General features: G+C 64.2%; 230 protein-coding genes, 3 tRNA genes and 1 riboswitch (2 of these 234 running past the window's edge). Of the genes, 98 read left to right on the top strand and 135 right to left on the bottom strand.

The window, feature by feature from the left end:
• Positions 1-710, top strand: partial view of a tyrosine-protein phosphatase gene (locus BMY84_RS04775; RefSeq protein ID WP_093081110.1) — the 3' portion only. It extends 340 nt beyond the left edge of the window; only the last 710 of its 1,050 coding nucleotides appear in the window; its start codon lies off the left edge, out of view; it ends in the stop codon at positions 708-710.
• Between the two features lie 39 nt (positions 711-749).
• Here BMY84_RS04775 and glmS read toward each other — a convergent pair whose 3' ends face one another.
• Positions 750-2,573, bottom strand: a complete 1,824-nt coding sequence (glmS, locus tag BMY84_RS04770) for a glutamine--fructose-6-phosphate transaminase (isomerizing) (protein ID WP_093081107.1) — start codon at positions 2,571-2,573, stop codon at positions 750-752.
• Between the two features lie 353 nt (positions 2,574-2,926).
• On the opposite strand from glmS, the gene BMY84_RS04765 reads away from it, so the two are divergent.
• Positions 2,927-3,739: a DUF4274 domain-containing protein gene (locus BMY84_RS04765; protein WP_177203895.1), complete on the top strand. Its 813-nt coding sequence runs from the start codon at positions 2,927-2,929 to the stop codon at positions 3,737-3,739.
• Between the two features lie 8 nt (positions 3,740-3,747).
• Here BMY84_RS04765 and BMY84_RS04760 read toward each other — a convergent pair whose 3' ends face one another.
• Both BMY84_RS04760 and glmU read right to left on the bottom strand, forming a co-directional pair.
• Positions 3,748-4,584, bottom strand: a complete 837-nt coding sequence (locus BMY84_RS04760; protein ID WP_371262402.1) for a metallophosphoesterase — start codon at positions 4,582-4,584, stop codon at positions 3,748-3,750.
• A gap of 141 nt (positions 4,585-4,725) precedes the next feature.
• Entirely contained in the window at positions 4,726-6,021 is a 1,296-nt protein-coding gene (gene glmU / locus BMY84_RS04755; RefSeq protein WP_256215098.1) for a bifunctional UDP-N-acetylglucosamine diphosphorylase/glucosamine-1-phosphate N-acetyltransferase GlmU, read from the bottom strand.
• A gap of 149 nt (positions 6,022-6,170) precedes the next feature.
• On the opposite strand from glmU, the gene BMY84_RS04750 reads away from it, so the two are divergent.
• The 3 genes from BMY84_RS04750 (at position 6,171) to BMY84_RS04740 (ending at position 9,065) form a co-directional block, all read left to right on the top strand.
• Positions 6,171-6,869, top strand: coding sequence for an HAD family hydrolase (locus BMY84_RS04750; RefSeq protein ID WP_177203894.1), 699 nt, complete (start codon positions 6,171-6,173; stop codon positions 6,867-6,869).
• A complete protein-coding gene (locus tag BMY84_RS04745; RefSeq protein ID WP_093081100.1) occupies positions 6,866-7,627 on the top strand; it encodes an enoyl-CoA hydratase/isomerase family protein in 762 nt (253 codons plus the stop codon). The genes BMY84_RS04750 and BMY84_RS04745 overlap by 4 nt, the downstream gene beginning before the upstream one ends.
• Before the next feature lie 274 nt (positions 7,628-7,901).
• On the top strand, positions 7,902-9,065 hold the full coding sequence (locus tag BMY84_RS04740; protein ID WP_093081097.1) for a GGDEF domain-containing protein: 1,164 nt from the start codon (positions 7,902-7,904) through the stop codon (positions 9,063-9,065).
• A gap of 24 nt (positions 9,066-9,089) precedes the next feature.
• On the opposite strand, the gene BMY84_RS04735 is transcribed toward BMY84_RS04740, so the two are convergent.
• From BMY84_RS04735 to BMY84_RS04695, 9 genes are all read right to left on the bottom strand, one after another.
• Complete coding sequence (locus tag BMY84_RS04735; protein ID WP_093081095.1) at positions 9,090-9,701, bottom strand: SMI1/KNR4 family protein; 612 nt, start codon at positions 9,699-9,701, stop codon at positions 9,090-9,092.
• Positions 9,702-9,837: 136 nt separating this feature from the next.
• Positions 9,838-11,238, bottom strand: coding sequence for a dihydrolipoyl dehydrogenase (gene lpdA, locus BMY84_RS04730; RefSeq protein ID WP_093081092.1), 1,401 nt, complete (start codon positions 11,236-11,238; stop codon positions 9,838-9,840).
• Positions 11,239-11,346: 108 nt separating this feature from the next.
• Positions 11,347-12,594, bottom strand: a complete 1,248-nt coding sequence (gene odhB / locus BMY84_RS04725) for a 2-oxoglutarate dehydrogenase complex dihydrolipoyllysine-residue succinyltransferase (RefSeq protein WP_093081090.1) — start codon at positions 12,592-12,594, stop codon at positions 11,347-11,349.
• A gap of 8 nt (positions 12,595-12,602) precedes the next feature.
• Positions 12,603-15,398 (bottom strand): 2-oxoglutarate dehydrogenase E1 component, encoded by a 2,796-nt coding sequence (locus BMY84_RS04720; protein ID WP_093081087.1) that lies wholly within the window; start codon positions 15,396-15,398, stop codon positions 12,603-12,605.
• An 87-nt stretch (positions 15,399-15,485) separates the two neighbouring features.
• Complete coding sequence (gene sucD / locus BMY84_RS04715) at positions 15,486-16,370, bottom strand: succinate--CoA ligase subunit alpha (RefSeq protein ID WP_093081085.1); 885 nt, start codon at positions 16,368-16,370, stop codon at positions 15,486-15,488.
• A 102-nt stretch (positions 16,371-16,472) separates the two neighbouring features.
• Positions 16,473-17,435, bottom strand: a complete 963-nt coding sequence (gene mdh, locus BMY84_RS04710) for a malate dehydrogenase (protein ID WP_093081082.1) — start codon at positions 17,433-17,435, stop codon at positions 16,473-16,475.
• A 321-nt stretch (positions 17,436-17,756) separates the two neighbouring features.
• Positions 17,757-18,869 carry a cell division protein ZapE gene (gene zapE / locus BMY84_RS04705; protein WP_093081079.1) on the bottom strand — a complete coding sequence of 371 codons (1,113 nt, stop codon included), beginning with the start codon at positions 18,867-18,869 and terminating at the stop codon, positions 17,757-17,759.
• Positions 18,866-19,327: a PaaI family thioesterase gene (locus BMY84_RS04700; protein ID WP_093081077.1), complete on the bottom strand. Its 462-nt coding sequence runs from the start codon at positions 19,325-19,327 to the stop codon at positions 18,866-18,868. Before BMY84_RS04700 ends, zapE begins: the two co-directional genes overlap by 4 nt.
• A gap of 1 nt (position 19,328) precedes the next feature.
• Positions 19,329-20,117, bottom strand: coding sequence for a succinate dehydrogenase iron-sulfur subunit (locus BMY84_RS04695; RefSeq protein ID WP_093081762.1), 789 nt, complete (start codon positions 20,115-20,117; stop codon positions 19,329-19,331).
• A gap of 203 nt (positions 20,118-20,320) precedes the next feature.
• On the opposite strand from BMY84_RS04695, the gene BMY84_RS04690 reads away from it, so the two are divergent.
• From BMY84_RS04690 to BMY84_RS04680, 3 genes are read left to right on the top strand one after another with little or no spacing between them, the layout of a single operon-like run.
• The gene (locus tag BMY84_RS04690) at positions 20,321-21,412 is read left to right on the top strand and encodes a glycosyl transferase (RefSeq protein WP_093081759.1); all 1,092 of its coding nucleotides are present in this window, start codon (positions 20,321-20,323) and stop codon (positions 21,410-21,412) included.
• Entirely contained in the window at positions 21,409-22,512 is a 1,104-nt protein-coding gene (locus BMY84_RS04685) for a CDP-alcohol phosphatidyltransferase family protein (protein ID WP_093081074.1), read from the top strand. Before BMY84_RS04690 ends, BMY84_RS04685 begins: the two co-directional genes overlap by 4 nt.
• On the top strand, positions 22,509-22,946 hold the full coding sequence (locus BMY84_RS04680; RefSeq protein ID WP_093081072.1) for an HIT family protein: 438 nt from the start codon (positions 22,509-22,511) through the stop codon (positions 22,944-22,946). Before BMY84_RS04685 ends, BMY84_RS04680 begins: the two co-directional genes overlap by 4 nt.
• A gap of 230 nt (positions 22,947-23,176) precedes the next feature.
• Here BMY84_RS04680 and BMY84_RS04675 read toward each other — a convergent pair whose 3' ends face one another.
• Positions 23,177-23,947, bottom strand: a complete 771-nt coding sequence (locus BMY84_RS04675) for a phosphocholine cytidylyltransferase family protein (protein ID WP_093081070.1) — start codon at positions 23,945-23,947, stop codon at positions 23,177-23,179.
• Between the two features lie 111 nt (positions 23,948-24,058).
• Here BMY84_RS04675 and BMY84_RS04670 point away from each other — a divergent pair, with 111 nt between their 5' ends.
• Positions 24,059-25,363 (top strand): lipopolysaccharide biosynthesis protein, encoded by a 1,305-nt coding sequence (locus tag BMY84_RS04670; protein WP_093081068.1) that lies wholly within the window; start codon positions 24,059-24,061, stop codon positions 25,361-25,363.
• A gap of 104 nt (positions 25,364-25,467) precedes the next feature.
• On the opposite strand, the gene BMY84_RS04665 is transcribed toward BMY84_RS04670, so the two are convergent.
• The 8 genes from BMY84_RS04665 to BMY84_RS04630 form a co-directional block, all read right to left on the bottom strand.
• On the bottom strand, positions 25,468-25,887 hold the full coding sequence (locus BMY84_RS04665; protein ID WP_093081065.1) for a DUF2147 domain-containing protein: 420 nt from the start codon (positions 25,885-25,887) through the stop codon (positions 25,468-25,470).
• Between the two features lie 128 nt (positions 25,888-26,015).
• Positions 26,016-27,005 (bottom strand): type II secretion system F family protein, encoded by a 990-nt coding sequence (locus tag BMY84_RS04660; protein WP_093081063.1) that lies wholly within the window; start codon positions 27,003-27,005, stop codon positions 26,016-26,018.
• 19 nt (positions 27,006-27,024) lie between these two features.
• Positions 27,025-28,023: a type II secretion system F family protein gene (locus BMY84_RS04655; protein ID WP_093081060.1), complete on the bottom strand. Its 999-nt coding sequence runs from the start codon at positions 28,021-28,023 to the stop codon at positions 27,025-27,027.
• A 53-nt stretch (positions 28,024-28,076) separates the two neighbouring features.
• Positions 28,077-29,366: a nucleotide-binding protein gene (locus BMY84_RS04650; protein WP_093081059.1), complete on the bottom strand. Its 1,290-nt coding sequence runs from the start codon at positions 29,364-29,366 to the stop codon at positions 28,077-28,079.
• A gap of 1 nt (position 29,367) precedes the next feature.
• On the bottom strand, positions 29,368-30,036 hold the full coding sequence (locus BMY84_RS04645; protein WP_093081056.1) for a CpaD family pilus assembly protein: 669 nt from the start codon (positions 30,034-30,036) through the stop codon (positions 29,368-29,370).
• A 15-nt stretch (positions 30,037-30,051) separates the two neighbouring features.
• Positions 30,052-31,530 carry a type II and III secretion system protein family protein gene (locus BMY84_RS04640; protein WP_093081054.1) on the bottom strand — a complete coding sequence of 493 codons (1,479 nt, stop codon included), beginning with the start codon at positions 31,528-31,530 and terminating at the stop codon, positions 30,052-30,054.
• A 1-nt stretch (position 31,531) separates the two neighbouring features.
• Complete coding sequence (gene cpaB, locus BMY84_RS04635; RefSeq protein ID WP_093081051.1) at positions 31,532-32,545, bottom strand: Flp pilus assembly protein CpaB; 1,014 nt, start codon at positions 32,543-32,545, stop codon at positions 31,532-31,534.
• Positions 32,546-32,596: 51 nt separating this feature from the next.
• Entirely contained in the window at positions 32,597-33,070 is a 474-nt protein-coding gene (locus BMY84_RS04630; protein ID WP_093081049.1) for an A24 family peptidase, read from the bottom strand.
• Between the two features lie 50 nt (positions 33,071-33,120).
• On the opposite strand from BMY84_RS04630, the gene BMY84_RS04625 reads away from it, so the two are divergent.
• The 3 genes from BMY84_RS04625 to BMY84_RS04615 are packed head-to-tail and all read left to right on the top strand — an operon-like array spanning position 33,121 to position 35,402.
• Positions 33,121-34,101 (top strand): alpha/beta fold hydrolase, encoded by a 981-nt coding sequence (locus BMY84_RS04625; RefSeq protein WP_093081046.1) that lies wholly within the window; start codon positions 33,121-33,123, stop codon positions 34,099-34,101.
• A complete protein-coding gene (locus tag BMY84_RS04620) occupies positions 34,098-35,201 on the top strand; it encodes an NAD(P)/FAD-dependent oxidoreductase (protein WP_093081044.1) in 1,104 nt (367 codons plus the stop codon). The genes BMY84_RS04625 and BMY84_RS04620 overlap by 4 nt, the downstream gene beginning before the upstream one ends.
• 24 nt (positions 35,202-35,225) lie before the next feature.
• A complete protein-coding gene (locus BMY84_RS04615; protein WP_093013272.1) occupies positions 35,226-35,402 on the top strand; it encodes a YegP family protein in 177 nt (58 codons plus the stop codon).
• Positions 35,403-35,418: 16 nt separating this feature from the next.
• Here BMY84_RS04615 and BMY84_RS04610 read toward each other — a convergent pair whose 3' ends face one another.
• The 7 genes from BMY84_RS04610 to peaA all read right to left on the bottom strand — a co-directional run bounded on the left by BMY84_RS04610 (position 35,419) and on the right by peaA (position 43,637).
• Entirely contained in the window at positions 35,419-36,114 is a 696-nt protein-coding gene (locus tag BMY84_RS04610; RefSeq protein ID WP_256215051.1) for a subtilisin-like serine protease QhpE, read from the bottom strand.
• Complete coding sequence (locus tag BMY84_RS04605) at positions 36,092-37,807, bottom strand: ABC transporter ATP-binding protein (protein WP_093081037.1); 1,716 nt, start codon at positions 37,805-37,807, stop codon at positions 36,092-36,094. The genes BMY84_RS04610 and BMY84_RS04605 overlap by 23 nt, the downstream gene beginning before the upstream one ends.
• A 105-nt stretch (positions 37,808-37,912) precedes the next feature.
• Positions 37,913-38,902 (bottom strand): hypothetical protein, encoded by a 990-nt coding sequence (locus tag BMY84_RS04600; protein ID WP_093081034.1) that lies wholly within the window; start codon positions 38,900-38,902, stop codon positions 37,913-37,915.
• Between the two features lie 100 nt (positions 38,903-39,002).
• Positions 39,003-40,094: a YncE family protein gene (locus BMY84_RS04595; RefSeq protein ID WP_093081031.1), complete on the bottom strand. Its 1,092-nt coding sequence runs from the start codon at positions 40,092-40,094 to the stop codon at positions 39,003-39,005.
• A gap of 8 nt (positions 40,095-40,102) precedes the next feature.
• Entirely contained in the window at positions 40,103-40,465 is a 363-nt protein-coding gene (gene qhpC / locus BMY84_RS04590) for a quinohemoprotein amine dehydrogenase subunit gamma (protein WP_093081029.1), read from the bottom strand.
• Entirely contained in the window at positions 40,462-41,913 is a 1,452-nt protein-coding gene (gene peaB, locus BMY84_RS04585) for a quinohemoprotein amine dehydrogenase maturation protein (RefSeq protein WP_093081026.1), read from the bottom strand. The genes qhpC and peaB overlap by 4 nt, the downstream gene beginning before the upstream one ends.
• Positions 41,910-43,637, bottom strand: a complete 1,728-nt coding sequence (gene peaA / locus BMY84_RS04580; RefSeq protein WP_093081024.1) for a quinohemoprotein amine dehydrogenase subunit alpha — start codon at positions 43,635-43,637, stop codon at positions 41,910-41,912. Before peaA ends, peaB begins: the two co-directional genes overlap by 4 nt.
• A 258-nt stretch (positions 43,638-43,895) precedes the next feature.
• Between peaA and BMY84_RS04575 the strand changes: the two genes are divergently transcribed.
• Positions 43,896-44,366 (top strand): (2Fe-2S)-binding protein, encoded by a 471-nt coding sequence (locus BMY84_RS04575; protein WP_093081021.1) that lies wholly within the window; start codon positions 43,896-43,898, stop codon positions 44,364-44,366.
• The gene (locus BMY84_RS04570; protein ID WP_093081017.1) at positions 44,363-46,546 is read left to right on the top strand and encodes a xanthine dehydrogenase family protein molybdopterin-binding subunit; all 2,184 of its coding nucleotides are present in this window, start codon (positions 44,363-44,365) and stop codon (positions 46,544-46,546) included. The genes BMY84_RS04575 and BMY84_RS04570 overlap by 4 nt, the downstream gene beginning before the upstream one ends.
• 36 nt (positions 46,547-46,582) lie before the next feature.
• Here BMY84_RS04570 and BMY84_RS04565 read toward each other — a convergent pair whose 3' ends face one another.
• From BMY84_RS04565 to glmM, 4 genes are all read right to left on the bottom strand, one after another.
• On the bottom strand, positions 46,583-47,182 hold the full coding sequence (locus tag BMY84_RS04565) for a ribonuclease HII (protein WP_093081757.1): 600 nt from the start codon (positions 47,180-47,182) through the stop codon (positions 46,583-46,585).
• Positions 47,175-48,059, bottom strand: coding sequence for a bifunctional hydroxymethylpyrimidine kinase/phosphomethylpyrimidine kinase (gene thiD, locus BMY84_RS04560; protein ID WP_093081014.1), 885 nt, complete (start codon positions 48,057-48,059; stop codon positions 47,175-47,177). Before thiD ends, BMY84_RS04565 begins: the two co-directional genes overlap by 8 nt.
• The gene (locus BMY84_RS04555; RefSeq protein ID WP_093081012.1) at positions 48,056-48,280 is read right to left on the bottom strand and encodes a DUF1272 domain-containing protein; all 225 of its coding nucleotides are present in this window, start codon (positions 48,278-48,280) and stop codon (positions 48,056-48,058) included. Before BMY84_RS04555 ends, thiD begins: the two co-directional genes overlap by 4 nt.
• Positions 48,281-48,346: 66 nt before the next feature.
• Positions 48,347-49,687, bottom strand: a complete 1,341-nt coding sequence (glmM, locus tag BMY84_RS04550; RefSeq protein ID WP_093081754.1) for a phosphoglucosamine mutase — start codon at positions 49,685-49,687, stop codon at positions 48,347-48,349.
• A gap of 214 nt (positions 49,688-49,901) precedes the next feature.
• On the opposite strand from glmM, the gene BMY84_RS04545 reads away from it, so the two are divergent.
• Entirely contained in the window at positions 49,902-51,272 is a 1,371-nt protein-coding gene (locus BMY84_RS04545) for an alanine/glycine:cation symporter family protein (RefSeq protein WP_093081009.1), read from the top strand.
• Positions 51,273-51,528: 256 nt separating this feature from the next.
• Here BMY84_RS04545 and BMY84_RS04540 read toward each other — a convergent pair whose 3' ends face one another.
• Both BMY84_RS04540 and BMY84_RS04535 read right to left on the bottom strand, forming a co-directional pair.
• Positions 51,529-51,711, bottom strand: coding sequence for a CsbD family protein (locus tag BMY84_RS04540; protein ID WP_093081006.1), 183 nt, complete (start codon positions 51,709-51,711; stop codon positions 51,529-51,531).
• An 85-nt stretch (positions 51,712-51,796) separates the two neighbouring features.
• The gene (locus BMY84_RS04535) at positions 51,797-52,954 is read right to left on the bottom strand and encodes an N-acetyltransferase (RefSeq protein ID WP_093081004.1); all 1,158 of its coding nucleotides are present in this window, start codon (positions 52,952-52,954) and stop codon (positions 51,797-51,799) included.
• A 150-nt stretch (positions 52,955-53,104) separates the two neighbouring features.
• Between BMY84_RS04535 and BMY84_RS04530 the strand changes: the two genes are divergently transcribed.
• Positions 53,105-54,172, top strand: coding sequence for a fatty acid desaturase family protein (locus BMY84_RS04530; RefSeq protein WP_093081001.1), 1,068 nt, complete (start codon positions 53,105-53,107; stop codon positions 54,170-54,172).
• Between the two features lie 385 nt (positions 54,173-54,557).
• Here the strand turns inward: BMY84_RS04530 and lptG are convergent, their stop codons facing one another.
• Both lptG and lptF read right to left on the bottom strand, forming a co-directional pair.
• Complete coding sequence (lptG, locus tag BMY84_RS04525; protein WP_093080999.1) at positions 54,558-55,658, bottom strand: LPS export ABC transporter permease LptG; 1,101 nt, start codon at positions 55,656-55,658, stop codon at positions 54,558-54,560.
• Between the two features lie 4 nt (positions 55,659-55,662).
• Positions 55,663-56,871, bottom strand: coding sequence for an LPS export ABC transporter permease LptF (lptF, locus tag BMY84_RS04520; protein WP_093080996.1), 1,209 nt, complete (start codon positions 56,869-56,871; stop codon positions 55,663-55,665).
• Between the two features lie 126 nt (positions 56,872-56,997).
• Here lptF and BMY84_RS04515 point away from each other — a divergent pair, with 126 nt between their 5' ends.
• The 3 genes from BMY84_RS04515 to BMY84_RS04505 all read left to right on the top strand — a co-directional run bounded on the left by BMY84_RS04515 (position 56,998) and on the right by BMY84_RS04505 (position 58,953).
• Positions 56,998-57,492, top strand: a complete 495-nt coding sequence (locus BMY84_RS04515) for a DUF2141 domain-containing protein (protein WP_093080994.1) — start codon at positions 56,998-57,000, stop codon at positions 57,490-57,492.
• A gap of 9 nt (positions 57,493-57,501) precedes the next feature.
• The gene (locus BMY84_RS04510) at positions 57,502-58,470 is read left to right on the top strand and encodes a diacylglycerol/lipid kinase family protein (protein ID WP_093080991.1); all 969 of its coding nucleotides are present in this window, start codon (positions 57,502-57,504) and stop codon (positions 58,468-58,470) included.
• 66 nt (positions 58,471-58,536) lie between these two features.
• Positions 58,537-58,953 carry a hypothetical protein gene (locus BMY84_RS04505; protein ID WP_143074979.1) on the top strand — a complete coding sequence of 139 codons (417 nt, stop codon included), beginning with the start codon at positions 58,537-58,539 and terminating at the stop codon, positions 58,951-58,953.
• Here BMY84_RS04505 and BMY84_RS04500 read toward each other — a convergent pair.
• The 7 genes from BMY84_RS04500 to BMY84_RS04470 form a co-directional block, all read right to left on the bottom strand.
• Positions 58,950-59,513 (bottom strand): DUF2239 family protein, encoded by a 564-nt coding sequence (locus BMY84_RS04500; protein WP_093080986.1) that lies wholly within the window; start codon positions 59,511-59,513, stop codon positions 58,950-58,952. The two genes, BMY84_RS04505 and BMY84_RS04500, sit on opposite strands and share 4 nt — an antisense overlap.
• Positions 59,514-59,672: 159 nt before the next feature.
• Complete coding sequence (gene xth / locus BMY84_RS04495; protein WP_093013330.1) at positions 59,673-60,449, bottom strand: exodeoxyribonuclease III; 777 nt, start codon at positions 60,447-60,449, stop codon at positions 59,673-59,675.
• A 175-nt stretch (positions 60,450-60,624) separates the two neighbouring features.
• Positions 60,625-60,951 carry an iron-sulfur cluster insertion protein ErpA gene (erpA, locus tag BMY84_RS04490; RefSeq protein ID WP_093013334.1) on the bottom strand — a complete coding sequence of 109 codons (327 nt, stop codon included), beginning with the start codon at positions 60,949-60,951 and terminating at the stop codon, positions 60,625-60,627.
• A 78-nt stretch (positions 60,952-61,029) separates the two neighbouring features.
• On the bottom strand, positions 61,030-61,758 hold the full coding sequence (locus BMY84_RS04485) for a M23 family metallopeptidase (RefSeq protein WP_177203892.1): 729 nt from the start codon (positions 61,756-61,758) through the stop codon (positions 61,030-61,032).
• A 106-nt stretch (positions 61,759-61,864) separates the two neighbouring features.
• On the bottom strand, positions 61,865-62,674 hold the full coding sequence (locus BMY84_RS04480; RefSeq protein ID WP_093080981.1) for a ferritin-like domain-containing protein: 810 nt from the start codon (positions 62,672-62,674) through the stop codon (positions 61,865-61,867).
• Entirely contained in the window at positions 62,671-63,132 is a 462-nt protein-coding gene (gene bcp, locus BMY84_RS04475) for a thioredoxin-dependent thiol peroxidase (RefSeq protein ID WP_093081752.1), read from the bottom strand. The genes BMY84_RS04480 and bcp overlap by 4 nt, the downstream gene beginning before the upstream one ends.
• Positions 63,133-63,134: 2 nt before the next feature.
• Complete coding sequence (locus BMY84_RS04470; RefSeq protein WP_093080979.1) at positions 63,135-65,819, bottom strand: bifunctional [glutamine synthetase] adenylyltransferase/[glutamine synthetase]-adenylyl-L-tyrosine phosphorylase; 2,685 nt, start codon at positions 65,817-65,819, stop codon at positions 63,135-63,137.
• 103 nt (positions 65,820-65,922) lie between these two features.
• Here BMY84_RS04470 and BMY84_RS04465 point away from each other — a divergent pair, with 103 nt between their 5' ends.
• Both BMY84_RS04465 and BMY84_RS04460 read left to right on the top strand, forming a co-directional pair.
• Positions 65,923-66,108: a hypothetical protein gene (locus tag BMY84_RS04465; RefSeq protein ID WP_371262394.1), complete on the top strand. Its 186-nt coding sequence runs from the start codon at positions 65,923-65,925 to the stop codon at positions 66,106-66,108.
• A 74-nt stretch (positions 66,109-66,182) separates the two neighbouring features.
• The gene (locus BMY84_RS04460; protein ID WP_143074978.1) at positions 66,183-66,482 is read left to right on the top strand and encodes a hypothetical protein; all 300 of its coding nucleotides are present in this window, start codon (positions 66,183-66,185) and stop codon (positions 66,480-66,482) included.
• A 24-nt stretch (positions 66,483-66,506) separates the two neighbouring features.
• Here BMY84_RS04460 and BMY84_RS04455 read toward each other — a convergent pair whose 3' ends face one another.
• Positions 66,507-67,388, bottom strand: a complete 882-nt coding sequence (locus tag BMY84_RS04455; protein ID WP_093080971.1) for a KPN_02809 family neutral zinc metallopeptidase — start codon at positions 67,386-67,388, stop codon at positions 66,507-66,509.
• 143 nt (positions 67,389-67,531) lie between these two features.
• Here BMY84_RS04455 and BMY84_RS04450 point away from each other — a divergent pair, with 143 nt between their 5' ends.
• From BMY84_RS04450 to BMY84_RS04415, 8 genes are all read left to right on the top strand, one after another.
• Entirely contained in the window at positions 67,532-68,725 is a 1,194-nt protein-coding gene (locus tag BMY84_RS04450; protein ID WP_093080969.1) for a DUF3734 domain-containing protein, read from the top strand.
• On the top strand, positions 68,722-69,513 hold the full coding sequence (locus tag BMY84_RS04445) for a 3-hydroxybutyrate dehydrogenase (protein ID WP_093080966.1): 792 nt from the start codon (positions 68,722-68,724) through the stop codon (positions 69,511-69,513). The genes BMY84_RS04450 and BMY84_RS04445 overlap by 4 nt, the downstream gene beginning before the upstream one ends.
• A 116-nt stretch (positions 69,514-69,629) precedes the next feature.
• Entirely contained in the window at positions 69,630-69,887 is a 258-nt protein-coding gene (locus tag BMY84_RS04440; RefSeq protein ID WP_177203890.1) for a ribbon-helix-helix domain-containing protein, read from the top strand.
• A gap of 4 nt (positions 69,888-69,891) precedes the next feature.
• The gene (locus tag BMY84_RS04435) at positions 69,892-70,206 is read left to right on the top strand and encodes a type II toxin-antitoxin system RelE/ParE family toxin (protein ID WP_093080963.1); all 315 of its coding nucleotides are present in this window, start codon (positions 69,892-69,894) and stop codon (positions 70,204-70,206) included.
• Between the two features lie 97 nt (positions 70,207-70,303).
• The gene (locus BMY84_RS04430; protein WP_093080961.1) at positions 70,304-71,812 is read left to right on the top strand and encodes a S10 family peptidase; all 1,509 of its coding nucleotides are present in this window, start codon (positions 70,304-70,306) and stop codon (positions 71,810-71,812) included.
• A 45-nt stretch (positions 71,813-71,857) separates the two neighbouring features.
• A complete protein-coding gene (locus tag BMY84_RS04425; protein WP_093080958.1) occupies positions 71,858-72,115 on the top strand; it encodes a type II toxin-antitoxin system ParD family antitoxin in 258 nt (85 codons plus the stop codon).
• Entirely contained in the window at positions 72,112-72,408 is a 297-nt protein-coding gene (locus tag BMY84_RS04420; protein ID WP_093080956.1) for a type II toxin-antitoxin system RelE/ParE family toxin, read from the top strand. The genes BMY84_RS04425 and BMY84_RS04420 overlap by 4 nt, the downstream gene beginning before the upstream one ends.
• Before the next feature lie 82 nt (positions 72,409-72,490).
• Positions 72,491-73,858, top strand: coding sequence for an amidohydrolase (locus BMY84_RS04415; RefSeq protein ID WP_093081747.1), 1,368 nt, complete (start codon positions 72,491-72,493; stop codon positions 73,856-73,858).
• Positions 73,859-73,897: 39 nt separating this feature from the next.
• Here the strand turns inward: BMY84_RS04415 and BMY84_RS04410 are convergent, their stop codons facing one another.
• The gene (locus BMY84_RS04410; protein ID WP_093080953.1) at positions 73,898-74,896 is read right to left on the bottom strand and encodes a phosphatase PAP2 family protein; all 999 of its coding nucleotides are present in this window, start codon (positions 74,894-74,896) and stop codon (positions 73,898-73,900) included.
• A gap of 380 nt (positions 74,897-75,276) precedes the next feature.
• Positions 75,277-75,990: an SDR family oxidoreductase gene (bdcA, locus tag BMY84_RS04405; protein WP_093080951.1), complete on the bottom strand. Its 714-nt coding sequence runs from the start codon at positions 75,988-75,990 to the stop codon at positions 75,277-75,279.
• A gap of 72 nt (positions 75,991-76,062) precedes the next feature.
• Here bdcA and BMY84_RS04400 point away from each other — a divergent pair, with 72 nt between their 5' ends.
• On the top strand, positions 76,063-76,659 hold the full coding sequence (locus BMY84_RS04400) for a TetR/AcrR family transcriptional regulator (protein WP_093080949.1): 597 nt from the start codon (positions 76,063-76,065) through the stop codon (positions 76,657-76,659).
• Here the strand turns inward: BMY84_RS04400 and BMY84_RS04395 are convergent.
• From BMY84_RS04395 to BMY84_RS04360, 8 genes are all read right to left on the bottom strand, one after another.
• Entirely contained in the window at positions 76,656-77,432 is a 777-nt protein-coding gene (locus tag BMY84_RS04395) for a hypothetical protein (RefSeq protein ID WP_371262401.1), read from the bottom strand. The two genes, BMY84_RS04400 and BMY84_RS04395, sit on opposite strands and share 4 nt — an antisense overlap.
• A 117-nt stretch (positions 77,433-77,549) precedes the next feature.
• Positions 77,550-78,683 (bottom strand): TonB-dependent receptor, encoded by a 1,134-nt coding sequence (locus BMY84_RS04390; protein ID WP_093080945.1) that lies wholly within the window; start codon positions 78,681-78,683, stop codon positions 77,550-77,552.
• Positions 78,683-79,759 carry an endonuclease/exonuclease/phosphatase family protein gene (locus tag BMY84_RS04385; protein ID WP_093080942.1) on the bottom strand — a complete coding sequence of 359 codons (1,077 nt, stop codon included), beginning with the start codon at positions 79,757-79,759 and terminating at the stop codon, positions 78,683-78,685. The genes BMY84_RS04390 and BMY84_RS04385 overlap by 1 nt, the downstream gene beginning before the upstream one ends.
• Positions 79,760-79,891: 132 nt before the next feature.
• Positions 79,892-80,881: a nucleotidyltransferase domain-containing protein gene (locus BMY84_RS04380; protein WP_093080939.1), complete on the bottom strand. Its 990-nt coding sequence runs from the start codon at positions 80,879-80,881 to the stop codon at positions 79,892-79,894.
• Positions 80,878-81,741: an HprK-related kinase A gene (locus BMY84_RS04375; RefSeq protein ID WP_093080937.1), complete on the bottom strand. Its 864-nt coding sequence runs from the start codon at positions 81,739-81,741 to the stop codon at positions 80,878-80,880. The genes BMY84_RS04380 and BMY84_RS04375 overlap by 4 nt, the downstream gene beginning before the upstream one ends.
• A complete protein-coding gene (locus tag BMY84_RS04370) occupies positions 81,738-82,034 on the bottom strand; it encodes an HPr-rel-A system PqqD family peptide chaperone (protein ID WP_256215049.1) in 297 nt (98 codons plus the stop codon). Before BMY84_RS04370 ends, BMY84_RS04375 begins: the two co-directional genes overlap by 4 nt.
• A 57-nt stretch (positions 82,035-82,091) precedes the next feature.
• Positions 82,092-83,252, bottom strand: a complete 1,161-nt coding sequence (locus BMY84_RS04365) for a glycosyltransferase (RefSeq protein WP_093080934.1) — start codon at positions 83,250-83,252, stop codon at positions 82,092-82,094.
• 101 nt (positions 83,253-83,353) lie between these two features.
• On the bottom strand, positions 83,354-83,779 hold the full coding sequence (locus BMY84_RS04360; RefSeq protein ID WP_093080931.1) for a hypothetical protein: 426 nt from the start codon (positions 83,777-83,779) through the stop codon (positions 83,354-83,356).
• A gap of 101 nt (positions 83,780-83,880) precedes the next feature.
• Here BMY84_RS04360 and BMY84_RS04355 point away from each other — a divergent pair, with 101 nt between their 5' ends.
• The 7 genes from BMY84_RS04355 (at position 83,881) to phoB (ending at position 91,246) form a co-directional block, all read left to right on the top strand.
• The gene (locus tag BMY84_RS04355) at positions 83,881-85,170 is read left to right on the top strand and encodes a sensor histidine kinase (protein ID WP_093081742.1); all 1,290 of its coding nucleotides are present in this window, start codon (positions 83,881-83,883) and stop codon (positions 85,168-85,170) included.
• Positions 85,171-85,261: 91 nt separating this feature from the next.
• Positions 85,262-86,326, top strand: coding sequence for a substrate-binding domain-containing protein (locus BMY84_RS04350; protein WP_177203889.1), 1,065 nt, complete (start codon positions 85,262-85,264; stop codon positions 86,324-86,326).
• An 11-nt stretch (positions 86,327-86,337) separates the two neighbouring features.
• A complete protein-coding gene (gene pstC / locus BMY84_RS04345) occupies positions 86,338-87,732 on the top strand; it encodes a phosphate ABC transporter permease subunit PstC (RefSeq protein WP_093080929.1) in 1,395 nt (464 codons plus the stop codon).
• A gap of 38 nt (positions 87,733-87,770) precedes the next feature.
• Positions 87,771-89,018 (top strand): phosphate ABC transporter permease PstA, encoded by a 1,248-nt coding sequence (gene pstA, locus BMY84_RS04340; RefSeq protein ID WP_093081736.1) that lies wholly within the window; start codon positions 87,771-87,773, stop codon positions 89,016-89,018.
• Positions 89,019-89,026: 8 nt separating this feature from the next.
• On the top strand, positions 89,027-89,815 hold the full coding sequence (gene pstB / locus BMY84_RS04335; protein WP_093080926.1) for a phosphate ABC transporter ATP-binding protein PstB: 789 nt from the start codon (positions 89,027-89,029) through the stop codon (positions 89,813-89,815).
• A gap of 30 nt (positions 89,816-89,845) precedes the next feature.
• The gene (gene phoU, locus BMY84_RS04330; RefSeq protein ID WP_093080924.1) at positions 89,846-90,541 is read left to right on the top strand and encodes a phosphate signaling complex protein PhoU; all 696 of its coding nucleotides are present in this window, start codon (positions 89,846-89,848) and stop codon (positions 90,539-90,541) included.
• Between the two features lie 3 nt (positions 90,542-90,544).
• Positions 90,545-91,246 carry a phosphate regulon transcriptional regulator PhoB gene (phoB, locus tag BMY84_RS04325; protein ID WP_093013412.1) on the top strand — a complete coding sequence of 234 codons (702 nt, stop codon included), beginning with the start codon at positions 90,545-90,547 and terminating at the stop codon, positions 91,244-91,246.
• A gap of 152 nt (positions 91,247-91,398) precedes the next feature.
• Here the strand turns inward: phoB and BMY84_RS04320 are convergent.
• Positions 91,399-91,473, bottom strand: a tRNA-Gln gene (locus tag BMY84_RS04320).
• A 126-nt stretch (positions 91,474-91,599) separates the two neighbouring features.
• On the opposite strand from BMY84_RS04320, the gene BMY84_RS04315 reads away from it, so the two are divergent.
• Positions 91,600-92,109, top strand: a complete 510-nt coding sequence (locus BMY84_RS04315) for a MarR family winged helix-turn-helix transcriptional regulator (protein WP_093080921.1) — start codon at positions 91,600-91,602, stop codon at positions 92,107-92,109.
• Between the two features lie 72 nt (positions 92,110-92,181).
• Complete coding sequence (locus BMY84_RS04310; RefSeq protein WP_093080919.1) at positions 92,182-92,496, top strand: hypothetical protein; 315 nt, start codon at positions 92,182-92,184, stop codon at positions 92,494-92,496.
• 158 nt (positions 92,497-92,654) lie between these two features.
• Here the strand turns inward: BMY84_RS04310 and BMY84_RS04305 are convergent, their stop codons facing one another.
• On the bottom strand, positions 92,655-93,242 hold the full coding sequence (locus BMY84_RS04305; protein ID WP_256215046.1) for a helix-turn-helix domain-containing protein: 588 nt from the start codon (positions 93,240-93,242) through the stop codon (positions 92,655-92,657).
• Positions 93,243-93,269: 27 nt separating this feature from the next.
• Between BMY84_RS04305 and BMY84_RS04300 the strand changes: the two genes are divergently transcribed.
• On the top strand, positions 93,270-94,169 hold the full coding sequence (locus BMY84_RS04300) for a DMT family transporter (RefSeq protein WP_093080914.1): 900 nt from the start codon (positions 93,270-93,272) through the stop codon (positions 94,167-94,169).
• 125 nt (positions 94,170-94,294) lie between these two features.
• Here BMY84_RS04300 and BMY84_RS04295 read toward each other — a convergent pair whose 3' ends face one another.
• Positions 94,295-95,053, bottom strand: a complete 759-nt coding sequence (locus BMY84_RS04295) for an enoyl-CoA hydratase-related protein (protein ID WP_093080911.1) — start codon at positions 95,051-95,053, stop codon at positions 94,295-94,297.
• 100 nt (positions 95,054-95,153) lie between these two features.
• Here BMY84_RS04295 and BMY84_RS04290 point away from each other — a divergent pair, with 100 nt between their 5' ends.
• The 5 genes from BMY84_RS04290 to BMY84_RS04270 all read left to right on the top strand — a co-directional run bounded on the left by BMY84_RS04290 (position 95,154) and on the right by BMY84_RS04270 (position 101,238).
• On the top strand, positions 95,154-96,134 hold the full coding sequence (locus BMY84_RS04290) for a bile acid:sodium symporter family protein (protein WP_093080909.1): 981 nt from the start codon (positions 95,154-95,156) through the stop codon (positions 96,132-96,134).
• Between the two features lie 71 nt (positions 96,135-96,205).
• Positions 96,206-97,372, top strand: coding sequence for an aromatic ring-hydroxylating oxygenase subunit alpha (locus BMY84_RS04285; RefSeq protein ID WP_177203888.1), 1,167 nt, complete (start codon positions 96,206-96,208; stop codon positions 97,370-97,372).
• Positions 97,369-98,979 carry a phytoene desaturase family protein gene (locus tag BMY84_RS04280; protein ID WP_093080903.1) on the top strand — a complete coding sequence of 537 codons (1,611 nt, stop codon included), beginning with the start codon at positions 97,369-97,371 and terminating at the stop codon, positions 98,977-98,979. Before BMY84_RS04285 ends, BMY84_RS04280 begins: the two co-directional genes overlap by 4 nt.
• 43 nt (positions 98,980-99,022) lie before the next feature.
• The gene (locus BMY84_RS04275; protein WP_093080900.1) at positions 99,023-100,018 is read left to right on the top strand and encodes an aspartate carbamoyltransferase catalytic subunit; all 996 of its coding nucleotides are present in this window, start codon (positions 99,023-99,025) and stop codon (positions 100,016-100,018) included.
• The gene (locus BMY84_RS04270) at positions 100,015-101,238 is read left to right on the top strand and encodes a dihydroorotase (protein WP_093080897.1); all 1,224 of its coding nucleotides are present in this window, start codon (positions 100,015-100,017) and stop codon (positions 101,236-101,238) included. Before BMY84_RS04275 ends, BMY84_RS04270 begins: the two co-directional genes overlap by 4 nt.
• 245 nt (positions 101,239-101,483) lie before the next feature.
• Here BMY84_RS04270 and BMY84_RS04265 read toward each other — a convergent pair whose 3' ends face one another.
• Entirely contained in the window at positions 101,484-101,972 is a 489-nt protein-coding gene (locus BMY84_RS04265) for a hypothetical protein (protein ID WP_143074977.1), read from the bottom strand.
• Positions 101,973-102,217: 245 nt separating this feature from the next.
• Between BMY84_RS04265 and BMY84_RS04260 the strand changes: the two genes are divergently transcribed.
• The 7 genes from BMY84_RS04260 to BMY84_RS04230 all read left to right on the top strand — a co-directional run bounded on the left by BMY84_RS04260 (position 102,218) and on the right by BMY84_RS04230 (position 107,616).
• Positions 102,218-103,135 carry a YihY/virulence factor BrkB family protein gene (locus tag BMY84_RS04260; RefSeq protein ID WP_093081734.1) on the top strand — a complete coding sequence of 306 codons (918 nt, stop codon included), beginning with the start codon at positions 102,218-102,220 and terminating at the stop codon, positions 103,133-103,135.
• 63 nt (positions 103,136-103,198) lie between these two features.
• A tRNA-Trp gene (locus BMY84_RS04255) sits at positions 103,199-103,274 on the top strand.
• Between the two features lie 174 nt (positions 103,275-103,448).
• Positions 103,449-103,655, top strand: a complete 207-nt coding sequence (gene secE, locus BMY84_RS04250; RefSeq protein ID WP_093080891.1) for a preprotein translocase subunit SecE — start codon at positions 103,449-103,451, stop codon at positions 103,653-103,655.
• 32 nt (positions 103,656-103,687) lie between these two features.
• Entirely contained in the window at positions 103,688-104,224 is a 537-nt protein-coding gene (gene nusG / locus BMY84_RS04245; RefSeq protein WP_093013452.1) for a transcription termination/antitermination protein NusG, read from the top strand.
• 269 nt (positions 104,225-104,493) lie between these two features.
• Positions 104,494-104,925 carry a 50S ribosomal protein L11 gene (rplK, locus tag BMY84_RS04240; protein ID WP_093080888.1) on the top strand — a complete coding sequence of 144 codons (432 nt, stop codon included), beginning with the start codon at positions 104,494-104,496 and terminating at the stop codon, positions 104,923-104,925.
• Between the two features lie 4 nt (positions 104,926-104,929).
• On the top strand, positions 104,930-105,628 hold the full coding sequence (gene rplA / locus BMY84_RS04235; protein WP_093080885.1) for a 50S ribosomal protein L1: 699 nt from the start codon (positions 104,930-104,932) through the stop codon (positions 105,626-105,628).
• Positions 105,629-105,861: 233 nt separating this feature from the next.
• Entirely contained in the window at positions 105,862-107,616 is a 1,755-nt protein-coding gene (locus BMY84_RS04230; RefSeq protein WP_093081730.1) for a DEAD/DEAH box helicase, read from the top strand.
• A gap of 50 nt (positions 107,617-107,666) precedes the next feature.
• Here BMY84_RS04230 and ybaL read toward each other — a convergent pair whose 3' ends face one another.
• The 3 genes from ybaL to BMY84_RS04220 all read right to left on the bottom strand — a co-directional run bounded on the left by ybaL (position 107,667) and on the right by BMY84_RS04220 (position 110,015).
• Positions 107,667-109,298: a YbaL family putative K(+) efflux transporter gene (gene ybaL / locus BMY84_RS04225; protein WP_093080883.1), complete on the bottom strand. Its 1,632-nt coding sequence runs from the start codon at positions 109,296-109,298 to the stop codon at positions 107,667-107,669.
• A 175-nt stretch (positions 109,299-109,473) separates the two neighbouring features.
• Positions 109,474-109,602 (bottom strand): hypothetical protein, encoded by a 129-nt coding sequence (locus BMY84_RS30350; RefSeq protein WP_256215045.1) that lies wholly within the window; start codon positions 109,600-109,602, stop codon positions 109,474-109,476.
• A gap of 56 nt (positions 109,603-109,658) precedes the next feature.
• Complete coding sequence (locus BMY84_RS04220; protein ID WP_256215044.1) at positions 109,659-110,015, bottom strand: hypothetical protein; 357 nt, start codon at positions 110,013-110,015, stop codon at positions 109,659-109,661.
• Positions 110,016-110,244: 229 nt separating this feature from the next.
• On the opposite strand from BMY84_RS04220, the gene rplU reads away from it, so the two are divergent.
• The 3 genes from rplU to BMY84_RS04205 all read left to right on the top strand — a co-directional run bounded on the left by rplU (position 110,245) and on the right by BMY84_RS04205 (position 111,683).
• Positions 110,245-110,541 carry a 50S ribosomal protein L21 gene (gene rplU, locus BMY84_RS04215; RefSeq protein ID WP_093013463.1) on the top strand — a complete coding sequence of 99 codons (297 nt, stop codon included), beginning with the start codon at positions 110,245-110,247 and terminating at the stop codon, positions 110,539-110,541.
• Between the two features lie 27 nt (positions 110,542-110,568).
• A complete protein-coding gene (gene rpmA, locus BMY84_RS04210; RefSeq protein WP_093013466.1) occupies positions 110,569-110,838 on the top strand; it encodes a 50S ribosomal protein L27 in 270 nt (89 codons plus the stop codon).
• A gap of 272 nt (positions 110,839-111,110) precedes the next feature.
• Complete coding sequence (locus tag BMY84_RS04205; RefSeq protein WP_093080878.1) at positions 111,111-111,683, top strand: GNAT family N-acetyltransferase; 573 nt, start codon at positions 111,111-111,113, stop codon at positions 111,681-111,683.
• An 81-nt stretch (positions 111,684-111,764) separates the two neighbouring features.
• Here the strand turns inward: BMY84_RS04205 and BMY84_RS04200 are convergent, their stop codons facing one another.
• Positions 111,765-112,298 (bottom strand): GNAT family N-acetyltransferase, encoded by a 534-nt coding sequence (locus BMY84_RS04200; protein ID WP_093081728.1) that lies wholly within the window; start codon positions 112,296-112,298, stop codon positions 111,765-111,767.
• A 31-nt stretch (positions 112,299-112,329) separates the two neighbouring features.
• Positions 112,330-113,181, bottom strand: a complete 852-nt coding sequence (locus BMY84_RS04195; RefSeq protein WP_093080875.1) for a metal-dependent hydrolase — start codon at positions 113,179-113,181, stop codon at positions 112,330-112,332.
• 54 nt (positions 113,182-113,235) lie between these two features.
• On the opposite strand from BMY84_RS04195, the gene BMY84_RS04190 reads away from it, so the two are divergent.
• The 4 genes from BMY84_RS04190 (at position 113,236) to BMY84_RS04175 (ending at position 117,263) form a co-directional block, all read left to right on the top strand.
• Positions 113,236-113,853: a TetR/AcrR family transcriptional regulator gene (locus BMY84_RS04190; protein ID WP_093080872.1), complete on the top strand. Its 618-nt coding sequence runs from the start codon at positions 113,236-113,238 to the stop codon at positions 113,851-113,853.
• A gap of 131 nt (positions 113,854-113,984) precedes the next feature.
• Positions 113,985-115,082: a GTPase ObgE gene (gene obgE / locus BMY84_RS04185; protein WP_093081725.1), complete on the top strand. Its 1,098-nt coding sequence runs from the start codon at positions 113,985-113,987 to the stop codon at positions 115,080-115,082.
• Between the two features lie 130 nt (positions 115,083-115,212).
• A complete protein-coding gene (gene proB, locus BMY84_RS04180; protein WP_093080870.1) occupies positions 115,213-116,343 on the top strand; it encodes a glutamate 5-kinase in 1,131 nt (376 codons plus the stop codon).
• A gap of 23 nt (positions 116,344-116,366) precedes the next feature.
• The gene (locus tag BMY84_RS04175; RefSeq protein WP_093081723.1) at positions 116,367-117,263 is read left to right on the top strand and encodes an NAD-dependent epimerase/dehydratase family protein; all 897 of its coding nucleotides are present in this window, start codon (positions 116,367-116,369) and stop codon (positions 117,261-117,263) included.
• Positions 117,264-117,448: 185 nt separating this feature from the next.
• Here BMY84_RS04175 and BMY84_RS04170 read toward each other — a convergent pair whose 3' ends face one another.
• Together BMY84_RS04170 and radA are read right to left on the bottom strand one after the other, a co-directional pair.
• The gene (locus BMY84_RS04170; protein WP_093080867.1) at positions 117,449-117,967 is read right to left on the bottom strand and encodes a CvpA family protein; all 519 of its coding nucleotides are present in this window, start codon (positions 117,965-117,967) and stop codon (positions 117,449-117,451) included.
• 131 nt (positions 117,968-118,098) lie between these two features.
• A complete protein-coding gene (radA, locus tag BMY84_RS04165) occupies positions 118,099-119,466 on the bottom strand; it encodes a DNA repair protein RadA (RefSeq protein WP_093081721.1) in 1,368 nt (455 codons plus the stop codon).
• Positions 119,467-119,554: 88 nt separating this feature from the next.
• Between radA and BMY84_RS04160 the strand changes: the two genes are divergently transcribed.
• From BMY84_RS04160 to BMY84_RS04150, 3 genes are all read left to right on the top strand, one after another.
• Positions 119,555-120,253 (top strand): endonuclease/exonuclease/phosphatase family protein, encoded by a 699-nt coding sequence (locus tag BMY84_RS04160; protein WP_093080865.1) that lies wholly within the window; start codon positions 119,555-119,557, stop codon positions 120,251-120,253.
• A 189-nt stretch (positions 120,254-120,442) separates the two neighbouring features.
• Positions 120,443-122,776, top strand: coding sequence for a patatin-like protein (locus BMY84_RS04155; RefSeq protein WP_093080862.1), 2,334 nt, complete (start codon positions 120,443-120,445; stop codon positions 122,774-122,776).
• Positions 122,773-123,279, top strand: coding sequence for a hypothetical protein (locus tag BMY84_RS04150; protein WP_371262393.1), 507 nt, complete (start codon positions 122,773-122,775; stop codon positions 123,277-123,279). Before BMY84_RS04155 ends, BMY84_RS04150 begins: the two co-directional genes overlap by 4 nt.
• 3 nt (positions 123,280-123,282) lie before the next feature.
• Here the strand turns inward: BMY84_RS04150 and BMY84_RS04145 are convergent, their stop codons facing one another.
• Complete coding sequence (locus tag BMY84_RS04145) at positions 123,283-123,573, bottom strand: 4a-hydroxytetrahydrobiopterin dehydratase (RefSeq protein ID WP_093080860.1); 291 nt, start codon at positions 123,571-123,573, stop codon at positions 123,283-123,285.
• Between the two features lie 39 nt (positions 123,574-123,612).
• On the opposite strand from BMY84_RS04145, the gene BMY84_RS04140 reads away from it, so the two are divergent.
• The 6 genes from BMY84_RS04140 (at position 123,613) to BMY84_RS04115 (ending at position 127,618) form a co-directional block, all read left to right on the top strand.
• The gene (locus BMY84_RS04140; protein WP_093081717.1) at positions 123,613-124,020 is read left to right on the top strand and encodes a metallopeptidase family protein; all 408 of its coding nucleotides are present in this window, start codon (positions 123,613-123,615) and stop codon (positions 124,018-124,020) included.
• Positions 124,017-124,628: a heme ABC exporter ATP-binding protein CcmA gene (gene ccmA, locus BMY84_RS04135; protein ID WP_093080857.1), complete on the top strand. Its 612-nt coding sequence runs from the start codon at positions 124,017-124,019 to the stop codon at positions 124,626-124,628. The genes BMY84_RS04140 and ccmA overlap by 4 nt, the downstream gene beginning before the upstream one ends.
• Positions 124,625-125,272, top strand: coding sequence for a heme exporter protein CcmB (locus BMY84_RS04130; RefSeq protein WP_093080855.1), 648 nt, complete (start codon positions 124,625-124,627; stop codon positions 125,270-125,272). Before ccmA ends, BMY84_RS04130 begins: the two co-directional genes overlap by 4 nt.
• A 421-nt stretch (positions 125,273-125,693) precedes the next feature.
• The gene (locus BMY84_RS04125; protein ID WP_093080852.1) at positions 125,694-125,897 is read left to right on the top strand and encodes a hypothetical protein; all 204 of its coding nucleotides are present in this window, start codon (positions 125,694-125,696) and stop codon (positions 125,895-125,897) included.
• Between the two features lie 309 nt (positions 125,898-126,206).
• Complete coding sequence (locus BMY84_RS04120; RefSeq protein ID WP_143074976.1) at positions 126,207-126,563, top strand: hypothetical protein; 357 nt, start codon at positions 126,207-126,209, stop codon at positions 126,561-126,563.
• Between the two features lie 164 nt (positions 126,564-126,727).
• Positions 126,728-127,618, top strand: a complete 891-nt coding sequence (locus tag BMY84_RS04115; protein ID WP_093080847.1) for a DMT family transporter — start codon at positions 126,728-126,730, stop codon at positions 127,616-127,618.
• A gap of 131 nt (positions 127,619-127,749) precedes the next feature.
• Here the strand turns inward: BMY84_RS04115 and BMY84_RS04110 are convergent, their stop codons facing one another.
• A complete protein-coding gene (locus tag BMY84_RS04110) occupies positions 127,750-128,286 on the bottom strand; it encodes a hypothetical protein (RefSeq protein WP_143074975.1) in 537 nt (178 codons plus the stop codon).
• A 248-nt stretch (positions 128,287-128,534) separates the two neighbouring features.
• Here BMY84_RS04110 and BMY84_RS04105 point away from each other — a divergent pair, with 248 nt between their 5' ends.
• A complete protein-coding gene (locus tag BMY84_RS04105; RefSeq protein WP_093080842.1) occupies positions 128,535-129,479 on the top strand; it encodes a cupin-like domain-containing protein in 945 nt (314 codons plus the stop codon).
• Between the two features lie 84 nt (positions 129,480-129,563).
• Here the strand turns inward: BMY84_RS04105 and BMY84_RS04100 are convergent, their stop codons facing one another.
• Positions 129,564-129,842 carry a chorismate mutase gene (locus BMY84_RS04100; RefSeq protein ID WP_093081716.1) on the bottom strand — a complete coding sequence of 93 codons (279 nt, stop codon included), beginning with the start codon at positions 129,840-129,842 and terminating at the stop codon, positions 129,564-129,566.
• A gap of 105 nt (positions 129,843-129,947) precedes the next feature.
• On the opposite strand from BMY84_RS04100, the gene BMY84_RS04095 reads away from it, so the two are divergent.
• The 8 genes from BMY84_RS04095 (at position 129,948) to BMY84_RS04060 (ending at position 139,410) form a co-directional block, all read left to right on the top strand.
• A complete protein-coding gene (locus BMY84_RS04095) occupies positions 129,948-130,976 on the top strand; it encodes a polyprenyl synthetase family protein (protein ID WP_093080840.1) in 1,029 nt (342 codons plus the stop codon).
• 208 nt (positions 130,977-131,184) lie between these two features.
• A complete protein-coding gene (locus BMY84_RS04090) occupies positions 131,185-131,964 on the top strand; it encodes a TSUP family transporter (protein WP_093081713.1) in 780 nt (259 codons plus the stop codon).
• 392 nt (positions 131,965-132,356) lie between these two features.
• Positions 132,357-132,578 carry a hypothetical protein gene (locus tag BMY84_RS04085; protein WP_093080837.1) on the top strand — a complete coding sequence of 74 codons (222 nt, stop codon included), beginning with the start codon at positions 132,357-132,359 and terminating at the stop codon, positions 132,576-132,578.
• Between the two features lie 115 nt (positions 132,579-132,693).
• Complete coding sequence (gene hrpB / locus BMY84_RS04080) at positions 132,694-135,222, top strand: ATP-dependent helicase HrpB (protein ID WP_093080835.1); 2,529 nt, start codon at positions 132,694-132,696, stop codon at positions 135,220-135,222.
• 55 nt (positions 135,223-135,277) lie between these two features.
• Positions 135,278-135,556 carry an ETC complex I subunit gene (locus BMY84_RS04075; RefSeq protein ID WP_093081711.1) on the top strand — a complete coding sequence of 93 codons (279 nt, stop codon included), beginning with the start codon at positions 135,278-135,280 and terminating at the stop codon, positions 135,554-135,556.
• A 120-nt stretch (positions 135,557-135,676) separates the two neighbouring features.
• A complete protein-coding gene (locus BMY84_RS04070) occupies positions 135,677-135,922 on the top strand; it encodes an acyl carrier protein (protein ID WP_093011238.1) in 246 nt (81 codons plus the stop codon).
• Between the two features lie 146 nt (positions 135,923-136,068).
• Positions 136,069-137,298 carry a serine palmitoyltransferase gene (locus BMY84_RS04065; RefSeq protein ID WP_093080832.1) on the top strand — a complete coding sequence of 410 codons (1,230 nt, stop codon included), beginning with the start codon at positions 136,069-136,071 and terminating at the stop codon, positions 137,296-137,298.
• A 120-nt stretch (positions 137,299-137,418) separates the two neighbouring features.
• Positions 137,419-139,410, top strand: a complete 1,992-nt coding sequence (locus BMY84_RS04060; protein ID WP_093080830.1) for an ATP-binding protein — start codon at positions 137,419-137,421, stop codon at positions 139,408-139,410.
• Here BMY84_RS04060 and BMY84_RS04055 read toward each other — a convergent pair.
• The 8 genes from BMY84_RS04055 to BMY84_RS04020 form a co-directional block, all read right to left on the bottom strand.
• On the bottom strand, positions 139,367-140,245 hold the full coding sequence (locus BMY84_RS04055; RefSeq protein WP_093080827.1) for a hypothetical protein: 879 nt from the start codon (positions 140,243-140,245) through the stop codon (positions 139,367-139,369). The genes BMY84_RS04060 and BMY84_RS04055 overlap by 44 nt on opposite strands.
• Before the next feature lie 53 nt (positions 140,246-140,298).
• Positions 140,299-140,943, bottom strand: a complete 645-nt coding sequence (locus BMY84_RS04050; protein WP_093080825.1) for a DUF938 domain-containing protein — start codon at positions 140,941-140,943, stop codon at positions 140,299-140,301.
• Entirely contained in the window at positions 140,940-142,511 is a 1,572-nt protein-coding gene (gcvPB, locus tag BMY84_RS04045; protein ID WP_093080822.1) for an aminomethyl-transferring glycine dehydrogenase subunit GcvPB, read from the bottom strand. The genes BMY84_RS04050 and gcvPB overlap by 4 nt, the downstream gene beginning before the upstream one ends.
• A complete protein-coding gene (gene gcvPA, locus BMY84_RS04040) occupies positions 142,508-143,866 on the bottom strand; it encodes an aminomethyl-transferring glycine dehydrogenase subunit GcvPA (protein WP_093080820.1) in 1,359 nt (452 codons plus the stop codon). The genes gcvPB and gcvPA overlap by 4 nt, the downstream gene beginning before the upstream one ends.
• Before the next feature lie 149 nt (positions 143,867-144,015).
• On the bottom strand, positions 144,016-144,387 hold the full coding sequence (gene gcvH / locus BMY84_RS04035; RefSeq protein ID WP_093080817.1) for a glycine cleavage system protein GcvH: 372 nt from the start codon (positions 144,385-144,387) through the stop codon (positions 144,016-144,018).
• A 30-nt stretch (positions 144,388-144,417) separates the two neighbouring features.
• The gene (gene gcvT / locus BMY84_RS04030; protein WP_093080815.1) at positions 144,418-145,566 is read right to left on the bottom strand and encodes a glycine cleavage system aminomethyltransferase GcvT; all 1,149 of its coding nucleotides are present in this window, start codon (positions 145,564-145,566) and stop codon (positions 144,418-144,420) included.
• A gap of 181 nt (positions 145,567-145,747) precedes the next feature.
• Positions 145,748-145,847, bottom strand: a riboswitch (glycine riboswitch).
• 54 nt (positions 145,848-145,901) lie between these two features.
• Positions 145,902-146,195 (bottom strand): hypothetical protein, encoded by a 294-nt coding sequence (locus BMY84_RS04025; protein ID WP_093080812.1) that lies wholly within the window; start codon positions 146,193-146,195, stop codon positions 145,902-145,904.
• A gap of 149 nt (positions 146,196-146,344) precedes the next feature.
• On the bottom strand, positions 146,345-147,505 hold the full coding sequence (locus BMY84_RS04020) for a deoxyguanosinetriphosphate triphosphohydrolase (RefSeq protein ID WP_093080810.1): 1,161 nt from the start codon (positions 147,503-147,505) through the stop codon (positions 146,345-146,347).
• A 138-nt stretch (positions 147,506-147,643) separates the two neighbouring features.
• Between BMY84_RS04020 and BMY84_RS04015 the strand changes: the two genes are divergently transcribed.
• The gene (locus BMY84_RS04015; protein ID WP_093080807.1) at positions 147,644-147,823 is read left to right on the top strand and encodes a hypothetical protein; all 180 of its coding nucleotides are present in this window, start codon (positions 147,644-147,646) and stop codon (positions 147,821-147,823) included.
• 164 nt (positions 147,824-147,987) lie between these two features.
• Here BMY84_RS04015 and BMY84_RS04010 read toward each other — a convergent pair whose 3' ends face one another.
• From BMY84_RS04010 to BMY84_RS03905, 22 genes are all read right to left on the bottom strand, one after another.
• Positions 147,988-149,895: a tetratricopeptide repeat protein gene (locus BMY84_RS04010; protein ID WP_093080805.1), complete on the bottom strand. Its 1,908-nt coding sequence runs from the start codon at positions 149,893-149,895 to the stop codon at positions 147,988-147,990.
• A gap of 124 nt (positions 149,896-150,019) precedes the next feature.
• The gene (ftsZ, locus tag BMY84_RS04005) at positions 150,020-151,465 is read right to left on the bottom strand and encodes a cell division protein FtsZ (protein ID WP_093080802.1); all 1,446 of its coding nucleotides are present in this window, start codon (positions 151,463-151,465) and stop codon (positions 150,020-150,022) included.
• 106 nt (positions 151,466-151,571) lie between these two features.
• Positions 151,572-152,855, bottom strand: coding sequence for a cell division protein FtsA (ftsA, locus tag BMY84_RS04000; RefSeq protein ID WP_093080800.1), 1,284 nt, complete (start codon positions 152,853-152,855; stop codon positions 151,572-151,574).
• Positions 152,856-152,861: 6 nt separating this feature from the next.
• A complete protein-coding gene (locus tag BMY84_RS03995) occupies positions 152,862-153,830 on the bottom strand; it encodes a cell division protein FtsQ/DivIB (protein WP_093080798.1) in 969 nt (322 codons plus the stop codon).
• On the bottom strand, positions 153,823-154,773 hold the full coding sequence (locus BMY84_RS03990) for a D-alanine--D-alanine ligase (RefSeq protein WP_093080796.1): 951 nt from the start codon (positions 154,771-154,773) through the stop codon (positions 153,823-153,825). Before BMY84_RS03990 ends, BMY84_RS03995 begins: the two co-directional genes overlap by 8 nt.
• Positions 154,773-155,267 carry a DUF4262 domain-containing protein gene (locus BMY84_RS03985; RefSeq protein ID WP_093080792.1) on the bottom strand — a complete coding sequence of 165 codons (495 nt, stop codon included), beginning with the start codon at positions 155,265-155,267 and terminating at the stop codon, positions 154,773-154,775. The genes BMY84_RS03990 and BMY84_RS03985 overlap by 1 nt, the downstream gene beginning before the upstream one ends.
• Positions 155,264-156,193, bottom strand: coding sequence for a UDP-N-acetylmuramate dehydrogenase (murB, locus tag BMY84_RS03980; RefSeq protein WP_177203886.1), 930 nt, complete (start codon positions 156,191-156,193; stop codon positions 155,264-155,266). Before murB ends, BMY84_RS03985 begins: the two co-directional genes overlap by 4 nt.
• On the bottom strand, positions 156,193-156,390 hold the full coding sequence (locus BMY84_RS03975) for a hypothetical protein (RefSeq protein WP_093080787.1): 198 nt from the start codon (positions 156,388-156,390) through the stop codon (positions 156,193-156,195). Before BMY84_RS03975 ends, murB begins: the two co-directional genes overlap by 1 nt.
• Positions 156,390-157,814 carry a UDP-N-acetylmuramate--L-alanine ligase gene (gene murC / locus BMY84_RS03970; protein WP_093080784.1) on the bottom strand — a complete coding sequence of 475 codons (1,425 nt, stop codon included), beginning with the start codon at positions 157,812-157,814 and terminating at the stop codon, positions 156,390-156,392. The genes BMY84_RS03975 and murC overlap by 1 nt, the downstream gene beginning before the upstream one ends.
• Positions 157,811-158,992: an undecaprenyldiphospho-muramoylpentapeptide beta-N-acetylglucosaminyltransferase gene (murG, locus tag BMY84_RS03965; RefSeq protein WP_093080782.1), complete on the bottom strand. Its 1,182-nt coding sequence runs from the start codon at positions 158,990-158,992 to the stop codon at positions 157,811-157,813. The genes murC and murG overlap by 4 nt, the downstream gene beginning before the upstream one ends.
• Positions 158,989-160,191 carry a putative lipid II flippase FtsW gene (gene ftsW / locus BMY84_RS03960; protein ID WP_093080779.1) on the bottom strand — a complete coding sequence of 401 codons (1,203 nt, stop codon included), beginning with the start codon at positions 160,189-160,191 and terminating at the stop codon, positions 158,989-158,991. The genes murG and ftsW overlap by 4 nt, the downstream gene beginning before the upstream one ends.
• A gap of 45 nt (positions 160,192-160,236) precedes the next feature.
• Entirely contained in the window at positions 160,237-161,571 is a 1,335-nt protein-coding gene (gene murD / locus BMY84_RS03955; protein ID WP_093080777.1) for a UDP-N-acetylmuramoyl-L-alanine--D-glutamate ligase, read from the bottom strand.
• Positions 161,572-161,575: 4 nt separating this feature from the next.
• A complete protein-coding gene (gene mraY, locus BMY84_RS03950) occupies positions 161,576-162,649 on the bottom strand; it encodes a phospho-N-acetylmuramoyl-pentapeptide-transferase (protein ID WP_093010465.1) in 1,074 nt (357 codons plus the stop codon).
• A complete protein-coding gene (gene murF, locus BMY84_RS03945) occupies positions 162,649-164,040 on the bottom strand; it encodes a UDP-N-acetylmuramoyl-tripeptide--D-alanyl-D-alanine ligase (protein ID WP_093080774.1) in 1,392 nt (463 codons plus the stop codon). The genes mraY and murF overlap by 1 nt, the downstream gene beginning before the upstream one ends.
• A gap of 157 nt (positions 164,041-164,197) precedes the next feature.
• Positions 164,198-165,640: a UDP-N-acetylmuramoyl-L-alanyl-D-glutamate--2,6-diaminopimelate ligase gene (locus BMY84_RS03940; RefSeq protein ID WP_093080772.1), complete on the bottom strand. Its 1,443-nt coding sequence runs from the start codon at positions 165,638-165,640 to the stop codon at positions 164,198-164,200.
• A complete protein-coding gene (locus BMY84_RS03935; protein WP_093080770.1) occupies positions 165,640-167,343 on the bottom strand; it encodes a peptidoglycan D,D-transpeptidase FtsI family protein in 1,704 nt (567 codons plus the stop codon). The genes BMY84_RS03940 and BMY84_RS03935 overlap by 1 nt, the downstream gene beginning before the upstream one ends.
• Positions 167,343-167,993, bottom strand: coding sequence for a colicin transporter (locus BMY84_RS03930; protein ID WP_093080768.1), 651 nt, complete (start codon positions 167,991-167,993; stop codon positions 167,343-167,345). Before BMY84_RS03930 ends, BMY84_RS03935 begins: the two co-directional genes overlap by 1 nt.
• Positions 167,990-168,937 (bottom strand): 16S rRNA (cytosine(1402)-N(4))-methyltransferase RsmH, encoded by a 948-nt coding sequence (gene rsmH, locus BMY84_RS03925; RefSeq protein ID WP_093080765.1) that lies wholly within the window; start codon positions 168,935-168,937, stop codon positions 167,990-167,992. The genes BMY84_RS03930 and rsmH overlap by 4 nt, the downstream gene beginning before the upstream one ends.
• Positions 168,934-169,431, bottom strand: a complete 498-nt coding sequence (locus BMY84_RS03920; protein WP_093080763.1) for a division/cell wall cluster transcriptional repressor MraZ — start codon at positions 169,429-169,431, stop codon at positions 168,934-168,936. The genes rsmH and BMY84_RS03920 overlap by 4 nt, the downstream gene beginning before the upstream one ends.
• Positions 169,432-169,618: 187 nt before the next feature.
• Positions 169,619-170,896 carry an ABC transporter gene (locus tag BMY84_RS03915; protein ID WP_177203885.1) on the bottom strand — a complete coding sequence of 426 codons (1,278 nt, stop codon included), beginning with the start codon at positions 170,894-170,896 and terminating at the stop codon, positions 169,619-169,621.
• 113 nt (positions 170,897-171,009) lie between these two features.
• The gene (locus BMY84_RS03910; protein WP_093081708.1) at positions 171,010-171,306 is read right to left on the bottom strand and encodes a hypothetical protein; all 297 of its coding nucleotides are present in this window, start codon (positions 171,304-171,306) and stop codon (positions 171,010-171,012) included.
• A gap of 41 nt (positions 171,307-171,347) precedes the next feature.
• Positions 171,348-172,343, bottom strand: coding sequence for a cysteine synthase A (locus BMY84_RS03905; protein WP_093081706.1), 996 nt, complete (start codon positions 172,341-172,343; stop codon positions 171,348-171,350).
• 194 nt (positions 172,344-172,537) lie between these two features.
• On the opposite strand from BMY84_RS03905, the gene BMY84_RS03900 reads away from it, so the two are divergent.
• From BMY84_RS03900 to BMY84_RS30345, 3 genes are all read left to right on the top strand, one after another.
• A complete protein-coding gene (locus BMY84_RS03900) occupies positions 172,538-173,518 on the top strand; it encodes a cell wall hydrolase (RefSeq protein WP_093080760.1) in 981 nt (326 codons plus the stop codon).
• A 381-nt stretch (positions 173,519-173,899) separates the two neighbouring features.
• Positions 173,900-174,028: an entericidin A/B family lipoprotein gene (locus BMY84_RS03895; RefSeq protein ID WP_056683165.1), complete on the top strand. Its 129-nt coding sequence runs from the start codon at positions 173,900-173,902 to the stop codon at positions 174,026-174,028.
• A 168-nt stretch (positions 174,029-174,196) separates the two neighbouring features.
• Positions 174,197-174,568 (top strand): excalibur calcium-binding domain-containing protein, encoded by a 372-nt coding sequence (locus BMY84_RS30345; RefSeq protein WP_256215035.1) that lies wholly within the window; start codon positions 174,197-174,199, stop codon positions 174,566-174,568.
• A 15-nt stretch (positions 174,569-174,583) separates the two neighbouring features.
• Here BMY84_RS30345 and tatC read toward each other — a convergent pair whose 3' ends face one another.
• From tatC to BMY84_RS03835, 11 genes are all read right to left on the bottom strand, one after another.
• Positions 174,584-175,363: a twin-arginine translocase subunit TatC gene (gene tatC, locus BMY84_RS03885; protein ID WP_093080758.1), complete on the bottom strand. Its 780-nt coding sequence runs from the start codon at positions 175,361-175,363 to the stop codon at positions 174,584-174,586.
• Complete coding sequence (gene tatB / locus BMY84_RS03880) at positions 175,360-175,818, bottom strand: Sec-independent protein translocase protein TatB (protein ID WP_093080755.1); 459 nt, start codon at positions 175,816-175,818, stop codon at positions 175,360-175,362. The genes tatC and tatB overlap by 4 nt, the downstream gene beginning before the upstream one ends.
• A gap of 29 nt (positions 175,819-175,847) precedes the next feature.
• Positions 175,848-176,093, bottom strand: coding sequence for a twin-arginine translocase TatA/TatE family subunit (locus BMY84_RS03875; RefSeq protein ID WP_093080753.1), 246 nt, complete (start codon positions 176,091-176,093; stop codon positions 175,848-175,850).
• 28 nt (positions 176,094-176,121) lie between these two features.
• The gene (gene scpB, locus BMY84_RS03870) at positions 176,122-176,715 is read right to left on the bottom strand and encodes an SMC-Scp complex subunit ScpB (RefSeq protein WP_093080750.1); all 594 of its coding nucleotides are present in this window, start codon (positions 176,713-176,715) and stop codon (positions 176,122-176,124) included.
• Complete coding sequence (locus BMY84_RS03865; protein ID WP_093080747.1) at positions 176,712-177,497, bottom strand: segregation and condensation protein A; 786 nt, start codon at positions 177,495-177,497, stop codon at positions 176,712-176,714. Before BMY84_RS03865 ends, scpB begins: the two co-directional genes overlap by 4 nt.
• The gene (gene nagZ / locus BMY84_RS03860; protein ID WP_093080745.1) at positions 177,494-178,507 is read right to left on the bottom strand and encodes a beta-N-acetylhexosaminidase; all 1,014 of its coding nucleotides are present in this window, start codon (positions 178,505-178,507) and stop codon (positions 177,494-177,496) included. Before nagZ ends, BMY84_RS03865 begins: the two co-directional genes overlap by 4 nt.
• A 74-nt stretch (positions 178,508-178,581) precedes the next feature.
• Positions 178,582-179,649 carry a Rieske 2Fe-2S domain-containing protein gene (locus BMY84_RS03855; RefSeq protein WP_093080742.1) on the bottom strand — a complete coding sequence of 356 codons (1,068 nt, stop codon included), beginning with the start codon at positions 179,647-179,649 and terminating at the stop codon, positions 178,582-178,584.
• Between the two features lie 99 nt (positions 179,650-179,748).
• Positions 179,749-180,297: a TetR family transcriptional regulator gene (locus tag BMY84_RS03850; protein WP_093080740.1), complete on the bottom strand. Its 549-nt coding sequence runs from the start codon at positions 180,295-180,297 to the stop codon at positions 179,749-179,751.
• Between the two features lie 69 nt (positions 180,298-180,366).
• Positions 180,367-181,089, bottom strand: a complete 723-nt coding sequence (locus BMY84_RS03845; protein ID WP_093080737.1) for an SPOR domain-containing protein — start codon at positions 181,087-181,089, stop codon at positions 180,367-180,369.
• A 12-nt stretch (positions 181,090-181,101) separates the two neighbouring features.
• Positions 181,102-182,829 carry an arginine--tRNA ligase gene (gene argS / locus BMY84_RS03840; RefSeq protein WP_093080735.1) on the bottom strand — a complete coding sequence of 576 codons (1,728 nt, stop codon included), beginning with the start codon at positions 182,827-182,829 and terminating at the stop codon, positions 181,102-181,104.
• A gap of 117 nt (positions 182,830-182,946) precedes the next feature.
• The gene (locus BMY84_RS03835; RefSeq protein WP_093081701.1) at positions 182,947-183,555 is read right to left on the bottom strand and encodes a hypothetical protein; all 609 of its coding nucleotides are present in this window, start codon (positions 183,553-183,555) and stop codon (positions 182,947-182,949) included.
• Positions 183,556-183,725: 170 nt separating this feature from the next.
• Between BMY84_RS03835 and ispH the strand changes: the two genes are divergently transcribed.
• The 3 genes from ispH (at position 183,726) to rnhA (ending at position 186,334) form a co-directional block, all read left to right on the top strand.
• Positions 183,726-184,685, top strand: coding sequence for a 4-hydroxy-3-methylbut-2-enyl diphosphate reductase (gene ispH / locus BMY84_RS03830; RefSeq protein ID WP_093080731.1), 960 nt, complete (start codon positions 183,726-183,728; stop codon positions 184,683-184,685).
• Positions 184,686-184,804: 119 nt separating this feature from the next.
• Complete coding sequence (gene thrB, locus BMY84_RS03825) at positions 184,805-185,782, top strand: homoserine kinase (protein WP_093080729.1); 978 nt, start codon at positions 184,805-184,807, stop codon at positions 185,780-185,782.
• Between the two features lie 105 nt (positions 185,783-185,887).
• On the top strand, positions 185,888-186,334 hold the full coding sequence (rnhA, locus tag BMY84_RS03820; protein WP_093080726.1) for a ribonuclease HI: 447 nt from the start codon (positions 185,888-185,890) through the stop codon (positions 186,332-186,334).
• Positions 186,335-186,377: 43 nt separating this feature from the next.
• On the opposite strand, the gene BMY84_RS03815 is transcribed toward rnhA, so the two are convergent.
• Together BMY84_RS03815 and BMY84_RS03810 are read right to left on the bottom strand one after the other, a co-directional pair.
• On the bottom strand, positions 186,378-187,160 hold the full coding sequence (locus BMY84_RS03815) for a nucleotidyltransferase family protein (protein ID WP_093080724.1): 783 nt from the start codon (positions 187,158-187,160) through the stop codon (positions 186,378-186,380).
• Between the two features lie 40 nt (positions 187,161-187,200).
• A complete protein-coding gene (locus BMY84_RS03810) occupies positions 187,201-188,727 on the bottom strand; it encodes a M23 family metallopeptidase (protein WP_093080721.1) in 1,527 nt (508 codons plus the stop codon).
• Between the two features lie 223 nt (positions 188,728-188,950).
• Here BMY84_RS03810 and BMY84_RS03805 point away from each other — a divergent pair, with 223 nt between their 5' ends.
• The 5 genes from BMY84_RS03805 to BMY84_RS03785 all read left to right on the top strand — a co-directional run bounded on the left by BMY84_RS03805 (position 188,951) and on the right by BMY84_RS03785 (position 194,602).
• Complete coding sequence (locus BMY84_RS03805) at positions 188,951-191,761, top strand: helicase-related protein (protein ID WP_177203917.1); 2,811 nt, start codon at positions 188,951-188,953, stop codon at positions 191,759-191,761.
• Positions 191,754-192,050 carry an RNA-binding S4 domain-containing protein gene (locus BMY84_RS03800; RefSeq protein ID WP_093080719.1) on the top strand — a complete coding sequence of 99 codons (297 nt, stop codon included), beginning with the start codon at positions 191,754-191,756 and terminating at the stop codon, positions 192,048-192,050. The genes BMY84_RS03805 and BMY84_RS03800 overlap by 8 nt, the downstream gene beginning before the upstream one ends.
• 145 nt (positions 192,051-192,195) lie before the next feature.
• On the top strand, positions 192,196-192,534 hold the full coding sequence (gene fdxA / locus BMY84_RS03795) for a ferredoxin FdxA (protein ID WP_004211101.1): 339 nt from the start codon (positions 192,196-192,198) through the stop codon (positions 192,532-192,534).
• A 254-nt stretch (positions 192,535-192,788) separates the two neighbouring features.
• Positions 192,789-193,316 (top strand): CarD family transcriptional regulator, encoded by a 528-nt coding sequence (locus BMY84_RS03790; protein ID WP_093010535.1) that lies wholly within the window; start codon positions 192,789-192,791, stop codon positions 193,314-193,316.
• A 128-nt stretch (positions 193,317-193,444) separates the two neighbouring features.
• Positions 193,445-194,602: a pyridoxal phosphate-dependent aminotransferase gene (locus BMY84_RS03785; RefSeq protein ID WP_093080716.1), complete on the top strand. Its 1,158-nt coding sequence runs from the start codon at positions 193,445-193,447 to the stop codon at positions 194,600-194,602.
• A gap of 105 nt (positions 194,603-194,707) precedes the next feature.
• Here BMY84_RS03785 and BMY84_RS03780 read toward each other — a convergent pair whose 3' ends face one another.
• The 10 genes from BMY84_RS03780 to BMY84_RS03735 form a co-directional block, all read right to left on the bottom strand.
• The gene (locus BMY84_RS03780) at positions 194,708-194,962 is read right to left on the bottom strand and encodes a hypothetical protein (RefSeq protein WP_093010539.1); all 255 of its coding nucleotides are present in this window, start codon (positions 194,960-194,962) and stop codon (positions 194,708-194,710) included.
• Positions 194,963-195,042: 80 nt separating this feature from the next.
• Positions 195,043-195,546: an asparaginase domain-containing protein gene (locus BMY84_RS03775; RefSeq protein ID WP_093080714.1), complete on the bottom strand. Its 504-nt coding sequence runs from the start codon at positions 195,544-195,546 to the stop codon at positions 195,043-195,045.
• Between the two features lie 151 nt (positions 195,547-195,697).
• The gene (locus BMY84_RS03770) at positions 195,698-196,510 is read right to left on the bottom strand and encodes a pyrroline-5-carboxylate reductase family protein (protein ID WP_177203884.1); all 813 of its coding nucleotides are present in this window, start codon (positions 196,508-196,510) and stop codon (positions 195,698-195,700) included.
• Positions 196,511-196,514: 4 nt separating this feature from the next.
• A complete protein-coding gene (locus tag BMY84_RS03765) occupies positions 196,515-197,021 on the bottom strand; it encodes a type III secretion system chaperone family protein (protein ID WP_093080711.1) in 507 nt (168 codons plus the stop codon).
• A 42-nt stretch (positions 197,022-197,063) separates the two neighbouring features.
• Positions 197,064-197,363, bottom strand: a complete 300-nt coding sequence (locus tag BMY84_RS03760; protein WP_093010548.1) for an accessory factor UbiK family protein — start codon at positions 197,361-197,363, stop codon at positions 197,064-197,066.
• 42 nt (positions 197,364-197,405) lie between these two features.
• Positions 197,406-197,954 carry a TspO/MBR family protein gene (locus tag BMY84_RS03755; RefSeq protein ID WP_093080709.1) on the bottom strand — a complete coding sequence of 183 codons (549 nt, stop codon included), beginning with the start codon at positions 197,952-197,954 and terminating at the stop codon, positions 197,406-197,408.
• 24 nt (positions 197,955-197,978) lie between these two features.
• Positions 197,979-201,083: an efflux RND transporter permease subunit gene (locus BMY84_RS03750; RefSeq protein ID WP_093080706.1), complete on the bottom strand. Its 3,105-nt coding sequence runs from the start codon at positions 201,081-201,083 to the stop codon at positions 197,979-197,981.
• A 4-nt stretch (positions 201,084-201,087) separates the two neighbouring features.
• Entirely contained in the window at positions 201,088-202,146 is a 1,059-nt protein-coding gene (locus tag BMY84_RS03745) for an efflux RND transporter periplasmic adaptor subunit (protein WP_093080704.1), read from the bottom strand.
• A gap of 97 nt (positions 202,147-202,243) precedes the next feature.
• A complete protein-coding gene (locus BMY84_RS03740) occupies positions 202,244-202,981 on the bottom strand; it encodes a TlyA family RNA methyltransferase (protein WP_093080702.1) in 738 nt (245 codons plus the stop codon).
• Positions 202,981-205,011, bottom strand: coding sequence for a protein-disulfide reductase DsbD family protein (locus BMY84_RS03735; protein WP_093080700.1), 2,031 nt, complete (start codon positions 205,009-205,011; stop codon positions 202,981-202,983). The genes BMY84_RS03740 and BMY84_RS03735 overlap by 1 nt, the downstream gene beginning before the upstream one ends.
• A gap of 77 nt (positions 205,012-205,088) precedes the next feature.
• On the opposite strand from BMY84_RS03735, the gene BMY84_RS03730 reads away from it, so the two are divergent.
• Positions 205,089-206,756: an alkaline phosphatase family protein gene (locus BMY84_RS03730; protein ID WP_093080697.1), complete on the top strand. Its 1,668-nt coding sequence runs from the start codon at positions 205,089-205,091 to the stop codon at positions 206,754-206,756.
• Positions 206,757-206,949: 193 nt separating this feature from the next.
• Here BMY84_RS03730 and epsC read toward each other — a convergent pair whose 3' ends face one another.
• From epsC to BMY84_RS03685, 9 genes are all read right to left on the bottom strand, one after another.
• Positions 206,950-207,957: a serine O-acetyltransferase EpsC gene (gene epsC / locus BMY84_RS03725; RefSeq protein WP_093080695.1), complete on the bottom strand. Its 1,008-nt coding sequence runs from the start codon at positions 207,955-207,957 to the stop codon at positions 206,950-206,952.
• 90 nt (positions 207,958-208,047) lie between these two features.
• A complete protein-coding gene (locus BMY84_RS03720) occupies positions 208,048-209,376 on the bottom strand; it encodes an ATP-binding protein (protein WP_093080692.1) in 1,329 nt (442 codons plus the stop codon).
• Positions 209,373-210,083, bottom strand: a complete 711-nt coding sequence (locus tag BMY84_RS03715; RefSeq protein WP_093010565.1) for a response regulator — start codon at positions 210,081-210,083, stop codon at positions 209,373-209,375. The genes BMY84_RS03720 and BMY84_RS03715 overlap by 4 nt, the downstream gene beginning before the upstream one ends.
• Positions 210,084-210,259: 176 nt before the next feature.
• On the bottom strand, positions 210,260-211,117 hold the full coding sequence (locus BMY84_RS03710) for a TorF family putative porin (RefSeq protein ID WP_093080689.1): 858 nt from the start codon (positions 211,115-211,117) through the stop codon (positions 210,260-210,262).
• Positions 211,118-211,414: 297 nt separating this feature from the next.
• Complete coding sequence (locus tag BMY84_RS03705) at positions 211,415-212,911, bottom strand: SulP family inorganic anion transporter (RefSeq protein ID WP_093080687.1); 1,497 nt, start codon at positions 212,909-212,911, stop codon at positions 211,415-211,417.
• Positions 212,912-212,914: 3 nt separating this feature from the next.
• Positions 212,915-213,613, bottom strand: a complete 699-nt coding sequence (locus BMY84_RS03700; protein ID WP_093080685.1) for a carbonic anhydrase — start codon at positions 213,611-213,613, stop codon at positions 212,915-212,917.
• A gap of 180 nt (positions 213,614-213,793) precedes the next feature.
• Complete coding sequence (locus BMY84_RS03695; protein ID WP_093080682.1) at positions 213,794-214,504, bottom strand: response regulator; 711 nt, start codon at positions 214,502-214,504, stop codon at positions 213,794-213,796.
• The gene (locus BMY84_RS03690) at positions 214,504-214,947 is read right to left on the bottom strand and encodes a hypothetical protein (RefSeq protein WP_093080680.1); all 444 of its coding nucleotides are present in this window, start codon (positions 214,945-214,947) and stop codon (positions 214,504-214,506) included. The genes BMY84_RS03695 and BMY84_RS03690 overlap by 1 nt, the downstream gene beginning before the upstream one ends.
• A gap of 121 nt (positions 214,948-215,068) precedes the next feature.
• The gene (locus BMY84_RS03685) at positions 215,069-215,593 is read right to left on the bottom strand and encodes a 3'-5' exonuclease (protein ID WP_177203883.1); all 525 of its coding nucleotides are present in this window, start codon (positions 215,591-215,593) and stop codon (positions 215,069-215,071) included.
• 235 nt (positions 215,594-215,828) lie between these two features.
• Between BMY84_RS03685 and BMY84_RS03680 the strand changes: the two genes are divergently transcribed.
• The 4 genes from BMY84_RS03680 (at position 215,829) to map (ending at position 221,187) form a co-directional block, all read left to right on the top strand.
• Positions 215,829-216,797 carry a magnesium and cobalt transport protein CorA gene (locus BMY84_RS03680; RefSeq protein WP_093080675.1) on the top strand — a complete coding sequence of 323 codons (969 nt, stop codon included), beginning with the start codon at positions 215,829-215,831 and terminating at the stop codon, positions 216,795-216,797.
• A gap of 455 nt (positions 216,798-217,252) precedes the next feature.
• A complete protein-coding gene (locus BMY84_RS03675; RefSeq protein ID WP_093080672.1) occupies positions 217,253-220,054 on the top strand; it encodes a TonB-dependent receptor in 2,802 nt (933 codons plus the stop codon).
• A gap of 150 nt (positions 220,055-220,204) precedes the next feature.
• A complete protein-coding gene (locus BMY84_RS03670; protein ID WP_093080669.1) occupies positions 220,205-220,417 on the top strand; it encodes a ParD-like family protein in 213 nt (70 codons plus the stop codon).
• Positions 220,414-221,187: a type I methionyl aminopeptidase gene (gene map, locus BMY84_RS03665; protein ID WP_093080666.1), complete on the top strand. Its 774-nt coding sequence runs from the start codon at positions 220,414-220,416 to the stop codon at positions 221,185-221,187. The genes BMY84_RS03670 and map overlap by 4 nt, the downstream gene beginning before the upstream one ends.
• Positions 221,188-221,385: 198 nt before the next feature.
• On the opposite strand, the gene BMY84_RS03660 is transcribed toward map, so the two are convergent.
• Positions 221,386-221,462: transfer RNA gene (locus BMY84_RS03660), tRNA-Arg, on the bottom strand.
• Positions 221,463-221,800: 338 nt separating this feature from the next.
• Here BMY84_RS03660 and BMY84_RS29615 point away from each other — a divergent pair.
• The 4 genes from BMY84_RS29615 to BMY84_RS03650 all read left to right on the top strand — a co-directional run bounded on the left by BMY84_RS29615 (position 221,801) and on the right by BMY84_RS03650 (position 222,780).
• Positions 221,801-221,977, top strand: a complete 177-nt coding sequence (locus BMY84_RS29615; RefSeq protein ID WP_177203882.1) for a hypothetical protein — start codon at positions 221,801-221,803, stop codon at positions 221,975-221,977.
• A 7-nt stretch (positions 221,978-221,984) separates the two neighbouring features.
• Entirely contained in the window at positions 221,985-222,290 is a 306-nt protein-coding gene (locus tag BMY84_RS03655) for an antitoxin Xre/MbcA/ParS toxin-binding domain-containing protein (protein ID WP_093080663.1), read from the top strand.
• Positions 222,291-222,301: 11 nt separating this feature from the next.
• A complete protein-coding gene (locus BMY84_RS30340) occupies positions 222,302-222,430 on the top strand; it encodes a hypothetical protein (RefSeq protein ID WP_256215033.1) in 129 nt (42 codons plus the stop codon).
• 83 nt (positions 222,431-222,513) lie between these two features.
• Positions 222,514-222,780 carry a hypothetical protein gene (locus BMY84_RS03650; RefSeq protein WP_093080661.1) on the top strand — a complete coding sequence of 89 codons (267 nt, stop codon included), beginning with the start codon at positions 222,514-222,516 and terminating at the stop codon, positions 222,778-222,780.
• Positions 222,781-222,796: 16 nt separating this feature from the next.
• On the opposite strand, the gene BMY84_RS03645 is transcribed toward BMY84_RS03650, so the two are convergent.
• The 4 genes in view from BMY84_RS03645 to BMY84_RS03630 are tightly spaced (at most 42 nt apart) and all read right to left on the bottom strand, a layout consistent with a single transcriptional unit that may run on beyond the window.
• Positions 222,797-223,282 (bottom strand): DUF1178 family protein, encoded by a 486-nt coding sequence (locus BMY84_RS03645; protein ID WP_093080658.1) that lies wholly within the window; start codon positions 223,280-223,282, stop codon positions 222,797-222,799.
• On the bottom strand, positions 223,279-224,109 hold the full coding sequence (locus BMY84_RS03640) for a carbon-nitrogen hydrolase family protein (protein ID WP_093081693.1): 831 nt from the start codon (positions 224,107-224,109) through the stop codon (positions 223,279-223,281). Before BMY84_RS03640 ends, BMY84_RS03645 begins: the two co-directional genes overlap by 4 nt.
• 8 nt (positions 224,110-224,117) lie before the next feature.
• Entirely contained in the window at positions 224,118-224,375 is a 258-nt protein-coding gene (gene grxC / locus BMY84_RS03635) for a glutaredoxin 3 (RefSeq protein ID WP_093080656.1), read from the bottom strand.
• A 42-nt stretch (positions 224,376-224,417) separates the two neighbouring features.
• Positions 224,418-224,502: the final stretch of a ComF family protein gene (locus tag BMY84_RS03630; protein ID WP_093080653.1), read on the bottom strand. It continues 653 nt past the right edge of the window; 85 of the gene's 738 nt are visible here — the last part of the coding sequence; the start codon falls outside the window, past its right edge; the stop codon is at positions 224,418-224,420.

The following is a 224,502-nucleotide window of genomic DNA, read 5'->3' as shown; positions in this document are numbered from 1 at the left end:
TTGGCGGCTATCCGGCGGCCGGTGGCAAGCATGTCCGCTGGGGCCTGATCTACCGGTCTGGCGGCCAGCCGATGCTGACGCCGAACGATCTGACCCAGATTCAGGGCCTGCGCCTTGCCCATCTGGTCGACTTGCGATCCAGTGAGGAGCGCGTTCTGGCTCCCAGCCGGATCGAGGGCGTTCCCTATCAGGCGATCGGCTATTCGATGAGCAGCCTGCTCAAGGGCAACAACCCCGGCAATGGCGAAGGCGTCTATCGGACCATGCCGACCATGCTGGCGCCCCATCTGAAGCTGGTGTTCGCCGACCTGCTGAACCGGGATGGCGCGATCGCCTATAATTGTTCGGCCGGGCAGGATCGTACCGGCTTCGTCACCGCGATGATCCTGTCGGCGCTGGGCGTGCCGCGCGACGTGATCCTGACCGACTATCACCTCTCCACCGACTATCGCCGCCCCGAATGGGAAATGCCGAAGATCGATCCGGCCGCCCATGCCGGCGATCCGGTGGCGCAGATGTTCGCCCGCTATCAGCAGAACCCGGCCGCTGCGAAACCGCAGCCGCTCAAGACCGCGGAAGGCACCGCCTTCCTCGCTTTCGCCTTTGACGAAATCGAGAAGAAATGGGGATCGGTCGACGCCTATCTGGCGCAGGAAGCCGGCGTATCCAAAGTCGAACTCGCTGCGCTACGCGCCCATTATACGGAATAGGGAAATGGCGGGAGGGGCCATCCCCTCCCGCCTATTCCTTCACTCGACCGTAACGCTTTTCGCCAGATTGCGCGGCTGGTCGACATCGGTGCCCTTCAGCACCGCGACATGATAGGCCAGCAGTTGCACCGGCACGGCATAGACCATCGGCGCGATCAGCGGATGGACCTTGGGCATGGTGATCGTCGCCAGACATCCTTCGCCCGCCGCCTGGACCCCGTCATAGTCGGAAATCAGCACCACCTTGCCGCCGCGCGCCTGCACTTCCTGCATATTGCTGACGGTCTTCTCGAACAAAGGCCCGCTCGGCGCGATGCAGATCACCGGCACCAGTTCGTCGATCAGCGCGATCGGCCCATGCTTCATCTCGCCCGCGGCATAGCCCTCGGCATGGATATAGCTGATTTCCTTGAGCTTGAGCGCCCCTTCCAGCGCCAGCGGATAATCGGTGCCCCGGCCCAGATAGAGCACGTCGCGCGCCGGCACGATATGATGCGCCATCGCCTCGATCGCCTCGTCATAGGCCAACGCGCCGTTGATCGCGGCAGGCGCCTCGGCCAGATGGCGGACGATCTCCTTCTCGTCCTTGTCGCTCAACCTGCCCTTCGCCCGCGCCAGATTGGCGGCAAGGGCAGCCAGCACCGCCAACTGACAGGTAAACGCCTTCGTCGACGCCACGCCGATTTCCGGCCCGGCATGGGTGGGCAGCAGCAGGTCCGCCTCGCGCGCCATCGAACTGGTGGGGACGTTGACGACGACCGCGATCTTCTGCCCCTGCGCCCGCGCATAGCGTAGCGCGGCGAGCGTATCGGCCGTTTCGCCCGACTGGCTGATGAACAGGGCCAAACCGCCCTCCTCCATCACCGGTTCGCGATAGCGAAACTCCGACGCGAAATCCAAATCCACCGGCACCCGCGCAAACTGCTCGAACCAGTAGCGCGCGACCATGCCGGCATAAAAGCTGGTGCCGCAGGCGACGATGGTGACGCGGCGGATAGCCGACAGGTCGAAATCGGGGATCGGCAACGACACCCGATCGTCCATCCGTTGCAGATAGGCCTTGAGCGTCTGGGCCACGACGACCGGCTGCTCGTAAATTTCCTTCTGCATGAAATGGCGGTGATTGCCCTTGTCGATCATCGCGCCGGACACGCCGCTGATCGTCACCGGGCGTTCAACGGGGTTGTTATCCTTGTCGAAAATCTCCGCCCCATCGGCCGTGATGACGACCCAGTCGCCTTCGTCCAGATAGGCGATACGCTGCGTCAGCGGCGCAAGCGCCAGCGCATCGGAGCCCAGATAGGTTTCGCCATCGCCATAGCCCACCACCAGCGGCGACCCCAGCCGCGCACCGATCAGCATGTCGGGATGGCTACGGAAGGCGATCGCCAGCGCAAAGGCGCCATGCAGGCGCGGCAGCACCTGGCGCACCGCATCCCTGGGGCTGGCGCCCTGCTCCACCAGTTCGCTCACCAGATGAGCGACGACTTCGGTATCGGTCTGGCTATCGAACACCCGGCCCCGCCCGATCAGTTCCTCGCGCAGCGCCTTGAAATTCTCGATAATGCCATTGTGCACCAGCGCCACTTCGCCGGTTGCATGCGGGTGGGCATTGCTGGTCGTCGGCGCGCCATGGGTGGCCCAGCGGGTATGGGCGATCCCGGTCGTGCCGGGCAGCGGCTCCGCCACCAGTTCCTTCACCAGATTGTTGAGCTTCCCCTCGGCCCGGCGCCGCTCGATCGCGCCATCATGGATGGTGGCGACCCCGGCGCTGTCATAGCCGCGATATTCCAGTCGCTTGAGGCCATCGACCAGCCGCTCCGCAACCTCGTCCTTGCCAATGATACCAATGATGCCGCACATGAAGGAAAGCCCCGCCGAACAGATGAGATCGCGCCCCTATAGGGCGAAGTCGTGGCCATGCCATTAATGAAGGCGGTGCAACAGGGGCATGGCCGCAGGATGAAGAAGATTTCATCCATTTTTCACCTCCTGTTGCGACACCCCTCTGCATGACAGATCGCATCGCCTTCCAAGCCATCGCCTCTCTGCGTCCTGGCATGCGTGTGGCAGACGCCCGGGTTCGACTACAGGCCGCCGGCACCAACGGAGGTTCCAAAGATTTGCCTTGGCATGTCGGCGCACAAGATGAGCGTGTTTTCGCTATCGAATACCGCTCCGATTTTCCGGACGATATTCCCATTCTTGGCCTGAAGATGGGCGAAAATTTCCGCGCCATATCCCGGCTGTTCAAGAATGCTCGCACGATTCCGGGATGGCGTTCGACCAGTGGCCGCAGCCGCTATCACATTCCCTGCCTGAATGACGGGCTGGAACTTCTGATCGACCTTGGCGATCGTAACCAGATCGTGCAGATCACGATGCTGCGCTATGGCTGGCTTCGCGATACCTATCCAGACATCTGGCAGGCGACGAACGCCCTTGCGGAACAAATTGCGGCCCGACGGACGAAAGAGCGTCTTCAGGCAGCCGAAAATCAGGCACGCCATGATCACCAACGCGCGGTAGCGACGCAGCTTTCAATGCTGACGGACCCGGAGGAACGGCTGGATTATTGGGCTGCCAACACGCTATTATGGGGTAAAGCGGCGCCGCAACTGGTGCGCTATGCCGACTGGCTGAAGCAGGGCGATCCCGATCGCTGGCATGATGCCGCTTTGCAATGGAACTGGGATCAAGGCACCATTCCGTTGCACTGGATTGTCAGCCGCCCGGATTGCGATGCCGCCACGGCACTTGCGATTTTCTATCTGGGCGAGCCATTCGATCAGCCGGACGACAGCGACGACGGCGCATTGCTCGATTTCATCCGCAAACGGTGGGAAGGCATTGGCTATCCTTCCCACGGAATCCGCTTCGATCCGCCAGCCTATGTCGCGACAAGCGTATCCGACGATGATCTGCGGCGCGTGCCGCCATCCATGCGACTGGCTCTGCCCGGCCGTATGGTCGCCACCCTGCCCTATCATGACGGCATCCCGATCACGCTGATCCAGACGCCATCATAGCGCGGCGCTCACCGAGGCCGAATGGTGATCAGCCAGATTGTCGGCGGCGCGAACATGCGGAACGGCAGGCCGCTGGTGCCCACCCCGCCTGCGACGATCATCGCCTTGTCGCCATCGCGATACAGGCCACAGGCATAGCGGGTGCCATATTTTGACGGCACATAGATGGCGCCGATGAAAGGCATGGCGACCTGCCCGCAATGGGTATGGCCGACCAGCGTCAGCGAAGCCTTGTCCGGCAGCAGCGGAAAAACGTCCGGCCCATGTGACAGGATGACCGGCGCGCCGCCGATCTTCGCCATTGCCGCCAGCGTGCCTGCCATGTCGATCTTGCGCGTATAGATGTCCTTCAGCCCGCCGATCGCCAGCGGCCCGCGCCGCACCGCGCCATCCTGCAACAGGGTGATGCCCATGCGCGCAAAGGCCGCCTGCCAGTCCGGCCCGTTCAGCGCCCGTCGATTGAGCTTGCTGCGGCTGTCATGATTGCCCAGCACCGCGACCACGCCCATCGGCGCGCGCAGCCCGGCAAAGGGTGCGATGCTCGCCCGCGCATCATAGGTCGCCCCGCCCTTGTCATCGCCGATATAATCGCCGCCCAGCAAGATGAGGTCAGGCTTCAGCCCGTTGATCTGCGCCACGATCCGGCGCATCCGCTCCGGGCTGTTATCCGGCCCCGATAAATGCGTGTCGGTCAGCAGCGCGACGGTCAGCGGCCTGGCGGGGGCATCGGCGGGAAAAGGCAGCACGATCTCTGCCCGCTGCACGATCGGCATGGCCCCCGCATTGTGGAGCAGCCAGCCCAGAAAACCGACGATGCAAAGACACAGTGCGAGAAGGGAAAGCAGAATGTTGCGGATGCGCCGACCGCCTGCGCCGCTCCTCGCCCTCACCCTTCCCACCGCCTGCGGCGGCAGGCCCCTTCCCTCTCCCGCCGGGAGAGGGAAAGAGGCGCGAAGGCGCCGATCAGGGTGAGGGCGAAGGCGGCCCTATCCCTTCGCATTCTTCTTCGCCTGCATCCGCGCGCGGAAAGCGGCCGCCCAGCCGACCTTGCCGACCTGCTCCGGCCGAACGAGACAGAGCGAATCCGCTTCCACCGGCCGCGTCACCACGCTGCCCGCCGCCACGATCGCCCCGTCGCCGATCTTCGCGGGAGCGACCAGCGCACTGTTGGAACCGATGAAGGCCCCCGCGCCAATCTCCGTCTTATATTTGAAATAGCCGTCATAATTGCAGGTGATGGTGCCGGCGCCGATATTGGTCCCCGCCCCCACGCTCGCGTCGCCGATATAGGACAGGTGATTGACCTTCGCGCCCTCACCCAGCGTCGCCTTCTTGATCTCGACAAAATTGCCGACCTTGGCCTTGGGTCCGATATCCGCGCCCGGCCGCAGCCGCGCATAGGGACCGATATCCGCGCCGCTCGCAATCGTCGCGCCCTCCAGATGGGAAAAGGCGTGGATGACGACATTGTCTGCCACACTCACGCCCGGCCCGAACACGACATTCGGCTCCACCACCACATCGCGGCCCAGCACTGTATCATGCGCGAAGAACACCGTTTCCGGCGCCACCAGAGTCACGCCCTCGCGCATCGCATCAATCCGACGGCGCGCCTGCCACATGGATTCCACGCCCGCCAGTTCGATCCGGCTGTTCACGCCCGCCACTTCCCACGCTTCCGTCTCGATCACAGCGCTCGTGCCGCCAGGCAGCATGACGATATCGGGCAGATAATATTCACCCGCCGCATTATTGTTGCCAATCTGGTCCAGCAACACGAACAGGTCGGTCGACCGCACGGCCATCAGCCCGCTATTGCACAGGGTGACGGCCCGCTCATCCTCGCTCGCGTCCTTATACTCGACCATCTTCCCGATGATGCTCTGCCCGTCGGCGATGATCCGGCCATAGGCGGCGGCATCGTCAGGGCGGAAACCCAGCACCACCGCGCGCGGCTCGTCGCCCCGGCTGAGGCGATCCAGCATCGCCCGCATCGTGGCCGCGCTCACCAGCGGCACGTCGCCATAGAGGATCAGCACATCGCCCGCAAAACCCGCCAGCGCATCATGCGCCTGCGCCACTGCATGGCCGGTGCCCAGTTGCTGTTCCTGCACCGCGACGATCGCGCCAGTGCCGGCCACCGCCTTCTCCACCTGCTCGCGCCCCGCGCCGACCACGACCACCTGCCGCTCGGGCGCCAGTTCGGCCACGCTCGCCAGCAGGTGCAGCAGCATCGGCCGCCCGGCAATCGGGTGCAGCACCTTGTGCAGGGCAGATTTCATGCGCGTGCCCTGCCCGGCGGCAAGGATGACGACAGCGAGAGGGCGGTTAGCGGTCACTTGCGGCAAATCCCGGATTAGAAGCGGTGAACAGACATGCCCTCTGCCATGTTTGACTTGCCATTGCCACCGTCGGCGCGGCATGGCGCAGCATGGCATCGCGAAATCCGAACAGCATCCCGTCCTCCTCGATTCCCTTCGACATTGTGGGGTTCGACCTGGACGGGACATTGATCGACACCAGCGGCGATCTGGCCGCGGCGGTCAATTATGCGATCGGCACGATCGGCCGCCCTGCCTTCCCGGTCGCGGCGATCCATCCCTTCGTCGGCAAGGGCGCGAAGATCATGCTCCAGCGCGCGCTCGATGCGTCGGGCGGCTATGATGATGCGACGCTGACGGCGCTGCTGCCGATCCTGCTGGACTATTATGAGCAGAATCTCGCCCTCCATTCCCTGCCCTATCCCGGCCTGATGGCGGCGATGGATACGCTGGCGGCGCGCGGCGTGAAGCTCGCCATCTGCACCAACAAGGCGGAACGCTTCACCATCCCGCTGATGCACCAGTTGGGCCTGTCGGAACGCTTCGCCAGCATCATCGCGGGCGACACGGTGGGCGTGTCCAAGCCCGATCCTGCCCCGATCCATGAAATGATCGCGCGCGCGGGCGGCGGCCGCACCATCTTCATCGGCGACACGATCAACGACATTGCCGGCGCGAAAAATGCCGGCATCGCCAATGTCGCTGTCAGCTTCGGCTTTCTCGACGGCCCGGTGGAAAATCTGGCGGCCGACGCGGTGATCCACCATTTCGACGAACTGCTGCCGCTGCTGGAACGCTGGCCCGCATGACTCTCCGTCTGGAACGGGACGGACCGATCGCACGCTTGCTGGTCGACCGGCCCGACCGGCGCAATGCCATGACACAGGCGATGTGGACGCAACTGCCTGTCCTCGTCGGCGAAGCCATGGCCGATGATACAGTCCGCGTCCTCATCCTCGCCTCCGCCACGCCCGGCCTGTTCTGCGCGGGCGCGGACATCAACGAATTTGCCGCCTGCTCGGCCGACGCAGACTGGCGCGTCGCCAATCAGGCCGCGATCCGCTCCAGCCAATATGCCCTCACCCACGCCGAAAAGCCGGTGATCGCCGCGATCGACGGCGATTGCGTGGGCGGCGGATGCGGCCTGGCCATCGCCAGCGACCTGCGCATCGCTTCGCCCGCATCGCGCCTCGGCATCACCCCGGCGAAGCTGGGCATTGTCTATTCGCTGTTCGACACCAAATTGCTGGTCGATCTGGTCGGCCCTGCCCACGCAAAACGAATCCTCTTCACCGGCGCGCTGCATGACGCCGACGAGGCGCTGGCCATCGGCCTGATCGATCAGATCGCTACCGATCCGCTGGCGGCGGCCGACAGCCTCGCCCACACCATCGCCGCCAATGCCCAGCATAGCGTGCGATCGTCCAAGGCGATCATCCGCCGCATCCTGGACGGGCAGGCGGATGACGATGCCGCCACGCTGGCGCTGTTCCGCGACGCCTTCACCCTCCCGGACTTTGCGGAGGGCGTCGCGGCCTTCCGGGAAAAACGGCGCCCCGATTTCTGATCCCAACAGGCCCGTTGCGCTTAAAGCGTATGGCACTAAATCTGGACCACCCGCCGTTCGTCCTGAGTAGCCGCTGAGCGAAGTCGAAGCGGCGTATCGAAGGATTGGTCACGCAAGACCCTTCGATACGGGCCTTCGACAAGCTCAGTCCCCACTCAGGGCGAACGGGTCAGTTTAACGTACGATGCTCCACCAAAACCTTTTGTTAAGCATCCCGCGATAGCCTGCCCGCCACATTGCGGTTCACCGCCTCTTCCAAGGACATAACCCCCAAGTGGGTGAGAATTTCGCCTTCTTCCTGCCCATCATGATGGCCAGCTTCGGAGTCGCCTTCCTCATCGTCTGGGGATGGGGGGCGCGGGGCGCCGGCTGGTGGAGCGGCGCCTTCTTTTGCGTGGCGGGCGGCTTTGCCGTGCCCGTCGCCTTTCAGGCGCTGCCGACCCATTTATGGGGCGTGGTTGCCGACCTGCTGTTCGCCACCGGCTTCCTGCTGTTCAGCCAGGCCCTGCTCGATCGCTGGCGACCGGGCTGGATGCTGCGGCTTCGCATCGGCATCTGGGGCGGATCGGTCCTGCTCTGCGCCCTCGCTTTATGGACCGATAATCTGCCACTGGAACTGGTATCGTCCGATTTCGGCTGCTTCCTGCTCATTTCCCTGCCGCTGGTCGCCATCCACGGCCAGTTGCGTCGCGCGCCCGATCGCGCCCTTTATGCCGCCGCCGTCCTCGTCGCGCTCGACAATCTGGTGCGCGGCAGCACCGTCTCGCTGACGCTGACCGGCGGCGTCCCCTTCCGCGACAGCGAATATGCCTTCCTGATGCAGGCGCTGGCCTGCATGTTCGGCCTGTTCCTGGCCCTGTCGGCCCTCGCCGCCTGCGTGCTGGACCTGCTCGCCCGCTATCGCCACGACGCCCATGTCGATCCGCTGTCGGGCCTGCTCAACCGGCGCGGCTTCGATGACCGGATCGTGCGGCAAAGGCGCAAGGGCGGCAGCCTGATCGCCTGCGACATCGATCATTTCAAATCGGTCAATGACACGCATGGCCATGCCCTGGGCGACCGGGTGATCGTGACGCTGGCGGACATGCTGCGCACCCTGGCGCCTGCGGACAGCATCATTGCCCGTTTCGGCGGAGAGGAATTCATCCTCTTCCTCCCCGCAACCGACGCCGCCACCGCCGCCCGTATCGCCGATGCGGTCCGCCTGCATTTCGCCGAACAGGGCGCCGCCCGCCTCGGCCTCCCCCGCCCGCTCACCGCCAGCTTCGGCCTCACCACCCTGCACCGCGCCGACCCGTCCATCCACGACGCCATCGCCCGCGCCGACAGCGCCCTCTACGAAGCGAAGGAGACCGGCCGCAACCGCCTCTGCGTCCGCCGCGCACTGGCCGTGCCCGATGCGGTGCCCGCAACGGACGGGCAATTGCGGCGGGCTTGAGCGGACACTTGGCTTACAGTGCGATCAGTTGGCTGGACGCACCAAACTGGCCAAGCCGGCCTCCAAGTTGGCATAATCGCGGTCGATTAGACCATCACCAGAAAAGCATGGGCCTATCCGATCAAGCAAAAGGTGGATGGCTTCATCAAATGATCCTGCGACATGGGAACCTGTCACCCCTATAATCGCGCAGGCACCATCTTCATGGAGCAACAGATCAACTTTGCTGCTCCATGCGACTGTATTGCCGACCTTCATCCATCCTGCCGACCAGCGCTCGGACTCCGCCACGGAAAAAAGTTGGTTTTCCTGCCTTATGGAAATTGCAGTCTGATCCACCGGCTCCAGGCTTCTCGCCTGGTTCTCTGCAAAACCATATAGATAGATGCTGTTATCGAAGAAGCAGGCACCATCGGACCATAGCAGAAACGCGCGATAGGCCACAGGGATTGGCCGGACCAAAGCCTCCTCAAGTTCGTCAAGTTGACGATCCGTGACTGCCGGGAAAAGTTTATGCAGATATCCAAGCGAGCGATCGTCGGGGAGCTTTCGGATAAACCGCGCCCCGTTCGTCAGAGCCAGAGACGTCGCATCATCATATTGAAGCAGTCGATGCGCGAAAGTCGGTTCGTTCATGCCGTCACGGTGGCGCGGCCTCGCAGATCAGTCAATCAACCTGTCCTTGCTCGGTTCGGCAAATCCCATCATCCCAAAAGAAAAAGGCCCCCGCAATGCGGAGGCCCCTTCCTTAGCTTCGCAGATAGCGAACCGATCACATATGGATCGGCTTGCCGCGCACGGCCATGGCCGCTTCCTTGATCGCTTCGCTGTGCGTCGGATGCGCATGGCAGGTATAGGCGATGTCTTCGCTCGACGCGCCGAACTCCATGGCCTGCGCCGCCTGTGCGATCATCGTACCGGCGACGGTGGCGATGATCCACACGCCCAGCACCTTGTCGGTTTCGGCGTCGGCGATGATCTTCACGAAGCCGTCCGGCTCATGATTGGTCTTCGCGCGGCTGTTCGCCAGCATCGGGAACTTGCCCACCTTGATCGCGCCCTTTTCCTTGGCCGCTTCCTCGGTCAGGCCAACGCCCGCGATTTCCGGCTTGGTATAGACGACCGAGGGGATCACGTCGTGGTTCACGATGCCGGTCAGGCCGGCAATGTTTTCCGCGACGGCAATGCCTTCGTCTTCGGCCTTGTGCGCCAGCATTGGGCCGGGGATCACGTCGCCGATCGCCCAGACGCCCGGAACCTTCGTACCGAACTCATGATCGGTTTCGATCTGACCACGGGCGTTCAGTTCCAGACCGATCTTGTCGAGGCCCAGACCTTCGGTGTTGGGACGGCGGCCGATCGACACGAGGACGACATCGGCCTCGATCTTTTCAGCGTCGCCACCGGCGGCCGGTTCGACGGTCAGGGTCACGCCCTTCTTGCCGACTTCCGCGCCCGTGACCTTCGTGCCGAGCTTATATTCGAAGCCCTGCTTCTTGAAGATCTTGTTGGCTTCCTTGCGGACTTCGCCGTCCATGCCGGGCAGGATCTGGTCGAGATATTCGACCACAGTCACCTTGGCGCCCAGGCGTTTCCACACGCTGCCCAGTTCCAGACCGATCACGCCGCCACCGACGACGACCAGATGATCGGGAACCTTGTCCAGTTCCAGCGCGCCGGTCGAATCGACGATCTTGCCGCCCGCATTGTCGACCGCCACGCCCGGCAGCGGCGCAACCGACGAACCGGTGGCAATGACGATATTCTTTGCCGTCACCTTTTCACCGTTCACTTCGACGGTGTTGGCACCGGTGAAGCTGGCCAGACCCTTGAGCCAGGTCACCTTGTTCTTCTTGAACAGATATTCGATGCCGCCGGTCAGGCCCTTGACCGCGTCAACGCGCTGGCCCTGCAGGGTGGGCAGGTCGAGCGACATCTTGTCGATCTTGACGCCCAGCTTGGCGAGCGCGCCATTGGCGGCTTCGTCATAGAGTTCCGACGCATGCAGCAGCGCCTTGGACGGAATGCAGCCTACATTGAGGCAGGTGCCGCCCAGCGTTTCGCGGCTTTCGGCGCAGGCGGTCTTGAGGCCAAGCTGCGCCGCGCGGATCGCGGCGACATAGCCACCGGGGCCAGCGCCGATTACCAGGACGTCATAATCGAAATCGGACATGGGATTTTCCTCTTTCCGTCATGCCAGCGAAGGCTGGCATCTCCCTTTTCTTCTGCAAGAACAAGGGGGCACCCCGGCTCGCGCCGGGGTGACGTTAGAATGTAAGTGTTACAGGTCGATCAGCAAGCGGGTCGGATCTTCGATCGCGTTCTTGACCGCGACGAGGAAGGTCACCGCTTCGCGACCATCGACCATGCGATGATCGTAGCTGAGCGCCAGATACATCATCGGACGGATCACGATCTCACCATTGCGGACGACCGGACGGTCCTCGATACGGTGCAGGCCCAGCACGCCCGACTGGGGCGGGTTGATGATCGGGCTGGACAGCAGCGAGCCGAACACGCCGCCATTGGAGATGGTGAAGGTGCCACCCTTCATATCTTCCATGGTCAGCTTACCTTCCTTGGCCTTCTTGCCAAAGCCGCCGATGGTCTTTTCGATGTCAGCGACGCTCAGGCTTTCCGCATTGCGGATGACCGGCACGACGAGGCCCGTGGGCGCCGACACGGCGACCGAGATGTCGCAGAAGTCGTTATAGACGATCTCGTCGCCTTCGATCTGCGCATTCACGCCCGGAATGTCGCGAAGCGCCATGCAGACGGCCTTCGTGAAGAAGCCCATGAAGCCCAGACGGACGCCATGCTTCTTTTCGAACAGGTCCTTATATTTGGCGCGCGCCTCGATGATGTTGGTCATGTCGACGTCGTTATAGGTCGTCAGCAGCGCAGCGGTGTTCTGCGCTTCCTTCAGACGCTTGGCGACGGTCTGACGCAGGCGGGTCATCTTGACCCGTTCCTGCTTGCGGCTGGGGCCAGCGGCCGGGGCGTCGGCGGCAGGCGCAGCAACAACCGCACCGGCAGCAGCCTTGGCGGTGCCGGCAGCGACGGCAGCGGTGACGTCGTCCTTGGTCAGGCGGCCGTCCTTGCCGGTGCCCTTGATCTTGCTGGGGTCAAGGCCATGTTCCAGCACCAGACGGCGAACCGCCGGTGACAAGGTCAGGTTGCCGCCGTCTTCGTCGTCGGCAGCGGCCGGGGCCGATGCAGCCGGCGCCGGGGCAGCGGCTTCCGCCTTGGCGGCGGGGGCAGCGGCCGGGGCCGACGGTGCAGCGGCAGCGCCGCCCGCATTCACATAAGCCAGCAGCGCGCCGACTTCGACCGTGTCGCCTTCCTTGGCGATGATGTCGCCCAGGACGCCGGCGACCGGCGAGGGCACGTCGACCGCGACCTTGTCGGTTTCCAGGCTGACGATGGGCTCGTCGGCCTTGACGGCTTCACCGGGCTTCTTGAGCCACTGGCCCACGGTTGCTTCGGTAACGGATTCGCCCAGAGTCGGGACTTTAACTTCGGTAGCCATGAGCTTGATCAGCCTTTCTTCTGGCGACGGATTTCTTCACGAACGCTGTGACCCAGCGCATCGGCGACGAGGGCACCCTGTTCGGACACATGGCGCGACGCCAGACCCGTAGCGGGCGAGGCGGACGCCTTGCGACCAGCATAGCGGGCGCGCATCGGCGCCTTGCCAGCCTTGGCCAGAGCTTCCTCGATATAGGGTTCCACGAAGAACCATGCGCCGTTGTTACGCGGTTCTTCCTGACACCAGACGATCTCTTCCAGATTGGTCATGCGCTCGATCCGCTTGGCCAATGCGTCGGTCGCGAACGGATAAATCTGTTCGATACGAACGATCTGGACGTCCTTGTCGCCGGCGGCGTCGCGGGCATCCATCAGGTCGTAGAAGACCTTGCCCGAACACAGAACCAGACGCCTGGTATCCTTGTCGGCCGACCCGTTGGGATCGGACAGGATGCGCTTGAACTGGGTTTCGCCCTGGAAGTCCTCGGCCTTGCTGACCGCACCCTTGTGCCGCAGCAGCGACTTGGGGGCCATGATGATCAGCGGCTTGCGGAACGGACGCAGCATCTGGCGACGCAGCGCGTGGAAGTAATTGGCCGGGGTCGTGATGTTCGCGACCTGGATATTGCCTTCCGCGCACAGCTGAAGGAAGCGTTCCAGACGGGCCGAGCTATGTTCCGGACCCTGCCCTTCATAGCCGTGCGGCAACAGGCAGACGAGCCCGTTGGAGCGCAGCCACTTGGTTTCCGACGACGCAATATACTGGTCGAAGATGATCTGCGCACCGTTGGCGAAATCGCCGAACTGCGCTTCCCAGATCACCAGGCTCTTCGGATCGGCCAGTGCATAGCCATATTCATAGCCCAGCACGCCATATTCGGACAGCGGGCTATCCAGCACCTCGAACCGGCCATGCGGCACGGTCGACAGCGGGATATATTTGTTTTCGCTGTCCTGATCGGTCCAGACGGCGTGACGCTGGCTGAAGGTGCCGCGACCCGAGTCCTGACCCGACAGGCGGACGCCATAGCCTTCCGACAGCAGCGAGCCGAAGGCCAGAGCCTCACCGGTCGCCCAGTCGAAATTCTCGCCGGACTTGAACATCTCTGCCTTGGCAGCGAGCACGCGCGTCAGCGTCTTGTGAACGTTCAGCCCTTCGGGGACGGTGGTTAGCGTCTTGCCGAGGCCATCGAACAGCTTGGTGCTGATCGCCGAATCCACGCTCTGGCGCGCGGTTTCCGCGTCGGCGGGCTTGTGCAGGCCCGACCAGCGACCGGCGAACCAGTCCGCCTTGTTCGACTTATAGCTCTTGGACGCTTCGAACTCGTCTTCCAGATGCGCGACGAATTCGTCGGTCGCGCCAGCAACAAACGCATCGTCCACCACACCCTGCGTCTTCAGGCGCGAAGCATAGACTTCGCTGACCGGCGGATGCTGGCGGATTTCCTTGTACATCAGCGGCTGGGTGAAGCCCGGCTCGTCGCCTTCATTATGGCCGAAGCGGCGATAGCACCACATGTCGACCACGACGTCGCGATGGAAGGTCTGGCGATATTCCATCGCCAGTTTCGTCGCGAAGGTCACGGCTTCGGGATCATCGCCATTGACGTGCAGGATCGGCGCCTGAACACCCTTCGCCACGTCCGACGGATAGGGCGAGCCGCGCGAGAATTGCGGGCTGGTGGTGAAACCGATCTGGTTGTTGATGATGAAGTGGACGCAGCCGCCGGTATTGTAACCGGGCACGCCCGAGAAGCCGAGGCATTCCCAAACGATGCCCTGACCCGCAAAGGCGGCGTCACCGTGGATCAGCACCGGCAGGACCTGGTCATGCTTGCCCAGATCGTCGCGGAAGGTCTGCTGCGCGCGAACCTTGCCCAGAACGACCGGATCGACCGTTTCCAGATGCGACGGGTTGGGGACCAGCGACATGTGGACCTTGATGCCGTCGAACTCACGGTCGGTCGACGTACCCAGATGGTACTTCACGTCGCCCGATCCACCCACGTCTTCGGGGTTGGCGGTGCCGCCCGAAAATTCATGGAAAATGACGCGGAAGCCCTTGGCCATCACATTGGCCAGCACGTTCAGACGGCCACGATGGGCCATGCCGAACACGATCTCGCGCACGCCGGACTGGCCACCATATTTGATGACCGCTTCCAGCGCGGGGATCATGGACTCGCCACCGTCCAGGCCGAAACGCTTGGTGCCGACATATTTGCGGCCCAGGAACTTTTCATATTGCTCGCCCTGAATGACCTTGGCCAGGATCGCCTTCTTGCCCTCGGGCGTGAAGATGATTTCCTTGTCCTTGCCTTCCAGACGATCCTGAAGGAAGCGGCGCTCCTCCACGTCGGCGATGTGCATATATTCAAGGCCGACATTGCCGCAGTAATTGGCGCGCAGGATCGCGACGATTTCCGCCACGGTCGCATATTGCACGCCCAGCGAGCCGCCCAGATAGACCTTTTTGTTAAGGTCGGTCAGGCCGTGATATTCGGGGGTAAGGTCCGCCGGCAGGTCACGCTTGGTCAGGCCCAGCGGATCGAGATTGGCAGCCAGATGGCCACGCACGCGATAGGTGCGGATCAGCATCTGTGCACGGATGGCATCGTCTGCTGCGGCAACGGCGTCGGCATCCGACACGGCCTTGCCAACAGCCTTGGCGGCGGCCTTCACGGCAACCTGCATCTGGGTGGGGTCCATCGCCCCGGTCAGATCGTCGGTGTCGCTCAGCGGCCAGTTGTCACGCGCCCAGCTTGGGCCACGCTCTATCTCGAATTCCTGGTTCTCGTAACCCATTACCCTTGTCCCATCCCAGCCGCGTGCAGTCGCGGAGCGGGAAAATAGCGGCCGGGGTGCAGCCCGGCCGCTCTATATAGGGGCTGTTTAGCCCTTCAGCACTTCGACCAGCGTCGAACCCAGTTCGGACGGGCTGGCAGCAACCTTGATGCCGGCCGCTTCCATCGCTGCGATCTTGCTTTCCGCGTCGCCCTTGCCGCCCGACACGATCGCGCCGGCATGGCCCATGCGACGACCCGGAGGCGCCGTGCGGCCCGCGATGAAGCCGGCCATCGGCTTCTTGCGGCCCTTCTTGGCTTCGTCGATCAGGAACTGGGCAGCCTGCTCTTCCGCGTCGCCGCCGATTTCACCGATCATGATGATCGATTCGGTTGCGTCGTCGGCCAGGAACAGTTCCAGCACGTCGATGAAGTTGGTGCCGTTGACCGGGTCACCGCCGATGCCTACGGCCGTGGTCTGGCCCAGGCCCGCATTGGTGGTCTGGAACACGGCTTCATAGGTCAGGGTGCCGGAACGCGACACGACGCCGACCGAACCCTTGGAGAAGATCGAACCGGGCATGATGCCGATCTTGCATTCGCCGGGGGTCAGGACGCCGGGGCAGTTCGGGCCGATCAGGCGCGACTTGCTGCCCGACAGAGCGCGCTTCACGCGAACCATGTCCAGAACCGGGATGCCTTCGGTGATCGCGACGATCAGCGGGATTTCCGCGTCGATCGCTTCCAGGATCGAGTCAGCCGCGAATGGCGGCGGAACATAGATGACCGAAGCGTCGGCGCCGGTCTTGCTCTTGGCTTCGGCGACGGTGTCGAAAATCGGCAGGCCGATATGGGTCGAACCACCCTTGCCCGGCGTCACGCCACCGACCATCTGGGTGCCGTAAGCGAGAGCCTGTTCGGTATGGAAGGTGCCGGTGGCGCCCGTCATACCCTGAGTGATGACCTTGGTGTTCTTGTTCACCAGAATGGACATGCGTGTCCCTTTATCTGCTGTGGAAGTGGCACTTGGGGTCTAGAAGTCGACCCGTTCCAGGCTGCGCACTTACCTGGAACGGACCGGTGCAGGATATTTGGCTCAGGCGAGCGAGGGATCGATACCCTTGCAGGCTTCCAGCAATTCCTTGACGGCGTCGACCGACACCTGAAGATTCGCCTTGGCTTCGTCGTTCAGGTCGATTTCGATGACCTGCTCGACGCCGTCCTTGCCGATGATGACCGGGACGCCGACATAGAGATTGTCGATGCCATATTGGCCGGTCAGGTTCGCGGCGCAGGGCAGCAGGCGCTTCTTGTCGCCCAGATAGGCTTCAGCCATGGCGATCGCGCTGGTGGCGGGCGCATAGAAGGCCGAACCGGTCTTGAGCAGCGCGACGATCTCGCCGCCGCCCGAACGAGTGCGCTTGACGATGGCGTCGATGCGCTCCTGCGTCGAACGGCCCTGCTTGATGAGGTCGGGAACGGGGATGCCGGCAACGGTCGAATATTCGATGACCGGAACCATCGTGTCGCCATGGCCGCCCAGAACGAAGCTGGTGACGTCCTTGGCCGACACGTCGAATTCTTCGGCGAGGAAGTGGTTGAAACGCGAGCTGTCCAATACGCCGGCCATGCCGACGACCTTGTTGGCGGGCAGGCCCGAAAATTCGCGCAGCGCCCACACCATCGCGTCGAGCGGGTTGGTGATGCAGATGACGAAGGCGTCGGGCGCGTTGGCGGCGATGCCCTCGCCCACGGCCTTCATGACCTTCAGGTTGATGCCCAGCAGGTCGTCGCGGCTCATGCCCGGCTTGCGAGCGACACCGGCGGTGACGATGATCACGTCCGCGCCCGCAATGTCGGCATAATCGTTGGAGCCGGTGATCTTCGCGTCGAACCCTTCGACCGACGCGCACTGCGACAGGTCGAGCGCTTTGCCCTGGGGCACGCCTTCGACGACGTCGAACAATACGATGTCACCCAGGCCCTTGAGAGCCGCCAGATGCGCGAGAGTGCCGCCGATATTGCCAGCGCCAATGAGCGCGATCTTGTTACGGGCCATATGCAATCATCCTCCAAGTCTTGAACTACTGGAATTGCTGGTTCGCCTACGCCCTTCGGACCGGGGTTTCAACGGCGAAATCCCTGATATGCAAATTATCTTTGCAATTCGTTCGCAATTGCATTAAGGCCGATTCACACCCTGTCGCTACGAACTCCTACCCTGGTTCGTGGCCTTCCCTGCAGAGGTATCCTGTCGGGTGCTTTCGTGATCGAAAGCACCCGACCTGTTTCCATCAAGAAAATTGCGTTCAGATGAACGGCACGCGCAACATCGGACGGACGGATTCCGCCCGGCGATGAACTGTTTGCGATAAAGACTTTATTTGGGGCCGTGGCCCAGCGCCAGATAGTCGTCCGACTGCATTTCCATCAGGCGCGACACCGTGCGTTCGAACTCGAACGCCCCGTCGCCTTCGGGATAGAGGCGCATCGGCTCCGCATCGGCGGATGCCAGCAGCTTGACCTTATATTCATACAGCGAGTCGATCAGCGTCACGAAGCGCGCCGCCTCATTGCGATTTTCCGGCCCCAACACCGGGATGCCGACGATGATCACCGTATGATATTTGCGCGCGATCGCCAGATAGTCGGGCGCGCCCCGCGCCTCCGCGCACAACCGCTTGAAGGAAAAGACCGCGACGCCCTTCAGGCTCTTGGGCACATGCATGGTGCGCCCGCCTTGCACGACAATCTCTTCCGACGGCACCTTGGCCCGATCCTCGACCGAAAAGTCGGTCAGGCGGAAGAACGCCTCGGACAGCGCCCTGGTCGCCTCCGGACCATTGGGCACATGCCATAATTTCGAGTCGCCCAGCCGGTCGCGCCGATAATCCACCGGACCGTTCAGCGTCATCACGTCCAGCTTCACCTTTATGAGGTCGATGAAGGGCAGGAAGAGCTGGCGGTTGAGGCCGTTCTTGTAGAGTTCGTCCGGTTCGCGGTTGGACGTGGTGACGATCGTCACCCGCTTTTCCAGCAGGCCGGTGAACAGCCGCGACATGATCGCCGCATCCGCCATATTATTGACGACCATCTCGTCAAAGCACAGCAGCCGCGCTTCCTCCGCCAGCGACTCGACCACCGGCGGGATCGGATCGCCCGTCTCCGACTTGCGCGCCTCGGCAAGGCGCGCATGCACGTCGAGCATGAATTCATGGAAATGTGCGCGCTTCTTGCGCTGGACATGCACCGTGTCGAAAAACAGGTCCATCAGCATCGATTTGCCGCGCCCGACGCCACCCCACATATAGAGGCCTCGGGGCGGCTCCGGCGCCTTGCGCAGCAGCTTCCACAGCGTCGATCCGCGCGCCGGCGCCGCTTCCAGTTCCTGCTGCAACCGGTCGAGTCGTTCGGCTGCGGCCCGCTGGTCTGGGTCTGCCCGCAATTCGCCAGCCTGCACCAACGCATCATAGCGGGCAATCACATGGGTCATTTCGGGGTGGGGGCCTTGCGCAACGTGGCGGTCGACGCCGCAACCGGCTGACCATCCTGCGTGATCAGCATCCGAAGAAACATCAGCCGCCCGGTTTCCCGCAGCAACTCGACTTCGGCGAACAGGTCCGGCCCGACTTTGCCCGATCCCAGATATTGCATGGACAGGTCGATGGTGACGCCATTGATCTGCTCGACATGGCCCATCGCCCACAGGCCGCCAAAATAGGCATGGTCGGCAAAGGCGGCCAGAAAGCCGCCATGCAGCGAATCGAGTCGATTGCGATGGCTGGAGCGCGTTTCCAGACCCACCAGCGCCTTCGTCGCGCTCTCGCCGCGCATATAGCCACGGCCGATCGCCTGCAGGAAGGTATCGGGACGCGGGTCGGACCATGCGGCCCAGCCCGCCCATTTCCCTTCGGTCAGCGGTTTCCCGCCCGCAACGCCGTCGCTCGTCAACTTACAGCTGCCGTTCGACCATCATCTTCTTGGTTTCGGCGATCGCCTTGGCCGGGCTCAGGCCCTTGGGGCAGACATTCGCGCAGTTCATGATGGTGTGGCAGCGGTACAGGCGGAACGGATCTTCCAGATCGTCCAGACGCTCGCCGGTATATTCGTCGCGGCTGTCCGCCAGCCAGCGATAGGCCTGCAACAGGATCGCCGGGCCCAGGAACTTGTCGCTGTTCCACCAATAGCTGGGGCAGCTCGTCGAGCAGCAGGCGCACAGGATGCACTCGTACAGGCCATCCAGCTTCTCGCGGTCGGCGGGCGACTGGAGCCGCTCCTTGCCGCTCGGCGCGGGGCTGACGGTTTGCAGCCAGGGCTTGATGCTGTTGTACTGGGCGTAGAAATGCGTGAAGTCCGGCACCAGATCCTTGATCACGTCCATGTGCGGCAGCGGCGTGATGCGCACTTCCTTGCCGGCGCATTCATCGATCGCGGTGGTGCAGGCCAGACCGTTGCGGCCGTTCATGTTCATCGAACAGCTGCCGCAAATGCCTTCGCGGCACGACCGGCGGAAGGTCAGCGACGGATCATATTCATTCTTGATCTTCAGCAGCGCGTCCAGAACCATCGGACCGCAATTGTCCAGATCGATCTCGAACGTGTCGTAGCGCGGATTCTGACCGGAGTCGGGATCGTAGCGATAGACTTTGAAGCTGCGCACATTGGTCGCGCCGGCAGGCGCGGGATGGGTCACGCCCTTGCCGTTAATCTTGCTGTTCTTGGGCAAAGCAAATTCGGCCATCGCTCGTCGCGCCTCTTCGTCGATGTCTGTCAGTTGGGGGTCCGCATAACGAAAAATCTGCAAAGGTCCAGCGTTGAGGACCATGTTTCTGCCGCTAAACCCTTGTTGCAAATCGCTTGCAATTCCTGAGCCTTCCTTCGCCCGCCGCTTGCTTCCTCCACCAGCCACGCTACGGCAGCGAAATCTGTGGGAATCTATTCAGCGTGACGACCGACATCGCCTTTCTTGCCATTGCCGAGGCGCAGCAGCTGTATCACTGGCTGCCGGCCGCGCTGGAACTGGCGCGCCGCCCGGACATGCGCGTCAGCATCCTGTCCCCTTCGGACCAGATTCTCGATCTGGTCGCCAGCTATGATCCGGCGGGCTATCTCGCGCGGGTCCGCCTGCGCCGCCCCCCTTCCCGCCCCGACTCGCTCTTCCGCCAGCCTTCACGGCTCGCGACCCTGCTGCTCAACTATTGCACCATCGCTCGCTTCCCGACTCTGGTGACGACCGAGATCAGCAGCGCCTGGCTGCGCCGCGTCCCCGGCTTCCGCTCCCGCCTGATCCTGATCAAACATGGCGCGGGAGATCGGGAGGGCGGCTACAAAAAACGGCACCGCGATTTCGACCTCACCCTGGTCGCGGGCGAAAAAGATCGCCGCCGCATGATCGATCGCGGCCTGTGCGCGCCCGATAATGTCGCGGTCGGCGGCTATCCCAAATTCGAGTTGAAGGCGCCGCGCCAGCGCTATTTCTACAATGACGACCCGGTTCTGCTCTATAATCCGCATTTCGACCCGGCTTTGTCCTCCTGGATCAACCATGGCCCGGCGATGCTGGCCGCGCTGGAGGCGCTGGAGGGCTGGAACGTCATCATCGCCCCGCATACGAAACTGGCGCGAAAAGTGCCCCCGATCATCAGCAGCGCGCCGCATATCCGCGTCGACATGGGCAGCCGCCATTCGATCGACATGAGCTATACGATGAGTGCCGACGTCTATCTGGGCGACGTGTCGAGTCAGGTCTATGAATATCTGCTCCACCCGCGCCCCTGCATCTTCCTCAACCTCGACCATCGTGACGGGTCGACGGATGCCTTCGCCCATTGGCGTCTGGGTCAGGTGATCGACAGCGTCGACGCCCTGCCCGCCGCGCTGGCGCAGGCCAATATTCTGCAACCCGGCTTCGTCGCCCTTCAGGAAGCCGCGATGCAGCAGTCGATCGATCTGTCGCCGATCCCCGCCTCCGTACGGCAGGCCGACCTGATCCAGAATTTCGCCCTTACCCAAAATTCCCCTAAGAGTGCCGCATGAGCCAGACCATCACCACCACCCTTGGCCCCGTTCGCCTGCTCGGCGAAAATGCGACGCCGATCTGGGGCATGTCCAATGCCGAACGCAATCGCCGCATGGCCGAGAGCGCGGCCAAGAATGGCAGCGCGCTCGCGCCGGGCCATGAACTGCTCTTCAACCTGACCTATGCCTTCGATCCGCTGCTGCTGCGCCTCGTGCTGGAAACGCCGGGCACCCTGTTCGTCTGGGCGGGCACGCCGATCGTGGGGCAAGTCGCGCAGGGCGCCGATCCGCTGACCGCCCCCCATGTCATAGACCTGTCGGACGGCCGCAAACTCTACAACCGCCAGCTTCGCAAGCTGGAGCAGCCGATGGTGCGGGAATTGACCCCCGCGTCCCGGCGGGAGATTGAGCGGCGCAGCTATTTCGGCGCCTATAAGGGCGTGACCGACGTCCTGACCAAATATCTCTGGCCCGAACTGGCGCTGATCCTGACGCGCATCGCCGCGCAATTGAAGATGACGCCCAATATGGTGTCGGTCATCGGCGTCACCCTCTGCCTGCTCGCCACCTTCCTCTTCGCCAAGGGGCTGTTCTGGAGCGGCTTCCTATCCGGCTTCATCTTCATGGTGCTGGACACGGTGGACGGGAAGCTGGCCCGCTGCACCATCACCTCGTCCAAATGGGGCAATGTGATCGACCATGGCGTCGACCTCGTTCACCCGCCCTTCTGGTGGTATTTCTGGGGCACCGGCCTTGCCTATTGGGGCCTGGGCCTGTCGGGCGGCACCTTCACCTTCATCATGACCGCGGTGATCGCCGGCTATGTGCTCCAGCGCCTGATCGAGGGGATGTTCCTGAAGGACTTCAAGATGGACATCCATGTCTGGCGCCCCTTTGACAGCCAGTTCCGCCTGATCACCGCGCGCCGCAACCCGAACATGGTGATCCTGTTCGTCGCGCTGCTCGCTGGCCGCCCGGACATCGGCCTGATCGCGCTGGCCTGGTGGACCATCATCTCGCTGGTCGTCCACGCCGTGCGGCTGGCGCAGGCCTATGCAGTAAAGCGCTCGGGCAAACCCATCGTCAGCTGGATGGACGAAGCGGAAGCCGCGCTGTGAACGCCACGATCGAAAAGTTCGGCTACCCCGCCACCCTGATCGCGGAGTTCGAGCGCTGGGTCGTCCTGCTGCGCCCGGCCCAGCCGACTTTGGGATCGCTGGTACTGGCGGCAAAGAGCGACGCGACCGCCTTCGGCGATCTGCCGGCCGAAGCCCATGCCGAACTCAAGACCGTCACCGCCACGATCGAGGCGGCGCTGATCAGCGCGGTAGACTATAGCAAGATCAACTATCTGATGCTGATGATGGTCGACCCCCACGTCCATTTCCATGTCATCCCCCGCTATGAGGGCAAACGCAGCGCGGCGGGCGTGACGGTGACGGACGCTGGCTGGCCGGGGCAACCGGACCTCAGCCAGGCGGTGAAACTGGACAGCGAAGTGGACAGTTTGCGCGACTGGCTGAAGGGCTGGTTTGACAAAGTCGTAGCCTAACTCCCGTCATGCCAGCGAAAGCTGGCATCTCCCTTGTCTTTCAGGTGCATGATCAAAAGAAGTGAGATCCCAGCCTTCGCTGGGATGACGAATGGGGGGCGCCTGTCCTACCTCACACCCTCCCCCTATCATGCCCTCAATGAGCCAAGCCACGACGCAACAATCATTCCCGAATAGGAAATGATATGTCGAAACTTGCGGGAAACATGCGAAGTTAAGCGCCGGAAATCCTATTTCGCGTAGCGGCCTTCGGCGGTCCATTTCGCAGTCAGGGCGTTGGCCGCCTCGACATCCTGCGGGAAATCGACCTCCTGCCAGTCCAGCCCGTCGATCGAGACGGTGCCGACACGATTGCCCTTGGCGATGATGTCGATGGCGCGCAGATACCATCGCTCCACCCCTTCGGGCGTGCGCATCATCTGCTCGATCTGGTTGCGGAAGATCGCCGGACCTTCACCGGTGAAGGCCAGCATGCCGATCGATTCGGCATTGGTGTCCGGCGGCAACAGCCGCTTGCCGATATGGTGCAGGCGGCCGCTGGCATCCCGGTTCACCTTCATATCGTCATCATCATATTCGCCGTCCGCCTTGATATCGACGGTGACGGTGATGGCATCCTGCGCGCCGTTCACCAGTTTCGCGACGATCTCGTCGGAAATGATGGTGTCGCCGTTCAGGATGATGAAGTCCCGGTCCATCTCCTCCCGCACGATCCAGCAGGTGCCAAGATTATCGGCGACCTGGAAGAAGGGGTTGAACACGGTGCGGATGCGCGCGCCGGTGTCGCGATAGAGTTGCAGCGCATGATCCTCGACCCGTTCCGTGCGGAAGCCGGTGACGACGACGATGTCGGTCACGCCATTGGCCACCAGCGCCGCGATCTGCCAACTGATCAGGGTGCGGCCGTTGAAGTCGATCATGCATTTGGGCACGTCGCGGGTCAGCGGAAGGAGGCGCGAGCCCTGTCCGGCGGACAGGATGATGGCTTTGGTGATCGTCATGTGCCGGGCTTTAGTGCGCAATTGGGCCGAAAAAAAGGCGGCGTTTGCACTCCATCCCGCGCTGCCCTAAAGCGCGGCGTGCTTCCCCTATGAAGGACCAGTTTTCGGGTGATGTTCAAGCGCGGATCGGGCGCGGCAGGCGACGGTTTCGCCCGCATCCTGGCCAATACCGGCTGGCTGCTGGGCGGCAAGGGCGTGGGCGCTGTGCTCAGCCTCGCCTATCTCGCCATCGTCACCCGCACGCTGGGCGTCGCCGATTTCGGCCGCTTCGCGCTGGTGCTCAGCGCCGCCAATGTGGTCAAGGCGCTGGTCAGTTTCGATAGCTGGCAGATCGTCGTCCGCTACGGCCAGCCGCATCTGACGGAGGGGAATGGCGACGCGCTGAACCGCGTGCTGCGCTTCTGCATCCTGATCGATCTGGGATCGGCGGTGGCGGGCGGACTGATCGCGGCGGCCATCATCCTGTTCTTCGGCAATCTGCTGGAACTGGGGCCGGGCATGGGCGTACAGGTCTGGCTGTTCACCATGGTCATGATGATCACCATCCGCTCCAGCCCGACCGGCGTGCTGCGCCTGTTCGACCGGTTCGATTCGGCCGCCTTTGCCGAAACCATGATCCCGGTCGGCCGGATGATCGGTGCGGTCGCCGCCTGGATTCTGATGCCGGGCATCACCGGCTTCCTGATCTCCTGGGCCTTTGCCGAACTGCTCTGCGCGATCAGCTACTGGTATCTCGCCATGAAAGTCGGTGGCAACCGGATCGGCAACTGGCGGGCGGGCCGCGCGCTGGATGCACGGCGTGAAAATCCCGGCATCATCGGCTTCCTGACCGCCACCAACCTGCAAACCAGCCTGTCCTCCATCGGTCAGCAGGTCGCGGTGCTGATCGTCGGCGCCTTTGTCGGCCCGGCAGGCGCGGGCCTCTATCGCCTCGCCAATCAGCTCGCCAATTCGCTGACCAAGATTTCCAGCCTCCTCTCGCGCAGCATCTTCGTCGAACTGGCCCGCACCAGCACCCATGGCAAGGAAGCGCTGGGCGCCCTGTTCCGCCGCACCAACAAGCTGGCGCTGGTTGCCGGCGCGGTGATCATCGGCCTGATCGTGACGATCGGCCACCCGCTGCTGGGTCTGATCGCGGGCAAGGAATTCCTGCCGGCCTATCCGCTTCTGCTGATGCTGGGCGTCTCCGCCTGTATCGACCTGATCGGCGTCAGCTATCGCCCGCTGCTGATGGCGACCGACCGGGCCGGCCTGTCGCTGCGTATCTCGGTCGTGGCAACTTTGCTGCTGCTGGGTCTGCAATCGGCGCTGCTGCCGCTCTACGGCACGAAGGGCGCGGCGATGGCGAACATCCTGTCCTCGCTGGCCAGCTTCACCATGATGGGCCTGGCCAGCCGCCGCGCGATAAGGGGCTGATCGCAAGACCAGCCCCTTATCGTCATTGTGAGCGCAGCGAAGCAATCCATGGGTGCGCCAGTGGATTGCTTCGCTGCGCTCACAATGACGTATCGGATAAAATCTTACCGCACCGGCGTCCAGATCTGCGTCTTGCAGAAGAAGGCGATGCACCCCTGCACCTTCAGCGTACCATTCGCGTTGCGGCTGAGCTTGGACGCATAGCTCTTTCCGCTTTCGGGGTCATAGATTGTCCCCTTCCAGATGCTACCATCCTCCTTGAACCCGGTCAGCAGAGCCAGCCCCACCAGCGGCTTGGATTGCAGCGCGGGGTCGGGATTTTTGATATCGGTTTGCGGGCGGCCGGGCGTGGGCTTCACGATCTTTTCGATCCGGCCGCATATTTCCCGGCCGCACGGCGCGATCTGGACGATGGCCTTGCCCTCCACCGTGGCCCAGCGGCCGGTGACGGGCTGAGCGGCCTGCGCCGGCATCGCGGCGATGGCTGCGCCCATGGCGAAAAAGGCGATTGCGGCTTTGTTCATGCGATCCACTCCATATCTTTGGACCAGAGATAAGCAGGAAAAAGCCCGCCCGCCACCGCCTTTTTACGGGCGTGACGGGCGGGTTTCGGGGCGACGCTACGGCATCGCGTCCCTCTCCTGTACAATTTTCAGAAGGCCGTGCTGATCGAGCAGGCCGCCGGGCCCAGAATGACGACAAACAGGGTCGGCAGGATGAACAGAATCAGCGGCACCGTCATGATCGCGGGCAGACGCGCGGCCTTTTCCTCCGCGCGCATCATGCGTTCATGCCGGAACTCGGCCGACAGCACGCGCAGCGCAGAGGCCAGCGGCGTGCCATATTTCTCGGTCTGGATCATGGTCGTGACCACGCCCTTGACCGCGTCCAGCTTCACGCGGGTCGCGAGATTCTCGAACGCCATGCGCCGTTCGGTCAGGAAGCTGAGTTCGATCGCGGTCAGCTGAAACTCGTCGCCCAGTTCAGGATAAGCCTTGCCCAGTTCCCGCGCCACGCGGCTGAAGGCGGCGTCGACGGTCAGGCCCGCCTCGGCGCAGATCACCAGCAGGTCGAGCGCGTCAGGCAGACCCTTGCGGATCGCGGCCGATCGCTTCTGCACCTTGTTGTTGATGTAGATGTCCGGCGCCTTGTACGACAGCAGCAGGACCGCGGCGAAGGCGAAGAAGCGCTTCATCGGACCCCATTCGGGTTCGATGCCGACGATATAGAGCAGGATCGCGGCCATGCCGCCCAGCACGATCGGCAGGATCATGCGGCCGAAGATCACGGCGACCGCCCAGTCCTTGGACCGGATACCGGCCTGCGCGAGACGGATCTGCGCATCCTTGAGCTGGTCGTCCTGCAAGACCTTCAGGCTCGACAGGAAGGACCGCATATGATCGGTCGTCTGGTTCTTCTTGACCAGGCTGACGCGGCGCTTGCCGGTCGATGCGGTGATGCCGGCCTTGAGCTGCTCGCGCCGTTCGTTGAGCGCTTTCACGCGCTTGGCCATCGGATCGCGCACGGTCATCACCGCATAGAGCGCGAACAAGACGGCCAGCGTCGCCAGCGCTGCCAGCAGCGTGCCGAAATCGGTCGCGGTCAGGCCGAACAATGTTCCGGCTGGGGTCGGGGCGTCCATAGTCTCTTGTCCTTCCCCGTCAGATTTCGAAATTGACCATCTGGGCCATGATGAAAGCGCCGATGCCCATCCAGCACATGCCGCCGATGCCGATCACCTGCATGGTGCTGAGCCCGAATACGCCCGCCGGATCGGGGGTGAAGAAGGGACTCATATAATCGTAGTTGATGTAGGTGATCATGCCGAACACCAGGAAAGGCAGCACGCCGATGATGTAAGCGGAGGCCTTCGATTCCGACGACATCGCCCGGATCTTCAGCTTCATCTGCGCACGCTGGCGCAGCACCGTGGCCAGGTTCGACAGGGTTTCCGCCAGATTGCCGCCCGTTTCCCGCTGGATAGCCAGGGTGATGACGAAGAACTGGAATTCGGGCGTTCCCAGACGATCGGCTGTTTCCTGAAGCGCCTGCTCCATGGAACGGCCGATCTTGATACGCTCGGTGATCAGCTTGAATTCCTCGCCCACCGGCCCCGGAATTTCGCTCGACACCACACCCAGCGTCTCCGCGATCGGCAGACCCGACCGCAGGCCGCGCGTCAGCAGTTCCAGCGCATTGGGGAATTTGGCGTTGAACTTGTTGATGCGGCCCTTGATCAGGCGGCCGACCCACCAGTGCGGCAGGCCCAGACCCGCCGCCAGCCCGACCATGAGGGCGAACAGGAAGGGAAAGCCCCGCAACATCAGGAACATGGTGATCAACAGGAAGGTGATGGCGCTGCCCGTCATATACTGGCTGAGCGTCCACTTCTTGCCGGTCATCCGCAGCCGCTTGGTCAGATTCTCCGGATTGGGAATCAGCGACACCAGCATCTTGGCTTCATTGCCGGGCATGCGGTTGGAGATCGCCTTGCGCATCCGCGCTTCCAGCAGAGCCTCGGCGGAATCGCTATGCCGTCCACGGATCAGCGCGACGCGGCGCTTGCGCGCCTTGTCCGGCGAAGGACCGGCAAAGGCAACCGCGACGACCCCGATCAGGGTCATCACCAGCACCATTATCAGGATGAAATTGCCGTCCATCGTCTCGCCCGTTCGTCATGCTGGGGCGCCGCCACGTCGGGCAGCGCCGATGATCAGTCTTCCAGCGCAGCCTTGTCCTTGCGGCGCGTAGGCAGCATCGCCCTGAAGTCGATCTTGCCGAGCAGGGAGTCGCCCTTGCGCGCAGCCCCCTTGCCCAGATCGACGCCCTCGGCCGCATCGGTTGCGCCCAGCGCCTGTTCCATCAGGCTGGCACAGGCCGCGCCGATCTTGCTGCCCTTGGCGGTTTCGGCCAGCGTCTTGCCCAATTTGGCGGCCTGCGATGCGATGCGCAGGTCGAACGGCACGACGACATCCAGCTTGCGCTCGATCGACTGTTCGAAATCCTTGCGGCTGATTTCCGGCGATCCGGGATGGACGCGGTTCGCCACCACCAAAATGCGGGTCTGCGGCGCATTGCCCTTCAGCCAGGAGAGAAGGCGGATCGTGTCGCGCGCCGACGCCAGCGTCAGTTCCGCCACCACCAGCGCGACATTCACGTCGGTCATCAGGTGCGGATGCTGGATCAGCATATTGCGCGGCAGGTCGATCACGCTGCATTCGAACGCAGCGCGGAACTCCTCCAGCAACTGGTAGAAGGCACCGCCATCGGTCATCATCGGCTGGCTGATCGGCGCTTCGGCCGACAGGATCGCCAGCGTGTCGCTGGCGCGCACCATGGCCCGTTCGATGAACAGACCGTCGATGCGGCTGGGATTTTCGATCGCATCGGTCAGGCCACGGCCCGGCTCCAGATCCATCGCCAGCGCATTGGTGCCGAAATGCACGTCAAGGTCGAGCAGCGCGGTCGGCCGCTTCTTCTTTTCCGACAGCATCCAGGCGAGCGAAGTCGCAATGCTGGAAGCGCCCACGCCACCGCGCGTGCCGATGACGGCCATGGTGCAATGCGGGCGTTCGGGACCGGCATCGCGCGGCGCCATGAATACGGCCTGCGCCTGTGCCAGTGCATCGCGCAGCTGATCCGCGCCGAAGGGCTTGAGCAGATAATCCTGGATGCCGCTGGCGACCAGATCGCGATAGAGGCGCACGTCGTTGACCTGCCCGGCAGCGATCACCACCGTACCGGGTTCACACACTTCGGCCAGAGAGTTGATGTCGTTCAGCGGATCGCCGCTTTCGGACATGTCGACGAACAGGATTTGCGGGGAAGCCGTGATCGACAGGCTCTGCACCGCATTGCGCATGCCGCCCTTGTTCACCTTTTCCGGCGCCCAGCCCAGTTCGGCCGCAACCGCACGCAGCAGGTCGAAACTATGGTCGTCGCACACGAAGGCGTGGAAGGGGTCGCGCTGACCGGGACCGCCCGGCTTCCATGGAGCGTTCATATTACTGGCCTCCGCCTCCTGCGCTGAGTTGCTTGAGATCGCCGGCGCCCGACGGCGCCTTGTCACGATAGGTCGAAATGGCGCGGTTGGATGTCGCGGTGCGCAGGTCGCTGTCCGTGCTCTGGCCACGGACCAGATCTTCGGGATTGGCGACCATCGACGCCCAGTTGCTGTTGACGCCGCAACCGAAATTGGAGGTCGTCGCCAGGCTCATATTGGTTTCCTGCGTGGCGTGCCAGTCCGGGCAGCCCGGAACGCTGGCGGTGGCGCGACGCACGATCAGGCGGACGCTGCCTGCCGGCGCGGCACCGGCGGCGGCCGAGTCATCCTCCGCCACCAGCAGGCCGTGGCGGGCCACCAGATTGGCGACATCTTCGCGCACTGCCGGGCTGTAATAGCCGCCCGCAGTCACGATCGCGATCTGATCGCCATAGCCAAGGCCGATCGACGCGAACCAGTCATTGAGGCGACCGGCTTCCGGGGCCGACAGGCCGCCATTCGATCCGGTCTGCACGTCGAACGTGTAGGCGGCATAGTTGACGACCGGCTGATGCACCGATTCCACGCTGCGATTGGCCGTGTCGGTGACGCAGCCTGCCAGCGGCAGGGCCATCAGGGCCAGCGCGCTCAGGGTGCGCAAGGACCGACGATTACGGATGGGGGAGGTCATGTCTTGATCCTTCCGTCAGAAGCTGAAGCCGGGGGCGACCGTGCCGGGCTTGGCCGGCTTGTCGCTACGGGGGGCAATCGCCGCCTGCGGTCCGGGTACCGGGACCGGCGCGCCGGGCGCACGGGTCGGCTGATAGCTGCGCGCACCGCTTACGCCGTCCGACTCCTGCTGCATCAACAGGCCCTGCGGTTCGGTCGCGGTGCGATAGCCATCGGTCGGCAGGCGCACGTCGGACGCATTCATCGGCTTCACCAGATAAGGCGTCACGGCGATGACCAGTTCGGTTTCGTTGCGCTGGAAGCTGCGCGACTTGAACAGGCTGCCCAGGATCGGGATATCACCCAGCCCCGGCACCTTGTTGATCGTATTGCCGGTTTCGTTATTCAGCAGGCCCGCGATCATGAAGGCCTGTCCCGAACCCAGTTCCACCGTCGTTTCGGCAGTGCGGCTCTTGAGCGCGGGCACATCCGAATTGACCGAGAAGTCGAGGCTGGACACGGTCGGCCGGACACGCAGCGAGATGCGGCCATCGGCCAGCACCGTCGGGGTGAACGCCAGTTGCACGCCATATTGCTTGAACTGGATGCTGTTGCCCGACGAGGGACCATTATTGACCGTATAGGGATATTCGCCACCGGCCAGGAAGCTGGCGGTTTCGCCCGACAGCGCCGTCAGGTTCGGCTGGGCCAGCGTGGTCGCCAGGCCGCTCGATTCCGCCAGGTCCAGCGCACCGGCAATGTCCATCCCCAGAAGGCGGGCGACGCCGCCGATGCTGTAGGAGCCATCCGTTGGCGTCGTGAAACTCCAGGAGCTATTTTCGCTGTCATAGGTCGCAAAATCGCGCGATCCGCCTCCAATGACGCCGCCAGTCGATCCGCGATCATGGCTGGTGAAATTGGTGCCGATCTTGTGGCCCAGATCCTTGCTGACTTCGGCAATCTTGACCTGCAACATGACCTGCAACGGCGTCGCCATACGCAGGCGGCTGACCACGGTCACGTCCTTGCCGACGAAGGCCTGGGTCAAACGTTCGGCCTCGGCCGCGTCTTCGGGCGCCTGGATCGTGCCGGTCAGCAACACCATGCCATTCATCTTGTTAACCGCGATGCTCGCGCCGGGCATCGCCAGACGCAGCATGTCGTCGATGCTGGTCAGGTTGTTGCCGACCCGGACAGTGCCGGAAAACAGCACCTTGCCATTGGTCGCCGTGGCGAAGACGGTAGTTTCGCCGGGCTTCTTGGCGATCAGGTAAAGCTGGTTCTGCGACCGGACATGCACGTCGACCACTTCAGGATCGGCGATCACCACGTCCGACATCTTGGCCGGCAGGTTGACGACCCGGCTGCCGCCCACCGACAGCAGGATCGCATTGTCCTGCATGGCGGAAGGTGCGGCATTGAGCGCGGTGACGGGCGCGGCGGCGGCCGCGACGGCCAGTCCAAGAGCGATCGCCGGAGCGGCGAAGCGCGGCGCGCGATAGTGCAAGCTCTTCATCTCACTTACCCCCGACCGGAACTTCGGTCACATTGGTGCCGCGCGCCACGCGGATCACAGGCCCCTTGAAGGCGACCGTGCCAACCGGCGCACCATTGGCAGCCACGCCCACCGGCATCGGCGCATCCGCCTTGGACGGAACCGAGCTGCGCTGGTAACGCGACACGTCGGCACCGGTCGAATAGGTGGAACCGCGATCGACCGGGCGAGCGGCCAGCTTGGCGATGATCGCCTTTTCCGCATTCGCATTGGCATTGCCGGGCAGGTCGACATCGGTGCCAGCGATCGCCGCATCCAGATCCGACGCATTGTCGGCCATCGACCGCAGCGACATGGACAGCGACCCGATGGTCTGCGACACCGCGATCTTCTCGGCAATCTTGGGCGTCACTTCGATCGTGACGTTGGAATAGGTGCGGACCTCCGGCTTGCCGTCGGCGCCCATCGCATCCATGCGCTGGTCGGTAGCAAGCACGCGCAGGTTGCGCAGGATGGTTTCGGATACCTTGAGCGGATCGCCATCGCCGCCGCCATTGACGCTCTGCGTCAGGACGAGGTCGATGCGGTCACCGGGGAAGACAAAGCCCGCAACCGAGCTTTGCGCCGACACCGGCACCGTCACGGCACGCATGCCGGGGCCAAGGGCGGCGGCCAGGAAGCCACGGTCGCCTGGCTTCACCAGCGCGCCCTGCGTCAGCGGCTGACCGGCGGTGATGGCGGTGCGCACGACGCTGCCGGCCAGTTTCACCGGATCGGCCTGCCCCTTGAGATAATAGGCCTGTTCGATCAGATCCTTGGGCCAGGGCTGGAAGCGGAAGCTCTCTGCATCCAGGATCGTGCCCACGGGCAATGCCTTGGTCGCGACCAGCACATGGGGCTGATCAGCTTCGACCGGCATGTTCGCGGCATTCACCTGCGGTGCACTGGATGAGCTTAACATGCTGCGCGCAAGCAAGGCTGTAGTGACCGCTATGATTAGCGCTCCCACCAGCAGCACGATCTTCTTAGCATCCATGACGAAATTCGCCTCCCTTAAATGGGTGCACAGCCCCCAGCACCCTAGTCATCACGCAAATTGGTTAAGATATCGTTCGCCAAGCATCCACAGCGCGGCAATGGAGATGGCGACGCCGTAGGGAATTTCCGGCTGGCCCGGCTTCTTCTTCATCCTGTGGTGCACGACCGTCGCGATCGTCACCACGCCGCCCAGCAGCGCCATCAGCATGATCAGCGTCATCGTCGCCTGCCATGGAAACCACAGCGCGAGCGCGCCCAGCAGCTTCACGTCACCACCGCCCATCATGCCGACGGCGAACAGCGCGGCGAACAGCGCGAACACGATCACGCCCACCAGCAACTGCACCGCCATGTCTGGCCAGAAGGACAGGTCACAGGCGATCCACCAGACCGGCGCGAGCAAGGCAACGGCCAGGTTCAGGCGGTTGGAGATGATGCGGGCGCGCAGGTCCGTGATCGCTGCCAGGATCAGCAACGCCCCCAGAACGCCTATCAGCACCAGCCTGAAAAATTCCCCCGTCATGGTGCTTGTGCCTAGACCATATGGCTTACCAAAGCGTAACCATGGGACCCATGGATTCGCCGGACTTCCCCGCAGCCCTTTCCCTGCTCCCGATCGACCGCCGCGCCTGGCCGATGGGCGGGCGGCTGGACTATTGGCATGCGCCCGATGGCTGGGCGATCCGCCGCTATCGGCTGGGCAGCGGCACACGCGGCCGGATGCTGGTGCTGGGCGGCCGGGGCGACATGATCGAGAAATATCTGGAGGTCATCCATCACTGGGCGACGCGCGGCTGGGCCGTGACCAGTTTCGACTGGCGTGGACAGGGCGGATCGGGGCGACTGACCGACGATCCGCTATGCGGCCATATCGGGGATTTCGCCGACTATATCGCCGATCTCAATGGTCTGGCGGCCGACTGGCGGGCGGAGGGTCATGGCCCGACCGCCATTATCGGCCATAGTATGGGCGGCCATATGCTGGTCCGGGCGCTGGCCGAAGGCATGACGCCGCCCGACGCCGCCGTGGCCGTGGCGCCGATGCTGGGCCTGCACACGGCGCCGATGCCGCGCTGGCTGGCAGTGGCGATGGCGAAGACCATGATCGCGCTGGGCCATGGCGAAAAGCGCGCCTGGACGCAGAAGGAAAATTCGGAGCGGTTGCGCCGCATCCGTCAGAAAAGGCTGACCCATGACCCGGATCGCTATGCTGACGAAATCTGGTGGCGCGATCATAGCCGGGAGATCGCGCTGGGTCCGCCAAGCTGGACCTGGGTGCTACAGGCGCTCGAGTCGACATGGGGACTGGCGCATGGCGATGCGGTCGCCCGCATTACGACACCGCTGCTGATTCTGGCGACGCGGATCGACCAACTGGTGTCCACACCGGTCATCCGGCAAGTCGCGGCGCGCATTGCCGGCGCGCGCCTGCATCTCTATGGGCCTGAAGCCGCGCATGAAATCCTGCGCGAACTCGATCCGGTCCGGCTCGATGCGCTAGCCCGGATCGATGCCTTTCTGGACGAGACTGCATTGGACGAAAGCGGCCGTTGACCCATCCCGACATCGTGATCATCGGCGGCGGCATGGCCGGCGCCAGCCTTGGCGCGGAACTGGCCGCCCATGCGAAGGTCGTGATTCTGGAGATGGAGGATCGGGCGGGCTATCATGCGACCGGCCGGTCCGTCGCCTTCTGGGAAGAAAGCTATGGCGGGCCGATCGTTCAGCCGCTGACCACCCTGTCAGGGCCAATGCTGGGCAGCCCAGACCCGGATTTTCACGACGGCAGCTTTTTGTCGCCACGCGGCACGCTGCATATCGGGCGGGCAGGCGACGAACCGCTGCGTGACACGCTGCTGGACAGTTTCGCCGGGCGTGTGGAGCTTCAGACCGTCGATCCGGCGGACGTCGTGCCGGGCTTGCGGCCGGACTGGACGCTCGGCGTGATGGAGGCGAGCTGTCAGGATATCGACGTCGCCGCATTACATCAGGCCTATCTGCGCCAGTTCCGACGGCACGGCGGCGAAATCCGGCTGGCGAGCAGGCTGGAGGCAGCGCGCAGCGAAGGCACGGGATGGCGGATCGAAACACGCGACGGGCCTGTCCAGTGCGGCCTGCTGATCAATGCGGCCGGCGCCTGGGCCGATGCCGTCGCCATCACCTGCGGCGTGGCGCCGATCGGGATCACCCCGCTACGACGGACGGTGGTGCAGATCAGCGTGCCGGACCTCCCCTCCCCCGCTATGCCGCTGATCATGGATCTGGCCTCGCGCTTCTATTTCAAGCCGGAGGGGCGCGACCGCATCTGGCTGACCCCGCATGACGAGGAACCCTCCCCGCCCTGCGATGCCGCGCCCGAAGAACTGGCGGTGGCGCAGGCTATCGCCCGGTTCGAGGAAGCTGTCGACTGGCGGGTCGGCAAGGTCGAGCATAAATGGGCCGGACTGCGCAGCTTCGCCCCGGACCGGGCGCCGCTCTATGGCTTCGATCCCTCGGCACCGGGCTTTTTCTGGTTCGCTGGACAAGGCGGTTTCGGCATCCAGACCGCGCCTGCCGCTGCGGTTCTGGCCCGATCACTGATCACCGGCACGCCCCTTCCGCCCGCCATTGCCAGCCTGGATTCGCAGGCCTATTCTCCGACCCGGTTTCGCTGACGAAACGAGTCCGGAGAGAAAGCCATGGCGCACAAATTCGTGATCGAAAAGAACAAGGCCGGCGAGTTCGTCGCCAAGTTCAAATATAATAGCGAAGTCATCTTCTGGACCGAAGGCTATGCCAGCAAGGCAGGCGCCCGCAACGCCATCGAGTCCGTCCTGAAGAACGGTCCCGGCGCGCCGGTGGAAGAGGCGGAATAGTCGCTTCCATCCCAGACTATTTTTGAAGGATCGATCGGGTGGTAGCGTTTGCCATCACCCGATCACGGAAATGCGCAACTTCTTCCCTGTCGCTCCGCGCCAATATCCCGCTCATGTTGGCGACAGCGAAGGAGACACCATAAAGATTGCGCCGCTGCTCCACGCCGGGGATCGGGCGGGGATGACCGGAGGCGTCCACTTCGCCGTCACGAAGCCTGTACTGATCGCGCGGACAATCCCAGTCGAGCGAGACGCCCAGCACCTGATTAAGGCTTCCCGGATAACAGGGCGCTCCCTCCGCTTCCCGCGCGGCGACGATCAATATGCCAGCCTCCCGCGCGCGATCGGCCGCCGCGGCAAACAGATTATGATGTGCCGGATTGGTCGTGCCGAGGCTGAGGTTGATCAGGTCGACCCGCGCCGCCACCGCCCGGTCGATCGCCATGACCAGCGCCCGCGCCGTCGTGCGCAGCGTGTCGTGAAAAACCCGGATCGGCAGGCACAGCGCATCGGTCGCCTGATCCTGGATCGCGGCGGTGACGGCGGTGCCATGACCGAGCCGGTCGATAGTGTCGCCTTCGCTGATCGCGCCGTCCCCGGCAATCGCGATGCCGGGCAGCAGACGCGCGGGATCGATATGCGGATGATCGGGATGAACGCCGCTGTCGATGATGGCGATGCGGACCGGATCAGGCATGAACCGGCTCGACACGCGCGGTCATGGTCGCCCCCCCGTCCTCCAGTCGGATGACATGATCGGCCATGTCGGCCAGCGCGGGCTTATGGGTGATGACGATGATCGTGGCGTCGGGCAACGCGCCGCGCAGGCGGCCGGCGATCAACGCTTCGGTGTCGCCGTCCAGCGCGGAAGTCGGCTCGTCCAGGATCAGAATGCCGGGCTTCCGCAGCAAGGCGCGCGCCAGCACGATCCGTTGCCGTTCCCCGGCAGACAGCGCGGCGCCCCGCTCGCCCGCTCGCGTGTCATAGCCATCGGGCAGTCTGGCGATGAATCCATCCAGTCCGGCGGCATGGGCGGCGGTCTCGATCGCCTCGCGCGACACATCGGGCAGGGCAAAGCCGATATTGGCGGCGATCGTATCGTTGAACAGATAGGGCGCCTGATCGACCAGAATGACTTCACGCCGCAGATCGTCCAACCGGCAATCACGCAAATCGCGGCCGTCCACCAATATGCGTCCGCTGTCGGGATCGAGATAGCGGACCATCAGGTCGGCCATGGTCGATTTGCCCGCACCGCTAGGGCCAAGAATGGCGCAGAGGCTGCCTGCCGGGATCTTCAGGTCGATGTCGCGCAGCACGGCGTCCCGATCATAGCGCATCGCTACCCGATCGAACCGTAGTTCGCCCGCCTGTGCCAGTGGCAAGGCATTCGGCCGTTCGATCACGTCCGGCTTTGTGTCGAACAGTTCGAAGATGCGGCCCAGTGACACGCGCGCCGATGCGAGGCCGGAGGTCAGGCCCATCAGCGCCTGGATCGGCGAGAGCAGCCGCATATGATAGGTCATGAAGGCAACCAGCGTACCGATGCTCATGCCGCCTTCGATGATGCGCCAGCCGCCATAGAGGATCACCGCCGATGTCGCCGCCGTCATCAGCGTGCCGGGCAGCGCGCCGGTCATGAAGGAGGCGACCTGCATTTTCAGCATCGCGCCGATGAAGGCATCATTCTTCGCCTTGAAGCGCGCGACTTCATGCTCGCCCGCGCGCAGCGAGGCGATGACGCGCATGCCCATCACCGTGTCGACCAGCAGACTGCCAAGGTCCGCCCCCCGCTCCCGCATGTCGCGGGTGAGCGCGGTCAGGCGGCGCTGATAATAAGAGAAGGTGGCGAGGCTGGCGGGAACGAGGATGACGCTGACGAGGAACAACCGCCAGTCGAGCCAGAGCATCATCGCCACGCAACCGACGAAGAAGAGCAGGTTGCTGACCACGGAGAGCAGTGTGTCGGAAGCGATGCGCTGCACATCGCTGACGTCGCTGTTCATGCGCGAGACGAGGTCGCCAAGGCGGAAGCTGCCATAGAAACGCGGCGAGAGGGTCTGGAGATGGCGCAGCAGCGCCGTGCGAATATCGTAAAGCATCGCGGCGGACAGCGCGACATAGCGATAGCTGGCGAGGATGTTGACGACAAAGCCGGCGATGGTGACGGCGATCATGATCGCCGCAATCTGCACCAGCGCGCTCATGTCCCGCTTGAGCAGCGCCTGGTCGATCATCAGCTTGGAAAGATAGGGTTGCGCCAGACCCAGCAAGGTCGAGAGCAGGCTGATCGCCAGTACGACCAGCAACGCGCCGCGATAGGGTTTCAGGAAGGGCGCAAGTCGGCGATAGGTCCGCCATTCGGCGACAGGCGGCGGCGTCCGCTCGCTGGCGCCGGACGACATTTCAGCAATCCTTTTTCGTCATTGCGAGCGCAGCGAAGCAATCCAATGTCGCTCGGTGGATTGCTTCGCTGCGCTCGCAATGACGATGACCGAAATGCATATTCATCATGCCGCTGCCTGCCTTGGCACCAAACGAAAACCGTCGAGCAAAAATTGCGGTTCGGGCATCTTGGCGAGCAGCGCTGTGCACCAGTGATGCCCCTTCACCAGCGCGTCATGCTGCGCACGCCACCAGTCCCCCTGCCCGCCATTGGCGTAGAATTGCGCGCAGAGCAGCAGATGGCGGCGCATCGCGGCAATCAGCATCGACTGATAATGGCTTAGCAACGCCGCGCGATCGCCTCCCTCGGCAATGGCCGTCACGACGGCCGCCGCCAATATCGCTTCCCGCACAGATTGCGCGGTGCCGTCGCCGCAGATCGGATCGAAACCGAGCGCTGCCGTCCCGCAGGTCAGCCAGTCCGCGCCATGCAGCGGCATGTGCAGCCGCGGCGCAGCCAGAAAGGGCGCGGCCGCCGCCGCCGCGTCGACCACCGGCGCAATGAGGGCGCTCTGCCCCAGCAGCCTGTCGATCGAACCGCCGACGCCCAGCAGCCAGCCCATCTCCGGTTCGGCCGGCACCAGATAGAGCCAGCCATCCGCCACGGCCTCGATCCGGGCCTCCTCCTCGCAGGCGTCGGCACGCAGCTTCACTTTCGCCGCAACCGCGTGGCGCTCGCCAAAGATGCGCATATCGCCCAGCGGCAGGGGCGATGCGGTGTGGATGGTGAAATCGGCGGGCATGACAGGCGCATCGGCAACAGCGGACAAGGCCGCCTGCACCTGATCTTCCGAGGTCAGCACCGCGCCATGCCGCACCATGACCGGCGCACCACCCCAGGCGACCATGCGCCGCCTGACGCGCGGATGGTCGATAAACAGGTCCGGCCGATCGAACACGCCACGGACCAGGCTCAGGGCCGGATCGCTCAGCATGATCGTCGGCACGGACGGGCGGCGGACATCCTCGATTGCGACCCGAAGGCCCGCGCCTGTCAATATATGGGCGCATCCTCTGGCGGCGATGCCGCTGCCCCGGATGGCGACGGTCTTCATTGCCCTAAGCTCCGTGCGCTTCGAGCGCAGTCGAGAAGCGGCAAAGACAGCGCTTCACGTTTCTCGACATGCTCGAAACGAACGGAGGTTGTGCTGGCTATCATTCCACCGCGACCATGCCTGCGCCGGTGGTGTCGTTGCCGAGATCCCAACTGCCTTCCAGCTTCAGGGTTTTGGCGTCATAGACTTCGATGTCGTAGCTGGCGCCGTAGATATAGAGCTTCCTGCCATCCATCGACATGCCGAAGCGGAAGCGCGAGCGGCAGGGAAATTCCGCCTTGTCGACCACTTCGTTGCTGGTCATGTCCATATGCCAGAATTCGCAGCGCTTGGCGCCCAGCGTCCCGTTAGTGACGACGGTATAGGCCTGCTTGCCGTCCGGCGTCAGTTCCAGCCCCGCCATCGCCGCCGGCGCGGGGCCGATCGGCGTGAAGGCGAATTGCCGGGTGTTGAGGTCGAAGCGGGCGACGCCGAACATCTTGTTATGGATATAGGGGTCGGCCGCGTTGAACAGCGACACGAACTGGCCGGGGGTACGCATGGTATCGAGCGCGCCGCCGAACCCGACATTCTCCAGACCCGTGCCTTCGGGTTTGGCCAAGTCGATGCGGTCCACCACCTTCATGTCGGCAAGGTTGAGGATCAGGATCTTTTCGCCGAACAGATAGAGATATTTGCCATCGGGCGAGACTTTGAGCGACGCGCGATAGCCGCCTGCCGACTTTTCATCCTCCTTGTCCAGTTCGGCAGTCCGGGTGATCTTTTGCAGCTTGAGGTCAATCACCGCATACATCGGCTTGCTGACCTTGTAGCGGTCCACTTCCTTGTCGAAGCGGGTGACGACCGTGTAGAAATAGCGGCCGGTCGGGTCCGCCGCCCCGCCCCAGAAGCGATAGCGGGTGGTGCCCTCGTTCAGGCTGAACTTAGTGATGATCTTGCGGGTTGCGGTGTCCACCACCTCGATCCCGCTGGTGGTGATGGTGGTCACATAGATGCGCTTGCCATCGTCCGACCGGACCATCGACGTCGGCAAGCCGGTGTCGAGCTTCAGCTTGCCGGTCACTGCCGCCTTGCCTTCATCGAAGATCAGCAACTGGTCGGGATAGCTGCCCATGAACAGGGTGGCGGCGGAGGTCGGCAGCGCGGCCAGCGCGGCAAGCCCGGCGGCGATCAGGGTGCGATATGTCTGCATGGCGCGCCTCACGGAAAAACGAGGTCGAGATTGCGCCAGTCCTTGGTGGCCGTGGCGCAGTTGCTGGCCCAGTCGGGCGAGTAATTCACATGGTCGGGCACCTGTACCGGCCAGAAGCAGGTGACGTAACAGTCGTAAATGTCGCGTTCGACCGGCTGGCACAGGCCCGCCGTGCCGCCGCCGGCATCCACTTCCCAGCCCGGAGAGAAGGACAAAGTGCAGCCCATCGGCACATGCGGGCGGGGCTGCTGCTGGAGGGCGACGACATCCTCCTCCATGTCTGCGGGCGTCTGCGCTGCTGCCGCCTCGATCTCGGCCACCGCCTCGTCGATCGCGCGCGCCTTTTTATTGATGGCACGAAGATGCTTCATGACAGGCCCTTTCGTTCAGCGAAGCGTTCGAGGAAGCCGGGATTCTGCACCGCCAGCACGCCGTAGATGCGCAGGCAGGTGTCGGTCCATTGCCGTATCCAGTCGCAATAATGAAGGTTGGCATGGCCGGTGTCGCCATAGCGGACGAAGGCCTCATGATGGCATCCGCCCGCGCAGAGCGGCCGCGCCCAGCAGCTCTGGCAGTCATATTTCGCCTCGACATGGCCCTTTTTCAGGAACTCGCCTTGCTTGGCCCGGTCGATACCGCTGGAGACATGACCCATCGTGTGCGTGTCGGCATCGGTGAAGCGATGGCAGGGGGACAGGTCGCCCGACGGACTGACCCCCATCAGGCCCAGGCCCGCGCCGCAGGGATGCGATTTGTTGACGCCGGAAATCAGTTCGCTGATCGTCTCGCTGACATTAGTGAAACCATGGACCTGCCCACGCAGGGCATAGTCGAGCCATTCGTCGGCCAGCGCGGTGAACTGCGCCAGCACACTGTCCATACCGTTGGCATCCAGCGAATAGGCGCGCTCCTCGCCCGTGGTGACGGGGGCGAAGCCGACTTCGTGGAAACCCAATTCGTCCTTCAGATGGCGGAAGATGCGCACCACGTCCGTCACACCTTCGGTCAGCGTCACGCGGGCGGTGATGGCGCGGGTCTTGTGGTGGGCGATCAGGGTGCGCAGGCGCGGTTCGATCACCGCATAGCTGCCCTTGCCATTCTTGTAGACGCGATGCTTGTCCTGCACTTCCGGCGGACCATCCATCGAGACGGTGACGCCGATCCGGTTATCGGACAGGAAGGTGACGATATCCGGCGTCAGCAGTGTGGCGTTGGTGGTGAGACTGTAGGTGATCCCCTTCCCCGCCGCCGCCGTCGCTTCATTGGCATAGTCCACCACATCGCGCAGCAGGCGGAAGTTCATCAGCGTTTCGCCGCCGAAGAAGGTGATATGCACCGCCTTGCGCCCGACCGCTTCGGCGATCAGCAGGTCGACCGACGCCTTCGCCGTTTCCAGCGTCATATATTTGGGCTTGCCCGCCGGCGTGGCGATCTTGTCCGCGCCGAATTCATAGCAATAGGTGCAGGCAAGATTGCACTGGTTGGTGACGTTCAGCACCAGCGCCTGAAGCGGGAAATCGGCGGGCGGGGCCGATGGCATGACCGGCGCGGCAACGCCCAGTTGGATTAGTCGCGCGGCGCGCAGTTCCCGCACCAGCGCTTCGGCGTCAGCGGGTTCGCGCCCATCGGCCACCAGTTCGCGGATGAGCGCCGCATGGGTCAGTTCCTGCCCGTCCAGGCGAGAGAGGACCGCCTGCACATCGGCATCGATTTCGAAGATTGCGCCGGCGCTCACCAGATAGACGAACTGGCTGCCGCCGGCTTCGAACCCATGATATTCCGCCCTTGCATAGGCAGGCAGGGCCTGCATCACGGTCATCGCGACACCTCCGGCTGATCGAAACGCTGATACATGGGGACGGTCACGACCAGATAGGCGCGAGCGCTCAAGGGCTTGCCGAACTTGTCCTTCGCGCTCTTCGCCGTAGCGACCGCCCAGACCTCGCCATAATTGTTGCGGGCGAAGCGGCGAGCGGGGTTCGGTCCTTCTTCGCCGGGAGTGAAGAAAGCGGTGGGGCTGAGCGCGCCCACATATTTCATGTCGTCATCATAGGAGACGGTCATGAACTCCTGCATCGCCCAGTCGGCCTCGATAGGCCCCAATGCCACATCGTCCCCGGTGTTGGGTTTGCCGTCTAGGCCATTATCATAGCCGATCGCTTCGAACTGCTGATATCCCTTGGCAAACTTGATGCCGCCAAGCCGGGCGAGCGCGGTTTCCGGCGTCGCCTTGATATAGTCGATATTGCGATAGACCGGGAAAGCCTGTTCCAGCACGGCACCGGCCAGCGCAACGTCGCGCTGGCCCGATGGCGCGGCGGACGCCACGTCAGCGGTCACGACCAGTTCCTTCGGGCTGGCCGAGACGATCTTCGTCACGGTGACGCCTGCGCCCAGATCGATATCGGCGGCGGTCGGCGCGGCGGGCAGATTGTTGCCGAGGATGCGAAGCTGCACGCCCTTCGTCCCGGCCTTCACCGGTCCCGGCGTCACCGCCAGGATCGTCGGCGCGGCGGTCGCGCGGACCAGCTTCACATCATAGCCGAATTCCTGATATTCGCCCCAGAACCAGCGGCCCTGTGCGCTCTGCTGGTCGGGCGCGAACCACAACGTCTCGCGCGCTGCGCTGCCCAGATCGTCGGGCTTTGCCGCAGTCGCTCCGCCCTTGGACGAACCGCGCCAGCTATAGCCGGCATAGAGGATGCCGGTGCCGGTGCGGCTGATCGCAGCGCCGTCGGTCAAGGATCGCATGGTCGCGCTGGTGGTGAATTCATCGGCGGCCTTGCCCGGCGCGACATTCAGTTCGCCGACGAACTTGCCCTTCCCCGGCACCGACGCGACCACCAGCCATTCGCCGGCAAGGCGCGGTGTGCGCTGGCGTGCGCTCCACGCCGCCCATTCGGGCGTGTGGAGGCCCGCCACCTTGGGCAGGTAGGTCAGCGCATATTCGCCGCGCGTCAGCTTGTCCTTGGGATCGCGACCGGCGGGCTGTTCCGCATCTTCGGCCGGGCGACGATATTGGGCATCGGCTTGCGAATAGAGGGCGACGTGCAGATCCTGCAACGTCTTCCATTCCAGCTTCGACCGGCGCCAGGACAAGGGCTGCGCATAGGCATGGCAGGAAGCGCAGGCGCCGCGCATCGTCTCATTGGGCAGGGCCTCGTCGATGATCCGCTTTTCGGGCAGATACATGACCGGCCGGGCTTCTTCGGGCGCAAGGCCATGGGAGGATGCGAGAGACTTGACGATCGACCGGCTTTCCTCCGGCGTGATGTCCAGGCCGTTGAGGCGCACCATCCGCTTGATCGCCTGCGCCCAGCCTTCCGGGGTAGTGCGGACCCAACTGATGCGGGACAAGTTGCCCTTGTCATCGGCGCTGTGACAGCTGCCGCATTTTTCCTTCACCAGCGGGTCCGCAACGGGGATGCCCGCTTCCGTCTCTTTCATGGTGGCGCTGTCCGGGCCGTTATCGCCCTGCGCGAATACGACCGACGCGGAAAACAGCGCCAGCAGGCCCAACTTCGTGACGGGAAGCCGCTTCACCCTTATGTCCCCCTTCGCACCCGACATTTTGCCTTGGGTGCATATCGAAAGCCTCGGCAGACGCTCTTACGGCGTCACATTTTCGATAACGTACAGCCTCATGATAATCCGCCATATAAAATTTGACGATTGTCATGATTTTTATTCCGCTACACTGCTGGTCCAGGCCATGTCCGAATGCCGCTGCCCTGATCCGACTGGACAGGAGGGGGCGGATCGGCATTGAATGGCGGCAGGGAAAAGAGACAGGGTAGGCATATGGCGGTCAGCTTCACGGTGAATGGGGAAAAGCGGCAGGTCGATGGCGATCCGGCCAAGCCGCTGCTGTGGGTGTTGCGGGAAGATCTGGACATGGTCGGCACCAAATTCGGCTGCGGCGCTGGCTTGTGCGGCGCCTGTACAGTGCATCTGGACGGCGATGCGGTGCGATCCTGCCAGACGCCGCTGGGCGATGTGAACGGCATGGCGATCACCACGATCGAGGGCGTGCAGAAGAGCGATCCGGGCAAGCGCATCACCGCCGCCTGGATTAAGCTGGACGTGCCGCAATGCGGCTATTGCCAGGCCGGACAGATCATGAGCGCCACCGCCTTGCTCGCCACCACGCCCAAGCCCAGCGACGAGGAGATCGACGCGGCAATGATGGGCAATCTGTGCCGCTGCTCCACCTATGTCCGTATCCGCGCTGCGATCAAGGACGCGGCCGGCATCATGGAGGCCAAGGCATGAGCGCGGCCACTTTATCCCGCCGGGGCTTCATCTCTGCTTCGCTGCTGGCAGGCGGCGGATTGCTGTTCGACCTCAATATGCCGGTCGCCCGTGCGGCGGACGGGACGCCGGTGATTCTGACCGCCTTCATCCGCATCCTGCCCGACAATCGCGTCATCATCGGCGCGAAAAATGCGGAGATCGGCCAGGGCGCCAAGACGATGCTGCCGATGCTGATCGCCGAGGAACTGGACGTCGACTGGACGCAGGTGACGATCGAACAGACCCATGCCGACGCCAAGATTTTCGGCGGGCAGAGCGCGGGCGGCAGCCGCACCACGCCGCGCGAATGGCTGCCCACGCGGCAGGCGGGCGCAGCAGCGCGCGCGATGCTGGTCGCGGCGGCGGCGCAAGGCTGGGGCGTGGCGCCGGAAACGCTGAAGGTGGCGGGCGGCATCGTGACCGATCCGAAATCGGGGAAATCGGCGACCTATGCGTCGCTGGCGGTGGCGGCGGCGAAACTGCCTGCCCCCGATCCCGCAACATTGAAACTGAAAGACCCGGCGGATTTCCGCATCATCGGCCAGTCGATCGGCGGCGTCGATACGCCTGCCATCGTGACGGGAAAGCCCCTGTTCGGGATCGATTTCAAGCTGCCGAACATGCTCTACGCCGTGCTGGAAACCTGCCCGGCGCATGGCGGCATCTATAAATCGGCCAATCTGGATGCGGTGAAGGCGCTGCCCGGCATCACCCATGTCCTGACGATCAAGGGCGATGGCACGCCCGAATCCGGGTTCGATGGTGTCGCCATCCTCTCGAAAAGCTGGTGGTCCGCCAATCAGGCGCGCGAGACGCTGAAGGTCGACTGGGATGTGAGCGCCGTCAGCGGCTTTTCCACCGAAGCCTATGCCGCGCAGGCGGCCGAACGGCACAAGGGCAAGGCCGATGGCGACATCGTGCGGACCGGAGACGTCGCCGCCGCCTTTGCCGGTGCAGCGAAGACGGTCAGCGCCGATTACAGCTATCCCTTTCTGGCGCATGGCACGCTGGAACCGCAGAACTGCACGGCCCTGTTCCAGGATGGCGCCGTCGAAATCTGGGCGCCGACGCAGAATCCGGAAAGCGGGCGCGCGCTGGTGGCCAAGGCGCTGAACCTGCCGCCCGAAAAGATCCGCATCAACTTTACCCGCATCGGGGGCGGATTCGGTCGGCGGCTGATGAACGATTATATGGTGCAGGCGGCATCGATCGCCGCGCAAGTGCCGGGCACGCCGGTCAAGCTGCTGTGGAACCGGCAACAGGATATCCAGCGGGATTTTTACCGCCCGGCCGGCTGGCACGGTTTCCGCGCGGCGCTGGACAAGGATGGCGCCTTGACCGGCTTCCACGATCATTTCGTGACCTTCGGCAAGGACGGCAAGCCGGTGCGATCGGCGGAAATGCCCGCCAGCGAACTGCCCGCCGGGCTGATCGACAATGTTCTGCTGGAACAGAGTTTCCTGACCACCAACATGCCCACGGGCTGGTTGCGCGCGCCCGGCTCCAACGCTCTGGCCTTCGTCTATCAGGCTTTTCTGGATGAAGTGGCGGATGCAGCGGGAAAGGATCTACCGACGCTGATGCTGGAGATATTGGGCGAACCGCGCGAATTGCCGCGTGGCCCGAACGCGCCGCCCTTCGTCACCAGCCGCGCTAGGGGCGTGATCGAAAAGGCCGTCGCCATGGGCGGCTGGGCGGACCGCAAGGCTTTACCCAAGGGGACCGGCAAGGGCTTTGCCTTCTATTACAGCCATATGGGCTATTTCGCCGAGGTGCTGGAAGTCGCGATCGTCGATGGCATGCCCAAGGTGAAGACCGTCTGGGTCGCGGGCGATGTCGGCAGCCAGATCATCAACCCGGTCAACGCCCTGCATCAGGCGCAGGGATCGGTGATCGAGGGGCTGGGGCAGGCGCTGGCCGGGCAGATCATCACCCAGGTCGATGGCGCGGTCGAACAGGCCAATTACGATACCCACCCCTTCCTGCGGATCAACGACGCGCCGGAAATCATCGTGGAGTTCGTGAAGACGCCCTATTCGCCCACCGGCCTTGGAGAACCCGCGCTGCCGCCGGTCATCCCGGCGCTGGTCAACGCGATTCACGCCGCGACCGGGAAACGCATTCGCAGCCTGCCGGTGACGGCGGAGATGCTGGCCTGACTCTGCTACGGCAGTATCGGGCCGATCATAGTCGCTTCAGAGCAAGGTCAGTTGCGCCACCGGGGCGAAGCTGCGGCGATGGAGCGGGGTCGGGCCGTGGGTGCGCAACGCCGCCATATGCTTGGCGCTGCCATAGCCCTTGTTCGTTTCCCAGCCATAATGGGGATAGTCGGCCGCCGCCGCGATCATCATCCGGTCGCGCTCTTCCTTGGCAAGGATGGAGGCGGCCGCGATCGACAGGCATTTGGCGTCGCCCTCCACTATCGCAGTGGAGGCCCAGCGCCATTGGGGGCAGCGATTGCCATCGACCAGCACATGCGCGCAGTCACGGCTCAGCGCCTCGACCGCGCGGGTCATGGCCAGCATCGTCGCCCAGAGGATGTTGATCTCGTCAATTTCCTCGACACTCGCGATGCCGATGCCCCAGCAGAGGGCCCGCGCCTTGATCTCGCCTTCCAGCATAGCGCGCTTCTTTGCACTGAGTTGCTTGGAGTCGTTGAGGCCATCGGGGCAATCCTCCGCCCGCAATATGACAGCGGCGGCGACCACGGGGCCGGCCAACGGTCCCCTACCCGCTTCGTCCACCCCGGCGACGAGGCCGGGATGGTGCAGCGCTTCATGCGCGAAATCAGGCATCGGAATAACGCGCAGCGAAGGCCGCCGCGTCCCAGCCATCGCCATCCTTCGCAGCGAGCAGGTGATAGAAAGGCGTCAGTCCCAGCGCATGCCCCATGGGACCATGGCCCTGCCCTAGGCCCGGCGCGGCGACGAGCGCACTCGCGACGAACGCTTCCGCCCGATCAACCGCATCCGCCAACGACAGGCCGCCGCCTAGTCCGGTCGCAACGGCACTCGCCAATGTACAGCCCGTGCCATGACTGTGGCGCGTCTCGATCCGCTTGATCGAAAAGTCGGCGACCATATCCTCATCGACCAGCAGGTCGTGGATTAGCGGGCGATCATCCTCCGCCTGCTGCGGCAGATGCCCCCCCTTTGCCAGGATCACCGCGCCGGTGCGTTCGCGCAGGGATTGCGCGGCGTCCTCCAGTGCATCGAGATCTAGGATGCCCTGGCCAGTCAACGCTTCAAGTTCCGGCACATTGGGGGTGATGACGGTGGCGACCTGCATCAGCTTTTCGAAGGCAGCGATGGTCGCGTCATCGGCCAGCAGCGAACCGCTGGTCGCGACCATGACCGGATCGAAGATGATCGGCACATTGCTCAGTCGTGCGAGGCGATCGGCCACGGCATTGGCCGTCTGCGCGCTGCCGATCATGCCGATCTTCACCGCGTCGACGCCGATGTCGCTGATGCAGCTTTCCATCTGGGCCAGCACCATGTCGGTGGGGATCGGGTGGACGCCCTGCACGCCCAGCGTGTTCTGGGCGGTGATCGCAGTGATCGCCGTCATGCCGAAGCCGCCGAGCAAGGTCACGGTCTTGAGGTCCGCCTGAATGCCGGCGCCGCCTCCGCTGTCGGAGCCGGCGATGATGAGGATGCGGGCAGACTTCATCCCTTGAAATGCCGCTCCGTCGAGGCGGGGTTATTGGCCAGCGCTTTGCCGACACGCGACGGACGATCCATCAGTTCGCCTCCGCAATTGGGGCAGCGATCATCCAGCGCCTCCGCACAGGGCGCGCAATATGTGCATTCGAAGGAGCAGATGAAGGCGCCGGGTTCGTCGGCAGGCAGATCGACGCCGCAGCGTTCGCAATCGGGGCGCATTTCAAGCATGATCGAACCGCCGGGAAGAAGAAGTGAAACCCCAGCTTTCGCTGGGATGACGAAGAATATGCGTCATCACGCCGCCGCCTTTTCGACTGCCGCGCAAATGCGTTCGACCACATCCTTCACCTGATCCTCGCGGTCGCCTTCGGCCATGACGCGGATGACGGGTTCGGTGCCGGAGGGGCGGATGACGAGGCGACCGGCGCCGTTCAGTTCGGCTTCGGCCTGCGCGATGACGCGCTTTACGTCGTCATGTTCCAGCGGCCTGCCGCCGGAAAAGCGGACATTTTTGAGCAATTGCGGGACGGGATCGAACTGGTGCAGCACTTCGCTGGCGGGCTTGCCGGAGCGGACCAGCGCGGCCAGCACCTGCAACGCCGCGACCGTGCCGTCGCCGGTGGTGGCATAGTCCGACAGGATCATGTGGCCCGACTGTTCGCCGCCGACGTTGAAGCCCCCCTCGCGCATGCGTTCCAGCACATAGCGGTCGCCGACCTTGGTGCGTTCCAGCGCAATGCCCTGCCCCGTCAGGAAGCGTTCAAGGCCGAGGTTCGACATGATCGTCGCGACGAGGCCGCCGCCGCGCAGCGTGCCTTCCCGCGCGAAGTTGGCGGCGATCAGGGCCATGATCTGATCGCCGTCGACGATCTTGCCCTGTTCGTCCACCACGATCAGCCGGTCGGCGTCGCCGTCCAGCGCGATGCCGATATCCGCGCCCGAAGAGACGACGGTTTCCTGCAAGAGCAGCGGCGCGGTGGAGCCGCAGCCGTCATTGATGTTGGTGCCGTTTGGCGTAACGCCGACCGCGACGACGGTGGCGCCCAGTTCCCATAGCGCGGAGGGCGCCACCTGATAGGCGGCGCCATTGGCGCAATCGACCACGATCTTGAGGCCGTCGAGCCGCAGGTCGGCCGGGAAGCTGGACTTGACCGCATGGATATAACGGCCACGGGCATCCTCGACCCGGCGGGCACGGCCGATATCCTTGGAGGGGGCAAGCGGGATATCCTGATCCAGCAGCGCCTCGATCTTCAGCTCATCCTCGTCCGACAGCTTGTAGCCGTCCGGGCCGAACAGCTTGATCCCGTTGTCGAAATAGGGATTGTGGCTGGCGGAGATCATGACGCCCAGATCGGCGCGCATCGAATGGGCAAGCAGCGCGACAGCGGGCGTCGGGATCGGGCCGAACTGGACCACATCCATGCCAACGGCGGTGAAGCCGGCGACCAGCGCATTTTCGACCATATAGCCCGACAGGCGGGTATCCTTGCCGATGACGACGCGGTGACGGTGGCTGCCGCGCAGGAAATGGGTGCCGGCCGCCATGCCGACCTTCATCGCCAGGTCGGGGGTCATGGGCCATTGGTTGGTGCGGCCACGGATGCCGTCTGTGCCGAAATATCGCCTGCTCACAAAGCTCTCATCTTCCTCGGGGTCATTCCCCACTCATCCGTTCGTCCTGAGTAGCCGCTGAGCCTGTCGAAGCGGCGTATCGAAGGACATGCGTCGTGTAACCCTTCGATACGGGCCTTCGACTTCGCTCAGACCCTACTCAGGCCGAACGGGAAGGGGAAGCATCAAGTTTTTCTCAGTCGACAATCTGCGTCCCCGAAGGCATCCGGGCCGGATGGAAAATTTCAATGCCTTTGTCGACGGCCTGTCCGCCGCCGTCTTTTTCAAGGTGCCGCTGTTTGGCGCGCAGATCGAACTGATCGTGCTCTATCTGGCGTTGCCGATGCTGTTCTTTACGCTGTGGCTGGGTTTCCCCAATGTCCGCCATGTCGGGCGGGCAATCCGCATCCTGCGCAGTCAGCCGCAACATGGCGAGGCGAAGGGCGATGTCAGCCAGTGGGCGGCGCTCTCCACCGCACTGTCGGGCACGATCGGGCTGGGCAACATTGCGGGCGTCGCGGTGGCGCTGACCATGGGCGGGCCAGGCGCGATATTGTGGATGTTCATCATCGGCTGGTTCGCCATGACGGTGAAGATGGCGGAAGTGACACTGGGCCTGAAATATCGCGTCTTCGACAGTCGAGGTCATGTGCATGGCGGACCGATGTATGTGCTCAAGGCCGTGGGCGCGGCGCGGGGCTGGCCGAAGCTGGGGATCGTGCTGGGCGGCGCCTATGCCTTTTTCGCCTTGTTCGGCGCGATCCCGATGGTGCAGGTCAATCAGAGTTTCGCGCAGGTGAAGGTCGTGACCGGCCTGACCAATGGCTGGGCCTATGGCGTGTTTCTGGCGGGCGCCGTGGCGCTGGTGACGCTGGGCGGCGCGGCCTGGCTGGGCGAAGTGTCGAAGCGACTGACGCCGCTGAAGGTCGCGGTCTATCTGGCGGGCGTGGCGGCGATCCTGATCCTGCATGTGACCGAAATTCCGAGCGCGCTGGCGCTGATCTGGAATGGTGCTTGGAGTGGCAGCGCAGCAACCGGCGGCGCGGTCGGCGCGTTCGTGGCCGGGATGCGGCGCGCGGTCTTCGCCAGCGAGGCGGGCGTGGGGTCTGCGGTGATGGCGCATAGTCTGGCGCGGGCGGAACATCCTGTGTCGGAGGGGCTGGTCGCATTGCTGGAACCGCTGCTGGGCACGATGATCGTCTGTGCGCTGGGCGGGCTAGCGCTGGTGGTCGCGGGGACATGGAATACGGGGCTGGAGGGGATTGCGATCACGTCGGCCGCCTTTGCCAAGGTTTCGCCCTGGTTCCCCTGGCTGCTGGCGGTGGTGGTGTTCCTGTTCGCTTATTCAACGCTGGTGGCGTGGGGCTTTTATGGCTTGCAGGCCTGGGGCTATCTGTTCGGCAATGGCCCCAAAGCGCAGTGGGTTTACAAGATCCTTTATGTCGTCGCTCTGCCTCCGGCCGCGGCGATCGATCTGGGCCGGGTGGTCGGCATTGTGGACAGCAGTTTCTTCCTGATGGCCATTCCCAATGTCATCGCGCTCTATCTGTGCGCCGGGGAATTGCGGCGGGACGTGCGGGACTATCTGGCGAAGGGTGAGGCTTAACTTCGCATATTTCCCGTAAATCGTGACATTTCGTTGCGCGCGGGTGATCCTATCGGAAAGTCTCCAACATTCTCGTCATTGCGAGCGAAGCGAAGCAATCCACGTAGTGCCGGGTGGATTGCTTCGCTTCGCTCGCAATGACGATGAACATATTGGCACCCTCGCAACAGAGTAGCCATTTCTCGTCCTATAGGACAGAAATGCAAAAGGCCCCGCTCCATAGGAGCGAGGCCTTTTTCGTGCAGACGGTTCAGCGTCAGATCTTGTCGCCGAACGCGCCCTTGACCGATCCGGACACATCCTGGACGGTGCCCTTGGCCTTCTGCGCCTTGCCTTCGGCTTCCAGGCGTTCATTGTCGGTCGCCTTGCCGATGCCTTCCTTGATGGCGCCAGCGGCCTTGTTGCCTGCGGCCTTCAGCTTGTCGGTTGCTTCGCCCATGTCGATACTCCTTGGCTAGGGGGTTTGGAGTATCAACGATGCATTGCACAAAGGGTTGCCGCCGATACGCAGGCGAAACAAAGCTTTACAGCGGCTTTTCGTATATCTGGTAGATCTTGTTCACCGTGCTGTTGATGGCGTCGGCAATGGCGTTCATGCCTTGGTTATCGTCCAGCACCCAGCCGATCTCGCCACGGGTCGAGCCATAATGGGCTACCGCTTCCAGACGGATCGTCTCGATCATCATGAAGGCAAGCTGACTGGCCATGCGCGAGCTTTGCAGCCGCTGCACCACGCCCATCAGTGGCACGCGCATCGTGTGCGCCTTGGGCTTGCGCAGCCATTTCAGCAGCTTGATGAAGCCGAACGGGAAGAGCGAGCCGTTCAAGGACTTGGTCGCTTCGTTGAGGTCGGGCAGCGTCATCATGAAGGCGACCGGCTCGCCATCCAGTTCGGCGATCATGATCAGATCTTCGAACACGATGGGCTTCAATTTCTTGCCGGTATGCGCGACTTCCTCGTCCGTGATCGGCACGAAGCCCCAATTATTGCCCCAGGCGTCGTTCAGGATCGACAGGATGATCGCGGCTTCCTTGTCGAATTTCGACTTGTCGACCTTGCGAATGGTGATGCGCGCGTTTTTATGGCCCGACTGGACGATGCGCTGGATCAGCGGCGGAAAGCTGTTCGTGATGTCCAGTTCATAGGTTTTGAGCTGCTTGGCCGGGGCATAGCCGGCGCCTTCGATCATCGCCTGATAGGCGGGGCTGTTATGGCCCATCATCACCGTGGGCGGATGATCATGGCCGGCGATCAGCAGGCCCGGTTCCTCCCAGATGGAGAGCGAGATCGGCCCCAGCACGCGGGTCATGCCCTTGCCGCGCAGCCAGTCTTCCGCCGTCGCGATCAGCGCCGCGCCGACCGCCGCATCCTCCGCCTCGAACAGGCCGAAATTGCCGGTGCCCGGCCCCATGCCCTGTTCCACCGGCTGCTGGAGCGCCAGATGATCGATATGGGCGGAAATGCGGCCGACGACGGTGGAACCGCGCCGGGCGAGGAAATATTGCGCCTCGGCATGGCCGAAAAAGGGGTTTTTCCCCGGCGTCAGCAATTCCTTCACCTCGGCCTTGAGCGGCGGCACCCAGTTGGCATCATTGGCATAAAGCCGCCAGGGCAGATCGATGAAAGCCTTGAGGTCGGCCTTGCCGGAAACGGGGGTAATGACCAGATCGTTATGCGCCACGGGTGCCGCCTTCGAAGAAAAATGGATTGCGGTGCAGTTCGGCGCTTGTTTGCGGAATGTCAATCACGGGACGGAAACAGGCGGGTACACAAGTGAATATGTCATGGTGCTGCCATGATATCAGCGCATTTGGAAGCTAGGACCGGCCGCATGACAGTGCATGATCCCATTCTTGCCGCCGCGCAAAAGGCGCGGGCGGCGATCCCTGACGACAACGCCATGCTGCGTGCCGCGGCCGAGATGTCGCGCGAATATGCGGTGGCCAATCCGCACATCTACTGGCCCGACATGCTGGCATCCGCCCTGATCGGCTGGGGCGCGATGGCCGGTGCGATGCTGGTGAACGATGTGGCCGTGGCGATCGGCTGCGCCTTCGTGGCGATGCTGGCGCTGTATCGCGCGGCGAGCTTCATTCATGAGCTGACCCATATCCGCAAGGGCGCCCTGCCCGGCTTCCGCTTTGGCTGGAATCTGCTGGTCGGCATTCCGCTGATGATCCCGTCCTTCCTCTATGAAGGCGTGCATACCCAGCATCATGCCCGCACGCGCTATGGCACAGCGGAAGACCCGGAATATCTGCCGCTGGCGCTGATGAAGCCCTGGTCGTTGCCGCTGTTCATCCTCGTCGCATCGCTGGCGCCGGTGGGGCTGATCCTGCGCTTTGGCGTGCTGACGCCGCTGTCGCTGCTGATCCCGCCGCTGCGGCGCAAGGTCGTCGCGGAATTGTCGGCGCTGTCGATCAATCCGGCCTATCGCCGTCGCACCCCCGAAGGCGACTTCGCGCGCATGTGGCATTGGCAGGAAGCAGGCTCTAGCCTGTTCGCGCTGGCGCTGGTGGGCAGCGTCTTCGCTTTCAGCTGGAAGCCTTTGCTCGTTTATATGGCAATCCATTCGGCCATGACCGTCATCAACCAGTTGCGCACGCTGGTCGCCCATCTGTGGGAGAATGAGGGCGAGGCGATGACCGTAACGGCGCAATATCTGGACTCGGTCAATGTGCCGCCGCCCGGATATCTGCCTGCTTTGTGGGCGCCGGTGGGGCTGCGTTACCATGCGCTGCACCACCTTCTGCCCAGCGTCCCCTATCATGCGCTGGGCAAGGCCCATGCCCGGCTGATGGCGACGCTGGCGGCGGACTCGCCCTATCACAAGGGCAATTATCGCGGGATGATGCCGCTGGTGGGGAAGATCGCGCGGAGCACGATGGGGGTGCGTTAAAGCATCGCGCGCAATATCTATCCGTTCGCCCTGAGCCTGTCGAAGGGCTGTACTTCTTGAACAAAAGAGCAAGGCTTCGACAGGCTCAGCCCGAACGGGTACTATTTAAGGCTCGATGCTCCAATGGAAGCGGCGCGGGTCAACGCAACCTCGCGCAAGCCCACCCCCTGGCCCCCTCCCGCTTGCGGGAGGGGGAACACGAGTGCGAACTGAATCAGCCGACTGCACGCAATCGCATAATTTTTCCAGTTGCGGGTTGAAACGGGATTTCCGCCGCCCATATGGTGGCTGTTCCGGTCCCTTTCCCCTCCCCCTGACGAGGATCGGAACGCCCCTACGAAGGCCCCGCGCGACGTCCCTTGGTCGCCGGGGCCTTTAATTTGCCCTACTCTTCCGTTCGGAACAGCACGGTTTCCCCGACCAGCAGGAACAGGAAGAAGGGCGCCCAGGCAGCCAGGATCGGCGGATAGGCGCCCAGGCTGCCCATCGCGAGCGAGAAATTATCCGCCACGAAATAGGCGAAGCCCAGCGCCATGCCCATCACCGCGCGGATGAAAAGCTGGCCCGAACGCGCCAGACCGAAGGCCGCGACCGATCCCAGGATCGGCATCAATAGCGCGGAGAGCGGCCCGGAAATCTTGTGCCACAGGCTGCCTTCCAGTTCCGCCGTCGGACGTCCGGCATCGCGCAGGTCGTTGATCGCGGACTGCAATTCGCTGAAGGTCAGCGCGTCGGCATCGACCTTTGCCAGGGTGAACTGGTCGGGGCGGATATCGCGGCCGAATCGCACCGTGCCGACATCACGCATCGTCCCGCGCGCGACATCAAACTGGCGGGCATTTTCCAGCAACCAGCTTTTGGTCGCGGCGTCATAATGACCCTTGGGCGCCTGGACGATGGTGATCAGGCTGTTGTTGATGCGGTTGTAAATCTCGACCTTGCGCAGTTGCACGGCGGTTCCGCGCCCCGCGACGATCGCGACATTGACCAGATTATTGCCGTCCCGCACCCAGGGATTGGCCTTCACACCGCTCTCGGCCGGCACCGGGCCATAATCCACCGCCTGCCAGGCGCTGAGCGCGGCGGTGGAGCGCACCACGATCCGTTCGTTGAAGACGAAGCTGAGCGCGGAAATGCCGAGCGCGGCGACGACGAGCGGCGCCAATATCTGATGCGCGGACAGGCCCGCCGCCTTCATCGAGATGATTTCGCTATTCTGGTTCAGCGTCGCCAGCATGATCAGCGTGCCGAGCAGAACCGAGAATGGCAGGAATGTGGCAGCAATCTGCGGCGCGCGCAGGCCGGCATAATGCCACAGTTGCGCGTCGCCATTGCCCGCATAGGCCAATATGTCGCCCGATTCGCCCAGCAGGTCGAGCGTCAGCAGGATCGCCACCAGCATCGCCAGCACGGCGAAGGTCCGAGTGAAGAACAGCTTCATCATGTAGAAGCTGATCTGGCGCGAGGGGAAGAAGTCGAGATTCATGGGGTCAGGCCGCTCCTTCCGCGGGCGCGCGTCGCCGACGCAGGCTGAGCAGGCGGACGACCTGCTTGCCGAGCTTGCCAAAGGCATATTCCAGCGCGCCGATCGGCTGGCCGCCGGGGCGGTGCGCAATCACATGATACATCCACAATACCAGTGCGGAGGCGACCAGGAACGGCCCCCATAGCGCGAAGATCGGGTCGATCTTGCCCAGCGCGCCAACGCTTTCGCCATATTGGTTGATCTTGTGATAGGTCACGATGAAGATGATCGACAGGAAGACGCCCAGCGCCGATGTGGATCGCTTGGGCGGAACGGCAAAGGCCAGCGCCGCCAGTGGCAGCAACAGCATGAAGACCACCTCCACCATGCGATAATGGAAATTGGCGCGCACTTCATCCTTCAGCTTCTGCGGCGTTTCGGCGCTGCGGCCCATGACCACCAGTTCGGGAATCGTCTTTTCCCGGTCGACGTCGCGACCCCGGAAATTTTCGATCTGGGGCAGGTCGATCGGCAGGTCATGGCTGGAGAAGGACAGGATGCGCGGCGTCTTGTATTTGGGGCCGTCATTCACCAGCACGCCGTCGCGCAGGCGGAAGATGATGGTGTCGGGATCGTCCGTCGCCAGGAAGGTGCCCTGCGCCGCCGTCACCGCGACCGACTGGCCGTTGCTGCTGTTGGCGCGGACGAAAATGCCCTGAAGATTGCGGCCTTCGTCCCGGCTGCGTTCGATGCGCATGGTCATGCGCTTACCCATGGTGGTGAACTCGCCGACCTTGATCGATGCGCCCAGCGCGCCCGACCGCAATTCGAAGCGCAGCGCCTCATAGGCGTGGCGGGACAAGGGCTGGACGAAGCCGACGATGCCGAAATTGATGAGCGCCAGCGCGATCGCATACATATAGGGCACGCGCAGCAGCCGGCCATAGGACAGGCCCACCGCGCGCATCACGTCCAGTTCCGACGTCGTCGCCAGCTTGCGGAAGGCGAGCAATATGCCCAGCATCAGCCCGATCGGGATGGCCAGCGACATATATTCGGGCAGCATATTGGCGAGCATGCGCCACACCACGCTGACGGGGCCGCCCTGCGCCGCGACAAAATCGAACAGGCTCAACATCTTGTCGAGCATGAACAGCATCGCGGCGATCACCAGCGTACCAATCATGGGCACGGCGATCAGGCGGGCGAGATAACGGTCGGTGGCGGTCAGCATTCTCTAAGTCGTCGTCCCATCACCATGATTTGGCCGCAAACCCATCCCATATGCGAGTCAGGTAAGCGGGGCGAACAGGGGCTCGCCAACCGGGTCATGCCGGTGGCTATAGCTTCCAGGAGTCTGATGGTCATGTTGAAAGTTGCACTGGGTCTGATGTCGGTAGTAGCGCTGGTCGCTTCTGTCCCGGCGATGGCCCACGGGCAGGAAATTGCCAATGATCTCGAACGCTGCGGCGCGAGTGCACGGGGACCGGCGGTGCTGGTCGATGTGCGCGGCTTCGTGGCGGCGACCGGCAAGGTCCGTATCCAGTCCTATCCCGCCACGAAATCCGCCTGGCTGACCAAGGGCGAATGGCTCAATCGAATCGAAACGACGGTCCGTCCGGCGGGCGGCGCGATGCGTTTTTGCCTGCCGGTGCCGCAGGCTGGCGAATATGGCATCGCCGTGCGGCATGACCGCGACGGCAATGGCAAGACCGACATTTCCCGCGACGGCGGCGGATTTTCCAACAATCCGTCGATCAGCATCTTCAACCTGGGCAAGCCCGGCGTGGAGAAGGCGGCGTTCCATGCTGGCCCCGGCGTGACGAAAATCACGATCAACCTCAAATATATGTGATCCGAAAAGATGGTCTGCGTCGCGCTCCTGTCCAACCCCAAGTCCACGGGCAACCGGCAGACACTTCCGCGCGTGCGCAGCTATTGCGCCAGCAATCCGGACATCTTCCACTATGAAGTGGAGCAGGTCGACCAGATTGGCCGCGCATTCCAGACCATCGCCCGCGTCAATCCGGCCGTCATCGTCATCAATGGCGGTGACGGCACGGTGCAGGCGTCGCTGACCGAACTCTATCAGGGCGAGCATTTCAAGGGTCGCGTCCCACCGATCGCGGTGCTGCCCAATGGCAAGACCAACCTGATCGCCCTCGACCTCGGCATTCATGGCGACCCGATCAAGGCGCTGGAACGGATCGTCGAAATCGCCAAGGCGGGCGTTGCCGACCATGTGGTGGCGCGCGAACTGATCGCCCTGTCGGATGGTGCGGTCGGCAGCCGGCCGGTGCTGGGCATGTTTCTGGGCGGCGCGGGGCTGGCTGATTACATGCTCTATTGCCGCAACCAGATTTATCCGCTGGGCCTGTCCAATGGGCTGAGCCATGTCATCACTGCGCTCGCGGTGATATTCTCGCTGCTGTTTGGCATCCGCGCTAAATTCCTGCCGCCGTCGAGCCGCCCGGTCAGCATATCGCTGATCCGCGAAGGCCAGTTGGTGGGGCGCTTTGCGGTGCTGATCGTGACGACGCTGGAGCGACTGCTGCTGGGTGTGGACCCCGGCGACAGCCGTCGCGGCAATATGAAACTGATGGCGGTGGACCAGAGCCTGCCCGCTTTGTTCCGCCTGATCTGGGCCAGCCTGTTCAAGCGGGTGGGCAAGCACAAGATGCAGGGCATCCATCTGGAGCAGGGCGACGTCATCCGCATCGAGGGCGACCGCAGCAGCGTGATCCTGGACGGCGAATTGTTCGAAGCGTCGGAAGGCAAGCCGATCGTGCTGCGATCGACCGAGCCGGTGCCGTTTCTGAGACTGGCGGCTTAGGGCGGGGTCCGTCCAATTCGGGATAGCGCCGAATTGCTATAGAAAGCTGCCACTGAGAGGCATAGTTTGGCCAGCATGTTCCCAAGCAGTCTGCTTGCCGCAACGGCCGCGTTCATGGCCCCTGTAGCGCCACTTGACGGACAGGTGAACGCTGCAATCTGGAACGATTTGCAAGCCAATGCGATGATCGGGAATGGTGATCGGCTCGCAGCGCTATGGGCAAACGCGGGAAATGAAAAGCCGTTAACGCTTCATATCGAACAGCTACAATGCGGACAGCAAAAGGCCGTGCTGCAATGTTCCTTCACGCTGGCGCGTGATGGAGGGCAAGTCACCGTTTTTGGGGAGGATTCGCCAGAGCATTTGCGATGTGTGGCTTCTTTCGAAAAGAGTGCGGATATGTGGCACGTTATCCATCAACCGCCAAAGAAGCGCAGGGGCCACAGCCAGAGCTCTATGAACTGCCAACGCCTGGAAAGCTAACTGCGGCCAATCGCCTCTCCTTTAATGTGAGCAAAACCTACCCCCCCAAACGCCGGTGCCGCCAGTGCCCTTGCGTGGTCGCGGATGCCGGAGGGCCAGTCTTGCGACAGGGAGGTGAACAGTTCCCCGTCCTTTGCGAAGAGGGCACGGATCGCCGCTTCATAGTTGGGGCGGTCGCCTGCCATGGCGGTCATGAAATGATAGGCGGCGTCCATCGCCGCGCGGGGGCTGGGCGTAGTGGCGCTGGCCTTTCGCGCGTCCTCGACCAAGCGGCGGAGCGTGGCGGAGGCGCCGCCGGGCTGCGTGGCGAGCCAGTCCCAGTGGCGGGGCAACAGCGTCACTTCGCGTGGTTGGACGCCGAGTTTCGGACGCCCCCTGCCCCGCGCTTCCTCGATAGCGGGGCCGCGCAGGTCGATGTCCACCTGACGGCCGGTTGCATCGTCGAACAGCAGGATATTCTGGGCTTCATCCCCCATGGCGCGCAGCGCTTCGCGCACTTCGCCTTCGTCGCCCGTGGCGATCCACAGGTCGCCTGCGAAAGCCGTCAATGTTCGTTCCATGCCGAGTCTCCTTCGGCATGGGTTATTATTACCCGGATTTTATTGAGTCAATATGATCCGGGTAATAATCAATCATCCTATTCCTGTCATTGCGAGCGCAGCGAAGCAATCCAGGGCGGACCATTGGATTGCTTCGCTGCGCTCGCAATGACGTATCGTTTAGAGGTCGCGCAATTCCACCCAGGTCGGGGCGTGGTCGCTGGCCTTTTCCCGGCCGCGAAATTCTTTGTCGACCTGGGCATCGATCAGGCGATCGGCGGCGGCGGGGCTGAGGAGGAGATGATCGATGCGGAAGCCTGCGTCGCGCGGCCAGCTGTTCGCCTGATAGTCCCAGAAAGTCCAGACACCGCCATTGGGGTGGCGGCTGAGGATCGAGTCGGTCCAGCCGTCGGCCAGCAGGCGGCGATAGGCGGCGCGGCTTTCCGGCTGCATCAGCGCGTCGTCCTGCATCGCCTTGACCGAGAATGTGTCCACGTCGCGCGGGATGACATTATAGTCGCCAGCCAGGATCGCGGGCACTTCCTCTGCCCAGATTTCGGCGGCGCGTGTCCGAAGGCGCTTCATCCAGCGGAGTTTATAGTCGAATTTGGGGCCGGGCTGCGGATTGCCGTTGGGCAGGTAGATGCTGGCGACGCGCACGCCCTTCACATCAGCCTCCAGATAGCGGCTATGTTCGTCCTCCGGCTCGCCTTCCAGACCCCGGCGCACCTCGACCGGGGTTTCGCCGCGCGCGAGGATGGCGACGCCATTGAACCCCTTTTGCCCATGCCAGATCACGCCATAGCCGGCGGCTTCGATATCCTTGACCGGGAAGGTTTCGTCGCTGGTCTTGATTTCCTGAAGGCAGGCGATGTCCGGGCGCGTTTCGTCCAGCCATTCCAGCAGGCGCGGCAGGCGCGCCTTGATGCCGTTGATGTTGAAGGTGGCGATGCGCATGGGTCAGTTTCCGTTCGTGCTGAGTAGGGGCTGAGCGAAGTCGAAGACCCGTATCGAAGCACCTCTATCCTTCGATACGCCATTTCGACAAGCTCAATGCGTGTCCTGAGCGCCTGCCTTAGCAGGCAGTCGAAGGGGCTACTCAGGACGAACGGAAAACCTCAATTTCGCGGTGCTATACCGAGAAGCTGGTGCCGCAGCCGCAGCCGGCGGTGGCGTTGGGATTCGTGACCTTGAACGCCTGTCCACCCAGATCCGACACGAAATCGACGGCGGAGCCGCGGACCAGATCGATGCTCACATCGTCCACCACCAGCGTCACGCCGTCGCGCTCGACCGTCAGATCCTCCGCCTCGATCGCTTCGGCGAGGCCAAAGCGATATTGGAAGCCGGAACAGCCGCCCCCCTCCACCGACAGGCGGAGAATCGCCGGCTTGCCCTGCTTGGCGGCGATGGCGGCCACGCGAGCGGCTGCGGACGGGGTGAGATCAATGTCGGACATGGAGCCTAGATAGGATCAAGCAAAAGGCCCGGCAACCCATGGGGCGCCGGGCCTTTTGCAAATTCGGTCAAAAAGCGATCAGTCGACCGCCTTTTCCTGCGCCTTGGTCGGGCCGCCCATGGCGAGCGGCGGCTTGCTGTTCATCGCGACCAGATAGTCGGGGCCGGCGACGAAGGGCAGCGGGTTGATGGCGGCGCCATCGACGCGGACTTCATAATGGAGGTGGCTGCCGGTGGAACGGCCGGTCGAACCCATCAGACCGATGATCTGGCCGCGCTTCACATAGGAGTTTTCGGCGACCAGCAGCTTCGACATATGGCCGTAGCGCGTTTCCATGCCGCTGCCGTGCGAAATCTGGACGAGATTGCCATAGCCGCTGGCCCAGCCGGCGCGGCTGATGATGCCGTCTGCCGTGGCGTGGATCGGGGTGCCGATCGGGCCGGGAATGTCGATGCCCTTGTGCATGCGGGCGGAGCGGTTGAACGGATCGGAGCGAACGCCGAAGTTCGAGGTCAGCGAGAGCTTTTCGACCGGGCGGCCCGACGGGATATAGGCTGCGGTCTTGGCATTGCCGTCCAGCCGCTGAAGGCTGGAGAAGAGATTGGAGAAGCCGACGTCGGAGGGGCCAAGCGGGCTGGTGTTGATTTCCGACGCATCGCCATAGGGATCGTCGGTTTCGGTGGCGCTGGCGGGTGCCGCTGCACAGAGCGCGCCGACCATGGCCATGCTGGCTAACGCCATTTTAACCTTGATGCCCGTTTGGAACAAATGCGACCGACGAGCATTAACCGTATGAAGTACCGACATGCAGACCCCGACTATGTCACCGGAGACTTATGTCGCTCGGTGCTTCCCGTGTTATGTATATGGCGACCTGGATCGCCCCCGCTGAGTGCAGACTGCAAATTGCCGGTCATGTTGCAAGCGCGGCGTAGAAATCTTCCGTCAAACCGGCCTGTCGACGCGCTGAGTCGTTGAACGGCGGCTTAACGCTGCCGCGAAAATGGCGTTTCACCAGCATTTGATAGTGGTTAGCGGATTCGACGCCCAATCGGTTCGTCGCCCAGCTAAACCATGTCGTCCCCGCTGACACGTGACGAATCTCGTCATGCATTATGCGTTGCAGCATCTTTGCCGTGGTCCTGTCGCCCACGCTTTCGAAGCGTTCGATGGTGGCGGGGGTGATGTCGAGCGCGCGGGCCTCCAGCACCATGGGGACGATGGCGAGGCGGGCGAGCGCATCGCCGGCCGTCTCCTCTGCCGCCTGCCACAGCCCGTCATGCGCGGGCAGCGCGCCATAATGACTGCCCATCTGCCGCAGCCGCCGGTCGAGCAGGGCGAAATGCATCGCCTCTTCCGCGCCGACCTGCATCCACTGGTTGGTGAAGTCGCGCGGAAATTCGCCACCGAAGCGACCGATCAGGTCGAAGGCCAGATCGATGGCGACAAATTCGATATGGGCCAGCGCGTGGAGCATGGCGATGCGTGCGCGTTCGGAGCCGATCTTGCCGCGGCGGGGCATCTGGCCGGGCGGCAGCAGTTCTGGCGTGGCGGGGCGTGCGGGCCGATCGGGCATGATCGCATCGAAGCGATGGGCGAGATGCCCCAGACGCCAGGCGCGCGCCACGGCCCGTGCCCCCATCAGCTTGGCATAAGGATCGGGCGTCAGCATCACATGGGCGCAGGCGGCGCCCACGCCGTCGATCGAAACCGGAAGGGTCAAAGCGCCTGCACCGCCTCCAGCACTTCGGCGGCATGCCCCTTCACCTTTACCTTGGGCCAGACGCGCAGGATCGTGCCGTCCGCGCCGGCCAGAAAGGTCGCACGTTCGATCCCCATATATTTGCGGCCATAGAGCGACTTTTCGACCCATGTGCCGAAGCCTTCGCAGGCATCGCCCGGCTCGTCCGACGCGAGGATGACGGTCAGGCCATATTTTTCGGCGAATTTCTTGAGCTTGGCCGGCTTGTCCTTCGAAATGCCGATCACCGGCACCCCGGCGGCGGCATATTCGTCGGCCAGCGCGGTGAAATCCTTCGCCTCATTGGTGCAGCCGGGCGTGTCCGCCTTGGGATAGAAATAGACGACCAGCGGCTTGCCGCGATAGCTTTCCAGCGTGAAGTCGACGCCATCGGCATCCTTGAGCGAGACGGCGGGCAGCACGCCCCCTTGTTCCAGCATCATCATTCCTCCTGATAGGGCGCGGCGAGCGCGGCCCAGGCCTGGCCGACGCATATCCGCGCCTGCGCATAGCTGGCAAGCAATCCATCCCAATCTTCCGCCCCGCAGGCGCGGGCGACCAGCGGCCTTGTCGCTTCGGGCGGTTCGGTGGATTTGGGCGAGACGAGGCGCGAGACGACGAGATAGCGGGTGATGAGGTCATGCGCGGCGATCAGGTCAGCAGGCAGATGGCCGGCGGCGACCAGTTCGCCCAGCGCGTTGCCCAGATCAGGATCGAACGCCATGCCGTGGCGGAACTGGGTGATGTGGATCAGAAATTCGAGGTCGACGAGGCCACCGGGCACCAGCTTGACGTCGAGGTCGCTGGCCGGGGGCTTATGTTTGACGATGTCGCCGCGCATCTTGACCGCCTGCCGCGCCAGTGCATCGAAGTCGCGGGGGCGCTGGAGCGTTTCGGTCAGCACCGCGTCGATCGCGGCGCGCGCCTGTGGCGAGCCGAAGACCGGTCGGGCGCGGGTGAGCGCCAGATGCTCCCAGGTCCAGGCTTCCTCGCGCTGATATTTGGCGAAACTGTCGAGGCTGACCGCCAGCAGCCCCTGCGCGCCGGAAGGACGCAGGCGGGTGTCGACTTCATAGAGCGGGCCGGACGCGGTGTGGACCGACAGGGCGTTGGTGATGCGCTGGCCCAGGCGATTGAAATATTGCGTGGCGCCCAGCGGCTTTGCGCCATCGGATTCGGTCGAAAAGTCGCCGGTGAAGAGATAGACGAGATCGAGGTCGGAGGCATGGGTCAGCACACCGCCGCCCATGCGGCCGAGCGCCAATATGATCATCTCGCCGCCCGGCACCTTGCCATGGGCCGCTTCGAATTCGGCGACGGTGGCGCTGGCCAGCGCCTCGATCGCGGCCTGCGCGACGCGGCCATAGCCTCTGCCCGCCTCCAGCGGATCACCGCCGCGAATAATCTGTGCGCCGATGGCGAAACGGCGGTCACCCACGCGCTGGCGCACCCGGTCGAGCAGCGTCTGATAATCTTCGCCCGGCTCCAGCGCGCCGAATTGCTTCGCCAGTGTCTCGACCGAGGGCGGCGGATCGAAGGCGGTGGCGTCGATCAGCCCGTCGAGCAATTCGGCGCGGCGGCTGAGCTGGTCGGCGAGCGTGGGGGCGTGGCTGAGCAGTTCGGCCAGCAGCTCGACCAGCGCCGGGCGGGCGGCGAGCAGCTTGAAGAAATTGATCGCGCTGGGCAGGCGACCGATCATGTCGTCCAGGCGATTGAGCGCGCGCGAGGGATCGGGCGCCTTGGCCAGCGTGCGCATCAGGCCGGGGAGCAGCGCCTCCAGCGCCTCGCGCGAGGGCGCGCTGCGCAGCGCGCGGATCGTGCCGCCGCGCCAGCGGGCGATGCGCGCGATCGGCGTGTCGGGATCGACGAAGCCAAGATCGATCAGTTGCTGCTTCAGCCGATCCTCATCATGGGACAGCGAGGCGTCCTCTTTCTCCGGACTGAGGCGGTCATAATTGCGGCCGACCCAGTCGACATGCGGCCGCAGAAGGTCCAGCAGGGCAGCGCTGTCGGGCAAACCGTGGAGCCGGGCGACATTGTCCAGACTGTCGGACAATTTGGGCAGTTCGTGGGTCTGGCGATCCTCGACCATCTGGAGCCGATGCTCGATGGTGCGGAAGAGGATATAGGCTTCGTCCAGTCGGGCGGCCACGTCGGCTTCGATGACGTTCGCCGCCGCCAGCGCGCGCAGCGCTTCGCGCGTGTTGCCCGACCGCAGCGAGGGATCGCGGCCGCCATGGATGAGCTGGTGGACCTGCGCGAAAAATTCGACCTCGCGGATGCCACCGCGCCCCCGCTTGAGGTCATAGCCGGGACCGAACGCCTGCCCCTGCGCATAATGGTCGCGGATACGGCGGGATATGTCGACGATCGCGTCGATTGCGCCGAAGTCGAGGCTTCGCCGCCAGACGAAGGGGCGGATCTGGCGCATAAAATAGTCGCCCAGCGCGATATCGCCGGCCGCCGGGCGGGCGCGGATGAAGGCCGCCTGTTCCCAACCCATGGCGGTCGATTCATAATAGCCGATCGCCGCCTCCACCGGCAGGGCGATCGGTGTGGCTTCAGGAGACGGGCGCAGGCGCAGGTCGACGCGGAAGACATAGCCATCGCCATCGCGCTGGGTCAGGAGTTCGCTCATCCGGCGGCCGATACGGACGGCGGCGTCGGCGACATCCTCCCGCTCATGATGCGGCAGGATCGTGGGATCATAGAGCAGGATCGGGTCGATATCGGACGAATAGTTCAGTTCGCGACTGCCATGCTTGCCCAGCGCGAGGACGACGAAGCCCTTATGCTCGGCATCGGGGTAGCGCTCCTGCATCGCGGCGGCGAGCGCTTCCTCCAGCGCCTGATCGGCAAAGTCGGACAGGGTGCGCGTCACCCGGTCCATATCCCAGGCGCCGGCCAGATCAGCGGCCGCGACGGCTAGGGCGATCGCCCCGCGCCGACGCCGAAGCGACCGGGCAACCCCATCATCCGGCGTGCCCGCTGCATGCGCCACTGCCAGCGCGCCATCGAAATCGGCTGCGGCCAGTCGTTCCACCACGGCCGGGTAACGGTCCAGCGCCCGGGCCAGAAAGGGCGAATGCGCCCGGATTCGTGCTTGGGTTTCCGACCAGTCCGTCACATTTTCTCTCCTTGGCCCTTTCCCGGTGCCGCGGCGATATCGCGCGGGCCTGCGACGAATGCCAGAAACTTTTACGGCGCATGACCGTTCTTGGGTCATGGAAATGCAGCGCAAAATATTTGGCCAGGGTGCCAGCGGAGGGGACGGCGGCAAAGGTCGCATGGTCACCGTCGCGCTGCCTACGCCCTATGAAGGGGTCGGCAATGCGCTGCGATCCACCTTCACGCCGGGACGTGAGGCGCTGCCTGACGATATGGCCGCGCTGCTGGCGAAACTGGACCGGCGCTAAGGGATAAGGGCTTTCTTTACTCCTTGGCTATAGGCTGCTGCGCCATCCCATTTCGATAAAAGCAGTCGCCCGCCATGATGTATCGCAACTTTGCCATCGCCATATTGCTCGCCGCGCCGATCATCGTGATGGGAGTGCAGTCGATCAAGCCAAAGCCTGCACAGCCCGCTGCAACGGCGGCCAGTGCGCAGCTAGCGGCGCCCGCTACAGCGGCCATCCCCTCCTATAGCGCACCAGAACAGCCCGCGCCTGCGCCGGCGCCTGCACTCGATGTTCCGGCCGGTGCGCCGATGCCCGATGCCGGAAAGCCGATCGCCGACATGTCGGGTGGCGGCTCCAACGATGCACTGACAGTTCAGATCGACGGCCAATAGGATAGGCCGTCGCCTGAGTCGGCGTCAGATCGATCCCTTGAACGTGTCGCACTGCGCGGGATCGCCGGTCGACAGTCCCTTGCGCAGCCATTCCATCCGCTGCGCGCTGGTGCCGTGGGTGAAGCTCTCCGGCACGGGGCGGCGCCCGGCGGCTTTCTGCAATGTGTCGTCGCCGATCGCTTCGGCCGCGCGCATGCCTTCTTCCAGATCGCCTTCTTCCATCAGATTGGTGTCGCGGGCCGCCCAGACGCCGGCATAGCAATCGGCCTGTAGCTCCATCTTTACCTGAAGCGCATTGCCTTCCGCCTCGCTCGCGCGCTGCTGCGCCTTGCGGATCTTGTCCGCCTCGCCGGTGATGGTCTGGATATGGTGGCCGACTTCATGCGCGATGATATAGCCGATCGGGAAATCGCCCGGCGCGTTGAAGCGGGTTTCCATCTCGTTGAAAAAGTCGGTGTCGAGATAGATGCGCTGATCGGCGGGGCAATAGAATGGCCCCATCGCCGATTGCGCCGCGCCGCAGCCCGACTGGCCATTCTGGCTGTAGAAGACCAGCGTCGGGGGCGGATATTGCTGCCCTTCCGCCTTGAAGATGTCGGCCCAGCGCCGTTCGGTCGATCCCAGCACCTTGAGCGACGTGCGCTGCACATCGGTCAGTTCCTTGGTCGCGGGGCGCTCTGTCTGCACGCTCGACTGCTGCCCGCCGCCGCCGATCAGGCTGAGCGGGTTCATGCCCATCACCACCATGATGATCAGCACGACGGCAATGCCGCCGCAGCCGAACCGGCTGCCGATCAGGGGCAGAAGCATGCCAAGGCCGCCACCCAGCCCACCGCCGCCCATTCCGCCGCCGCGGCCCTCCTGCACTTCGAAATGGCTGCTTTCCTGTTCGTCGTCGAGCCGCATCGCGTCCTCCCTTTCCTCCCCTGCCTACGCCATTCCCGGCGCGCGGAAAACCGCCTGCGCAAGACAAGGTTGCGGCAGAGGCCTGAATTGTTACGAGACATTAAGTTGGAATGCCGCCGCCAATGCCTATATTGCACTGCGACATGGCAGATATCGAACCCCAGCAAGCAGAGGCCCGCCGCCCGCGCCGTGCGCGGACGCCGCTCTCCCTTCCCCGTGAAATCGCGCTGTTGCTTCAGGGTGGCGGCGCGCTCGGCTCCTTCCAGTCGGGCGTCTATGAGCGGCTGGACGAACTGGGGGTCGACGTCACCTGGGTCGCGGGCATTTCGATCGGTGCCGCCAATGCCGCGATCATCGCGGGCAATCCGCCCCATCGGCGGCTCAGTCGCCTGAAGAAATTCTGGTACACGCTGTCGGGCGGCATGCCCAACATGATCCTGCCGGAAATCGACCATATCCGTGAAGCCGCGCATCTGGGCGCGGCCGCCACGGTCGCCGCCTTTGGCGTGCCGGGCATGTTCCGCCCGCGCCTGTGGCCCGCGACCCTGATGCCCGAAGGCAGCGCCGGGGCGATCAGCTTCTACGACACCGCCCCGCTCAAGGATACGCTGGACGCCTGTGTCGACTGGGATCTGCTGAACGACGGACCGGTCCGCCTGTCGGTCGGCGCGGTCGATGTGGAAACCGGCAATTTCGCCTATTGGGACACGCGCGGCCCCGGCGGCAACACCCGCATAGACGCGCGCCACATCATGGCGTCGGGCGCCCTGCCCCCCGGCCTGCCGCCGATCGAGATTGACGGGCGCTGGTATTGGGATGGCGGCATCGTGTCCAACACGCCGCTGGCCCATGTGCTCAATCACCAGACCGAAGACATGCTGGTGTTTCAGGTCGATCTGTTCCCGGCCGAAGGGCCGATGCCCCGCCAGATGACCGACGTCTATTCGCGGATGAAGGATATTCAATATAGCAGCCGCACCCGGCAGGTGACGGATCAGTATCTGCGCCTGCGCCGCGAACATGGTGCGATCCAGTGCCTGCTCGACAAGCTGCCGCCCGAATTACAGGACAGCGCCGAAGCGCAGAAACTGCGCGAGATGCTTGATGGCGGATCGGTGAATATCGTCCATCTGATCTATCGCTCGCGCAACTGGGAAAGCGGCGCGAAGGATTTCGAATTCTCCCGGTCGACCATGCTCGACCATTGGAGCCAGGGCCGCGACGCGGTGGAGGAAGTGATGCACAAGGGCGACCTGATTGCCCGCAACATCCTCGATGGCAAGAGCGCGACCTTCGACCTCGACGCACCCAATCATCTCAAGGAGAAGAAGGCATGAGCAAGTCGCTACAAGGCAAGACCGCCCTGATCACCGGATCGACATCGGGCATCGGGCTTGCCTATGCCAAGGCGCTGGCGGGTGAAGGCGCCAATGTCGTGATAAACGGCTTTGGCGACAAGGATGCGATCGAGAAGGAACGACTGGGGCTGGAAGCGCTGAGCGGCGGCAAGGCGCTCTATTCGGGCCATGATCTGACCAAGGTCGACCAGATCGAGGCGATGATGAAAGAGGCGGCCGAAACCTTTGGCGGCGTCGACATATTGATCAACAATGCCGGCATGCAGCATGTCGCCCCGGTCGAGGAATTTCCGCTCGACAAATGGGATCTGATCATCGCGCTGAATCTGAACGCGGCGTTCCACACCACCCGCCTTGCCATCCCCTATATGAAGGAAAAAAAGTGGGGGCGGATCATTCAGACCGCATCGGCCCACTCGCTGGTCGCCTCCCCCTTCAAGGCGGCCTATGTGACGGCCAAGCATGGCCTTAACGGCTTCACCAAGACGGTGGCACTGGAAGTTGCAACCTTTGGCATCACCGCCAACTGCATTTCGCCCGGCTATGTCTGGACCCCGCTGGTCGAAAACCAGATTCCCGACACGATGAAGGCGCGCGGCATGACGCGCGAGCAGGTGATGAACGACGTGCTGCTGGCCGGCCAGCCGACCAAGCAGTTCGTGACGGCGGAGCAGGTGGCCGCAACAGCGCTCTATCTGTGCAGCGATGCGGCGGCGCAGGTAACGGGCGCGAATCTGAGCATCGACGGGGGCTGGACGGCGCAGTAAAGCGCAGGATCTTTCTATCAGCCTTGGCCGGAGACGCTGGTCTTCGGCCAAGGCATAAGACAAGTCCTTGAGCTTGTCCTCAATATTCCATATCTTGTGGACAGGAAGGTATCTCCATGTCCAAATCCATGACATTGAATGTCCGTGTCAGTGGCACGCTAGGTGATTTCGTCGCCGCCAATGTCGGAGAATCCGGCAGCTATGAAAATGTCAGCGAATATGTCCGGGATCTGATCCGGCGCGACAAGGCGCGGGTCGAAAGCGAGCATCTGGGGCGGCTCAAGGCGGAACTGGCTATAGCCTTCGCAGCGCCAGAGAGCGATTATCAGTCGCTGGATGCGGACGCCGTCATCGCCCGCAACGGACGAACCTGATCTTGTGACCGGCTATCGCGTTCAGCAGATGGCCGGCCGTCGGATCGACGACATCTACCTCTATACGCGGGAAACATGGGGTCAGGACCAGGCAGAACTTTATATTCGTGGCCTCTTTCAGCGATTTGAAGATATTGCCGCGCGGCGTGTCGCCTGGCGGGCCGTGCCGGCGGAACTCGGCGTTCAGGGCTTCTATTGTCGCTATCAGCGCCATTATATTTATTGGCGGCTATTGTCGGATGGCGCCGTGGGTATCGTGACGATCCTGCATGAGCGGATGCACCAGATGGATCATTTCCGGCAGGATGCGTCCAACTGATCCATACGGAAAACTCGATCATGGCCCGCTGCCTAATCCCCCTTCCCGTCGGCGCGTCTCTCCGCTAGCCAGACGGTCGTAAAATAAGGGGAATATCATGCGCTTGATCACCAGCCTCGCCGCCATGGCGCTGGCCCTGTCTGCCACTGCCGTACAGGCGCAGGAGGATAGCAGGAGGAAGGACGATGCGGCGGAAAGCCCCGTCGCCGCTCCAAATGTGTCCGTCACCCATCATAAAGGCGTGTTCGGCGGCAAGGCGATCAGTTACACCGCGACTACGGGCGAAACCTACCTCAAGGACAAGGATGGCAAGCCGCTCGCGGCCATCTATGCCACCTCCTATGTCAAGGATGGCGGCGACAAGACGCGGCCCATCACCTTCCTCTATAATGGCGGCCCCGGTTCCGGATCACTGTGGCTGCATATGGGCGCCTTCGGCCCCAAGCGCGTGGTGCTGCCCGATGCAAAGGATGATGGCGCGCCGCCCTATCCGGTCGTGGACAATGCGGAATCGCTGCTGGACGTCACCGATCTGGTCTTCATCGATCCGGTCGGCACCGGCTTTTCCCATGCCATCGGCAAGAAGGACCCCAAGGATTATTGGGGCGTGTCGGCCGACGCGAAATCGATATCGGACTATATCCGCCTGTGGCTGAACGAGAATGGCCGCTGGTCGTCGCCCAAATATATTGGCGGCGAAAGCTATGGCACGACCCGTTCGGTGGCGCTGATCAACGAACTGGAAGGCACCTATAATGACGTCGCGGTGAACGGGATCATCCTGATCTCGACCATCCTCGACTTCGGTGCCACGGCCGAAGTGCAGGGCAATGAAATGCCCTATATCATCAACCTGCCGTCGATGGCGACGACCGCCTGGTATCACAAAAAGATGGGCAATCCGCCCGCGACCGTGGCGGAAGCCGCGCAGCAGGCCCGCGCCTTTGCCATCGGCCCCTATGCCGCCGCGCTGCTGAAGGGCAATGCCCTGCCCGCCGAAGAACGGGCCAGCGTGCGCGCCGAACTGGCGCGACTGACGGGGCTTTCGGAAGCGTTTGTGGATCATGCCGAATTGCGCATTTCGCCCGGCCGCTTCTACAAGGAATTGCTGCGCGACAAGGGCGTGAGCATCGGCCGACTCGACACGCGCTACACCGGCAAGGATTATGACGCGGCGGGCGAGGAGCCGGACAATGATCCCAGCTTCTACGCGATCGACGGCGCCTATACCGCCGCAATGAACAGCTATGTGCGCGATGAACTCAAGTACAAGACCGACCGTAGCTATGTGACGATCGGCGGGGTCAGCGGATGGGACTGGAAGCTGGACGGCAAGAGCGGCCGGGCGAGCGAAGTCTATGGCAGCGTGGCCCCCTATCTGGGCAAGGCGCTGCGCGAGAATAGCGGCCTCAAGGTCTTTGTCGGCCAGGGCTGGTATGACTTCGCGACGCCCTTCTTCGGCGCGGAATATGCGATGAGTCGGACCGGATTCGATGCGTCGCGCATCCAATATCATTATTATGATGCCGGCCACATGATGTATGTCCGCCCCGACGACCTGCACAAGTTGAGTGCGGATATAAGGGCGTTCATTTCGGCGCGTTGATAATAGTTGATAAAAGCCCTAGGGTCGGCGCTGGAGATTAGAGATATGATCAGCGCCGATCTGGGCAAGCAACTGGAAGCCTTTGTGGCCGGGTTGGTGGAAACCGGCCGCTATAACAGCAAGAGTGAAGTGCTGCGCGAAGGCGTGCGCCTGATTCAGGAGCGGGAGACGCGACTGGCTGCGCTGGATGCATCGATCATGCGTGGGATGGCCGATGTCGATGCAGGCCGTACCAAAAATGCCGCCTCCGTCTTCGACCGACTGGAAAGCAAATATCGCGCCCTGCCCGACGGCGCTGAATGAAGGTCGAACTGACCGCCGAAGCCGAGCGCGATCTGGAAGCGATTGCGGACCATATCGCGCTCGACAATCCGGCCCGCGCGATCGGCTTCATTCTGGAACTCAAGGACAAGTGCCTTGGCCTGGCCGACTATCCCAGAGCCTTCCCGGTTGTGGAACTTTATGCCCATCTGGATATCCGGCGGCGGGTGCATGGACGGTATCTGATCTTTTACCGGGTTGAAGCACAACGGATCGTCGTGCTGCATATCCTGCATGGAGCCAGCGATTATCTCGACTGGCTCGACACCGATTGAGCAATGCCAAAGCGGTAACAATCCCCCTTCCCCGGCCATAAAATCCCCTTATGCTTCGGATCAGCAAGGGAGATTCATGAATATGCGCCACGCGCTCACGGCCATTCTGGCCGCCGTCAGCCTATCGTCCATCGCCAGCGCCCAGACTGCGCCGGAAACGCCCGCCCCTACCCCGCCCGCAGCCGCCCCGGCGCAAAGCGAGATCGGGGCAGCGGTGGCCAAGGATATGGACGGGCTGATGACGCTCTATCGCGACCTGCATGCCAATCCCGAATTGTCGTTGCAGGAAGTGAATACCGCCGCGAAGCTCGCCAAGCGACTGAAAGCCCTGAAGTTCGACGTGACCGAGAAGGTCGGCGGCACCGGTGTCGTCGCGGTCATGACCAATGGGTCCGGCCCAACGCTGCTGATCCGTGCCGACATGGACGGGTTGCCGGTGGTCGAGCAGACCGGCCTCGACTTCGCGTCGAAGGTCCGTACCAAGACGCCCGAGGGCGTGGAGACGGGCGTGATGCACGCCTGCGGCCATGACACGCACATGACCGCCTTCATCGAGACGGCCAAGCTGATGGCCGCGCGCAAGAAGGACTGGAAGGGGACGCTGGTGATGATCCTCCAGCCCGCCGAAGAAGTGGGCAAGGGCGCCCGCAACATGCTGGAGGACGGGCTCTATACCCGCTTCCCGCGCCCGACCCACGCCATCGCCTTCCACGATGCCGCCAATCTGGAGGCCGGCGTGGTCGGCTATACGCCCGGCTATGCGCTGGCGAACGTCGACAGCGTCGACATTTTGGTGAAGGGGCTGGGCGGCCATGGCGCCTATCCGCAGACGACGAAGGACCCGATCGTGCTGGGCGCGCGGATCGTCACCACGCTCCAGACGCTGATCAGCCGGGAACAGGACCCGCAGGACCCGGCCGTCGTCACGGTCGGCAGCTTTCAGGCCGGGGCCAAGCATAATATCATCCCCGATCAGGCGAAGCTGTTGCTGACGGTGCGCAGCTATTCCGACGAGACGCGCGCGAAGCTGATCGAGGGGATCAAGCGCGTGTCACGGGGCGAGGCGATCGCAGCCGGGGTGCCGGACGACAAGATGCCGGTGGTGACGGTGCAGGATGAATTCACGCCCTCCACCTACAACCCGCCCGAATTTGCCGAGCAGATGGCCGGCCTGCTTAAAGGACATTTCCCCGACGGTCGGGTGATCAAGACCCCCGCAGTGATGGGCGGCGAGGATTTCGGTCGCTTCTATCGCGCGGACAAGTCGATCAAGAGCTTCATCTTCTGGGTGGGCGGCGTGCCGGCGGACAAGATGGCCGCATCGGCCAGTGGTCAGGTGACGCTGCCGTCGCTGCACAGCCCCTTCTGGGCGCCGCAGGCCGACAAGGTGATCGCCACCGCCAGCGAGGCGATGACCGTGCTGGCGCTGGATATATTGAAGAAGGATTGAGGTTCGCGACGCGCCTGAGCGGGGGCTGATGGCTTTCGCTCAGGCGGTTCGGCGGTCCAGCATCGCGACATAGGCACGGATCAGCGCCAGCGCCGTCAGCGCCACGCCGACGCCCAGGATCATGTCGATCAGATAATGGGTGCCCTCGACCGGGGTGGACAGCAGCATCGCGGCGTTCAGGGCGACGATCGGCCAGCGCAGCGTGGCCATATGCCAGCCCGCGACGATGTAGAGCATAGCAGCGGCGGTGTGAAAGCTGGGCGCCGACACGATCCCGCGCAACTGCCCCAGATCCACGACATGGACGCTATGCGCGCGCAGCGCCGGGATGAGGCCGGATTGCCACAATTCGCTTTCGGGCATGTAGCGGATCGGTTCGTGCCACAGATAGGAGAAGGGGCCGACCGCCGGCATCAGGCTGAACAGGATCAGCGTGATCACCGCCGCCAGCCAGAAACTGCCCATGAAGCGCCAGGCGCGGTCATATTGCCCGGCGCGCGCGAAATTCCAGAGGAGCAGCGCGGGCGTGACATAGATGCTGCGATAGGCGACCGTCCCGGCAAACTGGAGCGTGGGGGAATCCGCCGCCAGCCGGTACCAGGCCAGCCAGTCAAACCCCAGCGCTTCGTCGATCCGTTGCAGTAGCGGGTCGGCATAGCCATGGGTCAGCGCCGCCACCGGGTAGCTGGCGGTCGCGCCCATCAGCGAAATGAGCATGAACAAGCCGACATAGAGGCTGAAATGGGCGACGGGCAGCGCATGGCGCCAACCGGTGCGGGGCAATCCGAAACGCAGCGCCGCCGCGGCGATGAACACCGCATAAAAAGGCAGGTTGCTCGGCAGGAACGGATCGATCCGGAGCTGCGCGGCATGCATCAGCGCCGCGAGCAGCAGCATGCTGAAACCCAGCGCGATCAGGAAATGCCGCCCTATTTTGGACTGCGCGCTTCCCACGGACGGCCTGCCGATCGGCATCGCCGCTGCTGTGGCCAGACCTGCCGCATCGGGCATGGACCAGGAAGGCTGCATCGAAGGCATCGCATTATGTCCGGGCGTGGGATGGGAAAGGCGGAAGGAAACATCCGCCCATCGGCTATCCTCGCTTAAGACGGGATGAACCGAATGAGGGACAGGATGAACAGATCCGCCTTTGCTGATGCGTTCCTGTTCGTGCAACCGGAAACATCCACAGTACGGGATAGGCATTGCCTTAAGGAAAGCCCGTTCGCCCTGAGTAGGGACTGAGCTTGTCGAAGACCCGTATCGAAGGGTCTGGCGTACCCTATCCTTCGATACGCCGCTTCGACTTCGCTCAGCGGCTACTCAGGACGAACCGACGGCAGTGGCATTTAGTGCAGCGCTCTCCAAATCATAGCTATCGGGCGCGACCAATTTCATTCTGTCGCGCCAGTCGAGGATCAGGCGCCGAAGCCGCCGTCGATCGTGTGCAGCGCGCCGGTGATGATGCCCGCTTCCGGGCCAGCGAGATAGGCGGCGAGGCCGGCGATTTCCTGTCCCGTGGCATGGCGCTTGATCGCCATGAAGCCGTGCATCAGGCTGGCCATCGGGCCGTCGGACGGGTTCATGTCGGTGTCGGTCGGACCGGGCTGGATGATGTTGACGGTGATGCCCCGCGCCCCGAAATCGCGGGCCAGGCCACGGGCCATGCCCTGAAGGGCCGACTTGGTCATCGCATAGGCCGCGCCGCCTTCAAACGGCATCCGGTCGCCATTGACCGATCCGATGACGATGATCCGGCCGCCGTCGCGCATCTGGCGGGCGGCCTCCACGGCGGCATGATAGGGCGCGCGGACATTGATATCGATCATGCGGTCGACGGCATCGGCGTCCAGCGTCAGCGGATCGCCCAGCACCAGCGCGCCGGCATTGACGATCAATATGTCGAGCGGCCCCTGCGCCGAGACGACACCAATCACCGCCCGCCGATCGGCGGCGTCGGACTGGACCGGGGTTGCGCCAGTGTCGACGGCAAGCGCCTGCGCAGCGTCATGCGATCCCGCATAGGTGAAGGTGACATCGGCGCCATCGCCCGCGAAGCGGCGCACGATTGCCGCGCCGATGCCCCGACTGCCGCCGAGAATGAGGGTCTTTTTGGAAGATAAGTCGGTCATGGGAAGCATCCTTGATGAATTTGTAATGATCGCTATATAAATCAGCGAACGAACGGGTCAAGGTATTTTGTAGTGATCGATAAAGAAAAATCGAAAGGCCGTGGTCGCCCCCGCGCTTTCGATCGGGACAGGGCGCTGGATCAGGCGCAGGCGCTGTTCCATGCGCAGGGTTATGAGGGCATCGGCGTTGCTGCGCTGGCGCAGGCGATGGGCGTCAATCCGCCCAGCCTCTACGCCGCCTTTGGTAGCAAGGCGCAGTTGTTCGAGGAGGTGCTGAACCGCTATGCCCGCAGCGCGTTGCCGGTCGACACACTATTGGTGGAAGATGCGGAACCGGCCGCCGCGCTGACCGCATTGTTGCGGGTGGCTGCCGCCATCTATACCGCCGATCCGCAGGCGCCCGGCTGTCTGGTGCTGGAAGGCGCACGCGGGGCCGACCCGGACGCCGCCCTGCGCGCAAGGGTCTGGCGAGAGGCCAGCGCGGCGCGGATCGCCGCTTTCGTCGCCCGCACCCATGAAGGCAAGGCCGCAATCGTGAGCGATTATATGGTGTCGATCATGTCCGGGCTTTCGGCCGATGCGCGGGCAGGCCATGATGTCACGCGGCTGACTGCGGTCGCCGATATGGCGGGGCTGGCGCTTCAGGAAATGCTGACGAAGGCCGGTTAATCGGCGATGTCGCTGGCAACCAGGGTCGTTTCCTTGCGGTCAACCGACCAGAGCCGATTCCTGACCTTGGGGTCCCAGTCGATCGCCTGTCCGGGCGAGGCGATGCCGATCGTCCGTTTCCATTCCAGCACCGACCCCGCTTCCGGCAAGGCGAGTTCGTACATTTCCGGCCGGTCGTGCCCCGTGACATAGAGGCGGCCGTCCGCGCTCCAGCTTGCGCCTGAACAACTGAACGGTGCGAACCGGGCCAGCACCTGTTGCGGGAAGGTCCAGGCGGCCTCCTGCCGGAAGGCGTCGTCCATGCGCACCAGCAAGGTGTAGCGATAGTCCCTGTTCGGCTCCCCGCCCTTGCCCGCATAATTGGCGTAGACCGCCCACCATTTGCCGGCATCGCGATCCAGCACGGTCAGCGATCCGGGGCCAAAACCCAAGCTGACGGTGCGCAGGTGACGCAGCGTCTTCGTATCGAAAATCTCGATCGCGCTGGTCTGGGGCACGGCGGGATAGTTGGACGCGGCGCAGACCAGTTCCCGGCCGGACACCGTGCAACTGTTCATATGCGGGAACAGTCGGCGTTCCCCCTGCCACTGGGCGATACGCTCGCCGGTGGCGATGACATATTTGCCGATCCGGTCATTGTCGATCGCATAGACATGGATACCGTCGGACGCGACGCCCTGCCGCGCTTCGGGCGCCGGCAGGCGCAGCGCAACCGGTGCGGGCGATGGAGAGGGCGCGTCATTTTCCTGCGCCTGCGCCTGCGCCTGCGCCATGCCGACGCATGCGATGGCCGACAATGCCATGCCAATCGCTTCACGCCGCATCACTTGCTCCCGTCCAGACATATCCCGCCGGTAGGGCGGGATTGCTACAGAAAAAGGACGATCCGCCTACCAGCGCAAGGCAGCATTGAACATCAGGGCGCGCGCCTGATCGGCTGCACGTATCGGGCCTGAAAGAGGCTGGTCGGCCAGGCGGCCGCTCATCAACTGGTCGGGATCGGTAAGCTGCAGGCCAATGCGCGGCGCGCGCGGATCGGCCGGGACATAATCGATGCCCGCTTCGACCCGCACCGCCCGCCTGCCCTGCCCCCATGCCGAACCGCTGGTGCGTGCGGCCGTCACCGTCCCGCGCCAGGGGCCGCGATGCCATGATCCGCCCAGTGCCAGACGCTGTTCGGCGGTACCATTGTCCAGTTGCGCCCGATCATAGCGCAGTTTCCAGAGCAGATTGCGCGACAGGCTGTGTCCCGCCTCCAGCGCCATGCCGCGTAGCTGGGTCGACCCCAGGTTGCGGGGCAGATAGGCTTGCGACGCGAAGGCAAGCCGGTCCCGCACCTGTCCGTCATAGGCGGCCAGTTCCAGCCGCAGTGTCGGCGTCATCCAGCGCAGGGCGACGCGGGTCCGACTGTCCCGTTCGGGCCGCAAATCATTTCGAAGCGCGCGGAAGGTCGGCATATCCAGCCCCAGCGCGCCGATCCGGCCGATATCACCATAGGCCCGCACCGTCTCGCGATAATCGGCGCGCATCGTCAGGCGCGGCGTGACGGCGAATGCCAGCTGTGCCGAAGGCAGGAAATCGTCGCGCACGCGCAGATCATCACGGCTGTAGGGGGACGTGACATTCACCGCCTTGCTGCTGAACTTCACCGCCTGCCACCCCAAATTGGCCGACAGCCGATCATCGATCGACGGTAGATCGAACAGCAGGTCGACCATGCGCGCGCTGCTGCGTGGTTCGATGCCGGTCCTTGCCGCACCGAGCGCGGCGAAACGCCGCCGCCGCCGCTGCAAGGCCAGATGCAGGTCAGCCGGCTCGGCTGGGGCGGTCGTCAGTTCGATGGCATAAATGCGCGCGGGACGCTGAGAGGGCGGCAGCAGAGGCGCGGGATGAACAGCGATGCTCACCCGCGGCTTGAGCGCAAAATGGCCATGATCGGGCCAGATCGTCTCTGCCATCGCGGCACCGGGCAGGCCTGCGGTGGCAAGCCAGCAAGCAAGGGTGCAGGCAAGCGGCGCGCGCATCAGCGGCGCTCCAGTGATGCGAAGCGGATGGTAGCGCCACCCGACGCATAGCTGAGCGCATAGCCGACATGATCGGACAGGCGTGTCGCCTTCGGCCCGCCGAAGGGCACCTGCGCCTGCACGACAGGCATCGCCGATCCGGCCGCATCGCGGGCGAACAGCCAGTCCTTGCCGCGATCGATCGCTTCGCCCAGATCGTGCCGTTCGGTCGGATCGGACAGGAGCGCATCACCGAGCGCACGCCGCCCGCCACCCAGCGGCAGCGCGACGAAATCCATGCTGGCCCGCGCCATTTGACCGAAAAAGGCGGCGACCCGTTGCCGGTCGCCGCCGATGTTGAAGTCGCCCCCCAGGATCATCATCCGGTCACGCGGCACATGGCGGTTGACGAAAGCCGCCAGCAAGCCTGCCTGACGGTCGAAGGCGCGCAACGAGCGCGCAACCGGCACGCCGGCCGCCTTACGCGCATTGAGATGACTGTTGACGATCGCGACCGGTGCGGCAACGCCGGGCACGCGCAGATGCGCGATCATCGCCCCCTTATTGGCGAGACAATCGAAGCCGGCACAGGCAAAGGCGGGATAGGCAATGCGATCGACCGCCATGATCGGCCAGTCGGACAGGATCAGCAATCCGCTGCCCATGCGCTTGCCGATGGCTTCACCCCGGTCCCAGCGCGCATCTTGCAAAAAGGCCTGATCGGCAGGCAAAGGAGTGACCGGACTACGCATCGCCACATCCGGGCCAGCCGCGACATGGGCATAGCCGGCGCGACGCGCAAATTCCACCGGATCGGCAATGAAGGCTTCCTGCAACAACAGGATATGGGGCTGCCGCCGCTGTGCGCGCAAATCGGCCAGCCGGTCGGCGATCTGCCCCAGCGCCTCTTCCCGCCCGAAGGCGACCGGCCAGGGCAGGCCCATGACATTATAGGTCATGACCGACAGCGGCAAATCCGGACCGGGCGACGCGGTCGGCACCGCGCCGAGCGCGCCCGGCGAACTCGCACTGGGTGAACTGGCGGCAAGCAGGACCGTCAGACTTGCGAAAAACAAGGCGCGCAAAGGTTTCGACATGATTTCAGACCCCCGCCGTGCCACCTAGCGCGCGCCTGGGTCATGCCGATGTCGCCGTCGTGGCGAAGCGGTGAAGGTTGCAAGTCAATGATCGTCACCGCACCGACGCGGGACTGTCATTATTGCGCCTATCTATTGCGGGCGATGCCCCTTGCGCCATTTGGTCCACAGATGGCGGGCCAGCATCAGCGGCGGCATGCGCAGCCAGTGGGACCGGACATAGAAAGCGAAGACCAGCAGCTTGCGCGTCTCCTGCCCCCAGCCGTCGCGGGCGAGCAGGCGGGCGCGTACGAGGCGATCCCAGAGCGTGAGGCGTGCGCCATGGCCATAGAGCGCGTCGGCCAGCCTGCGCGCCTGCGCGACATGGCGCGCCAGTCCATGATGGGCGGCCCTTGCCTTCAATGCGGCGCGATCCGTTTCGGGCAGCAAGCAGTAGATATCCCACAGGTTGCGCAGCCCGCCCTGCAGGTCGCCATCCGCCAGCATATGGGCGGCGGCATGGACGACGCGATCCTCCGCCGACAATATATATAATCCATCAGTAATAGGAACGGCGTCCGCGATCATCGCCGCCGCGTCCGGGGTCTGGCGCGCGGTCAACGGCAGCACGGTATGGTGGACGTCGATCAGCCGGTCCCGCTCGATATGGATCAGCGGCGGCAGTTCATGCATCCACTGGCGATAATAGGCGTCGTCATAGGCATCTTCCTTCACCCATTCCCAGCCCGCGCCGATCAGCGCCTGTTCTACGGCCCCCATCGCTTCACGGGGAACCAGAATGTCGAGATCGCCGATGAAGCGGCCCTGGCCTGCCTGCAAATCCGCCGCCGCATAGGCCGTGCCTTTGAGCAGGACGACCCGCAGGCCAAGCGGCGCGAGCGCGAGCGCGGCGCGATCCGCCTCCCACAGCGCCTGTTGCGCCTCGCGCGCGCTATCGCGGCGGGCATCGTCCAATATCGGGCGGACGGCCGGGGGGATGGCGATACCGTCCAGACGGCAGGCCAGCGTGCCGATCAACCGCTCCGCCTTCGCCGCCGCGATCAGCGCATTCCAGCCCGCCGCATCCAGCCCGGCGACACCGGTCGGTTCGCGCAGGGTACGGACCAGCAGCGCGGCGCTCATAGATGTTCCTCCCACAGGCGATCGACCATCTCGATCGCGGCATCGCCCGACGGGAAGTCGATGGCGCGGGCCGGCACCCCGGTCACGAAGCGGGTCAAAGCGGTAAAGGCCGGTTCGCCCAGCGCGACATAATTGGTCGACGCCTGCGTCAGGCGCATGAAAATCTCCCCCTGCCCCACCGCGCGCATCGCCGGATCATGGCCGAAACGGGGGAAGAGCAGCAGGGCAGGCATCGCCCCCTGCCCCATGCGCGCGACGGCATCGGCGCGGGGGATCATGTGGCGAATGTCGCCCTTTGCCGTCGCCTTGAGCAGCGGCCCCATACGGGTTTCGCCAACTTCCTGCGCGACGACATCGATCGCGCGATTCTTCAGGCTGACGAGACGAGGAAAAGGCAGGATCGCTCCGCTGTCGAGATCGAGCAGCGCAAATTCGTCGCCCATCAGCCGCCAGCCTCGCTCCCCCAGCAAAGCCGCCAGCGTCGATTTGCCCGATCCGGATTCGCCGGTCATCACCAGTGCGCGTCCGTCCTTCTCGACGCTCGACGCATGGAGCAGCAGGTGCCGCCGCCAGCCCAGCGCCATTTGCAGGTTCATTCCCATTTCGGCGGCCAGCAGGGCATGGGACAGGCTCATCGGCGCGGCGTCGGCCAGACCATGATCGCCGGTGATGAAGATGGAGGGCCGTACATAGCGGCGCAGCCGGCTGGTAGGCTGGAGCCGCACGGTGAAATCGGCGATTGCGCCGTGCATGTCAGGATAGGCGGCATAGAGGCGTGCCAGTTCGGCGATCGGTTGCGGCCAGGCGGAACCGATGCGGAAGGTGGCAGGTCCGATGCGCAGGGTGATGGCATGCTTCATGCCGGGCGCACCAGTCCCAGCGCGACCAGCGCGTCCAGATGGGCGCCGATTTCCCCGACCGCCTCTTCGCGCGGGCCGAGGTCGAACTCCTGCGCCAGCCGGTCATGCATCTGCGCCGCCGTCAGTTCTGCGCCGTCGGTCATCCGTTCCAATATCTCCGGCACCGGGCTGATCACCATATGGGTCTGGCCGGAACGGTGGTGATAGAGGAGGACAAGATCGTCGAGCGTGCAGACGGCAACCGCGTCGCGCACGTCCCGGCGATAGGCTTTGATCGCATCCAAATCCGGCATCCCTGGCTGATGTCTCACACGCTGTAGCGCGCAAGATGTAGCCAAGTGCCTAACGCATCAGGACAGGGCTGGCGATGGCTGGCGTGCCCGTGCGGGGGCATCGGCCAGCGATTCGAAGGCGCGCAGATAGCGGTCGAGCGCCCGGTCGACGCCATGATCGTCCACCGCTGCGGCGGCGCGGACAGGGCAGGATGGATGGGTCAGCGCCCGTTCGATCGCGCGGGCGAAGGCGGCGGCATCGCCCACCGGTGTTGCGGGATGCTGGGCCGCATCGGCGAGAATCGGGCGGATATTGGGCGTGCTGTCGGTCGCCACGACCTGGGCGCCGCAGGCCAGTGCTTCTATCAGCGTGGCGCACAGCCCTTCCCAGCGGGACGGCTGGAGCAGCAGATCGGCCTGCGCCATCAGGGTCGCCAGCGCTTCGGGACAGCCGACATAGCCGGCGAAGTCCACGCGATCGGCAATGCCCAGCGCCGCGCATTGCCGTTGCAGATCGGCCTGCAACGGTCCCTGCCCAACGATGGTCAGGCGCCAGTCGAGATGCGACAGCCATGTGAGAGCATGAAGCGCCGTCGCCTGATCCTTCTGCTCGGCCAGTCGACCGACCATCAGCAGGCGGTGCGGGCTGCCAGGCGCGCGCAAGGCACGCGCTGCGCGCGCGCGCTCCATCGCCGGCGTCACGGTCGGGCGAGGGAGCAGGCGAACATCGCCACTCTGCGCCAGCAGCGCGCGATCATGTTCGCCCATGACGATGGTCAGGTCCGACAGGCGCGCTATCGCCCGGAATTTGGCAAGCCGTGCCCAGGCGCCCGCACCGCGCTGACCGGGGCGCACGATCGGATTGGAAATGCGGCCAACCGCCCGCGTATCGCTGCCCAGCGTGGCGAACGCGACCAGCATATTGCTCTGGTTGCCGGCCGAATAGAGGATGGCGGGCCGATGCCGCCGCACCATGGCCGCCAGCGCCGGAAATTGCGCAATCATCGACAGGCGACGCACGCCGCCGGGCGATGGCACCAGTCGAACGGGCAAGGCGGGATCGATCAGATGCGCGGCAGGCCCATCGCGATGCGCCATCCACAATTCCACCGGCACGCCCCGGCGCAAAAGATGATTGGCCAGCAGGATGGCGACCCGGTCCAGCCCGCCATCGCCGGGTCGATAGAGATAGACAGCTACCGAAAATGCGCGCCCCGCCGGGCGGCTAACCTGAAACATCGCGCTGTCCTTGCCTTCAAAACACGAACCTGCGTGTTCGACGGCATCAACGCGAGATACCCGTATCGGTTCAATTCGCTACGGGCGCGCCTGTAACGGGATCAGCGTGGCATTTGCAGCGAGGCGTAGCAGGTAAAGCCGCTCGTCCCGCGCTGTAACCGGCGGATATAGTTCAGATAAGCCTGATTTTGCTCATAGCTGGTGCCGGGCAGGGGCCGGCCGCGCATCGCCTGTTTCACCTGTTCCCCGGTGAAGCTGCGGCCAGTGCCGGGAAAGGCGCCCTGTGTACCAGCCGGGACGAGTTGACCGCTGGGCGCGATATAATTTCCGGCGCGACCCTGATCGGGCACGGGGATGGTGCAGTTGAGCACGGAGGCCGCTGTATTGGCGAGCGCGGGGCGGATCGAGACGATCGCGGACGCAGCGGCAGCGCCGCCCATCAGCAACTGACGACGCGACGGCGTCAGCGAAATCGCGTCCTGCGGCTCCGCTGCCGGGCCTTCCTGTTCGGGCGTCGGTTCGCTCATTTCGTCCTTATCCGCGTATCACACTTGTCAAAGCGTAAAGATTGCACGCTATTGGGATCAGACATTCGCAGCAAATGCGCGACAAATCCAGCATGGTAACCATGAATCGACTGAGTATTTCACAGATTACCGCCTCCCTCGCCATGCTGATGCTTGGCACGGGCGGCGCCCTGATGCTGGGTGCGCATCCCATCAGCATCGCCCTGCCGGTACTGGCGGGGGTGCTGGTGCTGATCATCACGGCCGGCGATTCCGGGGTGAGGCCAGCTGCACCGCCCACGGTGATGCTGGACCAGACGGACCTGATCACCCATCCCGACTTCGCCAGCCTGCTGGAGGGGATATCCGATCCGCTGATGCTGGTAGAAAAGGGGCGGATCGTTCAGGCCAACCGCGCGGCGCACCGATTGCTGGGCGCGCATATCGAGGGGGAGGATGCGCGCATCGCCATCCGCCATCCCGCCGCCGCCGAACGACTGGCGAGCATCGCACCGCTGGCCGAACCGATCATGATCGAACTGGTGGGTCTGGGCACGCGCGACCAGCGCTGGCAGATGCGCGTGGCGCCGGTCGGCGCGGTGCGCGACATGCGCCGGCTCGTCCATCTGGTCGACCATAGCGGCACCCATGCGGCCGAGCGGATGCGGGTCGATTTCGTCGCCAATGCCAGCCATGAACTGCGCACGCCGCTGGCCGGGATATTGGGCTTTATCGAGACGCTGGCCGACCCGGAACTCGGCAAGGATACGGAAACGCGCCAGCGATTCCTGACCATCATGGATCGGGAAGCGCGGCGGATGCAGCGGCTGATCGACGATCTGATCTCCTTGAGCCGGATCGAATCAGAGAAATATCGTCCGCCAGATGCGCGGGTCGATCTGTCCGAACTGGCGGCCGAAGTGGTCGGGGTGTTCCGCTCCAGCCATGGCGATCGCGGCCGTGAGGTGGAGATGGAGATCGCGCCACAACTGCCGGTGGTTCAGGGCGACCGCGCGCAGTTGTCGCAACTGCTGCACAATCTGATCGGCAATTCGGTGAAATATGGCCGCCCCGGCACACCGATCCATGTCACCCTGAACGAAGGGCCAAGCGGCATGACCCGGCTGATCGTGGCGGATGAGGGCGAAGGCATCGGCCCGGATCACCTGCCCCGCCTGACCGAGCGATTCTATCGCGTTGATTCGGGGCGTAGCAGGGCGATGGGCGGCACTGGGCTGGGTCTGGCCATCGTCAAACATATCGTGGAGCGGCATCGCGGCCGATTCGACATCGCCAGCACATTGGGCAAGGGCACGACCATCACCGTGCTGCTGCCCCCGCCGGTGGAAGATATGTCGGGCAAAACCGACGAAAAGAAGCGCCCGTCGGCCCTTTCGGGTACAGTGTCATAAAAAGGAAACCTGACTGTCACAAAGGCGCGATGGTCCGCGACTAGGGCGCTTCCACAGGGGGGCGGCGACATGCGAATCGCGGCCTTGATGTATGGAGGTTCCCGTGAAGAAGTTCGCCTTGCTCGCCGCCACGACCGCGAGTGGTTTCAGCCTTGCCGCCTGCGGCGACCAGACCGGCGGCGCCGGCGCCACCCGCGACCAGATCCGCGCGGTCGGTTCCTCCACCGTCTACCCCTTTGCCACGGCGGTCGCCGAACTGTTCGTGCAGGGCAATGCCGGCATGAAGTCGCCGATCATCGAATCCACCGGCACCGGCGGCGGCATGAAGCTGTTCTGCGCGGGCGTAGGCGCCCAGCATCCCGACATTGAAGACGCTTCGCGCCGCATCAAGAAGTCGGAGTTCGAACAGTGCCAGGCCAATGGCGTCAAGGACATCATCGAAATCCAGATCGGCGTCGACGGCCTTGCCTTCGCTGAATCGAAGAAGGGTCCGGGCCTGAAGCTGACCCCCAAGATCGTCTATGAGGCGCTGGCCGCCAATCCCTATGGCAAGGGTCCGAACAAGGCCCAGACCTGGAAGGATGTGGACCCCAGCCTGCCCGCGATTGCCATCTCCGTCTTCGGCCCGCCCTCGACCAGCGGCACCCGCGACTCGCTCGCCGAACTGATCCTGGAAAAGGGATGCCAGTCGGACGAAGCGATGAAGGCGCTGAAGGAAAAGAGCGAGGACGAATATAAGGCCACCTGCACCCGCATCCGCGAAGACGGCAAATATGTGGACTCGGGCGAGAATGACAATCTGATCGTCCAGAAGCTGAACGCCAATCCCAACGCCGTCGGCGTGTTCGGCTACAGCTTCCTGGAAGAGAATAAGGACACGCTGAACGACGTGCCGATCAACGGCGTCGAGGCGACCTATGAAACGGTGTCGACCGGCCAGTATCCCGGCGCGCGCCCGCTCTACATCTATGTGAAGAAGGCGCATATGCAGGCCATTCCGGGCCTTCAGGCCTATCTGAACACCTTCGCCGCCAACTGGGCGCCCGACGGTGCGCTGACCAAGCGCGGCATGGTCGCCGCACCGGACGACGTGCGCAAGAAGAGCGCCGAGACGGTCAAGTCGCTGACCGTGCTCGACGGCTCCGACCTCAAATAAGCGAAGGCCTGATGACCGGACCAGCCATCCTCCTGCTGCTCGCGGGCCTGGGCGCCATCGCCTGGGTCAGCGCCCGCGCCCGCGCACTGCGGTTACAGACCGTCGCGCGGGCCACCGGGCGGCGTGACGCCGTCCACTCGCTGCCCGGCTATCATGGCTGGTATGTCGCGCTGTGGACGCTGATCCCCGCCGGCCTGTTCCTGGCCGTCTGGGCCAATGTATCCCCCGGACTGGTGACGCAGGCCGTTCTCGCCGATCCGGCGGCGCAGAGCCTGCCCGCCGATGCTTTCTCCCGCTCCGCCGTCCTTGGCGAAGCACGGGCGATCGCGGCGGGATTGCAGTCCGGCGCCTTCAACCCGGCGTCGCAGGCTTTGGTCGAACCTTATCGCGAAGCTCTGAGCACCTATGGTGTGGCCGGTGCCGTGCTGGCGCTGATTCTGGCCTTTGCCGGGGGGGCCTATGCCTTCACCCGCGTCCGTCCCGATTTCCGGGCACGCACGCGGGTGGAACGGCTGGTGATGGCGACCCTGCTGGTTGCATCGCTGCTGGCCATCGTGACTACGCTGGGCATCGTCGCCTCGCTACTGTGGGAAAGCTTCCGCTTCTTCTCCATGGTCAATCCCATCGACTTCCTGTTCGGCCTGAAATGGTCGCCGCAGTCGGCCGCCATGGGATATGGCAATGACGATGCGTTCGGCGCGGTGCCGCTCTTCTGGGGCACCATCTTCATCGGCGCGATCATCGCCATGATCGTGGCGATCCCGCTGGGCCTGATGAGCGCGGTCTATCTGACCCAATATGCCAGTTCGACCGTCCGCAAGTGGATGAAGCCGATATTGGAAGTGCTCGCGGGCGTTCCGACGGTCGTCTACGGCTATTTCGCCGCGCTGACCGTGGCCCCGGCGCTGCGCGATCTGGCCGTGTCGGTCGGCATCCATGGCGCCTCCTCGGAAAGCGCACTGGCGGCCGGTCTGGTGATGGGCGTGATGATCATTCCCTTCGTCTCCTCCATGGCCGACGACAGCATCGCCGCCGTGCCGCAATCGATGCGCGACGGCAGTCTGGCGATGGGCGCGACGACCAGTGAGACGATCACTCGCGTCCTCATCCCCGCCGCCCTCCCCGGCGTGGTCGGCGGCGTGCTGCTGGCAGTCAGCCGCGCCATCGGCGAGACGATGATCGTGGTGATGGCCGCTGGCCTTGCCGCCAACATGACCGCCAATCCCTTCGCCAGCGTGACCACCGTGACAACCCAGATCGTCCAGTTGCTGACCGGCGACCAGGAATTCGACAGCGCCAAGACGCTGGCCGCCTTCGCGCTGGGGCTGGTGCTGTTCATCGTTACCCTGCTGCTCAACATCGTGGCCCTGCGGGTCGTGAAGAAATATCGCGAGGCTTACGAATGAGCCTGCTTTCACAAGCCATCTCCGACCCGGAGTCCCTGATGACCCGTCCCACCCGAGTCCCAACCAACTGGAAGTCGGATGCGATGCGCAAGCGGATCGCCCGGCGCTATGCCGCCGAGCGCCGCTTCAAGCTGGCCGGTCTGGCCGCCGTCGCCCTGTCCGCTGCGTTCCTCGCCTTCCTGCTGTTCACCATGATGGGCAATGGCCTGCGCGGCTTCACCCGGACGGAAATTGCGTTGCAGGTCGACTTCCCGGCCTCGCCGCTGCTGCTCGATCCCAATGCCATCACGGACGAGGCGCTGGCGAACGCCAACCTGCCGATGGTGACGGGCGAAGTGGCAAAGAAGGCGCTGGGCGGCGACGCCGATGTGATGTTGTCGCCCACTGCGTGGATCAGCATCCGCGACGCGATCAAGGCCGATCCCAAGATATTGAGCCGCACCGAAACGATCCGCGTGCCCGCCTCCACCGCGATCGATCTGGCCGCCAAGAGCAAAGGTTCGCCCGAAGCCGAAGCGGAAGTCGCGCGGTTGAAGCAACAGGGCGTGCTGTCGACCGGCATCAACTGGAACTTCCTGACCGCCAGCGATGGCACTGATCCGACCCAGGTCGGGATCTGGGGCGCGTTCAAGGGTTCGTTGCTGACGATGCTGGTGACGCTGCTGCTCAGCTTCCCGGTCGGCGTGGCGACCGCCCTCTATCTGGAGGAATATGCGCCCAAGGCGTGGTGGACCGACATTATCGAAGTGTCGATCAACAATCTGGCCGCCGTTCCCTCGATCATCTTCGGCCTGCTGGGCCTGTCGATCTTCCTCAACTTCCTGCACCTGCCCCGCTCGGCTGCGCTGATCGGCGGTATGACGCTGGCGCTGATGACCATGCCGGTCATCGTCATCGCCGGGCGCAACGCCATCAAGGCTGTGCCGCCCAGCATCCGCGACGCGGCGCTCGGCATTGGCGCTTCGCCGGTGCAGGTGGTGTTCCAGCATGTCCTGCCGCTGGCTCTGCCCGGCATCCTGACCGGGACGATCATCGGCATGGCCCGTGCGCTGGGCGAGACGGCACCGCTGCTGATGATCGGCATGCGCGCCTTCATCGCCACGCCGCCGGGCGGGATCACCGACCCCGCTACCGTGCTGCCGGTGCAGATTTTCCTCTGGTCGGACGAAGTCTCCAAGGGCTTCGTCGAAAAGACCTCTGCCGCGATCATCGTTTTGCTGGTCTTCCTGCTCGCGATGAACGGCCTCGCCATCTACCTGCGCAACAAGTTTGAAACACGGTGGTAATCGACCCCATGACGCAAGAACAAACCGACCTGACCATCGCCAATCCGAAGATGTCGGCCCGCGACGTCAAGGTTTTCTATGGCCCCAAACAGGCGATCAAGGGCGTGTCGATCGATGTCGACATGGACCATGTCACCGCTTTCATCGGCCCGTCGGGCTGCGGCAAGTCCACCTTCCTGCGGACGCTGAACCGCATGAACGACACGGTCGCTTCGGCGCGGGTTGAAGGCGAAATCACGCTGGACGGCGAGAATATCTATGCCCCGACCATGGACGTGGTGCAGTTGCGCGCGCGGGTGGGCATGGTGTTCCAGAAGCCCAATCCCTTCCCCAAGTCGATCTATGAAAATATCGCCTATGGGCCGCGCATCCACGGCCTCGCCGCGGGCAAGGCGGACATGGACGTAATCGTCGAAAAGTCGCTGCGTCGCGCTGGCCTGTGGGACGAAGTGAAGGACCGGCTGCACGACAGCGGCACGGCCCTGTCGGGTGGTCAGCAGCAGCGGCTGTGCATCGGCCGGGCGATCGCGGTGGAGCCCGAAGTCATCCTGATGGACGAGCCCTGCTCGGCGCTCGACCCGATCGCCACGGCGAAGATCGAGGAACTGATCCACGAACTGCGCGGCCGATACGGCATCGTGATCGTGACCCATAATATGCAGCAGGCCGCCCGCGTATCACAGCGGACCGCCTTCTTCCATCTGGGCGAACTGGTCGAATATGGCGTGACGAGCGACATCTTCACCAATCCGCGCCAGGAGCGGACCAAGGACTATATCACCGGCCGTTACGGCTGATTTTGAGGCTGATCGCCGGAGAGACGAGACATGGCTGAACATACGATCAAGGCATTTGACGAGGAGATCGACCGGCTGCGCGGGCTGATCGCCGAAATGGGCGGTCGCGCGGAAGCGGCGATCGAAAATGCGATGCTGGCGCTTCAGCGGCAGGACAAGGTGCTGGCCGCCGAAGTCGTGGCCGACGACAAGCGCATCGACGCGATCGAGGCGGAAGTCGAGAAGCTGGTCATCCAGGTGATCGCCCTGCGCGCGCCCATGGCCAACGATCTGCGCGACGTGATCGCCGCGCTGAAGATCGTCAGCGTGGTGGAGCGGATCGGCGACTATGCCAAGAATATCGCCAAGCGCGTGCCGCTGATCGCCGCCAACACCCGCACGCTGGAGCCGATCTCGCTGCTGCCGTCCATGGGTCAGGTCGCGGGCGAGATGGTGCATGATGCGCTGAACGCCTTTGCCGCGCGCGACGCCGATCTGGCGCTGGCGGTGGTGAAGCGCGATCAGGTGGTCGACGATTTCTACAACAGCGTGTTCCGCACGCTCGTCACCTTCATGGTCGAAAATCCCAAGACGATCAGCGAGTGCGCGCACCTGCTGTTCATCGCCAAGAATATCGAGCGGATCGGCGACCATGCGACCAATGTCGCGGAAATGGTCTATTATGCCGCCACCGGTCAGACCCTGCCCGAGCGTGAGCGCGGCGCCGACATGCAGCCGGAGAACTGATCCATGGCACGGGCCAAGATGCTGCTGGTGGAGGATGACGCGGCGCTCGCCGAACTGCTCATCTGGCATTTCAAGCGGGAAGATTTCGACGTCGCCCATACGGTCGACGGCGAAGAGGCGCTGCTGATGGCGCAGGAGAATACGCCGGATATCGTGCTGCTCGACTGGATGGTCGAGAGCCTGTCCGGGATCGAGGTGTGCCGTCGGCTGCGCCGCATGAACGGCACCGCCAATGTGCCGATCATCATGCTGACCGCGCGCGGTGAGGAAGAGGATCGGGTCCGGGGCCTCGAAACCGGCGCGGACGATTATGTGACCAAGCCCTTCTCCCCGCGCGAACTGGTGGCGCGGGTGGGTGCGGTGCTGCGCCGCGTGCGGCCGGCGCTCGCCGGCGAGACGCTGACCTTTGCCGATGTCGAGATGGACACGGTGGGGCACAAGGTGCGGCGCGGCGGTCAGGTGATTCCGCTGGGTCCGACCGAATTCCGCCTGCTCAAGCATTTTCTGGAGCATCCCGGCTGGGTTTTTTCCCGTGAAAGACTGCTCGACAGCGTCTGGGGTCAGGACAGCGATATCGAACTGCGCACCGTGGACGTGCATATCCGCCGCCTGCGCAAGGCGATCAACGCGGACGGCCAATATCAGGACATTATCCGCACCGTGCGGTCGGCCGGCTATGCGCTGGATACCGAGGGGATGGGCTGACGCTACGCAGCCGCTATCGGAATGCAAAAGGCCTCTTCAGAGCGATCTGAGGGGGCCTTTTTGCATTCGGTTTGAACAGCATCGAATCGTACGACAAAGCAGTCGACTGGCCGTCAACAGGGGCCGGAATCTATCGGTTCGGAAAAAGAAGATGGCTGGGGCGGCAGGATTCGAACCTGCGCATGGCGGCATCAAAAGCCGCTGCCTTACCGCTTGGCGACGCCCCAGCAACGCCGATATCGCTTCGACGTGGGGACGCCATATAGCGTGTGATTGGCGAAAGGAAAGCCTAGTCATCATAGTTTGATGTCGCCAATATGCGCTCTGCCCTTTCGTCCGGATCACACGCCTTCATGTCGGTTAGCAACGCATCTCCCGCCCAGATATCGCCTGCCTCCCCGCTGTTCCTGCGCGAGGACGAAATCCGGCGCGGTATCGAGATGCTCTATTTCGGCTATTCGGCCCTCACCCGCTCGATCGACGAGGGGCTGGCAGCGCAGGGACTGGGCCGGGCGCATCATCGCGCGCTCTATTTCATCTCGCGCCAGCCTGACCTGACGGTCAAAGAGTTGCTGCGGCTGCTGGCGATCACCAAGCAATCGCTGGGCAGGGTGCTGACCGACCTGATCGATCGCGGCTATATCGAGACGCGGGCCGGGACCAGCGACCGGCGGCAGAAATTGCTGCGGCTGAGCCCCGCCGGAAAGGCGCTGGAAGCCGAACTGTTCCGCGCCTTGCGCGAAAAGATGGCCACCGCCTATGCACAGGCGGGCCAGGGATCCGTGACCGGATTCTGGCGCGTGCTGGAGGGGCTGATCCCCGAAGGCGACCGGTCGATGGTGTCCGGCTTGCACGGTCGATAAGGTCGAGGCGGCGAAACCTTCTGCGCCGCTGCGCGCTTAACCGGCTCCCATATGGATGAAAGAGGAGCCATCATGCGCACATATCTTATTGCCGCAACCGCCCTGCTGACCGCAACTGGTCTGTCCGCCTGTTCGGAAAAGGCCCAGGACAATCTGGACAATGCCGGATCGGCAATCGGCGAAGATGTGAACAATGCGGTCGATCATGCCGGTGCCAAGATCGACAACGGTCTGGATGATGCAGGCCGCGCGATCGACAATGGCGCGGCCAAGATCGGCGCGGCGACCGACAAGGCGGCGGCGGACGCAAAGCGCGAAGCGGGCGAAACCAAGCATGATGTCGGCCAGTCGCTGGAAAATGCCGGCAAGGATTTGCGCAACGAATAAAGGCAATGGGGGCCTTGAGCCTCGCGCCTATAATCTTCCCCGTTCGCTTCGAGCAGGTTCGAGCGAAGTCGAGAACCGTCTACCGAGAAGTCAGCGCGAGTGCGTTCTCTACACGTTCGAACCGGACGGACGGGGGTGCAGATTGAGCGCCCGATCCCCTAGAAAACCACATTGCGGACGAAGCGGACGGGATCGGCTTCGCGATTCGCGAACAGATAGGGGCGGTCGCTGGTGAAGATCAGGAAGTCACCGGCGGCCACCCGGCTGGGTGCCTCCCCGTCCCTTTCGACCGTCAGCACGCCTTCCATGACGTAGAGCATTTCATGCCAGTTGGCGGCATCCGCTTCGGCCGGATAGACTTCGTGCGCACCCAGCGACCATGTCCATAATTCCGCTTCCCGCGCGGCCGGGACGGTGCCGAGCAGGGTAGCGCGGCTGTCGTCGCTGATCCCGCGCCAGGCGAGGCTGTCAATCCGGCTGTTGTCGCGCATGTCCGGCGGGCGGACAAGGCGCGAGAAGCTGACGTCCAGCGCCTGCGCCAGCCGGTCAAGCGTCGACAGGCTGACATTCGCCTCCCCGCTTTCAATACCGGAGATCATGCGGCGACTAACGTCCGCCTGCGCCGCCAGCGCATCCTGACTGAGGCCGCGTTCGGCGCGCAGCGCGCGGACATTGCCCGCGACATGGGCAAGGACATCTGGCCGCTCGGGCAAGCGATCCTGCGTCGCGGCGTCTTGACTGTGCAATATAGTGCTCATAGGGCGATGTGCATTATGTTGCACAATCCCGCTCTCGACAAGCCCGCTCAGCCCCGTCTGATGATCGGCCGCCCGGAACTCGCGCTGATCGGCGTAACGGTCCTTTGGGGCGGCACCTTCCTGATCGTGCATCATGCGGTGCAGGCGACCGGGCCGTTCTTCTTCGTCGGGCTGCGTTTCGGGACGGCGGCGCTGCTGGCCCTGCCCTTTGCCCTGCCGGTGCTGCGCGGGCTGACCGCGCGGGAAATGCTGGCGGGGCTGATGATCGGGCTGGGCATCTTCATCGGCTATTCGCTCCAGACCTGGGGCCTGCAAACAATCAGCAGCAGCACGTCCGCCTTCATCACGGCGGCCTATGTGCCGCTGGTGCCGATCCTGCAATGGATCGTGTTGCGACGGCGGCCAAGGCTGGCGAGCTGGATCGGGGTGGCGCTGGCCTTTGCCGGGCTGGTGCTGATCGCTGCGCCGGAACAAGGCTTCGCGCTGGGCAAGGGCGAGGCGCTGACCCTGATCAGCACATTGGCGATCGCGCTCGAAATCATCTTCATCAGCCTGTGGGCGGGCAAGGTGAATGTCGCACGGGTGACTTTGGTGCAACTCGCCGTAACATCGCTGCTCGCCTTCGCCTGCATGGCACCGGCGGGCGAGGCCGTGCCGCCCTTTAACTGGATGGTCGTGCTGAGCGCCTGTGGCCTGGGGGCGATGACCGCGCTGATCCAGTTTGTGATGAACTGGGCGCAGCGTAGCGTCTCCCCTACCCGCGCCACGCTGATCTATGCCGGGGAGCCGGTATGGGCGGGAATCATCGGCCGTATTGCGGGGGAAAGGCTGCCCTCGACCGCGCTGGTCGGCGGCCTGTTGGTGGTGGCCGCCGTGATCGTCAGCGAAATCGAGTTCAAGCGGAAGAAGGGCTAGCGGCGAGGACAAATTCGGGATGGTGGGAAGCGAGCAAAATTAGCCCCTCCCCTTCAGGGGAGGGGCTAATGTCGTGTTCCCGCCCAAATCCGCCACTTAACGGTGCTGGAATTTATTCACGCCACCTATCCCCGCCGGAACACCGGCGCGCGTTTTTCGAAGAAGGCGGCGAAGGCTTCCTGCGCTTCGGGGGAGGAGAGGGTTTCACGGAACAGGCGGGCTTCCTCTTCCATCCGGGCGTTGAGCGCGGCGGGATCGCCCTTCATCAGGCGGCGGGCGGCAAGAAGGGCCTGTGGCGGCTTGGCCATCAACGCAGCCGCCTTGGCGCGGGCATGGGCCAGCAGGTCGTCCGCCGGGATGATCGCGGTGACGAGGCCGGCCCGGTCGGCCGCGTCGGCATCCATCGGTTCGCCCAGCAACAGCATCGCTGCCGCCTTGGCATGGCCAAGCGTCGCGGGTGCGAGCAGGCTGGAGCCAGCTTCGGGCACCAGCCCCAGATTGACGAAAGGCATGACGAAGCGCGCGTCGGGCGCGGCATAGACCAGATCGCAATGGAAGAGCATGGTCGTGCCGACACCGACCGCCAGCCCCTGCACTGCGGCGACCAGTGGCTTATCGAAGGCGGCGATCGCCTGAATGAAGGCAAAGGCAGCCGCCCCGCCCTCCGGCCCGGCCATGAAGTCCTTCAGGTCATTGCCCGCGCAAAAGGCATCCCCCTGCCCCGTGAACAGGACCGCGCCAATGTCCGGCCGCGCGGAGGCATCGGCCAGAGCGGCCGTCATGGCGCGATACATCGGGCCGGTCAGCGCATTCTTCTTGTCGGGGCGATCGAACTGAATCTCGATGACACCGTCTATTTCCATGATCCTGATACCGTCGGACACGGTCCATCCTCTCCTTCTTGGGCTCCAAGGGGAAATTGTTGGCGCAGCCGGAGCGCCGCGTCTATCCCCCGCCCAAACCGTCGCTGCCACGGGAAAGCCGATGAATCGCCTGCGCCAAGTCCTTGACCCGTTTCTGTTGCTGCTGATCGCGACCGTCGCCCTAGCGTCCGTGTTACCCGCACGGGGCGAAGGCGCGCGCATCGCCGACATGGCGGCGGACGCGGGCATCGTGCTGCTTTTTTTCCTGCATGGCGCAAAATTGTCGCGCGAGGCGATCTGGAGCGGGGCAAAAGCGTGGAAACTGCATCTGGCGACGCTCGGCACGACCTTCGTCGCCTTCCCGATTCTGGGATTGTTGATCGGGCGATTCGGCATCGTGCCGCAGGATATGCGGGCGGGCCTGCTGTTCCTGACCCTGTTACCCTCGACCGTCCAGTCCTCCATCGCCTTCACAGCGATCGCGCGGGGCAATGTGGCAGCGGCGGTCGTTAGCGCCTCCTTCTCCAACCTTCTGGGCATTTTCCTGACGCCGCTGCTGGTCGCGCTGCTGATGCAAAGGAGCGGTAGCGGGAGCCTGATTTCCCTGTCTTCGATCGAAGGGATCGTGCTGCAATTGCTGTTGCCCTTTGTCGTGGGGCATTTGCTGCGGCCGTGGATCGGCGGCTTCGTGACCCGGCACAAGAGCCTGCTGGGCAAGGTCGACCGGGGATCAATCCTGCTGGTGGTCTATGCCGCTTTCTCTGCCGCCGTGGTCGAGGGGCTGTGGTCGAAAGTGTCGGGCGCGGAATTGCTGGCGCTGGCGGGGCTGTGCATCGCGGTTCTGACGATCATTCTGCTGTTCACGCTGGCGCTGGGGCGGATGATGGGCCTGTCGCGGGAAGACGCGATCGTGCTGCAATTTTGCGGGTCGAAGAAGAGCCTTGCGTCCGGCGTGCCGATCGCCGGGGTGCTGTTTCCTGCGGCGGCGGTGGGACCGATCCTGCTGCCGATCATGCTGTTCCACCAGATCCAGTTGATGGCCTGCGCCTTTCTGGCGCGCCATTATGGGGCACGGGCGGACGATAAAAGCAACAGCGAGTGAGACATAGGAATCGACTCTGCCGGGGCGCTTTTATACATACGTAAAATATAAGATGATCAGGGGTAATCGATTTGGTTCAAGGGGTGCTGGCCGGGGATGATCCCGACGCAGGATGGAGCCTGCCGGCCTGGACCTATGCCGATCCCGAATTTTTTGCGTTGGAAGTGGAGCGGATATTCCGTCCGTCCTGGCAGATCGTCTGTCATGAGAGCGACATTCCCCTTCCCGGCGACTATCATACACTCGATTATATTAGCGAAAGCGTGATCCTGATGCGCGGCGACGATGGCGTCGTGCGCGGGTTTACCAATGTCTGCCGCCATCGCGGGGCGCGGATCGTGGATGGCGCGAGCGGCTGCGCGAAGAAGCTGGTCTGCCCCTATCATGGCTGGACCTATGAAAAGGACGGCCGCCTGTCCGGCGTGCCGATGAAGGCCAGCTATGGCGCAGACTTCGCGCTGGCCGACCATGGCCTGGCGCCTCTCGAGGTGGAGAATTGGCAGGGCTTTCTGTTCGTGCGGCTGACCAACGATGGCGGGCCTTCGGTGGCGGAAATGATGGCCCCCTATGTTGAGGAAATCGCCGCCTATCGCTTTGGCGACCTGCGCGCGCTGGGGCGGGTGACGCTGCGACCGCGCGCTGTGAACTGGAAGAATATCGGCGACAATTATTCGGACGGGCTGCATATCGCGGTCGCGCATCCGGGGCTGAAGCGGCTGATGGGCGACGGCTATGGCGTGGAAGCCTCGCTCCATGCCGACAAGATGTGGGGACCGATCCTCGATCGCCCCTCTGCCAACCTGTCCGAACGCGCCTATCAGCATTTCCTGCCATCGGTGCCGCATTTGCCGCCCGAACGGCAGCGGCTATGGACCTATTTCAAGCTGTGGCCCAATTTCGCCTTCGACATCTATCCCGACCAGGTGGATTTCATGGCCTGGCTGCCGGTGTCGCCGACGCAGACTTTGATCCGTGAGATCAGCTATGCCCTGCCGGATGATCGCCGGGAAATGCGGGCGGCCCGCTACCTCAACTGGCGGATCAACCGGCAGGTGAATGTCGAAGATACCGAATTGGTCGGGCGGGTACAGGCGGGGATGGCGTCGGCCAGCTTCACCGTCGGCCCCTTGAGCGAGCAGGAAGTGGCGCTGCGGCATTTTTGCGGGCGGGTGCGTGAGGTTATCCCGCAGGCGCGGTTGCACCGCGCGCCGGGGATGGGGTGGAGCAGCAGGGCATGAGCAAATCCTACGACGCGGTGATCATCGGCGGCGGCCATAATGGCCTTGTCTGCGCCTTCTATCTGGCGCGGGCGGGCTACAATGTCCGCATCCTGGAGCGGCGCGACGTCGTGGGCGGCGCGGCGGTGACGGAGGAATTCCACCCCGGCTTTCGCAATTCGACCGCCAGCTACACGGTCAGCCTGCTCAATCCCAAGGTCATCCGCGACATGAAGCTGGCCGACCATGGCTATCGCGTGATCGAGCGGCCGATCAGCAATTTCCTGCCGCAGGAGGATGGTGGCTATCTGAAGCTGGGCGGCGGGCTGGAGAAAACGCAGGCGGAATTCCGCAAGTTCAGCAGCAAGGATGCCGAGGCGCTGCCGGCTTATTATGATGCGCTGGAGGTTGTGGCCGATATATTGCGCGATCTGGTGCTGAAAAGTCCGCCCAATGTCGGCGACGGGCTGACCATGATCGTCGATGCGCTGAAACAGGGCCGGCGGATCGCCGGGCTTGGGATCGAGCAGCAGCGCGACGTGCTGGACCTATTCACCAAATCGGCGCGCAGCTTCCTCGATAGCTGGTTCGAGAGCGATGCGGTGAAGGCGGCGTTCGGCTTCGACGCGGTGGTGGGCAATTATGCCAGCCCCGACACGCCGGGCAGCGCCTATGTGCTGCTGCACCATGTCTTTGGCGAGGTGAACGGCAAGAAGGGCGCCTGGGGCCATAGCGTCGGCGGCATGGGCACGATCACGCAGATCATGGCGAAGGTCGTGGCGGCCATGGGCGTGGAGATCAGCCTGGAGGCCCCGGTCGCATCGGTGCTGGTGGATGGCGAGCGCGCGGTCGGGGTGAAGCTGGAAAGTGGCGAAGAGGTGATGGGCGGCGTGCTGATCGCCAATGTGGGGCCGAAATTGCTCTATGAGCGGATGATGGCCCCCGCCGACCTGCCGACCGATTTCCGCAAGCGGGTGAAGGCGTTCAAGGCGGGATCGGGCACGTTCCGCATGAATGTGGCATTGGATGCCCTGCCCGACTTCACCTGCCTGCCGGGCGTGGGGGAACATCATCAGTCGGGGATCATCATCGCGCCGACTTTGGACTATATGGACCGGGCGTTTCTGGATGCGAAGCGCGACGGCTGGTCGAAAGCGCCGATCGTGGAGATGCTGATCCCCTCGACCATAGACGACACGCTGGCCCCGGCCGGGTGCCATGTGGCGAGCCTCTTCTGCCAGCAATTTGCGCCGGAGCTGCCGGACGGCCGCCATTGGGACGATGAGCGCGAGGCGGCGGCCGATGCGATCATTGCCACGGTGGAAGCGCAGGCGCCGGGCTTTGCGAAGAGCGTGATCGCACGGCAGCTTCATTCGCCGCTGGATCTGGAACGGAAATTCGGGCTGGTCGGCGGCGACATCATGCATGGCAATCTGACGCTGGACCAGATGTGGGCGGCGCGGCCGGTGCTGGGCCATGGCGCCTATCGCGGGCCGGTGAAGGGCCTCTATATGTGCGGCGCAGGCACGCATCCGGGCGGCGGCGTGACCGGCGCGCCGGGGCATAATGCGGCGCGGGAGGTGCTGCGCGACGGGACGCTGATCGGGAAATGGCGGCGGCGCGGATAGCGCGCCTTGCCCTCCCCCGCTCGCTTCCCTAAAGCACCGGCTCATGCCCGATATCTTCATTCCTGACGCGACTCCCGAGCTGACTGGCCGGGCGTTGTTTCCGCATCGGCATCTGCTGTCGATCGCCGACCTCAAGCCCTGGGAAATCCGCTTCCTGCTGGACGAGGCCGAACATTGGGCCGCGACCAACAAGGGGCAGGCGCGCAAGCATGACGGGCGGCTGGCGGGGATGACCCAGATCAACGCCTTTTTCGAGAATAGCACGCGCACCTTGCTGTCGTTCGAGATTGCCGGCAAGCGACTGGGCGCGGATGTGGTGAACATGGCCGCCGCCACGTCCAGCCTGAAGAAGGGCGAAACGCTGATCGACACGGCGATGACGCTGAACGCCATGGCCGCCGACGTGATCGTGATCCGCCATGCCAGTTCGGGCGCGGTGCGGCTGATCGCGGACAAGGTGGACTGTCCGGTACTGAACGCGGGCGATGGCTGGCACCAGCATCCCACGCAGGCCCTGCTCGACGCGCTGACCATTCGCCGTCGCAAGGGCAGCTTCGAGGGGCTGGTCGTCGCGATCTGTGGCGACGTGCTGCACAGCCGGGTGGCGCGATCGAACATGCTGTGCCTGGCCGCGCTGGGCGCGCAGGTGCGCGCGGTGGCGCCGCCGACCCTGTTGCCGCCCGAAGTCGAGATGCTGGGCGCGACACCCTATACGCGGATGGACGAAGGGCTGGAGGGCGCGGACGTGGTGATGATGCTGCGGCTCCAGAATGAGCGGATGGACGGCGCCTTCATCCCGTCGGCGCGCGAATATCATGCGCTTTATGGCCTGACGCCGGAACGGCTGGCGATCGCCAAGCCCGACGCGCTGGTCATGCATCCCGGCCCGATGAACCGGGGCGTGGAAATCACCAGCACGGTGGCCGACCATCCCGACCGATCCGCCATCACCGAGCAGGTGGCGATGGGCGTGGCGGTGCGCATGGCGTGCCTTGACGTACTGACGCGCAGTGCGCGTGGCGTGGAGGGCTGGGCATGAGCAAGATTGCAATCATCAACGGCAAGCTGGCCGATCCCGCCGGTGACGCGCTGACGCCCGGCACCGTGCTGATCGAGGGCGACCGGATCGTCGCGACGGGCACGGTCGATGTGCCGGCCGATACGCAGACGATCGACGCGCAGGGGCTGGTGGTCGCACCGGGCCTGATCGATCTGGGCGTGTTCGCCACCGACAAGCCGGCCTTTCACTTTGGCGGGATCACGCGCGCGGCGCTGATGCCGGACCAGCGCGCGCCGCTGGACGAGGTCGGCCTGATCCGCGAGGCAACGCGCGCGGGCAAGCCCGATTTCTGGGTCCACCCGATCGCGGCGGCGACGCGGGGCCTCAAAGGGACCGAAATGGCCGAAATCGGCCTGATGCAGATGGCCGGAGCCAAGGCCGTGGGCACCGGGCGCCAGTGGATCGCCGATTCGGGCGTGATGCTGCGCGTGCTGGCCTATGCCAGCGGGCTGGGCCTGACGGTCATCGCCCATGCCGAGGATGGCGGGCTGACGGCCAAGGCTGTGGCGACCAGCGGCGAGACGGCGACGCGGCTGGGTCTGCCCCACGCGCCCGCCTGTGCCGAGGCGATGGCGATCGCCCGCGACCTGATGCTGGTGCGCCAGACCGGGGCGGCGATCCATTTCCGGCTGGTGACGACGAAGGCGGGCTTCGATCTGATCCGCGCCGCCAAGGCGGAGGGGCTGAAGGTCACATGCGGCATCAGCCCGGCCTATCTCTATCTCAACGATCAGGCGGTGACGGATTTCCGCACCTTTGCCCGCCTGTCCCCGCCACTGCGCGACGAGCGTGACCGGCAGGCCTGCCTCGCGGCGGTGGCCGACGGGACGGTCGACGTCATCACCTCCAGCCATGATCCGCGCGGGCCGGAGGACAAGCGCCTGCCCTTCGCCGACGCTTCGCCCGGCATGGCGGGGGCGGAAACGCTGCTGGCGCTGTCGCTCAATCTGGTGCGCGACGGACAGTTGTCAATCAACCGGCTGATGACACTGCTGAGCGCCAATCCGGCGAAGATATTGGGCGTGGACGCTGGCAGCTTTGCGAGCGGTAGCGCGGCCGACCTGATCTTCATCGATCCCGATGCGCCGTGGATCGTGGATTCGGGCAAGATGGCGGCGGCGGCGGGCAACACCCCGTTCGACCGCCTGCCGGTACAGGGCCGCGCGCGGCGGATCATGAAGGGTGGGCTGTTCCGGTAGGCCGGATAGGCGGGGCCGGCGCTTAACTTCGCATATGTCCCGTATATTCTGAAATTTTGTAACGGTTAGGTGATCCTATCGGAAAGCGGTGTGCGCTGCGATCGGCAGCGCTTGGGCGATTGTAGCAGATGGGCGGCCGGTAGGACAAAGCGGCGGGGAATGGAGGCTATTTGAGCATCTCACATCCCACCGGCAGTTCGACCGGGTTCGCGGCGAACGGAAAATATAAGGCTTGGAAGAGACTATCAGAAGTCATCGCGACATGCATGAGGTTCAGCAGTTCGCGTGTAGAGGACAGTTCCCCCAATGGCGGCTACCTTGAATTGGCCCGCATACTCCTCCGGATGCCGCACTCTGTTACGGTTCTTGCCGTTTGCAGGCAATAATGGCCAAAAATATCCAACGCCATCTCGATCAACGAATATATAGCGCCCATCAGGTTGACGGGAGAGTGCGAGGGCTGGCTTTACGCTAAGTTGATAGCTCGTCTTTGATGCTCCGGCGACATAGCTGAACTTGCGCTTCGCAGGCTCAATAATATGGATCGCATCATCGCGGATCAATAAAGCTGGCGCGTTCGGAGCGGCATAGCAACCGTAAACTGAAATCCGGTCGATCGGTTCAGAGCGACCAAGGACGACCATCAAAAACATCGGCACAATCATGGCTGCTGCGATCATACTCCAGCCCGCCAATTGAGCTCTGAAAGACATCCCTGAGAAAAAGCCATTCATTATCGAGCGCCTAAGTTAAGCGGCGCCCCCGTGCAATCATATAAGGTCCGTTTTCACTGGCGGTTCCCGCGAAAGCTGGCCCCCATCTCCGACCTACCAGCAAAATGAAGAGCCGAGACATGCCCCTCCATCTGCGCGGCGATGACCGTGTGGGGTTGCTCCACCCCAGTCCCCTTCTTCTCCGCCTTCCAAGGGAACCCCCTTCCCCTTCGCGCGCTTGCCCTGTTGAATAGCAGGGGATGATGATGACCGATCGAATCGCGCAACAGGTGCATGTCGACGCGCCGTGGAAGATTCCGCCGCGGGCCTGGTGGGAGATTTTGAAACGCGTCTATGCCGCCATGTCGGGCAATCATCTGGGCCTGTTGTCGGCCGGTGTCGCTTATTATGCCTTCCTGTCGATCGCGCCGTTGCTGGCGGCCGTAGTGCTGACCTATGGGCTGATCGGCGACCCCTCGCTGGTGCAGCGGCATATGGCAGCGATCATTACCGTGGTGCCGAGCGACGCCGCGCAGATCATCAACGATCAGTTGATCGGCGTGGTATCCGCGGCCAAAGGGACGACCGGCCTTGGCCTCGTCATGGCGCTAGCGCTGGCCGTCTATGGCGCGACGCGCGCGGCGACCGCGATCATGGAGGCGCTCAATATCGTCTATGCATCCAAGGAATCGCGCGGCATCATCGCCCTCTATCGCGTGTCGATGGGCATCACCTTTTCCGCCGTACTGGTGGTGGTGGCGGGCGTAATCACCGCGACGATCATCGGCCTTGTCCAGAAATTGCTGACTGGCTGGGGTGGCGGCGTCATCTTTGCGATCAAGGCGACGACATGGGTGTGCGCCGGGCTGCTGGCCAGTACGATCTTCGGGCTGATCTATCGTTTCGGGCCGCACCGGCGCAAGGCGCAGTGGCAATGGCTGACGGTGGGATCGGTGACGGCCACACTGTTCTGGCTAGTGGTGACGCTGGGCGTATCCTTCTATGTCTCGCGCTTCGGCAATTATAACGAGACTTATGGATCGCTGGGCGCGGTGGTGGTGTTGCAACTGTGGCTGTTCGTGTCCGCCTATGTCGTGTTGCTGGGCGCGCAGATCAACGCGGAGGCCGAGCGGCAGACCAGCGTGGACACGCAGGTCGCGGAGCCGATGCAAAAAGCCGCATAATGGCGCTTGCCCTCCCCGACAGCCCGCGCTAAAGCGCCCTCCTTCGCTGGTCCCGGCCAGTGCAGGAGTGTAGCTCAGTTGGTAGAGCGTCGGTCTCCAAAACCGAATGCCGTGGGTTCGAGTCCCTCCACTCCTGCCAAGCGAACTGGCCGCGATCCCTTGAAAAACCATGGGTTCGCGGCTAGGTGCGCTTAGCGAAGCATGGATCGCGGAGCATGCGGTCGCACCCCCGGACGCTGAAACAAAGCGGGATCGGGAGGGCGGACTGTTGCTTCGCGAATTGGTGTTGGTTCAAGGTTCAAGAAGGCAGGCGATGGCGAAGGTTTCCCCCGGCGAATTCGTCAATCAGGTTCAGACCGAAGCGAAGAAGATCGTGTGGCCGACCGGCCGCGAAACGGTGATGACCGGCGTGATGGTCGTCATCATGACGACGCTGCTGGGCCTCTTCTTCTTTGGCATCGACACCTTCTTCGGCGCGATCGTTCAGTGGTTGCTGAGCGTGGCAGCCGGCCAGGCCTGATTTTAGGCTAATTGGGAGTTTGAGACGGTAACATGGCGCGCTGGTACATCATCCACGCCTATTCGGGCTTCGAAAACAAGGTCAAGGAATCGATCCTGTCCGAAGCCGAGCGCATGGGCCTCTCCCAACTGGTCGAGCAGGTGGAAGTCCCCACCGAGACCGTGACCGAAGTCAAGCGCGGCAAGAAGGTCCAGGTCGAACGCAAGTTCATGCCCGGCTATGTCCTCGCCAAGCTGGCAATGAACGACGACATCTATCACCTGGTCAAGAATACGCCCAAGGTGACGGGCTTCCTGGGATCGAGCGGCAAGCCGCAGGCGATCAGTGAATCCGATGCCGCCCGCTATTTCGGCGCCCAGAAGGAAGCCGAAGCCGCCCCCAAGCACAAGGTCAATGTCGATTACGAAATCGGCGACAGCGTCAAGGTGCTGGACGGCCCCTTCGCCAGCTTCAACGGCGTGGTCGAGGAACTGGATTTCGAAAAGAACCGGGTCAAGGTGTCGGTGTCGATCTTCGGTCGCGCCACCCCGGTCGAACTGGACTTCGAACAGGTCGAACTGTCGAAATAAGCCGCCGCGAGACGGTTTTCAAAAAGGGTCGCCTTTTCTTCGGATCGGCGGCCCTTTTGCCGTAAAGAGCAGGTCGAACAAGGGTTTGTCGCACATGTCGACAGACCCCCTTTCTTTTCATGGCGAACATCGCTATAGGCCCGCGCTTCCGTGCCGCCCCTGGGTAGCCGGACCATGTGCGGGAGGTTGTTTTCGTAACGACCGTTCGACCGCTAAACTTGAACCGGGCGGCATGCTTGCCAAGTCGCCCAGCTAAAGAGTGAGTGACAATGGCCAAGAAGATTACGGGCTATATCAAACTCCAGGTGCCCGCTGGAGAAGCAAAGCCCGCCCCGCCGATCGGCCCTGCCCTGGGTCAGCGCGGCGTGAACATCATGGAATTCTGCAAGGCGTTCAACGCCCAGACCGCGAACATGGACAAGGGCACCCCGCTGCCCACCATCATCACCGTCTATGCAGACCGCAGCTTCACCTTCATCATGAAGCAGCCGCCCGCCACCTATCTGATCAAGAAGGCGATCAACCTGAAGTCGGGTTCCAAGGAACCGGGCAAGGTCGTCGCCGGCAAGATCACCCGTGCGCAGCTTGCTGACATCGCCCAGTCGAAGATGGTCGACCTGAACGCGAACGACATCGACGCAGCGACGAAGATCATCGAAGGCTCCGCTCGCGCGATGGGCCTCGAAGTGGTGGAGGGCTAAGAGCATGGCAAAGGTCACCAAGAAGGCGAAGGCCCTGTCCGCCGCCATCAACAAGGAAAAGCTGCACGGCGTTGACGAAGCGCTGGGCCTGATCAAGACCCACGCGACCGCCAAGTTCGACGAAAGCGTCGAAATCGCGATCAACCTGGGCGTCGATCCGCGTCACGCCGACCAGATGGTCCGTGGCGTCGTCACCCTGCCCGCCGGCACCGGCAAGGACGTTCGCGTCGCCGTGTTCGCTCGCAACGACAAGGCTCAGCAGGCGCTCGACGCCGGTGCCGACATCGTGGGCGCCGAAGACCTGCTCGAATCGATCCAGGCTGGCAACATCGACTTCCAGCGCGTCATCGCCACCCCTGACATGATGGGTCTGGTGGGTCGCCTGGGTAAGGTGCTGGGTCCCAAGGGCCTGATGCCGAACCCGAAGCTGGGCACCGTGACGCCGAACGTCGCCGAAGCCGTGAAGGCCGCCAAGGGTGGTCAGATCGAATTCCGCGTCGAAAAGGCCGGCATCATCCACGCTGGTCTGGGCAAGTCGAGCTTCACCGCCGAAGACCTGCGCAAGAATTTCGACGCCTTCGTCGACGCGATCGTCAAGGCGAAGCCGTCGGGTTCGAAGGGCAAATATGTCCGCAAGATCGCCCTGTCGTCCTCGATGGGCCCGGGCGTGAAGGTCGACGTGGCGGAAGTCGCTTCGGTCTGATCCTGCACGGATAAGTGATAAAGGGGCCGCCTTCCCTCCTTGCGGGGGAAGGCGGCCTTCTTATTTTGGGGCTGGTTACCCAAGCCTTCGTGGCAAAACCATGCTCCTGCGAAAGCAGGAGCCTAGGAACCCAGGTGACGCGCTCAACCCTGGGCTCCTGCTTTCGCAGGAGCACAAGAGCAATCGTATCCGTCGGGAATGGCGGGTCGCTTTTACCGATGGAAAACAAGAATATGGCATTTGAATTTCTCCCCGCCCTCCTGTCGCAGGCGCTGACTACCAAAGGGTATGAAGCGCTGACCCCCGTCCAGTCGGAAGTGACGCAGGAGGAAGCGCATGGCCGCGACCTGCTGGTGTCGGCACAGACCGGATCGGGCAAGACCGTCGCCTTCGGCCTGGCCATGGCCGGCGAATTGCTGGGCGAAGAAGAAAGGCTGCCCGTGGCCGGGCTGCCGCTGGCGCTGGTGATCGCGCCGACGCGCGAACTGGCGTTGCAGGTCAGCCGCGAACTGGAATGGCTCTATGGCGCGGCGCGCGCCCGTATCGCGACCTGCGTGGGCGGCATGGACGCCGCCAAGGAACGCCGCGCGCTCAGCCACGGCGCGCACATCGTCGTCGGTACGCCGGGCCGCCTGCGCGACCATCTGGAACGCGGCGCGCTCGACCTGTCGGCCATGCGTACCGTCGTGCTGGACGAAGCCGACGAAATGCTCGACATGGGCTTCCGCGAAGATCTGGAAGGCATTCTCGACAGCGCGCCGGAAGGCCGCCGCACCCTGCTCTTCTCGGCCACCATGCCCAAGCCGATCGTGGCGATGGCCAAGCGCTACCAGCAGGACGCGCTGCGCATCTCCACCGTCAGCGAAGAACGCGGCCATGGCGACATCAGCTATCAGGCGCTGACGGTTGCGCCGTCCGACATCGAAAATGCGGTGGTGAACCTGCTGCGTTATCATGAGGCGGAGACGGCGATCCTGTTCTGCGCCACGCGCGACAATGTGCGTCATCTGCACAGCAGCCTGACCGAGCGTGGTTTTGCCGCCGTGGCGCTGTCGGGCGAACATAGCCAGAATGAGCGTAACCATGCGTTGCAGGCGCTGCGCGACAAGCGCGCCCGTGTGTGCGTGGCGACTGACGTGGCCGCGCGCGGCATCGACCTTCCCTCGCTGACGCTGGTGGTCCATGTGGAACTGCCGCGCGACGCCGAGACGATGCAGCATCGGTCGGGCCGTACCGGTCGCGCCGGCAAGAAGGGCACCGCCGTCCTGATCGTCCCCTATCCGCGTCGCCGCCGTGTCGAATCGATGCTGCGCGGGGCGAAGATTCCGGTCGAATGGGGCACCCCGCCGAGCAAGGAAGCGATTCTGGAGCAGGACAATCTGCGCCTGCGGTCGACCCTGATGGAAAAGGCGGAACTGGACGAGGCGGATTGGGCGCTGGGCGCCGAACTGCTGGCCGAAAAGTCCGCCAAGGAAATCGCGGCGATGCTGGTCAGGAGCGCCCGTGCAGCCCTGCCCGCGCCTGAAGAGCTGCTGGATCGCAGCGAAGCGCCAGCGCGCAATGACGGGCCGCGTCCGGGCTTTGAGGACACCCAGTGGTTCCGCATGGACATTGGTCGTCGCCAGAATGCCGATCCGCGCTGGATCCTGCCGCTGATCTGCCGTCGTGGCCATGTGTCGCGTCAGGATATTGGCGCGATCCGCATCACCGCCGACGAGACGATGTTCGAAATTCCCCGGACGATCGCCAGCCGCTTCCTGTCGGCGGTCAAGCGTAGCGGCGAAGCGAATGACGAGGGCGCGGATGTCGCGTTCGAGATGATCGACGGCGCACCGCGCGAACAGGCCCGCGAGCATAAGCGCGCTGGCGGTCGGCCGAACGATCGTGGTCCGCGCCCGGCAGCGCATGCGCCCCGTCCGTTCAAGGGCGGCCCCAAGCGTCCGGGTGGCCCCGGCGGCCATGGCGGCCCGCGTCGTCCGCGCGGCTGATAATCAAATGATGTTGGCGGGTGGAGCGATCTCCACCCGCCATTTTTATATCAACTCACGCCACAGAGCGTGAGCATGCGGCCCGCCAGTTCGCGTTCGCCCATGACGACATGGGGCACACCCAGCCCCTCCAGATGCGCGACCTCCGCATCGCTGTGCGCGCGGGCGATGACTTGCAGCTTGTCGTTCAGGTGGCGGGCATGTTCATGGATGGCGCCGCCTTCGAACCCCTCCGGCACGGCGATCAGCAGGTGGCGCGCTTCGCAGATGCCGGCGGCGAGCAAATGCTTGTCCTCCAGCGCATTGCCCTTCACCACGGACAGGCCGGCTTCCTGCGCCTCCTCGACCTTTTCGGCGTCACCCTCCACGATCACGAAATGGACGTTGCGCTCGTGCAGGCGCGCGGCGATCAGCTTGCCGACGCGGCCATAGCCGACGAGGATGACGTGACCCATGCGCGGCCGGTCCGGCTGCTTCTGCGCCTCGCCCTCATCATCCGCCCGCTCATGCTTGCGCACGATCATCGAGAAGAGGATGGGGTTGAGGAAGATCGACGCCATTGCACCGGCCAGGATCAGATCGCGCGCATCTTCCGGCAGGACGCCCAGCCCGGTGCCCAGTGAGGCGAGGATGAAGGAGAATTCGCCGATCTGCGCAAGGCTGGCGGCGATGGTCAGCGCGGTGACATTGGCATGGCCGAAGGCGCGCACGATGCCCCAGGCGGCGATCGACTTGCCGATGACGATGATGAGGATGGTGGCGAGCAACGGCAGCGGCTGTTCCACCACGATGGAGGGATTGAAGAGCATCCCCACCGACACGAAGAAGAGCACGGCGAAAGCGTCACGCAGGGGGAGCGTTTCCTCCGTCGCGCGGCGGCTGAGCGGCGTTTCGCCCAGAATCATGCCCGCGAAGAAGGCGCCCAGCGCGAAGGAAACATCGAAGGCCAGCGCCGCGCCGAAAGCGACGCCCAAGGCGATGGCGAGGACCGCCAGGCGGAATAGTTCCCGCGATCCGGTATGGACGACCCAGTGCAGCGCCCAGGGGATGACGCGACGGCCAACGATCAGCATGAGCGCAACGAAGCCGGCAACCTTCAGCAGGGTGCCTAGCAGCGGCGCGATCAGGGCAGAGGCTCCTGCCCCGTCGGCACTGTTCATGACGCTGGCGAGGGCGGGCAGCAGGACGAGGGCGAGGACCATCACCAGATCCTCCACGATCAGCCAGCCCACCGCGATTCGCCCGCGCCGGGTTTCGACCAGATCAGCGCCCTGAAGCGCACGCAGCAGGACGACCGTACTGGCCACCGAGAGGGCCAGGCCGAAGACGATGCCGCCCATCAGGCCCCAGCCCATCAGATGCGCCAGCCCCATGCCCAGCAGCGTCGCCACGCCGATCTGGACCAGTGCGCCGGGCACGGCGATATTCTTGACCGAGAGAAGGTCTTTCAGGGAGAAATGCAGGCCGACCCCGAACATCAGCAATATGACGCCGATTTCGGCCAGTTCATTGGCCAGCCCTGCGTCAGCGACGAAGCCGGGCGTGAAGGGGCCGACCATGATGCCGGCGATCAGATAGCCGACCAGCGGCGAGAGTTTGAGGCGATGGGCGATGGCGCCCATGATGAAGGCGACGACAAGGCCGGCAACGATAGTGCCGATCAGGGGCGTGTGATGGGGCATAGATGCCTTTCGATCCTGTCGCCGGACGCTGAAAAGAAGCGTCCGGCGGGAAATTAACAGAATAAGGGCGCCTCACCTACCTCCGTTCGTTTCGAGCGCAGTCGAGAAACGTGAAGGGCAATTCTAGCCGCTTCTCGACTTCGCTCGAAGCGAACGGGTCAGGGGGACGTCCTTTTCATTCGATGATGGTCATCATGGCGGCCGACAGGGCGACGGCCGCGGCGCCCAGACCCGTCATGACGACAGGCATGAACCACCAGGGCTGACGGCGACGACGGCTGCGTCGCTGGCTTTTGCGAGGCATGGGACGAATTCCTCCTTCCGACGACAGGCCCGTGCGGGACGGGCGGGTCCGATGAGTCAGAGGAAGGCGGGCGGCGCCCTGGCGCGACGGGCGCGCAAAAGATGCAGCGGCTTGAGGCGCGGCGAATCGAGCGAAGAAATGCAAGCGGGAAGGTACCGCCAGACGGCCATCAGCAGCGCCGTGAACAGGCACCACAGCGCCACCGGCGGAATTCCGTCGCCATCGGGGCGAGCCGGCTGAACCGCCTGCACGGCGGCAGGCGCCCGCACCTTGAGCACGACATCGATCGTGGCGGGGTTGAAGGCGGAGCCGGTCACCCGGCTGAGCGGCAGGCCAAGCGGCGCTAATGCGGACAGGAGCGTTACTGCGATCAGAGTGCAGAAAGCGGCGAAAAGCGCAGCACGATGCATCATGCGCCTTCCCTTCCGCTTTTCCCTGCCCATATGCCGCATAGCGTTGCCTGTTTGCGTGATCCCACCTGTAAATAGGGAAAGGCGGGGGTGAAAACCAGTGCCGAAACCGCCCCCATCGGTTGACAGAAGCGAGTCATTCCACTAACGGGCCACATTCCCGCGCGGGTCGGCAGGACTTCATGTCTTTGGTGAGCTGCGTAAAGCAGATTTGAACGAGAAGAGAAGAGCCATGTTCGCTATCGTGCGCACGGGCGGCAAGCAGTATCGCGTCGCCGCCGGAGACAAGATCGTCGTTGAAAAGCTGGCTGGCGAAGCCGGCGACAAGGTTGAGCTGGGCGACGTCCTGCTGGCCGGTGAAGGTGGCGAGCTGAAGGATGCTTCCAAGCTGACCGTCGCCGCCGAAATCATCGCGCAGGCGAAGGGCGAGAAGGTCATCGTCTTCAAGAAGCGCCGCCGCCACAATTATCGCCGCAAGAACGGTCACCGCCAGAATCACACGATCCTCAAGATCGTGTCGATCGCCTGAGCGCAGCTAAGTTAAGGAGTTTAGGTCATGGCACATAAAAAAGCTGGCGGTTCGTCGCGCAACGGTCGCGATTCTGAGTCGAAGCGCCTTGGCGTGAAGAAGTTCGGCGGTCAGGACGTGATCGGCGGCAACATCATTATCCGTCAGCGCGGCACCCGCGTATACCCGGGCCGCAATGTCGGCATGGGCAAGGATCACACCCTCTTCGCGCTCGGCGAAGGCAAGGTGGTATTCCACACCGGCAAGCTCGGCCGCAAATATGTGTCGGTAGACGCGCTGGCCGCAGCCGCGGAATAACGGACGACTGATGACGGGTCGTCCTGCAAAAGGGGCGATCCTCATGGGTATAGGGCCATTGGCCTGACACCTAGTCCGAGGGAATAAAGGGCGCTCCTTCCACGCGAAGGGCGCCCTTTTTCCGTTGGGCGAAACACCCTCGCAAAAATCCCTCAAGCCTCTGGAACTCCATGCCTTCTCGCGCGTCGTGCGGGCGGGGAATCCAGCCAGAGATCACCGTCGCGAAGCCGTCATGAAAGGCGGCTAACGGCGCGCCCTAAGAGGAGACGAGAATGTTCGCCCGTACCCCCCGCCTGCTGCTGCGTCCCGGCTGGATGGAAGACGCCCAGGCGCTGGCCATGGCCATTGACGACACCGCTGTCGCCCGCAATCTGTCGCGCGTTCCCAGTCCCTATGGGCTGGACGATGCCGAGGCCTTTCTGGCGCTGCCCCATCATCCGCAACTGCCCCGCCTGCTGGCCTTCACCCGCACCCAGGGCGCGCCGCGCCTGATCGGCGGGTGCGGCATCCATCTGAACGAGGATGGCGCGCCGGAACTAGGCTATTGGATCGCTCGCCCCTATTGGGGGCTGGGCTTCGCAACGGAGGCCGCGCGCGCCGTGCTGGCGATGGCGCGGGCCAACGGCGTCACGGATATCCGCGCCTGTCACTTTGCCGACAACCCGGCATCGGGCAATGTTCTGCGCAAGCTGGGCTTCCGCTTCACCGGGCGGGTCGAGCCGCGCTACAGCCTGGGTCGCGACGCGATGGTCGATTGCCTGCTGTTCGAGGAAGGCGAAGCCGGCCGAATGAACGACGACCCGGCGATGATGCTCTATCGGGATGCGTTGCCGGTGGCGGCGTGAGAGAGCGGACGGAGGGGTTTCCGCGCCATCGATAGGGCGACACCCCTCCACCACCGCCTTCGGCGGCGGTCCTCCTCCCCTTTACAGGGAAGGATGTTTCGGGCGATCGAAGACCCGCGTTGGCTTGCCGCCATAATCGGTGTCGACCAGCGGGTGGAAGCCCAGCTTTTCTGCGACCTTGATCGATGCCTCATTGCCGGGATCGATGATGCAGCGGACGGACGGGCTGTCGAGATGGGCGTCGGCCCATTCGAATATGGCGTGCATCGCTTCGGTGGCGATGCCCCTGCCCCAGCCATCGGGCGCCAGCACCCAGCCGGCCTCCGGCACGCCTTCCAGTTCCGCGATGCCGCGTTCGGCGCTGAGCAGGCCGGCTTCGCCAAGGAAGGCGCCGCTGTCCCGTTCCTCTATCACCCACATGCCATAGCCCAGCATCGACCACATGCCGGCATAGCGCAGCAGGCGGAACCAGACGGCCTGTGCGTCCTGCGGCTGGCCGCCGATATGGCGCACCACATCGGCATCGGCCCATAGCGCCTTGCAGGCGGCATAATCCTCCACCCGGTGCGGGCGGAGGATGAGGCGGATGGTTTCGAGCGTGGGTGCCTGGGACATGGAGCGATTAAAGGCCGCTCCGGCGTTCTGGTCAAGCGGCGGACGGCAGCGGGCCACCCATGCGCGCAGCGGCATAGGGCGTATCGGCCAGCGCGATCAGAGCGCGATCGTCGATGGCCCAGGGATGGAAGCCGGGCAGGAAATAGCCCAGCCATGGACGGGCCACCCGGCGCAATATGCCCGGCCGCACCAGCGCATAATGGAGCAGCCCGCCCCATGCACAGCGGCCGGTCACGCCATCCTGCCGCAACAGGTCCATCATGCCCCGCGCGCGGTGGTGGAGGAAATGCTTCGTCACGACCAGCATCATGGCGCTCTTCACCCACCAGCGCTTGAACCGGCCCCAGTCACGGGTGGCGTGGACCCATGTGTCATGCGCCACGCCCTTATGCTCGATCTCCTCGATCGCGTGCCAGCGCCACAGCGCCGCGATCTCCGGGTCGGCTCCGTCCAGATGGCCCGGGTCGCTGAGCAGTTCGTGCGCGAGGATGGCGGTGAAATGTTCCAACGCCATGGTCGCGGCGAGGCTCGCGATCGGTGGACGCTGTTTCGCAAGATCCAGCACCATCGTCACATCGGCGTCGAGGCGCGACACATCATAGCCATGATCCGTCACCTGCCGATTGAAGGCCAGATGTTCGCGGCTGTGGACGACCTCCTGTTTAATGAAGGCGGCGATCTCACCGGCCAGTTTGTCCGGCACGCCATCGCGGAAGGCACGGACGCTTTCTATGAAATAGGCTTCGCCGCGCGGGAAGGTGATCGACAGGGCATTGAAGAAAGCCGTGGCGATCGGATCGCCGTTCAGCCAATGTCGCGCGGCCCGGCGATCGCGTGCAAAGCGACGGTCGCGGGGTGTGATGGTGAGGTCAGTCGGGGTCATGGGGATGCCTCCGGTTGTTACTTACATTGATGTAAATAAGAGTAACTGACATCCATGTCAATTAAACGCGCCCGCCTCAGCCCGGATGAAAGCCGCCTCGTCGCCGTTGAGGCCGCACGCGACCTGCTGATCGAGGCGGGACCGCAGGCAGTTACGCTGAAGGCCGTGGCCGGACGGATCGGGCGGACGCACGCCAATCTGCTCCATCATTTCGGGTCGGCGGCGGGATTGCAGAAGGCGCTGGCCGCGCATCTGGGCGAGACGATCACCGCCAAGATCGGCGAAGCCGTGGATGCGGCGCGGCGCGGCGAGGTCAGCGCGCGCATCATCGTCGACATGACGTTCGACGCCTTCGACCGGGAGGGCGCGGGCGCGCTGGCAAGCTGGATGCTGGCGTCGGGCAATGAGGATGCGCTCGATCCGGTGGTGGAGGCGATCCATCGGCTGGTCGACAAGCTGGCAGCGAGCGCGCTCAACGCCAACCTCGCCGACCTGATCCGCGAGAATACTCTGATGCTGGTGCTGCTGGCGCTGGGTGATTCGCAACTGGGCGGCGCGATGGCCGGCGCGCTTGCCCTACCCCGCGAAAAAGCACGCGAAATCGCGACACGCAGCCTGACTTTCGCACTGATGCAGGAGGCTGCGGCGATCGCGGCGAAGGGCAAGGTTTAATTTTCTGCGTTTAGGCGCTATGGGCGCGGGCAGGATGGGCGATCCCGGTATCGCCCTGTTGTTTCTTGTTTACCGCATTCTGCGAATCGGCGGCTGTTTCAGTCGCCTCCAGAATGCTCTATGGGCGCGCCATGCATTTTCTCGATCAAGCCAAAATCTACATCAAATCCGGCTGGGGCGGCCCCGGCGCGGTCAGTTTCCGTCGTGAAAAATACGAGGAATATGGCGGCCCCGACGGCGGCAACGGCGGCAAGGGCGGCGACATCATCTTCGAAGCGGTACAGGGCCTCAATACCCTGATCGATTTCCGCTACACCCAGCATTTCAAGGCACAGCGCGGCACGCCCGGCATGGGCAAGAATCGTTACGGCGCGGGCGGCAGAGACTTGATCATCAAGGTGCCGGTCGGCACGCAGATATTGTCCGACCCCAAGCCGATCGAAGGCAGCGAGGACGAGGACGGCTATCCTGAGTATGAGGATCAGGACCTGCTCGCCGACTTCACCGAAGTTGGCCAGCGCGTCACCTTCCTGCGCGGCGGCGATGGCGGCCGGGGCAACATGTCGTACAAGACCAGCACCAACCGTGCCCCGCGCCAGCATGGTACGGGCTGGCCGGGCCAGGAAATGTGGGTTTGGCTGCGGCTGAAGCTGCTGGCAGACGTGGGTCTGGTGGGGATGCCCAATGCGGGCAAGTCCACGCTGATCAATCAGGTGACGAATACCAAGGCGAAGGTCGGCGCCTATGCCTTCACCACCACCAAGCCGCAGCTGGGCGTGGTGTTGCACCGCGACCGGGAGTTCGTGCTGGCGGACATTCCCGGCCTGATCGCGGGTGCAGCCGAAGGGGTCGGCATCGGCGATCGGTTCCTGGGGCATATCGAGCGGTGCCGCGCCTTGCTGCACCTGATCGACGCGACCACGGACGATCCGGTCGAGGCATTCCATATCGTCACCGAAGAACTGGCGGCTTATGGTGAGGGGCTGGACGAAAAGCCGCAGATCGTGGTGCTCAACAAGGGCGACCTGCTGGGCTCGGAATTGATGGAAGACATTGCCGACCAGCTGCGCGAGGAAGCGGGCGTGGAGGATGTGTTCATCATTTCCGGCGCAACCGGTGAAGGCGTGAGCGCGCTGCTCGACGCGGTGCTGCTGATGATGGACGACGACGCACGCGATGACGAGAGTGAAGGCGGCGCGGAAGACGAAGCCGGCTGGTCGCCGATTTGACCTTCCTCCCCTCCCCTTCAGGGGAGGGGACCGAGGGGTGGGGGCGTGCCGCAGACGCAACCTCAGAACCCGCCGATAGCCCCCGCCCCAACCCCTCCCCTGAAGGGGAGGGGCTTGTTTGGACCGCCCGATGACCCACAGCCTCTCCGGTTTCCCCCCTGCCCTCGTCCGCCGTCTGGTCATCAAGATCGGGTCGGCCCTGCTGGTCGATCCGGCGGGGGAAGTGCGGGTGGACTGGTTGCGCACGCTGGTCGCCGATGTGGCGGAGCGCAAGGCGGCGGGGCAGCAGGTCATCATCGTGTCGTCGGGCGCGATCGCGCTGGGCGCGCGGCGGCTGAAGCTGCCCAAGGGCGGGCGCGGATCGCTGGAAGATGCGCAGGCGGCGGCGGCCACCGGGCAGATTGCGCTGTCGCAATGCTGGGCCAGCCTGCTCGCCGAAAAGGGCATCACCGCCGCGCAGATGCTGGTGACGCTGGACGATCTGGAAAACCGGCGGCGTTACCTGAACGCTTCGGCCACGCTGGAGCGGCTGGTGGCGCTGGATGTCGTGCCGGTCATCAATGAGAATGACAGCGTGGCCACCACCGAAATCCGCTTTGGCGACAATGATCGGCTGGCGGCGCGTATCGGACAGGCGGCACGGGCTGACGCGGTTGCGCTGCTTTCCGATGTCGACGGGCTTTACACCGCCAACCCGCACGTCGATGCCAGCGCCATGCTGATTGAGACAATCGAAACGATCGACGCGCGGATCGCGGCGATGGCCGATGGCGGCTCCGCGTCGGGCATGGGATCGGGCGGCATGGTGTCGAAGATCCAGGCGGCGCGCATCGCCACCGGCGCGGGCGCGCATCTTGCGATCCTGTCCGGCAAGGTGGATTCACCGCTGGCGCATTGGGCCAATGGCGGTCGCGGCTCCATCTTCCTGGCCGCGCAGGGCAAGGGCGCACGCAAGGGCTGGCTGGCCGGGCGGCTGACGACGCGCGGGCGGCTGATCGTGGATGCGGGCGCGGAAAAGGCGCTGGGCAAGGGCAACAGCCTGCTGCCCGCCGGGGTCGCGAGCGTCGAAGGCCTGTTCGATCGTGGCGATGTAGTCGATATCGTGGCGCAGGACGGGCGGGTGATCGCGCGCGGGCTGATCGAATATGACAGCGAAGCCGCCGCCAGGATCGCCGGGCGGCGCAGCGAGGAAATCGCCACGCTACTGGGCGAAATGCCGCGATCGGTACTGGTCCATCGCGACCATATGGCGATGGTCTGAGCATGGCGCCCTTTCGCATCGCCATGACCGGCGCGACGGGTTTCGTCGGCGCTGAAGTGCTGGAGCAGGCGCTGGACGATGGGCTGCGCATCAATGCGCTGACCCGGCGCGCGCAACCGCCACAAGCCCGGCTGAAATGGGTGCCCGGATCGCTGGAGGATGCGGCGGCGCTCGACGTGCTGGTGCGCGATGCCGACGCGGTTATGCATATTGCAGGCGTGGTGAACGCGCCTGATCGCGAAGGATTTGAAGCCGGCAATGCGCGCGGCACCGTGGCGGTGATCGATGCGATGCGGCGGCGGGGCATCAAGCGGCTGGTGCATGTGTCGTCGCTGGCGGCGCGGGAACCGGGCCTGTCCGACTATGGCTGGTCCAAGGAACTGGCCGAGAAATATGTGAAGTCCAGCGGCCTCGATTGGACCATCGTGCGGCCGCCGGCCATTTATGGACCGGGCGACAAGGAAATGCTGGAACTGTTCCGCATGGCCAAGCGCGGCATCATGATGCTGCCGCCGGGCGGACGACTGTCGGCGATCCATGTGAGCGATCTGTCCCGGCTGCTGCTGGCGCTGGCGCAGGAGCGCGAGAATAGCCTGACCCGCACCTATGAGGTGGACGACGGCACGCCGGGCGGATGGGATCATAAGGATTTCGGCGCGGCGATCGGACGTGCGGTCGGGCGGCCGGTCAGGACGGTGGCGACGCCGGAATGGCTGCTGACCGTCGCGGCGCGGATCGACCGGATGGTGCGTGGCAAGAAAGCCAAGCTGACCCCGGATCGGGTCGATTATTTCTGCCATCCCGACTGGGTCGTCGCCAAGCGGATGCAGCCGCCCAAAAGGCTGTGGCTGCCGCAGGTGAAGACCGAGGACGGGCTGAAGGAAACGGTGGCCGCCTATCGGGAGAAGGGGTGGCTTTAGGCTGCCCTCATTCGATCAACATAATTCCGTTCGTGCTGAGTAGAGGCTGAGCTTGTCGAAGCCTCCTATCGAAGCGCCTGTCCTTCGATACGCCATTTCGACTTCGCTCAATGGCTACCCAGGACGAACGGCATCTTGATTGCCATTGGAACAAGCTTTCCCTCTAGGCTCAGCCCGAACGGATTTTACTGGTCTGCCGCCGCCGGCTTCTTTGCGCGTTGTTCTGCCAGAAATTCACTGATCGCCTGACCGCTGGCGTTGAGCAGCGGATAGGTGCGCGCGTCGCTCAACCAGTCGGGACGGCGGGCGCCGCTGCCGTAGAAGGTGTCGTAGACGAGGCTGAAGGCGAGGAAGACGATGGTCGCGCCGATCAGCCCCTTCACCGCGCCGAAGCCTGCGCCCAGCACCCGATCTACGGGACCGAGGATCGACTGGCGGGTGCGGCGGCCGATGGCGTGGGCGATCAGCTTGCCGACGCCGAAGGTAACGCCGAAGATGAGGACCAGCGCCAGCATCGCCGCCCCGCTGCTGTTGCCGACAAAGGCGCTGAGCAGTTCGGCCGCCGAGGCGTGGAACAGGCGGATGGCGAAGATCGCCAATACCCAGGCGATGAGCGAGAGGGTTTCGAGCACGAAACCGCGCATGAGGCCCAGCACGGCGCAACCGCCGATGGCGAGCAGGACGAGAATGTCGATGGCGTTCATTAAGGGCCACTCATATCGATAAATGACCCCGTCATTGCGAGCGTAGCGAAGCAATCCATGGACGCTCCGGTGGATTGCTTCGCTGCGCTCGCAATGACGAATGGATCATGAGGCGTTCATTGCCGGTGTGGCTATCCGCGTCCCAGCATCTGGTCAACCAGTTGGGCGAGCGTGCGGAAGCCGCTGACCGCGATTCCCTTCACCCCGTCCGCCGCCGAGGCCGGGATATAGGCAAGGGTAAAGCCCAGCTTTGCCGCTTCGCGCAGGCGCAGGGGCGAATGCGAAACGGGGCGGATTTCGCTCGACAGCGCAATTTCGCCGAACAGCACGATATCGACCGGCACCGGCCGTTCCGACATCGCGGAAATGAGCGCAGCGGCGACGGCGAGGTCGGCGGCCGGATCGGTCAGGCGATAGCCACCCGCGACGTTGAGATAGACTTCGCAGGTCGAGAAGCTGAGGCCACAGCGCGCCTCCAGCACGGCAAGGATCATGGCAAGCCGGCCGCTGTCCCAGCCGACCACCGCGCGCCGGGGCGTCGCGCCGCTGGACAGGCGCACGACCAGCGCCTGTATTTCTACCAGCACCGGGCGGGTGCCCTCCAGTGCGGGGAAGACGGTGGCGCCGGTCACTGTCTCATCGCGGTTGGTGAGGAACAGGGCGGACGGGTTGGCCACTTCCTCCAGCCCCTCCGCCACCATCGCGAAGACGCCGATCTCGTCGGTGCCACCGAAGCGGTTCTTCACCGCGCGCAGGATGCGATATTGATGGCTGCGCTCGCCTTCGAAGGCCAGCACGGTGTCGACCATATGTTCCAGCACGCGCGGACCGGCGATGCTGCCATCCTTGGTCACGTGGCCGACCAGGATCAGCGCCGTACCACGCTGCTTGGCGAATTTGATCAGTTCCTGCGACGAGGCGCGCACCTGGCTGACGGTGCCGGGTGCGCCTTCGATCAAATCGCTGTGCATCGTCTGGATCGAATCGATGACCAGCAGCGCCGGTGGTGGCCCCTCCCCCAGCGTCGTCAGGATATCGCGGACGGAGGTGGCGCTGGCCAGTTGGACCGGGGCGTTGCCGAGGCCGAGGCGCTGGGCGCGCAGGCGGACCTGATCGGCGGCTTCCTCCCCACTGATATAGGCGACCGACAACCCGCGCGCGGCGATACGTGCGGCCGCCTGCAAAAGGAGCGTCGACTTGCCGATGCCCGGATCGCCGCCGATCAGGGTCGCGGAGCCATGGACGATACCGCCGCCCAGCGCCCGGTCGAATTCTGCAATGCCGGTGCTGGTGCGCGGCGGCAGTTCGACTTCGCTGTCCAGCCCGACCAGCGTGATGGCGCGTCCGCCATTTTGCAGGTCATGGCGCTGGGAAAAGACCGTCTCCGCCGCTTCCTCGACGATGCTGTTCCACTCGCCGCAATCCTCACACTGGCCCTGCCACCGGCTGGCGACGGTGCCGCATTGCTGACAGACGAATTTGCGTTTTGCCTTGGCCATGGCACGGATATGCCGGACAGGCGCGAACATTGCAAGAACATCGATTGATGCGCTGGAAACCTCCGTCGGGCTGGCGCATTGATACGACATGAAAACGATCCGCGTCGCGAGTTACAATATCCGCAAGGCTATCGGCACTGACCGGCGACGAATGCCCGAACGGGTGCTGGAGGTGCTGAACGAGGTGGATGCGGATATCGTCGCGCTTCAGGAGGCCGACCGGCGCTTTGGCGTGCGGTCTGCGGCCATCCCGCCGCTGCTGATGGACAATCAGAGCGGATATCGGCCGGTGCCGCTGAATGTGCAGGTGGACAGCATGGGCTGGCACGGCAACGCCCTGCTGGTCCGCAAGGAGGCGGAGGTCGCCCGCCATGATGTGCTGCACCTGCCCTATCTGGAGCCGCGCGGGGCGACCATGGCGGAAGTGGCGGTGAAGGGCGCGACGCTGCGCGTATTCGGCATGCATCTGGACCTGTCGGGCCTGTGGCGACGCAAGCAGGCAGCGGCGGTGATCCATGCGGCGGCGCAGGGAGCAGACATGCCCACGGTGCTGATGGGCGATCTTAACGAATGGAGCGCCGGGCGCGGGTGCCTGGCCGATTTCGCGCGCCATTATAGTTTCGCGCCATGCGGGCGCAGCTTTCACGCACGGCGGCCGGTGGCGCGGCTCGACCGGATCATGCATTGCGGTAAGCTGACGCTGAAAAATTGCGGCGTGCATGAGAGCGCGGCGGCGCGGAAGGCGTCTGACCATCTGCCGATCTGGGCGGAATTTGCGGTTGGTTGAAGCCGTCATCGCAAGCCTTTCCCCGTTCGGGCCGTTCGATCGAATCGCTTGTCTCAATCGAATGTCGAAACCCACTCCGTTTCTAAAGAAGTACGGCCCTTCGACAGGCTCAGGGCGAACGGGATTGAGGGCATATTTCAAAACGATAGCCCCCTCGACAATTGTCCCGCCCTCTGCGAGGTTTATGCCATGAAGGAGCGGGAACTGCGGCTGGCTTTGGTCTGCTATGGCGGGATCAGTCTGGCCGTCTATATGCACGGCATCACCAAGGAAATCTGGCGGCTGGCGCGGGCGAGCCGCGCCTTTCATGATCACGCCCCATCGAGCGACAGCAGCGAAGCCATCTATCGGCAGATGCTGGAAGCGATCGAAGCGGAGAGCGGCATCCGGCTGCGGGTGATGCCGGACATCATCGCCGGGGCCAGCGCGGGCGGGATCAACGGCATATTCCTGGCGCAGGCGATCGAGACGGGACAATCGCTGGAGCCGCTGACCGACATGTGGCTGGACAATGCCGATGTCGACCGGCTGCTCGATCCCGACGCGCGGCCGGCGCGGGCGATGACGAAATTCTGGGCGACGCCTCTGGTATGGATGGCGGCGCGGCGGCCAGGCGATGCGGTGGAGCGCACGGTCGCGCCCGATACGCGGGAGGAAGTGCGGATGAAATTGTCCCGCTTCATCCGGTCCCGCTGGTTCGAGCCACCCTTTGGCGGGGAGGTTTTCTCCACCATGTTGCTCGATGCGTTCGATGCGATGGCGGCCGCGGAGAAAGGCCCGGCACTGCTGCCCGACGGGCATCCGCTCGACCTGTTCGTGACCGTCACCGATTTTGAGGGCCATCCCCAGAGCCTCAACCTCAATAGCCCGGCGCAGGTGATCGAGACGGAGCATCGGCTGTCGATCGGGTTCCGCGCGCGGGGACGCGGGGACCGGCTGTTTGCCGATGCGGCCGAACTGACCTTTGCGGCGCGGGCGACGGCGAGCTTCCCCGGCGCCTTCCCGCCCTTCACCGTGCGCGAACTGGACCGGGTGCTCAAGCGGCGCCATCGTGGGTGGCCGACGCGGGACGCCTTTCTGGCGCGCGCGCTGCCCCGCCATGCCGCGCGCGGGACGGCCGAGGATGCGGTGCTGATCGACGGGTCGGTGCTGGCCAATGCGCCCTTTGCGCAGGCGATCGGCGCGCTGCGCAACCGGCCTTCGCGGCGGGAGGTGGACCGGCGCTTCGTCTATATCGATCCCAAGCCAGGGCATCGCTCCATCCGCCTCAATCGCGAGGGGGAGCAGGTGGACGCGCCGACCGGCGAAGACGCCCCCCTGCCCGGCTTTTTCCGCACCATCTTCGGCGCGTTGAGCGACATTCCGCGCGAACAGCCGATCCGCGACAATCTGGAGGCGATCGACCGGCATTCGACGCGCATCCGGCGAATGCGCCGGATATGGGACGCACTGCGGCCGGGGATCGAGGCTGAGGTGGAAAGCGCGGTCGGGCGGATGCTGTTCCTGGATCGCCCCAATCCGGCGCGCCTGTCCGCCTGGCGGGCCAAGGCGCAGCAGCGGGCAGCGAGCGCGGCCGGCTTCGCCTATCCGGCCTATGGCCATATGAAGCTGTCCGGCATCGTCGAATCGCTCAGTTCCCTGCTGTTCCGCCTGTCGGGTGAGGAAAGCGCGATGATGCGGGAAGCCTATCGGCAGGCGATCTGGGCCGATATTCGCAGCAAGGGCGCGGACCAGCTAAGCGAGGACTGCGGATCGGCCTCCGCCCCGGTCGCCTTCTTCCGCGCGCATGACCTGGCCTTTCGCGTGCGCCGCCTGCGCTATCTGGCGCGGCGGCTGGCGGACACGCTGGAGATGGAGAGCGAGGCGGACGATCCGGCGGTGCAGGCGATGCACGACGCTATCTATGGTGCGCTCAGCCTCTATGCCGAATGCGAGGATAGCGATTTTCACGGCACCGATGTGGTGGCTGCGGCCAAGGCGGTGCCGACCGATGCCGGCGCGGCGCTGGAGGCGGTGGCGCAGGCGCGCGGTCTGAAGGCGCGGGACGAGGCGGCCGACCTGATGCTGGCGGAGGCCTTTGCCGGCCTGCCCAAGGCAGGGCGACGGACCATGCTGCTCGCTTATCTGGGCTATCCCTTCACCGATATCGCCACATTACCGTTGCTCCAAAGTGACAGTCTGGATGAATATGATCCGGTGAAGGTCGACCGGATTTCGCCCGAGGATTGCACCGCCATTCGTAGCGGCGGCGCGGCGGCCACGCTCAAAGGCATAGAATTCAACAATTTCGGCGCCTTCTTTAGCAGGGTCTATCGCGAGAATGACTATTTGTGGGGGCGGCTGCACGGGGTCGAGCGGCTTCTGGACATCGTGAATATGAGTGTGCCCGTGGCAAGCCGTCTTTCGCCCGACATGCTGCGCGACTATAGGCGGGCGGCGTTTCTGGCGATCCTCGATGAGGAAGAGTCGCGGCTGCATCATGTGGCCGATCTCATTGCCAGCTTGCGGGAGGAAATCGGGTGAGCGGGCGTGTGGTGCTGGTTCCGGTGATGCTGATGCTGGCCTTTACGGCCGGCTGTCGTTCGTCGTCCGATGACAGTGCCCAGGCCGATAATGGCGCCGCGCAGCCGGTCATGGCTGCCGTCGCCGCCCAGCCCGAAGCGATCGCGCCGCCGCCCGACAATGTCGCCGAACCGACACGGCCCTCCCCGATCGTGACCGTCCGCGCCCAGCCTGCGCCGCGCAATGCGCTGGACCTGCCGCCATCCGACGATGGGCTGGCCGCAGATCCTTTCCCGCAGGAAGTCACCGCCTTCATGGTCGACCGCGACGGGTGCGACCATTTCCGGGGAGAGTTACCCTATGACGCGGAACGGCGCGCCTATATCGCCGAAAGCGTCGCGGAACTGTGCACCGGCACCGATGCCCGGCTGGCGATGCTGCGGCGGCGCTATGCCAATGACCCGTCGGTGATCGCTGCGCTCCGGACCTATGACGACCGGATCGAAAGCATGGCGACTTATTGAGGATCAGGCGCCCAGCGCGTCGATCGCCTTGGCCAGATCGATATCGCGTTGGGACAGACCGCCCGCGTCATGGGTGGTTAGCGTAATGTCCACCCGGTTGTAGACATTCGCCCATTCGGGATGATGGTCCGCCTTTTCCGCCATGATCGCCACCCGCGTCATGAAGCCGAAGGCGGCGTTGAAGTCGGTGAAGGTGAAGCGGCGGGCTATGCCCTCCGGATCGTCCACCGGCGTCCAGTGCGGCAAATCCGCCAGCGCGAGGGCGCGTTCTTCATCCGTCAATCTGGTAATCATGTCGCTTTCCCGATGTTCAGCTTCCGCTATATGGGAAGCATGTCGTTCAACGGTCAACCACCCCGCTTCGCTCCCACGCCGCAGGAAATAGAGGCGCTGGCGCTTGCCGCACTCAACCGCCTGCCCGCGCCCTTTACCGAGCATCTGGAGGGGGTGGTGCTGTTCGTGGAGGAATTTGCCTCCGCCGATATCCTGAAAGAGATGGACCTGACCGATCCGTTCGAACTGACGGGCCTGTATAGCGGCCGGTCCGTCGGGCAGGAGGCTCAGACCGGGGACATGCCGCCCAGCGTGCATCTGTTTCGGCGGCCGTTGCTGGACGAATGGGTGGAGACGGGCGTGCCGCTCGATGCGCTGATCACCCATGTCGTGGTGCATGAGATCGGCCATCATTTCGGCCTCTCCGACATCGACATGCATGTGCTGGAGGACATGGTCACATTATGACCGGCGCCGGATTGCGCCTGACCGATGTCGCCTGCCTGCGCGGCGGGCGGATGCTGTTCCGGGGGGTGACGCTGACGCTGGCGCCGGGGGACGGGGCGCTGCTGACCGGTCCCAATGGCGTGGGCAAGTCCAGCCTGCTGCGGGTCATCGCCGGGCTGCTGCCGACCTTTGCCGGGACGATCGAGAAGAGCGGCGGCATCGCCATGACGGACGAGCGGCTGGCGCTGGATATGGACCTGCCGCTGGCGAAGGCGCTGGATTTCTGGGCGAAGCTGGACCGGGCCGGGGCGCTGGCGGTGGCGGATGCGCTGGAGGCGATGGCGCTGACCCCGCTGGCCGACGTGCCGGTGCGGATGCTGTCGACCGGACAGCGCAAGCGGGCAATGCTGGCGCGGGTGATCGCCAGCGGCGCGGGCATCTGGCTGCTGGACGAGCCGGGCAACGGGCTGGACGTGGCATCGCTGGATTTGCTCGGCCGGGCGGTGGCGGATCATCTGGCGCGGGGCGGGATCATGGTCGCGGCATCGCACCAGCCGCTGCCGATCGCAGCGCCGGTGACGCTGACGCTGTCTGACTATCAGGCCGACTATCAGGCGGAAATGGCATGAGGTTGCTGTGGCTGCTGGCGGCGCGCGACCTGCGTCAGGCCTGGGCGTCGGCCGGGCTGTGGCTGCCGGTCGCCTTCCTGCTGCTGGTCGCCAGCCTCTATCCTTTTGCGGTCGGGCCGGAGGCGGCTTTGCTGGCGCGGACCGGCGGCGGGATGCTGTGGATCGCGGCCTTGCTGGCCAGCCTGCTGCCGGTCGACCGACTGGTCGCGCCGGATCGGGATGCGGGCGTGCTGGACCAGATCGCGCTGCGGGGCATTGGCGAGGAGATGATGGTGATCGCCCGGCTGATCGCCCATTGGCTGGGCTTTGGCCCCCCGCTGATGATCGCCACCCTGCCCGCTGCTGCGCTTTTGAAGCTGGATGGCGCGACGATCGTGAAGCTGGAGATCGGGTTGCTGATCGGGACGCCCGCACTGGCGGCGCTGGGGCTGCTGGTGGCGACGCTGACGGCAGGCCTGCGATCGAGCGGCGCGCTGGCGGGATTGCTGGCGCTGCCGCTGGCGGTGCCGCTGCTGATATTCGGCGCGGGGACGCTGGGCGATGGCAGCGGGGCGGCGCTGAAGTTTCTGGGGACAGCGTCATTGCTGCTGGTGGCGATCACGCCCTTTGCCGGTGGCGCGGCGATACGGGCCGGGCGGGAATAGGATTTCTCGCGCTTAACTTCGCATATTTCCCGCGAATTCCGATATTTTGTTGCGTGGGCCTGATCCTATCGGAAAGCCGGGTGAGAGCATGGAACCGCGTGCATCATCGCAGGCAGGCAATAGTTAGGACAGGGTTCAGGAATTTACCGCTAAAACGGACAGATGGGCCAAAATCTCGTAGGCTAATTTCGTTCATTTCTTTTACGCAGACAAATGTTTCCGCAAGAAGAACGGTTAATTCAGGATAATGTCTTCACCATGGGATTGATATTGCCCGGATTTTCTTCATCGCCCGGAATATTGACGATTGCCCGCGAATCGGGCAGATTCCGTTACGGCAGTCGAGAAACATCGACGCCGGGAGAGGATGTCCATGAACCGAATTCGCGCGAATTCCGGGAAGCTTTTTCATGAGCTTTTAGTGCGGTGTCTGGCTGAACAACATCAGCCCACCGCCGAAGAGATTGATCTGATCGCCGGCAAGATCTGGCATGAGAGCCATGGCGCCAGAACCGGCCAGCCCTGGCCCGATGTCGCACGCGGCAGCGACGCGCACCGGCAGATGATCGAGGCCGCGATGATGGCGCTCAATCCCCCTGCGCTGAGTGGAGCGGCGTTGCGGTAGGGGAAACGGATTCTGCCTGAACGATCTGTCGGCATGGCGTCATGGAGCGCCTCTGTTTGATCTGACCGGTTCGCTTCAAGCGATAGCCAGAGCAGGCTGTCGAGAGGGCAGCACGCAAGGACGTAAACATTAAGCCGCTGCTCGGTGGCGGTTTCGGACGCCCTCCCGTTGGAAGGGTGATCAGCGATTGCAGACGTTGCGCGATAGAAATCACTCAGTGATCATCGCTCGATTGCGAAAGTTTAGATCAAGAGTAGCATTGGCGGAATGCGAATCGCCTCTACCACATTGCGCTGGATCGAAAATTGCGTGTTCGCAACCGTCCTCGCGCTCATATTCTTCTTGGTATTTCTAAGCGATGGCAGAATTCTGAATTTGACAGCCATCAGGGGAGGCGACGCGACCTCGCGGGGTATTCAGCTATTTTGTTGGATGATGTTGCTTGGCTTCGGATGGCGTATCACCGTCGGCAGTTGGAAGCATCTGAGGGGTTTGAAGCGCGTGACGCTGATGGGCTTACTGATCTTTCCTATATTTCTAGGCATCTTTTCTTTTCTGCCTGATGATGTTCCGCACTGGGTTGGCGCGATGTTAGCAGGTCTGACGGGGCTTGCTGCAAGCCTAGCTACGGATCGCATCCTCCCCAAAGCAGTATCTAATCGCTGAGCGCTAACGACAGCCAGCCACTTGATTTGGCCGCTTCGCGCCATGCCGCATTTGCTAACACCGCCCAGACAAACGCCAATAGGATGGGCCGCCCCTGAAGCGCAGCCCCCCTTCTCCCTTCCGCCGCCTCGACAGGACTGTGCCCTTGCGCCAAAGGCGGCGGCATGTTTGCTATCATTGCCCCCATCCTCTTCATCCTGATCTGGTCCACCGGCTTCATCGTCGCGCGGGCGATGGTGCCGCATGGCGCGCCGGAGCTGATCCTGGCGCTGCGGCTGACGGCAACGACGATGCTGCTGGCCGGGGCTGCGCTCTATGCGCGGCAGAGCTGGCCGCGGGGCAAGCGGCTGGGGCTGCATCTGATGGCCGGGGCGATGCTGCATGGCTTTTATCTGACACTGAGCTGGTGGGCGGTGAATAACGGCATGCCGGCCGGGATCATGTCGCTGCTGGGATCGCTGCAACCGCTGATGGTGGCGGTGGCGAGCGTGCTGTTGCTGGGCGACCGGTTGCCGGGGCGGGCCTGGGGCGGGCTGGCCATTGCGATATTCGGCGTGGGCTGCGTGCTGATGCCGGCGCTGGAGCGGAGCGGCGCGGGCAGCGTCACCCTGTTGCCGGCGGTCGCGGGGATGCTGGCGGTGCTCGGCATGGCCGGTGGTACGCTGATCCAGCGCGGCGCGATCGCGGGGGACGGCATCGCGGTGTCGGGCGCAGTGCAGAATGCCGGTGGCGCGCTGGTGGCGATCGCCGCGACATTGCTGGTCGGGGAGTATCGCTGGGACGGAGCGCCGATATTGTGGATTGGCCTGAGTTGGTCAGTGCTGGGCCTGTCGGCGGCAGGCCTCTCCCTGCTGGTCTGGCTGGTGCGGCATCAGGGCGCGACGCGCATGTCGATGCTGTTGCTGCTGGTGCCGCCGCTCGCCGCGATCGAGGCGTGGATATTGTTCGGCGAGCGGCTGGGGCCGGTGCAACTGGTCGGCTTTGCGCTGGCGCTGGGCGGCGTGCTGCTGGGGCGCTCGCAGGGGAAGAAGGGGGAGGTTGTGGAGCCGGCTTAGGGGGGGGATGGGTGGACGTGGGTGGGCTGCGATCGGCCGATAGCGAAATGTCCGGTTACGGGCGGTCAAACGCAGATAGTTGCCGTCCCAGCGGCGACGGCTCTCAAATCATACCGCAATCTTATCAGCTATCAGTCGAACCCTGGCACAATGGCATTGGTGCAGCATTTGCAGCCGGGTTTTAGGCCGGGAAATGTCCACTCACCGTTGATCTTCAGCCCTTTATCGAGCCTGAATACCTTGCCGCTGGCGACTTTATGTGCCGCATCCATGGCCTTCTCAGATGGACTGGGATTACTCGTCCAATAGCAGGCCGCGCCCGAATGCATCCATTTGCCTTCGGTAAGCCCGATGCTGCGCGAACGGGCGACGTCCATCAACGCGGTAGAACGATTGCCGAGATAATGGGCTATGTAGGAAGCTCGGCTCTTGGTGACGCCCATTTCCTCTAGCGTCTTTGCCAGATGGTGAAGGTCGCGTCCGCGCTGGGCCATAACGACGGCGGCATCAAATATCCTCTGCTCCTCTCCTAGGGGCAAATCTTCGAATTCTTGGATGCGCTCCCAAAGATCAGCACGGATAGCCTCTGTGACGCGCATGGGGTCGAACTTGACGGTGGGAACGAAATTGACCGGCTCGCCTCGCTTGAAGAATCCGAAAACCATCATGTCGCCCCGCATTGGATAGCGCAATGTTGGCAGCACAGAACGAAATGCGCCAGCCATATGCAAGAGTGTCGGCTCTTGAGAATGGAAGATGGCGGGCAGAACGTCTCGAAGGGACGCCAACCGGATCTAACATTCACGCGGAAGAGTGCTTCACCTCACTTCACCCGAAACAATTGATCCGCACCTTCACGTCATCCCATTGTCATCTTCTGCAACATCGCTGTCATGATCGCGCGCTATCGGGTGGCATGAGCAAGCGCCCGCCTTCCCTCCCCGCCCAGGCCGCCGACATGGCGATGCAGATGGCCTTGCGGCAGATCGACTTTACCGCTGCGCCGCGCGTGGCTGCGCCTGTGCCGAAGCCGCAAAATACGGAAGATGCGCTGGCGCTGAAGCGGCGGGACTGGTTGCTGGACGTGCAGGAGCGGCAGCGGGCCTTGTCGCCCTATGCGTCGGGCCTGCTGACGGCGGAGCAGCTTTCGGGCGAGGATTTCCTGCACAGCTTCTATGCCGCCGGGCGGCCGGTGCTGATCAAGGGGATGATGGCGGACTGGCCGGCGATGACGCGCTGGACGCCAGACTATCTGGCTGAGACGATCGGCGACGCGGTGATCGAATATCAGGGCGGCCGCGCCGGGGCGCTGGATTATGAGCTGAAGAAGGAGAAGCATCGCAAGCGCGCGCCCTTCCGCCAGTTTATCGCGGCTGTGCGGGCGGGTGGCAATGATGCCTATCTGACAGCGTCGAACAGCGCGACCAATGCGCCGGCGCTGGCGCCGTTGCAGGCCGATCTAGGGCATATCGACGCCTATCTGACGCGCGCGCCGGGGATGTTGTGGATCGGCGGGGCGGGCGCCTTCACCCCTCTGCATTTCGACCTGACCAACAATCTGCTGGCGCAGGTGACGGGGACCAAGCGGGTGATCCTGATCCCGCCGTCACAGACAAAGCGACTGGCGCATAAGAGCCATGTGTTCAGTGATGTGCGCGACGTGACCGATGAGGCGCGGCTGGCGCTGTTTCCACAGGCGCGCGATGTGCTGCGTTATGAGGTGGTGCTGACGCCGGGCGACCTGCTGTTCATCCCGATCGGCTGGTGGCATCAGGTGCGGTCGGAGAATTTTTCGACGATGTTGACCTATACGGGGTTTCATTGGGCGAATGCCGGGCATGAGGGGTATCCTGCCGGTTAAATTCGCCGTCATTGCGAGCGAAGCGAAGCAATCCATCGGCGCGCCAGTGGATTGCTTCGCTTCGCTCGCAATGACGAAACGCTGTCAGCCCTCGCGCAGGCGTTCGTGGTGGCGGATCACTTCGTCGATGATGAAGCGCAGGAATTTTTCGGTGAAGTCGGGATCAAGCTTCGCGTCGAGCGCGAGCTGGCGCAGGCGGGCGATCTGGCGTTCCTCTCGACCCGCGTCGGCCGGGGGCAGATCGTGAGTCGCCTTATGCTCGCCCACGGCCTGCGTGATCTTGAACCGTTCGGCCAGCATGAACACCAGCGCCGCGTCGATATTGTCGATGCTTTCGCGATAGCGGTTCAATGTGTCGTCCACTTGGATAGTCTCCGGTTCCAGATCGCGCGCTTTTTGCCGCATCCGGCCGCTCGCGCAAGCTATTCCCGCTTGCCTTTCACATTTTGCAGCGCCACATGACGCGCCATGACAGCAGTTGCCCCCGATAATGTCGATCCCATCGGTAGCGCCAAGGCGGAGCCTTCGCTCACGCCCATCCTGAATCTGGTCGCCAGCGGCATGGAGCAGGTGAATGCGGTCATCATCGACCGGATGCAGTCGCGCATTCCGCTGATCCCCGAACTGGCCGGCCATCTGATCGCAGGCGGCGGCAAGAGGCTGCGGCCGATGCTGACCTTGGCCTGTGCCGATCTGGTCGGATACACGGGCGATCGCCATTACAAGCTGGCCGCTGCGGTCGAGTTCATCCACACTGCCACCCTGCTGCATGACGATGTGGTCGACGGATCGGGGCTGCGCCGGGGCCGCAAGACCGCCAATATCATCTGGGGCAACAGCGCCAGCGTGCTGGTGGGCGACTTTCTCTTCTCCCGCTCTTTCGAGCTGATGGTCGAGGCGGAGTCGCTCAAGGTGCTCCATATCCTGTCCAACGCTTCGGCCGTGATTGCCGAGGGTGAGGTCAACCAGTTGACCGCCCAGCGCAAGATCGACACCAGCGAAGAGCAGTATCTGGACATTATCGGCGCCAAGACGGCTGCTTTGTTCGCCGCGGCCTGCCGCATTTCCGCCGTGGTCGCGGGCCGCAGCGAGGAAGAAGAACAGGCGCTGGACCTCTATGGCAGCAACCTCGGCATCGCCTTCCAGCTGATCGACGACGCGATCGATTATGAATCGGACGGCGCGACGATGGGCAAGGATGCGGGCGACGATTTCCGCGACGGCAAGGTGACGTTGCCGGTGATCCTGGCCTATGCGCGCGGGTCCGACGCGGACAAGGCATTCTGGAAGGCCGCGATTGCCGGGCACAAGATCAGCGACGATGATCTGGCCCATGCCACCGGCCTGCTGCGCCAGACCGGCGCGATCGCCGACACGATGGCGCGGGCGCGCCATTATGGAAAACAAGCGATCGACGCGCTGGACCGGTTCGATGCCGGCGCGGCCAAAGCGGCCCTTATCGAAGCGGTCGAATTCGCTATAGCACGCGCCTATTGAGGAGACGGACGGCATCGTTCGTTTCCTTTTCCGGTTTGGCCTTCCCAAAAACAAACCGTTCATCCTGAGTAGCTGCTGAGCGAAATCGAAGCGGCGTATCGAAGGACTGGGCCTTGCGCGGATGCTTCGATACGGGGCTTCGGCTTCGCTCAGCCCCTACTCAGCACGAACGGACTTTGGGGCCTGAAGTCCTGTTGTCGAGGTCATGTTGATCCTGTCCCCCGAAACCATCGCTTTCCTTATGGCTGCGGCGCTCATGGCCGGGTGCGTCGACGCGATGGCGGGTGGCGGGGGGCTGATCGCCCTGCCCGCACTGCTGGCGGCGGGCGTGCCGCCGGTGCCGGCGGTGGCCACCAACAAGCTGCAAAGCTGCCTTGGCACCTTCGGCGCCTGCATCGCCTATGCGCGGCGCGGGCATATGGATCTGAAGGCGTTCAAGGCGCCGATCGCCGCCGCCTTCATCGGGTCGGTCGGCGGCGCATGGCTGTTGCAGCGGGTCGATCCGTCGATCCTGGCGGGGCTGATGCCCGCTTTGCTGGTGGCGATGGCGGCCTATTTCACCTTCTCCCCCAAGCTGAGCGATGCGGATCGCCATGCGCGCGTCGGCATGGCAGGCATGTCCGGCCTGATCGGCGTGGTGGGATTTTATGACGGCTTTTTCGGGCCGGGTGCTGGCGCTTTCTATACCACCATATTCCTGGCGCTGGGCGGCCTGTCCATCCTGCGGGCCACGGCCCAGACCAAGGCGGCCAATTTCGCCAGCAATGTCGCGGGCCTGCTGACCATGATCGCAGGCGGGCATGTGATCTGGATCGCGGGGCTGGCGATGGCGGTGGGCAGCATCACCGGCGGGCAGATCGGATCGCATCTGGCGATGCGTTTCGGATCGCGGCTGATCAAGCCGCTGCTGATCCTCATGTCGCTGGCGCTGACCGCCAAGATGCTGCTGGACCCGAAGAACCCGATCCACATCTATCTGTTCGGGTAAGCGGAAGGGGCGCTGATCGCGACGCGACGGCTCCAATCTCCTACGAAGTTCATAGTGTCGCAGGGCGTTTTCGGGCTTTTGCGCCTGTAACGCGCCTGTGACGCCTCCCCGACGCGCCTGTAACGCGGCAGGAGCAAGAGAGACTGGGTCAGGCTGACGCGCGTGGAACGCGCTTGGCACGCGACACGTCCGGGAAGGCGGCACCGCAGGTATGCGCCAGCCGAGCGAGGGTTGAAGCGTGAGGGGAAGGCGTACCATCGCCAAGGGTAGAACAGAGGCCGGGTGGATAGGAAAGATGTCAGGAATGGCACGTGACGGGGGACTTAGATTGCCCGCAAGCGAACCGAGACGGCTGTTGCCATTATATTTTCATCGTGAAATAGATTTTAGGCATGTGGTCGTTCAACGCATCCTGGCGGATTTTTCCTCTCTGGTTGAAAAAACTGATGCTGTTCGTCGGATTGCCGGCATGGCTCGGTTTCGCAGCGATGATTTTTACCGGCGCGCTGTTCGAATATAAGGGCTTAACGCTCTCATTATTTGCGGTGCTCGGACTTCTTGCATTCTGCCAGACATTTTTCATCGCCCGGGCGGCGTGGCGAAACGAGCTTTAGCGAACCGCCCTGCATTTCCCTCGTCACCCGTGAAGACGGTAGAGGTCGGCAGCCTCTTCACTCTGCGCGCGCCTCTGCCTTGCGCTTAGCCTCGATTGGCGCGACAGGAAGCGCGATGACCGACCTGCCGATCCACGCCGTACTGCCCGACCTGCTTGCCGCGTTGCGAACGGGGAGCAATGCCGTGCTGGTCGCGCCGCCGGGCGCGGGGAAGACGACGGCGGTGGCCCCTGCCCTACTGAATGAACCATGGTGCCAAGGCCAAGTGCTGCTGCTGTCGCCGCGCAGGCTGGCGGCGCGGGCGGCGGCGGAGCGGATCGCCGAGATGATGGGCGAGCAGCCGGGCGGTACGGTCGGCTATGCGACGCGCATGGACAGCAAGGTTTCGGCGCGCACGCGGCTGCTGGTGCTGACCGAAGGCATATTCGTGCGGCGGATACAGGATGATCCGGAACTGGCGGGCGTGTCGGCCGTGCTGTTCGACGAAGTGCATGAGCGTAGCCTGGACAGCGATTTCGGGCTGGCGCTGGCGCTGGATGCGCAGGAAGCGCTGCGGCCGAATCTGCGGATCGTGCCGATGTCCGCGACTTTGGATGGGGCGCGCTTTGCATCGTTGCTCAATGGCGCGCCGGTGATCGAGAGCGAGGGGCGCATCCAGCCGCTGGAATTGCGCCACATCGGCCGTGCGTCGGAGAAGAAGATCGAGGACGAGATGGCGGCGGCGATCCGCCGGGCTCTGGCCGAGGAAGCCGACGGCGACCTGCTCGCCTTCCTGCCGGGCGTGCGGGAGATCGAGCGGACGGCAGAGCGCATCGCGGGTGGCGCGATCGAGGTGCATATGCTGCACGGGTCGCTCGATCCCGGCGCGCAGCGGGCAGCGATCCGGCCGTCGCGCGAAGGGCGGCGCAAGGTCATTCTCGCCACCTCGATCGCGGAAACCAGCCTGACCATCGACGGGGTGCGGATCGTGGTGGACAGTGGGCTGGCGCGGCGGCCGCGTTATGACCGGGCGGCGGGGGTGACGCGGCTGGTGACGGAGCGGGCCAGTCAGGCGTCGGCGACCCAGCGCGCGGGGCGCGCGGCACGGCAGCGGCCGGGCGTCGCCTATCGGCTGTGGGAGGCGGCGGCAAGCGCGGGCATGCCGCCCTTCGACCCGCCGGAGATTTTGGAAAGCGACCTGTCGAGTTTGCTGCTGGATTGCGCCCTGTGGGGGGTGAGCGATCCGGGCGCGTTGCGCTGGCTGGATGTGCCGCCGACCGCTGCGGTGGAGGAAGCGCGCGGGCGGCTGACCGTGTTGGAGGCGCTGGACGCGGACGGGCGGATTACGGCGCATGGGAAGCTGTTGGCGAAGCTGCCGCTGTCGCCGCGCATCGCCCATATGCTGGTGCGCGCGGGCGAGATCGGGCTGGCGGAAGTCGCGGCTGAGGTTGCGGTGCTGCTGGGCGAGCGCGGGATTGGCGGGCAGGACACCGACCTGACGCTGCGGCGGCAGCGCTGGCGGCGCGAAAGCGGCAAGCGGGCGGATGCGGCTAGAGGGCTGGCGAAAAGGTGGGCGAAACTTGTTCCCCCTCCCGCAAGCGCGAGGGGGCTAGGGGGCGGGCATGTGCGCAACGGTGGCACTAGCCCACCCCCTCGATCAGAGACACGTGCCTCTGATCGACCCCTCCCGCCTGCGGGAAGGGGTGAAGGCATCTGCCTCGCCCTTGCCTTCCCCGATCGCGTGGCGAAGCGCCGGTCCGCCGATGGTGCGGACTGGACGAGTGTGGGCGGGCGCGGGTTTCGGCTTGATCCGTTGTCGCCGCTGGCGCGGGAGCCGTGGCTGGCGGTGGGCGAAGTGCAGGGTAGCGCGGCAGGCGCGCGCATCCTGTCCGCCGCGCCGATCGAGGAGAGCGATGTGATCGCGCTGTTCGGGGCGCGGATCATGGAGCATCGCACGGTGAAGTTCCGGCCAGGCAATGGCGGGATCGAGGCGTTGCGCGAGCGGCGGCTGGGCGCGGTGCGGCTGTCCTCCGGGTCGGACGACAGGCCTGATCCGGATGCCGTGGTCGCTGCCTTGGTGGAGGGCGTGCGGCAGGGCGGGCTGTCGCTGCTGCCATGGTCGGAAGCGGCGCAATCGCTGCGGATGCGGGGGGAATTTGCGGGGCTGGAGGCGCTGTCCGACGCGGCTTTGATCGAGACGCTGGACGAATGGCTGCCCTCGCTGCTGACGGGCAAGCGCAGGCTGTCCGATATCGACCGGTCGCAACTGTCGGGCGTGCTGGAGGGGATCATCGGATGGGATGGCAAGAGCCAGCTTGACCGGCTGGCTCCGCCCGATTTCCGGTCGCCCGCCGGGAGCCATCATGCGATCGACTATGCCGCCGAAGGCGGGCCGCGCGTGGAATTGCGGGTGCAGGCGCTGTTCGGCCTGTCGCAGCATCCCACAGTCGGCAATCAGCGCATTCCGCTGGTCCTGTCGCTCACCTCCCCGGCCGGGCGGCCGATCCAGACGACCCGCGATCTGCCGGGCTTCTGGGCGGGCAACTGGCGCGATGTGGCGAAGGAAATGCGGGGCCGCTATCCGCGCCATCCCTGGCCCGACGATCCGGCCAGCGCCAGCGCCACATTGCGCACCAAAAATGCGGATGCTCGGCGGAACTCTTGACTTGGCGGCGGCCATTGGTGCAACGCAAAATGACGAATTTACGGAGTCTTTCGCGATGAACGCGCGCATTTACCAGATCCAGAAGAACGCCCTCCAGTCCGGCAAGGCGCTGACCCACAAATGGGTGCTGGAATATGCGCCCGCCGAAGCGAAGCAGGCCGATCCGCTGACCGGCTGGGCCGGTTCGGGCGACACGCAGCAGCAGTTGAAGCTGAGCTTCCCGTCGCAGGAGGCTGCTGTTGCCTATGCGGAGAAGAAGGGTGTTGCCTACACCGTCATCGCGACCCCGCCCAAGACGCTGAAATTGCAGGCCTACGCCGACAATTTCCGGTAAGCGGAAGCAAAAGCCATTTCATATTCGGGCGCGATGCTGCCCGATTGACGCCTTATTCGCTTGCCAAAGAGCGGAGGTGAGCGGCAAATGCCGCGCTTTGACGGAAAGATTTTCACGATAATGACCGATCGCACCGAGATTTTCGACAGCGTTGCGGCGCAGATCGAACCCTTCAACAAGAAGGGCGTCGCGCTGAGCGAAACCACCAGCTTTGCCGGCGACCTGGAGTGGGACAGCCTGACGGTGATGGATTTCGTCGCGGCGATCGAGGATGAGTTCGACATCATCATCACCATGAACATGCAGGCCGAAATCGAAACCGTGGGCCAACTGGTCGACGCGGTCGCCAAGCTGAAGACCGCCTGAGCATTTTACGCCGTTCGTCCTGAGTAGCTGCTGAGCGAAGTCGAAGCAGGGTATCGAAGGATCGGGGACCAGCGCGAGGTGCTTCGATATGGGCCTTCGACTTCGCTCAGTCCCTACTCAGCACGAACGGGTTGAGGAACAAGATCATGACCGACGCCACCGCGACTGAAACGCGCGACCTGTTTTCCAAATTCGATCCGCTGATCAATGAGCGTGAGGCGCTGCTGGCGACCGGCGTACGCGATCCTTATGCGATCGTGATGGATCAGGTGCTCTCGCCCACGCGCGCGATCATCAAGGGCAAGGAAACCATCCTGCTCGGCACCTATAATTATATGGGCATGACGTTCGACCCAGATGTGGTCGCGGCGGGCAAGAAGGCGCTGGACGAATTCGGCGCGGGCACGACCGGCAGCCGCGTCCTGAACGGCACCTATCAGGGCCATAAGGAAGTCGAGGACGCGCTCAAGGAATTTTACGGCACCAGCGGCGCCATGGTCTTTTCGACCGGATATCAGGCCAATCTGGGCATCATTTCCACGCTGGCGGGCAAGGGCGACTATGTCGTGCTGGACGCGGACAGCCATGCGTCCATCTATGACGGCTGTGGCCTGGGCAATGCGGAGATCGTCCGTTTCCGCCACAACAGCGTCGAGGATCTGGACAAGCGCCTGGGGCGCCTGCCCGCCGACGCGCTGAAACTGGTGGTGCTGGAAGGCGTCTATTCGATGCTGGGCGACGTCGCCCCCCTGCCCGACATGGTCGCCGCCATCCGCAAGCATCCCAATTGCATGATCCTGTGCGACGAAGCCCATGGCATGGGCTTCTTCGGCCCCAATGGCCGGGGCGCCTATGAAGAACAGGGCGTCGAGGGTGAGATCGACTTCGTGGTCGGCACCTTCTCCAAGTCGGTCGGCACGGTCGGCGGCTTCTGTGTCTCGAACCATCCCAAGTTCGAAATATTGCGCCTCGTCTGCCGTCCCTATGTCTTCACCGCGTCGCTGCCGCCCAGCGTCGTCGCAACCGCCGCGACCAGCATCCGCAAGCTGATGCATGCGGGCGAAAAGCGCGCGCATCTGTGGAAGAACAGCCAGCGACTGCACAAGGGCCTCTCTGACCTCGGCTTCAAGCTGGGCAGCGAGACGCCGCAGTCCGCGATCATCGCGGTGATCCTGAGCGACCAGATGCAGGCCGTTGCCATGTGGCAGACGCTGCTGGAACTGGGCCTGTACGTCAACATGGCGCGTCCGCCGGCGACCCCGGCCGGCACCTTCCTGCTGCGCTGCTCGCTGTGCGCCGAGCATAGCGACGATCAGGTGACGCAGATCATCGGCATGTTCGAGGCTGCTGGCAAGGCCACCGGCGCGATCGGCTGAACCCCGGCCACGTGCAACCACGCCCGATCGAGCCTGTGGCGCGACGGGATGCCGGATTATGGCGGAACTTTTCACCATGGATGTTCCGCCCTTAATCTTGTTCGGCTAGTGTAACGGTCAATGGCCGATAGCGACTATCAGGATGAACGGGACAAGACAGGGCGTGTCGTGATGCGACGCGCCCTGCCCCTGTTGCTTGCCGCGCTGCTGATCGGAGCGCTGGGCGCGCTGGTCTATACCGCCAGCAATGCGTCCGACGATCATCAGCGCGCCCTGGCGGAACAGCAAAGCAGTTTCGAGGTGATCGCACTGGCGCGCGGGTTCGAGGCGCGGACGGCGCGGGCGGAAGTGACGCTGGCCCGCTATGTGATCAGTCTGGACCCGGACACCGGCCGCCTGTTTCAGGACCAGTGGCGCGGCGCGGCCAGCCAGTTAAAGACGCTGGCCTATGCCACGCGCGGATCGGGGTGGCAGCGCGGCAATGTGGCGGCGCTGCAATATGCCTTTACCGAGCGCGGCAAGACACTGAGCGAGATCGGCCTGCGTACCACTTATGACCAGAAGATGGCGGCGCTGGCGCGTTTCCATCAGGCCGGCAAGTCGCAGGATCTGCGGCGCATCACCGCCTTGCTCGATCTGGTAATCACGGCCGAAAATGCGCGGCTGCGCGAACGCAGCCTGGCGGTGACGCTGGCGGGCGATCGCAACGCATCGTTCGGCAAGACATCGCAACTGGTGGGGCTGGCGCTGCTGGTGTGCATTTTGTTTGCCGCCTGGTTCGCCAATATGGCCTATCGTGAGCGCCGCCATGCGCGGCGACAGGCGGAATTTGAGGGCGAGCGCGCGGACCGGCTGGAGGACGCGGTGCGCGCGCGAACGGCCGAACTGTCCGAAGCCTATGAACAGGTGAAGCGGGAATCGACCGAGCGGCTGGCGGCGGAGGATAATCTGCGCCAGATGCAGAAAATGGACGCAGTCGGCCAGTTGACCGGCGGCATCGCGCATGATTTCAACAATATGCTGGCCGTGGTCGTCGGCGGGCTGGAACTGGCGAAGCGCAAGCTGCACCTGAAGCCCGAGGAGGCGGTGCGCCATCTGGACAATGCGATGGACGGGGCCAATCGCGCGTCGGCGCTGACCCGCCGGCTGCTGGCCTTTGCCCGGTCCGAACCGCTGTTGCCCAGCGCGGTCGACCCCGACACGCTATTATCGGGCATGGCCGACCTGATCGACCGCACCATTGGCGACCAGATCACCGTCGGCTTCGCGCAGGAGGCGCAGGGTTGGCGCATCTTCGTCGACCAGCATCAGATGGAAAATGCGATCCTGAACCTGTGCGTCAATGCGCGCGATGCGATGGAGGGCCGCGGACGGCTGATGCTGGCGACCGGGCAGGTCCGGCTGAAGGTGGGCGAGATCGGCGAATGCGCGGCGGGCGACTATATTGCGCTGAGCGTCACCGACGATGGCTGCGGCATGACGCCCGAAGTGCTGGCGCGGGTGTTCGAGCCTTTCTTCACCACCAAGCCGGTGGGCAAGGGTACGGGGCTGGGCCTCAGCCAGATATTCGGCTTCGTGCGCCAGAGCGAAGGCGAAATCCGCATCGAGTCCGAACCGGGCAAGGGCAGCAGCGTGCATATCTACCTGCCGCGCTCCATCGAGGCGGTGGCGGGCGACGCGGCCGAGGCGATCGCCTTTGCCCGCGCGCCGGTGGAACAGCCGCCGACCCGCATTTTGGTGGTGGAGGATGATCCGCGCGTGCTGAACCAGACGATGGCGGCATTGAGCGAACTGGGCCATTTGCCGATCGCCTGCGACCATCCAGCCAAGGCCGAAAAGCTGCTGGCGCATAATGGCGACATCGGCCTGATCATCAGCGACGTGCTGATGCCCGAAATGACCGGGCCGGAAATGGTGAAGGCCCTGCCCGCGCGGTTCCGCCATCTGCCGGTGCTGTTCGTCACCGGCTATGCTGGCGACACCAATGACAGCGCCGATTTCGAAGGGCATGCGGTGCTGCGCAAACCCTATACGCTGGCGGCTTTGGGGCAGGCGTTGGCGGTTACGCTCAGCGAATCGCGCCACCCCGGAACAGCCGCGGCAGCAGAGTGACCGCGCCCAGCAGCGGCCAGCGCCGCTGCCAGGGCTTGATGACGATCTGCGTCCCGGCATGGCGGTTGATCTTCCACGCCAGATAATCGATGCCGCCCGCATAAGTGAAGCTGGCCTTGGCAAGGCGGATCACCGACAGGCGCTTGCCGCGCGATTGCAGGCGTCGCCAGAGCGCGGGCGCATCGGCGGGCGATGAAGGCAGACCGTCAGCCAGCGCGGCCTCGCCGATGCGGCGATAGCGGTCGGGATCGGCATCCACGATGGAGAGCGAGCGACCTTTCTTCTCGGCGCGCAATTCGGCATTATAGGTCAGGGTGAAGCCGGCCTTCCACAGCGCCAGCGCATCCGCCTCTCCCTCCGCCATGGGGCGGGCGAGCGACAGCAGGGTCGGCGCGGCCTGCGCCACGGCGGCGACGGTGCGCTGGCGGGCGAGATCGTCCGACGCCCAGAGCAGCCGCGATGGCTGGGCGAAGCGCGCCCAGACCGAGACATTGTCTGCCTCCACGCTGTTGAGCCGCGCAAAATCGGCTTCGGACAGGACGGCATATTTGGCGATCAGGCCATTATGTTCGAACGGGAAGACATTGGGCGGGATCAGCCGGTTGGCGCGGGCCAGCCAGCTTTTACCATAGGCGGCCGGATAGTCCGACACGATCAGGTAGAAATCGAGCATCAGCCCGTCGAGATTGGCCTCCCGCAGGCAGGAGCCGTAGAACAGGACAGCGCGGGCGGCATCGGGATATTTCGCCACGAGCGCACCCGCCATGGCGGCCGCGCGCGGATCGGCCGGGGCGCCGAGTTCGGCAGTGACGAGGGGGAGGAGTTGGTTGGGCATGGGGCTGCTATATATTAGAAGTGCTCCTGCGAAAGCAGGAGCACGTTGCTCTTTCAAGTGCGCCGCCGGAACAGGAGCGAGAGGTTGTTAGCGGGCATTTCGATCCGTTTTTCGAACGCCAGCCCCTCTGCCTTTGCCGCCGCAACCACATCCTCCAAGGCGCGCAGCCCCCAGCGCGGGTCGCGGGATTTGAGCGAGGCGTCGAAGGCGAGGTTGCTGGGCGCAGTTTCCACGTCGTCGCGCATATAGGGGCCGTAGAGATAGAGCAGGCCGCCGGTTGGCAGCGTGGCCCCAGCCCCCTTGAGCAGCCCCAATGTGGCTTCCCACGGGCTTATATGGATCATGTTGATGCAGAGGATCGCATCGGCTTGCGCAATCGGCCAGTTGGCGCTGGCGTCCAGTTGGATCGGCGGGCGGAGATTGGGGAGATTCGCTTCCGCGCGCCATGCGGCGATCGAGGCCAGGGCGGCCGGATCGGGATCGCTCTGTTGCCAGTCTAGCGCAGGGAAAGCGGCGGCGAAATGGACGGCATGTTCACCGCTGCCACTCGCCACCTCTAATATGAGGCCGGAGGACGGCAGGACTTCGCGCAGGACATCCGCGATGGCGTCACGGTTGCGCTCCGTCGCGGGGGCGTATCGCTTGTCCGCGACGGATGGGCCGGAACCCGGTTGCCAGGGTTCCGGCCTGTCAGTCATTCGGCGGCGACCGCCAGCGCGGGGTCGGTCCAGGTGAGGACCGGCTTGCGTGCGGCCAGCGTCTCATCGAGGCGACGGCGCGGGGCGTGGTACGGCGCGCCCTTGAGTAGCTCGTCGCCCGCCTTGGCCCGTTCGGCGAGACTGCGCAGCGCCATGATGAACTGGTCGAGCGCGGCCTTGCTTTCGGTTTCGGTCGGTTCGACCAGCATCGCGCCATGGACGACCAGCGGGAAATACATGGTCATCGGGTGGAAGCCTTCGTCGATCAGCCCCTTGGCGATGTCGAGCGTGGTGAAGCCTTCGGCCAGCCCCTTGTCGCTGAACAGCGCCTCATGCATGCACGGGCCGCTGGGGCCGAAGGGCGCGTCGAGCACATCATCCAGACTGCGCAGGATGTAATTGGCGTTCAGCACCGCGTCGCTCGCGACCTGACGCAGGCCATCCGCACCATGGCTGAGGATATAGGTCAGCGCGCGGGTGAACATGCCCATCTGGCCATGGAAGGCGACCATGCGGCCGAAGGTCTGGGCGTGGTGATCCTCCGCCGTTTCCTCTTCCACCAGCACGAACTTGTCGCCCTGCTTTTCCACGAAGGGCAAAGGCGCAAACGGCGTGAGCGCTTCGGAGAGCACGACTGGACCCGAACCCGGACCACCGCCGCCATGGGGGGTGGAAAAGGTCTTGTGCAGGTTGATGTGCATGGCGTCGACGCCCAGGTCGCCGGGGCGGACCCGGCCGACGATGGCGTTGAAGTTCGCGCCGTCGCAATAGACGAAGGCTCCGGCGGCATGGACCGCGTCGGAGATCGTCTTCATGTCGCGCTCGAACAGGCCGCAGGTGTTGGGATTGGTGATCATCACCGCCGCAACATCGGGGCCGAGACGGGCCTTCAGCGCTGCCAGATCGACGCGACCGTCCGGGGTCGCTGGGATATCCTCGACCTTGTAACCGCAGAAGGCGGCCGTTGCCGGGTTGGTGCCATGGGCGCTTTCGGGGACGAGGATGACGCTGCGCGCGTCGCCACGCGCTTCGAGCGCGGCGCGGATCGCGAGCAGCCCGCATAGCTCGCCATGGGCGCCCGCCTTGGGCGACATGGCGACCGAGTGCATGCCGGTCAGCGTCACCAGCCAGGCGGCCAGTTCATGGATGACCGCCAGCGCGCCCTGCACCGTCGATTGCGGCTGAAGCGGGTGGATGTCGGCGAAACCGGGCATCCGCGCGACCTTTTCGTTGAGGCGCGGATTATGCTTCATGGTGCAGGAGCCGAGCGGGAACAGGCCAAGATCGATGGCGTAGTTCTGGCGCGACAGGCGGGTATAGTGACGCACCGTTTCCTGTTCCGACAGGCCGGGCAGGCCGATGCTGTCGGTGCGGGCGAGCGAACCCAGACGGCTGGCCACCTTGGGCGCGTCGGCGAAATCGACGCCGGTGGTGTCGGTCGAGCCGATCTCGAAGATCAGCTTTTCTTCCAGCATCAGCGCGCGATTGCCTGTGGCGGTTACGGGGGCCATATGCGCGTCCTCGACGGCTTGCGGGGTGGTCGGGCGACCTTCCTTGAGCATGCTCATGCCAGTTCCTCCTCAAGCGCGGCGGCAAGGATTTCGATATCCTCCGGCGTGACGGTTTCGGTCACGGCGACGACGAGGCCGTTGCCGATCTGCGGCGCGTCCGGGAAGAGGCGGCCGAGCGAGACGCCGGCGAGAATGTTCTTGTCGGCGAGGGTGCGGACGACTTCGCGCGCATCCTTGGTCAGGACCAGCGTGAATTCGTTGAAGAAGCTGTCGTTGAGCAGCGTGACGCCCGGCACCTTGGCGAGGCGATCGGCGGCCTGCACGGCGAGGCCATGATTCAGGGTCGCGAGTTCGCGCAGGCCCCGTTCGCCCAGCAGGGTCATGTGGATGCTGAAGGCCAGCGCACACAGACCCGAGTTGGTGCAGATGTTCGACGTGGCCTTTTCGCGGCGGATATGCTGCTCGCGGGTGGAGAGCGTCAGCACGAAGCCGCGCTTGCCGGCCGCATCGACGGTTTCACCGCACAGGCGGCCCGGCATCTGGCGGACATATTTCTGCTTGCAGGCGAACAGGCCGAGATAGGGGCCGCCGAATTGCAGGCCGACACCGATCGACTGGCCTTCACCCACGACGATGTCCGCGCCCATGTGGCCCGGCGCCTTGATCGCGCCGAGAGCGACGGGTTCCGTCACCACCGCCACCAGCAGCGCGCCGGCGGCGTGCGCGGCGTCGGCCAGCGGGGTCAGGTCGGCGATGCGGCCGAGAATGTCCGGGTACTGAACAACGACGCAGGACGTATCCTTGTCGATGGAGGCTATCAGCGCGTCGATATCGGTCGCGGCGTCGAGCGTCGGGGCTTCATGCACCAGCGCGTCGCCGGTGAATTTCGCCATGGTGTTGGCGACCGAGACATAATGGGGGTGCAGGCCGGACGAGAGCAAAGCCTTGCCGCGCTTGGTGATGCGGCGGGCCATGCCGATCGCTTCCCAGCAGGCGGTCGAGCCGTCATACATGGAGGCGTTGGCGACATCGACGCCCAGCAGGCGGGCGACCTGCGTCTGGAATTCGAACAGCACCTGCAACGTGCCCTGCGCGATTTCCGGCTGATAGGGCGTGTAGGCGGTCAGGAACTCGCCGCGCTGGATCAGATGATCGACGCTGGCGGGGACATGATGCTTGTAGGCGCCGGCGCCCAGGAAGAAGGGCGCCTCCCCTGCCGACAGATTCTTGCGCGCGAGCGCGCCCATGTGGCGCTCGACCGCCAGTTCGCTGGCATGATCGGGCAAGCCAGCGATGGTGCCGCTCAGGCGGGCTTCGGCAGGCACGTCGATGAACAGGTCATCGATGCTCGACGCGCCGATGACGGACAGCATGTCCTGCCGGTCGGTGTCAGTAAGGGGTAGGTAGCGCATTATGACTCCTTCTCCCCTCCCCTTCAGGGGAGGGTTGATCGGAGTCACGTGCCTCCGATCAAGGGTGGGGGCTATCCGCTCGGCGCGGCGTGTGGGGCGATCCCCCACCCCAACCCCTCCTCTGAAGGGGAGGGGCTATTCCGGGTTGCTTAAAGGCTCGCCACGAACTTCTTGTAGGCGGCTTCGGTCATCAGGCCGTCCAGCTCGCTGGTGTCGGCGATGCGCAGCTTGAAGAACCAGCCATCTTCCTCGGCATCGCTGTTGACCAGCGCCGGTTCGTCTTCCAGCGCGCCGTTGCTTTCGACGACTTCGCCCGAGATCGGCGCGTACACGTCCGAAGCGGCCTTGACCGATTCCACGACGGCGGCGTCGTCGCCCTTTTCGAAGGTCGTGCCTTCAGCGGGCAGTTCGACGAACACGATGTCGCCAAGCTGTTCCTGCGCATAATCGGTGATGCCGACGGTGGCGATTTCGCCCTCTACGTCGATCCACTCATGTTCGTCGGTGAAATAACGGCTCATTTTTTACTACCCCTTCGAAAGAATGAAGAATCAGGCCTTGCGGCGATAACGATGCGGAACGAACGGCATCGGCGCAACCACCGCGGCGATGCGCTTGCCACGCACTTCGATTTCCAGCGCGGTCCCTTCCGCGCTGTCGGGCAGGCTGACCCAGCCCATGGCGATCGGCGCGCCGACGGACGGCGCGAAGCCGCCGGACGTGACTTCGCCCACTTCGACCGCTCCGGAGAAGATCTTCGCGCCTTCGCGGGCGGGCAGACGGCCTTCGATCTTCAGGCCCACGCGCTTGGCGCCGGGGCCATCGGCCAGTTCCTTCATGACGCGGGCGTGACCGATGAAGCCACCTTCTTCGCGCCGACGCTTCTGGATGGCAAAGCCCAGGTCCGCGCCGATCGTGCTGACGGCGGGCGACAGGTCATGGCCATAGAGCGGCAGGCCAGCCTCCAGACGCAGCGAATCGCGCGCGCCAAGGCCGATCGGCTTGACCTGCGGCAGGTCGCACAGCGCATCGGCGAACAGGGTGACGTCATCGGCGGGGATGCTGATTTCAAAGCCATCCTCGCCGGTATAGCCCGAACGGCTGATCCACAGCGAAATGCCGCGCCAGACGAACGGGCCGGACTGCATGAAGAGAAGATCGGCGGTTTCGGGGATGAGGGTTGCCAGCGCTTCGCCCGCTTCGGGGCCTTGCAACGCCAGCAGCGCCTGATCGGCCATATGGTTCATCACGACTTCGTCGGGCAGATAGTCGATCATCCAGCCGATATCGTCATATTTGGTCGCGCCGTTGACGACCATGTAGATGGCCGCGCCGTCAAAGGCCTCACCACCAAGGCGCGAGACCATCAGGTCGTCCAGGATGCCGCCTTCGTCGTTCAGCAGCATCGAATAGCGCTGACGGAAGGGCTTCAGCCCCTTGATATCGCTGGGCAGGATATGTTCGAGCGCTTCGTCCACGCCTTCACCGCTGAAGGTGAGCTGGCCCATATGGCTGACATCGAACAGGCCGGCATGTTCGCGGGTCCAGCTATGTTCGGCCATGATGCCTTCATACTGGATCGGCATATGATAGCCGGCAAAGCCGACCATGCGCGCGCCCTTCGCACGGTGCCAGGCGTCGAGCGGCAAAGCTTCGAGCGGCAAATCTTCGAAATGGGTGGCGTCTTCATTGCCGGACATGATGCGGCCTTTCCGTGCAGGAGGTAGTAGCAACAGCATAAGCAGGCCCGGAGTCGGACCTGTTACATCTGCTACCCCCTCTGTCACGGAACCTGAGAGCTTTGACCAGCGGCCGTGCGGCCACATGGCTTACCCCTTCGGTGGGACGGCGCAAATGCCCGTCCGCTTTCCAGAGTGCCTTGCGCGCGATGCGGTCCTTTAACCTGAGAGATTCCGGGGCGGTTGCTCCTTCGGTGATGGGGTGGCCTTCAAGGCTTCCCATGCTCTCCCGCATCGTGCCCGACGAACGAATCCGCCGGAGACACTTTGTGCATTGCGTCAAAGGACGGGGCGCGTCAATCGCTTGGCTGTTCTTCTTTTGCCAGACGCCGGGCCATGGCGAGCGCCGCCGTGCGGCAGGCGGCCAGTTCGCTGTCCGCTTCTGCATTGTCGAGGTGAACGGATGCGAAGCCGCCCTCCCCTTCGAACAGCGCCAGAAAGCGTTCGACGCCAGCAAAATTGGAGTCCGCAACGGTGCAATGGATAAGCGCGATCCGGTCCGCCCAGAGGCGGTTGTCCTGCGCCTTCAGCAGGCGGGCAAGATCGTCAAGCTGGGCGGCGAAGGCCGCGATCTGGGGATGCAAGGTCATAGGAAATGGCTATCGCGGCGCGCGAGGCGCGACAAGAAGCGGGGTGGGAACGGATCGTTTCTGGTGCTGCTCCGTCATTGCGAGCGCAGCGAAGCAATCCATGTCGCGCTACTTGGATTGCTTCGCTTCGCTCGCAATGACGGAGTAATTTAGGGGTTCAGCGCCACAAGCCCGCAAATTTCCGCATGGCGCTTTTCGGCATAGCGGTCCGTCATGCCAGCGATGAAGTCGGCGATGTGGCGGCTGCGGGTCGGTTCTTCCAGCGCGCAATCGTCGCGCCATTCGGGCGGCATCAGATGCGGGTCGGCCTGATAGGCGCGGAACAGATCGGTGACGATGATGCGCGCCCGGTCGGCCGCCGCAAGCTGTTCGGGATGATGATAGAGGGTCGCATACATGAAGCGCTTGAGGTCGCGCTCCTGCTGTTCCAGTTCGGGCGAGAAAGCGACGAGGGTGCGGCCGAGCGCGCGGACATCGTCCACCGTTTCGACGCGCGATTCCGCGATATTGCGGCTTGTCGCCTCGATCAGGTCATTGGCCATGACGCCAATCTGTTCGCGCACCAGTTCGCGCAGCAGCCGATCCTGCGGCACATCGGGATAGCGGGCGCGCACCCGGTCCCAGCAGGTGCGCACCAGCGGCACCTCCAGCAACTGGTCGAGCGTCAGCAGACCCGCACGCAGGCCATCGTCAATATCGTGATTGTCATAGGCGATATCGTCGGAAATCGCGGCCAGTTGCGCCTCCAGCGAGGCATGGCTGGTCAGGTCCAGCGGGAACAGCGCGTCCAGTTCGCGCATCGCCCAGCCGGGATGGTCGATCGGGCCATTATGCTTGGCCAGCCCCTCCAGCATTTCCCAGCTGAGGTTGAGGCCCCGGAACCGCGGATAGGGACTTTCCAGCAACATCAGCGTGCGCAGCGTATGGGCGTTATGATCGAAGCCGCCATGCGCCTCCAGCGCGCTTTCCAGCGCATCCTCCCCCGCATGGCCGAAGGGCGGATGGCCGATATCGTGCGCAAGACAGAGCGCTTCGGTCAGGTCTTCGTTGAGGCCCAGCGTGCGCGCGGTGGTGCGGCCGATCTGCGCGACCTCCAGACTGTGGGTCAGGCGGACGCGGAAATGATCGCCGTCGGGCGAGACGAAAACCTGCGTCTTGTGGCGCAGGCGACGGAAGGCGATCGAGTGGATGATGCGATCCCGGTCGCGCTGGAACACATCGCGCGGCCCGCGCATCTCGCCCCCCGCCTCGGCATGGAGGCGGCCACGGCTGGCGGAAGGATGGCAGGCATAGGAAGCGAGCGTCGTCATGCGACGGCTCCTAGAGCATATTCGCGTGCGTTTGAACGGCCCGTGCGGCGCGATTGCATTATTTGGGTGGAGATGCGGGCGGCGGCTTCCCGGCAGATTACAATGGCAACCCCATCATCCTCATGCGACATAAGCTTCATGACATTGGACGAAGAAAGCGAACGGGCAACAAATATGTTGCTGGGCAAGGCAGTTAAGCGGATTGCCCGGTTCCGCGAAAAGGAAATCCTTATAGAATTCGAGGACGGCGCACGGCTGTTTGTCGATAGTACAGCCCCCTTGGAAATCAGCATTCAGGAAGCCGCAAGAAAGTCTTGAAGGGCGGCATTTGTCGAATTCAAATACTCCCCTCCCGCCGGCGGGAGGGGTAGCGAGACTTAATGAGCGTAGCGAATTTAGTCGCAGCGGGGTGGGCATTTGCGAGGTCGCGTAAGCCCACCCCCTAACCCCCTCCCGCCTGCGGGAGGGGGCACAGCGCTGCATCACTGCCCGGCCAGTTGCTCCACGACTTCGCCGGCGTCGCTCTTCCAGGCGAAGACGTCGGCGCCTTCCTTCTTCAGGTTGGTTTCCAGTTCCTTGGCGCGGGTGAAGCTGGCGAAGGGGCCGACGAGCAGGCGGTTGGTGCGGCCCCAGCTGGCGCTCCAGCCGTCCTGACGCGACAGGATCGTGTATTTCTTGCGCAGGCCCTTCATGGTGAAGCCCAGCGCGGACTTGCTCTGGCCGACGCCGACCTGAAGCCAGTTGCGCGATGGGTTGGCGGCAAGGCGCTTCTTTTCTTCTGCCTCGGCCTTTGCCTTGGCGTCAGCCTCTGCCTTGGCCTTGGCGGCAGCGTCCTTCTTCGCCTTGTCGGCGGCGGCGCGGGCGCTCTGTTGCCGTTCGAGGCGGCGCTGCGCCTGAATCGCGGCGACCTCGTCCAGATCGACGGCGGCCACGCTCGCCTGACGCTCCGTATCGGGCACGTCGATGGCGTGGATGATCTGCGCCAGCGTGCGGGTCGCCTCCGGATCGGGCTGGGGCGTCGTCGCGGGTGCGGGCGGCGGCGGGGGCGCCGGTTCGGAGGCCGTCGATGGCGCGGGCTGGGTCGACGGGGTCGAGGCCTGGGCCAGCGTGATCGCGTTCAGCTGCGTGCCGGTCGAAGTCGCCGGTGGCGTTGGCTGGGCGGGACGATCGATCGAGTCGAAGCCGGGCGAAGGTGGCCCCTGCACGCTGCCAGAGGATGGCGCGGTCGCCTGACGGACGGGCGGCGTCTGGCTGGAGGAGGCCGACGAAGAGGTGGACGGCAGCGGCTGGACCTGCGGCGATTGCGGCCTGGGTTCGGGCGGCAACGATTGGACCTGCGCGAGTTGGGTCGGCGCAGGGGGAACGGGTTGCGGCTGGGTCGGCTGCGCGGCCTGCGGTTGCGGCACGGTTGCCGTTTGCGACGCCACAGCGGTTGGCTGGCGGGCGGCGGTGCGTGCGCGCGCGGCTTCGGCACGGGCGAGACGGGCGGCCTCGCGCTGCTGGCGGCGCTGTTCGGCGCGACTGACGGGCTTCGGCTTGGGCGTCGGCGTTACGGCCGCGACCGCCACCGGTGCCTTGGTGATCGTCACGCCCGGCGCCGGGGGCGTCGGGATGATGGTGGCGATGGTCGTGCCGGTCTGCTGCGGAAAATGGCCGAAATGCACCGCTGCGGCTTTCTGCGCGGCGGTGAGGTAGGGCATTTTCTGCATATAGGGGATGATGGCCGTGGCCAGTTGCGCCGGCATGGTCTGATCGGCGACCTTCTTCGCGTCCGCCTGCCGGTTGTTCATCGCCAAGATGAAAGCGCGATAGCGCCAGGCGGCCCGGTCGCTTTTGTAGAGCAGCGGGTCCAATATCTTTTCCGCCGCCTCGACCTGACCCGAAATGCCGAGCGAGGCGGCATAGCGGCGGACCAGTTCCTCATCATTGGGCGTGCGCTGGAGCGCGGCATAATAGTCGCGCTGCGCCCCTGCCTGATCGCCGGTCATATCCTTCGCCAAGCCCCGGTCGGACAGGATGGTCGTGTCGGGATAGCCCAGCCGCCCGGCCTGATCGAACAGGCGCACCGCCTCGGTCGGGTTCTGGGTCTTGAGCATGACGCGGGCCAGACCCGCCTTGATCCGGCCATTGCCGCTGGCGATCGCATCAGCGCGGGCGAAGAAGCCGGCGGCAGCGCGTGCATCGTCCAGCGCCAGCGCGGCCTCCCCTGCCCCGATCAGCGCGTCGACATCGCGCGGGTTGGACGCCAGCCGGGCCAGATGGGCGTTGAGGTCAGCGGCATCTGGCGGGCGGACCAGCGCCGCCTGATCGGACTGGGCAAGAGCGTTAGGTGCCGATGCGGTTCCCGCCAGAAGCAGGCCGCCGATGAACCAGGAGGAAGCGTTTTTCACGTCGGGGCCTTAGCCGATGACAGGGTGAATGGGAAATTAGCGCAACAAAAAAGCGCGCCGGATCGCCCCAGAGGACGGACGGCGCGCTTTCGCAAAGGTCACGGCGCGATGACGCGCCGGACGATCACTGGTTGTTCTGGCGGTTGAGGAAGCGGGGGATGTCCACGCCCGGTGCCGCATCGTCGGCGCCCGGCGCCTTTTCGCTGCCACGGGTCAGGCCAGCCATGCGTTCGAACAGCGTGCCGCCGGTGGCGACGCGCGGTGCAGGCGCAGCAGGCGCTGGGGCAGGCGCGGTCGGTTCGGCACTGTCCGCACCCAGAACCAGTTCGTCCTGATCCGGCCCTTCGTCCGAGAAGACGGCGGCAGGACGGGACGGCGCAGGCGCGGCGGTCGGCTGCACCGGGGCGGGCGCTTCGGGCACGTTGAGTTCCAGCGCTTCGGGCTGAGGGGCCGGGGCGGGCTTGGGCGCGGGAGCCGGTGCCGCGACCGGCGCGGGCTGCGGCGTTACGGCGACGGCGGGTCTGGCGGGCGTCTGCGGCACGGCGACCGCCGGGCGGCTGGCGAAGCTGAACGGCTGGGTCAGCGGCGCGGCGTTGCCACCGGCTTCGGCCTCGATGCCGGTAGCGACCACCGACACACGGATCTTGCCATTGAGACCATCGTTGAAGGCCGAACCCCAGATGATGTTCGCGTCCGGATCGACCAGTTCGCGGATATGGTTGGCGGCTTCGTCCACTTCCATCAGGCGCATATCGTCGCCACCGACGATCGAGACGATCACGCCCTTTGCGCCGCGCATCGACACACCGTCGAGCAGCGGGTTGGCGATCGCCTTTTCAGCGGCCTGAAGCGCGCGGCCGTCGCCCTCCGCTTCGCCGGTGCCCATCATCGCCTTGCCCATTTCGCCCATCACCGAACGGACGTCGGCAAAGTCGAGGTTGATGAGGCCGGGCATGATCATGAGGTCGGTGATCGACCGCACGCCCTGTTGCAGAACCTCGTCCGCCATCTGGAACGCTTCCTTGAAGGTCGTGTTCGGATTGGCGATCAGGAACAGATTCTGGTTCGGGATGACGATCAGGGTGTCGACATGCTTCTGCAGCTCTTCGATGCCCGTTTCGGCCGACTTCATGCGGCGATTGCCTTCGAAGGTGAAAGGCTTGGTCACGACGCCGACGGTCAGGATGCCGCGATCACGCGCAGCCTTGGCAATGACGGGGGCAGCGCCGGTGCCGGTGCCGCCGCCCATGCCGGCGGTGATGAAGCACATATGCGCGCCGTTCAGCGCCTCCTCGACCGAGGCGATGGTTTCTTCCGCTGCCGCCTTGCCGATTTCGGGGCGCGAACCCGCGCCCAGACCTTCGGTGATTTGCGGGCCAAGCTGGATGCGGCGTTCGGCCGGCGAGCTGTTGAGCGCCTGCGCGTCCGTGTTCGCCACGATGAAATCCACGCCCTCTACCGAGGCGGCGATCATGTTCGCGATGGCATTGCCGCCTGCGCCACCGACACCGATGACCGCGATACGCGGCTTCAGTTCGTCCACATGGGGCGGGCTGATTTCAATGCTCATATATTCTGCTCCCTCAGCTTCCTCGTCAGGAAGCGACACCGTCATCAATCGTTAACACCAGAAAATAGGGGATTCACCACCTAATTTCGTCTTCGTACAAATTCATTCAATAGTTGGTCTTCATCGCGCGCATCATTCGCTGCCACCACATGGGCGCACCGATACGGTGCACCGTCTGCGGCGCGGGCGCCATCGTGCGGAGATCAACCGGGTTAGAAGCGCCATAAAGCGCCAATCCCGCCAATGTCGCGAAGGCTGGCCCACTATGCGCTTCGGGCATGGCGGACAAGCCCCTTGGCCGTCCGATCCGCACGGCGCGGCCCAGCGCGCCCTGTGCATAATCGGCAATGCCCTTCATTTCCGCGCCGCCGCCGGTCAGCACGACCTGACGCCCGGTGGAGTTGAAGCCCATGCCGGCGAGCGCCGCATTCACTTCGCTCATGATCTGATTGAGCCGTTCGCAGATGACGCCGACGAGCGCGGCGCGAGTGATCTTGCCCCCTTCGGCGTTCGGTCCGGCGGCCTGCCCCGGCACCGCCACTTCGCCATGGGGCGGCGCAATCTCGATCATCTCGCGAAAATCGCGAGGATTCTGCATCGCCGAGCCATAGAAGCATTTGATCCGCTCCGCCTGGCTGCGGCGGATGCCGAAGGCCGAGGCGATATCGTCGGTTATGTCCGACGCGCCGAACGGGATGGAGTGCAGGCCGACCAGCATGCCGCCGGCATAGAGCGAGACATTGGTGACGCCCGCGCCGATTTCCACCAGTGCCACGCCCAGATCGCGCTCCTCCTCCGACAGGCAGGCAAGGCCGGTCGCGATCGGCGCGGCGACGATCGAATTGACGTTCAGATAGGCGCCACGCACGCACAGGTCGAGATTGGCGAGCGGCGCGCCATCCGCCAGCACGACATGAATGTCGACGCCCAGCAGGTCGGCATGCATGCCGATCGGCTTCTTGACCGGCACCTTGCCATTGATGGTGAAGCAGGTGGGCTGCGCATGCAGGACGATGCGGCCATCCGGGTCGATGCCCTGCTGGCCGGTGGTCAGCAGATCGTCGATATCCGCCTGTTCCACGCGATAGCCGCCCATGTCGCGTTCGACCGTGACGACATCGCTGACCAGCGATCCGCCCGAGAAGCTGACCCAGACATCCTCGATATTGGTGCCCGCAACCCGTTCAGCCTGTTCCACCGTTTCGCGCACGGCGAGTTCGGTCCGCTCCATGTCGGCAATGAAGCCGCGGCGCACGCCCCGGCTTTCCCGCTGACCCGTGCCCAGGATCGCGAGTTCGCCGGTGTCGGTGCGACCTGCGATCAGCGCCGACACTTTCCAGGAGCCAATGTCGATCGCGGTAATGAGCTTTTCGACCTTGGGCTGCGCCATGCTGTCTTAGCCTTCCTCGCCCTGAGCCGGTGCCTTGGCGCTGTCCGTCGCGCCGCCCGCCGTTCCGCTTGCCGCCGCATCGGTCGGCTTTTCTTCCACCTGCCCCTGTGGCAGGCGCAGGACGAAACGATCAGGATCGCGCATGTCGAACTTGACGATCCCCCGGCCCAGCAGCCGGTTGACGCCATCCATGCGCGCGAAATTCACCAGCGCAGAGGCTGAATCCTTGTCACCCTCCGGCAAAGAGAGCGTTTCTCCCGACTGAAAGCGCAAGTCCCAGCGACGGTTCCCGACCCAGGTCGCGCCGGCCAGCATCGGCTTCAGGGCCGGGGCGTTTTCCATCAGCTTGTTGAGGCCCGCCGTCTGGAGATTGGCATTGGGGCCGACCACCAGAGGCAGGTCCGGCATGGCGCTGGCGGATACCGACTGGAGCACCACGCCCTGCACGTCGATCAGGTGCAACTGGCCTCCATGCTGCCACACGGCGACCGGATCGCGCTCGACAATGTCCACGACCAGCGTGTCGGGCAGGCGGCGGGAGATGCGCGCATCCTTGACCCAGCCGAGTTTCAGCATTTCGCCCCGCACCTTCGGCAGGTCGAGCGCGAGCATGGAGCGATCCACCTGCCCCAGCGCGATATTATAGACGGACAGTTCGTCCATCCGCTCGACACCGCGCACTTCGACCTTCTCGACTTCGAAGCCTGCACGGGCGGCAAGCTCGGCCGCCTGCTGGCGGGCCATGTCGGGGACGCCGAGATAGATGGCGATGCCGATGGCGATACCGCCGAAGATGGCGACGATCGCCCAACTGGCCATGCGTTGCAGCGTGGCTTCGCTGACGGGCAGCATTTCGAACAGCTGATCGACCCAGCTGCGGCGCTTGAGCGCGCGGCCGCGACCGCCTTTCGTCGCCCTGCCCTTTGCGCTGCTCAGCCGTGCGGTGCCGCCGCGCCGGATGCGTGCTTCAGCCATCCTTCTGTCCCCCGGCGCGGTTCAGCGCCTCCTCGACAATAGTCTCTACCAGCGTGGCATAGTCAATGCCCAGCTTCGCCGCCTGTTCGGGGACAAGGCTGAGCGGCGTCATGCCTGGCTGGGTGTTGACCTCCAGCAGGTAAAGCCCCTCGATCCCCTGCTCATCATCCCAGCGGAAGTCGGAGCGCGACGCGCCCTTGCAGCCCAACAACTGGTGGGCGCGCAGCGCGATCGCCTTGCAAGCTTCGCTGATCTCGGCGGGGATTTCCGCCGGGCAGACATGTTCGGTCATGCCATCGGTATATTTGGCGTCGAAATCATAGAAGCCGCTCTTGGGCCGCAATTCAGTGACGAGCAAAGCCTCGTCGCCCAGCACGGCAGTCGTCAGTTCGCGGCCGCGAATATAGGGTTCGGCCAGAAGTTGCGGGAAATCCTGCCAGGGGCCCACGCTGTCGCGGGCGATGGGATTGCCATAATTGCCCTCCGCCGTGACAATGGCGACGCCGACCGAGCTGCCTTCATTGACGGGCTTCAGCACATAGGGGCGCGGCAGCGGATCGGCGGTGAAGAGGCTCTCGCTCTCCACGATATGGCCGCCGGGCATGGGGATGCCGTGGGGCAGCAGCGCCTGCTTGGTCAGTTGCTTGTCGATCGCGATGACCGATGTGGCGAGGCCGCTATGGGTGTAGGTGAGGCCCATCAGGTCCATCATGCCCTGCACCGTGCCATCTTCGCCGGGAACGCCATGAAGCGCGTTGAAGATCACGTCGGCCTTCGTTTCGGCAAGGCGCGCCGCGACATTGCGGTCCATGTCGATCCGCGTGACGGTGTGGCCGCGCGATTCCAGCGCCTTGGCCACGCCCTCGCCCGAAGACAGCGACACCGGCCGCTCCGCCGACCAGCCACCCATCAGGACGGCGACATGCCAGGGGCCACGGGTCATTAACTCAACCTCTCTTCATATAGTGCGGGCTGCAAAGCTATTACACCGGCATCGCAGCCGTCATCCCAAGGGAACAGCCCATCCACGGCCCCCGGCCACACGATCTGGACAAGATCGGTCAACCGCTCGCCAGTTCGCGCCTTGTGGTACCACAGTGCAGAATTTACATATTCTTCAAGAATCTGGCTGGGATGGACGATCCGCGCGATGCACTTGTGGCCTTCAAGAAGGCCTTCGATGACGGCGCCATCGGTTAGAACAAGACCTTTCCTACATTCGCGAAGCGTCTGATTGATCATAAATTTCATCACTTCGTTGGATAAGCCAAAGGTAATCACCTCCGGTTGACCCACCGTCTCTTTAAAGCCGATCGAATAGGCGAAGTTCGGCTGTTCACCGTCCGGATCGAACACCATGTTCACCTGACAGCCATGTTCGCGCACATTCTCGATGATGCCGCGCTCAAAATCATCACGGGCGATGATCTCGGTCATTTCGCCAAACCCACAGCATCCGTGTTTGCGTCGTCGGCAGACAGGCCAACCCGCTGGATTTCCCATTCCAGTTCGACGCCGCTCTTTTCCTTCACGCGGCGGCGGACTTCTTCGCCCAGCGCTTCGATGTCGCTGCTGGTGGCGTCGCCGGTGTTGAGCAGGAAATTGGTGTGCTTCTCGCTCACCTGCGCGCCGCCCAGTTGGAGGCCGCGGCAACCCGCTTCGTCCACCAGCGCCCAGGCCTTGTGCCCGTCCGGATTCTTGAAGGTGGAGCCGCCGGTCTTGCTGCGCAGCGGCTGGCTTTCCTCACGCGCGGTGGCGATGCGGTCCATTTCCGCCTGAATCGCGGCAGGTTCGCCGGGGTGACCCCGGAAGGTCGCGCTGACCACGACCGCGCCGTCGGTCAGGTTGGAATGGCGGTAGCTGTAATGCAGGTCGCTGTTGAGCAATGTCACCTGCTCGCCCGAGCGCAGCACCAGATCGCATTCGACAAGGATATCCGCCGTCTCCCGGCCATAGGCGCCGCCGTTCATGCGCACGAAACCGCCGACCGTGCCGGGAATGGAACGCAGAAATTCAAGGCCCGAAATCCCGGCGTCCCGCGCCGTCGAGGAGACGAGGATGCCCGATGCGCCGCCGCCGCAACGCAGGGTCGTGGCGTCCAGCGCCTCCACCTTCGCGAAGGGCTTGCCAAGGCGCACGACCACGCCCGGCACACCGCCATCGCGCACGATGAGGTTGGAGCCGAGGCCCAGCGCCATCACCGGCATCGCCGGATCGAGCATGGCCATGAAGTCGGACAGATCGTCGGCATCCTTCGGCTCGAACAGCCATTGCGCCGTGCCGCCCGCCTTGAACCAGACGAGCGGAGCCAGCGGCGCATCGGCCTTGAGCAAGCCGCGAACGGGCGGGAGGGCGGAAGCCATCAAGCGCGAATACCCCACAGGTTCATCCAGCTTTTCACCGCCTTCATCCCCGCCTGCCCGGCATCATGGGCGGCAAGGTTGGTCCGGACCTGCTTCTGCGCGGCCTCCACCATGTCGCGCGCGACCTCCACGCCCTGCATCTGGGCGTCGATCATGCGCTTCTGCATTTCCAGGCCGACGCTGAACAGTTCGAACATCAGGCAGTTTCCTTCGCCTGTGCGACGGCCGTGGCAAGGCCCGCCGCCCATTTGGTGATGTCGCCTGCGCCCAGGCAAATGATCATGTCGTCAGGCTGAATGTTGGCCGCGATCGCTTTTGCCAGATCGTCCGCATCGATGACGGTCGAGGCATGGCGATGGCCGCGCCGCTTGAGCCCGGCGACCAGCGCGGCGCTGTCCACGCCCTCTATCGGCTGTTCGCCCGCGGTGTAGACCGGGGCGGCATAGACGACATCGGCGTCGTTGAACGCCTGCTGGAATTCATCCATCAGGTCGCGCAGGCGCGTGAAGCGGTGCGGCTGCACCACGGCGACGACGCGGCCCTTCGCCCCTTCGCGCGCGGCGGCGAGCACCGCCTTGATCTCGACCGGGTGGTGGCCATAATCGTCGATCACGGTAGCGGTGCCACCATCGACGTCGATCTCGCCGACCTTGGTGAAGCGGCGCTTGACCCCGCCGAACTTGGCGAAGCCGGTCTGGATGGTCGCATCGTCAATGCCCATCTGGAGCGCGACGCCAATGGCGGCCATGGCGTTCAGCACATTGTGGCGGCCGGGCATCGGCATTTCGATCCCCTCGATGCGGCGGATCGACCCGTCGCGTTCGCGGATCTGGATGTCGAAGCGGTTGCCGCCGGGAACGGGCTGGACATTTTCGCCACGGATATCGGCCTGCGCCGAGAAGCCGTAGGTGACGATGCGGCGATCCTGCACGCGCGGCAGGATCGCCTGCACTTCGGGGTGATCGAGGCAGAGCATTGCCGCGCCGTAGAAAGGCACGTTGCCGACGAACTCGACAAAGGCATCCTTCACCCGGTCGAAGCTGCCATAATGGTCCAGATGCTCCGGATCGATATTGGTCACGACCGCGATCGTGCCGTCCAAACGCAGGAAGCTGCCGTCGCTCTCGTCGGCCTCCACGACCATCCAGTCGCTATTGCCCAGGCGCGCGTTGGAGCCATAGCTGTTGATGATGCCGCCATTGATGACGGTCGGGTCCACGCCGCCCGCATCCAGCAGCGCGGCGACCATCGACGTCGTCGTGGTCTTGCCATGGGTGCCCGCGACCGCGACGGTGGATTTGAGGCGCATCAGTTCCGCCAGCATTTCGGCGCGGCGGATGACGGGGACGCGATTTTCCAGCGCCAGTTCGACTTCGGGATTGCCGCGCTTGATCGCGGTGGAGGTGACGACGACGGCGGCATCGCCCAGATTTTCGGCCTTGTGGCCGATCATCACCTTGATCCCCTTGGCGCGCAGCCCTTCCACGACATAGCCTTCGGCCACGTCGGACCCCTGCACGCTGTAACCCAGATTATGCATCACTTCGGCGATACCGGACATGCCGATGCCGCCGATGCCGATGAAATGGATCGTGCCGATGTCTGTGCCGACACCCTTCATGCGGGAACTCCCTGGAGATTAAGCGTGGTCGGGGTCGGGCCGACCGTGACCGGATCATTGACGATGGGCGCGGTGCCGATGCTTTCCAGCAGATCGGCCATGTCGCGCGCGGCGTTGGGGCGGCCGCAGTTGCGGGCGCGCCTGGCGGCATTTTGCAGCGCGCCGGGTTCCAGCGCCATCTTCTGCATCTGCTTGGCCAGTTCGACCGCGGTGAAGCGGGCCTGCGGGATGGTGCGGGCGCCGCCGGCTTCGGTCATTTCCCTGGCATTGGCGGTCTGGTGATCGTCCATCGCGCTGGGCAGCGGGATGAGGATCGCCGGTCGGCCAGCGCAGGTGAGTTCCGCCAGCGTGGAGGCCCCTGCCCGCGCGATCACCAGATGCGACCAGCCCAGCTTTTCGGGCACATCATTGAAATAGGTGGCGAGGTCGGCGGGGATTTCCATCTCCGCATAGACTTTGCGTACCCGTTCGATATCTTCGGCGCGGCATTGCTGCGTGACTTGCAGGCGGCGGCGCAGCGCAATGGGCAGCATCGACAGGCCTTCGGGCACGACGCTGGACAGGATGGAGGCACCCTGGCTGCCGCCGATCACGAGCACGCGGAAGACGCTTTCGTCGGTCAGCGCAGGGAATTCCTCCTCGCGCAACTGCTTCACTTCCTCGCGCACCGGATTGCCGATCAGGTGCACCTTGCCCGCATAGCTGCTCTTGAGACGCTGAACGTCGGGATAGGCGGTGGCGATGGCGTCGACCCGGCCGGACAGCAGGCGGTTGACCCGGCCCAGCACGGCATTTTGTTCATGGATGGCGGTCGGGATGCCATCGGCCAGCGCACCCAGCAAAGCGGGCATGGCCGGATAGCCACCGAAACCGACCACGGCGGTCGGCCGGAAGGTTTCGTTGAGGCGGCGGGCCATGGCGCGACCTGCCAGGATCGCCTTCAGCGCGCCGGGCCAGCTAGCCGGGTTCTTAGTCATGCGGCCGGCGGGCATGACATGGACCTGCGCCCGATTGTCCGGTGCGTGATCGAAGATGCCGGGGATCTTCGCGCCCCGCTCATCGGTGACGAGGGCGACATGATGGCCGCGCGCCATCAGTTCCTCCGCCACCGCATGGGCTGGAATCATATGACCCCCCGTCCCGCCGGCGGCGAGGACGAAGTGACGGGAAATGCTCATCGACCACTCCATTTGACGACCGTGTGCCGACCCATGAAGGGGTTGCGCCGCGTGAATGCGAGCAGCAGGCCGACGCCGATACAAAGCGCCAGCATAGAGGAGCCACCGTAGCTGATAAAGGGCAGCGTCATGCCCTTTGACGGAAATATCTGCGCATTGACGCCCATATTGATGATCGCCTGCAATCCGAATTGCGTGGTGAGGCCGGCGGCGGCGAGGATGGTGAAATTATCCTCCTCATCCAGCAGGCGCAGCAGCACGCGCACCACGATGGCGAGATAGACGCAGGCGATGGCGATGCAGGCGAGCAGGCCGAACTCTTCGCCGATCACCGAGAAGATATAGTCGGTATGCGCTTCGGGCAGGCGGAACTTGTTCTGGCCGCCGCCCGGCCCCACGCCGGTAAAGCCGCCATGGGTGATGGTGCGGAAGGCAAGGTCGGTCTGGTCCGGGCCGGTGTCCATCTGCACACCGATGCCAAGGAAGTCGTTGATGCGCTGACGGCCATTTTCATAGAACATGTAGACGCCGACCAGACCCGCAAGGCCCATGCCGCCCAGCATCGCGATCCAGCGCATTTCAAGGCCCGACAACAGCAACAGGCAGCCCCAGCAGGCGAGGAAGATGACCGTCTGGCCAAAGTCCGGCTGACGCATCAGGATCGCCGCGATCAGCAACGTCATCGCCCCGGTCAGCGGCATGACGGGCAGATTCTGGTCCTTGGCGCGCAGCGACAGCAGCCAGGCCAGCGTCACCACATAAGCGGGCTTCAGAAATTCCGAGGGCTGGAAGCGGAAGCCAGGCAGGTCGATCCAGCGCTTCGCGCCGTTCACCGTGCTGCCCAGGATCGGCACGAACAGCAGCATCAGGAAGAAGAAGGCGCACAGGAAAATCGCCAGCCGCCGGGCCTGTGGCCGGGGCAGCATGGAGATGACCAGCATGATCGGCAGGCCGATGAAGACCCACATCAGCTGGCGCCAGAAATAGATCAGCGGGTTGACCGCGACCGACGCCGTCGACCGGTCGATCGCCGCGACGGGCGATGCGGCCGCGACGGCCACCAGACCGATCGCCATCAGCGCGACGATCAGCGACAGGAGGACGCGATCGATTTCCCAGAACCAGATGGCGAGCGCCGTGCGCTCACGCGGGACGGTGCGGGTGCGGAAGCCCTTCACCAGTTCACCAGCCCTGAACATTCTCGTCCCTTCCCTGCTCATGCCCTGCCCCCGCTGACCATGATGTCATTCCAATGCGTTCACGGCCGCGGCGAAGGCATCGCCGCGCGCCTCGAAATCCCGGAACTGATCGAAACTGGCGCAGGCCGGCGACAGCAGCACGACATCGCCCGGCTGGGCGATCCGCGCGGCACGCCGGACGGCGGCGCTTAGCATTTCGCTGTCGTCCACCGCCATATGGGGGCGCAGCAGGTCGGCGAACATATGCCCCGCTTCGCCGATGGTGTAGGCGTGGGCGATGTTCGCATAATGAGGGACGCATTCGTCCAGATTGTCCGATTTGGCGACGCCGCCCAAAATCCAGTGGATACGGGGCTTGCCATCGATCGCTGGCCATGCGGCCAGCGCCGGGGCGGTGGAGGCGGCGTTGGTCGCCTTGCTATCGTTGACGTAGAGGACGCCGTTAAGTGTGCGGACGGCCTGCATGCGATGCGGGAGCGAGGCGTAGCTGGCGAGGGCGCTCTGCCGCTGATCCCAATGGATGCCGAGTTCCATTGCAACAGCGTCAGCAACCATCGCATTTTGCGCGTTATGCGGTCCCTGCAACGCTGGCCAAAGGTGTTGATAATGTTCGGCGAAGTCGCCTGATGCGACGCGAGTGCGACTGCCAGCTCCAATTGGAAACTCGTCCTTAGAAGGATCGAACAAGCGTGCAACCAGAGGATCGTCAACAGACGCAACAGCAACATGCTCAAAGGACTGCATCGCGAACAATCGCATCTTCGACGCGACATAACCTTCGAACCCATCATAGCGATCCAGATGATCGGGCGTGATGTTGAGCAGCACGGCGACGTCGCAGTCGAGGCTGTGGGTCAGATCGATCTGATAGCTGGACAGTTCCAGCACATAGACGCCAACGCCGTGCAAATTGGGTTCCAGCGGCGGCTGGCTGAGGATCGGCAGGCCGATATTGCCGCCCATCACCGTGGGATAGCCCGCCTGCTGAATGATATGGTGGATCAGCGCGGTGGTGGTAGACTTGCCATTGGTGCCGGTGATGCCGACGACCTTGTGCGGCGGCAGCGTCGGGCGGGCGAGCGCGAACAGTTCGATATCGCCGATGATCGGCACCCCGGCCAGCTTGGCACGCATGGCGATAGGGTGGCGATTGAGCGGCACGCCCGGCGAGACGACGATGCCGTCGAAACCGGCCAGATCGATCTCCATCGGATCGCCCAGCTCCGCCTTGTCCGCAACGAGCATGCGCGCTTCTTCCCGGCTGTCCCACGCCACGACGCGCGCGCCGCTGGCGACCAGCGTATCGACGGTGGCGAGGCCGGAACGCGCCAGCCCCAGCACGGCATAGGTCTTGCCCTTGAACGCTTCCGAAACGATCATGCGCTTACCTCAGCTTCAGCGTGGCAAGGCCGGCGAGCGCCAGCACGAAGGCGATGATCCAGAAACGGATCACCACGGTCGGCTCGGCCCAGCCAAGCTGTTCGAAATGATGGTGGATCGGCGCCATCTTGAACACGCGCTTGCCGGTCCGCTTGTAGAAGAAGACCTGGATGATCACGCTCATCGCCTCGACCACGAAGAGGCCGCCGATGATGCCCAGCACGATTTCATGATGGGCGGTGACGGCGATCACGCCGATCGTGCCGCCCAGCGCGAGGCTGCCGGTGTCGCCCATGAAGACGGCGGCTGGCGGCGCGTTGAACCAGAGGAAGGCTAGGCCCGACCCGATGATCGCGCCGCACAGGATCGTCAGGTTGCCCGCGCCCGGCACATGGGGGATGCCCAGATATTGGGCAAAGTCGGCGCGGCCCACCAGATAGACGATCGCCATGAAGGCCATGCAGGCGATGATGACCGGCATGGTGGCGAGGCCGTCGAGCCCGTCGGTCAGGTTCACCGCATTGCCGAACGCCACGATGACGAAGGCAGCGAAGCAGAAATAGAAAGGCCCAAGCTCGATCGCGGGGCCATTATAGAAGGGCACATAGAGCGCGGTGTTGCCATGCTGGTGCACGATCATCCACGCCGCGACGCCCGCGATGAGAAATTCGAACAGCAGCCGCATCTTGCCCGACAGGCCCTTATGACTGGCCTTCGTCACCTTGTCATAATCGTCGAGGAAACCAATCGCGCCGAAGCCCAAAGTCACGAACAGACAGGCCCAGACATAGGTGGAACTGAGGTCCATCCACAGCAGCACCGACACGACCATGGAGGTCAGGATCATCAACCCGCCCATGGTGGGCGTGCCGCGCTTGGCGAGGTGGCTTTGCGGGCCATCATCGCGGATCGGCTGCCCCTTGCCCTGACGGACGCGCAGCCAGCCGATGAATTTGGGACCGATGACGAGGCCGATGATCAGCGCGGTGAAGATCGCCGCGCCGGCACGGAAGGACAGATAGCGGATGAGATTGAAAATTCCCGCAAAATCCAGGGTCTGGGCCAGCCAGTATAGCATTAGGTCTTGTCTCCGTCGCGGGCGGCATCGCCAAGGGCGGCGACCAGGCGGGACAGGCCCACGCCATTGGAGCCCTTGACCAGAATTGCGTCACCCGCGCGCATTTCGGTTTGGATGAGGGGGATGGCACTCGCCGTATCGGGCACATGGGCATAGGGGATGAGGCCATCCAGCGCATCGGCCAGCGGCGCCATTTCCTGTCCCACCAATATGGCGAAATCGACCTGCCCCGCGCGCAGCGGTTCGGCAAGGCCGGCATGCAGTTCGGCGCTGCGGTCGCCCAGTTCGCGCATCCCGCCCAATATGGCGAGACGGCGATCGGCATTTTCGCGGCCCAGTTGCTTGAGCGTCGCCTTCATCGACAGCGGATTGGCATTATAGCTTTCGTCGATCAGCAGCGCTTCGCCACCGGCGACGGGCAGGATGCGCCGTTCGCCCCGGCCCGGCAGGCCCGGCATTTCCGCCAGCGCAAGGCCCGCCGCCGCCAGATCGCCACCGACCGATTCCACCGCCGCCAGCACGGCCAGCGCATTGGACACCCAATGATCGCCGGGCGCCGCCACGGTGAAGCAGAGTTCGGCATCAGGCAGCTTTGCCGTCACCAGACTGCCCCCGGTCGGCGCGGGCACGACTTCGAGCGCATGGACGTCCGCCTGCGGGCTCATGCCGAAGGTCAGGATGCGGCCGGCATGGCGCTCCGCCTTGTTATAGAGGGTCGCGACATGCGGGCTGTCATAGGGGATGATCGCGGTGCCGCCCGGCTCCAGCCCTTCGAAAATCTCCGCCTTGGCCTCGGCGATCTTCGCTTCGGTGCCGAAAAATTCGATATGGGCGGGGGCGATGGCGGTGACGATCGCGACATGGGGACGGACCTGCCGTGTCAGGGCAGACAGTTCGCCGGCATGGTTCATCCCCATTTCGAAGACGCCGAACGCGCTGTCGCGGGGCATGCGGGACAGGCTGAGCGGCACGCCGACATGGTTGTTGTAGCTTTTGACGGAGCGATGCGCCGGCCCCTGCATGGCGCGGTCGAGCGCCTGATGCAGGGCTTCCTTCGTGCCGGTCTTGCCGACCGACCCGGTGACGCCGATCACCTTGCCTGCCATGCGCTTGCGCGACGCTCTTCCCAGCGCTTCGAGCGCGGCGGCGCTGTCGGGGACGAGGATATGGGGGTAGGCGACGGGTTCGCTGACGATGGCACCGGCAGCGCCCTGCCCGAAGGCCTTGTCGACGAATTTATGGCCGTCGGTCGCTTCGCCCTTCATCGCGACGAACAGGTCGCCCTGCCCCACTTCGCGGCTGTCGAAGGCGACGCCCGAAACGGCGAACGGCGCCGACGCGGCGCCGCCTGTTGCCTGGGCGATTTCAGCGGAGGTCCAGAGCGACATTATAGCCCCTCCCCTTCAGGTTCGAACGAGCCACGTGTCTCGTTCGAAGGGTTGGGGGTGGGGCCGTGCCCCAAGCGCAGCGTCAGGCCGATGGCCCCCACCCCAACCCCTCCCCTGAAGGGGAGGGGCTTAGAAAGCTGCGATGCCGCATATAGTTTCATCAACCCGCGCACTCCCGCGCGACGGTGACGTCGTCGAAGGGGAGGACACGATCGCCGATGATCTGGCCCTGTTCATGGCCCTTGCCCGCGAGCAGGACGATATCGTCCGCGCCCGCCTGACCGATGGCGGCGGCGATGGCGGCGCGGCGGCCGCCAATCTCTTCCGCTTCCGGCGCACCGGCCAGCACGGCGGCGCGAATGGCGGAGGGCTCTTCGGATCGCGGATTATCGTCCGTGACGATGACATGGTCGGACAATTCGGCCGCGACCTTGCCCATCAGCGGACGCTTGCCCGCGTCGCGATCCCCGCCTGCGCCGAACAGGGTGATCAGCTTGCCGCGCGTATGCGGGCGCAGCGCCTCAATCGCGGCCTTCAGCCCATCGGGGGTATGGGCATAATCGACATAGACCGGCGCACCCGCCCGGCTGATGACGGCGCGTTCCAGACGACCGCGCACCGGCTGCACCCGACCGAGCAGTTCCAATACCTTGGCCGTATCCGCGCCGGTCGCGATGACCAGCGCCGCAGCGGTCAGCGCATTGGCGGCCTGATAGGCGCCGATCAGCGGCAGGTTGACCTTATAGGCCGTGCCATCGGCCTCGATCTCCAGCGTCTGGCCCAACTGGGTCGGGGTGCGGTTGGCGAGCCGAAGGGCCTGCCCCTGCACCCCGACGCTCAGCACACGAAGCCCCCGCTTCGTAGCCCGCTGGATAACCTTGTCCGACCATTCGTCATCGGCCCAGACGATCGCCGCGCCGCCGGGCGCAACCACTTCATCGAACAGGCGCATCTTGGCGTCGAAATAGCTGTCCATATCGCCGTGATAATCGAGATGATCGCGCGACAGGTTGGTGAAGGCGCCAGCCACGACCGGCAGGCCTTCGGTCCGATATTGGTCCAGGCCATGGCTGGAGGCTTCAAACGCGGCATGGGTGATGCCTTCGCGCTTCAGGCCCGACATGTTGGCGAGGAAGGTGACGATGTCCGGCGTGGTGAGGCCGGTCGACACCTGATCGACCGAGGTGGTGACACCCAGCGTGCCGATCGAGGCCGACTTGTGCCCCAGCATCCGCCACAGTTGCCGGGCGAGTTCGACCGTGCTGGTCTTGCCATTGGTGCCGGTGACGGCGACGGTCACGTCCGGGAAGGGCGCGAAATAGCGGGCGGCCATCTGCGCGAAGAGGCGGCGGGGATTGGCGTGGGCGATATGGATCGCGCCTTCCACCGTCGCTTCGGGACGGGCGACCACGGCGACCGCGCCAGCCTTCACCGCTTCGGGAATATAATCCTCGCCATTGACGCGCAGCCCCTGAAAGGCGCCGAAAATGGTGCCGGGCGCGACCTTGCGATTGTCGATGGCGAAACCGGTCACGGACGAGTCGAGGCCGGTGCCCGCACCGACCTCGACGTCCAGCTCCTCGATAAGCGACCCGAGGCGCATCACTCTGTCTCCTTGTCGCCGTGCAGCAACGGCATCAGATCCGAAATATCCACGTCACGGCGTTCGTCCGGCATCACGCCCAGCATCGGCCCGGTGCGCTCCACGACGCGCTTCACCACCGGCGCGGCCGTCCAGGCGGCGGTGCGCAGGCCATATTGGCCCGTCGCCTCATCCATCGTGACGAGGACCACATAGCGGGGGCTGTCCATGGGGAAGGCAGAAGCGAAAGTCGTCACCAGCGAAGTCTTGTTATAGCGCCCTTCCTGGGGCTTTTCGGCCGAACCCGTCTTGCCGCCCACCCGGAATCCCTTGGCGTCGGCGCTACGCCCTGTACCCGCCGACACGATCATCCGCAACAGTTGCCGCATCCGCGCGCTGGTGGCGGCGGAAAAGACCCGGCGCCCCTCCGGCACCTGATTGGCATCGAGCTTGCGGATCGTGGCCGGGCGCCAGATGCCGCCATTGACCAGTGCGGCATAGGCGGCCGCCAGATGCAGCGGCGTGACCGCGATGCCATGACCATAAGCCGTGGTCATGCTGGTGATCCGCCCCCAGCTCGACGGCCAGATGCCCTTGGCCCGTTCATTGAACTCGATCGGCGCGCGCTGATCGAAATCCAGGCTGCGGAACATCTTCTGGAGCGGCGCCGCCCCCATTTCGTCGGCAATGCGCGCGGTACCGATATTGGAGCTGTGCACCAGGATTTCGGGCACGTTGATCCAGCGGCCGAGCGAGTGATCATCGCGGATGCGGAAGCCTGCGACGGCCAGCGGTGCGGTTGCGTCATAACGCTTGCTCATCGACGTCACAACACCGGCATCCATGGCGGCTGCGATCGACAGCGGCTTGAAGGCCGAGCCAAGTTCGTAGCGAGCCTGCACCATATGGTTGCAGAGCGGCGATTCAGAGCAGCGCTTGCCGGCGTAATTTTGCAGCTTGTTGGGATCGAAGACGGGGATGGAGGCCATGGCGATGATCTCACCGGTATTGGCGTCCATGATAATGCCGCCCGCGCCCTTGGCCTTGGTCTGCACCAGTTGCGCGTAGAGCTCGCTTTCCAGCGCGCCCTGCACCCGGCTGTCAATCGACATGGCGAAGGGTTTGCTGCGGTCAGCCTGCTTGGTCAGCCGGTCGTTGAAGGCCGCCTCCACACCCATGCCGCCCACGCCCTCGCTATTGGGCGCGAAGCCCAGGACATGCGCCGCCAGCGTGCGCTGGGGATAGAGGCGTTCCTTTTCGCGGGGAAATTCGATGCCGATTTCGCCCAGCGCATTCACCGCCGCCACTTCCTCCGGCAGCGCGCGGCGACGCAGATAGGCCCAGCCCCGCCCGGTCAGCTTCTTGTAGAACGCGGCTTCGGCTTCTTCGGGAAAAATCTGGTGCAGCTTGCGCGCCAGTTCGGCGGGATCGCCAATCAGCTTGGACGGGCGGACGGCGACCGAATAGGCATCCATGGTCCGCGCCAGCGGCACGCCATTGCGATCCACGATATCGGCGCGCGCGGGGATGAAGGCGGACAGGGCATCGTCGCCCGATGCCCCATGGGCAAAAATGCCGACCCAAATGAGCCGGCAGATCACGATAGCAGTAATGCCCATGAACAGGATGAGCAGCAGCATCAGCCTGTTATGGGCAATGGCAGTCAGGTTGACCCGCTGCCGCCCGGCGCGGGGTCCGCCGGGCTGGACGATGATTGTCGCCATCAGCGTACCTCCTTGCGTTTTTCGCGGGCTGCCTTGGCCGTCAGGTCGCCCAGCGTGCTGTCATCCAGCAGCTTGGCGTCCAGCATCGCCATCCGTTCCGCCTTGCGCGCGATCGGATTGGGGCGCGACACGTCCGCATCGGCCTTTGCCTGCTGCACCGGGGTTCGGGGTGCGGGCTTGGGCAGCTTGTCGACATTGTCGGCGGCATGCGCCTCCCGGATCACGGCGATATCGCTGCGAATTTGGGTCGCGGCCGGGCTTTCGGGCGCCTTTTGCGGGGCGGAGGGCAGGTCGGCGGGGGTTTCGACCATCGCCACCATCACCGGCGGGGCGACATAGTCCGGACCATTGGGCTGCACGCCGTCCAGATGCGCCAACGCCTGTTCCCCGCCCAGATATTGCTGGGCGGTGGGCGTCGCATACATGAAGTCATGCTGGTTCCAGTTTTCCAGCTGGCGCATCGAGGCGCGCGCGCTGAATTCCGTTTCCAGATAACGGATATCGGCCTTGGCCCGTGCGATCTGGGCCCGGACCTTCATCAGCTCGTTCCGCTCGGTCGCGACCTTGAGCGACACCATATAGGCCCCCAGCGCCCCCAGCGCGACGAGGATAACCCAGATCAGGCTCTGCAACCTCTTGACGGCGATCATGCGCGGGCACTCCGAGGGGACTTTTGGGCGGGGGCAGATGTACGAATGGCGGACCGCAGCGTGGCGGATCGGGCGCGGGGGTTGCGGGCCAGTTCCGCTTCACCGGGCTTCACCGCCTTGGCGGGCTTGGCGAAGGTCGGCTGCGGTCCGGCGGCGCGTTCGGGCAGATGCCGGGAGCCGCCGCTGTCGCCGCCGCTGCGATTGCGCAGAAATTGCTTCACGATGCGATCTTCCAGACTGTGGAAGGTCACGATCGCGAGGCGACCACCCTCCTCCAGCAGCGCTTCCGCCGCTTCGAGCGCCAGTTCCAGCTCCTCCAGTTCGCGATTCACATGGATGCGGATCGCCTGAAAGGTGCGGGTCGCCGGGTCTTTCTTGTCATGCGGCTTATGGCCCAGCGCCTTGCGAACCACGGCAGCCAACTGGCCGGTCCGCTCCAGAGGACGCGCCTCTACGATCGCACGAGCGACGCGGCGCGACTTGGGTTCGTCGCCATAGCGATAGATGACGTTGGCGATCTCTTCCTCAGGGGCATTGTTGAGGAAATCGGCGGCGCTCATGCCGTCCTGACTCATCGTCATGGTGAGCGGGCCGTCCGACTGGAAGGAAAAGCCGCGCTCCGCCCGATCGAGTTGCATCGAAGATACGCCGATATCGAGCGTGATGCCCGACAGCGTCTCGATGCCGCGCTCCGCCAGATATTCCGCCATGCGCGAAAATTCGCCGGGGATCAGCGTGATGCCATGCGCGTCGGCCACCGCCTGCCCTTCGCGGATCGCATCAGGGTCGCGATCGAAGGCGAAAACGCGCGCACCGGCGCGGGCCATGGCACTGCTATAGCCGCCCGCACCGAACGTGCCGTCGACATGAATCTCGCCGGGGGTGATGGCAAGGGCGTCGAGCACTTCATCGATCAGGACGGGGATGTGGGGGACATCCGTCACTTGGTCGCCCCTTCCGCACGCGCATCGATCCAGCGGCGGACCTTGTTGCGGATCAGAGCCGGGCGATCGGGGCTTTCGACCAGCGCTTCAGGCTTCCAAATCTGGAAGTAACGACCCACGCCATAGAAGAAGATCGCGTCCGTAATGCCTGCTTCTTCCTTGATATCGGGGTGGAGGAAGAAACGGCCGGCATCATCGAAATTCACGTCCTCGATCGTACCGAGTCGGTTTTCGCGCTCCAGGTCGGCATTGAAGTCGCGGCCGGCTTCATCAGCCTTGCGTTCCAGCCTGTCGACTTCTTCGAACAGGAACTGTTTGTGGGACAGGCCAAAGCCGGTGGCGCAACCATTGTCGAAATGGACCGACAGGCACAGGCGATTGTCGCCGCCGCTGGCCTGCTTGACCAGCTTGCGCATCTCCAGGGGCAGCACGAAACGGCCTTTGCCGTCCGCGACGCTGAATGCGTTGCCCGAATAGAGAATAACGTCCGACACGTTGGCGACCTGACCCCTTGTTTTCGGGGCGCAGGCCGTCCGTCGCCGGAATCATGAGAAACACCATCCAGCGCACAGGACAACGCAAAGCCTGACGAACCCCAATGCTGGTTTTCCTACCAAGCATGGGGGTGGACTGCAATGGGAAAGCATGGGTCAGGTTGGGAAAAGACGGTGAAATGCGGGACTAACCGGATTTGTTATCTTTCATATCCCCATATTCTCTTTTTGTTCCGGGGCTAACCTCCGGCCTTTCCCGACGAAACAGCGTCGCACCCACTATCGCCCATATCATCCCAGCAAAAAGCGCCCTGCCGACAGCCTGCGCGACTCCCCGCGCCTCCTGCATCCAGCGTCGTTCGCCGGGGATCGGCGCACCGTCCAGCCAGTGGACGACACGCGCAGGCGTATCGGCCACCCAGTAACGGGGATCGAGCGGGTAAGCGGGGTCGGCGAGCCAGAGCCGGTCGTCGATCGGATCGGCATCGCCCAGCAACAACACCTCTCCCCTGCCCATCTTCTTGCGATTCACGATCCAATCGCCCGGCCCGACGATGCGACCGTCCGGCCCACTCCGAAAAAGCTGCACGCCGGACAGGGTGACGACATAGCCATCGGGCGTCCGCTCGCGCATTTCCGCCGCTTTGATGTCGACGGGCCGGAAACCCCAATGGGTCAGCAGCGGTTGCAACAGGCTGACGGACGGGGCACGGCGGCGGTCGCCCAGCGGCAGGTCCGACGGCCAGCGCAGCAGCGGATCGGCCAGCACCAGCGCCGTGCCACCATCGCGCACCCACTGGTCGATCGCGACCAGTTGGGCCGGCGCCAGCGCGCGCGGCTGGGCCAGCAGCAGGCGGCGTGCGGGCGATGTCTTCAACTGGAGCGGATCATCCATCGGGATGATGGTGAAGCGGGTGCGCAGGATCGAGATAATCGGCGCATCGCGCGGCCCACCCTTTCCCATCTCATCCCAGAAGAGCGGCAGGCCGGTGATGACGGCAAGGTCGGGACGATCCGGGACAGGATTGGCCGGGACAGGATGGACCGGCTGGGCCGGACCGCGCCAGAGGAGCAGGGCAGCGAGCAGCAGAAGCATGATGCTCGTTCCGGCACGCTTCGAGAGAAATCGGGAGGCGGAGGGAGGCGGGCGCAGCAACGCACCGGCGGAACCGGCCAGCATCGCCAGCAGCGACAGACCCATGGCCGCGCCGGGATCGGGTGCACGCCCTGCGGCCAGCGTACAGAAGATCAGCGCCGTCCCGACGCTGCCCAGCGCCACCGAGCACAACATCGCCCAGCCCCGCCGCGCCAGCAGAAACCCCGCCCCCGCCAGCAGCACAGCGGCGGGAACGCCCCAATCCCAGGGATCGGCCTGCCCGGTCAGCAAGGCGCGCCACAGCCCGGCGATAAAAATCGCCAGCGGCACCAGCCAGAGCCAGAGGAATCGCTTCAGGCCTGCCTTCATCGGCGCAAACCAACAAGTTTCGTCATTGCGAGCGTAGCGAAGCAATCCACGGTGCGCCCCTTGGATTGCTTCGCTACGCTCGCAATGACGGGATGGAGTGTTGCCACCCCGCCCTAGCGCTGCTGCTGGGCGGGTTCGCGATTGCGGATATTGGGGTCGGGCTGAAGGTCGGGCACGATCGGCGCCTGTTCCGCCGCAGGCTGCACGCCCAGTTCGGCCAGCGGCTCCTTGGGCGAGACGGCATTTTGCGTCAGGGTCGGCACCACCGGCGGCGGCAGCGCGGCATCATCGATCCGCGCTTTTTCAATGACGATATTGGCCAGGCCCACGAGCAGCACCACACCCGCCAGTCCGGTCAGGCCGATCTGGACGCGCTGTAACCCTTCCTGTCGGCGGGGTGTTTCAGCCATGGTCTTGCTCATATTATCGTCGCCGCGACCCGTGTCGGCGGTCATGCAGTCTGCGCGAGCCAGGGGAAGACCGTCAAGCCCTTAGATTCCAGCCATTGCCGGTTGTAGAGCGTCGACAGATAGCGGAAGCCGGTGTCGCACAATATGGTCGCCACCCGCTTGCCCGGCCCCAATTGCTTCGCCAGCGCCACCGCGCCCGCGACATTGATGCCCGACGACAGGCCCAGACACAGGCCTTCCTCGGCCAGCAGACGGCGGACCCAATAGAGCCCCTCCTCGTCCGAGATACGGAATTGCGTATCGATCGGCGCGCCTTCCAGATTGGCGGTAATGCGGCCCTGACCAATGCCTTCGGCGACCGACGACCCTTCGGCCTTCAGTTCGCCATGGGCATAATAGTTGAACAGCGCCGCGCCATAAGGATCGCTGAGCGCGATGGTGATGCCTTCGTCCTTCGCCTTGAGGCCAAGGCCCACACCCGCGATCGTGCCGCCGGTACCGGCCGCGCAGGTGAAGCCGTCAATCCGCCCTTCCATCTGGGTCCAGATTTCCTCGGCCGTGCCGACGATATGCGCCTTGCGATTGGCGATATTGTCGAACTGGTTGGCCCAGACGGCATTTTCCGTTTCTTCCGCGATCCGGCGCGACGTGTGGACGAAATGGCCGGGGTTGGAATAGGGCGCGGCGGGCACCGTCACCAACTCCGCACCCAGCGCGCGCAGCGTATCCATCTTTTCCCGGCTCTGCGTCTCGGGCATGACGATGATCGACTTGTAGCCCTTGGCATTGGCGACCAGCGCCAGACCGATGCCGGTATTGCCGGCCGTCCCTTCGACAATGGTGCCGCCGGGCTTGAGCAGCCCCTTTTCCTCGGCATCATTGACGATGAACAGGGCGGCGCGATCCTTCACGGAGGCGCCGGGATTAGCGAATTCGCATTTGGCGAAAATGTCGCAGCCCGTTTCTTCCGAAGGGCCGGTGAGGCGCACGAGCGGGGTGTTGCCGATGAGCGCGAGACTATCTGTTTGAAGCAGCATGGCACCCGCATAGCGGAGGCGGCGCGGCTTTGCCAAGCAAGGGAATGCTGCACGGGCAAAAGGGGGGATTTTAACCTTTGCGCCATAGGCCGTCCCATGGCGGCACAGGCGCATCGACGGGGCAGATTTTGCCGGCGAAATGCGCTAAGGGGAGCGCCGACGCTATCGGACAGCACGGATTTTCAGGGCAGGATATGCCGGCATTTGCTTGGTTTCAGGGATGGAAGGGCCATGTCGCGATCGCGCTGATCGCGCTGTTGCTGCTCGTCGCCCCGCGCCTGATCACCGCCGCGCCGCTGGATATGCTGGATAGCGAACAGGCGAACGGCCGCTTCGTCGATCCGGCCGAGGAGTCCGGGCAAAATTTCCCCGGATCGGCCTTCTTCTATGCCGAGGGCGCTTTCGACCCGGTGCCGGGCGTCGATACGGTGCAGAGCGAGCATGTGCTGGGTCTGGAAGCGGTGAAGGCCGCGCCGGCGGCGATCTTCCGCGGGATGAGCGCGCTCGACAGCTATCGCGCGCTCAACTGCCTGACCTCCGCCATCTATTATGAAGCCGCCAACGAACCGGACGAAGGCCAGCGCGCGGTGGCGCAGGTGGTGCTGAACCGGGTGCGCAGCCCGTTATGGCCCAACAGCGTGTGCGGCGTCGTCTATCAGGGATCGGAACGGACCGATTTCCATTGCCAGTTCACCTTCAGTTGCGACGGATCGATGGCGCGGATGCCGGTGGCGGCGGCCTGGGCACGGGCGCGGCGGGTGGCGCAGGATGCGCTCAATGGTCAGGTCTATGCGCCGGTCGGGCTGGCCACCCATTATCATACGCTGGCGGTGCGGCCGCTGTGGTCCTCCAGCCTTCAGGCGGTGGCGGTGATTGGCGCGCATATCTTCTACCGCAATCCCGGTTTCAACGGCACGGCAGCGGCGTTCAGCGACATGTATCTGGGACGGGAGACGATTTCCGGCCCGGCGCGGACATCCTGGCCGGCCAAGCCCGTGCAGCCGGTCGAGATGCTGGGCGCACCCTATATGCCGCCCGCCAGCGCCCTGCCCGCGCCATCCGCTGCGCCCACGCCCGGCTGGAGCGCACCGGCGGCCCCTGCCGCGCCGCAGGACGATCTGCCGGAATCGACCATTCGCCCGGAATATCGCAACAGCGGGCGACCGCTGATCTGACTTTTCTATCCCGGAAGCGGCGATTTTCTTCGAGTTAATGGCCGATAACCATCGAAGTCCTTGTTATGCGGGCCGAATAAAAAAAGCGAAATTTTCGTCCACTGCGGGAACCTTCCCGGGTCATGGAGGGTTCTACATTTCGGATAGCAAATCTTTTGCCCCCCGCTCTTGCTATCCACATAATATGAGCCCGGAACGTATCTCCCCCCGACGCGTTCCGGGCTCAGACTTTTTGGGGCAACTTTCCCTTTGAAATCATTATTCTTTTTGGAAATCATTATTCTTTCCGGCTGCGGAACGGATGTGTGCGACACGGGTTTTCCTCCTGTCGCCGCCATCGCTCCGGCAAGGGCGGCTGCAAGGTTTTGAAGGAGACTTTCGATGACCAAGAAAATTCTGGCCGCTGTCCTGCTGACCGGTTCGCTGATGGTCGCCGCATGCAACACCGTCGAAGGCGCTGGCCGCGACGTGCAAAGCGCCGGCAAGGCCGTGGAAAAGTCCGCCAACTAAGCGCGAACTACCCGGTTCCCAAACAGTCCCTAGCATGGCCCGCCTTCCACATGGAGGCGGGTCTTTTTTTGCCTGACGCTGATCGCCGCACGGGAACGCGATGCTCCAAGCAACCGATCCTTTACCCGATTGGGCGATATCGATCCAATGGTGACAAAGGATTTTGCAGTGAAAGCCGCCCTGTGCGCTGTCGCCATGGGCCTGGCAGGCGGCACCGCTAGCCGTTTCTTCGAAGCACCAACGACACCCCCGGTGCCTACGCACACCGATACGTTATGGACGCCGACCCGCAACAGCATCGGCAAGGAACGGCCAATGTCAGCCGACGATCTCGACCGGCAACAACCCGGTCCGGATAGGAAAGCGCAACCTGCTCCTCGCCCCCGTCAGACCGGAACGGAGACTGGCTGGTCCTATCGCAATTGCGCCGAAGCAAGGGCAGCGGGCGCCGCACCCATATTGCGCGGGCAGCCCGGCTATGGCTCGCATATGGATGGTGATGGCGATGGCATTGCCTGCGAACCCTATCGCAGGCGATAGGGGCAGGCTGCAGCGTCAGGCCGCCGCTTCCTCAGCCGCCTCTTCTTTCGCGACCTTCCGGTCGGTGAACCAGATCGCGATGATCGTAATTTCGTAGAGCAGCAGCAGCGGGATGGCGAGCATCAGCTGCGACACGACGTCGGGCGGGGTCAGCACGGCCGCCAGAATGAAGGCCCCGACCACCATATAGCGACGCATGCCGATCAGTTGCGCGCGCGTCACAAAGCCGGCGCGGTTGAGCAGCATCAGCAGCACCGGCATCAGGAAGCTGATGCCAAAGGCGAGGATGAACTGCATGACGAGGCCGAGATAACTGTCTGCGCTGGGCAAAGCCTCGACCGACAGGCCGCTGCTATTGCCCTGAAACTCCAGGAAGAAGTGGAAGGCCGTGGGCATCACCACGAAATAAGCGAGACTGGCGCCCATCGCGAACAGGAAGGGCGTCGCCAGGATGAAGGGCAGCAACGCCTTCTTTTCCTTGGCATAGAGGCCCGGCGCGACAAAGGCCCAGAGCTGGTTTGCGATGATCGGGAAGGACAGGCAGAAAGCCCCGAAGACCGCAATCTTCACCTGCACGAAAAAGGCTTCGTACAGCTTGGTATAGACCAGCCGACCGCCGCCGTCGCCGAACGCCTCCTTGAGCGGATGCACCAGGATCGCGAACAGCTGCTCCGAAAAATAGAAACAGATCGCGCCGGTGATAACCAGCGCATAGACGCATTTGAGCAGGCGGCTACGCAGTTCGATCAGATGGTCGAGCAAGGGCGCCTTGCTGTCGTCAATATCCCCGATCATGCCGCCGCATCACCCTTGCTTGAAACGCTGGTGTTCGCAACGCTGGCTGGCGCTTCCGCCACATAAGGCGGCTTGTCGAGCGACGGCGACGGCGCTGCGGGGGCCGGTGCAGCCTCCGCAACATAAGGCGGCTTGTCGGCGACGGGCGCAGACTCAGCCACGAATGCAGGCTTTTCCTCGGTCGGCGCGGGCAGCGCTTCGGCAGCGGGCACCACTTCGGGCGGATGCTCGTCCATGATCCGCTTGTTCTGCGCGGCCCATTTCTTTTCCAGCTCTTCCAGTTCCACTTCGCGCACCATGGCGTCGATGCCGGTGCGGAAATGGCGGGCCATGCCCTGCGCCTTGCCCACGATCTGCCCCACCTTGTAGAGCGCGCGCGGCAAATCCTTCGGTCCGATCACGATCACAGCAATGATCACGATCACCAGAAATTCGGACGAATCGATGCCAAACATGCGGGACTATCGGCCTGTGCTGGAGAGGATCAGGCCTTGGTCTTTTCTTCGGTCGCGCTGGGCGTCGGCGCATCCTGTTCGGGCACGCGATGACCTTCGATGCGCGTCGCCGGCTTGGCGGGCGTCACATCGTCATCATCGTCGGCCATGCCCTTCTTGAAGCTCTTGATACCCTTGGCCACGTCACCCATCAGACCGGAAATACGGCCGCCACCAAATAGCAGCATGACGACCAGGAGCACGATCACCCAGTGCATCAGCGAGAAGGAACCCATTTTTCAATACTCCTAGTAGAGCGCCTATCTAGGCGTCTTCCGCATCATTTTCCACAACGGATTGGTCGGCCAGACCCTCCAGCGCCAAATCGACCGGATCGAGCAGGCCCGCCGCCCGCAGATCCTCGATTCCGGGCAGGTCCCGGCGGCTGCTAAGCCCGAAATGCGTCAGAAATTCTACGGTGGTCGCATAAATTAGCGGGCGGCCGGGCACTTCGCGGCGGCCGGCGGGGCGAACCCAGCCCGCCTCCATCAGCACGTCCAGCGTCCCCTTCGCCACCTGAACCCCGCGAATCGCTTCGATTTCCGCGCGGCTGACCGGCTCATGATAGGCGATGATCGCCAGCGTCTCCATCGCGGCGCGCGACAGTTTGCGCTGCTCGTCCTTCTCCCGCCGCAATATATGCGCCAGGTCCGGTGCCGTTTGGAAATGCCAGCGCCCCGCCCGCTCGACCAGATTGACGCCGCGCCCGGCATAATGATCGGACAGCGCCTGCAATGTGGCGGCCAGATCGCCCGCCTCCCCCACATACAGCCGGATTTCCGCCGGGGTCAGCGGCGTTTCCGCCACGAACAGGGTCGCCTCCACGGCGCGCAGATAATCGTCGGGTTCAGACATCATGACAGCGGTCCGTTGGCAGGGTCAGGCACATGAGCGCGCAGATAGATGGGTTCGAAAATGCCGTCCTGCTGAATTTCCAGCCGCCCCTGCTTTGCCAGTTCCAGCGCCGCGACGAAGCTGCTGGCCAGCGCCGACTTCGCCTTGGGCGGATCGATATCGGGCGGCAGAAAGGCTTCGAGCCGGGTCCAGTCGATTGCCGCACCGACCAGCGATCCGACCCGCCGGATCGCCTCATCCAGCGTCATCACCGGGCGGACGGCGATGGTATGAACCACCGGCTGGGTGCGGGCGCGAATCTGGCCATAGGTGGCGATCAGGTCATAGAGGCTGGCGCGCCATTGCGCCTTCTTCACCAGCCGCAACCCTTCGGGCGCGCGGCGCGGGAAGACGTCGCGGCCGATCCGGTCGCGCGCCATCAGCCGGGCGGCGGCATCGCGCATGGCGTTCAGCCGCTGGAGCCGCAATTGCAGGCGCAGCGCCAGTTCTTCCGGACTGGGATCGGGCTGTTCCTGTTTGGGCAGCAGCAGCGCGGATTTGAGATAGGCGAGCCAGGCCGCCATCACCAGATAGTCCGCTGCCAGTTCCAGCTTCAACTGGCGCGCGCTGTCGATGAAGGCCAGATATTGCTGCGTCAGCGCCAGGATGGAGATTTCGCGCAGATCGACCTTCTGCGTCCGCGCGAGGCTGAGCAACAGGTCCAGCGGCCCTTCCCAATGGTCGAAACTGACGGTCAGCTGGTGCGGCGCGGGAACGGCCGGGGCGCTGAACAGCTCGTCGGTCAAGCAGGCACCAGTCCGAGCAGGCTATCGCGGATGGCGAGCAATTCCTCCAGCGGCGGCTGGTCCCCGCCCCGCACGACAGAGGCCATGGCGCGGTCGAGCCGGGCGCGGGACAGGTCGCTGATGTCGGGCAGGCGATCGGCGATGCCGACCATATCGTCCATCTTGCCGAAACAGTTGAGCGCAATGTCGCATCCCGCCGCGATCACGCCAGCCGCCAGATCGGGAATGCTGCCCTTCAGCGCTTTCATGTCCAGATCGTCGGACATCAGCAGGCCGTGAAAGCCGATCCGGTCGCGGATGATGCCGCCGATCACGGTTGGCGACAGGGTCGCGGGGCGCTCCGCATCCCATTCGGTATAGACGACATGGGCGGTCATCCCCATCGGCGCGTGGCGCAGCGTATGGAAGGGCGCAATGTCGGTGTCCAGCGCATTCAGGTTCGCGTCGACCACTGGCAGTTCCAGATGGCTGTCGACCAGCGCGCGGCCATGGCCGGGAATATGCTTGACGATGCCGACCACGCCGCCTTCGGCCAGCCCCTCCAGCGTGGCGCGGCCGAGCGCGGCGACGCGCATCGGTTCGGCGCCCAGCGTGCGGTCGCCCATGATGTCGCTCGCCCCTTCCTGCCGCACGTCCAGCAGCGGCAGCGCATCGACGGTGATGCCGACCTCCGCCAGCGTCAGCGCAATGGCGCGGGCATTGGCGCGCGCCGCCGCGATCGCGCTGGACGGCGCAAGGTCATAGAGGCGATCGAACACCGCGCCCGGCGGGAAGAAAGGCCAGACCGGCGGCTGCATCCGGGTGACGCGCCCCCCTTCCTGATCGATCATGATCAACAGGTCGTCGCGACCATGAAGGTTGCGCAGATCGTCGGTCAGCGCGCGCAGTTGCGCGCGGTCGACGATGTTGCGCTTGAACAGGATATAGCCGGCGGGCTGCGCTTGCGCGAAGAAAGCGCGCTCGTCGGGGGTGAGGATCGTACCGGCAAGACCGAAAATGACAGGCTTCATGCCGCCGATGGTAGCGCCAGCCGCGCGCCCTGTCGAAGCGCAAATGGCAACGCGGCTATAACTATCGGTCGCCGTCAGGCTGGCACGGACGTCGGTTCGGCCGTAGCCGCCTGTTCGGCATCCATCATCGCCTGCAACATACGCCGCCCCTCCACGGCGTTACGATCGGTCTTGATCAGCAGTTCGTCGGGATTTTCCCCGATCACCGCCAGCATCTTCTCAATCTCCTCGGTGGCGAACTTATCCTCCTCCAGCACCGGGCGGAGATAATCGAACATGAAGTCCATGCCCTCCACATCTTCGGACGCCATGGCGAAGAAATAGATGCAACTGCCCGACGTGGAAGGCGTCACCGCGTGATAGACCCGGCTGGTGACGATATTTTCACCCGGCTTTTCGGGATGATCCTGCGGATAGGCCATGTCGCCAATGCCCGCATGGAAACCGGGCAGATAGAAATCCATGCCCGTCACCCGGTCGATCTTGCCCGCATAGCGCCCCGCCGCCGCCATCACCGCCGGGGCGTCGGCATTACGGATATAGCGGCGGCAACTCAGGAAGCCCGGCCGCTTGGTCAGTTCTTCGGGCGCGGAGGCATTTTCAACCGTGCCGATACTGCTGCTATGCAGATAGGCCAGATGCGACAGGTCCAGCAGATTGTCGTTCAGCAACTGATAGCGCCCCTGCACATCCTGCACATAGAAGGGCCGCGCCACCACGCCCGGCCCATTCAGGCCGATCTCGTCCAGATCGGGGAGCAGCGCCACGTCCGCCTTGCCCGCGTCCCCCATCCAGATCCATGCCCACAGCCCATGTTCGACCAGCGGATAGCTGGGGATGCGGTAGCTGCGGGGGACGAAGCTCTGGCTGGGGATGTCGACGCACTGGCCATCGGCGCCAAAGGCGATGCCATGATAGCCGCAGACGATCGCGTCGCCCTTCAGACAGCTTTTGCCGAGCGGGAAATGGCGGTGGGGGCATCGCCCGCCGACCGCGACGGCCTCGCCATCTTCCTTGCGATAGAGGACGACCGGCTGGTTCAGGATGGTTCGCGCGATCAGATCGCGCCCCAGTTCATCGCGGAAGGCCGCGACATACCAGCCGTTGCGAACCGCGAAACTTCCCTCCCGAAATGGGTACATGATGCCTCTCCCTACCCTGCGGGCCGGGCCTGTCGCCTGTTGCGATCAGGCACTGCCCTTCACCTAACAATGTCAAACTAACACCGTTAGATTGCAGCGTCAACGGGCGGGGGCATAGCCCGCCACCAGCGCGTCAAGCGCCCGCACAAAGGCCGCCTCGTTCACCATATGCCCTTGAAGATAGGCGGCATTCGGCCCCTGCGCGAAGCAGGTCCAGCCGGTCACCAACGCCTGTATCGCCGCCTGCATTGCCACGGCATCATCCGCCGCCAGCCCCAGCGCGGTCAGCGGCGCAACGATATCCTGCTCCATCCGGGCCAGTATGGATTCGGGATGGGCCGTCAGCAGGATCAGGCGCCCCGCATCGCGCATATCATTCTGCGCGCGCCACAGCGACAGGCCGAAGGCGCGCAGCCAGGCGCGCCAGTCCGGGCTGGGCGGGATCTGGGAGAGGCAGGCGGCGAACACGCTTTCCGCCAGCAGCGCCAGCAGGGCATTCTTGTCCGCGACATGCCAGTAGAGGGACGGCGCCTTCACCTCCAGCCGTGCCGCAAGCCGGCGCAGGCTGAGTTGATCCAGTCCCTGCTCGTTCAGAAGGTCCAGCGCCGCAGCGGCGATGGTGTCGCGGGTCAGTTTCTTGTCGGCCATGCGGCCTTGTCGATCAGGCCGGCGCTATTGTCCACCGCATCAGGTGTTCACGGCGCCGACCCGGACCGATCAGTTGACGACCATGCAGCTTTCGCCCGCGACCTTCAGCTTGCCGCAGATCATGCTGGCCTGCCCACCGGCGCCCGCGCGCAGGCGGTAGACGGTGCCGCCGCCGACTTCGGCCGGTTCCACCGACATGGCGAGCGGCGCGAGATAGGCGAAGCGCTTGGACAGCTTGGTCCAGGCATCCTTCGCGCCCGACGCGCTGCCATAGGCGCCAAGCTGGATCATGCCGCCGCCTGCCACCTTGGGCGCTGCCGCCTTGGGCGCGACGCTGGTTTCGTCGGTCACGCGCGCGCTGACGCTGGCCGCCGGCTTGGCAGGCGCGGCCGGCTTGGCGCTGGCCGGAGCGGGCGCGGTCTTGGCGATCGGCGCTTCGGGCACGCGGCTGGGATCGATCCGGCCGTCGCGGGCCACGCCCTCGCTCGCGGCAAAGCTGGCGTCACCTTCGCCGTCGAACTTCTTGGCGTCGGCCTCATTGGCGGCGATCTTGTAATTGTCCGTGGGCGCGGCGATCAACTGCCCCTCGCCCGCGCTGCCGCCGCCATTGCGATTCTGCATCCACCAGACACCCGCGACCACCGCGCCGATCAGCGCGAGGCCCAGTATGATGAGGCCGAGCAGACGAAGCGGAGAAATGCCCTCCTCATCGCCATCGTCCATCGCGGGTTCGAGCCAGGGCAGACGATCCTCATCGTCCAGATCCAGTCGTCCGCGCGCATAATCGCTCATAGTTTCAGCGCCTCACTGCATTTCCGTCAGGGCCGCAACGCCCATCAGCGCCAGACCGTTGCGGATAATCTGCCCTATTCCCTGCGCGAGGAAAAGCCGGGTGGCGGTGATCGCCGGATCATCGGCCAAAATCACGCGCGCACGCGGATCATCATTGCCCATATTCCACCAGCCATGGAAGGCGGAGGCCAAGTCATTGAGATAAAAGGCAATACGGTGCGGTTCACGGGCCTGCGCCGATCCTTCCACCACGCGCGGGAATTGCGCGGCGAGCTTGACCATGGCCAGTTCCGCCGTCCCAAGAAGGGACAGGTCGGGCGCGGGCAAATCGATCCCCGCTTCCTGCGCGCGGCGGCCAAGCGAGCTGATACGCGCATGGGCATATTGCACGTAGAAGACAGGATTGTCCTTCGATGCTTCCACCACCTTGGCGAAGTCGAAGTCCATCTGGGCGTCGGCCTTGCGCGTCAGCATGGTGAAGCGGACCACATCCTTGCCGACTTCCTTCACCACATCGGCCAGCGTCACGAAATTGCCCGCGCGCTTGGACATCTTCACCGGCTCGCCATCGCGCAGCAGGCGGACCATTTGGATAAGCTTGACGTCGAACCGCGCCTTGCCCTCGGTCAGGGCGGCGACGGCGGCCTGAATGCGCTTGACCGTACCTGCATGGTCCGCGCCCCAGATGTCGATCAACTGGTCGGCCGACTGCGCCTTCTGGAAATGATAGGCCATGTCGGCGCCGAAATAGGTCCAGCTACCATTCGACTTCTTGATCGGCCGATCCTGATCGTCGCCGAACTTGGTCGAGCGGAACAGCGGCAGTTCCACCGGCTCCCAATCGTCGGGCAGTTCGCCCTTGGGCGCTTCCAGCGTGCCATCATAGACCAGATCATGCGCGCGCAGCCAGGCTTCGGCCTGTTCGGGCTTGCAGGCTGCCTGCAACTCGGCTTCCGACGAGAAGACGTCGTGGACGATTCCAAGCTGCGCGAGATCGCTGCGGATCATGTCCATCATCTTCGCGACGGCGAAAGTGCGGAACAGCACCAGCCAGTCGCCTTCCGGCGCCCCGACATATTTGTCGCCATAGTCGGCGGCCAGCGCCTGCCCCACCGGGACCAGATAGTCGCCCGGATAGAGGCCTTCGGGGATCGCGCCGACATCCTCGCCCAGCGCTTCGCGATAGCGGACATGGGCCGATCGGGCGAGCACATCCACCTGACCACCCGCGTCATTGATATAATATTCGCGGATCACCTTGTGCCCGGCATATTCCAGCAGCGCGGCGAGCGCGTCGCCCACCACCGCGCCGCGGCAATGACCCATATGCATGGGGCCGGTCGGGTTGGCCGAGACATATTCGACATTGACGGTGACGCCCTGCCCGAAATCGGACCGGCCATAATCGGCGGCATCGGCATGGATCGCGGCCAGTTCTGCCCGCCAGGTCGGATCGGTCAGGGTCAGGTTGATGAAGCCGGGGCCGGCGATCGTCGCGCTCTCCACCTCGTCCAGAGCCTGCAACTTGGTCACGATCGCGTCGGCCAGCACGCGCGGATTGGTACCGGCGGGCTTGGCCAGCACCATCGCGGCATTGGTCGCCAGATCGCCATGCGACGGATCGCGCGGCGGCTCGACCGTCACCGGCTTGCGGTTGAGACCGGCGGGCAAGCTGCCCTCGGCCTCCAGCGCGTCAAGCACGGCGTCGAGATGGGCGGTGAAACGGGTGTAAAGGGACACGGGACGAAACTTTCCTACAAGGTCCGTTCGCCCTGAGTCTGTCGAAGGGCCGCTCTTTTCTTCAAAAAAGGGCTGGGCTTCGACAAGCTCAGCCCGAACGGTTGAATGGGGCCGCGCTTAACGGGTCGCGTTATATTTGAGCTGGTCCTGGGTCAGGTTGAAACCCACGAGCAGCTCGAAGCTGGTTCGCTGCAACGCCGCCTTGACGTCCGGCTGGGCGAAGGGATCGATCGCGGCGTCGGCATCGCCAGCCTTGCGCTTCTGCGTGATCTTCTGCTGGATTTCGGCGGGCAGCGTGGCGGCGGCCTTTTCGACATAGGCGCCGGCCTTCGCCTGCGCGCTGGCGCGATATTCACCGGCCGCGAAGTTCAGCGTCACCTGACCCAGCCGCTTGGCGACCACGGCATTGCCGCCGCGCACCACGACCGAGAAATAGGGCAGGATCACCTGCCGCGCAGCGCTGGCGTCGCTGCGGCGCGCGTTCACGGCGAAGGTGGCTTCGGTGTAGAATTGCGCGCCCTCCGAACAAGTGGAGCGCAGATCGGTAATGTTGGCCACCACGTCGATAGCCGAAGCGTCAGTGCTGCCGGCTGGGCTGAACAGGGTGATATCGCCGGTCTGCGCCGGGATCGCCGCCGTCGGGCAGGCCGAACGGACCGAGACGATACCGCCGGTGGGGTCGATCTCACCCCGGCGCGAGCAACCCGCCAAAGCCAGTGCCAGCATAGCAGTCAGGGCGATATTAGACAGTTTCACCAGCAGATAATCCTTCGCAAAGCCCACATGACCAGACGCTCTGCGCTTCCTTATCCATCCCCCACGTCCGAAGCAACCGGAAGGAGGCGGCTTTCCTCTTGGCCCTTTCATCCGGGCCGACATTGGCCTAAGCGGCAGGCATGACCGACGCGCCCGCCACCCTGCCGCCGATGACCCTTTTGATCGCCGCCCCGCGCGGATTCTGCGCCGGGGTCGACCGCGCCATCATCATCGTGGAGCGGGCGATCGAGAAATATGGCGCGCCCGTCTATGTCCGCCATGAAATCGTCCATAACAAGTTCGTGGTCGACAGTCTGAAGGCCAAGGGCGCAATCTTTGTCGAGGAACTGGATCAGGTGCCCGATGGCGTGCCGGTGGTCTTTTCCGCCCATGGCGTGCCCAAGGCGGTACCGGCCAAGGCGGAACAGCGCGGCCTGGACTATCTGGACGCCACCTGCCCGCTGGTGAGCAAGGTCCATCGTCAGGCCGAACGACAGGTCGATGCCGGACGGCACATCTTGTTCATCGGACATAAGGGGCATCCGGAGGTGATCGGCACATTCGGTCAGGTACCCGAAGGGACGATGAGCCTGATCGAAACGGTCGAGGATGCCGAGGCTTTCACCCCTGCCGATCCCGACAATCTCGCCTTCCTGACGCAGACTACGCTGTCGGTGGACGATACCGCCGCGATCGTCGCCACGCTGGAGCGCCGATTCCCGACCATCGCCGCGCCCAAGGGCGAGGATATCTGCTACGCCACGTCCAACCGCCAGACCGCCGTCAAGGCGATCGCCGCGCAATGCGACGCTGTCTATGTGATCGGCGCGCCCAACAGCAGCAATTCGCTGCGGCTGGTCGAGGTCGCCGAGCGGGAGGGCACCCCTGCCCGCCTGATCCAGCGCGCCGAGGAGATTGATTTCGCCTGGCTGGACGGGGTGAAGACGCTGGGCCTGACTGCCGGCGCCTCCGCTCCTGAAGTGCTGGTGCGCGAAGTGGTGGCGAAGATCGGCGAACGCTTCACGGTCAACGAGCAGCAGGTGGAAACGGCGCAGGAAAATATCGCCTTCAAATTGCCCCGCGGACTGGAAACGGCGTAACCGCGCCCTACGCATGTAGATATCCGTCATTGCGAGCGTAGCGAAGCAATCCAATGGCGCGATGATGGATTGCTTCGCTACGCTCGCAATGACGACACTCAAGATGAAGATTATTTGACATGGCCGTCTACACCCACGTCCCCGCCGAAGAGATTGACGCATTCCTCCTTCGCTATGATGCCGGTCGGCTGGTATCGGCCAAGGGCATTGCCGAAGGGGTGGAGAACAGCAATTATCTGCTGGAAACCACCGGTGTCGATGGCAAGGGTCATCGCTATATCCTGACCCTCTATGAAAAACGGGTGGATGAGGCGGACCTGCCCTTCTTCATGGACCTGCTCGACCATCTGGGCGCGCGCGGCTGCCTCGTCCCCCGCTTCATCGCCGATCGGGAGGGTAAGCGACTCCAGCAGCTTTCGGGTCGCCCCGCCTGCCTGATCGAATTTCTGACCGGCATTAGCGTGACCGAACCGACGCCGGGACAGGCGCGCGCGGCCGGCGTGGCGCTGGGCGAATTGCACAAGGCGGCACAGGGCTTTGCGGGCGAGCGGCGCAATGCGCTCGACATTGCCGGCTGGCACGCACTGGCCGCCAAATGCGGCGAGGATTTCGACCAGATCGAACCGGGCCTTGGCGCGCGGGTGGCGGAAGAACTGGCGTTTCTTGACGCCCATTGGCCCGCCGACCTGCCCCGCAGCGTCATCCATGCCGACCTCTTCCCCGACAATGTGCTGATGCTGGGCGAGGACGTGACGGGCCTCATCGACTTCTACTTCAGTTGCACCGATATCCGCGCCTATGATCTGGCCGTCACCCATAGCGCCTGGTGCTTCAGCAATGATGGCGCGATCTGGCATGGCGATCGCGCCGTGGCGATCGGCGCAGGCTATACGCAGGCGCATGGGCTAAGCGCGGCGGAACGGGCTGCCTTCCCGATTCTCTGCCGGGGTGCGGCGCTGCGCTTCCTGCTGACGCGCGCCTATGACTGGATCAACACGCCCGCCGATGCGCTGGTGACGCGCAAGGACCCGCTCGCCTATCTGCGCCGGCTGGACTTCTACGCCAAGGCCGACCCGGCGGCATTGCTGGGACAATAATATAGCCCGTTCGGGCTGAGCCTGTCGAAGCCCCGCCCTTTCTTCGGAAAGAAGTGCGGCCCTTCGACAGGCTCAGGGCGAACGGAGATAGAGGCATTCTCAAATATGACCGACCTCCCCACCGTAGACATTTTCACCGACGGCGCGTGCAAGGGCAATCCTGGCCCCGGCGGCTGGGGCGCCGTGCTGCGCTTTGGCGACACGGAAAAGGAAATTTCCGGCGGCGAAGCACAGACCACCAACAACCGCATGGAAATGATGGCGGCGGTCGAAGCGCTCAATACGCTCAAGAAGCCCTGTCAGGTGACGCTTTATACCGACAGCAAATATGTGATGGACGGCATCACCAAATGGATTTTCGGCTGGCAGAAGCGCGGCTGGAAGACCGCCGACAACAAGCCGGTGAAGAATGTCGAAATCTGGCAGGCGCTGGTGAAGGCGGCCGCGCGCCACAAGGTGACATGGCAATGGGTGAAGGGCCATGCCGGCCACCCGGAAAATGAACGCGCCGACAAGCTCGCCTGCGCCGCGGCGGAGAGTTTTCGGAAGTAACTTCAACTTCGTCATTGCGAGCGCAGCGAAGCAATGACGGAGATTATCGCCGCGCCAAAATCGATTCGATCAGCGTGACATCGTCCGGCTTGTCCGCATCGATGCAGGCTTCCGGGCTGTCCATTGCCACCAGTCGCGCGGTCAGGCCGAATTTGCGACCGATCCGCGCGATGCCGCCGCGCAGCGTCAGGATACGCAGCAGCGCCCCCAGCAATGCGAACGGCCCGAAGGCGGCCAGGATCTTCCAGCCCTTCTTGCGGTCCTGCTCCACCTCCTGCCACAGGGCGATGACCCGGCGGGCCTTGTCGCTGCCGAACCAGAAGATGTTCGCGCCCGACCACCAGCCATCGCGGAATTTGAGCCATGTCCGGCGTGATCCCGGATAGCGCGCCAGCAGCGTTTCCCGCTCCACCATGGCGACGGCGATGTCCGCGCCGGTCGCTTCGGCGACGAACTGGTCGAGCATCTTGGCGTCCAGCAGCACATGATCGGCCGTGGTCAGAAGGATCGGGAAAGGCAGGTCGCCTTTTTCCAGCAGCGCCAGCAGCGACGAGGCGATCCCCTGCCCACCGGTTTCGAACCGCACGCGCGGATCGGCCGCCAGCCAGCCCGTCGCAGGATCGGCCGCAAACAGGTCGGGCCGCTGGGTCAGGACTATCACCCGCCCGATCGCCGGATGCGCCAGCAGCGCGCGCGCCGGGCGGTTGATCATCGGCTCCCCGCCCACCGGCACCAGCGGCTTGACCGCAACGCCCGCGGCCTGCGCCAGCGGATCGGGAATCGGGCGGGCGCCAGCAAGCAGGATGGCGGTAACGGAACCAGTCATGCCAGCGCCCTAGCCGAGCGGATGACAGGCGAAAAGCGGCTTATTTGCCCTGTGCCACCGGGGCAGCCGGGGTCTTTTGTGCGGAGCTGCCGTGCATCCCCACACGCAGCCCCTGATATTGCGCCAGTTTCGCGCGGAAGGCGGCCAGTTCGCCACCTGCCAGCTGGGCCGTGGTGGTGAACTTCACCGACAGCGGATTGACCACCTGCCCGTTGCGATACAGCTCATAATGGAGATGCGGACCGGTCGACAGGCCGGTCGACCCGACATAGCCGATCACCTGACCCCGGCGCACCCGCTGGCCCGGCGCAGCCGCGATGCGGCTCATATGGGCATAGCCGGTGGCGAGGCCGCCGCCATGTTCGATGCGGACATAATTGCCATGGCCGCCATGGCGCCCGGCATAGGAAATGACGCCGTCGGTCACGGCATAGATGGGCGAGCCATAGCGGGCCGCGAAATCGACGCCGGCATGCATGCGGGTATAGCCCAGGATCGGGTGGCGCCGCATGCCGAAGGTGGAGGACATGCGCCCGGCCACCGGTGAGGTCAGCACGCCACGCCGCTCGCCCACACCCGACGCCTCGAACCATTCGGTGCGACCATCCTTCGTCCATTTGAGCATGTCGACGGACTTGCCCCGCGCTCGCTTCAGCCCCGCATAGAGCAACTCGCCCACTTCCACATCGCCGGTTTCGGCGCGATGATAGTCGGTGACGATGTCATAGCGGTCGCCCGCCGCGATGCTGCCCAGATCGACCTGCTGCGCGATCACCCGCAGGAAGGCCTGCACCGCACTGGGCGGCGCGCCCGCCGCACGGGCCGAGCGATAGATGCTGTCGCCGACCACGCCCTGAATGCGCAGCGGCGTATTGTCGACCCGGATCGGGATGCGCTTGACCGACAGCACGCCACCGGCCCGCGTCAGTTCGACGCTCAGGTCCAGCCGCGCGCGGAAGGCCAGCCTGTCGAGCGGGCGCGGCCGATCCCGGCTGGCGCGGCGACCCAATAGGATATCGAGCCGCGTGCCGGGCTTTACCCCGCCGTCAATGTCGCCACTGACCATCGCCATTACGGTGGAGACGTCACCACTGCTGACACCGGCGCGCGACAAAGCGCGGGGCAGGCTGTCGCTGCTACCGACCTGCGCATTCAACTCGATCTGCGGCCTTTCGGGCGTTTCGCGCAGCGGCTGGACCGCGTCGGTCGGCCCCATGCGATGGCCGCTGTCCGCGCCCAGCGCCAGCGGCGTGATCATCTGGCTGCGCACTTCGTCATATTGCGCGTCGCTCAGTTGCGGGCCGGGCGCGCCGGGCACCGGCTGGAAACCGGGAGACAGATAAAGGGCTGTGGCGCACAGGCCAAAACAGGTGGCAAGGCCACGGAACCAGGTGAGGCTGCCGATGCGCTGGCCGAGGTCCGGAACCAGTTCCACCTCGTCCGCCCAGTCGCGCAACCGGCTGCGCCAGTCCTGCGGCGTTACCGGCGTGCGGGCGAGCGAATCGGCCAGCCACAGGGATACGGGTGCACCGCCCTGCTGCGATCCGAACTGACTATCCTGAAACAAACCCGCGACCCTTAAGGCTTTTTCATTGCCGCACCGGCAACGTCCCCCGCGCCATGCGTGGTGGGACTGTTGTGAACACACAGGGTTAAAGTCAAATAAAGACGATGCGATGACGGCGATTGGTGCGACGAACCGTGCCGGTGGCCCGACGGGCACGGCATATCGGGCGGAACATGGAAATCTCCTTGCTCCCCGGCGCGTCCTGCCCGACATAGGCGGCACAATGGTCCAGTTCGCCCGTTCTTCCATCACCGCCGTCCTGGGACCGACCAATACCGGCAAGACGCACCTCGCCGTCGAGCGAATGTGCGGCCATTCGAGCGGCATGATGGGCTTTCCGCTGCGCCTGCTGGCGCGCGAAGTCTATGACCGGGTGGTCGCGATCAAGGGGCCGCAACTGGTTGCCCTGATCACCGGCGAGGAAAAGATCGTGCCGCCGGGCGCCCGCTATTTCCTGTGCACAGCGGAATCGATGCCGATCGGCGGTGGCCGGGAAAGCAGCGTGAAGGAGGATTTCGCCTTCGTCGCGCTGGACGAGGCGCAACTGGGGTCGGACCCGGAACGCGGCCATATCTTTACCGATCGCCTGCTGCGCGCGCGAGGCCGCGAGGAAACGATGATCCTGGGGTCCGCCAGCATCGCCAAGCTGGTCAAGGCGTTGGTGCCCGACGTGGAGATCGTCGGCCGACCGCGCTTTTCGACATTGAGCTATGCTGGCGCAAAAAAACTGTCCCGCCTGCCCAAACGGTCTGCCATCGTCGCCTTCTCTGCCGAGGAAGTCTATGCCGTGGCCGAGATGCTGCGCCGGTTTCGCGGCGGGGCGGCGGTGGTGATGGGCGCGCTCAGCCCCCGCACCCGCAATTCCCAGGTGCAGATGTTCCTGAATGGCGAGGTCGACTATCTGGTCGCGACCGACGCGATCGGCATGGGCCTCAATCTGGACGTCGCGCATGTCGCCTTCGCCTCGCTGCGCAAATTCGACGGCCGTCGCAGCCGCCGCCTGACCGTCAGCGAAATGGCGCAGATCGCCGGGCGCGCCGGGCGGCATCATAAGGACGGCACCTTCGGCAGCCTCGGCCATGAAGATGGCGACGCCGCCTTCACGCCCGAAGAGATCGAGGCGATCGAGGCGCATCGCTTCCCCCCGGTAGAGCAGCTTTTCTGGCGCAACGGTACGCCGCGTACCGACCGGCTCGACCATCTGCTGTTCGATCTGGAGCAGAAGCCGGAACGGCCGCAACTGCGCGCCGCGCCCGAAGCGGTCGATCATGCGGTGCTGCGCCGCATGGCCGACGATCCGCTGGTGATCGAACGGGTGAAGGGCAAGCGGCAGGTCGAGCGGCTCTGGTCGGCATGCGGCCTGCCCGACTTCCAGAAGCTGGGCGCGGACCATCATGCCCGCATGGTCAGCCGCATCTGGCGCTTCCTGTCCGAAGGCACCGGCCATATCCCGCGCGACTGGTTCGCGCAGCAAGTGGCCCGGCTCGATTCGGTGCAGGGCGATATCGATACATTGTCCGGCCGGATCGCCGCCGCCCGCACATGGTCCTATATCGCCCATCGCCCCGACTGGCTGGCCCATCCGGTCGAAATGGCCGAGCGCACCCGCGCGCTGGAAGAAAAGCTGTCCGACGCCCTGCACGCCGCACTGACGCAGCGTTTCGTGGACCGGCGAACCTCCGTCCTGCTGCGCGATATCGGCCAGAATGCCAGCACCCTGCCGGTCACGGTGGAGCAGGACGGGACGGTCTGCGTCGATGGCGAGACGATCGGACGACTTGACGGATTTCGATTCTCGGTTGATCCCGCTACGCGGCATCAGGACCGAAAGATGTTGCTGGCGGCCGCGGAACGGCGCCTTGGAAAGGTATTACGAGTGAAGGCTGAAGAACTGATTGCAGCGGCGGATACGGATTTCGCCCTGCTGGACGAAGCGGGACAGGCGCCGGGGATCGCCTGGGGAGAGACGGTCGTGGCCTCTCTGCTGGCGGGGCCAAGCCTGCTCGCGCCCGAAATTCGGCTGGATCGTGCGTTACTTAGCCTGGGTCAGGACGTGCAGAAGCAGGTTCTCGCCCGCCTCGCCACCTGGTTCGACGCGCAGAAGCAGAAGCATCTGCTGCCGCTGGTGAAGATGGCGGAAAGCGCCGCCGATCCGGCCGTGCCCGCCGTGGTCCGCGCGGTCTTTGCCCAGTTGGGCGATGCCGGCGGCGTGATCGCGCGCACCGATCTCGATTCGGCGCTGGGCCATCTGGACAAGGAACAACGCCATCTGCTGCGCAAGGCGGGCATCGATATCGGCGTGCTCGACATTTATCATCATGGCCTGCTGAAGCCCGGCGCGGCACGCTGGCGTTCCGCCTTGCTGGCCGCGCGCATCGCCAAGCCCTGCCTGCCGCTGCCCGGCCCCGGCCTGACGCTGATCCCGGCGGGCGAGAAGACCGCACAGATGGGTGCGCGGATCGCGGGCTTCCGGGGCTTTGGTGAGCAGATGCTGCGCATCGACATGGCCGAACGCATGGCCCGCGCCGCGCATGAAGCTATCGCGAAGAACGAAGCCTTTACCCATGCCAGCCCGCAGATCGTGTCTCTGGGCCTGTCGGAAGCCTCCTTCCTGACGCTGATGCGCCTCGCCGGTTTCCGCCCGATCACCCCGCAGCCGATTGCGCCCGAACCGATCGCGCCGGAAAGCCCGGCTGAAACCGCAGAAGCAGAGGCCGTTCCGGTTGTAGCGGCAGAAGGCGAAGAAGTCGCAGCAGCAGCCGAAGTGCCCGTCGAAGCCGCCCCGGTCGCCACCGGCACCAACTGGGCGTTCAAGGGCCGACAGAAGGCGCGCAGCGATCGCCCGCAGCATGGCCGTCCGCAGGGGCAGCAGGCGCGTGGCGCCCCTCAGTCGCGCGACGCGAAGCCCAATGGCGGCAATCGTCGCCCCGGCAAGGATGGCGGCTCGCCCCGTCCGGCGTCGGCGGGCAGCACGCCTGCCCCCATCAACAACGCCTTTGCCGGCCTTGCCGACCTGCTGGGCCGCAATGGCTGATCCGATCGCGGGCGCCGGCCACGGCCCCAGCCTGCGCATCGACAAATTTCTGTGGTTCGTGCGGCTCTGCAAGAGTCGCTCGACCGCACAGAGACTGGCCGAGGACGGGCATATCCGCCTCAACGGCCGCCGCATCGAGCGCGCCCACGCCCCGGTGCGCGCGGGCGATCTGATCACCTTCCCCCATGGCGACACCGTCCGCGTGGTCCGCGTAACCGCCTTACCCCTCCGCCGCGGCGCGGCGGCCGAGGCGCAGGACTGCTATGAGGAATTGACGGTCGGGGAGTGAGCGCAAGTCCCGTTCATGCCACCCCGAAATTGCGAGTCGCTCGCACCAAACAAGCCCTAAACCCCTGGCAACAATATCCTCATTGACCTTCGCGCGCGGCGGGCATAGCAGGGCCGCGTTTTTCCAAGTCAAGAGTGCCCAGACAATGACCTATGTCGTGACCGACAACTGCATCCGCTGCAAATATATGGATTGCGTCGAGGTCTGCCCCGTGGATTGTTTCTACGAGGGTGAGAATATGCTGGTCATCAATCCCAACGAATGCATCGACTGCGGCGTGTGCGAACCCGAATGCCCGGCCGAGGCGATTCTGCCCGATACCGAGAACGGCCTTGAAAAATGGCTGGAGCTGAACACCAAATATTCGGCGGAATGGCCCAACATCACGGTCAAGGGCGAGGCCCCGGCCGATGCCGACGCGATGAGCGGCGTCGAGAACAAGCTGGAGCAGTTCTTCTCCCCCGAACCGGGTGAAGGCAGCTAAGCCAAGGGCGGCCCTTCGTCCCAAATTGCGCCATGTTTACCGGCCCACCCCCAGACATTGTGTCCGGGGGTGGTAATTTTGTTACGAATCTGCTAAATAGGGCCGCAACGGTCGGATATATCCCCCTTATATCCCGCCCTGGAGAATAAGCTTCATGTCTTGACGGTGGCGCCGTGGACTTCCCGGCATTTGCTTTTCTCGCGCATCTGCCCCCGCGTTCGTCCCGTTCCCCGGTTGAATTGGAAAGGTATCAAATGGCTGCCAAGGCGCTGTCCTTTGACGTTGGTGATTATGTCGTTTATCCCAAGCATGGCGTAGGCCGTGTCATCGAACTCCAGAAGGAGCAGATTGCGGGCATGGAGTTGGAGCTGTACGTGCTCCGTTTCGAAAAGGAGCGCATGACGCTCCGCGTGCCGACCAACAAGGCCGAAGGCGTGGGCATGCGCAAGCTGTCCTCCAACAAGACCCTCGAAGAATCGATGGAAACCTTGAAGGGCAAGCCCAAGGTGAAGCGCACCATGTGGTCGCGCCGCGCCCAGGAATATGAAGCGAAGATCAATTCGGGCGACCTGGTGTCGATCGCCGAAGTGACCCGCGACCTGTTCCGCGCCGACGATCAGCCGGAGCAGAGCTATTCGGAGCGCCAGATATTCGAAGCGGCCTCCAGCCGCCTCGCCCGCGAACTGGCCGCGATGGAAGAAACGGACGAGCCGGCCGCGCTCAAGAAAATCCTGTTCATCCTGAACGAAGCCGCGCCCAAATATGCGAAGGTCGAAGGCTGATCCCTTCCCTTTCATGACGAAAACCGGAAAGGGCGCTCCGCAAGGGGCGCCCTTTCTCGTTCGACGCTGCGGAAAGCAGGCGTTCGTCCGTTGATCCCCGGTGACATCGTCACAAGGGGAAACAGGCCATGCACGACCAGACCGAAGCCAAAGCAGACCTTATCCAGCGCGGCTATTCGCGCCGTCAGGCCGCCCGCATCCTGAGCGTACTGAGCGCGGGCGTCGCCGCCACGACCGCCGGAACGCCGGTCTGGGCGCAGCGCAACGATGGCCCGGAGGAAGGCAATTTCCCCAAGGTGCGCATCGGCTCCAACGAATGCTGGACCGGTCCCTTCCCGGTGGCGCAAGCGGAGGCCGCGAAGATCATCGGCCATGCCAATTTCTATCATCCCGGCACCGAAGTCAGTGATTTCAAGAAGACGCTGGCCACGATCGAAGGCGTACCGACCGACCATATCCTGCCCTGGCCCGGCTCCAGCGATCCGCTGTCGCGCATCGTCGTCGCCTTCTGCTCCCCGCAAAAGGGGCTGGTGACGGCGGACGTCAGCTATGAACAGCCCTGGGGTACGGCCGAATGGGCCGGTGCCAAGGTGACCAAGGTGCCCCTGACCATCGATTATCGCCATGATGTGAAGGCGATGCTGGCGGCCGATCCCAATGCCGGCCTCTATTATGTCTGCTCGCCCAACAACCCCACCGGCACGCTGACGCCGATCGAGGATATCGAATGGCTGGTCGCCAACAAGCCGGCCGGATCGGTCGTGCTGGTGGACGAAGCCTATCTCCATTTCTCGCACGGCAAGTCGGCCGCCTATCTGGCCGCCAAGCGCGACGACGTGGTCGTGCTGCGCACCTTCTCCAAGCTGTTCGGCATGGCGGGCATGCGGCTGGGCGCGACCATCGCCTCGCCCAAGCTGCACGAGCAGTTGATGCGCTATGACGGCAAGCGCATGTCGACCAACCTGCCCCTGCCATCGGTGGTCTGCGGCACTGTCGCCCTGACGCAGAAAGCCCTGATCGAACAGCGCCGCGCCGAAATGATCGCCGCGCGCGACTTCACTTTCGCCCATCTCAAGAAGCGCGGCATCAAGTTCATCCCGTCGGACGCGAACATGTTCATGGTCGACTGGGGCAAGCCGGCCAAGGGCGTGCAGGACCAGTTCCTGGCAGCCGGCGTCGGCATCGGCCGCAACTGGGCACCCTGGCCCACAATGTCGCGCATCACCGTGGGGTCGATGGCGGACATGCAAGCCTTCTGCGCCGCCCTGGACCGGATCATGGTCTGATAGAGATATCAGGGCAGCGTGCGCAAAATCGAGATCACATTTATATCCGTTCGTCCTGACCTTGCTGAAGGACGTTGCGCGCGCTGCACGACCTGATCCAAGGGTTTACTGCCCCTTCACGCTATCGGCGGCGTCCTTTGCGGCGTCGCCGACATCGCTGGCGGCCTGACCGACCTGCGTCGCGGCGGTCGATACCGCATCATCCTTGCGGCTCTGGCTGCTGATCAGGAAGAAGGCGGCCACCGCCACCACGACGACCAGCAGCAGGACGGCGAACATGGTGCCGCCGCCGCCGCTGCGCCGTTCGATGATCGTGGTGGTCGTCGCCGGACGTTCCTGTTCGACCTGATAATCGGCCATGTCTCTCACTCCTCCTCAAGCCACCCGCGCGGATCAATGCGCAAGCCGGTGGCAATGTTCCGGGGAGGAAGGCGGCGCGATCAGTCCTGTACGGGGACGAAGGCGCACTTGGCGCGATCCTTGATCACCTTGTCGGCGCGGAAGACCGATCCGCTCATGGTGATATAGACGCCCGGTTCGGCGACCTGCGCCGTGGCGAACGCCATGCCCAGGTTGAAGCTGGCGTCACTCTCGCCAAAGCGTGCCGGGGCCAGCGCACCGACCAGCACGACCGTCTTGCCGGGAATGTCCTTCAGCAGCTTGGCCGTCTCGGTCATGGTGTCGGTGCCATGGGTGATGACGATATGCTGTTCGCGCGCGGCGGCCACACAGGCGGCGATCAGCGCCCGGTCGCCATCGTCCAGTTCCAGACTGTCCTTGCGGGTAATTTCCTCGATCCGGAAAGGCCGCTTGACGCGCGCCACTTCCAGCAGCTTCGCCATCACCGTTTCGCCCACCTGATAGTCGGACAGGGCGTCAAAATAGATTTTGTCGATCGTCCCGCCGGTGGTCAGCAGCAGGATGGGGGTTTCAGGGGACAGCATAGGAAACTCCGAATGACTCCACCGGGGGAGCCGCAATCTAACCCAAATCGTCGTTCCCGCGAAGGCGGGAACCCATTTCGCCACCGCCGCCGACGGGTCGAGGGCGAGATAAATCCCCGCCTTCGCGGGGATGACGGAAAATATCTGGCTTTTACGCCCCGCGCGCCATCGCTTCGCCACGGTCGCGCGCGGCGGCGAGCGTGTCGGTCAACAGAGTGAGCAGCCGATCGTCGGCATCGAGCACGTTCAGCCCCTCCCGCGTCATGCCGCCGGGGCTGGCGACCCGGTCGGCCAGCGTCGCGGGATTGTCCGCAGCGCGGGCCGCCATGTTCGCCGATCCCTGCACCGTCGCCAGCGCCATGCGCGCCGCCTGATCCGCCGGGATGCCGATCGCTTCCCCCGCCCGCGCCAGTGCATCGGCAAAGCGGAACAGGAAGGCCGGGCCACAGCCCGACAGCGCCGTCACCTGATTGAACAGGGTTTCATCGCTGATCCATTCGGCAAGGCCCAGCGGCTGGATGAACGCATCGATATGCGCTTTCACCGAAGCATCCGTGGTCGCATCGGTGAACAGCGCCGTCACGCCCTCCCCCAGCCCCACCGGCAGGTTGGGCATGGCGCGGACGATATCGCGCGCGCCGGGGAAGCGGCTGCGCAGATCGGCCAGCGTGGTGCCGGCCAGGATCGAGACGATCGGCGTACCGGCATGGCACAGCGGCGCCAGCGCGGCGGCCACATCGACAATCTGATAGGGCTTCATGCCCAGCAGGATCGTCGTCCCGTTCGGCAAGGTGGCGGGATAGTCGGTCACGACCGTCACGCCATCGGCCACCGGCCGGCCACTAGGGCGCAGCACGGTGACGCGCGCCGGATCGAGGCCGCAGTCCAGCCAGCGCGACAACATCTGTCCCGCCATATTGCCGCATCCGACAAGGAAGAGATGGTCGGGCCAGATCATCGCCACGGGATCAGGCCTCCCCACGGGTTTCGATCAGGCTGGCGGAAATCGCCTCGGTCGGCGACTTGCCGCCCCACAGGACGAACTGGAACACCGGATAGAAGCGTTCGCATTCGTCGATCGCGGTTTCCACCAGCAACTGCGCCTGATCCAGCGTCAGCGTGCCGCCAACGCCCAGCAGGGCGCCATGGCGGAACAGCACGATGCCGCTGGACGACCATAGCTCGAAATGGCCGATCCAAAGCTGCTCGTTGATCAGGCCCAGCGTTTCATAGACGGTGCCGCGCTTGTCCTCGCTGACCCGGATATCGGGCATGGCGAGCAGTTGCAGCACCTGATCCTCATCACGCCAGATGCCGCGCAGCTCATATTGCGCCCACGACCCCTGGGTATGCGCGACGATCTCGTCCTCGCCGATATGTTCGTAGCTCCAGCCATGCGCCTCGTAAAAAGCCGCCAGCATATCGATCGGCGCGGCCTCCTGACCGCCATGTTCAAATTCGTCGCTATCCATCATCGGCGCGCCTTATCACCGCATGCGGCGAAAGGACAGAAGCGATCAGTTCGCGTCGCCGGCCTTGGGCTTGGCGATCTTGACGCTCTTGGTGATCGGTTCGGGCGCTTTGCCTTCCAGCGCGTCGAGACGGGCCTTCAGCAATTCCACCTCTTCGCGCGCGGCGGCGGCGACAGCCTTGACCGCGTCAAATTCTTCGCGCGATACGAAGTCCATGCCGCCGATCCAGTCCTTCGCCCGTTCGCGCGCGTTGGATTCGAATTCGCGCGTCATGCCCGCCACCGTACCGGCAGCGCCGTTCACCAGCTTGGCCAGATCGTCGAAAAAGCGGTTTTCGCTCTGCATTGCACTTGTCCTCGTTGCGGCGCGCGGATCACGCGCCCGTCATCATATCTGGGTCTTGAGCGCCGGTGCGACAAGGGTCGCCGCATCCGGGTTCAGGCGGCCGATCTCATAGTTGAGGAAAGAGGCGAAAGCCAGCCAGAGCAGATAGGGCAGCAACAGCACGCCCGCGAACCGGCGAATACGCCAGAAGAGCGCGACCGTCACCGCCACCAGAACGAACAGGATCAGGATCAGCGCCAGCGCACTGCCCACCTGATGCGCGCGAAAGAAAAGCGGTGACCAGATGAGGTTCAGCAGGAACTGGACGATGAACAGCGCGATCGCCGGCCCCCGCCCCTTCGCCCCGCGCGCATGCAGCACGATGGCGAAGGCCAGCGCCATCAGCACATATAGGATGGTCCAGGCGACGGCGAATGCCCAGCCCGGCGGCATCAGCGCAGGCTTTTCCAGCGCATCGAACCAGCGATTGCCATAGCCGCTATTGGCCATCTTCCCCGACAGGAAGCCCAGCGCGACGATAACGGGAACGGTGAAGAGCGCCCATCGCAGATAGGCGAGACGTAACTGACCCTGGGACGCAATCTCGTTCATCGAAAGCAAAACTCCCCGCGCATGTCATTCAGCCGGTTCGGGCGAATCCTTCAGCGCCGAATCCAGCTTCCGGCCCACGGTTTGCGGAGAAACCGTCCGCTTCGCAACGCGGGAATAGAAGATCGGGATCAGGAACAATGTGATCAGCGTCGCCAGGCTGACGCCGAACACGACCACGGTGCCGATCGAATGCCGCGCCGCCGCCCCCGCACCGCCGCGCAGGACCAGCGGCACCGCCCCGATCACGGTCGCGATCGACGTCATCAGGATGGGGCGCAGGCGGCGCCTGGAGGCCTCGCGGATCGCTTCGGCAATCTCCAGCCCTTCGTCGCGCAACTGGTTGGCGAACTCGACGATCAGGATGCCGTTCTTGGCCGCCAGACCGACCAGCATGACAATGCCGATCTGGCTGTAGAGATTGACCGTCCCGCCGGTGATCGCCAGCCCCAGCACGCCGCCCGCCACGGCCAGCGGCACGGTGGCGATGATGACGCCGGGATGGATGAAACTTTCGAACTGCGCGGCCAGCAGCAGGAAGACGATCAGGATGGTCAGGCCGAACACCAGCCAGATCGCACCACCCGTCTCACGCAGCGACTGGCTTTCCCCGCGATAGCCGATCGCCAGCACTTCGGGCGACTGACGCGCCTGATCCTCCAGCCATGTCAGCGCCTGACCCAGCGACGTGCCGGGCGCCAGCGCGGCGGTCAGGGTGATGGCGCGCAGCTTGTTATAACGGTTGAGCTGACGCGGCCCGGCGACCTCACGGATCGTGACCAGGGTCGACAGCGGCACCAGCGCACCGGTCCGGCTGCGCACATTGATCCGTTCCAGATCGGCCACGGTGCGGCGGCCATCATCCTCTGCCTGCACCAGCACGCGATATTCCTCGCCCCGGTCGACATAGGTGGTCACGCGGCGCGACCCCAGCAGGCTTTGCAGCGCCTGGCTGATGTCATTGACCGAAACCCCCAGATCGCCCGCGCGGTCCAGATTGGTTTCGATCCGCATCTGTGGCTTGGTTTCCTTATAATCGCTGTCCAGGTTGATGAGGCCGGGATAGTCGGCGGCGGCCGCCATGATCCGGTTGCGCGCGGCGACCAGCCCTTCATAGGTGGAACCCGCCAGCACGATATTGACCGGCAGGCCGCGTCCGCGCCCCAGCCCCGATCGCGGCGCCGCATTGCCGCGCACGCCCGGCTGATCGGCGATTACCTTATTCACGATGGTGGCGACCTGCGCGGTGGTGATCGTGCGATCCTCCCACGGGCGCAGGAAGGCGATGACCTGACCGCTGTTGAAATCGTCCGTCGTGCCGAAGCCGCCGGGAGTACGGATCACCAGATTCTGAAGCGTGCCATCCTTGCGCAGATAGGCCAGATCATCCTCGATCTTCTTCATATAGGTCATCATCCGGGCAAAGCCGGTGCCTTCGGGTGCATTGATGCTGGCTTCGACTACGCCGGTATCTTCCGCCGGGGCCAGTTCGCTTGGCAGGCGGGTGAACAGGAAGCCCGCGACCGCCAGAAAGACGATGACGCCCAGCACCGGCAACAGCGGCTTGTTCAGTGCCCCGTCCAGCCAGCGGGCATAGCCATTTTCAAGGCCCTGAAAACGATCGTCGATCCAGCGCGCCAGCCGCCCGCGCTCCGCCGTCTTGAGCAGCTTGGAACAGAGCATCGGCGCCAGACTGAGCGAGATGAAGCCGGAAAAGGCGATGGCCGCGATCATCGCGATCGCCAGTTCGCGGAACAGCAGGCCGGTCTGCCCCGCCAGGAACATCACCGGCACGAACACGGCGCACACGACCAACGTGGTCGAAATGATCGCAAAGCCCACCTGCCGCGTGCCCAGATAAGCGGCGACCAGCGGATCGTCCCCCTGTTCGACGCGGTGATAGACATTTTCCAGCACCACGATCGCGTCGTCCACCACCAGACCGATCGCCAGCACGAAGGCCAGCAGCGTCAGCAGGTTGATCGACAGGCCCAGCAGCCACATCACCGCGCAGGTGGCGAGCAGACAGATCGGCACCGTCACCGCCGGGACGATCGTCGCCCGCACCGATCCCAGGAACAGGAAGATGACCATGATGACCAGCAGCGCGGCTTCGATCAGCGTGTCGTACACATTGTCGATCGCCCGTTCGATGAACAGGGATTCGTCGGTGCCGATGGCGATCCGCATCCCTTCCGGCAGGGTCGGTTCCAGCTCCTTGATCAGCGCCTTTGCCTTTTGCGCGACCTCCAGCGTGTTCGCGCCGGACTGACGGATGATGCCGATACCGATCGCCGTGCCCTGATTGGAACGGAAGCTGCTATAGGGATTTTCCGCCCCTTCCTCGATCCGGGCAACGTCGCCCAGCATCACCTGATGCCCGTCCGCACCGCGCCCGACTACGAGCCGGGCAAACTGATCGGGCGTGGCGAAGGGCCGCTCGACACGCAGCGTCTGGTTCTGATCCTTCGATTCAAAGCGACCGGCGGGCAGCTCGACATTCTGCGCGCGCAATGCGCTTTCGATATCGGCCGGGGTCAGGCCGAAGGCCGCCAGCTTCTCCGCATTCAGCCACAGCCGGGTCGAAGGCCGCGCCTCACCGCCGATGGTGACGCGCGCGACACCATCGATCGCAGCGAAACGGTCGGCGATATTGCGGTCCAGATAGTCGCTGATCCGGATCGGCGACCAGCCCGGTCGAGAAAAGGCCAGGAACAGGATCGACCGGGCATCGGAATCGACCTTGCGGATCTCCGGCGCCAGCGCGTCTTCGGGCAGATCCTCCGTCACCGACCCCACACGGTCGCGCACGTCGTTGGCGGCGCTGTCGATGTCGCGCGACGGATCGAATTCGATATTGATGTTGGACGTGCCGTCCTGCGACGTGGAGGTGATGGTCTGGATGCCCTGCACCCCCGCCACCGCATCTTCGATGATCTGGGTGATGCGGGTTTCCACCACCGACGCGGCGGCGCCGGTATAGGTGGTTTCGACCGACACGACCGGCGGATCGGTATCGGGATATTCGCGCACCGACAGGCTGAAATAGCCCACGATGCCGACGATGCACAGCAGCACCGCGACGACGGCGGCGGATACCGGCCGGCGAACGGACAGGTCGGAAAGCTGCATCGCTTCAGGCTGCCGTCTTGGCGGGGCCGGACTTGTCGGTGGCCGGCTTGTCACCCGCCAGACGCACCTTCACCCCGTCGGTCAGCTTGACCACGCCGTCGGTGACGACGATCTGCCCCGGCTTCAGCCCGCCGGTGATTTCCACCAGACCATTTTGCCGCACGCCGGTATTCACCTTCACCCGCTTGGCGGTGCGCCCTTCCAGCACGAAGGCGAAGCGATCGTCGCCATCGCCCACGATCGCCAGTTCCGGCATGGACAGCGACCGGCGCTGACGCGCCAGCACATTGACCGTCAGCAACATGCCGGGCTTCAGCGCATGATCCGGGTTGGGCAGGATGGCGCGCACCTTGACCGCGCGGGTGGTGGCGTCGACCACCGGGTCGATCGTCGCGATCGTGCCGTTGAACGGACGATCGGGCCAGGCGGCGGACACCGCCTTGATCGGCATGCCTTCGCGGATCATCGACAGCCGGGTTTCGGGAATGGTGAAGTCCAGCTTGATCCGGCTGATGTCGCTGACCGTGGCGATGGCGGTGCCAGCGGTGACGATCGCGCCGGGCGACACGGTGCGCAGCGACACCCAACCGGCAAAGGGCGCGCGAATGATGCGGTCGCCGATCGATGCCCGGGCAAGGTCGGCGCTGGCGCGCGCGGCATTGGCGGTGGCAACCTGCTGCTCCAGCGTGGCGCCGGTGGCAAAGCCGCGCGTCTTGAGCGCCTGAATGCGCTGCAACTGTTGGCTGGCCTGCAACGCCGTGGCTTCGGCGGAGGCGAGTTCCGCCTTTTCCTGCCCGACCGCCAGCGTGGCGACCACCTGCCCCTTGCCGACATAGCCGCCGTCGGAGAAGTTGAGCGACGTGATCCGCTCCGTCACCGGGGCGGACAGTACCACCTGTTCATTGGCGAGCGCCGTGCCCACCGCTTCCAGCGCATCGGTGAAATCGGCCGACGCAATCGGGCCAGCCTCCACCATCGGCAAGGTACGCGGCTTTTCCGCTTTTTTGGCGCCGCATCCGGCAAGGCAAAGGGCGGTGAGAATGATAGGCAGGAACGGGCGCATGGCGGAGGGCTATCGGGCCTTTCAGCGCGACACAATGGCAGCCTGTGTCGCATAATGTATCAGTATGTGTCGGGGGCGAAAAACGAACCGGGGTCCATTATCCGCCAAGGCGGGCGTAAAGAAGAAATTCGACATTGCCCTGCGGCCCGGTAATCGGGCTTTGCGTCAGGCCTGCGACAGTCCAGCCCCGCGCGACGGCCCAGTCCTGCACTTCCGCGCAGACCCGTTCATGCACGGCGGCATCGCGCACGACGCCATTCTTGCCCACTTCCTCGCGCCGCGCCTCGAACTGCGGCTTGATCAGCGCGATCATCTGCGCGCCGGGCCGGGCAAAGCCGATCGGCTTTTCCAGCACCTTGGCCAGGGAAATGAAGCTGGCGTCGCACACGATGATGTCGATGGGTTCGGGGATATGCGCATCGGTCAGGATGCGGGCGCTGGTCTGTTCATGGACGATGACCCGATCGTCGGACCGCAATTTCCACGCCAGCTGGTTGGTGCCGCTGTCCACCGCATAGACTTTCGCCGCACCGTTGGTCAGCAGCACGTCGGTAAAGCCGCCGGTCGAGGAACCGACGTCGATCGCGACGAAGCCGGTCACGTCGATCGCAAATTCCTCGATCGCATGGGCCAGCTTGATGCCACCGCGCGACACCCAGGGATGGTCGCGCCCGCGCACGTCCAGATCGGCGTCGGACGGCACCTGCTGCCCCGCCTTCTCGACCTTCCTGTCGCCCAGATAGACGAGGCCCGCCAGGATCAGCGCCTGCGCGCGCGCCTTGCTCTCGGCCAGGCCATTGTCGACCAGCAACTGGTCTGCACGCATCTTCGCCATCAGCGCAGCAGTCCGGTCAGGGTGGCAGGGGTCAGCAATTGCGGCAAGGTCTGGGCCTCCTTGCCCGGCGCGTAGAAGAGATAGAGGGGCACGCCCGAACGGCCCTGACTTTCCAGAAAGCGGGTGATGGCGGGATCGGCATTGGTCCAGTCCCCGACCATCACGGTCACGCCCGCCTTGTCGAAGGCCGCGCGGGTTTCGGCCCGGTCGATCGCGGCGGCCTCATTCGCCTTGCAGGTCAGGCACCAGTCGGCGGTAAAATAGAGGAAGACCGGCTTGTTGGCGGCGCGCAACTCGGCCAGTTTCGCGACATCGAAATGGACAGATGTCGCGCTGTCTGCGGAAGCAGCCGGCGCACTGGTCGGCAGCGCGTAAGCGGCGCCCGCCAGCACGGCGAGCGCGGCGATGGCGACGATCACGCCGCCGCCCTTGCCGATCCGCTGACGCCCGCCCAGCCACCACAGCAGCAGCGCCAGCAGCAGCGCCGCGCCAAGGCCGATGGTCATGCCCGGCACGCCGCGCTGCTGCCCCAGTAGCCAGGCAAGGCCCAGCGCGGTCAGGAACATGGGCAGGGCAAGGATTTTCTGGAACCGCCCCATCCAGCCGCCCGGCTTTGGCAGTCGCCGCCGCAACGCGGGGATATAGGCCAGCAACAGGAAAGGCAGCGCAAGACCCAGCCCAAGTCCCGCAAACACCGCCAGCGCGGCGGCCAGCGGCAACAGCAGCGCCGCACCCATCGCCGCCGCCATGAACGGCCCGGTGCAGGGCGTCGCGACAAAGGCGACCAGCGCGCCGGTCCAGAAGGAACCGGCAACCCCGCCCTTGCCCGCCAGCCCTTCGCCGCCGCCATAGGCGCGCAGTTCGAACAGACCAGCGAGGTTGAAGGCGATCGCCGTCACCAGCAGCAGCAGCGCCAAAATGATGCGCGGGTCCTGCAATTGGAAGGCCCAGCCGACCGCACTGCCCGCCGCGCGCAGCCCCAGCAGCGCACTGCCCAGCAACAGGCAGGTGGCGATGACGCCCAGCGTATAAGCCAGCGCCTCCCGCCGGACTATGCGCTCGTCGCCGCCCGCCTTGGCCAGCTTCATGGCCTTCAGGCCCAGTATCGGGAAGACGCAGGGCATGATGTTGAGCAGCAATCCGCCCAGCAGCGCCCCGCCCAAGGCGGCAAGGATCGCGCGCCACGGTGCGCCACCGCCCGATGCCGCCGCAACCTCGCCCGGTTTGGCGGTCAGCAGGAAGCCGACATGATCGCCGGTCCGCAGCACGGCCTGCACCGCGCCGCGCTTGCCGCCTTCCGCCGCTGCCGTCTCGATCAGCAAGCGGTCGCCCTCGCGCGTCACCGTCTGCGGCGCGGCATAGGTCACCAGCCCTTCGGCCAGCGGGAAGAGATGGATGTCGCTGGCCTGCGCGCTGGCGGGGAAAGGCACGGACAGGCGCAACCGGCCATCCTTCACTTCATAGCTGGCCTCCGATCCTAGTGGCCGGGGCAGATGGGTGCGCCAGCCGTCAAACCGGGCGCGCGTGGCCGCTGCGACCATGCCGTCGCCCGCCACCAGATCGATCGCCAGTTCGCCGCTTTCGGGCACGCACACCTTGTCGGTGCAGGCCAGCCATTGCGCCTTCGCCCGCACCGGCAGGCGCGTGCCCGGCGCGATGTCGCCCGCGACCTTCAGGCTGGCCAACACCGCATAGGGGCCTTCATAAACATGGTTCATCAGGCCCGAAATCAGCAATGTTTCAGGCACCGGATAGCGCAGCGGGCCGACGCTCACCCCCTTTGGCAAGGTCCAGTCGACGGTCATGCCCAGACCCGCGTCGCCCGGATTTTCCCAATAGCCATGCCATCCGGCCTGCGGCGCCATGGCGAAGGCGATCATCGTCCCTTCCCCGGCCCTGGGCGCATCGCTTTCCGCCACCAGTTGCGCGGCGATATGGGCTTCGCCGCCGCCAAAGGCGTTTTGCGCCTGTGCAACGGGAAGCCCCGCCAGCAGGGCAAGCGTCATCAATGTGACTTGAAAAATGCGCATCGGGCCTCTGGTCGCGTGGATGCAAGGGGGCTAGGTCCGTCCCCATCCGCCGTCAAGGCATGAGAAGGTTATAGAATATGTTGAAACGAGTCGCCGCCGCCCTGTTGCTCGCCACCGCGCTGGCCGGAACCGCGCCGGTCGTGGCGCAAAGCCCCGCCCCCGCAACAGCCGCGCCCGCGACGCCTCCTAAGCTGATCGTCGCGATCAGCGTCGACCAGTTTTCCGCCGACCTGTTCAGCGAATATCGCCAATATTATACCGGCGGCCTCAAGCGCCTGACGGCTGAAGGCGCCGTCTTCCCGCGCGGCTATCAAAGCCATGCCGCGACGGAAACCTGCCCCGGCCATTCGACCATCCTGACCGGTAGCCGCCCGTCGCGCACCGGCATCATCGCCAATAACTGGTTCGATCTGGATGCCAAGCGCGACGACAAGAATATCTATTGCGCCGAGGATGAAACGCAGCCCGGCAGCAGCAGCGACAAATATGAAGCGTCCTCCCTGCACCTGACGGTGCCGACGCTGGGCGGCCGGATGAAGGCGGCCAACCCCGCCACCCGCGTCGTCTCCGTCGCGGGCAAGGATCGCGCGGCGATCATGATGGGCGGCGCCACCGCCGATCAGGTCTGGTGGCTGGGCGGCCCGCAAGGCTATGTCAGCTACAAGGGCATCGCCACCCCGCCGCTGGTAGCCAAGGTCAACGAAGTCATGGCCGCCCGGCTGGCACAGCCCAATCCCGGCTTCGAACTCCCCGCCCAGTGCGTGGCAAAGGATTTCCCGGTGCAGGCCGGCGACCGGACCGTGGGCACGGGCCGTTTCGCGCGCGACGCGGGCGATTACAAGGGGTTCCGCATTTCGCCCGAGCAGGATGCGATGACGCTGGCCTTCGCCGCCGCCGCAATCGAAAGCATGCAGCTTGGCAAGCAGGCACAGAGCGACATCATCTCGATCGGCCTGTCCGCCACAGACTATGTCGGCCACACCTATGGCACCGAAGGCACCGAAAGCTGCATTCAGGTCGACCGGCTGGACCGCGAACTGGGCGCTTTCTTCGACCGGCTGGACAAGGACGGAATCGACTATGTCGTGGTGCTGACCGCCGACCATGGCGGCCATGACCTGCCCGAACGCCACCGGCTGAACGCCATGCCGATGGAACAGCGCGTCGACATGGCGCTGACGCCAAAGGCGCTCAACAAGACGATCGCCGAAAAGGCCGGCCTGCCCGGCAAGAAGGTGATCTGGGGCGACGGCCCGGCTGGCGACCTCTATTTCGACAAGGGGCTGACTGCGGCCGAGCGTACCCGTGTCGAGGCCGAGGCGCTCACATATCTGCGCGCCCATCCGCAGGTGCAGACCGTCTTTACCAAGGCGGAAATCGCCGCCACCCCCTCCCCCTCCGGCCCGCCCGAAAGCTGGAGCCTGATCCAGGAAGCCCGCGCCAGCTTCTACCCCGCCCGGTCGGGCGACCTGCTGCTGCTGCTGAAGCCCCGCGTCATGTCGATCCCGGAACAGGCCACCATGGGAACTGTCGCGACCCATGGTTCGCCCTGGGACACGGATCGCCGCGTGCCGATCCTCTTCTGGCGCAAGGGGATGCAACATTTCGAACAGCCGCTGGGCGTGGAAACGGTGGACATCCTCCCCACGCTCGCCGCGCTGATCAAGCTGCCCGTGCCGCAGGACCAGATTGACGGCCGCTGCCTCGATCTGGTCGCTGGCAATGGCGACAGCTGCGGGAAGTAACGGCGCCGCGCGGCCTCAATCTCTACCGTCATCCCCGCGCAGGCGGGTATCCATCTCTCGCCTTTTCACCTTGTCGAAAGGTTGGGAGATGGGTTCCCGCGTTGGCCTACGGCCGCCCTTCGGGTCGCGGGAATGACGAAGTAAATGGTGGAGAGTCCGCGCGCTTTTACAAAGCGCCGTTGCGCAAAAGCGTTCAAATATTCTCTCCCACCCCGTCCGTGCTGCCCACCAGCGCATGGACGCGGTGCGGGGCGGACACTTCGACCCGGCTCGTCACTTCATGCCGGGCCTTGGCCTGACGGACATTGCTGTCGGCCGGCACGCTGTCCGTCAGCCAGACATTGCCGCCGATCACCGACCGGCTGCCCACTATGATCCGCCCCAATATCGTCGCCCCGGCATAGATGACGACATCATCCTCGATGATAGGGTGGCGCGGCTGCGCCTTTTCCAGCTGCCCCTTCTCGTCTGCCGGAAAGCTGCGCGCGCCCAGCGTCACGCCCTGATACAGGCGTACCCGGTCGCCCACGATCGCGGTTTCGCCGATGACGACGCCGGTGCCATGGTCGATGAAGAAGGACTGGCCGATCGTCGCGCCGGGATGGATATCGATCCCGGTCTTGCCATGCGCGATTTCGGAGATGATCCGCGCGACCAGCGGCGCGCCCAGATCATAGAGGCGATGCGCCAGCCGGTGATGGATGATCGCCAGCATGGAGGGGTAGCAGATCAGCACCTCGTCCACGCTGCGCGCGGCAGGATCGCCCAGAAAGGCGGCATCGACATCGGTATCCAGCAGCACGCGCAGCGCCGGCAGGCTCTGGGCGAAACCGCCGATGATCCGCGCCGCTTCCCGGTCCACCACCGCCGCCGGCTCGTCCTTCAGCGCATAGATGAGTTCGAGGCGTATCTGCCCATAGAGCCGACTGAGTACCGTCTGGAGCGTTTCGGCGACATAGGCATCCTCATTATGCAGCCGCACGAAACTGGGGCCGAGCCGCAGCGGGAACAACGCGCCACACAGCGACTGCATGATCTTGGTCAGGTTCGCGCGCGACGGGAAACCTTCCGCTCCATATTCGGCATGATGCTGCTGCGATTGCCGCCAGCGGCTGCGCGCCGCGCTCAGATCCGCGACCAGCTGGTCCAGATTCCAATATCCCTCGACGATTGCGTCATCGTCCGGTCCATCCGCCATCATATCCGCCTCATTACCCTTATCGCACCCGTCATAGCCGCCACGCGGGCGCGCCGATAAACGAGTTTTGCTTGGGGTCGGACAGATTCTCTTTTAGCCTCGTAGCGTCGATCGGGACTCATGCAGGCAGATTTCGGCGCGCAGGCCGCCTTCGGGCCGGTTGGCCAGGGTCAATTGCCCGCCCTCCGCCGTCACCGCCTTCTGCACGATGGCGAGGCCAAGGCCCAGCCCGCGCGTATTGCGCTGGCGCGCGTCGTCCAGCCGGGAGAAAGGCCGCAACACCTCCTCCAGCCGCTCGCGCGGAATGCCGGGGCCGTCATCATCGACCCGGATCAATATCTCCGATCCGACCCGCTCCAGCGACACGCGCGCGCGCTGGCCATAATGGAGCGCATTTTCGATGAGGTTGCGCACGGCCCGCCGCAGCGAAAGGCCACGCACTTCGATTTCCAGATGGTCCAGCCCTTCATAGCTGACATCCCGGCCATCATCCTGAAATGCATCGACGATCGTGGCGATGCTGACGGCAATGTCGGTGCGGACCGGCGGCTCCGGGTCTTTCTCCCCGCCCAGAAAGGCGAGCAGGGATTCGAGCATCGCGCCCATTTCCTCCAGATCGCCGCCCATCGCCTCCTGCACCTCATCATCCTTCACCATTTCCAGCCGCAATTGCAGCCGGGCGAGCGGGGTGCGCAGGTCATGGCCGACCGCGGCCAGCGTCTCGGTCCGCTCGTCGATCAGGCGGTGGATACGCGCTTGCATCGCGTTGAAGGCGGTGATGAGATTACGGACGTCGTTGGTGCCCGCTTCAGGCACCAGCACCTCGACCCCGCGCCCGATCTTGTGCGTGGCGTGGGTCAGGTCGCGCAGCGGCGCCAGCGTCTGGCGGATCAGCAGCCAGCCGGCGATCAGCAACGCCAGCACCGGGATCAGCGCCAGCCCCATGCGGCCGATGGTGAAGGCCCATTTGCCGCCGCTATTATGCATGGCGAAATAGAGCCAGCTGCCATCGTTCAGCCGCAACCCGCCATTGATTTCCGAATGGCGGTTGGGCGTCAGCCGCAGCCACAGGCTCGACCGTTCCAGACTGGGTTCCCAGTCCACGACCTGCCGCCGCATCCGCTCCAGTTCGGGCGACAATTGCGGCGGGGGTGGGGCGGAGGGCGACCAGTGGACATCATAGCGATCGGTGGTCAGTTGCAGGCCCAGCGCGGGCCGGTCCAGCCGGGGCTGCTCGGTCAGCAGCTTGCGGGCGATGACCAGATGCTCGGCCAGTCGCCGGGCTTCGTCATCCTGCAACGATAACTGGCTGGCCCGCTCATAAATGAGCGTGCCGACCGCAAATTCCAGCATGACCGTCAGCAGCAGGATCGCGGAAAGCCGTCCGAGCAGCCCCAGCGATCCCCTGACATGCCGTCTCAAGCGCGGCTGACCTCGGCATTGAACATATAGCCGACGCCCCGGACCGTGGTGATGGGCGCCGCCTTGTCCGCGGTGGTGAGCTTGCGGCGCAGGCGGCTGACCAGCACGTCGATGCTGCGGTCGCTGCTGTCGCCCATGCGGGTGCGCGACAATTCGATCAGCCGTTCGCGCGCGATCACCCGCTGCGGATGGCTGAGGAAGGAGCCGAGCAGATCGAACTCCGCCCCGGTCAGTTCCACGATCGCACCGGTGGGCGAACTGAGTTCGCGGCGCGGGAAGTTGACGCTCCAGCCATCGAAGCGGGCTTCGCTCTCGCGATGCTCGTCCGGGCCGCGCTCCACGCCGACACGGCGCAGGATGGCGCGGATGCGGGCGATGAGTTCGCGCGTGCCGAAGGGCTTGGGCAGATAATCGTCCGCGCCCAGTTCCAGGCCGACGATACGGTCCGTCTCGCTGCCCTTGGCGCTGATGAAGATGATGGGAACATCGCTCTTGCGGCGGATCTGACGGCACAGGTCGATGCCGTTGGTGCCCGGCAGCATGACGTCCAGCACGACCAGATCGACTGGCCCGGCATCGAAGGCCACCCACATTTCCGGACCGGAAGAGGCGGGACGCACCTGATAGCCATGTTCCTGAAGCGCACGGGCGGTCAGGGTCCGCAGCGGCGGATCGTCTTCGACGAGGATGATCGACGGGGCGGTCATACGGCAATCTGCGGGACTGAAATCATATCAGCGAGATAAGGCTCGCTGGAACGAGGGTCAACCGCATCGCCGTGCGGAAACAGCCCGCCAAGGCGATAGCAACAATTTGTCACGGCTGGGAAAAGCGCGAGCCGGACAAGAAGCCGGGCCTGACGAAGCAGGCCCGGCCCTGTGGTTCAGAAAGCGGCCGAGAGCGAGAAGACCACCTGGCTGCCGACGATCGACTTGCCAGCATTGTCGGAGTCCGCAACCGACAGGTTCGGGCGCAGATAGGTCTGCTCGACACGGGCGATGTCGGTGTCGACATAGGCGACGCCCAGCGTCAGCGGCGTGCCGGGGATGGCGAGGTCGGCGCCAATCATCCAGTCGGCATATTTGCCGGTCGGTGCGACCGACGTGCCGTTCGGGCCAAGGCCGCTATTGCCCTTCGACCAGCCCAGATGCGCCTTCAGCGTGATCGGGGTGTCGGGGATGGCGCTGCTGACATCGCCCCAGATGTAGAAGTTGTCATTCTTCTTGCCGGGATTGTCGGGGATGCCGGTCGCATAGCTGTCGGCGCTGTTATACCATTTGCCCAGCGCCTGCTGCTTGGGGGCATAGGCGACACCCAGCAGACCCTTGACCGGACCGAACTGGCTCGACAGCTTGACATAGGGTTCGGCGAAATCGGTTTCGTCCGCGCCCGACGGGTACATGTACCAGGTCAGACCGACGTCCAGCGTCGTGGTTTCGTTGAGCGGAACGGCATAGCCGGCGAACAGGTCCAGCTCGATGCCGGCGCCGCCGAAAGTGCCCCAGCCGGCCAGGTTGGACGCCCAGGTGCCGACATAGGCGCCGCTTTCATGGGTTGCGGTGATGCCGCCCTGCACGGCCATCGCCTTGTCCGACTGCGACACGCCACGGAAACGATAGTCGGACACGAGGCCGACGCTGCCGGTTACGGTGACGGGGCTGGCGGGTTCTTCCTGTGCAAAGGCCGGCGCACTGGAAAGAAGCGCGAGGGCGGCACAGGCGATCTGATACTTCATGAACATTCCCCTTAACGTTGGAATGTTCCGTCCTGCATCCGCTCTGGTCCGAAGATCTTTGGTTGATCGTCTCCGATACCGGCGGATGACTATGGCCTATTCTTTCCAGCCAAAGAGGCAAACCGCTTTTACCGCAGCTGCGAAAGGATCGGAATTGCTGTGATATACGCAACACGGTTCTTTGCCATTTTAGAAACCAACATTGCTATTATGTTTCTATACTGAAACTGCGCAAAGAAAAGCCGCCGTGCCGGGGGGGATGGCACGGCGGCGTAGATCGTCGCCCTTGAAGAGTGGGAGGGGTCAGGCGACGAGTTGACGCATCCGTCCGGTAGCGCCGAACAATTCGACCGGCGCACCCGCGCCACGGCGACGATCGACCCATTCGCGCAGCATTTCCGCGCAGGTATGGTCGATATGGCCAAGGCGCTCGACGTTCAGGATGACAAGGCCAGCGGCCGGCAGCGATTCGAGCTTCGCCGACAGGCTGGGCAGGCTGAGGAACGTCGCGGTGCCGCGCAGCGCCACTTCATGCGCATCCGCGCGGCTTTCTTCCTCGACCTTCAGGCGCAGCTTCTTGGCGTGCGGCAGCAGTTCGACCATCGACAGGCCGATGCCCACCAGCACGCCGGTCAGCAGATCGGTCGCCACCACGCATATCAGGGTCGCCGCCCACACCACGGCCGGGAGCGGACCGTAGAGGTGGAACAGATGCTTCACATGCGCCACGCTCACCAGACGAACGCCGGTGATGACGAGGATGCCAGCCAGCGCCGCCATCGGGATTTCGCGCAGCAGCCAGGGCAGCAGGGCGACGAAGCCGAGGATCCACACGCCATGCAGGATCGCCGACAGGCGCGTCTTGGCGCCGGCCTGCACATTGGCGGAGGAACGGACGATGACACCGGTCATCGGCAGCGCGCCGGCAAAGCCGCAGAGCAGGTTGCCCACGCCCTGCGCGCTCAGTTCGCGATTATAGTTGGTGCGCACGCCATCATGCATGCGGTCGACCGCGGCAGCCGAAAGCAATGTTTCCGCGCTGGCGATGAAGGCGATGGCAAAGGCCGTCGTGATGACCGCCGGACTCATGAGCTGCGCCAGCAGACCCTGTTCAGGCAGGCTGACGGCCGCGACGATGGATTCGGGCACGACGACACGGGCGACCGACAGGCCCAGCGCGAAGGCGACGATCGTCGCCAGCACCACGCCCACCAGCGCGCCAGGCACCAGCTTCATCGACGCAGGACGGAACTTCTCCCAGCCCAGCATGCCGAAGATGGTGACGAGGCCGACCGCGAAAGCGGTGGCGGCATCGCCGTTGGACAGGCCCAGAATCTGGCCCGGCATGGCGATCAGGTTATGCAGACCGCTGGCCAGAGGCTTGTCGTCGAACAGCACATGGAACTGGCCAACCACGATCAGCACGCCGATGCCCGCCAGCATGCCATGCACCACGGCGGGCGAAATCGCGCGGAACCAGCCGCCGACCTTCAGCAGACCGGCAACCACCTGAATGGCACCGGCGAGGATCAGGATAGGACCAAGGGCGGAAAGCCCCTGTTCCCGAACGATTTCAAAGACGATGACGGCCAGACCAGCGGCCGGGCCGCTGACCTGCAACGGCGATCCCGCCAACAGGCCGACGACGATGCCGCCGATGATGCCGGTGATCAGGCCCTTTTCCGGCGGCACGCCGGACGCGATGGCAATGCCCATACAGAGCGGCATCGCCACCAGAAAGACGACGATCGACGCCGTAAAGTCGCGGCCGAAAGCGCCGCCGGAAAGAGCCTTCAACATGATTTACTCCGCCGCTTGGGCATAGACCGCTGCGCCGGCAAGGCGACGGCCGTGGGGAAGCGCGACTGGCATGGGTTCGCCTTCACGCAGCGGTGCGAACTGGCCGGTCTCGCCGTCCAGACCCAGCACCTGACCGGCGTGGATGTCGACATACCAGCCGTGCAGCGCGATTTCGCCGCGGGCGATGCCCGAAGCCACCGACGGGTGGGTGCGCAGATGCGCCAGCTGCACGACGACATTTTCCAGCGCCATGTTGCGCAGCTTGTCGGCGGCTTCCAGATCAGTCGGATAATTGTCGCTGCACACCTTCTGCGCGGCATGGCTGTGGCGCAGCCAGGCGGCGACGTTGGGCATGGCGGTCAGGTCGGCATTGGTCGCCAGCGCCTTCATCGCGCCGCAGTCGCTATGCCCGCATACGATGATGTCGCGCACGCCCAGCACCATGACGGCATATTCGACCGTCGCGGTCACGCCGCCAAGCTGGCTGTCATGCGGGGGGACGATGTTGCCGGCGTTGCGGCACACGAACAGGTCGCCGGGCGCGGCCTGCATGATCTGTTCGGGCACGATCCGCGAATCGGCGCAGCTGATCATCAGCGCCTTGGGGCTCTGACCATGGTTGGCCAGCTGGTTGTACAGCGTGCTTTCGCCGGGGTAGACCTTGGTTTCAAAGTCAAAAACACGACCGAGTAGCTCGTTCATGGAGTCTATCCTCTTCTTCAAATGCTTACCGGCCAGGGGGCGGACCGGTGTAGTTTGAAGGATAGAGACGCGACTTTGCTGCAACGCAGCGGATTTGTTAAATAATATGTCTGACTGATAAAGGCGGGACAGCCTGTGCCGAATGGCAGAAAACCGCCATTCGGCACAGCAATCGGGGCTTCAGCGCCGGTCCACGACCGCGCTGAACATATAGCCGACACCCCGCACGGTAACAATCGGCGCGGCCCGGCCACCCTCCCCCAGCTTGCGGCGAAGGCGGCTGACCAGCACGTCGATGCTCCGGTCGGACGAGGGCGCATCGCGCACCCCCGCCAGCTCCATCAGGCGGATGCGCGCGATCACCGTCTGGGGATGATCGATGAACACGGCCAGCAGAGAGAATTCGGCAGCGGTCAGGTCGACCAGTCCGCCTTGCGGATCGACGACCTCCCGACGCGCGAAATCCACGACCCAGCCATCGAAGATCGCCTGGGTCTGTCGGCGCAGCCCCAGCACCCGTTCCCCCCGCCCCCGGCGCAGCACGGCGCGCAGGCGGGCGGCGAGTTCGCGCGCCGAATAGGGCTTTGCCATATAATCGTCGGCGCCCAGTTCCAGCCCGACCACCCGGTCGACCTCCGAACTATTGGCGCCGACTAGAATGATCGGCACGTCGCTGCGCTCACGCACGTCGCGGCACAGGTCCAGCCCGTCCGATCCGCGCAGCGATGCATCCAGCACCACCGCGCCGACCGGCGCGCTGGTCAGGGCACTGAAGAGATCGTTCGCCGAAACCGCAGGCAGAGCGCGAAATCCGCTCTGTTCCAGATATTCGCGGACATTGTGCCGCAAATCCTGCTGGGTTTCGACGATCAATACCAGCGGTGGATTCATCAGCCCTGCACGGTCAGCGCGCGCACGCCGTCCAGTTCGTTCACCAGCACACTGCGGTCCTGCTGTGCCACGGCAACGGCTTCGGCGGCCTTGGACGCGGTGTAGCGGGCGACCTGCGCGTCAATCTGGCTGCGGGCGGCGGTGCAGCTGCCGGCATAGCTGCCCGACAGCGGGGCGAAGCGGTGGATCGCCTTGCCAAAGGCGGGCACGGCGCGGCCCTGCGCGGCGACGGCGCGATTGACGGTCAGGTCCGCCTGCCAGCGGCAGACCGGCGTCGCGTTGCGATTGGCGAAGCGCGGTTCGACTTCGCGCAGGCTGATCGACGGCTGGGCATGGTAGCTGGCGCTATAGGCCTGGGCGCCATGGCTGATTTCGGTGCTGTGAACAGGGGCGGTGGCGGCGGCCAGAACGGCCAGCGTCTGCGATGCAATGGTCAGGAACATGGATCTACTCCTTGTGCGGCCCGGCCATATGCGGCCGGGGATTGCGTCGGGTGTAGGTGCGATGAATGTCTGCGTAATGGGCTGGCTGTAACAAATTATTGCTGATCGATGAAAGTCCGCTTCATTGCGCCGCCATCAGCACGAGCATCGGCTGCGCGCCGGAAACATGCCCGCACAGATGATCGACCAGCGCCGCCAGCCACAGCGCGTCGCCCGCCGCCCGGTGCCGCATGCTGCCCTGCCCGTCGGCATGGATCACCGCCGCCGCAATCCGCGCCTCTTCCGCGCCCTGCTCGTCGAACAGGGTGGACACATGTTCGATGCGGAAAGGTCTGGCCTGGCCCGCAGCCTGCGCCAGCATATCCAGCCAATATTGGTCGATCAGGCTGTCGGCGATCATCCGCCGTCCGGCCGTAGCGGCCACCAGTTCGGCCAGCACGATCCCGGCGGGCTGCCCTTCCTGCCTGATCCGCTCCCGGCTCAGGCCATGCAGCGCCTCCGCCTCGGCCGTCCAGTCCCAGCTTTCCCAGCTATCGTCCGGCCGGATCAGCCAGCTGCGCGCCAATCCCTCGCCCGCAATCCCGACCTCGATCGGGAAGGAACGGCCGTGGCGTGGCAGACAGGATGCCTCGAAATCGATGGTCATTATGGGTAACAAGGCACGGCTCCGGTCCTGCGTGCGACCTGCCCTCTCCAGCATGTGTCGCGCGCTTCGTGATGCGCCCCCTGTCGGCTCCAACTATGTCACGCCGATGTCAGGCGCCATCCCCTTTGGCAAAAATCATATGGGCTGAAGCATAGAACAGGCGAACCGCAGCGAAAAGGCGACGGCGCCGCCATCATTTGCTAATCGCCCGACATAACGAGGAAACTGAGCGCCCATGACTGTCATAGCCGCCTATCTCTATCGCCATGGCCAGCGCGTGCGCGAAGTGTCGATCGATGAGCGAATCGAATGTGCCGGCGACAAGTCCGAATTCGTCTGGATCGGTATCGCCGAACCGACGGTGGAGGAGATGCAGATATTGGCGCGGACCTACGACCTGCATCCGCTGGCGGTCGAGGATGCGATCAAGGCGAACCAGTTGCCCAAGGTCGATATCTATGGCGACCAGCTTTTCGTCGTCGCCCGCACCGCCCATATCGAGGATGACGTGATCTGCTATGGCGAAACGGCGCTGTTCATCGGTCACAATCATATCATCAGCGTCCGGCACGGATCGGCCCGCGCCCATGTGACGCTACGCCACGATCTGGAGGCCGTCCCCTCCCGCCTTGCCCAGGGAGTCGACTATATCGCCCACGCCATTCTGGACTTCGTGGTCGATGGCTATCTGCCGATCATCGAGGGGATAGAGGAAGAAGTGCTGACGATGGAACAGCATATGATCGACCATTTCCTCGGCCGCGATGAAATCAATCGCATCTTCAGCCTGCGCCGCCAGTTGATCCGCTTCCAGCGCATCCTGACCCCGATGCAGGAAGTGGCGACCAAATTCGCGAAGGTCGACCTGCCCTGCATCGACCCGGAGGCAAGGCCCTATTTCAGCGACGTGCGCGACCATGTGCGCCGGGTCCAGACGATGGTGGACGACCTGCGCGAAGTGCTCAGCAGCGTGTTCGAATCCTCCAACCTGCTGGAACAGCAGCGCACCGGCGACATCACCCGCCAGCTTGCCGCTTGGGCCGCCATCCTGGCGGTGCCCACCGCCATCGCCGGCATTTACGGCATGAATTTCGAACATATGCCCGAATTGAAGAGCGTCTACGGCTACCCCGTCGTGCTGGGCGTCATCGCAGTGGTCTGCACCCTGCTCTACACCCGCTTCAAAAAGCTGAAATGGCTTTAAGGCGACTGGTGCGTGTAGAATATTCCCCTCCCGCAGGCGGGAGGGGCAGCGAGACTTAACGAGCGAAGCGAGTTTAGTCGCAGCGGGGTGGGCCAACGCAACCTCGCGCATGCCCACCCCCTAGCCCCCTCCCGTTTACGGGAGGGGGAACAAGTCAGCACCTCTCCCGCACGATTCACTGTCCGCATCTGCGCGCTGCCCGCCCTTCGCGACACCCCCCTGTCCGACTATTTCAACATTTCACCATGCATCGTAATATTTCGATAAAAAATGCAATAAAAAGAAATAGTTGTGCTGGAAATGACACAGGGATGACAAAAGCCAGTTATACAGATGAATAATAATTGACCGGCCGATGATGCTGTCACAGGCCTGACGCATCGCACCGGTGCGACCAACATAATATGGTCACGGAAAGCCCCCAGTCGGCGCTTTCCGAAGGGAGAATTTCATCTATGCGCCCGTCTTTCCAACGACGCCTTCTGGCGTCGACGCTCCTGCTCGGCCTGTCGACACCGGCCTTTGCCCAGACTGCCGACAATGCCGATGCCCCCGCCGGCGACGAAACCATCGTCGTCACCGGCTCGCGCATCGCCCGGCCCGACCTGCAACAGGCGTCGCCCATCTCGATCGTCAGCAGCCAGGAACTGAAACTCAGCGGCAAGCCCAATGTCGAAGCCATCATCAACGACCTGCCCCAGCTGATCCCCAGCACGACCGCCGCATCGAACAATCCCGGCGGCGGCGTGTCGACCGCCGACCTGCGCGGCCTTGGCGCCCAGCGGACGCTGGTGCTGGTCGATGGCCGTCGCTACGTCTCCTATGACTCCAATCAGGTGGTCGACCTCAACACCGTGCCCGCCGGCCTGATCGACCATGTCGAGGTGGTGTCGGGTGGCCGATCGGCCGTCTACGGGTCGGATGCGATCGCCGGTGTCATCAACTTCGTCCTGAAGAAGAATTTTTCGGGCGTGGAGGCCAATGCCAATTACCGCCTGAACGAAGCGGGCGATGGTGGCACCTTCAACACCAACCTGCTGCTGGGCCAGAATTTCGCTGGTGGCCGTGGCAACATCACCTTCTATGCCGACTATATCAAGCGCGACGGCGTGGATCAGAGCGCGCGCAGCTACACCAAGCAGACCTATACCGACGATGGCGAAGGCGGTCTGGCGGCCGGCGGATCGGGCACCATCCCCGCGACCCGCATGGCGCTGAACAACACGCAATATAAGTTCAATCAGGACGGCAGCCTGTCTTCCTACAACTCCGCGACCGACGCCTATAACTACGCGCCGTCCAACTATCTTCAGGTGCCGCAGAAGCGCATCCTGCTGAGCGCACAGGCCCATTTCGATTTCAACGATCACCTGACCCTCTATGCCGAGGGGCAGTTCATCCGGAACAAGGTGCGCAACAAGCTCGCGCCCACGCCCTTCACCGGCACGGTCGAGCTGGACACCGATTCCTCCTTCCTGTCGTCGGACGCGCAGGCCCTGCTGGCGGCGGCCGATACGGATGGCGATGGCTACACCTCCGCCAACGTCTATCGCCGCATGACCGAAGTGGGCGATCGTATTTCGGACGTCACCAACACCGCCTTCCGCACGATGATCGGCGCAAAGGGGCAGATCAGCGGCGACTGGAATTACGACGCTTATTATACCTATGCCCGTACCCGGCAGGTCGAAAAACAATATGGCAATGTCTCGCGCAGCCGCGTGGAACAGGCGCTCAAGACCACCTATGACGCCGACGGCAATCTGGTCTGTTCGGACACCAGCAATGGCTGCGTCCCGCTGAACATCTTTGGCGAAGGCAATATCAGCGACGAAGCCGCCGACTTCATCTCCATCACCACCCGCAATGTCAGCATCATCACCGAACAGGTGGCGAACGTCGCGATCACCAACAGCAACCTGTTCGATCTGGGCGCCGGCCCGGCCGGCATCGCCTTCGGCTTCGAATATCGCAACGAACATGGCAGCTACAATCCGGACGAAGCCCTCGAATCCGGCGACGTGGTCGGCTTCAACGCGGGCGATGGCCTGAGCGGCGGCTATAATGTGAAGGAATTCTTCTCGGAAATCAGCGTCCCGCTGCTGGCCGACATGCCGCTGGTCCACAAGCTGGACTTCAACGGCGCCTATCGCTTCTCGCATTATTCGACCGCGACCAAGAATGTCAGCACCTTCTCGGCGGGCCTGATCTACGCGCCGGTCAAGGACATCACCTTCCGCGGCCAATATAGCCGCGCTGTCCGTGCCCCGTCGGTGTCGGAACTCTATTCCGGCCAGTCGCAGGATTATCCGACCGCAACCGATCCGTGCGCGACCTCGGCCGCCACGACCAGTTCGACCCTGTCGGCCAGCTGCCTTGCCAGCGGCGTATCGTCCAGTGCGCTGGGCACCGATTTCTACGGCGGCAGCTCGCAGATCGAATCCGTCACCGGCGGCAATCCCGACCTGCGGGAAGAAACGTCGAACACCTGGGGCGTGGGCGTCATCCTGCAACCCAGCTTCGCGCCGCGCCTCTCGCTGACCGTCGATTATTATAATACCAAGATCGACAATTATATCTCGACCGCCGGCACCGCGAACATCATCCGCGCCTGCTATGGCGACGAAGCCAATGGTTGGACGCCCTATGACAGCAGCTATTGCTCGCTGTTGCCGCGCAATTCCACCAGCAGCGAAATCGAGGGTGCGGTCAATCTTCAGTCCAATACGGGCGGCCTCAAGACCTCCGGCATCGACTTCGAACTGAACTACAGCGTGCCGCTCAACTTCGGCGTGTTCGGTGCCAAGTCCGGCAAGCTGGCCTTCCGCGTTGCAGGCACCCGCCTGATCGCATTCGACCTGAACCCGGTCGCCGCGATCTCGGCCCTGAACCAGAATTGCGCGGGCAAGTTCGGCGTCAACTGTGGCGACCCCTATTCCAAGCTGCGGCTCAACAACCGCATCACCTGGACCAGCGGGCCGATCACCCTGGGCCTGACCCATCGCTATCTGTCGAGCGTGCGGGACGATGACGACACCACCACCTACACGGTGGAGAAGATCAAGGCCTACAACCTGTTCGACCTTGCCTTGCAGGTGCAGGCGACCGACAATTTCAGCTGGTCGATCGGCATGAACAATGCCTTCAACAAGAAGCCGCCGATTCTGGGCGACAACCAGCAGCAGTCGAACACCTATCCGTCGACCTACGACGTCTATGGCCGCGCCTTCTTCGTGAATGCGGGCGTGAAGTTCTGATCCTGTTCCGGCGGGGTGGGCTACCACTCCGACCGCCAAGGCAAGGCCCGGTTCCCGCAAGGGCGCCGGGCCTTCGTGCGTTGGGCATTGCCGAACACGCACGTTGTGAATATATGAACCATATATGATTCATATATTCGGGATAGATTGATGGGCATCGTCAATATCGAGGACGAACTGCACGAACAGCTGCGCAAGGCCAGCAAGGCCTCCTACCGGTCGATCAACGCACAGGCCGCCTTCTGGATCAGGATCGGCATGTTGAGCGAGCTCAACCCGCAACTGACCTTCCAGCAGATCGTCCTGCGCGAATTGCGCGAAGCCGGGGTCGATCCGGCCGACATCGGGGCGCCTGCCTCATGATCAAGTCGCCGGAGGAAATCGAGCTGATGGCGCAGGCCGGTCGCCTGCTCGCGTCGGTCTTCACCCATCTGGACGGACAGCCGCTGGCGGGCCGCAGCACCATGGTCATCAATGATCTGGTCGAACGCTTCATCGTCGACGATCTCGCCGCCCGCCCCGCCAGCAAGGGCCAATATGGCTATGGCTTCGTCCTCAACTGCTCGCGCAACGCGGTCGTCTGCCATGGCGTCCCGTCCGACGACGAATATCTGGCGGACGGCGACATCGTCAATTTCGACATCACGCTGGAAAAGAACGGCTATATCGCCGATTCCAGCAAGACCTACATGATCGGCGCCGTGTCCCCCACGGCCAGGCGGCTGGTGCGGACCACCTATGACGCGATGTGGCAGGGCATCCACGCCGTCCGCCCCGGCGCCCGTCTGGGCGATATCGGCCATGCGATCGAACGCCATGCCAAGCGTGCAGGCTATTCCATCGTGCGCGACTATTGTGGCCATGGCATCGGCCGCGAAATGCATGAAGAGCCGCAGATCCTGCATTTCGGCAAGCCCGGCACCGGCCTGATCCTGCGCGAAAACATGGTCTTCACGATCGAGCCGATGCTCAATCAGGGCCGCCGCATGGTGCAGACGCTGGATGATGGCTGGACGGTGACGACGGTGGACGGAAAACTCTCCGCCCAGTTCGAACATACGGTCGCGGTCACATCGAACGGCGTCCGCGTCCTAACCCAGCGCCCGGACGAAAGCCCGCCCGCGCAGATGTGATTGAGAGTGTAGCGCCTAAACATGCACCACCTCCGTTCGGTTCGAGCCTGTCGAGAACGCGCGCGCTGCCTTGCGAACGGATAAGATGAAAAGCTGGAGGATCAAAAAAAAGCCCCCGCAACGAGCAACAACGAACCCGTCAGGGTTCGCAAGGCCGAACGGCCGCCCGAGCTTATGCGAGGATCAGAAATCAAATGATGGTGCACCCAACTGGATTCGAACCAGTGGCCTTTGGATTAGGAATCCAACGCTCTATCCTGCTGAGCTATGGGTGCACTCCGAAAATCGGCTGATCTTCGCGATTTTCGATAGTATCGGCCACGATGGCCGTCAACCAAGATCGGACCGGCGCGGCACCCCGTGGCACATTACCCGTCACAGCCAGCGCAATTGAAATTCCGCCTCCTGCAAAATATAATTATAAGATATCGCGCACGATCCTACAATGCAGGGAAGGTCATTATTTACAGCCATCGCGCCGGCCACATTTATATTTTTCACGCTATTTCGGATCGACGGGCGATACCCTATATAGAGACTATCGCTGATCCAAAGCCGTAGGCACCAGCGACTGAGAGACATGTGCTCCCGCTTACGATGCAGGAGCCTGTTCATGGACCTCAACTATCTTCTTTTTCGCCATCAGACTGCCTTGATGGGGGCGGCGGCTTCGCTTTGCCGGGACGCGACCATGTCGCATCGACGTGACGTTGCCCACTATGCGCGGCAGATTGGCATATTGCGGGCCGCCATGGGTGCGACCGCACTGATGCCCCTTCCCGTCGCCTGAATATATAATGGAGGCGATCATCGACAAAGACCGCACCGTCGAACCAGGCCAGCAGGCCGCCAGCGCCAAGCCCAAATATGGCGCGGCAAAATATCGCATGCCGAAAATGCCGAATGAGGAGGCGGTGCGACAGGGCCGCATCACGCTTCTCGCCTGGAATGCGATCGGACGCGATGCCGCGCTCGCCTTCCTCAACAATCCCAGCGACGCCCTTGGCGGGCGACCGCTCGACATCGCGACCGCCAGCAATGCGGGCTTCGCATTGGTAGAGCAGGCGATCGCTGCCCACCGCCTCACAACCACGTCAGCCTGAAGGAAGATATCATGGCCAAAAGTCAGAAAAAGTCGAACCGCGAGATCAGGAAGCCCAAGGCAGAGAAGCCGAAAAAGGAAAATGCCTCCAATCCCAGCCAAAAGGCCGGTGCAGTCAATCTGGTCACGCTCAAAAGCTGAACCCGCGCATGGCGCCCTCCTGCCCAGGCCGCCGGTTGAACTGGCCGGGCGGCAGGGCGTGCCAACGATCAAAGGACATCGCCATGCAACCGACATTCGAATTCTGTCAAAATGAGGAACGGCGGCAACGCGCCATCGCTGCGGATGCACCGCTTGCAAATAGCCGCGCCATTGCGACGAGGGCAGCGAACGCATGGGCGAAGGAAGGGCAATATGCCTTGCAGCGTGCGTCACGCAAGGACGGCCTGCTCAGCCGGGAGGATCAACTGATCGCGGAAGAATTCCGGTTGGAGGGCGACCTTTGTGACGATACCCCGATCGCCATAGGCACGGTCGCGACGAGCCTGTAGCCCGTCCCCGTTCGGGTCAATTCTTCGCGTGCGGGGGAATGACGGGGAAAGGCAGCGGCGCCACCTCCACCCCTTCGGCGATCAGCGCCCGCGCCTCGTCCGGCGCGACATCGCCATGGATGCTGCTGCGATCCTGTTCCCCATAATGCATGGCCCGCGCCTGATTGGCGAAGTCGCGCCCGACCCAGGTCGATTCCTCCAGCACCTTGCTCTGCGCCTGTGCCAGCGCCTCGACAAAGGCCTGCATCTTCGCCTGATCGGCGCCGCTCATCGCCACCGGCGCGGCTTTCTCGGGAGCGGCAGCAGCGGGCGCCGGATCGGGGCGACTATTGCCCTTCGCCCCCACCGCCGGCGCCATCACCGCCTTGCCCACATCGGCGTCCCCACACATCGGACAGGTCAGCAGGCCGCGCGCCTTCTGCTGCTCATAATCCGCGCTGGACCCGAACCATGCCTCGAACACATGGCCCTTGCTCCCGCATTTCAGGTCGAACACGATCACGAAACAGTCACGTCCTTCGGTATCACACGGCGGTTGGCGATGGCGGGCACGCGCCCGCGCACATCCCCTATCCGCGACAGGTCGATGTCCGCAAGGGCCATGCCCGCCGTCTCGCCCATATCCAGCAGCACCTCGCCCCAGGGATCGATCACCACGCTATGGCCATAGGTGACCCGGCCATCCTCATGGCTCCCCACCTGCGCCGTCGCGATGACATAGCATCCCGCCTCGATCGCGCGGGCGCGCAGCAGCACATGCCAGTGCGCCTGCCCCGTCGGCACGGTGAAGGCGGCCGGCGCCAGCAATATCGTCGCTCCCGCATTGGTCAGCGCGCGGTACAGGTCCGGGAAGCGCATGTCGTAACAGATGGAAAAGCCCATCCGCCCCCATGGCGTGTCGGCCGCGACCACCTGTTCCCCCGGCCCATAGACGGAGGATTCGCGCCAGCTTTCTCCGGTGGCCAGATCCACGTCGAACAGATGTATCTTGTCGTACCGCGCCCGGATCGCGCCCGTGTCGTCGATCAGGAAACTACGATTGGCCCAGCGCCCGTCGGCCCGCTCGCCCTTCAGCGGCAGCGATCCGATATGCACCCACAACCCTTCACGCGCCGCCGCGTCCCGCACGGCAGCCAGCACCACATCTTCCGCCTCGTTGCGCAGCGTCGCCGCCGCCCGCGCCCGGTCGCGGTCCAGGCATCCCGCCATTTCGGGCGTGAACAGCATATCCGCGCCCTCGCCCTTCGCCCGCTTCACCATCTCCACGATGGCGGCGGCGTTGGCGGCGGGATCGACCCCGCTGGTCATCTGGAACAGGGCGGCGCGCATGATGTCGCTCATAGCCCCAGCAAGGCGTCCAGCTTGCCCTCGCGGTTCAGCGCGGACAGATCGTCGCTGCCGCCAACATGGCTGCCGTCGATGAAGATTTGCGGCACGCTCGTCCGGCCCGGCGCCCGCTCCAGCATTTCCTCGCGCTTCGGCCCGCCCAGCGTGATATCATATTCCTCGAACGCCACGCCCTTGCTCTCCAGCAGCGCCTTCGCCCGCGCGCAATAACCGCACCAGTCCTTGGTATAGATTTCGACCTTCGCCATGATAACTCCTTTCCCCCGAAATTGGGGCAAAGTCGCACTTTGTCAATCGACAGCATCGGGAAGCACCCGCGCCCAGCACAACAGATGCACCTGTGCCACCCCGCCCCGCTTCAGCAACTTCGCGCAA

Source organism: Sphingobium sp. AP50 (assembly GCF_900109095.1).
GTDB lineage: Bacteria > Pseudomonadota > Alphaproteobacteria > Sphingomonadales > Sphingomonadaceae > Sphingobium.
This window is presented reverse-complemented; position numbering and strand designations above follow the sequence as displayed.

Coding starts and splice junctions, on each gene's coding strand:
- BMY84_RS04415 (WP_093081747.1), top strand. CDS start 72,491: ATGCGCCACGCGCTCACGGCCATTCTGGCCGCCGTCAGCCTATCGTCC.
- BMY84_RS04420 (WP_093080956.1), top strand. CDS start 72,112: ATGAAGGTCGAACTGACCGCCGAAGCCGAGCGCGATCTGGAAGCGATT.
- mraY (WP_093010465.1), bottom strand. CDS start 162,649: ATGCTATACTGGCTGGCCCAGACCCTGGATTTTGCGGGAATTTTCAAT.
- phoB (WP_093013412.1), top strand. CDS start 90,545: ATGGCACGGGCCAAGATGCTGCTGGTGGAGGATGACGCGGCGCTCGCC.
- BMY84_RS03750 (WP_093080706.1), bottom strand. CDS start 201,083: ATGCAGCTTTCCGACCTGTCCGTTCGCCGGCCGGTATCCGCCGCCGTC.
- BMY84_RS03740 (WP_093080702.1), bottom strand. CDS start 202,981: ATGGCGAAGATGCGTGCAGACCAGTTGCTGGTCGACAATGGCCTGGCC.
- tatB (WP_093080755.1), bottom strand. CDS start 175,818: ATGTTTGGCATCGATTCGTCCGAATTTCTGGTGATCGTGATCATTGCT.
- BMY84_RS03895 (WP_056683165.1), top strand. CDS start 173,900: ATGACCAAGAAAATTCTGGCCGCTGTCCTGCTGACCGGTTCGCTGATG.
- ftsZ (WP_093080802.1), bottom strand. CDS start 151,465: ATGAGCATTGAAATCAGCCCGCCCCATGTGGACGAACTGAAGCCGCGT.
- BMY84_RS04395 (WP_371262401.1), bottom strand. CDS start 77,432: ATGGCGCAGGCGCAGGCGCAGGCGCAGGAAAATGACGCGCCCTCTCCA.
- BMY84_RS03780 (WP_093010539.1), bottom strand. CDS start 194,962: ATGGCCGATTATCAGGTCGAACAGGAACGTCCGGCGACGACCACCACG.
- BMY84_RS03855 (WP_093080742.1), bottom strand. CDS start 179,649: ATGTACCCATTTCGGGAGGGAAGTTTCGCGGTTCGCAACGGCTGGTAT.
- BMY84_RS04465 (WP_371262394.1), top strand. CDS start 65,923: ATGCAGCGCAAAATATTTGGCCAGGGTGCCAGCGGAGGGGACGGCGGC.
- BMY84_RS03670 (WP_093080669.1), top strand. CDS start 220,205: ATGGGCATCGTCAATATCGAGGACGAACTGCACGAACAGCTGCGCAAG.
- rplA (WP_093080885.1), top strand. CDS start 104,930: ATGGCAAAGGTCACCAAGAAGGCGAAGGCCCTGTCCGCCGCCATCAAC.
- BMY84_RS04230 (WP_093081730.1), top strand. CDS start 105,862: ATGGCATTTGAATTTCTCCCCGCCCTCCTGTCGCAGGCGCTGACTACC.
- rplU (WP_093013463.1), top strand. CDS start 110,245: ATGTTCGCTATCGTGCGCACGGGCGGCAAGCAGTATCGCGTCGCCGCC.
- obgE (WP_093081725.1), top strand. CDS start 113,985: ATGCATTTTCTCGATCAAGCCAAAATCTACATCAAATCCGGCTGGGGC.
- BMY84_RS04595 (WP_093081031.1), bottom strand. CDS start 40,094: ATGCAGACATATCGCACCCTGATCGCCGCCGGGCTTGCCGCGCTGGCC.
- BMY84_RS04020 (WP_093080810.1), bottom strand. CDS start 147,505: ATGACGACGCTCGCTTCCTATGCCTGCCATCCTTCCGCCAGCCGTGGC.
- pstA (WP_093081736.1), top strand. CDS start 87,771: ATGACCCGTCCCACCCGAGTCCCAACCAACTGGAAGTCGGATGCGATG.
- BMY84_RS03875 (WP_093080753.1), bottom strand. CDS start 176,093: ATGGGTTCCTTCTCGCTGATGCACTGGGTGATCGTGCTCCTGGTCGTC.
- BMY84_RS03940 (WP_093080772.1), bottom strand. CDS start 165,640: ATGCGCCTCGGGTCGCTTATCGAGGAGCTGGACGTCGAGGTCGGTGCG.
- BMY84_RS03680 (WP_093080675.1), top strand. CDS start 215,829: ATGACTGTCATAGCCGCCTATCTCTATCGCCATGGCCAGCGCGTGCGC.
- pstC (WP_093080929.1), top strand. CDS start 86,338: ATGACCGGACCAGCCATCCTCCTGCTGCTCGCGGGCCTGGGCGCCATC.
- BMY84_RS04130 (WP_093080855.1), top strand. CDS start 124,625: ATGAGGTTGCTGTGGCTGCTGGCGGCGCGCGACCTGCGTCAGGCCTGG.
- BMY84_RS04280 (WP_093080903.1), top strand. CDS start 97,369: ATGAGCAAATCCTACGACGCGGTGATCATCGGCGGCGGCCATAATGGC.
- BMY84_RS04115 (WP_093080847.1), top strand. CDS start 126,728: ATGTTTGCTATCATTGCCCCCATCCTCTTCATCCTGATCTGGTCCACC.
- fdxA (WP_004211101.1), top strand. CDS start 192,196: ATGACCTATGTCGTGACCGACAACTGCATCCGCTGCAAATATATGGAT.
- bcp (WP_093081752.1), bottom strand. CDS start 63,132: ATGCTGGAACAAGGGGGCGTGCTGCCCGCCGTCTCGCTCAAGGATGCC.
- BMY84_RS04385 (WP_093080942.1), bottom strand. CDS start 79,759: ATGTCGAAACCTTTGCGCGCCTTGTTTTTCGCAAGTCTGACGGTCCTG.
- BMY84_RS04265 (WP_143074977.1), bottom strand. CDS start 101,972: ATGAATGGCTTTTTCTCAGGGATGTCTTTCAGAGCTCAATTGGCGGGC.
- BMY84_RS04615 (WP_093013272.1), top strand. CDS start 35,226: ATGGCGCACAAATTCGTGATCGAAAAGAACAAGGCCGGCGAGTTCGTC.
- epsC (WP_093080695.1), bottom strand. CDS start 207,957: ATGATGGCGGATGGACCGGACGATGACGCAATCGTCGAGGGATATTGG.
- lptG (WP_093080999.1), bottom strand. CDS start 55,658: ATGAATCTCGACTTCTTCCCCTCGCGCCAGATCAGCTTCTACATGATG.
- phoU (WP_093080924.1), top strand. CDS start 89,846: ATGGCTGAACATACGATCAAGGCATTTGACGAGGAGATCGACCGGCTG.
- BMY84_RS03785 (WP_093080716.1), top strand. CDS start 193,445: ATGCACGACCAGACCGAAGCCAAAGCAGACCTTATCCAGCGCGGCTAT.
- BMY84_RS04565 (WP_093081757.1), bottom strand. CDS start 47,182: ATGCCTGATTTCGCGCATGAAGCGCTGCACCATCCCGGCCTCGTCGCC.
- lpdA (WP_093081092.1), bottom strand. CDS start 11,238: ATGTCCGATTTCGATTATGACGTCCTGGTAATCGGCGCTGGCCCCGGT.
- murC (WP_093080784.1), bottom strand. CDS start 157,814: ATGAAGGGTGTCGGCACAGACATCGGCACGATCCATTTCATCGGCATC.
- cpaB (WP_093081051.1), bottom strand. CDS start 32,545: ATGGATGCTAAGAAGATCGTGCTGCTGGTGGGAGCGCTAATCATAGCG.
- BMY84_RS03800 (WP_093080719.1), top strand. CDS start 191,754: ATGGCTGATCCGATCGCGGGCGCCGGCCACGGCCCCAGCCTGCGCATC.
- BMY84_RS03845 (WP_093080737.1), bottom strand. CDS start 181,089: ATGAGCGATTATGCGCGCGGACGACTGGATCTGGACGATGAGGATCGT.
- gcvT (WP_093080815.1), bottom strand. CDS start 145,566: ATGTCCGGCAATGAAGACGCCACCCATTTCGAAGATTTGCCGCTCGAA.
- scpB (WP_093080750.1), bottom strand. CDS start 176,715: ATGATGTCTGAACCCGACGATTATCTGCGCGCCGTGGAGGCGACCCTG.
- BMY84_RS04205 (WP_093080878.1), top strand. CDS start 111,111: ATGTTCGCCCGTACCCCCCGCCTGCTGCTGCGTCCCGGCTGGATGGAA.
- BMY84_RS04155 (WP_093080862.1), top strand. CDS start 120,443: ATGAAGGAGCGGGAACTGCGGCTGGCTTTGGTCTGCTATGGCGGGATC.
- ccmA (WP_093080857.1), top strand. CDS start 124,017: ATGACCGGCGCCGGATTGCGCCTGACCGATGTCGCCTGCCTGCGCGGC.
- BMY84_RS03990 (WP_093080796.1), bottom strand. CDS start 154,773: ATGACCCGTGGCCCCTGGCATGTCGCCGTCCTGATGGGTGGCTGGTCG.
- proB (WP_093080870.1), top strand. CDS start 115,213: ATGACCCACAGCCTCTCCGGTTTCCCCCCTGCCCTCGTCCGCCGTCTG.
- erpA (WP_093013334.1), bottom strand. CDS start 60,951: ATGTCCGACATTGATCTCACCCCGTCCGCAGCCGCTCGCGTGGCCGCC.
- ftsW (WP_093080779.1), bottom strand. CDS start 160,191: ATGTTCAGGGCTGGTGAACTGGTGAAGGGCTTCCGCACCCGCACCGTC.
- thrB (WP_093080729.1), top strand. CDS start 184,805: ATGGCCGTCTACACCCACGTCCCCGCCGAAGAGATTGACGCATTCCTC.
- gcvPA (WP_093080820.1), bottom strand. CDS start 143,866: ATGCGCTACCTACCCCTTACTGACACCGACCGGCAGGACATGCTGTCC.
- BMY84_RS04655 (WP_093081060.1), bottom strand. CDS start 28,023: ATGGACGGCAATTTCATCCTGATAATGGTGCTGGTGATGACCCTGATC.
- BMY84_RS04310 (WP_093080919.1), top strand. CDS start 92,182: ATGCGCACATATCTTATTGCCGCAACCGCCCTGCTGACCGCAACTGGT.
- BMY84_RS03905 (WP_093081706.1), bottom strand. CDS start 172,343: ATGCTGCTTCAAACAGATAGTCTCGCGCTCATCGGCAACACCCCGCTC.
- BMY84_RS03985 (WP_093080792.1), bottom strand. CDS start 155,267: ATGACCGAGATCATCGCCCGTGATGATTTTGAGCGCGGCATCATCGAG.
- BMY84_RS04665 (WP_093081065.1), bottom strand. CDS start 25,887: ATGAACAAAGCCGCAATCGCCTTTTTCGCCATGGGCGCAGCCATCGCC.
- BMY84_RS04290 (WP_093080909.1), top strand. CDS start 95,154: ATGAATCGCCTGCGCCAAGTCCTTGACCCGTTTCTGTTGCTGCTGATC.
- BMY84_RS03700 (WP_093080685.1), bottom strand. CDS start 213,613: ATGAACGAGCTACTCGGTCGTGTTTTTGACTTTGAAACCAAGGTCTAC.
- BMY84_RS03850 (WP_093080740.1), bottom strand. CDS start 180,297: ATGGCCGACAAGAAACTGACCCGCGACACCATCGCCGCTGCGGCGCTG.
- murD (WP_093080777.1), bottom strand. CDS start 161,571: ATGATCGTTTCGGAAGCGTTCAAGGGCAAGACCTATGCCGTGCTGGGG.
- BMY84_RS04650 (WP_093081059.1), bottom strand. CDS start 29,366: ATGAACGCTCCATGGAAGCCGGGCGGTCCCGGTCAGCGCGACCCCTTC.
- BMY84_RS04745 (WP_093081100.1), top strand. CDS start 6,866: ATGACTCTCCGTCTGGAACGGGACGGACCGATCGCACGCTTGCTGGTC.
- murB (WP_177203886.1), bottom strand. CDS start 156,193: ATGGCTTCCGCCCTCCCGCCCGTTCGCGGCTTGCTCAAGGCCGATGCG.
- BMY84_RS04445 (WP_093080966.1), top strand. CDS start 68,722: ATGAGCAAGTCGCTACAAGGCAAGACCGCCCTGATCACCGGATCGACA.
- BMY84_RS03915 (WP_177203885.1), bottom strand. CDS start 170,896: ATGAAGGCAGGCCTGAAGCGATTCCTCTGGCTCTGGCTGGTGCCGCTG.
- BMY84_RS04685 (WP_093081074.1), top strand. CDS start 21,409: ATGAGCCAGACCATCACCACCACCCTTGGCCCCGTTCGCCTGCTCGGC.
- BMY84_RS04720 (WP_093081087.1), bottom strand. CDS start 15,398: ATGGGTTACGAGAACCAGGAATTCGAGATAGAGCGTGGCCCAAGCTGG.
- BMY84_RS04625 (WP_093081046.1), top strand. CDS start 33,121: ATGGATTCGCCGGACTTCCCCGCAGCCCTTTCCCTGCTCCCGATCGAC.
- BMY84_RS04350 (WP_177203889.1), top strand. CDS start 85,262: ATGGAGGTTCCCGTGAAGAAGTTCGCCTTGCTCGCCGCCACGACCGCG.
- BMY84_RS03805 (WP_177203917.1), top strand. CDS start 188,951: ATGGTCCAGTTCGCCCGTTCTTCCATCACCGCCGTCCTGGGACCGACC.
- BMY84_RS04380 (WP_093080939.1), bottom strand. CDS start 80,881: ATGAGCGCCGCGCTGCTGGTCCGTACCCTGCGCGAACCGACCGGTGTC.
- BMY84_RS03745 (WP_093080704.1), bottom strand. CDS start 202,146: ATGCGCCCGTTCCTGCCTATCATTCTCACCGCCCTTTGCCTTGCCGGA.
- BMY84_RS04630 (WP_093081049.1), bottom strand. CDS start 33,070: ATGACGGGGGAATTTTTCAGGCTGGTGCTGATAGGCGTTCTGGGGGCG.
- BMY84_RS03910 (WP_093081708.1), bottom strand. CDS start 171,306: ATGGCTGAAACACCCCGCCGACAGGAAGGGTTACAGCGCGTCCAGATC.
- BMY84_RS04365 (WP_093080934.1), bottom strand. CDS start 83,252: ATGTTTCAGGTTAGCCGCCCGGCGGGGCGCGCATTTTCGGTAGCTGTC.
- BMY84_RS30350 (WP_256215045.1), bottom strand. CDS start 109,602: ATGCCTCGCAAAAGCCAGCGACGCAGCCGTCGTCGCCGTCAGCCCTGG.
- grxC (WP_093080656.1), bottom strand. CDS start 224,375: ATGGCGAAGGTCGAAATCTATACCAAGGACTGGTGCGGTTATTGCGCG.
- BMY84_RS03765 (WP_093080711.1), bottom strand. CDS start 197,021: ATGATGGATAGCGACGAATTTGAACATGGCGGTCAGGAGGCCGCGCCG.
- BMY84_RS04200 (WP_093081728.1), bottom strand. CDS start 112,298: ATGTCCCAGGCACCCACGCTCGAAACCATCCGCCTCATCCTCCGCCCG.
- BMY84_RS04315 (WP_093080921.1), top strand. CDS start 91,600: ATGTCGGTTAGCAACGCATCTCCCGCCCAGATATCGCCTGCCTCCCCG.
- BMY84_RS04025 (WP_093080812.1), bottom strand. CDS start 146,195: ATGACCTTGCATCCCCAGATCGCGGCCTTCGCCGCCCAGCTTGACGAT.
- BMY84_RS04175 (WP_093081723.1), top strand. CDS start 116,367: ATGACCGGCGCGACGGGTTTCGTCGGCGCTGAAGTGCTGGAGCAGGCG.
- BMY84_RS04605 (WP_093081037.1), bottom strand. CDS start 37,807: ATGTCGTCCGGCGCCAGCGAGCGGACGCCGCCGCCTGTCGCCGAATGG.
- BMY84_RS03730 (WP_093080697.1), top strand. CDS start 205,089: ATGTTGAAACGAGTCGCCGCCGCCCTGTTGCTCGCCACCGCGCTGGCC.
- BMY84_RS04170 (WP_093080867.1), bottom strand. CDS start 117,967: ATGAACGCCATCGACATTCTCGTCCTGCTCGCCATCGGCGGTTGCGCC.
- BMY84_RS04510 (WP_093080991.1), top strand. CDS start 57,502: ATGGTCTGCGTCGCGCTCCTGTCCAACCCCAAGTCCACGGGCAACCGG.
- BMY84_RS03835 (WP_093081701.1), bottom strand. CDS start 183,555: ATGCTGGCACTGGCTTTGGCGGGTTGCTCGCGCCGGGGTGAGATCGAC.
- qhpC (WP_093081029.1), bottom strand. CDS start 40,465: ATGAAGCATCTTCGTGCCATCAATAAAAAGGCGCGCGCGATCGACGAG.
- BMY84_RS03790 (WP_093010535.1), top strand. CDS start 192,789: ATGGCTGCCAAGGCGCTGTCCTTTGACGTTGGTGATTATGTCGTTTAT.
- BMY84_RS04515 (WP_093080994.1), top strand. CDS start 56,998: ATGGTCATGTTGAAAGTTGCACTGGGTCTGATGTCGGTAGTAGCGCTG.
- BMY84_RS04220 (WP_256215044.1), bottom strand. CDS start 110,015: ATGATGCATCGTGCTGCGCTTTTCGCCGCTTTCTGCACTCTGATCGCA.
- nagZ (WP_093080745.1), bottom strand. CDS start 178,507: ATGAAGCCTGTCATTTTCGGTCTTGCCGGTACGATCCTCACCCCCGAC.
- BMY84_RS04675 (WP_093081070.1), bottom strand. CDS start 23,947: ATGACGATCACCAAAGCCATCATCCTGTCCGCCGGACAGGGCTCGCGC.
- mdh (WP_093081082.1), bottom strand. CDS start 17,435: ATGGCCCGTAACAAGATCGCGCTCATTGGCGCTGGCAATATCGGCGGC.
- BMY84_RS04390 (WP_093080945.1), bottom strand. CDS start 78,683: ATGCGCGCGCCGCTTGCCTGCACCCTTGCTTGCTGGCTTGCCACCGCA.
- glmU (WP_256215098.1), bottom strand. CDS start 6,021: ATGAAATCTGCCCTGCACAAGGTGCTGCACCCGATTGCCGGGCGGCCG.
- BMY84_RS03930 (WP_093080768.1), bottom strand. CDS start 167,993: ATGATCGCCGTCAAGAGGTTGCAGAGCCTGATCTGGGTTATCCTCGTC.
- BMY84_RS04050 (WP_093080825.1), bottom strand. CDS start 140,943: ATGACTGACAGGCCGGAACCCTGGCAACCGGGTTCCGGCCCATCCGTC.
- BMY84_RS04545 (WP_093081009.1), top strand. CDS start 49,902: ATGGAAAATTTCAATGCCTTTGTCGACGGCCTGTCCGCCGCCGTCTTT.
- BMY84_RS04600 (WP_093081034.1), bottom strand. CDS start 38,902: ATGAAGACCGTCGCCATCCGGGGCAGCGGCATCGCCGCCAGAGGATGC.
- lptF (WP_093080996.1), bottom strand. CDS start 56,871: ATGCTGACCGCCACCGACCGTTATCTCGCCCGCCTGATCGCCGTGCCC.
- BMY84_RS04485 (WP_177203892.1), bottom strand. CDS start 61,758: ATGTCGGTACTTCATACGGTTAATGCTCGTCGGTCGCATTTGTTCCAA.
- BMY84_RS04055 (WP_093080827.1), bottom strand. CDS start 140,245: ATGCCCAACCAACTCCTCCCCCTCGTCACTGCCGAACTCGGCGCCCCG.
- BMY84_RS03675 (WP_093080672.1), top strand. CDS start 217,253: ATGCGCCCGTCTTTCCAACGACGCCTTCTGGCGTCGACGCTCCTGCTC.
- ftsA (WP_093080800.1), bottom strand. CDS start 152,855: ATGGCGCAGCCCAAGGTCGAAAAGCTCATTACCGCGATCGACATTGGC.
- BMY84_RS04570 (WP_093081017.1), top strand. CDS start 44,363: ATGAGCGCGGCCACTTTATCCCGCCGGGGCTTCATCTCTGCTTCGCTG.
- BMY84_RS03640 (WP_093081693.1), bottom strand. CDS start 224,109: ATGCGCGCCGCCCTGTTCCAGATGACCAGCGGGGTCGATCCCGCCGCC.
- BMY84_RS04645 (WP_093081056.1), bottom strand. CDS start 30,036: ATGACCTCCCCCATCCGTAATCGTCGGTCCTTGCGCACCCTGAGCGCG.
- rnhA (WP_093080726.1), top strand. CDS start 185,888: ATGACCGACCTCCCCACCGTAGACATTTTCACCGACGGCGCGTGCAAG.
- gcvH (WP_093080817.1), bottom strand. CDS start 144,387: ATGAGCCGTTATTTCACCGACGAACATGAGTGGATCGACGTAGAGGGC.
- BMY84_RS04085 (WP_093080837.1), top strand. CDS start 132,357: ATGTGGTCGTTCAACGCATCCTGGCGGATTTTTCCTCTCTGGTTGAAA.
- sucD (WP_093081085.1), bottom strand. CDS start 16,370: ATGTCCATTCTGGTGAACAAGAACACCAAGGTCATCACTCAGGGTATG.
- BMY84_RS04765 (WP_177203895.1), top strand. CDS start 2,927: ATGGGCGAAAATTTCCGCGCCATATCCCGGCTGTTCAAGAATGCTCGC.
- pstB (WP_093080926.1), top strand. CDS start 89,027: ATGACGCAAGAACAAACCGACCTGACCATCGCCAATCCGAAGATGTCG.
- ybaL (WP_093080883.1), bottom strand. CDS start 109,298: ATGCCCCATCACACGCCCCTGATCGGCACTATCGTTGCCGGCCTTGTC.
- BMY84_RS04195 (WP_093080875.1), bottom strand. CDS start 113,181: ATGACCCCGACTGACCTCACCATCACACCCCGCGACCGTCGCTTTGCA.
- BMY84_RS03705 (WP_093080687.1), bottom strand. CDS start 212,911: ATGTTGAAGGCTCTTTCCGGCGGCGCTTTCGGCCGCGACTTTACGGCG.
- BMY84_RS03775 (WP_093080714.1), bottom strand. CDS start 195,546: ATGCTGTCCCCTGAAACCCCCATCCTGCTGCTGACCACCGGCGGGACG.
- BMY84_RS04530 (WP_093081001.1), top strand. CDS start 53,105: ATGACAGTGCATGATCCCATTCTTGCCGCCGCGCAAAAGGCGCGGGCG.
- BMY84_RS04065 (WP_093080832.1), top strand. CDS start 136,069: ATGACCGACGCCACCGCGACTGAAACGCGCGACCTGTTTTCCAAATTC.
- gcvPB (WP_093080822.1), bottom strand. CDS start 142,511: ATGAGCATGCTCAAGGAAGGTCGCCCGACCACCCCGCAAGCCGTCGAG.
- BMY84_RS04260 (WP_093081734.1), top strand. CDS start 102,218: ATGACCGATCGAATCGCGCAACAGGTGCATGTCGACGCGCCGTGGAAG.
- nusG (WP_093013452.1), top strand. CDS start 103,688: ATGGCGCGCTGGTACATCATCCACGCCTATTCGGGCTTCGAAAACAAG.
- BMY84_RS03710 (WP_093080689.1), bottom strand. CDS start 211,117: ATGTTCATGAAGTATCAGATCGCCTGTGCCGCCCTCGCGCTTCTTTCC.
- BMY84_RS04270 (WP_093080897.1), top strand. CDS start 100,015: ATGAGCAAGATTGCAATCATCAACGGCAAGCTGGCCGATCCCGCCGGT.
- BMY84_RS03760 (WP_093010548.1), bottom strand. CDS start 197,363: ATGCAGAGCGAAAACCGCTTTTTCGACGATCTGGCCAAGCTGGTGAAC.
- BMY84_RS04110 (WP_143074975.1), bottom strand. CDS start 128,286: ATGATGGTTTTCGGATTCTTCAAGCGAGGCGAGCCGGTCAATTTCGTT.
- BMY84_RS03815 (WP_093080724.1), bottom strand. CDS start 187,160: ATGACTGGTTCCGTTACCGCCATCCTGCTTGCTGGCGCCCGCCCGATT.
- BMY84_RS04670 (WP_093081068.1), top strand. CDS start 24,059: ATGTTCAAGCGCGGATCGGGCGCGGCAGGCGACGGTTTCGCCCGCATC.
- BMY84_RS03685 (WP_177203883.1), bottom strand. CDS start 215,593: ATGACCATCGATTTCGAGGCATCCTGTCTGCCACGCCACGGCCGTTCC.
- BMY84_RS04145 (WP_093080860.1), bottom strand. CDS start 123,573: ATGATTACCAGATTGACGGATGAAGAACGCGCCCTCGCGCTGGCGGAT.
- BMY84_RS04450 (WP_093080969.1), top strand. CDS start 67,532: ATGGCAGATATCGAACCCCAGCAAGCAGAGGCCCGCCGCCCGCGCCGT.
- BMY84_RS04460 (WP_143074978.1), top strand. CDS start 66,183: ATGATGTATCGCAACTTTGCCATCGCCATATTGCTCGCCGCGCCGATC.
- BMY84_RS03755 (WP_093080709.1), bottom strand. CDS start 197,954: ATGAACGAGATTGCGTCCCAGGGTCAGTTACGTCTCGCCTATCTGCGA.
- BMY84_RS04500 (WP_093080986.1), bottom strand. CDS start 59,513: ATGGAACGAACATTGACGGCTTTCGCAGGCGACCTGTGGATCGCCACG.
- BMY84_RS03715 (WP_093010565.1), bottom strand. CDS start 210,083: ATGACCGCCCCGTCGATCATCCTCGTCGAAGACGATCCGCCGCTGCGG.
- BMY84_RS04375 (WP_093080937.1), bottom strand. CDS start 81,741: ATGAAGCATGCCATCACCCTGCGCATCGGACCTGCCACCTTCCGCATC.
- BMY84_RS04275 (WP_093080900.1), top strand. CDS start 99,023: ATGCCCGATATCTTCATTCCTGACGCGACTCCCGAGCTGACTGGCCGG.
- BMY84_RS03690 (WP_093080680.1), bottom strand. CDS start 214,947: ATGTTCCTGACCATTGCATCGCAGACGCTGGCCGTTCTGGCCGCCGCC.
- BMY84_RS04640 (WP_093081054.1), bottom strand. CDS start 31,530: ATGAAGAGCTTGCACTATCGCGCGCCGCGCTTCGCCGCTCCGGCGATC.
- zapE (WP_093081079.1), bottom strand. CDS start 18,869: ATGACCCATGTGATTGCCCGCTATGATGCGTTGGTGCAGGCTGGCGAA.
- secE (WP_093080891.1), top strand. CDS start 103,449: ATGGCGAAGGTTTCCCCCGGCGAATTCGTCAATCAGGTTCAGACCGAA.
- BMY84_RS30340 (WP_256215033.1), top strand. CDS start 222,302: ATGGCCAAAAGTCAGAAAAAGTCGAACCGCGAGATCAGGAAGCCCAAG.
- BMY84_RS03655 (WP_093080663.1), top strand. CDS start 221,985: ATGGAGGCGATCATCGACAAAGACCGCACCGTCGAACCAGGCCAGCAG.
- glmS (WP_093081107.1), bottom strand. CDS start 2,573: ATGTGCGGCATCATTGGTATCATTGGCAAGGACGAGGTTGCGGAGCGG.
- xth (WP_093013330.1), bottom strand. CDS start 60,449: ATGCGCATCGCCACCTTCAACATCAACGGCATCAAGGCGCGCCTGCCG.
- BMY84_RS04660 (WP_093081063.1), bottom strand. CDS start 27,005: ATGGACGCCCCGACCCCAGCCGGAACATTGTTCGGCCTGACCGCGACC.
- BMY84_RS04695 (WP_093081762.1), bottom strand. CDS start 20,117: ATGGCCGAATTTGCTTTGCCCAAGAACAGCAAGATTAACGGCAAGGGC.
- thiD (WP_093081014.1), bottom strand. CDS start 48,059: ATGAAGTCTGCCCGCATCCTCATCATCGCCGGCTCCGACAGCGGAGGC.
- BMY84_RS04300 (WP_093080914.1), top strand. CDS start 93,270: ATGTTGCACAATCCCGCTCTCGACAAGCCCGCTCAGCCCCGTCTGATG.
- murG (WP_093080782.1), bottom strand. CDS start 158,992: ATGAGCATTTCCCGTCACTTCGTCCTCGCCGCCGGCGGGACGGGGGGT.
- BMY84_RS04540 (WP_093081006.1), bottom strand. CDS start 51,711: ATGGGCGAAGCAACCGACAAGCTGAAGGCCGCAGGCAACAAGGCCGCT.
- BMY84_RS04410 (WP_093080953.1), bottom strand. CDS start 74,896: ATGCCTTCGATGCAGCCTTCCTGGTCCATGCCCGATGCGGCAGGTCTG.
- BMY84_RS03900 (WP_093080760.1), top strand. CDS start 172,538: ATGCCGGCATTTGCTTGGTTTCAGGGATGGAAGGGCCATGTCGCGATC.
- BMY84_RS04355 (WP_093081742.1), top strand. CDS start 83,881: ATGAATCGACTGAGTATTTCACAGATTACCGCCTCCCTCGCCATGCTG.
- rplK (WP_093080888.1), top strand. CDS start 104,494: ATGGCCAAGAAGATTACGGGCTATATCAAACTCCAGGTGCCCGCTGGA.
- BMY84_RS04440 (WP_177203890.1), top strand. CDS start 69,630: ATGTCCAAATCCATGACATTGAATGTCCGTGTCAGTGGCACGCTAGGT.
- tatC (WP_093080758.1), bottom strand. CDS start 175,363: ATGATCGGGGATATTGACGACAGCAAGGCGCCCTTGCTCGACCATCTG.
- BMY84_RS03735 (WP_093080700.1), bottom strand. CDS start 205,011: ATGCGCATTTTTCAAGTCACATTGATGACGCTTGCCCTGCTGGCGGGG.
- bdcA (WP_093080951.1), bottom strand. CDS start 75,990: ATGACCGACTTATCTTCCAAAAAGACCCTCATTCTCGGCGGCAGTCGG.
- BMY84_RS04190 (WP_093080872.1), top strand. CDS start 113,236: ATGTCAATTAAACGCGCCCGCCTCAGCCCGGATGAAAGCCGCCTCGTC.
- BMY84_RS04360 (WP_093080931.1), bottom strand. CDS start 83,779: ATGAGCGAACCGACGCCCGAACAGGAAGGCCCGGCAGCGGAGCCGCAG.
- BMY84_RS03695 (WP_093080682.1), bottom strand. CDS start 214,504: ATGAATCCACCGCTGGTATTGATCGTCGAAACCCAGCAGGATTTGCGG.
- odhB (WP_093081090.1), bottom strand. CDS start 12,594: ATGGCTACCGAAGTTAAAGTCCCGACTCTGGGCGAATCCGTTACCGAA.
- BMY84_RS03995 (WP_093080798.1), bottom strand. CDS start 153,830: ATGGCTGAAGCACGCATCCGGCGCGGCGGCACCGCACGGCTGAGCAGC.
- BMY84_RS04455 (WP_093080971.1), bottom strand. CDS start 67,388: ATGCGGCTCGACGACGAACAGGAAAGCAGCCATTTCGAAGTGCAGGAG.
- BMY84_RS04160 (WP_093080865.1), top strand. CDS start 119,555: ATGAAAACGATCCGCGTCGCGAGTTACAATATCCGCAAGGCTATCGGC.
- BMY84_RS04070 (WP_093011238.1), top strand. CDS start 135,677: ATGACCGATCGCACCGAGATTTTCGACAGCGTTGCGGCGCAGATCGAA.
- BMY84_RS03935 (WP_093080770.1), bottom strand. CDS start 167,343: ATGGCGACAATCATCGTCCAGCCCGGCGGACCCCGCGCCGGGCGGCAG.
- BMY84_RS29615 (WP_177203882.1), top strand. CDS start 221,801: ATGGACCTCAACTATCTTCTTTTTCGCCATCAGACTGCCTTGATGGGG.
- BMY84_RS04015 (WP_093080807.1), top strand. CDS start 147,644: ATGACATTGGACGAAGAAAGCGAACGGGCAACAAATATGTTGCTGGGC.
- radA (WP_093081721.1), bottom strand. CDS start 119,466: ATGGCCAAGGCAAAACGCAAATTCGTCTGTCAGCAATGCGGCACCGTC.
- BMY84_RS03650 (WP_093080661.1), top strand. CDS start 222,514: ATGCAACCGACATTCGAATTCTGTCAAAATGAGGAACGGCGGCAACGC.
- hrpB (WP_093080835.1), top strand. CDS start 132,694: ATGACCGACCTGCCGATCCACGCCGTACTGCCCGACCTGCTTGCCGCG.
- BMY84_RS04105 (WP_093080842.1), top strand. CDS start 128,535: ATGAGCAAGCGCCCGCCTTCCCTCCCCGCCCAGGCCGCCGACATGGCG.
- rpmA (WP_093013466.1), top strand. CDS start 110,569: ATGGCACATAAAAAAGCTGGCGGTTCGTCGCGCAACGGTCGCGATTCT.
- BMY84_RS04425 (WP_093080958.1), top strand. CDS start 71,858: ATGATCAGCGCCGATCTGGGCAAGCAACTGGAAGCCTTTGTGGCCGGG.
- BMY84_RS04095 (WP_093080840.1), top strand. CDS start 129,948: ATGACAGCAGTTGCCCCCGATAATGTCGATCCCATCGGTAGCGCCAAG.
- BMY84_RS04735 (WP_093081095.1), bottom strand. CDS start 9,701: ATGAACGAACCGACTTTCGCGCATCGACTGCTTCAATATGATGATGCG.
- BMY84_RS04575 (WP_093081021.1), top strand. CDS start 43,896: ATGGCGGTCAGCTTCACGGTGAATGGGGAAAAGCGGCAGGTCGATGGC.
- BMY84_RS03975 (WP_093080787.1), bottom strand. CDS start 156,390: ATGTTCGAACTGTTCAGCGTCGGCCTGGAAATGCAGAAGCGCATGATC.
- map (WP_093080666.1), top strand. CDS start 220,414: ATGATCAAGTCGCCGGAGGAAATCGAGCTGATGGCGCAGGCCGGTCGC.
- BMY84_RS04060 (WP_093080830.1), top strand. CDS start 137,419: ATGGCCGATAGCGACTATCAGGATGAACGGGACAAGACAGGGCGTGTC.
- BMY84_RS04075 (WP_093081711.1), top strand. CDS start 135,278: ATGAACGCGCGCATTTACCAGATCCAGAAGAACGCCCTCCAGTCCGGC.
- BMY84_RS04555 (WP_093081012.1), bottom strand. CDS start 48,280: ATGCTTGAAATGCGCCCCGATTGCGAACGCTGCGGCGTCGATCTGCCT.
- BMY84_RS04140 (WP_093081717.1), top strand. CDS start 123,613: ATGTCGTTCAACGGTCAACCACCCCGCTTCGCTCCCACGCCGCAGGAA.
- BMY84_RS04750 (WP_177203894.1), top strand. CDS start 6,171: ATGGCATCGCGAAATCCGAACAGCATCCCGTCCTCCTCGATTCCCTTC.
- ispH (WP_093080731.1), top strand. CDS start 183,726: ATGACCGACGCGCCCGCCACCCTGCCGCCGATGACCCTTTTGATCGCC.
- BMY84_RS04430 (WP_093080961.1), top strand. CDS start 70,304: ATGCGCTTGATCACCAGCCTCGCCGCCATGGCGCTGGCCCTGTCTGCC.
- peaB (WP_093081026.1), bottom strand. CDS start 41,913: ATGACCGTGATGCAGGCCCTGCCTGCCTATGCAAGGGCGGAATATCAT.
- BMY84_RS04370 (WP_256215049.1), bottom strand. CDS start 82,034: ATGCCGGATTTGGATGCGATCAAAGCCTATCGCCGGGACGTGCGCGAC.